The sequence below is a fragment of the Candidatus Omnitrophota bacterium genome (assembly GCA_028716165.1).
Taxonomy (GTDB): Bacteria; Omnitrophota; Gorgyraeia; order JABMRG01; family JABMRG01; genus JAQUQI01.
The window spans coordinates 1-230686 of the sequence record JAQUQI010000001.1; the positions used below are offsets into that span (position 1 = coordinate 1).

At 43.1% G+C, this 230686-nt stretch carries 215 protein-coding genes and 3 pseudogenes (1 of these 218 cut by a window edge); 1 reads left to right on the forward strand and 217 read right to left on the reverse strand.

All coding sequences use genetic code 11. The features are described from left to right. Positions 1–377: 377 nt before the first annotated feature. From PHV77_00005 to PHV77_00460, 92 genes and pseudogenes are all read right to left on the reverse strand, one after another. A complete protein-coding gene (locus PHV77_00005) occupies positions 378–1931 on the reverse strand; it encodes a sodium-dependent transporter (GenBank protein ID MDD5503682.1) in 1554 nt (517 codons plus the stop codon). Next, positions 1928–2722 (reverse strand): tRNA pseudouridine(38-40) synthase TruA, encoded by a 795-nt coding sequence (truA, locus tag PHV77_00010; GenBank protein MDD5503683.1) that lies wholly within the window; start codon positions 2720–2722, stop codon positions 1928–1930. The genes PHV77_00005 and truA overlap by 4 nt, the downstream gene beginning before the upstream one ends. A 42-nt stretch (positions 2723–2764) precedes the next feature. Then, positions 2765–3790, reverse strand: coding sequence for an aspartate-semialdehyde dehydrogenase (locus PHV77_00015; protein ID MDD5503684.1), 1026 nt, complete (start codon positions 3788–3790; stop codon positions 2765–2767). 103 nt (positions 3791–3893) lie between these two features. After that, complete coding sequence (locus PHV77_00020) at positions 3894–4943, reverse strand: 3-isopropylmalate dehydrogenase (GenBank protein MDD5503685.1); 1050 nt, start codon at positions 4941–4943, stop codon at positions 3894–3896. 30 nt (positions 4944–4973) lie between these two features. Continuing rightward, positions 4974–5480: a 3-isopropylmalate dehydratase small subunit gene (locus PHV77_00025; protein MDD5503686.1), complete on the reverse strand. Its 507-nt coding sequence runs from the start codon at positions 5478–5480 to the stop codon at positions 4974–4976. Between the two features lie 86 nt (positions 5481–5566). Next, the gene (gene leuC / locus PHV77_00030) at positions 5567–6850 is read right to left on the reverse strand and encodes a 3-isopropylmalate dehydratase large subunit (GenBank protein MDD5503687.1); all 1284 of its coding nucleotides are present in this window, start codon (positions 6848–6850) and stop codon (positions 5567–5569) included. A 44-nt stretch (positions 6851–6894) separates the two neighbouring features. After that, on the reverse strand, positions 6895–7353 hold the full coding sequence (locus PHV77_00035) for an N-acetyltransferase (protein MDD5503688.1): 459 nt from the start codon (positions 7351–7353) through the stop codon (positions 6895–6897). A gap of 71 nt (positions 7354–7424) precedes the next feature. Next, complete coding sequence (locus PHV77_00040; protein ID MDD5503689.1) at positions 7425–8078, reverse strand: dipeptide/oligopeptide/nickel ABC transporter ATP-binding protein; 654 nt, start codon at positions 8076–8078, stop codon at positions 7425–7427. A gap of 34 nt (positions 8079–8112) precedes the next feature. Further along, complete coding sequence (locus tag PHV77_00045) at positions 8113–8916, reverse strand: ABC transporter ATP-binding protein (GenBank protein ID MDD5503690.1); 804 nt, start codon at positions 8914–8916, stop codon at positions 8113–8115. Next, positions 8913–9716: an ABC transporter permease gene (locus tag PHV77_00050; GenBank protein MDD5503691.1), complete on the reverse strand. Its 804-nt coding sequence runs from the start codon at positions 9714–9716 to the stop codon at positions 8913–8915. The genes PHV77_00045 and PHV77_00050 overlap by 4 nt, the downstream gene beginning before the upstream one ends. Then, a complete protein-coding gene (locus PHV77_00055; GenBank protein MDD5503692.1) occupies positions 9706–10683 on the reverse strand; it encodes an ABC transporter permease in 978 nt (325 codons plus the stop codon). The genes PHV77_00050 and PHV77_00055 overlap by 11 nt, the downstream gene beginning before the upstream one ends. After that, the gene (locus PHV77_00060; GenBank protein MDD5503693.1) at positions 10680–12341 is read right to left on the reverse strand and encodes a peptide-binding protein; all 1662 of its coding nucleotides are present in this window, start codon (positions 12339–12341) and stop codon (positions 10680–10682) included. Before PHV77_00060 ends, PHV77_00055 begins: the two co-directional genes overlap by 4 nt. Before the next feature lie 139 nt (positions 12342–12480). Beyond that, positions 12481–12855, reverse strand: coding sequence for a preprotein translocase subunit SecG (gene secG / locus PHV77_00065; GenBank protein ID MDD5503694.1), 375 nt, complete (start codon positions 12853–12855; stop codon positions 12481–12483). A 4-nt stretch (positions 12856–12859) separates the two neighbouring features. Continuing rightward, positions 12860–13615 (reverse strand): triose-phosphate isomerase, encoded by a 756-nt coding sequence (tpiA, locus tag PHV77_00070; protein MDD5503695.1) that lies wholly within the window; start codon positions 13613–13615, stop codon positions 12860–12862. A 102-nt stretch (positions 13616–13717) separates the two neighbouring features. Then, on the reverse strand, positions 13718–14902 hold the full coding sequence (locus tag PHV77_00075; protein MDD5503696.1) for a phosphoglycerate kinase: 1185 nt from the start codon (positions 14900–14902) through the stop codon (positions 13718–13720). Positions 14903–15052: 150 nt separating this feature from the next. Continuing rightward, on the reverse strand, positions 15053–16054 hold the full coding sequence (gene gap / locus PHV77_00080) for a type I glyceraldehyde-3-phosphate dehydrogenase (GenBank protein ID MDD5503697.1): 1002 nt from the start codon (positions 16052–16054) through the stop codon (positions 15053–15055). 165 nt (positions 16055–16219) lie between these two features. Further along, positions 16220–17236 (reverse strand): galactose-1-phosphate uridylyltransferase, encoded by a 1017-nt coding sequence (gene galT, locus PHV77_00085; protein ID MDD5503698.1) that lies wholly within the window; start codon positions 17234–17236, stop codon positions 16220–16222. Positions 17237–17316: 80 nt separating this feature from the next. Beyond that, complete coding sequence (galT, locus tag PHV77_00090; GenBank protein MDD5503699.1) at positions 17317–18336, reverse strand: galactose-1-phosphate uridylyltransferase; 1020 nt, start codon at positions 18334–18336, stop codon at positions 17317–17319. 361 nt (positions 18337–18697) lie between these two features. Continuing rightward, positions 18698–20722: a DUF1926 domain-containing protein gene (locus tag PHV77_00095; protein MDD5503700.1), complete on the reverse strand. Its 2025-nt coding sequence runs from the start codon at positions 20720–20722 to the stop codon at positions 18698–18700. Between the two features lie 8 nt (positions 20723–20730). Next, positions 20731–21669 carry a methionyl-tRNA formyltransferase gene (gene fmt / locus PHV77_00100; GenBank protein MDD5503701.1) on the reverse strand — a complete coding sequence of 313 codons (939 nt, stop codon included), beginning with the start codon at positions 21667–21669 and terminating at the stop codon, positions 20731–20733. 21 nt (positions 21670–21690) lie between these two features. Continuing rightward, complete coding sequence (priA, locus tag PHV77_00105; GenBank protein ID MDD5503702.1) at positions 21691–23706, reverse strand: primosomal protein N'; 2016 nt, start codon at positions 23704–23706, stop codon at positions 21691–21693. 79 nt (positions 23707–23785) lie between these two features. After that, positions 23786–24517, reverse strand: a complete 732-nt coding sequence (locus PHV77_00110) for a uracil-DNA glycosylase (GenBank protein MDD5503703.1) — start codon at positions 24515–24517, stop codon at positions 23786–23788. Beyond that, on the reverse strand, positions 24514–25665 hold the full coding sequence (locus tag PHV77_00115) for a glycosyltransferase (GenBank protein ID MDD5503704.1): 1152 nt from the start codon (positions 25663–25665) through the stop codon (positions 24514–24516). The genes PHV77_00110 and PHV77_00115 overlap by 4 nt, the downstream gene beginning before the upstream one ends. A gap of 55 nt (positions 25666–25720) precedes the next feature. After that, entirely contained in the window at positions 25721–26611 is an 891-nt protein-coding gene (locus PHV77_00120; GenBank protein ID MDD5503705.1) for a homocysteine S-methyltransferase family protein, read from the reverse strand. A 37-nt stretch (positions 26612–26648) separates the two neighbouring features. Next, positions 26649–27296 (reverse strand): HAD family hydrolase, encoded by a 648-nt coding sequence (locus PHV77_00125; GenBank protein MDD5503706.1) that lies wholly within the window; start codon positions 27294–27296, stop codon positions 26649–26651. 3 nt (positions 27297–27299) lie between these two features. Continuing rightward, positions 27300–28397: a glycosyltransferase family 9 protein gene (locus tag PHV77_00130; protein MDD5503707.1), complete on the reverse strand. Its 1098-nt coding sequence runs from the start codon at positions 28395–28397 to the stop codon at positions 27300–27302. Between the two features lies 1 nt (position 28398). Continuing rightward, entirely contained in the window at positions 28399–29112 is a 714-nt protein-coding gene (locus PHV77_00135) for a class I SAM-dependent methyltransferase (GenBank protein ID MDD5503708.1), read from the reverse strand. A gap of 2 nt (positions 29113–29114) precedes the next feature. Further along, positions 29115–30116, reverse strand: a complete 1002-nt coding sequence (locus tag PHV77_00140; GenBank protein ID MDD5503709.1) for a glycosyltransferase family 9 protein — start codon at positions 30114–30116, stop codon at positions 29115–29117. A 38-nt stretch (positions 30117–30154) separates the two neighbouring features. Then, the gene (locus PHV77_00145; GenBank protein MDD5503710.1) at positions 30155–31318 is read right to left on the reverse strand and encodes a glycosyltransferase family 9 protein; all 1164 of its coding nucleotides are present in this window, start codon (positions 31316–31318) and stop codon (positions 30155–30157) included. 46 nt (positions 31319–31364) lie between these two features. Next, positions 31365–32045 carry a glycosyltransferase family 2 protein gene (locus PHV77_00150; protein ID MDD5503711.1) on the reverse strand — a complete coding sequence of 227 codons (681 nt, stop codon included), beginning with the start codon at positions 32043–32045 and terminating at the stop codon, positions 31365–31367. Positions 32046–32053: 8 nt separating this feature from the next. Further along, positions 32054–33517, reverse strand: a complete 1464-nt coding sequence (locus PHV77_00155) for a hypothetical protein (protein ID MDD5503712.1) — start codon at positions 33515–33517, stop codon at positions 32054–32056. Further along, a complete protein-coding gene (locus tag PHV77_00160) occupies positions 33514–34824 on the reverse strand; it encodes a glycosyltransferase family 39 protein (GenBank protein MDD5503713.1) in 1311 nt (436 codons plus the stop codon). The genes PHV77_00155 and PHV77_00160 overlap by 4 nt, the downstream gene beginning before the upstream one ends. Then, complete coding sequence (locus PHV77_00165; protein MDD5503714.1) at positions 34811–36070, reverse strand: O-antigen ligase family protein; 1260 nt, start codon at positions 36068–36070, stop codon at positions 34811–34813. Before PHV77_00165 ends, PHV77_00160 begins: the two co-directional genes overlap by 14 nt. A gap of 7 nt (positions 36071–36077) precedes the next feature. Next, positions 36078–37487 carry a sugar transferase gene (locus tag PHV77_00170; GenBank protein ID MDD5503715.1) on the reverse strand — a complete coding sequence of 470 codons (1410 nt, stop codon included), beginning with the start codon at positions 37485–37487 and terminating at the stop codon, positions 36078–36080. After that, on the reverse strand, positions 37480–38226 hold the full coding sequence (locus tag PHV77_00175; GenBank protein ID MDD5503716.1) for a WecB/TagA/CpsF family glycosyltransferase: 747 nt from the start codon (positions 38224–38226) through the stop codon (positions 37480–37482). Before PHV77_00175 ends, PHV77_00170 begins: the two co-directional genes overlap by 8 nt. A 170-nt stretch (positions 38227–38396) precedes the next feature. Next, positions 38397–40121, reverse strand: coding sequence for an asparagine synthase (glutamine-hydrolyzing) (gene asnB, locus PHV77_00180; protein ID MDD5503717.1), 1725 nt, complete (start codon positions 40119–40121; stop codon positions 38397–38399). A 4-nt stretch (positions 40122–40125) separates the two neighbouring features. After that, positions 40126–41265, reverse strand: a complete 1140-nt coding sequence (locus tag PHV77_00185; protein ID MDD5503718.1) for a glycosyltransferase family 4 protein — start codon at positions 41263–41265, stop codon at positions 40126–40128. After that, positions 41262–42119, reverse strand: a complete 858-nt coding sequence (locus PHV77_00190) for an NAD-dependent epimerase/dehydratase family protein (protein MDD5503719.1) — start codon at positions 42117–42119, stop codon at positions 41262–41264. Before PHV77_00190 ends, PHV77_00185 begins: the two co-directional genes overlap by 4 nt. Continuing rightward, positions 42094–43254, reverse strand: a complete 1161-nt coding sequence (locus tag PHV77_00195; GenBank protein MDD5503720.1) for a DegT/DnrJ/EryC1/StrS family aminotransferase — start codon at positions 43252–43254, stop codon at positions 42094–42096. The genes PHV77_00190 and PHV77_00195 overlap by 26 nt, the downstream gene beginning before the upstream one ends. A 33-nt stretch (positions 43255–43287) precedes the next feature. Further along, positions 43288–43902 carry a radical SAM protein gene (locus PHV77_00200; protein ID MDD5503721.1) on the reverse strand — a complete coding sequence of 205 codons (615 nt, stop codon included), beginning with the start codon at positions 43900–43902 and terminating at the stop codon, positions 43288–43290. Positions 43903–43911: 9 nt separating this feature from the next. Beyond that, positions 43912–44811: a radical SAM protein gene (locus PHV77_00205; GenBank protein MDD5503722.1), complete on the reverse strand. Its 900-nt coding sequence runs from the start codon at positions 44809–44811 to the stop codon at positions 43912–43914. Between the two features lie 30 nt (positions 44812–44841). Then, positions 44842–46188, reverse strand: coding sequence for a radical SAM protein (locus PHV77_00210; protein MDD5503723.1), 1347 nt, complete (start codon positions 46186–46188; stop codon positions 44842–44844). Positions 46189–46202: 14 nt separating this feature from the next. Then, positions 46203–47675 carry a radical SAM protein gene (locus tag PHV77_00215; protein ID MDD5503724.1) on the reverse strand — a complete coding sequence of 491 codons (1473 nt, stop codon included), beginning with the start codon at positions 47673–47675 and terminating at the stop codon, positions 46203–46205. Further along, positions 47672–48598, reverse strand: a complete 927-nt coding sequence (locus PHV77_00220) for a glycosyltransferase family A protein (GenBank protein MDD5503725.1) — start codon at positions 48596–48598, stop codon at positions 47672–47674. Before PHV77_00220 ends, PHV77_00215 begins: the two co-directional genes overlap by 4 nt. After that, positions 48595–49479, reverse strand: a complete 885-nt coding sequence (rfbD, locus tag PHV77_00225; GenBank protein ID MDD5503726.1) for a dTDP-4-dehydrorhamnose reductase — start codon at positions 49477–49479, stop codon at positions 48595–48597. Before rfbD ends, PHV77_00220 begins: the two co-directional genes overlap by 4 nt. Positions 49480–49494: 15 nt before the next feature. After that, the gene (locus PHV77_00230; GenBank protein ID MDD5503727.1) at positions 49495–50235 is read right to left on the reverse strand and encodes a hypothetical protein; all 741 of its coding nucleotides are present in this window, start codon (positions 50233–50235) and stop codon (positions 49495–49497) included. Further along, a complete protein-coding gene (locus PHV77_00235) occupies positions 50232–51281 on the reverse strand; it encodes a class I SAM-dependent methyltransferase (GenBank protein MDD5503728.1) in 1050 nt (349 codons plus the stop codon). Before PHV77_00235 ends, PHV77_00230 begins: the two co-directional genes overlap by 4 nt. Further along, complete coding sequence (locus PHV77_00240) at positions 51278–52114, reverse strand: CDP-alcohol phosphatidyltransferase family protein (GenBank protein ID MDD5503729.1); 837 nt, start codon at positions 52112–52114, stop codon at positions 51278–51280. Before PHV77_00240 ends, PHV77_00235 begins: the two co-directional genes overlap by 4 nt. Beyond that, the gene (locus PHV77_00245; protein ID MDD5503730.1) at positions 52077–53942 is read right to left on the reverse strand and encodes a hypothetical protein; all 1866 of its coding nucleotides are present in this window, start codon (positions 53940–53942) and stop codon (positions 52077–52079) included. Before PHV77_00245 ends, PHV77_00240 begins: the two co-directional genes overlap by 38 nt. Positions 53943–53950: 8 nt before the next feature. Then, complete coding sequence (locus tag PHV77_00250) at positions 53951–54631, reverse strand: PIG-L family deacetylase (GenBank protein MDD5503731.1); 681 nt, start codon at positions 54629–54631, stop codon at positions 53951–53953. 9 nt (positions 54632–54640) lie between these two features. After that, a complete protein-coding gene (locus tag PHV77_00255; protein ID MDD5503732.1) occupies positions 54641–56449 on the reverse strand; it encodes an ABC transporter ATP-binding protein in 1809 nt (602 codons plus the stop codon). Between the two features lie 13 nt (positions 56450–56462). Continuing rightward, positions 56463–57110 (reverse strand): HAD family hydrolase, encoded by a 648-nt coding sequence (locus tag PHV77_00260; GenBank protein ID MDD5503733.1) that lies wholly within the window; start codon positions 57108–57110, stop codon positions 56463–56465. Beyond that, a complete protein-coding gene (locus PHV77_00265) occupies positions 57103–57690 on the reverse strand; it encodes a cyclase family protein (protein MDD5503734.1) in 588 nt (195 codons plus the stop codon). The genes PHV77_00260 and PHV77_00265 overlap by 8 nt, the downstream gene beginning before the upstream one ends. Positions 57691–57693: 3 nt before the next feature. Then, a complete protein-coding gene (locus PHV77_00270) occupies positions 57694–58614 on the reverse strand; it encodes a phosphoglycerate dehydrogenase (GenBank protein MDD5503735.1) in 921 nt (306 codons plus the stop codon). A gap of 2 nt (positions 58615–58616) precedes the next feature. Then, positions 58617–59549: an NAD(P)-dependent oxidoreductase gene (locus PHV77_00275; protein MDD5503736.1), complete on the reverse strand. Its 933-nt coding sequence runs from the start codon at positions 59547–59549 to the stop codon at positions 58617–58619. Between the two features lie 3 nt (positions 59550–59552). Then, positions 59553–60998, reverse strand: coding sequence for a radical SAM protein (locus PHV77_00280; protein ID MDD5503737.1), 1446 nt, complete (start codon positions 60996–60998; stop codon positions 59553–59555). A gap of 20 nt (positions 60999–61018) precedes the next feature. Beyond that, positions 61019–62008: a class I SAM-dependent methyltransferase gene (locus PHV77_00285; GenBank protein ID MDD5503738.1), complete on the reverse strand. Its 990-nt coding sequence runs from the start codon at positions 62006–62008 to the stop codon at positions 61019–61021. 38 nt (positions 62009–62046) lie between these two features. After that, positions 62047–62598: a macrocin O-methyltransferase gene (locus PHV77_00290; GenBank protein ID MDD5503739.1), complete on the reverse strand. Its 552-nt coding sequence runs from the start codon at positions 62596–62598 to the stop codon at positions 62047–62049. 105 nt (positions 62599–62703) lie between these two features. After that, positions 62704–64158 (reverse strand): hypothetical protein, encoded by a 1455-nt coding sequence (locus PHV77_00295; GenBank protein ID MDD5503740.1) that lies wholly within the window; start codon positions 64156–64158, stop codon positions 62704–62706. Next, a complete protein-coding gene (locus tag PHV77_00300; protein ID MDD5503741.1) occupies positions 64155–64838 on the reverse strand; it encodes a hypothetical protein in 684 nt (227 codons plus the stop codon). Before PHV77_00300 ends, PHV77_00295 begins: the two co-directional genes overlap by 4 nt. A gap of 16 nt (positions 64839–64854) precedes the next feature. Then, entirely contained in the window at positions 64855–65568 is a 714-nt protein-coding gene (locus PHV77_00305; GenBank protein MDD5503742.1) for a WbqC family protein, read from the reverse strand. Between the two features lie 16 nt (positions 65569–65584). Further along, positions 65585–66352, reverse strand: coding sequence for a macrocin O-methyltransferase (locus PHV77_00310; protein MDD5503743.1), 768 nt, complete (start codon positions 66350–66352; stop codon positions 65585–65587). 24 nt (positions 66353–66376) lie between these two features. Then, positions 66377–67432, reverse strand: a complete 1056-nt coding sequence (gene pseG / locus PHV77_00315) for a UDP-2,4-diacetamido-2,4,6-trideoxy-beta-L-altropyranose hydrolase (GenBank protein MDD5503744.1) — start codon at positions 67430–67432, stop codon at positions 66377–66379. A gap of 37 nt (positions 67433–67469) precedes the next feature. After that, complete coding sequence (locus PHV77_00320) at positions 67470–69578, reverse strand: GNAT family N-acetyltransferase (GenBank protein ID MDD5503745.1); 2109 nt, start codon at positions 69576–69578, stop codon at positions 67470–67472. Further along, a complete protein-coding gene (locus tag PHV77_00325) occupies positions 69557–70597 on the reverse strand; it encodes an N-acetylneuraminate synthase family protein (GenBank protein ID MDD5503746.1) in 1041 nt (346 codons plus the stop codon). Before PHV77_00325 ends, PHV77_00320 begins: the two co-directional genes overlap by 22 nt. After that, positions 70587–71312: an acylneuraminate cytidylyltransferase family protein gene (locus PHV77_00330; protein ID MDD5503747.1), complete on the reverse strand. Its 726-nt coding sequence runs from the start codon at positions 71310–71312 to the stop codon at positions 70587–70589. Before PHV77_00330 ends, PHV77_00325 begins: the two co-directional genes overlap by 11 nt. Before the next feature lie 14 nt (positions 71313–71326). Further along, positions 71327–72691: a radical SAM protein gene (locus tag PHV77_00335; GenBank protein ID MDD5503748.1), complete on the reverse strand. Its 1365-nt coding sequence runs from the start codon at positions 72689–72691 to the stop codon at positions 71327–71329. After that, positions 72688–73836, reverse strand: a complete 1149-nt coding sequence (pseC, locus tag PHV77_00340) for a UDP-4-amino-4,6-dideoxy-N-acetyl-beta-L-altrosamine transaminase (protein ID MDD5503749.1) — start codon at positions 73834–73836, stop codon at positions 72688–72690. Before pseC ends, PHV77_00335 begins: the two co-directional genes overlap by 4 nt. Next, entirely contained in the window at positions 73833–74822 is a 990-nt protein-coding gene (gene pseB / locus PHV77_00345; protein MDD5503750.1) for a UDP-N-acetylglucosamine 4,6-dehydratase (inverting), read from the reverse strand. The genes pseC and pseB overlap by 4 nt, the downstream gene beginning before the upstream one ends. Then, the gene (locus PHV77_00350; GenBank protein ID MDD5503751.1) at positions 74812–75201 is read right to left on the reverse strand and encodes a MarR family EPS-associated transcriptional regulator; all 390 of its coding nucleotides are present in this window, start codon (positions 75199–75201) and stop codon (positions 74812–74814) included. Before PHV77_00350 ends, pseB begins: the two co-directional genes overlap by 11 nt. After that, entirely contained in the window at positions 75198–76106 is a 909-nt protein-coding gene (locus PHV77_00355) for an iron-containing alcohol dehydrogenase (GenBank protein ID MDD5503752.1), read from the reverse strand. Before PHV77_00355 ends, PHV77_00350 begins: the two co-directional genes overlap by 4 nt. After that, on the reverse strand, positions 76081–76563 hold the full coding sequence (locus PHV77_00360) for a thiamine pyrophosphate-dependent enzyme (GenBank protein ID MDD5503753.1): 483 nt from the start codon (positions 76561–76563) through the stop codon (positions 76081–76083). The genes PHV77_00355 and PHV77_00360 overlap by 26 nt, the downstream gene beginning before the upstream one ends. Continuing rightward, complete coding sequence (locus PHV77_00365) at positions 76544–76894, reverse strand: hypothetical protein (GenBank protein MDD5503754.1); 351 nt, start codon at positions 76892–76894, stop codon at positions 76544–76546. Before PHV77_00365 ends, PHV77_00360 begins: the two co-directional genes overlap by 20 nt. Then, positions 76891–78171, reverse strand: coding sequence for an isocitrate lyase/phosphoenolpyruvate mutase family protein (locus PHV77_00370; GenBank protein ID MDD5503755.1), 1281 nt, complete (start codon positions 78169–78171; stop codon positions 76891–76893). The genes PHV77_00365 and PHV77_00370 overlap by 4 nt, the downstream gene beginning before the upstream one ends. A gap of 136 nt (positions 78172–78307) precedes the next feature. Beyond that, positions 78308–79918 (reverse strand): Gfo/Idh/MocA family oxidoreductase, encoded by a 1611-nt coding sequence (locus PHV77_00375; protein MDD5503756.1) that lies wholly within the window; start codon positions 79916–79918, stop codon positions 78308–78310. An 18-nt stretch (positions 79919–79936) separates the two neighbouring features. Next, positions 79937–80995 carry an NAD-dependent epimerase/dehydratase family protein gene (locus PHV77_00380; GenBank protein MDD5503757.1) on the reverse strand — a complete coding sequence of 353 codons (1059 nt, stop codon included), beginning with the start codon at positions 80993–80995 and terminating at the stop codon, positions 79937–79939. Beyond that, a complete protein-coding gene (locus tag PHV77_00385; protein ID MDD5503758.1) occupies positions 80985–82046 on the reverse strand; it encodes an NAD-dependent epimerase/dehydratase family protein in 1062 nt (353 codons plus the stop codon). The genes PHV77_00380 and PHV77_00385 overlap by 11 nt, the downstream gene beginning before the upstream one ends. A gap of 167 nt (positions 82047–82213) precedes the next feature. Next, on the reverse strand, positions 82214–83485 hold the full coding sequence (locus PHV77_00390; protein MDD5503759.1) for a DUF1015 domain-containing protein: 1272 nt from the start codon (positions 83483–83485) through the stop codon (positions 82214–82216). 9 nt (positions 83486–83494) lie between these two features. Beyond that, the gene (locus PHV77_00395) at positions 83495–83863 is read right to left on the reverse strand and encodes a VanZ family protein (protein ID MDD5503760.1); all 369 of its coding nucleotides are present in this window, start codon (positions 83861–83863) and stop codon (positions 83495–83497) included. Positions 83864–83866: 3 nt separating this feature from the next. Next, on the reverse strand, positions 83867–84142 hold the full coding sequence (locus tag PHV77_00400; GenBank protein ID MDD5503761.1) for a zinc ribbon domain-containing protein: 276 nt from the start codon (positions 84140–84142) through the stop codon (positions 83867–83869). A gap of 38 nt (positions 84143–84180) precedes the next feature. Then, positions 84181–85338 (reverse strand): molecular chaperone DnaJ, encoded by a 1158-nt coding sequence (gene dnaJ, locus PHV77_00405; GenBank protein ID MDD5503762.1) that lies wholly within the window; start codon positions 85336–85338, stop codon positions 84181–84183. A gap of 26 nt (positions 85339–85364) precedes the next feature. Then, positions 85365–87269 (reverse strand): molecular chaperone DnaK, encoded by a 1905-nt coding sequence (gene dnaK, locus PHV77_00410; protein MDD5503763.1) that lies wholly within the window; start codon positions 87267–87269, stop codon positions 85365–85367. 69 nt (positions 87270–87338) lie between these two features. Further along, positions 87339–88031, reverse strand: a complete 693-nt coding sequence (gene grpE, locus PHV77_00415; protein ID MDD5503764.1) for a nucleotide exchange factor GrpE — start codon at positions 88029–88031, stop codon at positions 87339–87341. Then, positions 88028–89056 carry a heat-inducible transcriptional repressor HrcA gene (gene hrcA / locus PHV77_00420; GenBank protein MDD5503765.1) on the reverse strand — a complete coding sequence of 343 codons (1029 nt, stop codon included), beginning with the start codon at positions 89054–89056 and terminating at the stop codon, positions 88028–88030. The genes grpE and hrcA overlap by 4 nt, the downstream gene beginning before the upstream one ends. A gap of 153 nt (positions 89057–89209) precedes the next feature. Continuing rightward, positions 89210–90487 carry a GTPase HflX gene (hflX, locus tag PHV77_00425; protein MDD5503766.1) on the reverse strand — a complete coding sequence of 426 codons (1278 nt, stop codon included), beginning with the start codon at positions 90485–90487 and terminating at the stop codon, positions 89210–89212. Further along, on the reverse strand, positions 90466–91380 hold the full coding sequence (miaA, locus tag PHV77_00430; GenBank protein MDD5503767.1) for a tRNA (adenosine(37)-N6)-dimethylallyltransferase MiaA: 915 nt from the start codon (positions 91378–91380) through the stop codon (positions 90466–90468). Before miaA ends, hflX begins: the two co-directional genes overlap by 22 nt. A 26-nt stretch (positions 91381–91406) precedes the next feature. After that, a complete protein-coding gene (locus PHV77_00435) occupies positions 91407–92162 on the reverse strand; it encodes a tetratricopeptide repeat protein (protein ID MDD5503768.1) in 756 nt (251 codons plus the stop codon). Then, a complete protein-coding gene (gene miaB / locus PHV77_00440) occupies positions 92159–93592 on the reverse strand; it encodes a tRNA (N6-isopentenyl adenosine(37)-C2)-methylthiotransferase MiaB (GenBank protein MDD5503769.1) in 1434 nt (477 codons plus the stop codon). The genes PHV77_00435 and miaB overlap by 4 nt, the downstream gene beginning before the upstream one ends. 77 nt (positions 93593–93669) lie before the next feature. Then, positions 93670–94366 (reverse strand): annotated as a pseudogene (locus PHV77_00445) (endonuclease/exonuclease/phosphatase family protein). 421 nt (positions 94367–94787) lie between these two features. Next, the gene (locus PHV77_00450) at positions 94788–94913 is read right to left on the reverse strand and encodes a recombinase family protein (protein MDD5503770.1); all 126 of its coding nucleotides are present in this window, start codon (positions 94911–94913) and stop codon (positions 94788–94790) included. After that, positions 94910–95509: a hypothetical protein gene (locus PHV77_00455; protein ID MDD5503771.1), complete on the reverse strand. Its 600-nt coding sequence runs from the start codon at positions 95507–95509 to the stop codon at positions 94910–94912. Before PHV77_00455 ends, PHV77_00450 begins: the two co-directional genes overlap by 4 nt. Before the next feature lie 6 nt (positions 95510–95515). Next, positions 95516–95695 (reverse strand): MerR family transcriptional regulator, encoded by a 180-nt coding sequence (locus tag PHV77_00460; protein ID MDD5503772.1) that lies wholly within the window; start codon positions 95693–95695, stop codon positions 95516–95518. A gap of 125 nt (positions 95696–95820) precedes the next feature. Here PHV77_00460 and PHV77_00465 point away from each other — a divergent pair, with 125 nt between their 5' ends. Continuing rightward, positions 95821–96087 carry a hypothetical protein gene (locus PHV77_00465; GenBank protein ID MDD5503773.1) on the forward strand — a complete coding sequence of 89 codons (267 nt, stop codon included), beginning with the start codon at positions 95821–95823 and terminating at the stop codon, positions 96085–96087. Between the two features lie 401 nt (positions 96088–96488). Here the strand turns inward: PHV77_00465 and PHV77_00470 are convergent, their stop codons facing one another. The 125 genes and pseudogenes from PHV77_00470 to PHV77_01090 all read right to left on the reverse strand — a co-directional run. Further along, positions 96489–97334 carry a toll/interleukin-1 receptor domain-containing protein gene (locus tag PHV77_00470; protein MDD5503774.1) on the reverse strand — a complete coding sequence of 282 codons (846 nt, stop codon included), beginning with the start codon at positions 97332–97334 and terminating at the stop codon, positions 96489–96491. Further along, the gene (locus PHV77_00475; protein ID MDD5503775.1) at positions 97327–99273 is read right to left on the reverse strand and encodes an ATP-dependent helicase; all 1947 of its coding nucleotides are present in this window, start codon (positions 99271–99273) and stop codon (positions 97327–97329) included. The genes PHV77_00470 and PHV77_00475 overlap by 8 nt, the downstream gene beginning before the upstream one ends. A gap of 1 nt (position 99274) precedes the next feature. Beyond that, on the reverse strand, positions 99275–101191 hold the full coding sequence (locus PHV77_00480; protein MDD5503776.1) for an AAA family ATPase: 1917 nt from the start codon (positions 101189–101191) through the stop codon (positions 99275–99277). Between the two features lie 42 nt (positions 101192–101233). After that, complete coding sequence (locus PHV77_00485; protein MDD5503777.1) at positions 101234–101761, reverse strand: hypothetical protein; 528 nt, start codon at positions 101759–101761, stop codon at positions 101234–101236. A gap of 178 nt (positions 101762–101939) precedes the next feature. Next, complete coding sequence (locus tag PHV77_00490) at positions 101940–104855, reverse strand: DEAD/DEAH box helicase family protein (protein ID MDD5503778.1); 2916 nt, start codon at positions 104853–104855, stop codon at positions 101940–101942. Continuing rightward, entirely contained in the window at positions 104855–106762 is a 1908-nt protein-coding gene (locus PHV77_00495; protein ID MDD5503779.1) for a DNA methyltransferase, read from the reverse strand. Before PHV77_00495 ends, PHV77_00490 begins: the two co-directional genes overlap by 1 nt. Further along, positions 106762–106941: a hypothetical protein gene (locus PHV77_00500; protein MDD5503780.1), complete on the reverse strand. Its 180-nt coding sequence runs from the start codon at positions 106939–106941 to the stop codon at positions 106762–106764. Before PHV77_00500 ends, PHV77_00495 begins: the two co-directional genes overlap by 1 nt. Positions 106942–107850: 909 nt before the next feature. After that, a complete protein-coding gene (locus PHV77_00505; protein MDD5503781.1) occupies positions 107851–108618 on the reverse strand; it encodes a hypothetical protein in 768 nt (255 codons plus the stop codon). Positions 108619–108640: 22 nt separating this feature from the next. Beyond that, a complete protein-coding gene (locus tag PHV77_00510) occupies positions 108641–109588 on the reverse strand; it encodes a hypothetical protein (GenBank protein MDD5503782.1) in 948 nt (315 codons plus the stop codon). A gap of 239 nt (positions 109589–109827) precedes the next feature. Continuing rightward, positions 109828–110040: a hypothetical protein gene (locus PHV77_00515; protein MDD5503783.1), complete on the reverse strand. Its 213-nt coding sequence runs from the start codon at positions 110038–110040 to the stop codon at positions 109828–109830. Beyond that, complete coding sequence (locus PHV77_00520) at positions 110041–110703, reverse strand: hypothetical protein (protein ID MDD5503784.1); 663 nt, start codon at positions 110701–110703, stop codon at positions 110041–110043. Positions 110704–110715: 12 nt separating this feature from the next. Continuing rightward, positions 110716–112488, reverse strand: coding sequence for a DUF4209 domain-containing protein (locus PHV77_00525; protein ID MDD5503785.1), 1773 nt, complete (start codon positions 112486–112488; stop codon positions 110716–110718). Between the two features lie 96 nt (positions 112489–112584). Next, positions 112585–113556 (reverse strand): HEPN domain-containing protein, encoded by a 972-nt coding sequence (locus PHV77_00530; protein MDD5503786.1) that lies wholly within the window; start codon positions 113554–113556, stop codon positions 112585–112587. A gap of 344 nt (positions 113557–113900) precedes the next feature. Further along, a complete protein-coding gene (locus tag PHV77_00535) occupies positions 113901–114641 on the reverse strand; it encodes a Fic family protein (protein ID MDD5503787.1) in 741 nt (246 codons plus the stop codon). A gap of 39 nt (positions 114642–114680) precedes the next feature. Next, complete coding sequence (locus tag PHV77_00540; GenBank protein MDD5503788.1) at positions 114681–115280, reverse strand: DUF6088 family protein; 600 nt, start codon at positions 115278–115280, stop codon at positions 114681–114683. 450 nt (positions 115281–115730) lie between these two features. Beyond that, positions 115731–116099 (reverse strand): four helix bundle protein, encoded by a 369-nt coding sequence (locus PHV77_00545; GenBank protein MDD5503789.1) that lies wholly within the window; start codon positions 116097–116099, stop codon positions 115731–115733. Between the two features lie 235 nt (positions 116100–116334). Further along, positions 116335–116583, reverse strand: a complete 249-nt coding sequence (locus PHV77_00550; GenBank protein ID MDD5503790.1) for a hypothetical protein — start codon at positions 116581–116583, stop codon at positions 116335–116337. Positions 116584–116599: 16 nt separating this feature from the next. Further along, positions 116600–117577, reverse strand: a complete 978-nt coding sequence (rhuM, locus tag PHV77_00555; GenBank protein MDD5503791.1) for a RhuM family protein — start codon at positions 117575–117577, stop codon at positions 116600–116602. 424 nt (positions 117578–118001) lie between these two features. Continuing rightward, positions 118002–119993 (reverse strand): DUF4365 domain-containing protein, encoded by a 1992-nt coding sequence (locus tag PHV77_00560; protein MDD5503792.1) that lies wholly within the window; start codon positions 119991–119993, stop codon positions 118002–118004. 229 nt (positions 119994–120222) lie between these two features. Beyond that, a complete protein-coding gene (locus tag PHV77_00565; protein ID MDD5503793.1) occupies positions 120223–121275 on the reverse strand; it encodes a Fic family protein in 1053 nt (350 codons plus the stop codon). A 287-nt stretch (positions 121276–121562) separates the two neighbouring features. Beyond that, positions 121563–122162 (reverse strand): DUF6088 family protein, encoded by a 600-nt coding sequence (locus tag PHV77_00570; protein MDD5503794.1) that lies wholly within the window; start codon positions 122160–122162, stop codon positions 121563–121565. A gap of 456 nt (positions 122163–122618) precedes the next feature. Beyond that, positions 122619–124337, reverse strand: coding sequence for a ferrous iron transporter B (locus PHV77_00575; GenBank protein ID MDD5503795.1), 1719 nt, complete (start codon positions 124335–124337; stop codon positions 122619–122621). 27 nt (positions 124338–124364) lie between these two features. Continuing rightward, on the reverse strand, positions 124365–125339 hold the full coding sequence (locus tag PHV77_00580; GenBank protein ID MDD5503796.1) for a 4Fe-4S binding protein: 975 nt from the start codon (positions 125337–125339) through the stop codon (positions 124365–124367). A 147-nt stretch (positions 125340–125486) separates the two neighbouring features. Then, a complete protein-coding gene (locus PHV77_00585) occupies positions 125487–125729 on the reverse strand; it encodes a FeoA family protein (GenBank protein MDD5503797.1) in 243 nt (80 codons plus the stop codon). Between the two features lie 175 nt (positions 125730–125904). Further along, positions 125905–126540 (reverse strand): class I SAM-dependent methyltransferase, encoded by a 636-nt coding sequence (locus tag PHV77_00590; GenBank protein MDD5503798.1) that lies wholly within the window; start codon positions 126538–126540, stop codon positions 125905–125907. Further along, on the reverse strand, positions 126537–126854 hold the full coding sequence (locus PHV77_00595; GenBank protein ID MDD5503799.1) for a DnaJ domain-containing protein: 318 nt from the start codon (positions 126852–126854) through the stop codon (positions 126537–126539). The genes PHV77_00590 and PHV77_00595 overlap by 4 nt, the downstream gene beginning before the upstream one ends. A gap of 213 nt (positions 126855–127067) precedes the next feature. Further along, positions 127068–127304, reverse strand: a complete 237-nt coding sequence (locus PHV77_00600; GenBank protein MDD5503800.1) for a hypothetical protein — start codon at positions 127302–127304, stop codon at positions 127068–127070. A gap of 21 nt (positions 127305–127325) precedes the next feature. Continuing rightward, complete coding sequence (trxA, locus tag PHV77_00605; protein ID MDD5503801.1) at positions 127326–127643, reverse strand: thioredoxin; 318 nt, start codon at positions 127641–127643, stop codon at positions 127326–127328. A 337-nt stretch (positions 127644–127980) separates the two neighbouring features. Next, positions 127981–128643 (reverse strand): hypothetical protein, encoded by a 663-nt coding sequence (locus tag PHV77_00610; GenBank protein ID MDD5503802.1) that lies wholly within the window; start codon positions 128641–128643, stop codon positions 127981–127983. Between the two features lie 4 nt (positions 128644–128647). Then, a complete protein-coding gene (locus tag PHV77_00615; GenBank protein MDD5503803.1) occupies positions 128648–129361 on the reverse strand; it encodes an MBL fold metallo-hydrolase in 714 nt (237 codons plus the stop codon). 50 nt (positions 129362–129411) lie between these two features. Then, complete coding sequence (locus PHV77_00620; protein MDD5503804.1) at positions 129412–129663, reverse strand: Rrf2 family transcriptional regulator; 252 nt, start codon at positions 129661–129663, stop codon at positions 129412–129414. 231 nt (positions 129664–129894) lie between these two features. Then, positions 129895–130398, reverse strand: coding sequence for a peptide deformylase (def, locus tag PHV77_00625; protein MDD5503805.1), 504 nt, complete (start codon positions 130396–130398; stop codon positions 129895–129897). Continuing rightward, on the reverse strand, positions 130386–131282 hold the full coding sequence (locus PHV77_00630; GenBank protein ID MDD5503806.1) for an ARMT1-like domain-containing protein: 897 nt from the start codon (positions 131280–131282) through the stop codon (positions 130386–130388). Before PHV77_00630 ends, def begins: the two co-directional genes overlap by 13 nt. 9 nt (positions 131283–131291) lie before the next feature. Continuing rightward, complete coding sequence (locus tag PHV77_00635; protein ID MDD5503807.1) at positions 131292–132083, reverse strand: radical SAM protein; 792 nt, start codon at positions 132081–132083, stop codon at positions 131292–131294. Continuing rightward, positions 132080–132907: an Mrp/NBP35 family ATP-binding protein gene (locus tag PHV77_00640; GenBank protein MDD5503808.1), complete on the reverse strand. Its 828-nt coding sequence runs from the start codon at positions 132905–132907 to the stop codon at positions 132080–132082. The genes PHV77_00635 and PHV77_00640 overlap by 4 nt, the downstream gene beginning before the upstream one ends. Positions 132908–132923: 16 nt before the next feature. After that, positions 132924–133580: a methylenetetrahydrofolate reductase C-terminal domain-containing protein gene (locus PHV77_00645; GenBank protein MDD5503809.1), complete on the reverse strand. Its 657-nt coding sequence runs from the start codon at positions 133578–133580 to the stop codon at positions 132924–132926. Beyond that, positions 133577–133942, reverse strand: coding sequence for an iron-sulfur cluster assembly scaffold protein (locus PHV77_00650; protein ID MDD5503810.1), 366 nt, complete (start codon positions 133940–133942; stop codon positions 133577–133579). The genes PHV77_00645 and PHV77_00650 overlap by 4 nt, the downstream gene beginning before the upstream one ends. 56 nt (positions 133943–133998) lie before the next feature. Next, complete coding sequence (locus PHV77_00655) at positions 133999–135039, reverse strand: DUF2099 family protein (protein ID MDD5503811.1); 1041 nt, start codon at positions 135037–135039, stop codon at positions 133999–134001. Beyond that, a complete protein-coding gene (locus PHV77_00660; GenBank protein MDD5503812.1) occupies positions 135002–135853 on the reverse strand; it encodes a P-loop NTPase in 852 nt (283 codons plus the stop codon). Before PHV77_00660 ends, PHV77_00655 begins: the two co-directional genes overlap by 38 nt. A 9-nt stretch (positions 135854–135862) precedes the next feature. Beyond that, positions 135863–137314 (reverse strand): [FeFe] hydrogenase H-cluster radical SAM maturase HydG, encoded by a 1452-nt coding sequence (gene hydG / locus PHV77_00665; protein MDD5503813.1) that lies wholly within the window; start codon positions 137312–137314, stop codon positions 135863–135865. A 14-nt stretch (positions 137315–137328) separates the two neighbouring features. Next, a complete protein-coding gene (locus PHV77_00670) occupies positions 137329–138678 on the reverse strand; it encodes an FAD-dependent oxidoreductase (GenBank protein ID MDD5503814.1) in 1350 nt (449 codons plus the stop codon). A gap of 49 nt (positions 138679–138727) precedes the next feature. Then, a complete protein-coding gene (locus PHV77_00675; protein MDD5503815.1) occupies positions 138728–139072 on the reverse strand; it encodes a CoA-binding protein in 345 nt (114 codons plus the stop codon). Between the two features lie 4 nt (positions 139073–139076). Next, positions 139077–139472, reverse strand: coding sequence for a pyridoxamine 5'-phosphate oxidase family protein (locus PHV77_00680; protein MDD5503816.1), 396 nt, complete (start codon positions 139470–139472; stop codon positions 139077–139079). A gap of 11 nt (positions 139473–139483) precedes the next feature. Then, positions 139484–140344, reverse strand: coding sequence for an ATP-binding protein (locus PHV77_00685; protein ID MDD5503817.1), 861 nt, complete (start codon positions 140342–140344; stop codon positions 139484–139486). A gap of 3 nt (positions 140345–140347) precedes the next feature. Further along, positions 140348–140956 carry a class I SAM-dependent methyltransferase gene (locus PHV77_00690; GenBank protein ID MDD5503818.1) on the reverse strand — a complete coding sequence of 203 codons (609 nt, stop codon included), beginning with the start codon at positions 140954–140956 and terminating at the stop codon, positions 140348–140350. A gap of 47 nt (positions 140957–141003) precedes the next feature. Further along, positions 141004–141126 carry a hypothetical protein gene (locus PHV77_00695; GenBank protein ID MDD5503819.1) on the reverse strand — a complete coding sequence of 41 codons (123 nt, stop codon included), beginning with the start codon at positions 141124–141126 and terminating at the stop codon, positions 141004–141006. Between the two features lie 247 nt (positions 141127–141373). Continuing rightward, a complete protein-coding gene (locus tag PHV77_00700; protein MDD5503820.1) occupies positions 141374–141625 on the reverse strand; it encodes a ferritin family protein in 252 nt (83 codons plus the stop codon). Positions 141626–141642: 17 nt separating this feature from the next. Beyond that, positions 141643–142821, reverse strand: a complete 1179-nt coding sequence (gene metK / locus PHV77_00705; GenBank protein MDD5503821.1) for a methionine adenosyltransferase — start codon at positions 142819–142821, stop codon at positions 141643–141645. A gap of 8 nt (positions 142822–142829) precedes the next feature. Further along, positions 142830–142997: a 4Fe-4S binding protein gene (locus PHV77_00710; protein ID MDD5503822.1), complete on the reverse strand. Its 168-nt coding sequence runs from the start codon at positions 142995–142997 to the stop codon at positions 142830–142832. Between the two features lie 12 nt (positions 142998–143009). After that, positions 143010–143387, reverse strand: a complete 378-nt coding sequence (locus tag PHV77_00715; protein ID MDD5503823.1) for a NifB/NifX family molybdenum-iron cluster-binding protein — start codon at positions 143385–143387, stop codon at positions 143010–143012. Between the two features lie 14 nt (positions 143388–143401). Further along, complete coding sequence (locus PHV77_00720) at positions 143402–143800, reverse strand: NifB/NifX family molybdenum-iron cluster-binding protein (protein MDD5503824.1); 399 nt, start codon at positions 143798–143800, stop codon at positions 143402–143404. 73 nt (positions 143801–143873) lie between these two features. After that, entirely contained in the window at positions 143874–144257 is a 384-nt protein-coding gene (locus tag PHV77_00725) for a DUF5320 domain-containing protein (protein ID MDD5503825.1), read from the reverse strand. Between the two features lie 54 nt (positions 144258–144311). After that, positions 144312–144389 (reverse strand): annotated as a pseudogene (locus tag PHV77_00730) (DUF5320 domain-containing protein). A gap of 67 nt (positions 144390–144456) precedes the next feature. Further along, the gene (locus tag PHV77_00735; protein MDD5503826.1) at positions 144457–144927 is read right to left on the reverse strand and encodes a Fur family transcriptional regulator; all 471 of its coding nucleotides are present in this window, start codon (positions 144925–144927) and stop codon (positions 144457–144459) included. A 115-nt stretch (positions 144928–145042) separates the two neighbouring features. After that, positions 145043–145522 carry a tRNA (N6-threonylcarbamoyladenosine(37)-N6)-methyltransferase TrmO gene (gene tsaA, locus PHV77_00740; GenBank protein MDD5503827.1) on the reverse strand — a complete coding sequence of 160 codons (480 nt, stop codon included), beginning with the start codon at positions 145520–145522 and terminating at the stop codon, positions 145043–145045. A 1-nt stretch (position 145523) separates the two neighbouring features. Further along, positions 145524–145844, reverse strand: a complete 321-nt coding sequence (locus tag PHV77_00745; protein ID MDD5503828.1) for a DsrE family protein — start codon at positions 145842–145844, stop codon at positions 145524–145526. A 423-nt stretch (positions 145845–146267) separates the two neighbouring features. Continuing rightward, on the reverse strand, positions 146268–146459 hold the full coding sequence (locus PHV77_00750) for a hypothetical protein (protein MDD5503829.1): 192 nt from the start codon (positions 146457–146459) through the stop codon (positions 146268–146270). A 25-nt stretch (positions 146460–146484) separates the two neighbouring features. Next, the gene (locus PHV77_00755) at positions 146485–147816 is read right to left on the reverse strand and encodes an ATP-binding protein (protein MDD5503830.1); all 1332 of its coding nucleotides are present in this window, start codon (positions 147814–147816) and stop codon (positions 146485–146487) included. A 689-nt stretch (positions 147817–148505) separates the two neighbouring features. Continuing rightward, positions 148506–149552: pseudogene (locus PHV77_00760) on the reverse strand (bifunctional UDP-4-keto-pentose/UDP-xylose synthase). 18 nt (positions 149553–149570) lie between these two features. Then, on the reverse strand, positions 149571–149897 hold the full coding sequence (locus PHV77_00765) for a hypothetical protein (protein ID MDD5503831.1): 327 nt from the start codon (positions 149895–149897) through the stop codon (positions 149571–149573). Positions 149898–149913: 16 nt separating this feature from the next. Beyond that, on the reverse strand, positions 149914–150807 hold the full coding sequence (locus tag PHV77_00770) for a DMT family transporter (protein MDD5503832.1): 894 nt from the start codon (positions 150805–150807) through the stop codon (positions 149914–149916). Positions 150808–151075: 268 nt separating this feature from the next. Next, positions 151076–151711 carry a hypothetical protein gene (locus PHV77_00775; GenBank protein ID MDD5503833.1) on the reverse strand — a complete coding sequence of 212 codons (636 nt, stop codon included), beginning with the start codon at positions 151709–151711 and terminating at the stop codon, positions 151076–151078. A gap of 24 nt (positions 151712–151735) precedes the next feature. Then, a complete protein-coding gene (locus tag PHV77_00780; protein ID MDD5503834.1) occupies positions 151736–152443 on the reverse strand; it encodes an aspartate/glutamate racemase family protein in 708 nt (235 codons plus the stop codon). Between the two features lie 354 nt (positions 152444–152797). Next, positions 152798–154513 carry a thiamine pyrophosphate-binding protein gene (locus tag PHV77_00785; protein MDD5503835.1) on the reverse strand — a complete coding sequence of 572 codons (1716 nt, stop codon included), beginning with the start codon at positions 154511–154513 and terminating at the stop codon, positions 152798–152800. Between the two features lie 124 nt (positions 154514–154637). Beyond that, positions 154638–155399 carry a class I SAM-dependent methyltransferase gene (locus PHV77_00790; protein ID MDD5503836.1) on the reverse strand — a complete coding sequence of 254 codons (762 nt, stop codon included), beginning with the start codon at positions 155397–155399 and terminating at the stop codon, positions 154638–154640. Between the two features lie 60 nt (positions 155400–155459). Then, positions 155460–155819: a TSUP family transporter gene (locus PHV77_00795; protein MDD5503837.1), complete on the reverse strand. Its 360-nt coding sequence runs from the start codon at positions 155817–155819 to the stop codon at positions 155460–155462. Positions 155820–155878: 59 nt separating this feature from the next. Further along, positions 155879–156706 (reverse strand): methyltransferase domain-containing protein, encoded by an 828-nt coding sequence (locus PHV77_00800; GenBank protein MDD5503838.1) that lies wholly within the window; start codon positions 156704–156706, stop codon positions 155879–155881. Between the two features lie 81 nt (positions 156707–156787). Next, the gene (locus PHV77_00805; protein MDD5503839.1) at positions 156788–157840 is read right to left on the reverse strand and encodes a mechanosensitive ion channel family protein; all 1053 of its coding nucleotides are present in this window, start codon (positions 157838–157840) and stop codon (positions 156788–156790) included. 264 nt (positions 157841–158104) lie between these two features. After that, positions 158105–159415, reverse strand: a complete 1311-nt coding sequence (locus PHV77_00810) for a carbohydrate porin (protein MDD5503840.1) — start codon at positions 159413–159415, stop codon at positions 158105–158107. Positions 159416–159487: 72 nt separating this feature from the next. Further along, positions 159488–159649 carry a YezD family protein gene (locus PHV77_00815; GenBank protein ID MDD5503841.1) on the reverse strand — a complete coding sequence of 54 codons (162 nt, stop codon included), beginning with the start codon at positions 159647–159649 and terminating at the stop codon, positions 159488–159490. 37 nt (positions 159650–159686) lie between these two features. Continuing rightward, positions 159687–161762 (reverse strand): ferrous iron transport protein B, encoded by a 2076-nt coding sequence (feoB, locus tag PHV77_00820; GenBank protein ID MDD5503842.1) that lies wholly within the window; start codon positions 161760–161762, stop codon positions 159687–159689. Positions 161763–161765: 3 nt separating this feature from the next. Further along, positions 161766–161990 carry a FeoA family protein gene (locus PHV77_00825; protein MDD5503843.1) on the reverse strand — a complete coding sequence of 75 codons (225 nt, stop codon included), beginning with the start codon at positions 161988–161990 and terminating at the stop codon, positions 161766–161768. Continuing rightward, entirely contained in the window at positions 161987–162223 is a 237-nt protein-coding gene (locus PHV77_00830) for a FeoA family protein (protein ID MDD5503844.1), read from the reverse strand. The genes PHV77_00825 and PHV77_00830 overlap by 4 nt, the downstream gene beginning before the upstream one ends. Before the next feature lie 66 nt (positions 162224–162289). After that, a complete protein-coding gene (locus PHV77_00835) occupies positions 162290–162778 on the reverse strand; it encodes a metal-dependent transcriptional regulator (GenBank protein ID MDD5503845.1) in 489 nt (162 codons plus the stop codon). A gap of 150 nt (positions 162779–162928) precedes the next feature. Next, positions 162929–164203: an SLC13 family permease gene (locus PHV77_00840; protein MDD5503846.1), complete on the reverse strand. Its 1275-nt coding sequence runs from the start codon at positions 164201–164203 to the stop codon at positions 162929–162931. Between the two features lie 16 nt (positions 164204–164219). Continuing rightward, a complete protein-coding gene (locus PHV77_00845) occupies positions 164220–164537 on the reverse strand; it encodes a cupin domain-containing protein (protein ID MDD5503847.1) in 318 nt (105 codons plus the stop codon). Next, the gene (locus PHV77_00850; protein ID MDD5503848.1) at positions 164525–165088 is read right to left on the reverse strand and encodes a hemerythrin domain-containing protein; all 564 of its coding nucleotides are present in this window, start codon (positions 165086–165088) and stop codon (positions 164525–164527) included. The genes PHV77_00845 and PHV77_00850 overlap by 13 nt, the downstream gene beginning before the upstream one ends. A gap of 53 nt (positions 165089–165141) precedes the next feature. Then, entirely contained in the window at positions 165142–165486 is a 345-nt protein-coding gene (locus tag PHV77_00855) for a DUF190 domain-containing protein (protein ID MDD5503849.1), read from the reverse strand. Between the two features lie 4 nt (positions 165487–165490). Further along, positions 165491–165886: a fluoride efflux transporter CrcB gene (gene crcB / locus PHV77_00860; GenBank protein ID MDD5503850.1), complete on the reverse strand. Its 396-nt coding sequence runs from the start codon at positions 165884–165886 to the stop codon at positions 165491–165493. A 54-nt stretch (positions 165887–165940) separates the two neighbouring features. Further along, entirely contained in the window at positions 165941–166294 is a 354-nt protein-coding gene (locus tag PHV77_00865; GenBank protein MDD5503851.1) for a DMT family protein, read from the reverse strand. 73 nt (positions 166295–166367) lie between these two features. Beyond that, positions 166368–167114, reverse strand: coding sequence for a methyltransferase domain-containing protein (locus PHV77_00870; GenBank protein MDD5503852.1), 747 nt, complete (start codon positions 167112–167114; stop codon positions 166368–166370). 41 nt (positions 167115–167155) lie between these two features. Beyond that, on the reverse strand, positions 167156–168676 hold the full coding sequence (locus PHV77_00875; protein MDD5503853.1) for a tetratricopeptide repeat protein: 1521 nt from the start codon (positions 168674–168676) through the stop codon (positions 167156–167158). Positions 168677–168863: 187 nt separating this feature from the next. After that, positions 168864–171356, reverse strand: a complete 2493-nt coding sequence (locus tag PHV77_00880; GenBank protein ID MDD5503854.1) for a cation:proton antiporter — start codon at positions 171354–171356, stop codon at positions 168864–168866. 56 nt (positions 171357–171412) lie between these two features. Further along, a complete protein-coding gene (locus PHV77_00885) occupies positions 171413–172747 on the reverse strand; it encodes a PP2C family protein-serine/threonine phosphatase (protein MDD5503855.1) in 1335 nt (444 codons plus the stop codon). Further along, entirely contained in the window at positions 172744–173541 is a 798-nt protein-coding gene (locus tag PHV77_00890) for a hypothetical protein (GenBank protein MDD5503856.1), read from the reverse strand. The genes PHV77_00885 and PHV77_00890 overlap by 4 nt, the downstream gene beginning before the upstream one ends. 171 nt (positions 173542–173712) lie before the next feature. After that, positions 173713–175671: an ABC transporter permease gene (locus tag PHV77_00895; GenBank protein MDD5503857.1), complete on the reverse strand. Its 1959-nt coding sequence runs from the start codon at positions 175669–175671 to the stop codon at positions 173713–173715. Further along, positions 175655–176629, reverse strand: a complete 975-nt coding sequence (locus PHV77_00900; protein MDD5503858.1) for an efflux RND transporter periplasmic adaptor subunit — start codon at positions 176627–176629, stop codon at positions 175655–175657. The genes PHV77_00895 and PHV77_00900 overlap by 17 nt, the downstream gene beginning before the upstream one ends. Next, positions 176616–177884, reverse strand: a complete 1269-nt coding sequence (locus tag PHV77_00905; GenBank protein ID MDD5503859.1) for a TolC family protein — start codon at positions 177882–177884, stop codon at positions 176616–176618. The genes PHV77_00900 and PHV77_00905 overlap by 14 nt, the downstream gene beginning before the upstream one ends. Before the next feature lie 68 nt (positions 177885–177952). After that, positions 177953–178666, reverse strand: coding sequence for a lysophospholipid acyltransferase family protein (locus PHV77_00910; protein ID MDD5503860.1), 714 nt, complete (start codon positions 178664–178666; stop codon positions 177953–177955). Between the two features lie 118 nt (positions 178667–178784). After that, complete coding sequence (locus tag PHV77_00915) at positions 178785–180149, reverse strand: TrpB-like pyridoxal phosphate-dependent enzyme (protein ID MDD5503861.1); 1365 nt, start codon at positions 180147–180149, stop codon at positions 178785–178787. A 32-nt stretch (positions 180150–180181) separates the two neighbouring features. Continuing rightward, positions 180182–181630, reverse strand: coding sequence for an amidophosphoribosyltransferase (locus PHV77_00920; GenBank protein ID MDD5503862.1), 1449 nt, complete (start codon positions 181628–181630; stop codon positions 180182–180184). A 100-nt stretch (positions 181631–181730) separates the two neighbouring features. Next, positions 181731–182960 carry an IS256 family transposase gene (locus tag PHV77_00925; protein ID MDD5503863.1) on the reverse strand — a complete coding sequence of 410 codons (1230 nt, stop codon included), beginning with the start codon at positions 182958–182960 and terminating at the stop codon, positions 181731–181733. Between the two features lie 193 nt (positions 182961–183153). Continuing rightward, a complete protein-coding gene (locus PHV77_00930; protein MDD5503864.1) occupies positions 183154–202275 on the reverse strand; it encodes an AAA family ATPase in 19122 nt (6373 codons plus the stop codon). Between the two features lie 431 nt (positions 202276–202706). Next, positions 202707–204509, reverse strand: a complete 1803-nt coding sequence (locus PHV77_00935; GenBank protein MDD5503865.1) for a glycoside hydrolase family 15 protein — start codon at positions 204507–204509, stop codon at positions 202707–202709. 83 nt (positions 204510–204592) lie between these two features. Continuing rightward, a complete protein-coding gene (locus PHV77_00940) occupies positions 204593–205903 on the reverse strand; it encodes a radical SAM protein (GenBank protein MDD5503866.1) in 1311 nt (436 codons plus the stop codon). Then, on the reverse strand, positions 205884–206819 hold the full coding sequence (locus PHV77_00945; protein ID MDD5503867.1) for an NAD(P)-dependent oxidoreductase: 936 nt from the start codon (positions 206817–206819) through the stop codon (positions 205884–205886). Before PHV77_00945 ends, PHV77_00940 begins: the two co-directional genes overlap by 20 nt. After that, the gene (gene hydE, locus PHV77_00950) at positions 206816–207844 is read right to left on the reverse strand and encodes a [FeFe] hydrogenase H-cluster radical SAM maturase HydE (GenBank protein ID MDD5503868.1); all 1029 of its coding nucleotides are present in this window, start codon (positions 207842–207844) and stop codon (positions 206816–206818) included. Before hydE ends, PHV77_00945 begins: the two co-directional genes overlap by 4 nt. Before the next feature lie 2 nt (positions 207845–207846). Then, positions 207847–209343: a [FeFe] hydrogenase H-cluster radical SAM maturase HydG gene (hydG, locus tag PHV77_00955; GenBank protein MDD5503869.1), complete on the reverse strand. Its 1497-nt coding sequence runs from the start codon at positions 209341–209343 to the stop codon at positions 207847–207849. Further along, entirely contained in the window at positions 209340–210596 is a 1257-nt protein-coding gene (hydF, locus tag PHV77_00960; GenBank protein MDD5503870.1) for a [FeFe] hydrogenase H-cluster maturation GTPase HydF, read from the reverse strand. The genes hydG (PHV77_00955) and hydF overlap by 4 nt, the downstream gene beginning before the upstream one ends. Continuing rightward, positions 210580–210867 carry an iron-only hydrogenase system regulator gene (locus tag PHV77_00965; protein MDD5503871.1) on the reverse strand — a complete coding sequence of 96 codons (288 nt, stop codon included), beginning with the start codon at positions 210865–210867 and terminating at the stop codon, positions 210580–210582. Before PHV77_00965 ends, hydF begins: the two co-directional genes overlap by 17 nt. 181 nt (positions 210868–211048) lie before the next feature. Continuing rightward, on the reverse strand, positions 211049–212794 hold the full coding sequence (locus tag PHV77_00970) for an NADH-dependent [FeFe] hydrogenase, group A6 (GenBank protein MDD5503872.1): 1746 nt from the start codon (positions 212792–212794) through the stop codon (positions 211049–211051). Between the two features lie 2 nt (positions 212795–212796). Continuing rightward, positions 212797–214518, reverse strand: a complete 1722-nt coding sequence (locus PHV77_00975) for an NADH-quinone oxidoreductase subunit NuoF (protein ID MDD5503873.1) — start codon at positions 214516–214518, stop codon at positions 212797–212799. A gap of 93 nt (positions 214519–214611) precedes the next feature. Next, positions 214612–215490: an NAD(P)H-dependent oxidoreductase subunit E gene (locus PHV77_00980; GenBank protein MDD5503874.1), complete on the reverse strand. Its 879-nt coding sequence runs from the start codon at positions 215488–215490 to the stop codon at positions 214612–214614. 3 nt (positions 215491–215493) lie between these two features. Beyond that, on the reverse strand, positions 215494–217332 hold the full coding sequence (locus PHV77_00985; GenBank protein ID MDD5503875.1) for a cache domain-containing protein: 1839 nt from the start codon (positions 217330–217332) through the stop codon (positions 215494–215496). Between the two features lie 51 nt (positions 217333–217383). Beyond that, positions 217384–217725, reverse strand: coding sequence for a carboxymuconolactone decarboxylase family protein (locus tag PHV77_00990; protein MDD5503876.1), 342 nt, complete (start codon positions 217723–217725; stop codon positions 217384–217386). Positions 217726–217775: 50 nt separating this feature from the next. Next, the gene (locus tag PHV77_00995) at positions 217776–219701 is read right to left on the reverse strand and encodes an NADH-dependent [FeFe] hydrogenase, group A6 (GenBank protein ID MDD5503877.1); all 1926 of its coding nucleotides are present in this window, start codon (positions 219699–219701) and stop codon (positions 217776–217778) included. Further along, positions 219694–220899: an NADH-ubiquinone oxidoreductase-F iron-sulfur binding region domain-containing protein gene (locus PHV77_01000; GenBank protein ID MDD5503878.1), complete on the reverse strand. Its 1206-nt coding sequence runs from the start codon at positions 220897–220899 to the stop codon at positions 219694–219696. The genes PHV77_00995 and PHV77_01000 overlap by 8 nt, the downstream gene beginning before the upstream one ends. Then, complete coding sequence (locus tag PHV77_01005; protein MDD5503879.1) at positions 220892–221398, reverse strand: NAD(P)H-dependent oxidoreductase subunit E; 507 nt, start codon at positions 221396–221398, stop codon at positions 220892–220894. Before PHV77_01005 ends, PHV77_01000 begins: the two co-directional genes overlap by 8 nt. Positions 221399–221415: 17 nt before the next feature. Further along, complete coding sequence (locus PHV77_01010) at positions 221416–221787, reverse strand: response regulator (protein MDD5503880.1); 372 nt, start codon at positions 221785–221787, stop codon at positions 221416–221418. A gap of 127 nt (positions 221788–221914) precedes the next feature. Further along, complete coding sequence (locus tag PHV77_01015) at positions 221915–222532, reverse strand: redox-sensing transcriptional repressor Rex (GenBank protein MDD5503881.1); 618 nt, start codon at positions 222530–222532, stop codon at positions 221915–221917. Positions 222533–222690: 158 nt separating this feature from the next. Continuing rightward, positions 222691–223338, reverse strand: coding sequence for an N-glycosylase/DNA lyase (locus PHV77_01020; GenBank protein MDD5503882.1), 648 nt, complete (start codon positions 223336–223338; stop codon positions 222691–222693). 15 nt (positions 223339–223353) lie between these two features. Then, positions 223354–224268: an FAD-dependent oxidoreductase gene (locus PHV77_01025; GenBank protein MDD5503883.1), complete on the reverse strand. Its 915-nt coding sequence runs from the start codon at positions 224266–224268 to the stop codon at positions 223354–223356. Then, entirely contained in the window at positions 224265–224501 is a 237-nt protein-coding gene (locus PHV77_01030) for a glutaredoxin domain-containing protein (protein MDD5503884.1), read from the reverse strand. Before PHV77_01030 ends, PHV77_01025 begins: the two co-directional genes overlap by 4 nt. Continuing rightward, positions 224470–224991 (reverse strand): ferritin family protein, encoded by a 522-nt coding sequence (locus tag PHV77_01035; protein MDD5503885.1) that lies wholly within the window; start codon positions 224989–224991, stop codon positions 224470–224472. Before PHV77_01035 ends, PHV77_01030 begins: the two co-directional genes overlap by 32 nt. 1 nt (position 224992) lies before the next feature. Further along, positions 224993–225118: a desulfoferrodoxin FeS4 iron-binding domain-containing protein gene (locus PHV77_01040; protein MDD5503886.1), complete on the reverse strand. Its 126-nt coding sequence runs from the start codon at positions 225116–225118 to the stop codon at positions 224993–224995. A gap of 95 nt (positions 225119–225213) precedes the next feature. After that, positions 225214–226164, reverse strand: coding sequence for an L-lactate dehydrogenase (locus PHV77_01045; protein MDD5503887.1), 951 nt, complete (start codon positions 226162–226164; stop codon positions 225214–225216). Positions 226165–226187: 23 nt separating this feature from the next. Next, positions 226188–226835: an HAD-IA family hydrolase gene (locus tag PHV77_01050; GenBank protein MDD5503888.1), complete on the reverse strand. Its 648-nt coding sequence runs from the start codon at positions 226833–226835 to the stop codon at positions 226188–226190. A gap of 40 nt (positions 226836–226875) precedes the next feature. Then, positions 226876–227592: an FAD-binding oxidoreductase gene (locus PHV77_01055; GenBank protein MDD5503889.1), complete on the reverse strand. Its 717-nt coding sequence runs from the start codon at positions 227590–227592 to the stop codon at positions 226876–226878. A 3-nt stretch (positions 227593–227595) separates the two neighbouring features. Continuing rightward, positions 227596–228036 carry a desulfoferrodoxin family protein gene (locus tag PHV77_01060; GenBank protein ID MDD5503890.1) on the reverse strand — a complete coding sequence of 147 codons (441 nt, stop codon included), beginning with the start codon at positions 228034–228036 and terminating at the stop codon, positions 227596–227598. A gap of 73 nt (positions 228037–228109) precedes the next feature. Further along, complete coding sequence (locus tag PHV77_01065; protein ID MDD5503891.1) at positions 228110–228685, reverse strand: rubrerythrin family protein; 576 nt, start codon at positions 228683–228685, stop codon at positions 228110–228112. 1 nt (position 228686) lies between these two features. Then, on the reverse strand, positions 228687–229172 hold the full coding sequence (locus PHV77_01070) for a pyridoxamine 5'-phosphate oxidase family protein (GenBank protein ID MDD5503892.1): 486 nt from the start codon (positions 229170–229172) through the stop codon (positions 228687–228689). A 10-nt stretch (positions 229173–229182) separates the two neighbouring features. Further along, positions 229183–229620, reverse strand: a complete 438-nt coding sequence (locus PHV77_01075; protein ID MDD5503893.1) for a hypothetical protein — start codon at positions 229618–229620, stop codon at positions 229183–229185. An 11-nt stretch (positions 229621–229631) separates the two neighbouring features. Beyond that, the gene (locus tag PHV77_01080; GenBank protein MDD5503894.1) at positions 229632–229856 is read right to left on the reverse strand and encodes a NifU family protein; all 225 of its coding nucleotides are present in this window, start codon (positions 229854–229856) and stop codon (positions 229632–229634) included. A gap of 190 nt (positions 229857–230046) precedes the next feature. Then, positions 230047–230652, reverse strand: coding sequence for an iron-sulfur cluster assembly scaffold protein (locus tag PHV77_01085; GenBank protein MDD5503895.1), 606 nt, complete (start codon positions 230650–230652; stop codon positions 230047–230049). 6 nt (positions 230653–230658) lie between these two features. Then, positions 230659–230686: the end of a cysteine desulfurase family protein gene (locus PHV77_01090; GenBank protein MDD5503896.1), read on the reverse strand. It continues 1160 nt past the right edge of the window; 28 of the gene's 1188 nt are visible here — the last part of the coding sequence; its start codon lies beyond the right edge, outside the window — the gene reads right to left on this strand; the stop codon is at positions 230659–230661.

Here is a 230686-nt window from a genome sequence, read left to right on the forward strand (position 1 = left end):
GGTGTTCCTCCTTTCATGTTTAAGCTTCAAGGCTATTCTTGAAAGCTTTTACTTCTAACAATGAAAGGATACACCCTTTTTTATTGGTATTTCAAGCTGAATTTACAGAGAACATTATACGTTACCTACGCGAAGGTCGGGCGCGCCGCGGGACGCGCACGCATATCCCAAGCCGTCCTCCGGCCGCGGCTGTCTGAACGCGGAAAAGACTCCTTAAAAAACCCGAATTCTTTTAAAAAAACACGTAACAATGTATTACGTACCTTTTTGGCCGCGTGTTACAACCTTGATAAAACTAAATAAACACAAAGATACTATAAAAACCCACGATAATATCATAAACAGCCAACCGCTCCAGCGCATCCGCCGCATCCTCCTCAATAATAACTTTTCATCTTCCGTTTTCTCCAGGCTGTTTTAACCAGCATGCAAAGAACGAAAAACAGTCCGGCAAGCGCAAGACGCGTACCGATGATATAGGGCTTGACGGTGCTATCAATATCTCTCATCATGATAAAAGGCAGGCCGTCTTGGGCAAACCAAAAAACAAGTATCAAAAAAAGAAAAGAAGGCGTTATGTATTTGATAATAAACTTATACGGTGCCGGAATGCGCATCATAGAACCGTGATGCATTTCATCCCAGGCCTTATCAATACCGAAAACCCAGGCAAAAAGTAATACCTCAATAGTAGCAAACAGGACAAGGCAAAAAGTGCCTGCCCAAAAATCAAGCTCATCCACCACGCCTTTGCCCAGTAAAAATATTGCCGCGTGGCAGAAAACAAAAGTAGCTGCTCCAAATATCAAAACCGCTTTAGCCCTTGACATGTTAAATTCGTCTTCCAAAAAAGCTATAGCCGGCTGGGCAAGGGATACAGATGATGTTATGCCGGCCAAAAAAAGCATTGCAAACCATAAAAAACCGAACACGGCAGACATCGGTATATGTTGTAATATCACCGGCATAGTCACAAAGCTCAAGTCAAAGGCGCCCTGCCTGGACACATCAATAATACCCGCCGGCCCGAAAAAAGCAAACGCGGCCGGTATGATTATAGACCCGCCAAGAACAACCTCAATAAGGGTATTGGTACCTGCGGCCGACAGGCCTGACAAGATAACATCATCGGCTTTTTTGAGATAGCTGGCATAAGTCAATATCACCCCGATACCGACGCTTAAGGTAAAAAATATCTGGCCGGCGGCCGCCAGCCACACCTTAGCGTGTTTTAACGCTGAAAGATCCGGGTTCCATAAAAAACCCAGTCCGTTAAGGCTGTTCCATGAAGGCAATAACGGATTTGGGGCGCCAAGCATGAACACCCTGACCATTATTACAAAAGCGAATATGATAAGAACGGGCATGGCGATCTTGCATAATCTTTCAATGCCGACTTTTATGCCGCGTGTGATTACCGCCATATTTAGCGCGAAGGTGGCAAGAAAAAAACAATAAGCTGTGTAAATACCTCTAAAATGCCCTCCCTGCGTAAGCCCCTGAAAACCCCTTAGAAAATCCGTCATACCCGATTGAGTTCGTATACCGTTATAAGCGCCGGTCATTGAAAATACGCTGTAGGCAAAGCACCAGGACTCAATATACAAATAATAGACAAATATAACCATCGGGCCGAATATGCCTATCACGCCAAAGTATTTTATAAAACGGTTTTTTTGCCACATGCTGTGGAATGCGCCCGGCGCGGTAGAATGCTCAAACCCGCCGCCATATCTTCCTATCGTCCACTCTATCCACATAAGCGGTATGCCTAATAGAAAAAAAGACAAAAAATAAGGTATCATAAACGCGCCGCCGCCGTTCTGCGCCGCCTGAACCGGAAAGCGCAAAAAATTGCCTAAGCCTACAGCACTGCCTGCCACGGCAAAAATTATACCCAGTTTTGAACCCCACTGCTGCCTTTTTTTCACTGCTTGATACTCCGGTTATCGCGGGCCGCGGTTTTTGGATACTTTACCCGCATAAGGCAAAGCCCCTTCGCGGGGGCCGTAGGCCCTGCCTCGCGCCTGTCTCTGGCCTTTAAAATATCTCTAATATGTTCGGGTTGTATCTTTCCCCTGCCAATTTCTACAAGTGTCCCAACAATATTACGCACCATATTATAAAGAAAACCATCAGCTTCAATATACATACTGATGACATTGCCCCTCCGGCTTATAGACAGGCTTATTATTTCGCGCACCGGATCTATTTTTTTGCCGCCAGAGGCCTGAAAAGACCTGAAATCATGCCTGCCTATCAAAACCCGCGAAGCTGATATCATTAAATCGTGATTAATCTTGTAAGGTATATGATATTGATATAACCTGTCAAAAAGAGGCGCGCAAGGGCAGTTAAATATGCGGTAACGGTAGAGCTTTGAAATCGCGTCAAACCTTGAATGAAAGCTTTCCTTAACGTCAGTAACACTTGTGATAACGATATCTCTAGGTAAAACACTGTTTAAAGCGCGCAGGATACGGTTGCAAGGCATTGAATTATTCAGCTTGAAATTTGCCACCTGGCCCAAGGCATGAACGCCCGCATCGGTACGCCCGGAACCTATAACCTTTACCCTGGCTGTAAATATACCGCTTAAAGCGGTTTCTATCTCATGTTGTATGGTCTTCTGCGGATATGACGCCCCGGCCCCTTTGGCCTGTATCTGCCATCCTTTATAGTTTGTACCATCATAGGCTATGTTCAGCCTGATATTTCTCATTATATCCCTGGATTGGCACAGCCCCTGGGCCTTGTTGTTATGCTATCTCTTCTTAACCAGGACTTCTGCTATCTGGACGGCATTTAAGGCAGCCCCTTTTAATAGGTTATCGGAAACAATCCACAGGTTTAAACCGTTTTTGATACTCTCGTCCCTCCGTATCCTGCCTACATAAGTCTCATAACTTTCGGCCGCGTTAACCGGCATGGGATATTTTAACTGCCCGGGATTATCAATAACCTTGATACCGTCAGACTTTGACAATATACGCCTTGCTTTATCCGCTGAAAGCGGCCTAAAGGTCTCTATATTAACAGATTCTGAATGAGAGACAAAAACCGGCACCCTTACACATGTAGCCGTCACGCCTATAGACTTGTCGTGCAGTATCTTTCTTGTTTCGTTGACCATTTTCATTTCTTCCTTGGTATAGCCATTGTCAAGAAAAACATCAATGTGGGGAATGAGATTATACGCTATCTGATATGGAAACTTTCCCGGCCTGTAATTCTTATTTAGGCGCGGAGATTTTTTATTTCCTATCATGGCCGTTTCCTTTTCAAGCTGTATCAGGCCTTTATTGCCGGCGCCCGATACTGCCTGATAAGTAGAAACGACGATTCTTTTTATTTTTGCATAATCATGCAGAGGCTTAAGAACGGCTACCATCTGTATGGTTGAACAATTGGGGTTTGCGATTATACCCTTATGCTTAAAAACGTCTGCGGGATTTACCTCCGGCACAACAAGCGGGACATCTTCATCCATCCTAAACGCCGAGGTATTATCAATACAAACAGCTCCGGATTTAACGGCATAGGGTAAAAATTTCCTGCTTATATCAGCGCCCGCGCTTGATAAGACTATGTCAATTCCGCCAAAAGCGTCTTCGGTCAATAGTTCAACAACAATGTTTGCCTTATTAAAACGTATCTTTTTACCCGCGGACCTGGCAGATGCCAAAGGCCGCAGGGTCTTGACAGGAAACATCCTCTTTTCAAGAGTGTTAAGCATCTGCGTCCCGACAAGTCCGGTAGCGCCTACTACCGCTACATTGTATTTTTTCATATCACATGCTCCTGTTATGGCGTCAAAAACAAAAATTTCTTTTTATAACACATGGACCTCTATCGCCAAAGCCTCATTAGCCGCAAAACCTGTATTTTTTTCTTTACAGGCTCGCGGCAACAAGCTCGCCCACCTGGCTTGTTGAATATCCCATCTTCCCGGCTGAAAGTGATTTTAATTTATTAGACGTAACATTAATAATAGCTGACTCTATGGCCTGCGAAGCCTTGTCTTCGCCTATCTCTGCCAAGAGCATCGCCACGGCACCGATAGCGGCCAAAGGGTTTATGACATTCTTACCGGTATATTTAGGCGCGGAGCCTCCTATCGGCTCAAACATTGACACGCCGTCAGGATTAATATTGCCTCCCGCGGCAATACCCATACCGCCTTGTATCATTGCGCCCAAGTCCGTTATGATATCACCAAATATGTTATCAGTCACTATAACATCAAACCATTCCGGATTCTTGACAAACCACATACACGTCGCGTCAACATGGACATAATCGGTCTGCACGTCCGGATATTGAGCGGCAAGCTCATTAAATGTCCTCTGCCACAGGTCCCAGGCATAGGTCAAAACATTTGTCTTTCCGCAAAGCGTCAATTTTTTTCTCTTGTTACGTTTCCTTGTGTATTCAAACGCGTATTTTATGCAACGCTCAACGCCTCTGCGGGTATTATAAGAAATCTGTATAGCCACTTCATCCTTAGTCCCCTTGTCCCGGAACTCGCCCATACCCGTATACATGCCTTCATTATTTTCGCGGACAACAACGAAGTCTATATCGCCTGGCCCTTTATCTTTGAGCGGCGTCCAAACGCCGGGATAAAGTTTTACCGGGCGAAGATTTATATATTGTTCCAGCCCAAACCTTGTATTCAGCAATATGCCTTTTTCAAGGATACCGGGTTTTACCCTGGGGTCTCCTATGGCTCCTAAAAATATAGCGTCAAAACTTTTAAGTTCATCAAGCCCGCCTTCGGGTATTGTCTCTGATGTCTTTAAATACCTCTCACCGCCCCAATCAAATATCTTGGTTTCGTATTTAAAGTTATATTTTTGCGAAGCGGCCTTCAGGACCTTGAGCCCTTCCCTTACCACTTCAGGCCCTGTCCCGTCACCGGGTATAACAGCTATCCTATACATACCTTGTCCTTTCTTATCCTTTCTTGCCCTTTAAAGCGTATCTTGCGCGCCTTTCTCGGGTTTTAAGCATTGCATTAGCCCGCCCGCGGATACTATCCTCTGCATAAATTCCGGAAAAGGCTGTGTAATATATGCCTTGTCTTTTTTAGGCTCATATATCCTGCCTGCGGCAAGGTCTATCTCAATAATATCGCCTGTTTGAATATCGCCCGGCAATTGCCCGTTTTCAAGGATAGGTAGTCCTATGTTAATGGCGTTACGGTAAAATATCCTGGCAAAACTGCGGGCTATAACACAGGATATGCCCGACGCCTTTATGGCAATAGGGGCGTGTTCCCTTGATGAACCACAGCCAAAATTACTGCCTGCCACTATGATGTCCCCTTTTTCAACCTTATTGACAAAATCAGGATCAGCGTCTTCCATGCAATGCCTGCTTAGTATGGCAGGATCAATGGTATTGAGATAGCGCGCCGGAATTATTTCGTCCGTATTCACATTATCGCCAAACTTATGCGCCCTGCCTTTGAGCTTCATCTTTATATTCCTCTTATTCTGCCCTAAGTATTTTTATCAGGGCCAAAAATACCGCTGATTGTATTAATATAACCGCGATAAACGCGTTAAACAACCTCTGCCGGATGGGTAATTCTTGCCTTGACGGCGCTTGCCGCGGCGACAGCCGGATTTGCCAGGTACACAAAACTCTTAGGACTGCCCATCCTTCCTACAAAATTCCTGTTTGTCGTGGCTATGGCCACCTCGCCTTCGGCGAGTATGCCGGCGTGCCCCCCAAGGCATGGTCCGCAGGTGGGCGTTTCAACAACAGCTCCCGACTTTGTAAAAACCTCCAAAAGGCCTTCTTCCAGGGCCTGTTTATATATATTTTGCGTGGCAGGTATCACAATCAGCCTGACACGGGAATTGACTTTTTTACCTTTTAATATCCTGGCAGCTATCCGGAGATCGGATATCCTGCCATTAGTGCACGAACCGATAACAGACTGGTCTATTGATACCTTTTTAAGGGCGCTAACACCTTTAACGTTACTGGGCAGATGCGGACAGGCGACTTGAGGCTCCACAGCCGACATGTCCCATTCATAGCTATCGGAATAACAAGCCTCTTTATCGGAGAATAGATATGACCAACGAGCGGCATACGATAAATAACGCCTGCCCATGGCCTGTTTTATATACGCGCGCGTTTTTTCGTCCGGGGCTATTATCCCGTTTTTGCCGCCTGCCTCTATGGCCATATTGCACATGGAAAATCTATCATCCATAGACAGGCCGCGTATAACAGGGCCGGTAAATTCCATAGCCTTGTAGTTTGCCCCGTCAACTCCTATCTTTCCTATAGTAAATAATATAATGTCCTTGCCGCCGGACCATTTCTGCATTCTGCCTTTGTATATGAATTTCATAGACTGCGGGACCTTGAACCAGCACCTGCCCGTGGCCATCACAGAAGCCAGATCGGTAGAACCTACTCCCGTGGAAAAAGCTCCAAGAGCGCCGTATGTGCACGTATGCGAATCAGCTCCGATTATAAGGTCTCCGGGCCCTGTTAAGCCCGCTTCCGGTAAAAGCGCGTGCTCCACGCCTACCCTGCCCTGTTCAAAATAATGCCTTATGCAATGTTTCTTGGCAAAAACCTGCAATACCTTGCATTGCCTGGCGCTCATCGCGTCTTTGTTGGGCGTAAAATGATCAGGCACAAGGGCTATCCTGTTTTTGTCCCAGGGATCAGCAATGCCGGCCTTCTCAAACTCCGATATGGCCAGGGGCGCGGTGATGTCATTCCCAAGGCACAAATCAACTTTCGCGTTAATAAATTCGCCCGGCTCAACCCTTTTCTTCGCGTAATGCCTGGCTAAGATCTTTTCCGTTATGGTTTGTCTCATTGCCGTAAGGCCGCCTTTTTAAAATTTATGTTTTATCCAAGGAATCAAATGCGGGTCATCATGGCTTGCTCGTCGCAATTCGGAAACTTCGCGCATTGCAGGCACTCCGTCCATATCTTATGAGGAAGCAATTTTCTGTCTATATTTTTAAAACCCAATTTAACAAAAAATTTCGGCGCGTATGTCAGGCAAAAAACCTTCTTAATGTCAAGCGAACGCGCTTCTTTTAAGGCCTGTTTCACAAGTGTCGTCCCTATATCCTTCTTGTGCCAGTTTTCGTCAACGGCAAGAGCCTTTACTTCAGCGAGATTCTCCCAGCATATGTGCAAAGCGCAACAGCCTATTATATTACGGCCATTAACCGCCACAAAATAATCCCTGATATTTTCATACAATTCAATAAGAGACCTCTGGAGCATAAGGTCTTTTTTAGCGAAACAACCGATAAGCCCCTGGATAACGGGCACTTCTTTTATATAGGCCTTCCTAATTATCGTTTTCATTCGGATATGCTTTCAGTTAGGGTATTATATAATAAACGGATAAAATGTGCAAACAAAAATTAAGTAAAGCCTTACAGGCGTATGATTTTGTCTGATACGGCGTTAATGCTATCGGCATCGTGCGATATAAAAAGCATGGCCAGATTCTCCAGGCTCCTTAACCCGCAAAGCAGTTTAAGGATATTAATCTGCGACGGAAGGTCAAGCGATGACAATGGTTCGTCACAGATAAGCAGTTTGGGCCCTGCCGCGAGCGCCCTGGCTATATTTACGCGCTGTCTTTGCCCTCCGGAAATCTGGTGAGGGTAGCAGTTGATAATTTCATAATCCAAACCGACTTTTTTTAACAAGGACCTTATCTGAAACGCCAATCTCATTTTTCCGGGATATCTATTTATTATAATAGGTTCGGACAGGCTTTGGCCTATGGTCATTTTAGGATCAAGGCTGGCCAAAGGGTCCTGAAAAACAATCTGGACCTTCTGCCTGAATTTTTTCCAACCGGTTTTTTTAAATTTGGATATGTCTTCGCCTCTAAACAAGACACTGCCTTCGCTGGGCCTGATAAGGCCGCAGACTATCTTCGCCAACGTAGTCTTGCCACTGCCGGACCTGCCTGATAAGCCCACGGTCTGGCCATAACCGATACTAAAACTTACCGGAGCCAGGGCCTGCCTGTCTTTATATTTTTTTGATACGCCCACAACCTCTACTATAGTTTCCATTGATAAGATAACCCTTTTACCGCTGATTGCATATCTATTCTGCTACAAAATTTTTAGGCGTGGATAGAACCAGTAGTTTCGTGTATTCGTGCCTCGGAAACCTGAATACTGTGTCCGCCGGCCCCGACTCAACGATCCTGCCTTTATGCATAACAGCGGCTTCATCCGCTATGCCTTTGGCTATCCGGATATTATGCGTAATAAGCAATACCGAAAAATGCATACTGGCGCGAAGCGATAAAAGCAGATCCAGTATTTCTCTTTCGGTATCAATGTCCAGAGCAGTGGTCGGTTCATCCGCTATCAGAAGCCTGGGCCCGGCTGCTATTGCCATGGCTATTGCCGCGCGCTGTTTCATGCCGCCTGAAAGCTGGTGCGGGTATGCTTCGTAAACACGCTTCGCGTCTTCAAGCCTGGCAGCGCGTAGAGCCTCCAATGTCAGGCACCTGGCCTGGCCCCTGCCGGTTATCTCATGGGCTAACAGGACCTCATCAATCTGCCGGCCTATTGTCATAACAGGATTAAAGGCGGATGCGGGTTCCTGGAATACATATGATATCTTACCGCCCCTGATATTACGCAGTTTTTCTTCGGTTAACCTTAATATATTATCTCCATCCATAACCACACTGCCCCTCATTATACTGCCTTCGCCGGCATCTATTAACCTTGTCATGGCAAGGCCCAATGTTGTCTTGCCACTGCCCGATTCTCCTATCAAGGCAAAAATACTTTTGTCCGGTATCTTCAAGCTGACGCCATCAACAACAGGAATCGGCGCTTCTGTCCGGCGCCTGCCGCGGCTGTAACAAACTGTTAAATCGTTTATTCGTATCATATCTTATAAGGCATAAAATGCTCCCGCAAGCCTTCTCCGATCATATTAAAACCTAATACGGTAATCAATATAAATAACCCTGGAAACACCGTAGGCCACCAGCAGGCCCCCAAAGATGCCTTACCCTCCATAAGGATATTGCCCCAACTGGGAGACGGCGGCTGAATACCTAAGCCTAAAAAACTCAATGACGATTCCAGTAATACCGCCCCGGCAACACCAAACACCGCGCTTACTAAAACAGGCGCTATCGCGTTAGGAATAAGATGCCTGAATATTATCCTGGCACTGCTTGAGCCAAAGGCCTTTGAAACCAGGATGAACTCCCTGTTTTTCAGGCTTAATATCTCCGCGCGGACAAGCCTGGCAACAGGCATCCAGCTTGTCAACCCTATTATGACCATAATATTTATTATACCGGGTTCAAGCATAGCAACAACTGCAAGAACAATAAAAAACGCCGGAAAACACAGCATAATATCCACAATACCCATAAGCGCGAGGTCTGTTATGCCGCCGTAATATCCGGCTATTGAACCTACAACAAGCCCTATGATAAGCGCGATTATTATTGCCACAAGGCCTGTCAGCATGGATACCCTGCCGCCATATATGACTCTGCTGAAAATATCTCTTCCCAGATAATCTGTCCCGAATATATGGGCTTTTGAAGGCGCCAGGAGAGCTCTTTCAATATTAATACTGACCGGGTCATGACGGCATATGACCGGGGCCAGCAATACCATAACGGCAAGGACACCTACCATTACTATGCCTGTTATCATCAGGTTATTTGTCATATTTTACCCTCGGGTCTGCCAATGAATATACTATGTCTGCCAGGATATTGCCGGCTAATGTAAGCAATGCCCCTATAACGAGAACTGCCATAATAACAGGATAGTCCCTGCTCATTGCGGATTCATAAAATAACCTGCCCATGCCGGGGATACCGAAAACAGATTCAAATATAACACTGCCTCCTATAAGCCCGGGCACTGCAAGGCCCAATATTGTTATAACAGGTAATATCGCATTTTTAAGCGCGTGTTTGTATATCACATCTCTTTCCTTAAGCCCTTTGGCCCGGGCCATTTTGATATAATCCTTTCGCAGGACCTCCAGCATGCTGTTCCTGACATATCTGCTCATGCCCGCTATTCCCCCCGCGCAAGAGACAAAAACCGGCAAGGCAAGATGCCTGGCTATATCAGCCGCCTTGCCTGCCATTGTAAGAGTATCAAAATCAAGCGAGACAATACCTTGTATCGGCAGCCATCCAAGCCTGATACCGAAAAAAGACATCAGAAGCAGGGCCAGCCAAAAACCGGGAAACGCAAATCCAATGAAAACAATTATTGTCGTAAGCCGGTCAAATAAACCATTACACTTTACGGCTCCGGCCGCGCCAATGGGTATAGCAATAAGCAGAATAAGCAGGACAGATAACCCGTTGATAAACAGGGTAATCGGCGCGCGCTCCGCTATCTTTACCATAACCTTCTGTCCGTCTCTGTACGATACGCCAAAATCAAAATTAATAATACGCCTTACCCAGTTCAGATACTGCTTATGGATAGGGCTGTCAAGCCCGTATTGCGCCATAAGCTTCTGTTTGAGCTCAAACGACGAAGCCTTTGGGTCAAGCATTGTCATGCCGTCAACAGGATTACCCGGGGCAAGGTGTATGACAATAAACGATATCAAGGTAATGCCAATGATCGTCGGAATAGCCAATATAATACGCCTGATTATATAACGCCTCATAGTAATACCTTTTGCCTTGGGCCGTACTTTTGCTGCTCTTCGGGAACATACCATTCGGTAAAATTATGCCTTATGCCCGAAAGCGACGGTTTAATATTTTTAAAACGTTTGTGGATAATCGGCAGGCTGTCCTCAACCCATAAAAACATATACGGTTGTTCCTCATGCAGTATAGAATGGATTCTGTGATACACCCGAGCCCTGGCAGGCCGGTCAATGATAAGCCTGCCCTGGTCAAACAGATAGTCAACCTCTTCATTTTTATAACTTATGAAATTAAATTCTCCTTCCCTGGTCTTTGATGAGTGCCATATATCAAGGCAATCCGGATCAGGGGATAGCCCCCAACCCATGAGAACTGCCTCAAACTTTTTTTTATTAATAAACTCGCCCAACAAAACACTCCACTCCATCGGCTTTATTCTCATAACAATGCCCGCCTCTTTTAATTGCTGCTGTATCATCTGCGCCGCGTATTCCCTAAGGTTATTACCCTGATTAATAAGCAGGCAAAATTCAAAATCCACACCATCTTTATCTATGACGCCGTCTCCGTCCGTGTCAGACCAGCCTGCCTGGGCCAAAAGCCTTAAAGCCGCGGTTATGTCCCTGGGCCTGGGAATTATATCTTTATTATACGCCCACGAGCCAGGCAAAAAGGGCCCTGTGCATATCCTGCCAAGGCCAAGCAATGCACCGTCAATGATACTCTGTTTGTCAACTGCCAAATCCAGCGCCTGGCGCACTCTTTTATCTTTGAACTTTATATCGCGCAGATTATAACCTAAATAGGTATAACCGGATGAAGAATAGCTGTATTTATTAAAACATGCCCGAAAATAATCATTTTGCGTCTGTCTCTTGTATTGCAAAGGGCTAAGGCCCATAAAATCAATCCCTCCGGCCTGAAGCTCAAGAAACATCGTAGACGGATCGGGTATCACCCTGTATATATAATAATCAATATAAGGCCTTTTCTTGAAATAGTCCTCATTGGCCTTTAAAATAATCTGCTGTCCGGTAATCCATTTCACGAATTTATACGCCCCTGTACCGACGGGCTGGCGGGCAAACTTTGTCAGGCTCAAATCTTCATTCTGCAGGATATGCCTTGGGATAATAGGCATAGTCCATGAAGACAAGGCTGGGGCAAAAGGGCTGTAATAAGAAATTTTTATCTTATAGGGGTTAATCACCCTGAATGACTCTATTCTATTGAAATCTCCGGAGTAGGCCGTTTTAGTCTTAGGGTCAATAAGGCTCTGGTATGTAAAAAGAACATCTTCGGCGGTAAACGGCGCGCCGTCATGCCATTTCACGCCATCGCGCAGGATAAAAGTAATCTCGCCTCCGTCACGGCTCATTTCCCAGGACAGGCAAAGATCTCCGATTATATTGAGATCTTTATCATATCTTACAAGGCCATTATATAAAAGAGAACACAGCTCGTGGGAAACTGAATCCGAGGCTACGATAGGGATAAGGGTTATGGGGTCGGCAATAGACGCTGTAACAAGGCAATCTCCGTTGGCGGGTAAATTGTCCGGGGCATAATCTATGCCCGCGCTTTTTAATGAACATCCGAAAAGGCACGGCAATAAAAAAGCCGCCAAAAAAACCAGCGGTCTTGCCAGATAACGCTTTAAGCTACGCAACATAGGCCTTTATTTTCCGGCTGTTTGTCTATACGCATATATTTCCCGGCATGGCAATAAAACAATTCTGCCGGCCGGACACCGTGTTACCGGTTCTTTACTTTAAAACATTTTACGACGCTGTGCCTGGAACAGGCCCTGCCTATTTTGACGCATCGGGCTGATTGCCTGTCTGCGGTTCTATTCGGGCATTCTTATCAATGTCGGTTTTTTGCCCGGAACTATCCAGTGTATCCGACGCGGTAACCGGTATGGTTTTTACGCTGTCCATAATAGACTTCTGCCTCCTGCCCGATAAAAAGGCCAGAGCAAGCGACGTGCATAAAAAAAGTATAGCGCTTACCTCGGTCGCCTTTGTAAGAAAAGCTCCCGCCTTCTGCCCGAATATGGTCATTTGCGAACTTCCGCCTCCGCCGAATGTCTCGGCAAGCCCGCCGCCTTTTCCGGTCTGAAGCAGTATAACGCCAACAAGGACAAATGAAACAATTATATGCACAACAAGTACTAATATATACATCGGTTTACACCGCTCCTTTCACGATAGCGCTAAACGAATCAGCCTTCAGGCTTGCTCCTCCTACTAAAGCGCCGTCTATGTCCTGCTCGTTCATGAGCTCTCTGATATTATCAGGCTTGACACTGCCGCCGTATTGTATTCTTGTCTCCTGAGCAATGCTGTCATTAAACATCCCTCCAAGCATCTTTCTGATATGGGCATGGACCTGCTGGGCGATTTCCGGAGTCGCGGTCTTGCCCGTGCCAATGGCCCAAACAGGCTCATACGCGAAAACTATATTCTTCATACTATCGGATTTTATACCTTCAAGCGCGTTTTGGACATGGTCTTTTATCACATCAAATGCCTTGCCCTGCTCACGCTGGTTGAGGGTTTCTCCGACGCACACAATGGGCTTTAGTCCGGCTTCAAGCGCCGCCTTTATCTTTTTATTGACATCAGAATTTGTTTCATGAAAATACTGCCTTCTCTCGGAATGGCCGATTATCACATATTCACAGCCGGCGTCCTTAAGCATATCGGCTGAAACCTCTCCGGTAAAAGCCCCTTTCTTTTCCCAGTACATATCCTGCGCGCCAAGCTTGATGTTTGAATCAATAAGTATTTCGCGCACATCAGATAATGACGTAAATGCGGGGCAAACTACAATGTCAACAGAGTCCGTGCTGCAAAGTTCACGCTTAAGCCCGTTGACCAGGTCCACAGCCTCTTTTATCGTGTTAAACATCTTCCAGTTACCGGCAATAATAGGTTTTCTCATTTATTACTCCCTTTTCTTCGCGTATTAAAAATAATAACACCAACACCCTAAACCCTTAAAAACCTTAAAAGACACAGCTGACAAATAGGAAATATCCCTTGCTTATTTATCTGAAAGCGCTGCTATTCCCGGCAAAATCTTGCCTTCAAGATATTCCAACGAAGCGCCGCCGCCGGTTGAGATATGAGACATCTTGCCGGAAAACCCAAACTTGGCTACTGCCGCCGCTGTATCACCGCCGCCTATAACAGAAACGCAGTTTAAGCCCGCTATCGCCTTGGCAAGGGACCTTGTCCCGTGGGCAAATTTATCGTTCTCAAATATACCTACAGGCCCGTTCCAGACAATGGTCCTGGCAGGACGCAGTTTAACAATAAACAAGTCTATGGTCTTAGGGCCTATGTCAACAGCCATAAATCCCTTATCAATGGATTCGCCTGCTGTCGTCTTCACATTAGAAGCCTTTTCTATATCATCGGTTACAATGTGGTCTATTGGAAGTATAATCTCTACTTTTCTTTTTTCGGCCTTGCGCAGAATAACCCTGGCAGTTTCAACCATGTCCTGTTCAACCCGCGAAGAACCCACATCAATGCCGCGTGTCTTCATAAAAGTATATGCCATAGCGCCGCCTATAATAATTGCGTCCGCCTTCTCCATCATGTTCTCAATGACGGGTATTTTATCAGCTACCTTGGCGCCTCCGAGCAAAAACACAAAAGGCTTATCAGGGCTGGTAACAACCTTCTGAAAATATTCTATCTCTTTTTCAACAAGAAGGCCCGAAACAGACTCAAGATAATGCGTAACACCTTCTGTTGAGGCATGGGCCCGGTGGCATGTTCCAAAGGCGTCATTTACAAAAATGTCCCCTAATCCCGCCAGTCTTTTGGAAAACACCTTATCATTATCAGTCTCTTCCTTATGGAACCTTAGGTTCTCAAGCAATACCACGTCGCCGTTTGACATGCCTGAAACGGCCTTTTCTACCTTTTCACCAACGCAGTCGTCCAGGACCTTTACAGGCTTATTTAATAAAGCGCTTAACGATTTGGCGCACGGCTTTAAACTGTATTCCGGTTTTACCTCACCCTTGGGCCTGCCGAGATGGCTCATCAGGACAAGCCTGCCGCCTTTTGACAATATATATTGGATAGTAGGCAATGCGGCCCTTATCCTGTTATCATCCGTTACGTTTTGCTGTTTATCCAGCGGAACATTGAAATCAACCCTCATCAAAACGCGTTTTGCCGCGAAATCAACATCCCTTACGGATTTTTTATTCATTTTACGTCTCCATCCCGGCGGTTAAGGCATGCCGGAGTTTATCTTGTCTGCCACAGATTCTGCCTTAGGCAGGCCTGCCGGGCCGAAAGCGTTTTTATCCGCCCGCGGCTAAAAAAGGCGGGCGGATAAAACAATGCCTTACGGCCACCATCATTTCATCATATACTTAATCAGGTCAACAACCCTGCAGGAATAACCCCATTCGTTGTCATACCACGACAATACCTTAACCATGTCCCCTATGCAGAACGTCTGCTCCGTATCAACAATGGACGATAACGGGCATTTTTTAAAGTCTATGGATACCAGCGGCTCGTCGGTAAAACCAAGTATGCCTTTTAATTTGCCATTAGCCGCGCTTCTTAAGGCATTATTGACATCTTCTTTCAGCGCGGGCTTTTCTACCTGCACAACCACGTCAACGATAGAAACCGTCGGAGTAGGCACCCTCATGGCAAGTCCGTCAAGCTTTCCTTTAAGTTCAGGGATGACAAGGCCTACAGCCTTGGCCGCGCCTGTTGTAGTCGGTATCATTGACAAAGCGGCCGCGCGCGCGCGCCTTAGGTCGCTGTGAGGCAGGTCTAATATGCACTGATCATTAGTATAAGAATGTATAGTCGTCATAAGGCCTTTCTTTACTCCGAAATTCTCCATAAGGACCTTGACGACAGGCGCTATGCAGTTTGTGGTGCATGAAGCGTTTGATACTATATGATGCTTTGACTTATTGTAGGCGTTCTCATTAACGCCTAAAACAAATGTCGCGATATCACCTTTGGCCGGGGCTGATATAATAACTTTTTTCGCGCCCGCGGCAATATGCTTCTGTGTTTTTTCGGCATCACGAAAAATGCCCGTGGATTCAAGCACGACATCAACGCCGAGTTTGCCCCAGGGGATTTGCGCGGGGTCTTTCTGCGCGAATACCTGAAGTTTTTTTCCGTCAACGACTATAGCGTCTGACTCAACGCTTACGTTTGAAGGAAAAATGCCGAAATTTGAATCGTACTTTAAAAGATGGGCCAGGGTCTTGGCATCCGTCAAATCATTGACCGCCACAAATTCTATGTCTTTGACCTTGCCCTCAATCGCCGATCTAAATACGTTGCGCCCTATCCTTCCAAAACCATTAATACCTACCTTTATTGCCATCTCTTACCTCCTTGAATTTTTTTGAAGATAGAATCTCAAGCCTGTTTTTAGAACATTGCCCGGTAGGCTTGTCTAAGCCTAAGACATTCTTCTTCTTTTTTCTACGGCATCCGGGCCGATAGGAGGGTTATTTATCCGACCGGGCCGGAATGAAACGCTTCCTGCTTATATCACCGCTTCCCTTAAATACCTGCTGGCTGTTTCAGGCGATGTTGAATTTATATAAAATCCGCTGCCCCACTCAAAACCGGCTATCTTGCTAAGCTTCGGCATCACCTCAACGTGCCAATGATAATATACATGAGAATCATTGTCCGAATTACTGCCGTTTAAAGGCGCTGTGTGTATCGTAAAATTATAAGGCGGATTATGCAATACCCGCTTTATCCTCATAAGGATCTCTTTGAGTATCCAGGCAAAATTTTCCACCTGCCCCTCACTTATATCGGTAAAACAGGCTTGATGGCTCTTCGGTATAATAAATATCTCAAAAGGCGACCTTGACGCGAAAGGACAGAATGCGACGAAATCATCGTTTTCGCATATCTCCCTGTGCCTGTATTCCAATTCCTGACGGGCTATATCGCAAAACACGCACCTCTCTTTATAATCATAATACCTTTGAGCGCACTCAAGCTCTTCCATAACGCGCTTGGGCACTATCGGAAGCGATATGAGCTGTGTGTGGCTATGCTCTAACGAGGCCCCTGCCGCGAGCCCGTAATTCTTAAATATCAGGACATACTTAAACCTTCCATCCCTGCCAAGTTCAATAGACCTTCTTTTATAGACGCGTATTATCCTTTTTATCTGGTCTATATCCAGGTCCGCGAGTTGTTTATTGTGGTCAACATCCTCAATAATGACCTCGTGTTCACCAACACCGTTCATCATGTCAAACATGCCTATACCGGATCTTTTAAGATCGGGCTCGTTCTTCAGCGCGGGAAATTTGTTCGGCACCGTCCTCGTTATCCAGCCGGGAGTGTTCGCGGCAAGAGCGGAAGGCCTGTCCGCGTCAACTTCCGGCGGAGTCAGCTTTTCATTACCCGGACAAAAAGGGCAGGCTCCGCTGCCGTCTATGCGCGGGCTTTCTATATCATAACCCTCGGGGCCAAAATCTTTCTCATTGCTGATTATAACCCATCTTGCCGTCATGGGATCAAGCCTTAATTCGCCCATATATAACTATCCTTATTTTATGTCATCATGCACTGCTTTATAGAACAGCCGCGTAAATTGCGCGCATAAAACGCGTGATATTACGCCTCGCGTAAAAATTTAGCGGCGTCTTCCGGGGGCATTGGGTTTATATAAAAACCCGTGCCCCATTCAAAACCCGCCACCCTTGTCAGGCGCGGTATTATCTCAATATGCCAGTGGTAATCGTTCTCAATCGTAGCCCAGTAACCTTTTTTCATACGCCTGTAAGGAGCCGTGTGAATGATATAATTAAACGGGGGATCGGAAAGCAGGCGGTGCATGCGGGACAATACCTCCTTAAGAATCTTGGCAAGTTCATTGGCGCTCTCGTCGGTTATGCTTGTATAATCCGCGGAATGTTTTTTGGGCAATATCCATGTCTCAAACGGAAACCGCGCGGCAAAAGGGGATATGGCCACAAAGCCGTCTATGTCCAGTATGAGCCGGCTCTTATCGTTGAGCTCCTGTGAAATAATGTCACAGAAAACACATCTATCTTTATACTCAAAATACCTCTTGGCCCCTATCAGCTCTCCTTTGACGCTCTTGGGGCAGACTGGAAGGGCTATAAGCTGGCTTCGGCAATGTTTTATTTTTGTCGCTCCCGCGGCAGGCTTATGATTTTTGAACACAAGAACATATTTAAACCGCGTATCACCCTCAAGATCAGCTATTCTTTCCTTATAGGCCATTAAGACCTTGGCTATCTGTTCGTATTTCAAAGAACTCATGTGTTCCGTGTGCTCATGGGTCTCAATAATAACTTCATTGGCACCCACGCCGCTCATCATATCATATATGCCATGAGGCTGTTTGTCTAAATTGCCTTCTATTCGTAACACGGGATGCAGATTAGGCACTACCCTGACATCCCATCCTGGGCCATTAGGTATTGACCCAGGCCTTCTGACGGCTCTTATTTCCGGAGGCGTAAGCCCTTCATTGCCTTCACAGAACGGACAAGGCATCACCTCGGTTATATCCGCCGACATTTGTTTGAAATCATTGGGTCTTTTGGCGCGTTCTGTCGCTATAATAACCCAGCGGCCGATAACGGGGTCTTTGCGCAGTTGGGGCATATCATCCTGATTGTTATAGATAAAGGTTTCAGATTATATTAGTGTGTTATTATAACATATAAGAATATAAGCGCAAGAGATTTTTTTAAAACAATTTAGGCCTCCGATAGAAACCCTGCCGAGTCCTTAACGGTCCCATGCTCTTGACAATGTCCGGTTACGCTAATAACACCGTTTTTGGCCTAACCAAAATTTTTTAAGTCCGGGCCCAAAATCATTTTTGATAAAAAAATAAAATATTTTTTACCATTATTCTGAATTGGGCACGGGGAAATAACCGTCAAAGACAAAAACTCTAATACCGGCCTAGGCCAAAAATTCTCTACACCCGGTGAGATTCCGGCGAAGAGAATTTAGAAAATTATAAATTGTCTTTTATGGATATGCCCACGCCTACGCCCGTTGAGGAATCTTTTCCGACAGACAACCGGAATACCGGTATAATACATGTTGCCTGGTAATTGTCTTCAAGCCCTTCCTGCGTTTGAGACAAAGTGTACACAGGGTATCTGAATACGGGAAAAGCCGGCTGTGAGAAATCCAGGTCCACTCTTATGCCCTCAATCTTATCGTGGAATTTAATAGATTCGGTATTTGGTATACTTGTCTCTCTGTCGTCTTGTGTTATGGAAAAATTTAATTCGGGCGCGAACAAAAATTCCAGAGATTTTGAGGAAAGATTGTCAAATTGATAGTTGACCCTGACCGTTTCTTTCTCTTTGCCAAAAGTAAAGACCTTCCTTAGCACAATCTGTCTGCCGTCAACAATACCCTGCCTAAAAACACTTATGCCGTCGGCGGGCCTGGTATCAGATACCTGATAACGGGCCTGGGCAAAATCTCCGCACTCTCTATACTGGTTATGCTTAAGCGACTTCAGGCTGATATCAGGGCTTAAGAAATGATCTATGAATAATCCCCGCCTGTAATTATCATAAAATACCTTCTTCTTGGCCTTTTTATGATATGGCTCCCGCCGCCTTGACAGCGTATTGACGATATTAAGGGGTTTGGTTTTCAATGACCATTCAGTCACGATCCCGCCCTGGGCATTGTCAATAATGATAGTGTTTTTTGACGTTGAAACTATCAATTCGTTTTCTCCGTCACAATTAAAATCAACCTCGTCTATCTCCAGCCGGGGCTCTTTCTTTGACTCCAGCGCGTCCAGAAGTTTCTCGGCCTCAATCAGATGTTTGAAAAGAGAAGCGCGCAGGTGATAAAGATACAGGCCTCCGAATACCCCATGCCAATAAACACAATTGCATTGCGCCTTGTATATTTCCCTTTTCGCCCTTGTCAACAGGTCGGAACCGGCGTTTTTGGCAGGCTGGGCCTCGAGCGCCCCGGATGACTCAACGGCATAAAGCCTCCTGCTTGCGAGCGCCACCCTTTTATGTATATGGTTTACCTCCGGGTATTTTATCATAAAATTCTTCCATGTCCCGGTCCTTAAAAACAGGCTGTATTTATTCAGCAGGTTATATTTTTTTAAATGCTGCTTCAGCGCTTCAAGGGATTGCGCGGCATCGGAGGGCAATGACCATTCATTCATTTCTTCATACGAAACATTGGGTATATATATAATGCCGTTGGGCCGGGCCTGGCCTAAATAATCCGATATCTTCCATGTCTTCACCCACGATGAATTTTTCTCAAGGAGCTGAAGGAATTTTTTAAGCCAGCCCTTTTCGTAAACAGCATTATAGGTGCCCGGCCAGGCGCCGAATTTCTCGCCGTCATCACCATAACAGACCGTGTATTTGCCGTAGTCCTTCATTATCTTCCTGAAATAATCAATGCTGGCCTGGGGCTGACGGAAAGGGATGGCATATCTTAACGGCTTATCCGACGGGATAATATTAATCGTTTTGCCGTTATATTCCGTCATGTAGTGGCCGTACAGCTGGCCCTCTTTACAGCCGGCATAGATCAGATGCTGGTCATCAACTATAGTGTATTTTATGCCCGCCTGCGACAGTATTTCCGGTATCTGCGGTTCCCATATCCTTTCGGCCAGCCATGCCCCCTGGGGCAATGACTTGAAATTCGCCTTCAGGAAACCGGTCATCATAGCTATCTGCCCCGCGGCGTCCTGATAGCTTATTGATGAAAGTATTGGCTCATAAAACCCGCCGCTTATTATCTCCACCTGTCCGGATTCAACCAAACGGGCAATAAGATCAAGGACATTTGGCCTGTTATCCCTCAACCATTCAAGCAAAGGGCCGCTGTAATGCAGATTAAACTTTATGGAAGGAAAATCCTGTATCGCGTAGAGAAAAGGCTCATAGCACTTATCCGATATTTCCTCAAAAACAAAACCAAAATTATCCACCGGCTGATGAAAATGTATTGCCATTAAAAAGTTAAATTCTTTTTCCATGTTCTCCCCTATCCGAGTATTATATCCTGCTTTATGTTATATCCTCTTAAAAATTCCGCCGCCTTAAGACAGCGCCTGCCTTCAAGCTGAAGCTCGTCCAGTATAATGGCTGAACCCTTGCAAGAAACCACTAACTCTGTATCCGATACAACCATTACGCGGCCGTGCATAAGCGGGCCGCGGCCGTCTTCCAAAAAGTATTTGCGCGCTTTGATTATCTTCAACAATTTTTTGTTCATAAACGTATACGCGCCGGGCCAGGGCATACAGCCCCGTATCTTATTCAAAATATCGTCGGCGCATTGATCCCAGCAAATAAGCCCGTCTGCTTTCGTAAGCTTCGGCGCGTATGTAGCGCGCGCGCTGTCCTGGGGTATTAACTTTACCATGCCCGACTCTATTCTGTCAACCGTCTTTACGATAAGCTGGGCCGAAAGCCCGGCAAGCCTGCGCGACAATACCACCGCGTCATCCGCGTCAGTAATAACCGTTTCCTCGACCGCTATAATATCGCCCTGGTCTAAAAATTCATTCATAACAATAATGGTGATACCGCTTTTTTCATCTCCATTGATAATGGCCCTTTGTAGCGGTGATGCCCCTCTATAGCAGGGTAGAATTGAGGCATGTATATTGACCGGATACAGTTTCGGAAGAGCAAGCAGTCTTTGGCCGAATATCTGTCCGAATGCTGAAACGACAAAAATATCAGCGTCCAAACCGCGCAGGGCTTTAATAGCAGTGCCTGAATTCACGTCATCAAACTCCATTGTCTCTAACGACAGGGCGCGGGCGCACTCCTTCACAGGGCTTTGGGCCGGCCTAAGATGCCTGCCTTTGTTTCTGCCAGGCTGGGTAACCACGCAGGCAATGCCATGCCTGCCTTCAGCCAATGCCTTAAGAGAAGGCACGGCGAATTCTGATGTCCCGAAATATATTATTCTCATCAACTTATCCGTATAAAAATTTTATACAGGGTCTACGTCTACCGTAAGTATTACCCCGCCGGGTTTCCTAAATTCCTTTAAACAAGCCTTGAGCGATGGATTGAATTCCGCCAGGCCCTTGACCTTTAATATTATATTCCATCTATATTGCCTGCGCAACCTGTAAACCATGGCCTGGCAGGGGCCCAAGAGCTCTATCAACCCTATAGGCCTTTTGCTTAATATATGCGCGGCCAGGGCCTGGCAGGCCCTGCGGGCATCTTCTTCCTTGAAGGAACGCGCACACAAATTAATGATATTTGAAAACGGGGGCAGGCAAAGCTCCTTCCTGAAAGCCAGCTCTCTCTTATAAAAATCATGGTAATCATGGTTCAGCGCGCATTGGATCGCATAGTGATTAGGCATATAAGTCTGTATGATCACTTCGCCCGGGGCCTGTCCTCTGCCGGAACGGCCCGCGACCTGGGTAAGCAATTGAAACGTCCTTTCTCCAGACCTGAAATCAGGCAGGTTAAGCGACGTATCTGCTAAAACAACTCCAACAAGCGTGACCATGGGAAAATCATGGCCCTTGGCGACCATCTGAGTCCCTATCAGCACCCGGGTTTTTCCGCTTGAGAACCTGCTTAATATTTGGGCGTGGGAGGCGCGCTTTTTGGTTGAATCGGTGTCCATCCTGCTTACCTCCAAAGAGGGAAAATACCTGCTCAATTCGCTCTCCACGCGCTGTGTCCCAAAACCAAAATAATCTATATAACCCTTACCGCACGCGGGGCAGATATTAACAGGCTTTTTCTGGAAATTACAATAATGGCAAAGCAGTATGTCCGTGTCAGAGTGAAAATTCAGCGCGACATTGCATTTTCCGCATTTTTCCACATGGCCGCATTTTCTGCAAAAGGCATAGGTAGAAAACCCGCGCCTGTTCAAAAAAAGTATAGCCTGTTCATTGTTGCGGACAATCTTCTCCATGCCTTCAATAAGGGCCCTGGAAAAAATTATTCTTTTTTTTCCGCGCTCCACTATTTCCTGGCGCATGTCAAGTATGCGTACTTTGGGCAATGGCCTTTTTTCTATCCTCTCGCTTAAACAGAGCAGTTTGTAACCGCCCGACACAGCCTTATAGTATGATTCAAGCGATGGGGTCGCGCCGCCCAGCACAACCGCGGCGGAACAAATCCTGGCTCTGATAACTGCCGCGTCAACAGCATGGTATCGCGGCACGTCCTGCTGTTTATATGAAGTATCGTGCTCTTCATCAACTATTACAAGAGCCAGGTTCCGGACGGGCGCGAAAACCGCCGAGCGCGCGCCTACTACGATATGGCATAAGCCATCCGCCAATTTTTTCCATTCATTGTATTTCTGGCCTGATGTCAGGCGGCTATGAAAAACCGCCACACTGTCCCCGAAGCGGGCCTTAAACCTCTCCACCGCTTGCGGCGTAAGCGATATTTCCGGCACAAGCACAATACAACCGCCGCCTTTTTTAAGCGCATTGCCTATAGCCTGCATATAAACTTCGGTTTTTCCGCTTCCCGTAACGCCGTGGAGCAGAAAGACTTCGTGCAAACCGGCATCCACAGCCTTGTTTATGGCTTTAAGCGCGTCAAACTGTTCTTTCGTCGGAGCAAACGCCGATGAAGGCTTTATAGCGCTGTAATCATCCTCCTTGGCCCTGCACTTAACCGAGACATTGCCTTTCTTAAGGCTTGATGGTACCGCCGCGCCCACCACCGAGCCCCACGAACAAAGATAATGCCGCGATATCTCTTTGGTAAGTTGAAGTATGTCTTCACGCAATATAGGTTCTTTATCAATAACCGCCAGAACGGGTTTGACGCTTTCGCAATCCGTCTTATCGGATAATCCGATTACATAACCTATTGTTTTGCGCGGGCCGAAATTTACCCAGACCCTTTTGCCTAAAGCGATATCTTTTCGCGTATCCTCGCCCGCTTCATAATCAAAAGGCCCTTCAACCGGAAGGTTTACAAGAACTTTTGCGTATAAATGATTTTTACCTGTAATATTCACGTATTAAAAACGCCTTTTTTGTTTTTTAAAAATTATCCGGGCCAGCCCGCAATAAAAGCCCTTGCGGCAGGCAACTGCCTCACGCTTTTAACATATCGCGGACATTTTTCATGTCTTCCCAGGCCAGGCGCTTGTCCTGCGGATTACGCAAAAGATAAGCGGGATGAAATGTGCACAGCACATTTACTCCTTTGACCTCGTAAAATCTGCCGCGTAGTTTTGATATTGGCTCCTGGCTTGAAAGTATCGTCTGCGCCGCGAACTTTCCTAAACAACACACAATAACCGGCTTTATAATATCAATCTGCCGCATAAAAAATTCATTGCAGGACGCTATTTCGTCCGGAAGAGGGTTTCTGTTTTGCGGAGGGCGGCACTTAAGACAATTGGTTATATAGACGTCTTCCCTGCGCAGGCCTATAGCCTCTATAATCCTTGACAAAAGCTCTCCTGCTTTGCCGACAAAAGGCCTTGCCTGTATGTCTTCATTAAGCCCCGGAGCTTCGCCGATAAACATAAGCCTGGCATCGTATGACCCTTCTCCAAAAACAATATTTCTCCTGCTTTTGCATAACCGGCACCTGGAGCATTCAAGAACAGCCGCCTTCAACGTATCCATGGCCCGGGCTTTGTCCTGCGCGGTGTAAACATTATGGGCGGTGAAAATGCCGCCGCCGGGCGAGTCGGAACAATTCGCAAAAGGCATAGGCTTAATAAGCCCTGACAGCACGTCATCTGCCATACCGGATTCTTTTTCAAAATCCATATAGCTCTTAAGATCTTTTTCTAAATCTTTGTAGTAACCATTCATCTTTTTAACATTCCAAGCGCCAAACCGGCTATGTCAATAGCGGCAGAAGGCTTGCCTGCCTGCCTTATGCGTTTTTCAAGCTCATTACAGCTGGCAGGATTATGCCGGACATTTTCTATGATCGCGTTTATATCATTCAGGGTTTTCGCCTTAAAACCGATATTATTTTCCGTTAAAAAAAGTGCATTGGCCTGTTCCTGCCCGGGTATGGGATTGAAACATATGATAGGCAGGCCTATTGATAGGGCCTCTGCTACCGTAATACCTCCGGCTTTGCTGACCATAATATCGCTTGCCGCCATAAGCTGTGCCACATCATGGCTGAAGCCCGTTACCTGGATATTTTTCCCCGGGCCCATATCTACAGCGCTTACCTGACTGCGCAGGGCTGTATTATGGCCGCAAACAACTATGACTTGCAGATTAAAAGTTAAGGCGCGCAGGCGTTTCAGTATCTGGATAACCGGGCCAACGCCAAGGCCTCCACGCATCATAAGTATGGTAAATCTGCCGCTGTCCAATCCAAGCCTTGCCCGGGCCTGTTGTTTCAACGTAACAGTTAAAAACTGCTTTCTTACCGGAATGCCCAGAGGCATAATCTTTTCCCGCGTAACGCCCATGTTTTCAAGGCCTAAGGCCGTTTCGTTTGCGGCCACCGTGTAAATGTCAACGCAATCTGATATCCAGTAAAGATGAGGCATAAAATCAGTAATAACATTTATAAGCCTGGATTTTATCAAACCCTTTTTCTTAAGCCTTGATATAATATAGGGGGCAAAAAAATGGGTTGAAACAATAACGTCAAAGTTTTCTGCGCGCAGAAACTTAGCAAGCCTTTTTGAATTCGCGATATTGGCAATCATCCTGAACAATGAGGCAAGCACGAAGAAAAATCTGATATTTAAAAGCCTGTAAAAAAATCCCCAAAGCCAGGGAAACTTTTTTATCATTATAATATATGTCCTTTTATAAAAAAACTTAAAAAACCTGGTCGTGTAATTCAATGAATCAATAGGCATTACCAGGACATCTGCTTTATAATAAAGCAGGCTTTTGTATATAGCCTCGGCGGCCTTCTTATGGCCGTCTCCAGCAGAAGCGTATATAACAAGTATTTTTTTCATATCATTACCCCATATCTGTATCATATCCTGACACCGCTTTTTCGCGGAGCAGGAAACACCTGCAAGACAAAATCGGTTTTCAGGGCCTTTTATGCGCGTCTACCGCGCGCCTTACACTTTTTATATGTTCCGGCGTCGTGCCGCAGCATCCTCCGATAATATTGGCGCCTTTCTCAATAAGAGAAATCGTGTGCTTGCCAAAGCATTCGGCAGTCTCGTCATATACGATCCTGTCCGATTCCATTCTCGGCATTCCCGCGTTTGGCTGGGCTATAATGGCTGACGCTTTCTGCTCTTTTATCCCTAAAACAATATCCGCCATATCAATGCCGGTGACTGTGCAATTGGAACCTATAATATCAGCTCCCGCTTTAACGGCCTGTTCAACGAAACAGGCTATATTTATGCCTGATGTTGTTTTAAAGCTTTTGTCCTTTAACCGCTGAAAAGTCATGCTGGCGATAACAGGCAATTTCGTATTATCCTTCACGGCAAGTATAGCACAGTTTAATTCCTGCATATCGTAAAATGTCTCTAATAAAATAAGATCAACCCTCGCGTCTTCAAGTGTCCGCGCCTGTTCGGCAAAAATATTATACATCTGGTCAAACTCAATATCTCCCACAGGTTTTATATATTCTCCGCTGGGGCCTATATCACCGAGCACATAGGCCTTGTCCCGGGCGGCCTGCCTGGCAAGTTCGGCAGAAATCGTGTTTATCTGCCGCACCTTGTCCTGCAGGCTAAACCTCTTAAGCTTCAACCAGTTGGAGCCAAAAGTATTTGTTGTTATCATATCGGCTCCTGCCTGTATATAGGACTTGTGTATATCAAGCAGTTTCTTATGATTTACCATGCCCCAGTAATCCGGGCATTCCCCCTCTGGCATGCCGTTTTGCATAAGCATAGTCCCCATCGCGCCATCGCAAACCAATACCTCTCTGATAAGCCTTTTTTTAATATCCTTCATTTTAAGCCTCCTGCCGGAACCCTTTCGGCAAAAAAAGTTATTTATGGCAGCGACAAAGGCACCGGAGCAATTTACGCTCTGCCAGGATTATGTCTTTTACGGAAGAATATAAATTCCTTGACACAAAATCAGGATTAATGCTCCAATCCTTTATATCTTTTTTTGAACAATATCCCGACAGAACGGCTATTGTCTTCAGGCCAAAGGCACGGCCTGCAAGCATATCCCTTTCCGTGTCTCCTATAAAATAAGAATTCTTTCTGTCAAAGGCTATCCCTGCCACAGCCTTTTTAAGCATTCCTGTTTTTGGCTTACGGCATAAACATCCGGCATCAGGGTGATGTATGCAATAGCATATCTTATCAAGCCGGGCGCCGCTTTTGGCAAAGCCTTTTGTCATCTTTTCCGTAATCCGTTTTAAATCCTCTCCGGTATAAAGGCCCTTGCCCACCCCGGTCTGGTTAGATATTATCATAACCAAAAACCCCGCCTCATTAAGCAGTTTTACGGCCCTGCGCGAACCAGGGAGAAATTTAAATTCCGAAGGCCTTTTTACATAATCGCGGTAAACGGGATTTACATTAATCACTCCGTCCCTGTCTAAAAATACTATTCTTTTCATGATCCCTATTTTTCCTTTTCTTACGGCTTTTAAAATATCGGTTTTACCGCCTTTGACAGCCATAGCTTATATATCTCTTTGGTATAAATCCTCCACGGCCTCCACGGCCATATCCACGCTTATATTGTTAAGGCATTTCAAATCATCGCATGCAGGCAGATTAAAATTTTTATAGCAAGGCGAGCACGGTAAAGACCTGTCTCTTAATATAATATATCTGCCGCAGTCAGGATACGGGCCATAAACATTTTCAGGAACCGGGCCGAATATGGAAACTGTCTTTGTCCCTGTCGCGGCAGACATATGCAGTGGGCCGCCGTCATTGGTAAGCAAAACCTTGGCGTGCTTTAAAACCGCCACAGATTCCATAAGTGAGCACCTGCCGCACAGATTTACCACCGCGGGGACTGCCTCTTTTATAAAATCGCATAACTTGCTCTCGTCAGGACTGCCCAAAAGCACTATCTTAAGCGGTAATTTGCCTGCTAACCGCGATACGGCGCTGGCGAATCTTTCAATAGGCCATCGCCTCCTGAAAGCCGTCAAGCCCCAACTCGCGCCGGCGCCGGGCATGACACATAAATATTTATCCGTTAAATCCATGCCGCAAGAGCGCAACAGGCTGCCGGCTTTCCTAATGTCCTCTTCCAAGACGTAGACCTTGGGTATTGCCTGTAAATCAATTGCTGGATTTAAAAGAGCCAGTAAACTCTTATGGTAATCTACCACATGCCTGCCGCAATATCCATTCGCGATCTCAACCTTATCGGTCAGAAATACGCCTCTGTTTTTATAGTTGTAACCTATCCTGCGCCTGATACCCGCAAGCATGGAAAAAAAACTATATTCCCTGGCCATGGAAAAGTCAAGCATCGTGTCAAAGCGTTCTCTTCCTATGCGCCTGAAAAGGCGCCAGGCAGAGGCTATGCAGGAGGTTTTTGACAATTGCCACAACCGGCGGTATTCGTCTTTTTCAAAAACAAACACCACGCCCACGCTCGGGTCTGAAAACAAAATCGGAGCAGTCCTTTTATTACATAGATATCCGATATAACTGCCGGGAAAAGCTGATTTTATAGACTGAATAACCGGCGTGGTAAATATTACATCACCTATGCCAAACGGGTTTATTAGAAGTATTCTTCTATCCTTTGCCCTGGCCACATTATTTCTTTCTGTTTAAGGCGCTTATGCAGGCAACGCAATCGGCCGCCTGTCTGCAATCAACGGAATCCGCCTCCTGGCAGCTGATCTCTTTCCAGTAATTATTCGCCAAAGCCGGTTTCGTATTTTTATAATACGCCGCGCTTTCTATCTTAAATCCCGACAAAAGCCTTTTGACGGCTGGCGTATCATAAACGCGCTGGTGTTTGTTAACGCAAAAAATCCCGAAAGGCACCGTCAAGACCAAAAGCCCTTGCGGTTTTAACACCCGGCTTATTTGGGCCATTGCCTTTATATCAGGCTCTGACGTCATGCCCTTGGGGTCATTATAAAAACCTATGCCTATATGCTCAATGGTTGAGATGCAGGTCACGGCGTCATAGCTGTTGTCATCAAAAGGCAGATCAAGTATATCCCCCTGGACAAATCTGAAATTCGGCACGCGGCAAGGATAATGCCGGAAATCAAAACCCGTGACATCATAACCAAGGCCTGCCATAAACAGGGGCAGTTCGCTCTCCATGCATCCGACGTCCAGGACCCTGCAGGGCGCGGGCATAGCGCTTATCTGTTTTATAGCAAACGGTATTTCAATAACACGCTCATTTAGTGTCGCGCTTTTTATAAAAGCCTTCCTTCGCATCCGCTTAAGATCAAACCCGCGCTTGTATTTTAAAAACACGGGCTGATTAATAAAATAATCCATCTGTTCCATGTTCACTCCTTCAGCATCAACCTGGCCTGTTCAATGACCTCTTCAGGCTCAAGCTCGCTGAACGTTTTGTACAAAACAACATGGCCCTTGCCGCAAGGAGACCACCTGCGCGGGTTTGAGCCATTTGCCTTTCTGTTAAACAGCGCCAGCACTCTTGTCCCGGAACAAGCGGCTATGTGCATCGGCCCGTTATCGTTTGTTATAAAAAGATCGGCGCATTGGAATAAAGCCGCCAGGCCTTTAAGGTCAAAAAATCCGCACAGGTTATAAACGCCCTGTCCGGAATCTGCCGCTATCCGGTCGCATAAAGCTCTTTCTCCGGCATGGCCTATCAAGACTATGTCCGCGGCCTTGGCATAAGCCAAAGCCTTAATTATAACAACAAATTTTTCCGCGGGATATATCTTATACGGATTACTGCTTCCCGGATGAATTACGATTACCTTTCTGTCCCCGGACAAACCCTGCTCTTTTAAGATGGCGCGCACGCGGGTTAATCTCTGCGGCAGGAAAGACATGGAAGGCAAGATACCGTCTCTATAAACATCAACAGCCCTTAATAGCCGCAGATTATACTCTGCCTCATGATACTCCGCTTCGTCGCGTTTATCTGTAACTTTCGCGTTTAAAAGAAATCCCCATTTTCTGTCAAAACCCACCCTGTATTTTATGCCTGCCAAAAAAACTGCCAGATGCAGCAGCTTATGAGGATTTAGCACAACAGCCATGTCAAAAGAACCGGCCTTCAGCGTCCACGCCAATCTAAGGGCTTTAAAAAAACTCTGGTTACAGCCTATGGTGCTAAAAATAATAACGCGTTCAATATCCGGCCTGCCTGTAATAATATCCTTTGAATAATCGGATGTGACAAAACTGATTTTCACGCCCGGAAAACTCCACATCAGAGCGTCTATAACAGGCGTGCAAAGCAAAACCTCACCTATCCTGTCTGTTCTGATTATCACCGCTTTCTTTATATCTCTGATAATGCCGCTTTTATTCATCTGTCCGGTTTACCGTTTTTGGCCAAATATAAAACCTGTCAAAAGGCCTTAATGTTCTTATGCCTTGCTTCAAGCACATCAGCGACAGCTTCTACCGCATCATCAACTGAAATCAGATCCATACATATATTCTGGGCGCAATCAGGCATATAGCATCCTTTGCAGGATATGTCCCTTCGTATCCTGACAACCTTTTCTTCTATGCCCGGCCATTTATCATCCGGCCAGGCGCAGCTGCAAAGTATAACAGACGCTACCCCCTGAAGCGCGGCCAGATTGGCCGGTAAGGCGTCTATGCCCACAAATAAAGAGGCCTTTTTTATCAGCGCGGCCATAACCTGAAAAGAACATTTGCCGCAGGCATTTATTATATCAACTCCGCTTAAGGCCGCCATCTCATTGATTTTACGCTTATCGCTTTCATCTCCAAGCAATACTATCCTGGCATTATACTGCTCGCGAATAACCCGCGCGAGAGCGGCAAATTTTCTGTCAAGCCAGTTTTTAGACGGGCAATCGGCAACCGTGTGCATTACCGCTACAAAATCTCCGTTTTGTATCCCGGCATCGTCAAGAATACTCCGTGCTATGCCCTCATTTGCGGCTGATATATATAATTTCGGCTTATTTTCAGTAATTCCGGCACCCAGTTCTTTCAATAGGTTTGAACCTTGCTCTATATTGTGCAGGTAAGGCATATACTGGGCTTTCTTATGAAGCAGGAACCCTCCTCCCATGGCCCCATATCCTATCCTGAATTTGATACCGGCCAAAGCCATAAGAAATATATGCCTGATATCTCCCTTAAGATCAACGCCAATGTCATATCTATGGCCTTTAAGCTCATTTGCCAATTTTAGAAATCCCGTAAGGCTGAACTTATTAGTATTTCTTTGGCAAAGCCATGGAGCGTCATAACATATAATTTCATCAATGTGGGGGTTATCAATAACGGCATCGCGGGCAAAACTATTAGTCAGCATGGTGATCTTAGCGCCCTTGTAATGCGCCTTTAAATTCAATGCCGCCACGGTTGAAAATATTACGTCAGATATATCGTCTAACCTTATAATAAGTATATTGCCTACGTTTCCGGGCCTGGTTTTCTTAAAAAGTAAAAAAGGCAAAAAAATAAACCCTCCTATCAGGTCAAACAGAAACATAAAAAAAATACCCGCCCTGTTTTTAAATATATAATCCATTCGCGATAACTCCATCCTTATACGATACCGTCAGAAAACGGCCTGCCTAAATCCTGAATCTTAACAATGTCCACAGGGCCATAAAACCGTCTTTCCACGTGATTTTTTTCCCTTCATGATACGGCCTGCCTTTGTATGATATAGGCTCTTCAATGATCTTACAGCCTTTCCTTAAAAGCCTTGCCGTTATTTCAGGCTCAATATCAAAACGGTCCGACCTAAGCCTAAGAGCCTTGAATATATCCGTCCTTATCAGCTTATAGCAGGTCTCCATATCAGTAAGCTTTGAACCGTATAAAATATTAGTGGCCATAGTCAACGCTCGATTAACAATAAAATGCGGCAGTGACGTGCATCGCCAAGTTTTTAAAAAGCGGGACCCGTATACTATGTCAGCGCCGCCGGCCAATGCCGCGCGCAGCAGCAACTTATAATCCTTTGGGTCATATTCAAGATCTCCGTCCTGTATAATAGAATAATCCCCTTTGGCATATTCCAAGGCTGTTTTTACGGCAGCGCCCTTGCCCTGATTTTTTTTATGATAGATAATCTTAACGCGGTCCAGACTGCCGTAATACTCATCAAGTATGCGCCTTGTCCCGTCTGTTGAGCAATCATCAACAAGAATGATCTCCTTGTCAATGTCCACTCGCCGGACATCTTCAATGATCTTACGAATAGTCTTAGACTCGTTATAAACCGGTACCAAAACCGATAGTGTTGGCATATTATGCCTTATTGTTTAACCCTTAGCGCGTATTCATAACGCATTGGGCTGTCATTCCAATATATATCAAGATCGGCAGGCAAAGGGCGCTTAAGCTTTTTTGAGCCTGCGTCAGCGCCAAGAAGCGCGTAAGCGGTCTGCCTGTCGTCTTTTCCTTTACCGATAAAATGTATATCCAGGTCAAGATAATGCCCGGGAGGGCTGGCGGATATTATCTCCTGCCGCCATTGGAGCATTTTCTTATACGATATGCCATACGCGTAATAATGCCCTCCCGCCCTTTGGAGAAATACCAAAGTAAATACTAATAATATAAGGGTTGAAGATATGCCTGCCGCGGCCAAAACCCTGCCCCAGGACTTGTGCCATAGTCTGGAAACGGCAAAACCCGCGATCACGGCATGGGCCGGAAAAAGAATTATAAAATAATGCGCCGGAGTGCGCACCCTGCAGAACATAAACCCTGCTGTCAGGACAATAACAAGAAAACCCGATATCTGCACAGGTATGGGCATAGCCCCGCCGCTATCAGGGCTTTGAGCGAACAACCTGCGGCCTTTAAAAAGCCATGAAAGATAATTATAAAATCCGAATATAAAAAACCCGGGCAGGGCCAGGGCAAACGCATACAGCGGCCAGCCGGCATGGCAGGCCGCTTCTTTCAATACTGCGTTAAAGTCATATCTAAAATAAGACCTGAAAAACTCAAAAGAAGACATGCGCAGGTGCATGACAATAGCCTTCCATGGAAAATCACGGTCCGGCGATACGGCATACGAAATAAACCTCTTAAGCTCGCCTTCAAAAAACAGATGAAAAAAATAGGGCACGAACAAAAATAATCCCGCGCAGGCGGCTGCCATTAGCACCCTCTTGTCTATCGCTTTGCGATATACATAAAAAACTATTGCCAAAGCCGGCAATATAAAGAAACCCGACATATGCAATCCGCACGCTAAAATAACGCACATACAGCAGAAGAAAAAATCGCGGCTCAGGCGGTATTTGATAAACCTGCAAAGGCATAGATTAAATAATATCATAGGTAATGGCAAAAGGCATTGCGCCCATATATTGTTTGAGTAAATTATATAAGCCGGAAGAAGGGCCAATAAAACCCCGGCGGCCAAAGCATGCACAGGCTCCAAATAATGATAAAAATACCGCATCGCTATGGCCATTGCCGCAAGATTCACCAATAAGAAACATAATGTGAGCAAAAAAGGATCTTCAGTAAACCAGGTCAATATCCCCATTACCTGAATAAAAAGCTGGGGATTATTTATTCCAACCCCTGAAGGCATTCCATGGGTTATTAAAAAGCAAGCCTGCCTTGCCGCATGCCCCAGGCTTATGGCGTCAAGCTGGTCGTTCTTAAACTCAAAAAATGATAATTGATAAAACCTTATTGCCAGCCCCGCGGCAAAAAAAAGGCACAATAAAATAATATGTCTGTTGGGCCTTAACTTCATATCGTAAACGACCTTTCAGTTTCCCCGGCCGGCAAAAAAGCCGAAAGGCATAGCAGGCTCAAAAGCGGAATCAGGGGAACATAATACCTGGCAATACCCAAAATCAAAAGATGCGGCAATATATACGCTAAAGAAAACACGAGTATAAGCATAATAACAGGGCCCCTCTTATACCCCTTGAAAGCGCCTATTACGGAAAAGGCTATAAGCGGCAGGGACAATATAAAATTCATGCATGAGGCGGCATGCGTCCGGCCCTGAAACCAAAATCCTAAAAAATTAAATAATACGCTTCTTAATAAAAACGGCGCCGATGAGGCGTATTCAGCCATTGCCTTTTTGAATACAAAACTGTCAAACATTACCTCGTCGCGGGCAGATAAAAAATATTGAAAAAAACCATCCCTGAATTTCAGGCCCAATCCTTGGGCCATTATAGCCTGGCAGTCTGTCGCCTCGTCCATTAGCTGGCGGTATTCCCTGCCCGAGAATATGTTCTTGTTTATATACATTCCCTGATAGGCCGTCGTCCCTTTAATTGTCATAGCAGGCGCGAATTTACCAGTGACATAATAATTTCTTATCACCCAGGGCGAATACACAATACATGCTGCGGCGACAAAAAAAACTGAAGCGAGCGCCGCCCGTTTTAAGGCATCCTTGCCGCGCTTATATATAAAAAAAACCGGTATAATAAAAAACGGAAACAACAATAAAGTGCTCTTAACAAGCAGGCTTGCGCCGAGCGCGCAGCCTGCCGCGGCATAATACCAATAACCGCGGCCCGTCAAAGCCTTATACGTTAAAAAAACCAATAAAGCTGAAAAAAAAGCCAGCAAACACTCTACCCCCGCCCTTGATTCTGAAAATACTATGGCCGGGTGTAATAAAAAAATAACGGGCGCCGATACAGTCAAGGCGATGTTCTTAAACATGCGCCGTGCCAGATAAAAAATAATGCACGCCGTTAGAGCTGACAAGAATATATTAAATACCTGGGCGGCGGCAAGGCTTGGGCCGAAAAACCGGAACAGGCCTGCCAGTATCATCACATAGCCGGGGCCCCTGACAAGCGTTAAAGCCGTATCAGGATAAAAACGATACCCGCAGCCGTTGATCAGATTAATCGCTATCCTGTGATAATCATCTGAAAAATCGGCAATATTATATAGGCCCGGAAACAGGCTGTTTATTTTAGGCAGTGCCGCCAGCACTATCACCAGCTTTATCAATAATAATACCGTCAGCAATATTAATATGCCCGCGTTAGCGTTTAAACGGTTGGCTTTATAATCAGCGGTTGCCATATTGGCCTGTTTTAATATTATAAGCGGACACTAAAATACCCGTAATCAGCCAGAATGCCGCGTTGAGCTGGACTGAATAAAAGTTTGTATCAAGCCCGCTCTGCGACAGAAAAGCAAGCAGGCCGGACAATAGGCCGGCCATAAGGAAATCCGTCTCATCCCTATCCCTGCCAAGCGCCGATAAGGCCCTGCGAAATAAAGTAAATACTACCCACAGAAAAGTCAATAATCCAAATATCCCCATCTCCGCGGCCATTTGCAGATAACAATTGTGAGCGTACATATGGCCTGTCCACACAGTCTTGTTTTTATATGTCTCAAAGCACCTCATGAAAGTATTCAGGCCGTGGCCAAATACCGGGCCGGCCTTTATCATGTCAACCACATCCAGATATGTCTTTGTCCTGTTTTGGAACATCTCGCGTATTGAATCAGGCGCTAATCTTAGCAAATCCAGATTTCTGCCCGGAACAAAAGAATATACTATGGCCAAGCCGGCACAGGCCAAGAGCAGGATAAAAAGCGCCTTTTTATCCACAAGAAATAACAGGAATATCACGCCAACGACAGCGCCTAAATACGCCGCCCTTGATTTGGTTAGTATGACAGATAGCGCGATAAACCCAAACAGGCATAATAGCCCGAGAAAGCGCGCATCCTTCATTGTGTATTTGCCGGCGCGCGATATGGTTTTTGCCCCTCCAGCCAGGACACCCGCGGTAAGAAACAGCGCCAGGAGCAGATATCCAGCCAGGTCATTGGGATGATTAAATGTTGACGTTATTCCGTCTCTTATCATCTGCCTGGCATATATAAAATCATAACCGCCGGTTACATAATACTGCATGATGCCATTAAGGCATATAAAGCCCGCCGCGCATAAAGCGGCTTTAACGGCCATTTGGAGATGGGCCTTTTTGTTTATAACCTCAATCACAATAAAAAACAGGACAATGCCTTCAAGAAATTTGGAAAAAAACGCGCGCAGGCTTATCCCGAAATGCACGCTTGCCGCGACTGATAATAATCCTGCCGCGATATAAAAAATCAACGGGACATTGAGAATACTGGCGGGTATGCAAAGATTTCTGCCAAAGGCCCTTTTTATAAGCAATAATATCAGGCTTACGAAAAAACATATTTCAACCCACGCCTTACCGATGGGGAACATGAATATCATCACATAAAGAGTAAAACGGATGAGGCTGTTGATTTTTTCCATGAAAACTATATTTCGTGGTTCCATCTAAATTTTAAACCCCTTTACCGCGCAGGATCGTAAGGAATGTCCACCATATTATATTCATATCAAGCCCGAAAGACCAGTGGTTCATATACCAAATATCAAATCTCACCCACCTGGCAAAGCTAAACTGGTCCCTGGCCTTTATCTGCGAAAGCCCTGTGATGCCCGGCCTTATGGAAAGCCTGCGCATATTCTCAACCGTATATTTTTCTACCTCTTCGGGCAAAGGAGGCCTGGGGCCTACAAGCGCCATATCCCCTTTTATAACATTAAAAAGCTGGGGAAGTTCATCAAGGCTAAACCTGCGTAAAAACTTGCCGATACGTGTTACCCTTGGGTCTTGCGACATCTTAAATATTACACCGTCTTTGACTTCATTCTTTGGCAAAAGGCCTGTTTTCATGCCGGCAGCGTTGAGGATCATGGAACGGAATTTATACAGATTAAACGGGGTATTTTTAAGCCCTATCCTTCTGTCTATATAAAAAACAGGGCCTTTGGAATTTATCTTGATAAAAACCGCTATTATAAAAAATACGGGTATAAGCGCTAAAGAAAGAAACAGCGCCGCGGTAAAGTCAAACAGCCGCTTGAAGGCAAATTCGGCCGGGTGATGCCTCCTTTGCCTGTAGGTAATAAGCGGTATAAGCCCGAGATAGCCAATACCCAGGACCGGCAGGGGCTCTTCAAAGTTTTCCGGCACTATCCTTATGCCCATGCTTATGTCCTTGGCCTGCCTTATAAGGTTAGACACCACTTTTCTTTCGGAAGGTATAGTGACAATGGCATCTTCAACAAAATACTTTTTGGCAACAGCTTCAAATGCCGATATAGGGCCCAGAACACCCATACCTTCTATGGGGCCGGGCTTATTATCATCCAGGAAACCTACTACATTGAAACCAAGATAGGGGCTTTTTTTTATCTCATTAAGGATGGCCGAGCCTATCCTTCCGGCGCCGACAATCAGGACATTGACATTATGGAAACCCTTAATTATCAAATGCCTAAGAATAAGTTTTTTGACAAGCCTCCAGCCGCCCAGCGCGATGGAAAAAAGCGCCGAGCTTACAAAAAAGACCGTGCGCGTGAAAAAATTATATTTGGCAAAAAATATAATACACCCCATCAGTACGCTGGAGAACAAGACATTAACAAATACCCTATACATCTCCTTCGGGATGGACAGCGACCTGTCGGTAACATAAAGATTATTCTTTTTAAAAAGAAATACAACCAGTATACTCCATAGGATAAAAACAAAGGTATGCTCCTGCAGAAAAGGCAGATTAAGGCCGTAAGAGATATCGTGGCCAAAATTACACCTAATAACATAAACCGTGTAATACACAAAAGACATCGCCACAAGGTCTAAAAAAATATAAAACGGGTATATTTTTTTATTTATCTTAAGCATGCCCGCGCCTCCTGTTGGTAAAACCGGACATTTCCTTGAGCGCTATTTTTAAAAAACCGATACCGTCCTGATAATATCTCTTAAACATCGCCGCCGGTTCCTGCAGGCACCTATAAAACCACTCAAGCCCCGCAGTCTGCATCAGTAAAGGGGCGCGCGTCGTCTTTCCGGATAAGATATTGAAAGCTCCGCCCACGCCTGCCGCGTAGCGCAGTCCGGGCACTTTTTTATATATCTCATATCCCAAAAGCTCCTTTTGGGGCGAGGGAAGAGCAATAAATAATACCTCGGCGCCGCTTTTTCTTATATCCTCTATTATCAAAGATTTATCTTTAAAAAAACCATTATGGCTTCCGGCTATAAAGGAAGCGGGAAATCTTTGTGTCAAAACAGAAACAGCGCCTTTAAGAGCCGCTTCTTGAGCGCCGAGAAGGTATATGCCAAGCTTTTTATCCCGCGAAGCGGAGAAAAAACTATCTATGACATGCAGGCCGCCGAAACATCTGCCTGTCCGTATGCCGCAAATCCTGGCAAGCCATTCTACCCACTTGCCGTCAATGGAAAACACGCACTCATCATCCGAAAGGATAGTTGAAAAATCTTTATTGCCATATAGCAGATTAATCTTTCTGATATTAAGGAATATATTAAAAACCCTTTTCTTCCCGCTAATGACCATATCCCTTATTTCGCCAAGGCCATAACAATCAACAGGGATATGAAAAATATATTTTCGCATAAATAGGCCTGCCGGAATTTTAAATAATGGTTTCCATTATTATAAAATACGATTATAAACAATTAGTGTTAGTGTAGTATATCATAATAAAATAAATTATAGCAATAACAAAACCATCCAGCCTGACATATATCAAACGCCATGCGGTAAGCGGCCGGTATTATCAGGTATCAATCTTTCAGCTTAAAAAGATTGAATGCTCTCCACCAGAAATAATCACCGTTATAACGGACTTTATATTTTTGGACAAAATCATTGAAGCCGCTTATGCCCGGCAGCCAGTCTTTTTCGGGCGTTTGAAAACCTATCTTATCTCTGCGCCATATTATTTGCTCCGGCACATGGGCTTTCAAAGACATCCTTAGTATATATTTAGTCCATCCATTGTGTATTTTATAAGCCGGCGGCATATTAAGGGCATATTCAACAAGCCTGTAATCGGTAAACGGGGCTCTTGATTCAATTCCAAAACGCATGGAATTTCTATCCTCATACCTTAAAAGCTGCTGCAGATTAAACCTCGTCGTGTCATTGTATAATGACTCGCCTAAGCAAAGGCTGTATTTTTCCCTTATAACATTTAAAGCGAAATTCAGGTCAAAACGGGACCCTAACATAGACTCTATTGTCCTTATCTTACCGCGCCAGGCCGCGCGCAAGAAAACGCCGGGGGCGGCTGATAATATCATTTTTAACAAATTCTTTCTGTAAGAACCGTATCCGGCGAATAGCTCATCGGCTCCCTGGCCGTCTAAGACAACCTTGACATCGCGGGCGGCCCGCCTCATGATAGAGAATTGAGCATAAGACGACGTGGAAAAAGACAATTCATCGTGGGTTGATAAAAAAAGCTCCAGATCCCGCGATAAACCGTCTTTGCAAGGATACACATATTCGCCGCAAGCATTGGCATGCCTTATCATCGTATCAGCCCACTTCGTTTCATCTATATCACCGCCGTCCTTGTAAGCGGCTGTAAACGTCATCTGCCTGCCTTTTAAAATATCAGACTCCCTGCAATGGGCTTTTATAAGCGCGCTGATAATACCCGTTATTGCCGAGCTGTCTATGCCGCCCGAAAGACAGGTGCCTACAGGCACATCCGAACGAAGCCTTAATCTTACGCTGTCACGCAATATCTCACCTGTGTTTCGGGCATATTCGGATACCTTTGAGGCCTCAAGAGGCTCTTTGCTTCTATTAAAGCCAGGGTCCCAATACCTGTGGATCTGCGGCTTTAGAGACGTCATATCCAATAACATGCTGTTGGCAGGCTCCAGCTGATAAATGCCTTTATACATGGTCTGTTTTGAAAAATCGGAAACACCGAAAAGCATGAATACGCCCGTAACAGAGTTGTCCCATTGCCTGGATACCGATGGTATTTTAAATAAAGTTTTTATTTCAGAGGCGAAAAAAAATCCCTGTCCGTTACGGCAATAATACAAAGGCTTGACACCAAGCCTGTCCCTTGAAAGAAAAATCCTGTTATTGGATTTATCAAAAATACAAAACGCCCAGTCGCCGTTAAAGTGTTCAACGCATTCCCGGCCCCACCTTTTATAAGAGGCTAATATTACCTCTGTGTCACTGCGCGTCTTAAATTCAAATCCGTCGCCGGTCAATTCCTGCCGCAGTTCTACGTGATTATATATCTCTCCGTTATATACGATATGAAGGTTGTCATTGTCATAACTCATCGGCTGGGCAGAGCGGGCGGATAGGTCAATTATTGCAAGCCTTAAATGAACAAGGTCAAGGACATTGCCGCATGCGGCATTAAATCTTCTGCGGCCGCAGCCATCAGGGCCTCTGTGCCGCAAAGAGGCTTGCGCGTTATCCATATCAACACTGTGAAGGCCTTTTTCTGTAATAGCCCCGAATATACCGCACATAATATCACCTCATAGCAGGGGAAGGGACAATACCGGCAAAATATTCATATGCCTTTTGCAGTTTATCAAAATTTTTATTCCAGTCAGCTTCATTCCGCGCTATATCAAGATTAACCGCGCTCATTTTTTTTCTTAAAGCCTCGTCCCCAAACAGCCTTACCACATTACAAGCGAATGCGTGTTCATCTTTTATAGGCGAAATAAGCCCGTTTATTCCGTCCTTGACCCATTCCATGTTTGCCGGCACATCCGTGACAATTACCGGCATGCCGCAGGAAAAAGCCTCAAACAAAGACTGCGAGGTCCCGTCACTTAATGATGTTGAGATATAGATATCGGCATCATTTAAATAGCTTGGCATTTCATGATTGGGAATAGGGCCTGTAAAAAATATAAAACCCTCAAGCCCCATATCGCGGACCAGGCTCTTTAACCTGCTCTCTTCGGGCCCGGAACCGGTTATTATCACTCTGGCAAGCGGTTCATGCTTAAGTATATCGGGAAAAGCCTTTATTATAAGATCTATATTATAAACATAATATAAATTTCTGGTTGATATCAAAACCTTTTTCCCTTCAAGGCCGAGCTTTTTCCTGAAACCAGAAGACCTGTTGTCCTTGTTAAAAACCTTAGGGTCAAGTCCGTAACGAAAAAAGATAAAATGACGGTCTTGGCGTCCGGCCAGCGACTTTACTTTGGTTTTTACCGCCTGGCAGTCGCAGATAACGGCATCGGCCTGCCTTAATGAATACCGGACCACCTGCCGGCATATCCAGAACATGTCTGGGTGCCGCAAAACATCACAGCCCCAGGGCATGATCAGATGCGGATGAAAGCCTGAAAGAGCGGCTAAAAAACCGTCTTTCCAGATAAACCCGCTATGAATAATATCCGGCTTTATTTGCCTGATAATATTTTTGAAATCCCGGGTTTTGGCAAAAAATAAAAATTTCTGAATACTGTGAAAATATCTGGGCCTGCGGTGTATTATATTAAGGCCCTTGTCCTTAAGAGACATTATATTCTGCGGCAGGTCACCGTCCAAATAGGTGACCAGATATGCCTGTGAAAACCTATTTGTCATTTCACGCAGTATCTTATAATCATGTATCGTCAAAACGCTTGATACAAAGCATACTCTCATCTATTAACGCTCCAATTTCTGTATTTCATTATCCCTTCGCGCAACCGCGTGTCCGCGCTCCACGATAATTGCTTGACGGCATCTTCAAGGCCTTCTATATTTCCAGTATAATCATCAGGCCTTTGTTTCGATCCGTCAATTTTTATGGTGGAATCGGATGATAATACGTCCTTAACTAAAAAAGCGAGATCTTTTATTGAAACAGCTTCACTGCTTGACAGCACAAAGGTCTTGTTCGCGGCGGCAGAGCATAAGGCCGCGGCACAGCCTCTTGCTATGTCTTCGGCATAGGTAAAATTCCTCTTTTGCCGGCCTGAACCGTGTATTATTATATCGTCATTATTTAAAGCCTTTTTGACAAATATGGAAACGACGTCTTCTCCCCTGCTTCCCGGCCCGTAAGCGGTGGCAAAGCGTAATATGGTGTAATCAAGGCCATAAAGAAGGTGATAATTTTTACACAGCATTTCAGAGGCAAGTTTAGTCGTGGTATATATGTGGCCCTGTCCGCCGCAGATATATATACTGCTGGCAAATAAAAAACGCCTGACACCGGAATTCCTGCACTCTTCCAGAAGATACGCCGTGCCCATTATATTGGATTCTATGGTTTCAATCGGATTATCCTTAACAAAGTCAATATTTGAGAAAGCGCCTATATGATAAACAATGTCCTGGCCCTTAACCGCTCCGGCTATATCATGCCTGGAGCGCAAATCGCCTTTTACAAATTCCGCCCTGTCTTGATACGGATTTTTAATGTCAAAAATCCGAACCTTATGTCCTGCCTGAATCAGCGCGCCGGCTATATGACTGCCTATAAAACCGCTACCCCCTGTTACGAGAACATTCATATACAGCCTCCTTTAAAGACGCTACTATATATTCCAGTTCGCGCAGCGTAAGCCCGGGATACAAAGGAAGGCATATGTGACGCGCGCATACATAATCCGTGACAGGAAAACTGTCACTTTTTTTATTATCCATTTTTTCAGGGTATTTGCCAAATACCGGCTGGCTGTGGCAGGGATGCGAATACACTTCTCCCGGAAGGCATATATCATATCTGTCTTTTAATAACTGCTTAAGCCTGCCGCGGTCTATTGCCTCGTCAATATAGACCATATATTTATAATAGGCCGAGATAACCTCATCCGGTATCTTGACAAGGCTTATGCCGTTTAATCCCGCCAGGTTTTGATCATAAAAACGTGCTATATTGCGCCTTTGTTTCAATATCCATTCAGATTTGGCCATCTGCCTTATGCCAAGCACCGCGTGTATTTCGCTGAAACGCCAATTATCTCCAAACTCCACGTGAACATTTTGTTTATGATCTGCCTTGCCGTGCTCTCTAAGGACAATGGCCTTACGGTATATCTGTTCATTATCCGTGGTAAGCATGCCGCCTTCGGCAGTGGTAAAAACCTTGGTAGGATAAAACGAAAAAGAACCCGCCAGGGCGAGAGAACCTGCCATCTTGTTTTTAAAAACAGCCCCATGCGCGTGCGCGGCATCTTCTATCAAAAAGATATTATTCTCTTGGCATATACGCTTTATCCTGTCAAAATGAGGCGAAATAATGCCTCCGATATGGACAACTATCACAGCCTTGACGCGCGGAGTTATCTTTCTTTCAATATCATCGGGGTCTATCTGAAAATTTTCTTTCTGACACTCGGCAAATATCACCTTTGCCCCTGCCTTGACAACAGCGATAGGGGTCGCCATATAAGTATTGGAAGGCACTATGACGCTTGAACCTTCAACCCCTATGGCCCGTAAAGCTATTTCAATAGAGCTGGTGCCGGAGTTGGTAGCAACAGCATATTTGGTATTACAAAACCTTGCAAACAGCTCTTCAAATTCAGCGACTCTGCCATTCATGGTAAGATGACCGCTTCGCAGGACCTTTTCTATTCCGTCTTTTATAAACCTGATATCACTTTCATCATACGGAACTCTCAATATAGGAATATTCATTTTCATGTTCACGTCCTTATGTTTTGCTCTCCGCAGGCCTTATGTTTGTTTTGTTTTTAAAAATCTTTGCCCGCTAACCACTTTACGCCCTCTGCTTACAACATCTGCTCTATCTGGATCATTCTTTTCCAAAAGACTATTAAGGTAAAAATTCTGTTTTTCGACCCATGTTTCAAATTCTTTCTGATCAGCAAATCCATCAACCTTAATAAGAGAATTTCGATAAATCATATCATCTGTTTTTCTATCAGGATTCCACCAAAGATTTTCTTTCATAACCTTTCTGTAAATTGGCGTACCAGGAAGGGGTGCCAAGATAGCTACAGAAAAACTATCAGCTCCTGATTGTGCAGCAAACTTGATTGTATCTTCCATCTCTTTCCTCGTTTCGCCAGGGTATCCAACAATCCAAAATGTATGGACAATAAGACCTGCCTCTTTAGCATTTTTTATCGCAGGCTTTATTTGTTCAAGCTTCAAATTTTTTCTAATAATATCATCTAGGACTCTTTGCACGCCACTTTCGCATCCAAGGGTAACCTGATAGCATCCCGCCTCCTTCATTTTCAAAAACATATCAAGCTGCCTAGCTAAATGATAGTTAATCTTTATCCCATTGGGCGTACACCATGGTATTTTTAATGGCCCTATCAAATCACACAACTACATTAAATGCTGTATGTTTGCTGTCAATGAATCGTCTTCAAACTGCACCTCTCCTATGCCATACTGCTTGATACCATTTTTTATTTCAGAACAAACATCCTCAGGATCGCGCCAACGAATATTATTTCCCCACATCGCGGGGGTTGTGCAGAAAGAACACCTTTCAGGACAGCCCCGTGACGTCATGACATTGAGCACTCTCTTGGAATATGCCTGAGATGAATGGAATAAGCCAATTCTAAAATATCCTTCCATGTTCATTAAATGCCTTGCCGGATGCGGCAGCTGCCGTATATCAACCTTATTTTTTGCTGTAGGTTTATTTATAACAATCCCTTGCTTGTTTCGAAAAACTAATCCCTCCATATCTGCGGGGTCTTGATTATTCAATAAAGCCTTTGCCAGTTTAGCAAACTGGAAATCTGATTCTCCTATCATTGCATAGTCAATGTTTTTATCGTTCAAATCATGGGGTATATTCTCTGCTTGGCTGCATGCCGTAGCAAACCCATAATCTCGAACTGCATTAGTAATATGATTTCCTCCCAGCACAACCCTAATATTTGGATTTATTCCTTTGACAATCCTTGCAACTGTGTGCGCGTGTTCTGATAGATTTGAAAAAAGAACGGAAATCCCGACCAAATCAGGTTTTAAGTTGGAAATATAACTAGCAACAGATTCTTCAGGCTCTCCAATTTCAACCATATTAGTACCGACCAGCGGGACCTGTCTGCCATATCCTTCTAATGCCGTGTCACGAACATGTACTTCATATCCCTTTTGCTCTAAAACAGCGGCAAGGTATCCAACACCAAGACTAGGCTGTATCCTGTTTACCCCACCCTTCATGCCTTTTAGATTAGGCGTAATTAATAAAATTTTACGTTTATTCATTTTTAGCCAGATTTTCGTCTTTTGTTTTACTTATATCCTTTTACCCTTACATTTTTCATTAATATTAAAGAACTCATCTACTAAATGTTTTGATAGATTGGAATTTATTATCATCTCCTTGCTCTGATGATAAAAATATTCCCAGTGCGCCTTGCTGAAATCATGCCCCGACGCGGCCAGGTCATGGTATATCTGCGTCCCATAATACGGCGCTACCACGCTTAAGCTATTGTAATCGGCATTGATTTCTTCAGCTAATCTTATCGTCTTTTTGACGTCCTCATCCGTTTCGCCGGGAAAACCTATCATAAAATACGCTGTCAGGGATATGCCCTCGTTTTTTATAAGAGAGACCGCTCGCTTTATCTGCTCTATAGTAATTCCCTTTTTTATCCTTTTCAGTATCTGATCGCTCCCGCTCTCAACGCCTATCTTGAGCCTGGCACAGCCGGACTTTTTCATAACGGAAAGCATTTCTTTGTCAAGCCTGTCCACGCGGGTATCGCACACCCATTGGGCATTGAGCCTTCTGGACATCATGCCTTCCAGAATGGCGCAAGAACGGGCCTTGTTCAGGGTAAAGGTATCGTCCTGAAAACGGATCAGTGACACATTATGTTCCTTTACCATATACTCCAATTCGTCAAGCACATTGCCGATACTTCTATACCGGACCTTTCTCTTCCATATCTTCGGAGAAGCGCAATACGCGCACCTGAAAGGGCATCCGCGCGAAGTTATAACAGCTCCCGTGTCAATATACCCATCGCCTACTAAGAAACCTTTTCTTTCGGGAAAAGGCAAAGCGTCAAGATCTTCTATAAACAGCCGTTCTTCATTGTTTATAATGCGTTTGCTTTTATCGCGATAGGTCAGACCTTTTATTTGTGACAGATCCCGGCCCTCAAGTATCTCAAGCATGGTATATTCGCCTTCCCCCCTGCACACATAATCATAGGCATTGCAACTCATAGTCCCTTCAGGGTCAAGCGATGGGTGTGTGCCTCCGGCGATAACCTTGATCTTCGGATTAAAAGCCTTGGCGATAGAAGCGACATTTTGGGCGTTCTTATACGTGCCCGTATAAACCTGTATCCCCACAATATCGGGATCAACAGACTTTATCGCGGAAGCGACCTCACGCCATATAGGATGATTACTATCATTAAGAGTCGCCTTATAATGGTCAAAATTGGCAAAAAGCTTTCTCTGGTCCAGGTAATGTGAATCGTTATAAAAATCCGCGTTATATATGACGGCTTCATGGCCGTTCTTTTTTAAAAACGACGCTATATAGGAAAGCCCGAGATCAAGGCCGTTATAATGGCTTCCCATTAATCTGTAAAATGGCGGCGCGATTAAAAGTATCCTGGACATCAGGCTCCTCAATATTATCTTGATTTAAGATGAAGGTTCTTGTGCGGCAAGTATTTCTTCATCTGGTAGACTTGTTCAATAATTATCTCTCTTATGTTTCTGCTTATTAAATTATCAGGTATGGCCGGCGAAACAAGCATTTGGTATATTAACCGCAGCATATGCACAAACCAATATAGCCCTTTTGGCAAAAGCACAAACCAGTCAAAAAATCCCTGATAACCAACAAGTGTGCGCCCTGAAATATTTTTATTATCAACCACAACCTGGGAATAATAATTGGTAGTCTCAGTAACATTGCCTGCTATAAGGCCCTCTGCTCTGCATTGTTCTCCAAGCTCCGTGCCGGGTAAAGGCATAAAGATAGAGCACATAATGCGGTCCGGCCTTAACTTACGATTAATATCAATAGTTTCCCATACCTGCTTATGGGTTTCTTTTGGCAGGCCTATCATATTGAAACTGGCTGTCATCATACCATTTTCAGCAACTGACCTGTAAGCTTCTATTATCTTTGCCGTTGATATGTTTTTCTTGAGTACTTTATTGCGTATATACTCATTTCCGCTTTCAATAGCCATATTTACCATGAAACAGCCTGCATCGGCTAATTCTCTGGCCATTTTTTTATCCATATAATCTGCTCTTGTCTGAACCATAAAAGGCTTATTAATACGCTTCTTATACTCTTGGCAGAATTCTATAGCGCGCTGTTTATCAAGTGTAAACATTTCATCTGAAAGATAAAAAGAAGGGGCCTGGTATTTCTCTATAACATACTCCATCTCCTTAAACACATTGTCAAGGCTTCTATGACGCACAAACCTGCCTTTACCCTTATAATGCTCCATAAGAGCCTTGTTTTGACAAAAACTGCATAAGAAAGGGCAGCCTCTTGCGGTAAGAATATTCGCCCCTGTAAGTTCTGCGCGGTAATATTCCGGCTCAAACAAGTCCCTGTCTGGAAACGGTAGCTGGTCTAGATTATCGATTAACTCAGGACAGCCATTACGATAAATGCGCCCCTGGCTGTCTTTTGCCCAGATTCCTTCTGTTTTTGTAGTATCTTCCCTGTTTCCAAGGCGTTTTAGGAATTCTACAAAGACATGCTCCCCTTCACCTGTACATATATAATCTACCTCTTTTTCTGCTATACTTTTCTCAGGCTCCAGTATAGGCTGGATACCTCCCCAGATAACCGGTATTTTAAATAAATTTTTAGCAATCCACGACAGCCTCTTTGTCAGAGCATAATCCTGCACCATAACTGAAAATGCGACAATATCAGGGCTAAAGTCTTCTATATATTTTAAGAACCCCTCTTCTACACGTTGCGATATATTTTTATGCCATGATATTTTCTTATACGGGCTGAAGTGAAACAGCCTGGTAGTATGGCCCGCTTCCCTGCACGCGGCGCTGACGTACATGACATTAAGCGGCACCTCTCTTACTATATATCCTGGATAGACAAATAGTATTTTCATTCTTTATTATTCCTGACAGCATACCATGCCTTTTGAAAATAATATGACAGAAAAATTGGGTCCGCGCAAAAAGCCAGCATGAGATATTTAATGCCGTTACCAGCGCGTTTAGACCTAAAATATTCCTTTGATGCCCTGAAATAAACAAGCGCCCGTCTTCTGCGCATCAAATACCAGGCCATTAAGTGTATTTTGTTTAAATCTGCATAGCGTTTATAGTGTTCCTTAAGAACGCAAAGTTCACCCTTTAACATAGTATCTAACTCTTTAGAGAAATTTGAATCATGTTTCGAGCATTCCCCTAGGACAAGGTTTGAAGAATAAAACTTGCGCCCTGCCTTTGCCATTCTAAGCAATAGATCATAGTCCTCGACAAAATGCATATTAGTTCTGTCTTCAGAAAAAAACTCAGTCGCGCCTTCAACTACTCTTGAAAATGTAACTGCTGATGTTGAAAATATATTATCAGCAAACTTATTATCAAATAGCATCTGCCTGTAAACATCGCCTTTAATAGGTTCGGGCCTGAAAACACGCGTTATGTTACCATTACTACGAACATTCTGGCTATGGCATATGACATTTATTTCCGGATTGCTTTTATAAATTTCGGCCACTTTCGCGAGCTTGTCTTGATACCATATGTCATCTTGATCAAGTATTGCTATAATATCCCCTGTTGCTTCGCGTATTCCAGCATTTCTTGCTGCACCTAAACCCTTGTTTTCCTGTTTTCTGTATATAAAACAAGTACCACTATGCTTAGAAATATACCTTTGCACAATCTCTTCTACATTATCAGGCGAACCATCATTCACTAGTATAATCTCATAATCCTTATATGTCTGCGCCAGAACACTGTCTAGCGTAGCTTCTATAAATCTGCTGCCATTATATAATGGTATGATTATGGAAAATTTCATTTATTCTTATTCGTTTCTATATACTCTTTCAGGCAATACTGCCAATCAGGCATATTATTTATATTCAGCATATCCATTTTAAAATTACGCATTATCTCAGACCTAGCCCTTGGTGCAGGCAAAGGATATTTGTCTGAACCCACAGGCTGGATACTGACACTATCCTTGAGCCCCATAAATTCGACTATCTTAACCGCCATATCATAGCGAGAGCATTCGCCTTTGCACGCCAGGTGATACGTGCCATAACGCTGCGTGTTTATAATATTCATAAAGTTTAACGCAAAATATTTTGTAAATGTAGGGGTGCCAAACTTGTCGTTTACAACAGTTAACTGCTTTTTGCCTTCCTTAAGCTGTTTTACGATTTTGTAAACAAATTTTTTGTCTATCTCCCACCCGCCGACCATCCATCCGGCCCGTATAATAAAATACTCGTTCAACAGATCTTTTACTATATATTCACCCTCCAGCTTACTCTTACCATATACATTTATAGGGTTTGGCGTATCAAATTCAGTATAAGGGCCTTCTTTATCACCATAAAACACGCCTGCCGTGCTCACGTAAAGCAGTTTTACATTATACCTCTGGCAGGCTAAGGCGATATTCTCTGTTCCGAAAGTGTTGGCATAGAAGGCATGGTCCGGTTTTTCTTCGCACAAATCCACATTTGTCTCCGCCGCAAAATGAAACACATAATCAGGCTTATGCTTACCGATCTGCTTGAATACTTCCTTAGAGTCTGTTATATCCAATTTTCTTATCACAGGAAGCCTTTGGTTGATATCTGTTTGTATCAACTCATGCCCCTGCTTAATAAGCGCCGGGATAACATCCGCGGAAAGCATGCCGGCTGAACCTGTAATTAGGATTTTCATCGCCTGTCTCCTGTTTTAACTTTTTAATAACGCGTCTAATTTTTCAATAATACATTTAGTACCGGGGTCGTGACTGTATGCTATAAAAGGGCACCTCTTATAATCCACGCCTGTTTTTCTAACATAGTCCAGCGCCATATCCAGACACCATCTTCCCGGGGCCTTTTTAATCCCGCAAGCCGCGCCGACTTCTTTCTCTATCTTGAAGAATAAGCTATGATAAACAGAAATTTCAGCCTTAGACAAAAAACCCCTTTTGGCCAGGCTGCAAAGCACGTTTTCAGTAATACAATAAATAAGGTCATACTCGCGGGGCATTATATCATTCGCATTTTCCCAATCCATTATCCATTTAACCGATGAACCTTCAAACAAAACATTGCTTATTGAAAAATCGCCATGGGATATCAGCTCTTTGTTATCACAGAACACTCTCCTGTAATAGGATATAAGATCTGATAGTTTCTGATAATTCTTATCTAATTGCGCCATATAATCGCCCGGCATGCCATTGTGATACTTTAGCTCCATCTTCCCGTAAGAATCCAGTAATTTAAAATTTATTATATTCTTTTCACGTCCAGTGTTAAGGCGCTCGGAGTATTTTGATATGCCCTGCAATTCTCTGGATAAGGCCATGACACCCTTTGCCGAAAATGTTGTCCGGACTATGAGCACAGGCAGGCCATTATCATCTGTCTTAATACCTGTGCATACATCACCATTGTGGCTGCAATTTCTTATAATATTTATCATTTTTTATACGCGTGCGCGATGAAGCTCGGGGCAAAAAACGCGCATCGCAGCCTCCTGAAAATTATCTCTTCAATCAATCTCAATATAACCTTTTTATAAACAGGCTTTTTGCCTATTGATTTATTATACCTGAAAAAATCCATACCCCTTTTTTCGCTTAATATAAAATCCGGCTCCTTGTAATCAGGAAAAGCATAAAACATCTCAACACGCGAAAACCCTGCTGAATACAATAGCTCTTTTAGCTCTTTTTTAGAATGTGTCCAGGTCCTAAACCTTCTGCCTTTAAGCAAAATAGAAAGCCTGTCTTGAACAAATCTCGGGAGCAATGATATGAACCTTATCCCGCAGTGCTCTTCCCGCAAGCCAAGAAAATAAAATATATTGTAACGGTTTTCTATAGCCAGATAGAGGCACCCTTCTTCATTTAACGAAGCGTGTAACTTCTTCAAAAAACGCCTCTGTTCATCTATGGGCCTTTCTTTTGTGTCTTTGCTGAATATTTTTTTTACATTTGTAAACAACTGCCTGCTGCCTTTTATAAAATTATTTACTTCTATGTCCCCTTGTTCAGGCAGCCACTCTAAAACACCGTTTACAATAACTTTGGAAAAAATGCCATCGTGGAAATTTATCTCTTTTAAGTTGGCCCTGACCAGGTGCATATTCTCCAGGCGCTCTTCAAGCTTTCTCTGCTTCAATAATCTTAAGCTTTCCTCGGTTTGGTCAACAGCTATAACATCAGCCTTAGCCCTGGCAAGAGGCACTGATAATGCCCCCCACATGCATCCGGCATCAAGAATCGTATCAGATTCACAAATATCCAATGTTGCCATACCGCCTGCTCTTTTTAAGGGAAATATGGCATCCTCATGCTCCGGGAAATACTTTCTAACCGTCTTCTCCGAGCCCAAGGCATTGAGATCTTTTAAATAATCCCTGTTTTTTGATTTATCCAGGTTAGACCAATAGCCCGAGCCCGGCCCATAATAGATGCCGTCTTTATATTCCTTTATATTTTTTATAACTCGTTTTACGTCTATCATAACAGGTCTTTAGCCTTTAACGCGAGCTGGCTGTCAATCCAGCCGGACTTTGAGACAACATAAAAAGACGCGCAAAACAACAAAAACTCTTTGGCTACAAATGCCAAAAACACAACCCATGTGATAAATACCGGAGTAAATACTTCTATGACAAGAAGCAGGCATATAAAATCCACCGTCCTAGCCCTGTTATCCAGAAAATTATTAATAAACTCCCGCGCCTTATCAAGCCTCGGGCTCAATATGCCGGTTTTTTCCGTCCGTCCGGCGGGCCTTTCGCTGTCCCGGAGCGCGTATTTGGCCAGGGCCTTTTTATTCAGGCATGATTTAAAAAGTTCGGCCAGAGCATAGTTATGGAATTTACCCAGGAAAAAAAGCGGTAATAAAGGTATCAGATAATAATATACCGCGCACGAGGACTTTTGCGCCGCGTAAAAACCCAGGCCTATCTGAAGACCCATGGCACCCATCACAGCCCCGTATCCGTCAAGCATGGCCCCCTGGCATGATTGCCTGTTTGTCACTCTTGCCAAATGGCCGTCACTCCAGTCTAATATGCCTTTTGTAAAAAATATAAACACAGCCGACAATACGCCAATCTTTGTAGCCATTCCAAGAAATATCCCGCCTGCCAGGCCCAGCAGGCAATATAACACTGTAAGCGCGTTCGGTGTCACGGCTGTTCCTTGCAGGGCATATACCAGCCAGGCGCTTGTCTGCATATAAAATTTCGCCTTAAAACAGGAATAGGGCGTTTTCCAGCCCTTAAAACACCCCGGGCCTAAGTAATGCTGTTCATACTGCTCTTTTTTGAGCTCGGATATCGTTTTCATTAAAAAACCCTTTCTTATTAAAGATGGTAATATCATTTTTGATGATCTCCGCGATCAGATCAGAAGGCCGGGGAGAATCAATCCTGAAAGCGTATTTTTCCATTAAACCCTTAGAAAACCTGGATTCAAGAGCGTCTTTTTTATACAGGGTAAGGCAATCCTCAAGCTCTTGCCGGCAGGATACGACGTAAAATCTGGAGCAAAGGTCTTTTTCCGACGAACTTCTTAACAGGGATTTGTCTTTGAGGTATATTATTACAGGCATATCAAGCGTTAAAGACACAGGCACAAGCGCTGTTCCGATATAATCAAGGATTAGAAGCCCGTATCTGTCAATAACAGCTTCGGCCGGAATGCGGCGCATGACATCCACCCTGTCCGCTTTTTTATCATTAACCATATGCCTGAAATACCCATAATTAAACCGCTCATCGCTCGGGTGTGCCTTAACACTCATAGAAAGTCCGAGGCTTTTTACGCAGTCAATTATATCGTTATTAATCTGGAATAAATCTCTTTCAGCCGAATTTGTCATCATGTCCCTGTAATTATAAGAATTGAAAACCGATGAGCAATACAATATCTTTTTATTTCGCCGCTTTCGCTCATTTTGGCGCGCATGATAAAAATCATAGAGCCTGTCGGAACCGGGCGCGTAAGAAGGCCCGGCATTGCCTTTGTTGAAAAAATCCAATTCAACCGCGCTATGATACATATTCGTCTTATCTATAACAGGGTTCTGCTCAACGTATTCCTGATAAGGGTGTTTATAAAACATCGTGGTCCCGCCGTGCTGGAAATAATAAAGGGGGATTTTCCTTTTATTGGCTATATAGGCGTAAATGTCCTCGCTTATCCGGCAGGCTCCTGCCGCAAAAAACAATGCTGAAGGCTTGTCAGCGTCAAACCGCTTTTGCGCGTGATTAAAAAAAGACGCGATATAACATGCCACCTGGCGGCAATATGAATCAAAGAGCCTTTTTATATCCGGCATGAAACCGTCAAACCATTTATCGCAAAATTCCTGCACGGCCTTTAGAGAATCCTGGCCCATTTCAAAGGCAGTAGCCTTCAAAAATCCTGGGGCAGATTTTATATCATCAAGCGGCCTTATATAATCATATCCGGGCATACGATCCTTGATATAACCTGTTTCATAACCTGCCTGCATAATATATATGCAACCCTGGAAATTCAATTTAATGCCCCGGCGCCCTAAAAAAAACACGCAATTACCCGCTTTTCTTGCCGCCCGCGAGGCCTTATGCAAATAATAAGGCAGGTTTATGCCCTGGTAATCACGGGCGTTATGCCAATAACACTGCGGCATAAGCAGGCTCCTAACCATGGAAACTTTATTGGCCAGGCCCGCGTTAAAACTATGAAATGCCAGGCCGTTAAGCGACATGTCCATATTGATGTCAAAAACTTTATCATAATACGAACTGCCTGCTAAATACAGCCTGTTGTAATCCTTCCTTAGGCCCTGGCATACATTATAAACATAATAGAGGTTTGTAAAAAACGTCATAAAATACAGTATATTGCCGCTAAAGGCACGCTCATATTCTAATGCCTTCTCGTTTTGCCTGTCAAGCAGACGCAAAAGCTCCCCTGCCTGGCGCATCATGGCCGTATTGCCTTGACGAAAACTTCCAATATCAAAAAAATCGTCAAATACCCTGTAATCCATGCCATTTTGCCTGAAAGCGTGCATGGCATCAACTGTCATGGCTACCTTGCCGATATCCCAAGGCAAAAACTTTAGCGCCGGTTTCAGGCCGGCTTTATCTATGAGTATTAACGCGTCTTTTTTTTTGGGCCCCATAATGGAAATTATCTTATGCTCCTTATTGTCTCAAATGCCTCCGCAAGCCCGCGGCCGCTGCAACTGCCCCATTTTTTGGCATTGGCAAGCATGGCAGACCCTGAACGCGGATGCGGAAACTTTCTCATTTCAGTTTTATACACAGCCAGCGCCATGGCCTTTGCCTTATATGACTTCGTTATATCATAAAAAATATCGGGGCAAAATTGACGGCCATATTGCCCAAAAGACCATTCGGTTGACGAGAGGGTTTCAAAAGCGTATATATCACGGATACCGCGGTTGGCTGGCAAGGGCCTGGCGGCCGTCAGAACGGCCCTGTGCGTCAGGCAATGATCCATATTCAAATCCGCGCAATGGTGCGTAAAAATAATATTGGGTTTAAAGCGTCCGATAATATCCTCAACCTTCTTAACGATATCAAGCAAATCAACCGAATCAAACCTGTTATCAGGCAGGTCAAAAAAAGATATTTCCCTTGAGCCGAGTATCCTGCCCGCTTTAAGCGCGGCATTCTTTATCGCGGCAGTATCAGGCTTTCGCCCGGCTTGACAACGCGCGCCAAGCCCTTCTCCCAAAATAGCAATACGGATATCATGCTTTTCATCTGCCAGCCGCCTAATCGTCCCGCCGCAGCCTAATGTCTCGTCATCCGGATGAGCGCAAACTACCAGGATCCTGTCTTTCATAATTCCTCCTTACGGATATTGATTATTTTTTTCTTCCCCGTGCTGGTGCCGGTAAAGCCTGGCATAAAATCCACCCTTACTTAGCAATTCATTGTGACTGCCGGTTTCAACAACCCTGCCCGCGTCCAAGACTATAATGCTGTCAGCGTTGATTACCGTTGAAAGCCTGTGCGATACACAGATAACGGTCTTTGACCTGCTTAAGCCTTCTATTGCCTCCTGTATCTTTTTTTCCGAATACGTGTCAAGCGAACTTGTGGCTTCATCAAAGATATACACCTCCGGGTCCCTGTATACGGCCCTGGCAATGGCAAGCCTCTGCCTCTGGCCGCCTGAAAGCGTCAGCCCTCTTTCCCCTACAAGCGTGTCATAACCGTCTGGAAGGCCTGCTATAAAATCGTGTATATCGGCCGCCTTAGCCGAACTGATTATGGCGCTCTTTTCAACGGCACCCGCCTCAACGGCAAAAGATATATTGTCGGCAATAGTCCCGTTAAAAATAAAGGTGTCCTGGCTTATCAAACCTATCATCCTCCGCCATGAACGGATATCAAAATCGCGCATATCCTGCCCGTCAATTCTTATAGAACCTGTATCATATCCATAAAATCCTATCAACAAGTCTATAAGCGTGGATTTTCCGCTTCCGGACGGGCCTACAATTCCATAAAATTTGCCTTTCTCCAATTCAAGGTTAATGCCTGAAAGCCTGAAACCGCTCTGCCCATAAGCAAAGCCTGTATTTGAAAAAGATATTCCTTTTTTAAAACATTTAATCGCGGGCATATCTTCCCTGGGGCGGGCCAGGCACAAAAGCCCTGAAACAATATTTATTGAAGGCAGTAAACTGGCTATCTGGATAAAACCGCTGTTAATGCCGGACATGGAAGTCATTATCCTGTAAGAGGCGCCTCCGAATATAGCGATAGCGGCAAATATAGAGCCGGCATTTTCCTTGGCAAGGCTGGCCGCGAATAAAACAAGCAGTATGGCCAAAACCACAAGAGTCTGCATGACAGGCGTCGGCATACAGCTTATCGTCGCGTTCCTGGTATAAATACGCGCCTTTTCGCATACCGCCTGGCAAAACCGCTTCTTAAAGAAATCCTCCGCCAAAAAAGCCTTTACCTGTCTTATGCCGGAAATTACCTCCGCGGCAAGGGAATAAGATTCTTTCTGCAATTCAGCGTGCACCCTTGAATCCGCGTAAACTTTAATCCTGGAAACGGCATAAACAATAACCATGCTTACAGCCGAAACCGCTATCAAAGATAATGCCCATTTAACGGATACGAAAAAGAGCATTGCAAACAATAACACGACTGTAAAAATATTCCTCGCTATCTGGCACGTATACACAATGGCATTACCCGCGTTTTCCGTGTGCACCATCTGTTTCTGCAAAAGATCTCCGGCGCGGTGTTTTATAAAATAATCATAGTCCTGGCCCATATAACTTGAAAATATGTCGTTCTGCCATTTGCTCGTCAGCCCCTGCGAAAGCTTAAATTGAGCGTAATACGACAAAACAATAAATATCCCCCTTGCTATGAAAAATATAATTACCGACAGGAACAAAACCGGGACAATCTGCTCAAGGCCAATATCAAAGGGCAGGATATTATTAATCAACTTTGCATAAACACTTCTTTTCTCATCGCTGTTAAAAATATTTAATATAGGATAAAGCGTGCCTATGCCCAATGCCTCAAAGAGCGATGTCAGGGTAATGACAACTGTAAAGACAAATAAACGCGCCCTCTGCTGGTTTATAAGATAAAAAAGATTTTTTACCGTATCCGCTTGTATCCTGGGCATAATATCCTTTTTCTCAACCAAGACTTTTTATCGCCCGGTCAAGGCTTGTCATATTATTAATTTTTACGCAGTCTAAACTTCCGAACATTTCCTTGTTCGCCTCGTATACGCGGGCGATAAAATTGACGGAATTGGCCCGCGCGGCCTGCATATCGCTTAAGGCGTCTCCTACATAAGCTGTTTCATCAGGCATTAAGGCGAAACGCCTAATTATGTCATTAACAGCGTCCTCTTTTTTAACAGGCGCTCCATACAGGGCCTTAAAAAAAGCGCTTATGCCCCTTTGTTCAACTATCCACTCCATTTCAGCTTGAGGCGTGGCAGTCGTTATAAAAAAATCAAAAAAATCCTTACGGGATTGCAGGAATTCCCGCGCGCCGGTAACATACGGCGCCTTTATCACTTCTTCCTTTACCAGAGCCGAAAACCTCTTGCATAGGTCATTGAATTCAGCGTCTCTTAATTCCCTTTTTAGAAAAGTTTTGTAAAAATACCTGAATTTATCAAACCTTGAAACACCCGTATTAGCAATATGGTAGCTTTCAACCATGTCGGCTATTTCTTTTCCTTCGTGCTCAAACAGCCTCCTGAAAGCTTTGGTCTTAATATCCACGGACTCAACCAATACACCGTCAAAATCAAAGATTATCGCCTTAATCATTTAATAATACCGCCCTGGCGGGCGCTCCGTCGGAGTCTTTTATCCTTAAGGGAAGGCAGAACAATTTGTAAAATCCGTTTTTTACCCCCTTAAGCGCGAGATTTTCCACAATCACTATCTTTTTTGAAAGCAGCCTCTTGTGAACAGGATGGGCCTTATCATCCGAGGCTTCTATGCTCATCTCTTCGGTGCCTACAAGACTGAAACCGCCTTGAATTACCATATCTGCGTCTTTTAAATCAAGGCTTGCCTTTTTAGAGCCCCTCTTAAGCAATATGGCTTTTGCCCGCTTAAGCCCCGTGCCGTTTAAAAAACCTATGCTTTTTAGATCATCAATACCGGCAACGAGCGCCCTGCAAATAAGCTTATCAATTGCAATGCCGTCCACAGGCCCGGCGCCTTCTATGATATGCCGCGGAGCGTCAATATGCGTGCCTGTATGAGTGCCCAGGCTTAAAGCGCCGAGATTACATGAAGAACCTTTCTTGATAGATTTATGGCCTCTTAAAACAAATTCCGGATCAGAGGGATAAACCCGCATACCGTTACGCAATTGCCTGCTGATATCTATGTATTTCAACGCCTATTTCCTCCCGATATAAGAAAGAAGATTTTCAACCGAATCTATCTCCATTTTTATTCTTGCCTCCTTAGCATAAGAACCTATATGAGGAGTAAGGATAACATTATCAAATTGAATCATTTTTCCAGTATAAGGCTCTTTATCAAACACGTCCAGGCAGGCCCCCGCTACACTGCCGTCTTTTAATGCCGCGCAAAGCGCCTGCTCGTCAATAAGCCCGGGCCGCGACGTATTGATAATATAAGCGCCTTTTTTAATCAAGCCGAATTCCTTTGGGCCTATTACAGGCCCGTTTGAAGGCGCCGGGCAATGTAAGGATATTATATCGCAACAGGATAAAAGCGTTTTAAGGTCAAGGAACTTACAGCCGAGCCTGCGCGGCATATCTATAATATCATAATAGGCGACCTTGGCGCCGAAGGCAAGAAGCATCTGGGCAAGCCTCTGCCCTATCCTGCCAAAACCGATGATCCCAGCATATTTACCCTGCAAAAGAGAGCCCATTTGCTTGCGCCAGAGGCCCTTTCGCATATCCCTGTCCATATGGCTTATTTTTCTTAAGATATTTATTATAAGACCCATGGTGAGTTCAGCCACAGCAAGCGTCGGGCCGCAGGGCGTGTTAAATACCTTTATACCAAATTCACTTGCCGTTGCCAGGTCAACATTATCAAGCCCTGTGCCGCAACGGGATACAACTTTTAGCTTTTTTGAAGAGGTTATGACATCTCTGGTTATAGGCTCCGTGCCGGCAATAAGAAAATCAATGTCTTGCAAAAAGCCTTTTATTTCATCTTCTTTTAATTTCCTGCCCAGCCGGTTCATTTCAACCGCCAACCCAGCCGCCTCAAGCATCTCCAGCGGTTTTTTATCATATTCGGCAAAAGAAGTCGTGGATATAAAAACCTTTTTCGTGTTCATGATCACTCCTTAGCCGGGTCAATAATAACGGTGTCCTGCCTTTTTTCAGCATCTATCTCATCAATCATTTCCAAAAGCCCCTGGCCGAGATCGCAATAAGTGTTCATTACTATCTTCTTGCCTATGCGCGGCATATACGAATACGGGGTCTGTATATAATGCGATATGGATTTTTCCGGGTTTACGCGTATCTTGACTTTGCCGCCGAGTATTTCATTAATAATATCAAGCAATTCCATAAGCTTCATCCTGTGGTGGCCCGTAAGGATTAGGGTTTGGCCCTTGTATTCGTCTTCCAATACCTCAACGCATATATCGGCGGCATCACAGACATGCACATACTCGCGTATTTCCTGGCCTGTGCCCTTAAATTCTATCTTGCCTGACTTAAAGGCCTCTTGCAGATACCTGAAAACGCTGTTTGAAGAGTTCGCCCTGGTGCCGTATAGCGTGCCGAATCTTAATATCGTGTAATTAAGGCCGTATCTTTCATTATACGCTTCAAGCAGGAGCTCACAGGCATGCTTGCTGACCCGGTAAAAAGAGCCTGTCCTGCTATAGACGTATATGGTGCTGGCAAATACAACACGCCGGACATTGTTCTGCCTTGCCGCCTCCAGAACATTGGTTGTCCCGATTATATTTATCTTCATCGTGTCAGGGGCATTGTCGCAGGCTTCATCCACATCGGCAAGCGCGGCAAGATGAAAAACAGCGTCCATGTTTTTCATGGCTTGAGAAAGCTCCTGCGGATGCAATATATCGCCTACTATCATATCCTGGCCCGGTTTTATAAAAGCTGATTTCTTTTTATCAAAAATTGCGACGTGATGCCCCGCCTCTGTCAAGGCATCGGCTATATGACTGCCCAAAAATCCTGAACCGCCGGTAACAAGGACATTTAAAGCGCCTTGTTGCTTCTTATGTTTTCCCATGGCCTATATCTCCTTATCCTTAGAGCCGATATTGCTTAAAAATGATTTCTCAAAATCCTCTTCACATAAACGAAAATGGTTTTTGCGGGATTGTTCCGGCAGAGACGACATGTAATCTTTATAGTTATTTCTCATCCGCTCTTCGGCATCCGCCCGGACCAAATCAAATTCATCGTCACTAAGTTCGCTCATATTTACCACCCTGCGCCAATAACCTTCGCAGATCCGCGAAAGATAAGAGTCCTCATCTTTTATAATACCCTTTCCCAGGGCATAATCATATATCTGCGAACCCGGCAGAGGGGTAAATATACAAAAACGCCTGCCCGGATGATGCAGGCCCTTGAACATCTCAACCGTCTCATTAACGCTTTGCCGTGTTTCACCCAGATATCCAAAAATCAAGGTGAGTTTTATATGAATACCTGCCTCAAGCGTCATCCTGATGGCATTTTCTATCTTCTGCCTTGTGATCCTTTTGTTCATGCGTTTTAGCATCTCATCACTGCCGCTCTCAACACCATAACCTATGGAAACTAAGCCGTTTTCCTTATAAAAGTTCAATTTATCCAGATTGATGGTGTCAACCCTGGCCTGGCCGTTCCAGATAAGCCCTCTTTTGCCTAATTGGACCGCGAGCTCGTCTATGCTTTTCTGTTTAAGGAATAAAAGCTCGTCCACAAAGTTAATAGCGTTTATACCGTATCTTGCCCTAAGAAAATCTATCTCTTTAATTATAGAACCCGTGGAACGTATGCGTATGTTTCTGAATGTCCTGCTGCAAAAATTGCACACAAAAGGACAGCCCCTGCCGCTTATCATAGCCATGACATTGGGCTTTTGCCGGTTTTCATATAAAGCGGCTGATTTATTGTGCACATAAAGCTTATTGGTCTTGTAAATATCCATATTGAACAGATCATAGGCCGGGCTGGGGAGCTTATCTATGTCCGTGATAAGCGGCCGCGGGCCGGTCTTTATGACCCTGCCCAGCCTTTTAAACGCTATGCCGTTAACATTATCAAAATCATTTATATTATTCAATATGTCTAATGCGGTCAGCTCCCCCTCGCCTATAACGCAGATATCAACATCCGTGTTTTTAAGCACCGCGTTATAGCTGAATGTGGCCAGCTGGCCGCCCAATATTATTGTGCAAGAGCCGTTTATCCTCTTAAGCTGCCGCGACAACCATTTAATATACACATACTGCGTTGCCATGGCGGTTATCATAACGCAATCAAAGGATTTCTCCTCAAGGCCTTTCAATGCCTCCTGCCTGTTCCATTGATGCGCGTATATATCAAACAGATCCATATCAAAACCGTTCTGCCTCAAAATGCCTGTTATACAGCCAAGGCCCCATGGAAAATGCGGGTCAAATATATCAGGCGGACGCTTGTCGTCGCCGGTTCCGAAAGGAGGATGAATCAATAATATTTTACTCATGTTATCGCCTTATAAGATAATTACTTTTTGCCCTTTGAGGGGCTTTTTATAAAAAATCCTCTTAGCAAGTCCCCTTGCAAGGATTCATCAAGGATGTTTTGTATAATATTTACGCACTCTGATTCTAAATTCAATCCATTCATTTTAGATATGGTAGACACATCTAAACCATTGCTCAATAATTTTTTACAGGCAAACCCATTCCTTGAACACATTTCAATTAAAGAGCGCTGTGAGAATAGCATAATATGGCGCGCCGATTCAAATGTCCTATGCGCCTCTTTGCCTGTCGCCTCACAATACCTAACTAACAGAGAATCCGCTGAAGGGACTTCGATTAATAAAAGCCCATTCTTTTTTAATAAGGCTTTGCATTTTTTAAGAAGAGAGTCGGGCGTATACACATGCTCTATAACGCCCCATAGCATAACCAGATCGTATTTTTCCTCTTCAGGCATCTTAAATATATCGCATTTTTTTATATTTAGATTGAAATTATTTTTTGCATACTCAACTGCAAAATCGTTAAAGTCTATACCATCGCTTTTCCATCCATTCTCTTTAAATACACTTAAAAGCTCCCCTAAGCCACATCCTATATCCAATACCCTGCCAGGCTTTTTAAAAAACTCCATAACCTGCTTATACTTATTTTTTGCAAGAACGTTTCTTCTATAATCTATTGTTGGCATCACTTTGTTGATATAATGCTCTTTATAACAATCCTGAGAATGTATTTTTATATTTATCTCTTGTTTAAACCTTGGAACTGCGTATACCATCTGGCATTTAAAACAGCGTCTGTAGGCAAAACGCTTTTGCTTGAATGTGCTGCCGTCTTTTGACTCACAATTAGGGCAACTTGTATATTCAATAAATAAGGGCTTGATTTGGCCGTTTTTGCCAAAATACCTGTCCAAAAACCTCTCAAATCTCTCATTTAATTCTTCGGTTTTGCCACTTGTTAACTTCTCATCCAGTGAAAATATATTACCTTTCTTGTAAGCCATAAAACATTTTTCCCTTCATTTATACGCTATATTTGATATTACCCCTTATAGATGAAACTCATTCCTGAGTCACCGTAAGGACGCCAAGAAACTAACTCAGATTTAAAACAATTATTAATAGCTCCTGCCATACCCCTCGTAAAATCTGCTCTATAATTAAAATATTCACCGGCCAGGATTACTGTACCAGATTGTAGATAAGGTTTAATAAATCTAAGAGCATCCATAGTTGATTCCCATAAATCGCAATCTAATATAACTAATGCTGCTTTGTTTTTTAAATCTAACAATGGTATATTTGAAAAATAACCCTGCACTATAGTATAATCTGATTGCGGGATTCCTTGTTTATGCAATTTTTGGACAAGGCTTTCTTTGCTAAATGTATATTTGCCTTTATGATATTTTCCATCAAGCGTGTCCTTTGGTGCTGGTAAACCCGCAAAAGAATCAAACAGGTAAAAGTGCCTATTAATACCTCTATGCTCTCTGTAAGCAGCTACAAAATCCGCACCAGAGCCTACACCAAAATGAAAATAATCGCCAACTACTTTATTGCAAGATAAATATTGACTAGAATGATAATAAATACCGCTACGACTTAAATAATCAAATAATATACCACTTCTTAATCGTGATACCCCCCCCTAATCAATCTTTCTATCATCACACAACCTCCTCTTTGGTTATAATGGCTAATTTACCAGCTCCTTGTAAATTCTATTAGAAACTATAGAGCTATTTATGCATATATCATCTGCATTAATAAAAACCTTGTTATCTCCAGATAATATACCCAAAACTTTATCACGAAAAATCTCATAAGATGCAACGTTAAGACCTTCAAGTAATTTATCATTATAGTCAAGCAGTATGGTAGAATGCTTGTTAGGATTAAGGAAAAATGTTAAAATCCCATGCGCATTAAGCTCATAACCCATTGTGGATCCATATGTCACAGCACATCGCGAGCCAAAAGCAATTTTATAACTATTAGCGTTTTTATCTACCGCTTCTAAGCCCGTGCTGGCAATTATTTCTTCTTCAATCTTATCTTCTCCGGCACTTGAATGATGCTTAATTGCTATGCGATAAGAAGGATAATCATTCTTAAACCTCACAAGCCACCTAATACAGTCATAATAATCATCTATAAACTTCGAATATGAATCCATGCGCTCATAGGCATTCATTACATTTATTCCTAACATCACTATATCCAGGTTCTTTTCCACTTTTTCCTGGTTGCTGAACCAGTAATATTCCATAAACATTGAGCCTACTGGTATAATTTTATCAATTCTAGCGCCGTATTCAAACAATCCATCAGCCGTGCGGTTACCCAAAGAAAAAAACCAATCAATATCACAGTAGTAGTACATGGCGTCCAATTGTATGATATTTTTCTGTATACACGTAGAAGCCCGTCCCCCATTTTTTTTAAATAAATAATTTTTTACAGCATTAGTAGCATAGTGCCTTTCCTGAACAATGTAGTCAGCTTTGTTAGCACTAAACAGTTTGCTATATTTAAGATAATCGTTAATAACAGGCGTCATAAGCAATATGAGATTTACATTTAATCGTATTGATAATATCAAATATAACCACACGCCAAAAATTATTTCATAGAAAAAAGAATAAAGTATATCTCTTGCATTATAATGCTTAAATTTTTTCTCATACTCAATATTATAACCTTTAAACTCGTCTTTGGCTGTCTTATATGTTGTAATTATTAAAACCTTATCTCTGCCTATTAAATCAATCAATTTCTTAAACCTTAGCAATTCTATTTTTGATGCAATGCCATCTACTATAAGCCTGTAGTTTTTCACGTTAAAAAACCACCTAGAGCAAATGAGGGCATACAATAACAAACCAAGGTGTTTAATAAATGACATTAGGATCCATTTTAATTTCAAGGAATCATCAAATTTGGCTTTTTTATACATATACAGATTTGCAATGCGTTTCTTAATCCCCTGCTTTATAACATTTTCCGGTAGATTGTACCACTTCCTAAAATACGCATACAAGCTTGTTAAAGCTGGTTGATCTGCAAACCTATTAATTATATCAAGAAGATTATCGCTTGATTTCTTAAAATCCTCATCCCTGTTGTGTGAAAACTTCACGAGCTTGATCATTGCTTTTCTCCGGATACTTCTTCCTTGCGCCTTCTATACATCATTTCACAAAAATCAAAATCTTCCTGGTAATCCACATCCATTGATGTTATCCTGTCAAGAATGAAAAAATACGGCTTTTGGCCGACGCATGAACCCCATCTGACCATATCATTTCTTTTTAGAATATTTATCAAAAAACTAAGGGCGCATAATCCTTTCAGGTCTTGTGAGCGCGGCCATGGATTGGGTTTAAAATTTATCGGCTTATTATTATAAAAAATATAATCCTTAACCTCATACGCGCTCAAAAGGCAATCGTATTCCGAGCCAAGCCCGTTATAGGCTTTTATCGCGTCTTCATAATTTTTCACAAGAGCAAGAGGATTAGTCACATTCACCCACGCTATATGCTCTCCCTTTATCTGGGAGGCTACATATGAATAGACATCGCTCATGGGTATACTGCTTGTGGAATACCTGCTATCGCGCCTGTGCGTGTCAAAACCCTTTTTCCTGGCTATCTCAAGTATCCGATCATCTTCGGAGGAGACAATGATATTAGAAAAACCCTTTACCATGCTCATGTGCTCAAGCTTTAATTCATAAAGGCTTGTATCACAAAAAGGCCGTGTATTTTTGGACTTTACCCTTTCCGAAACCCCCTTAACAGGTATCACGGCGACTATCTCTTTACCCATGCTTATGCTCCTAATTTTATATACTAATATCCTGCTTCGTTATATTGCCGCTCATTATAATGTCAAGCGACCTGTCCGGGCCCGCGTTAAAAAGCAGGTCAATTACCGATAGATTGGCCGCAAAACCAGGCCCAAGCTGGGGGTATTGGGGATGCTTATAATCCTGGAACAAAACTTTTATACCGCGCTCTTTGAACGAAGCGATATCAGCGTATTCCTTTCCCAGCGCGCCGAATATATATATACCGGCATTCAGTTTTACGCACATATCAAGCACCAGATCTGACTTACTGCCGGCAAAATTCATATCTGACGCTTTACAGTATTTAACATTTATATTCAATTCCTTTAGAAAAAATTTAAGCATCCATTCGTTTAAATCTGTTAAATACACCCAATCCTTAGCGTAAAGATCTTTAAAAAAATCTGAATACATATTAAAAAATGGCGCTTTTCTATAGGCATGAAATATTGACTGCCAATGTTTTTTTCTCCAATCCACGGAATTATTTATCTCAATCTGCCTTATCGGCTTTTCTCTGTGCCCTTTTGTCAGGACAGGCACGGTAAGCCAGATAACCCCGTTTGGAGTTTTTATCATGTTTCTGTTATTCCAGTCCTTTTTCAGGTATTGGACATTATCAAAATAACAAAAAGCGTCGCTTAGGGCTATTTTATGAAATAAGCCCAGCCACGGCAAATAAACAGGTTGATGCGCTGTCAGGATCATGCCAATCTATCCCTATCTATTCAATGACCGCGTAAGAACGCACGCTGTCAAAGGGAAAACGCTTTATCCTTAAGCCGCCTATCCCGATAGTTTCAAGCAGAGCGGCCGTTTCTCCCGGCCAGTCAGGATGATTAAGCTCATCAAAAGCGATCACTGCCCCTTTTGGCATACGCGGAAAAAATGCCTCAATGGCCGCCTTTGTAGGCTCATACAGGTCAAGGTCAAGATATAAAAGCGAGACAACAAGATGCGGATTATCCTTAACGTATTTTTTTGCCGTCTTTGTTATATCGCCTTTTACAAGCTCTATCTTATTGATATGCCCGACAGGCCTGTTTTGGTCAAACAATGACCTGCATCGGAGAAGTTCTTCCATAGAATCTACGCGCATACCGCCTTTTTTCGCATTGGGGTCTTTGTCTTTTTTGTCTTTGGCTGATATGCCGGGAAAACCTGAAAAAGTGTCAAAACCTATGACCCTCCTTGAATAGTTGACAGGCTCAAATATCGCGCTAAACATCGCCCATGACATCAGGCCGCCGCCATAACAGACGCCGCATTCCACAATACAGCCGTGGACATTGATTATCTGTTTGAATATCTCGTATTTGACAAGAAAAGAAGCCATACTCTGCCTGGGAACATACATCGGAAAATTCATCATCTTTTCTATGCCGGACATTCTGCTATTGTCTAATACCCCTGCCAATTGATCAATATAATTTATCTCTTTATCAGACCTTAAAGGCATGCCCAATCTATAATGCCCCTTTGCCTTTTCCATAAAAATCCTCCGTGTTTAGACCGCTTAAAGCAATCTGCCCGCGGCCTTATTACTATCGCATGCCGATATAAGGCCCTGGCATACCCTCTCTGCCCCATTGCCATCAATAAGTTTTAGCCCATTAGCCGCCATGGCTTTTCTGCGCGCCGGCTTTGCCATAAAATCCCTGACGGCCTTTTCCAGAGAGAGATCAAACAGTGTACTTTCATTGTAAAAAGCGCCGAGTATAATCTCTCTGGCCGATAATTCAGACACATTGCCAAACTGGTTCTCCCACAGGCCTATGCCGATCGTCGGACGCCCCAGAGAAACCAGCTCATATAAAGTCTGGCCTCCGGCGCAAAATGCCAGTGAACATGCCCTCATATAATTGAAAAGCCCTGAAGGCGCGAATATGAGCTTGACATCCTTTTTCATTAAGCCTGCCTGGGCCTCTATCGCGGCTGTATTATCATAATAAGGCCCGACTATTACCGTGACGCTAAAAGAGCCGTCAATGCCTTCAAGTATTTTAAGTATCCTGGTGCTCAAATCATAGTGGTCAACCCCGCCCATGGTAATAAGCACATTATCAATATTATCGCTCTCGCTATAAGAGGCATTAATGCCCCAGAAATCACTGCCAAGTATCAGATATCTTATGCCTAAAAAAAGCATTGTCCCTTCGGGCGCGTCGTATTTCATCGCTTCGGCATTAAGATTGCCGTTTATAATAATATGGGAGGGTACGCGCGCGCTGGCTGTATCATCTATAGAAACTGTCAGAAATCCCTTATCCATAAGCTTTTGCCTGAATCCTTCGCCTATCTCATATGAATCAATAATAATCATATCGGCTTTAAGCCTTTGGGCCTCTTCCATGGTCCGAAGGCAATCACCCGGCGAGCCTGTCTTAAGATCCATTGCCGTATAGCCAAAACCTTCTTTATCCAGGAATTGCCCGGCGCATTTATCATCTGCTATCAAAAAACGCGCCGAAATATTCTTTTGTCTGAATTTCTGCGCCAGGCAAAGGCATCTTTTAAGATGGCCTAAAGCAATCTCTTTTTTGGCGTCAACTCTTATCAGTGCCGTGCGCACAGGATATCTCCTTCTTCTTCAGGCAGTGCCTGGAATTTTAAGCCTTATTGTTTTTATAAACGTAAACCGTAAAATCATGCCCCATATAATCATGCCTTAATACGGCTCTTCGGCTAAGCTTCAGGCAAAAATCAAGCGTATCTCCGGCCTGGGCATAATATTCCTGCTGATTAAAAAAATCCGCTTTAACACTCATCATATTAAAACCTATGCCCAGGCGGCAGGCGTCAAACATAGCCGTAATAGTATCGCTTACATACCTTTCATGCTCCGGCACTCTGCGGTTGAAAATACCCGAACAAAGTATATAATCATAAAAAAGGCCTGCCGGAATATCGCCTATGCCGCCGTGTATAAATTCTCCTTTGGGATATTTTTGCCTTGCCCGTTCTATCATGGACAAAGAAATATCCATTCCCGTATAATCCGCCTTTATATCAGCCTCTTTCATCCAGCCGTAAAGATCGCCAAGCCCACAGCCGAGATCAAGGACCGATTTACCGTTTAGATCAGCTATAAGAGAGAGTATTTCAAAACGCTTTTCCTGCGAAGCCTTGCTTCCCCACGCGACAGAACCTATATCAGAACCATGCTGTTTTATATTATCATCATAAAAATCAACCAAAGCCTTCACGCCGGAGGCCTTGCAAGATAAAGCCTTTGCAACAGGCTCTTCGCAGGCTTGGCATGCACCGTCATAGCGCATGGCCAGATAACCCGACGGCCTGTCTTCATATGGAAATTCGTAAAAACCACACTTAGAAAAAAGCGACACGCTCGCCCTATTATCTTTTTTCATGACAGCAATGAATACTCCGTCCGGTTTTTTCCCCCGCATAACGCGAATACCATCTAAAAGCGCGGCAGGCCCTATGCCCATGCCGGTATATTTTTCCAAAAGATATATGCTTACAATATAATGCCCTTTTGCCGACAGCTCAAACCTGACCTGGCCTGCCGGAATATCCTTATAATTGATGATAAAAAAACCAGCCTCCTGGTCTTTCAGTATGCCGTCAAACCATGCCGAATGCTCCTGCCGCGTAACCGCCCTGCCGCTTCCGCCTAAGCCTATCAGAAACGGCGTATTTCTCCAGCCAAATATCATGTCTTTGTCTTTGGCCTCAACCGGCCTTAAAGCGATGTCCCGGCGCGCGGCCTGTCCGCCTTCTTTAAGGCAAAATGAAAGAGTGCGCGATATGCCCTCTTTAAGTTTTACGCGCGGCCTGAAATTAAAAGCCTCTGTTATTTTTTTCGTATCAGAATAAAATTTGCCTAATTCTCCCACGCGTTCCGGCCGGCTTTCAAATACCGGCTTTTTGCCGCGCGCCTGACAAAATGCCTCAAAAACATCCATAACCGATACGCCTTCTCCACAGCCTACATTAAAGGTCTGCCCGGAACCGGCATTAAAGGCCGTAATAGTCGCTTCAACGGCATCATCTATGTAAATATAATCTCTCAAATGCATGCCGTCTCCAAATATGGTAAGGGGCAGGCCCTTGGCTATGCGGTCGGCAAATATCGCTATTACTCCAACCTCGCCGAATATAGGCTGTCTCGGGCCATAAATATTGGCATAGCGGAGTATAGTATAATCAATCCCGAAATTATCGGAATAATACCTTATATATTCCTCGGCGCATTTTTTAGCCACCCCGTATGAATAAACAGGCACAGGCTCATCACTCTCTTTTGCCGGAAGCAGTTTCGGCCTGCCGTATACAGCCACCGAGGACGCGTATACGATCTTTTTTACCTTAAAATCAAGGCAGGATTTTAAAAGATTTATAGTGCCTATAACACTGCTTGCTATATCCGCGGCAGGGTCTTCAAGTTTTACGTTAAGGTTTATCTTGGCAGCCTCATGCAGGACATAATCAATCTTATGGCATCCGAATATCTTCTTCAAGATACCCATATCCGATATATCCGCCTTGTAAAAAACAACGCGCTGATCAATGTTTTCCAGCCTGCCTGTGCTTAGATTGTCTACAACAATAACATCATGGCCCAGAGACAATAATCTATCAACCGCGTGAGAGCCGATAAAACCCGCTCCGCCGGTAACAAGAAAACACGCCTTCGTAAAATTTTTTATATTATTTCCTTTTACCATGCTATTTATCTGGCCAGGTCCTGCCATGTTATGGGCGCGCCTTTGGCGATATCAACCTTAAGCGCGAGCCCTTTTACATTATCAATATCTTTAGGTTTTATCCCTGTGCCCGGTTTGGCGATCAGGATATCTTTTACGCCGAGCCTGCGGCCTTTTTTCATCCGCCTTGCCGCGACAAGGCTTAGCGTGAATTCCTGCCTGCATGCCATTTCGTTTTTTGCCGGGCATATAAGGGCACTGCCCATGCGTTTTTCCGCTTCCCGGATATCTTTTACATACGCCTTAAGCCCTGAAGGCGTCATGCTAAACCAGTGGTCGGGGCCGCTCATATTCCGGTCAAGGGTAAAATGCTTTTCAATAATACTCGCGCCCAGCGCCACAGATTGTACGGCCGCGGCATTGCCGACCGTATGGTCTGAAAATCCGACAGGCAGATTAAACTTTTGCCTTAATGCCGCCATGCGCGCCAAGTTTACGTCATCTGCCTTGGCAGGATAATTACTCGTGCAATGAAGTAAAATAACCCGAGTCTTGCCCGAGGCTGAAGCCGCCTCAACCGCTTCTCTTATATCTTGCTCATAAGCCATGCCGGTAGATAAAATGATGGGCAGTCTAAAACCCGACATATATCTTAAAAGCGGAAGATGCGATAAATAGTCGGAGCCGTTTTTAAGCATTTTAACGCCCGCGCGGATAAGTTCATCAACGCCCTTTTTTGATGTCGGCGTTGACAAAAAATCTATGCCGAGGCAATCGCAAAGTTTTTTTAATTTTTCAATCCAGCCTTTGCCCATCTGGCACCGCCTGCATAACTGCCACATGGACTGTGTCTTTTTCCTGCCGCGCTCTTTATACGTGTAGGTGATAGATCTATCTACGATAAAATCTTTTGTATCATAATTCTGGAATTTTACCGCGTCAGCGCCTGAATCAGCCGAGGTTCTGACCATATCGCATGCCGTATGCAGACTGCCGTTATGATTTATCCCGGCTTCGGAAATTATATAGACTTTTTTGCCTTGGCGTAAATCGTAATCAGTTTTCATGGCCGGACTTTATTTTATTTAAATAATATTTTACCAGCGCCACGTCATCAGGCATATCAACCTCAAGCGTATACATCATATCGCTCTGGATTACAGGAACGACATTATTGCCCAAATAAATATGGGCCTTTCTTATGCCGCGGGCTTTGTAAAGATTTTCAACCCTTAAGGCAAGCACCGATCCGTCAAGCAGATAGCGCTTCGGAAATTCCTGCCTTCTTATGCCCTTGACATCCTTTACTATCGGGACAAGCATGCCCTTTTTATTTATTATCTTCATGGCCTCGGGCACCTGATCGGCCTCATAACAGGTTACGCAGGAATCGGCCTTTGAGGCTATGAGTTTTTTGATAACCTTGTCTATAATACCCTTTTGCCTTATAGGGACATTGGCCTGCGTCCACACAACTATATCCGCGTGATAGCCGAATTGTTTCTTAAGATATTCAACCGCGTGCAGAAGGGCCTCTTCTATGGGGGAATCATCTTTGGCGAATTTGGCGGGCCGTTTTATTACTTCAATATCATAGACGCTTTTAACAATACCGGCTATCTTATCGCTATCGGTTGAGACAACCGCCTTATCTATAAGCTCGGAGGCAAGAACGTCTTCTATCGTATAACCTATAAGGGGCTTACCGTTAAAATCAACGGTATGCTTGTCTTTTACACCTTTTGACCCTCCGCGCGCCGGTATAATGCTTAATATTTTCATCCATTCGCTCCTTTTTAGCTATGCCTTACCTTGTTCCAGGCCTTCAATTCATCAATCATGTTGGCCTGTATTTCATAAAGCTGTTTATCTGAAAAATTTGTAAAATTTATCCTTATCTTTTCGCCTTGCTCGCCAAGCGATAGTATATATTCCTCTTCATTTTTTATCATACCCTTGTTTAATGCCATCTCATACAAGCGCGTGCCGGGATAGGGCGTTAAAAAGAATATAACTTCGGGGACAAGCTCTAATTCCTTGCAAAAATCAATAGTCTCTTGTATGCTCTGCTTTGTCTCGCCGGGATACCCTATCATAAACGAGGTATCGGCCCATCCGAGATGCTTTCTGGTAAGGGCTACCGCCTTTTTTGCCTGCGTGATAGTAACGCGTTTTTTGATAAAATCAAGCATGGCCTGGCTTCCGGACTCTATGCCGTATCCTATAAGAACACATCCTGCCTGCGACATGGCAATTATCATATCCTCGGTCATCAGATTCACCCTGCCGGCACAGCCCCAGGTAATGGGCGATCCTATCTCTTGTGAAAATTCCTTTACAAGCCGGCAAAACTCAAAAGTAAAATCCCTATTGACGACAAACTCATCATCAATAAAATGAAAATACTTGACCCCGTAGCGGTTATAAAGCTGTTTTATCTCTTCCATAATATTGCCAGGCGAACGGGTCCTGTATCTTGCGCCCATAAAATCATGGTAACAATACACGCACTGATAAGGACAGCCCCTTGTCCCGTATATGTTCATGGAAAGGCTTTCTCCGTCCCGCGATGAGCCGTCTATCCATTTATTCCTGTTCGGCGCGCCCACGGGGTTTTTCAGGTATATATCCATGGGGAAAAGATCCCATGCCGGCAAAGCTATACTGTCTAAATCCTTTACAGGTTGTCTCGGGGCGGTCCGGATTATGCCTCCTTTATCGTCTTTATAACAAATGCCGTTTACCGAGGACAAGTCCCCGCCCGCGGCCATAACGGATATCAATTCTTTGATCGTCTCTTCTCCTTCGCCGATAACAACTATATCAACAGGGTTTGACCCAAGCATTATAGCGGGAATAGACGAACCGACACTGCCTCCTACAATTATCTTTCTGCCGGGATGGTGTTTCTTCAAAACCGACACAAGCCATTTGACATACTTGTATATAGTAATTATGCCTCCGATACCTACGACATCGTAATCCGCCCCGCTTATCATTTCTTCTACCTTCTGCCTGTCCCATCTGTATCCGTTTATATCCATAACCCAGACATCATGGCCATCTTTAAGCAATACAGAAGCTATATAACCTAATCCAAGAGGAAATACATTAGGTTTAGACCATTCGCGTATCGGCGGATTTATCAATAATACTTTCATCTTAGAGCGTCCTTTAATATTTTCACAACACGGCGTATGTCCGACGGTTTGAGCGAAACATGAAGCGGCAGTGACAGTGTACCACGGTAATATCTGTCCGCGTTAGGGTAATCAGAGCGCACTCCCAAAGACCTTTTCGCGTAATAGGGGTGCTCATAAACAGGTATATAATGGACCTGGGCTCGTATCTTATGAAGTAAAAGTTTTTCAAATACCTGCCTGCGTTTCTTACAGTCTTTGAGCCTGATAAAAAATAAATGGCACGCGCTGCGGCAATTATCTGATTCGGGCGGCAATTGAATATCACGGCAATCGCAAAGCAATTCCCGGTAAAGCGCGGCAAGCTCATTTCGCTTACCGATAAAGGCTTTGAGTTTTTTAAGCTGTGATATGCCGAGCGAGCACTGTATATCGGTTAGCCTGTAATTAAACCCTAACTCTTTCATTTCATAATACCAGGGCCCTTTTTTGGCTAAAATATTTTTATCCTTATAAGTGCCGTGCGCGCGCAATGCGCGCAATCTCCGGTATAAATTGGCATTATTTGTCGTAATCGCCCCGCCCTCGCCGGTGGTAATAGATTTTACTGGATGAAAACTAAATACCGACATGTCAGAGTGCTGGCAGGAACCTGTCTTGTGCCATACGCCGCCGCAGCGGTATTCGGCGCCTAAAGCGTGGCAGGCGTCTTCAATTATTGTTAAAGATCTTTTAAGGGCTATCTTTTTTATGCGCTCCATATCACAGGGAAAACCCGCGAAATGCACGGGTAGAATGGCTTTGGTCTTTCTGGTAATCTGTTTCTCTATCAAAGAGGGGTTTATATTGACCGTGATGGGGTCTATATCGGCAAATACGGGCTTTGCCCCTGTATACAATACGGCATTTGATGTCGCCAAAAAAGTAATAGGGCTGGTAATAGCCTCGTCCCCGGGCTTGAGGCCGCAGGCAATACAGGCCAGATGAAGCGCCGCTGTTCCGCTTGAAAGCGCCACGCAATAACGTGCTGTCGTGTATTTACAGATCATGGATTCAAATTCATCCACTCTCGGGCCTTGCGTAAGCCAGTCCGAACGAAGCGCGCCAACCACTTCTTCTATATCCCGGCTATCAATGCATTGTCTTCCGTAACAAAGGTTTTTCATACCATATCTTTGAGTATTTTTTGAAGCTCATTGCGGGTAAGGTTTTTATCGTTCTTATCACTGCGATAAGCAAAGCCGGGCTCAACCGGCTTATTCTTCTTGTATCTTTCAAATGCCTTTGTGCCCTGCCTGGCAAATTGGGATATTATAACATAGATATCGTCAAGGACCTTCGTATTGCGGCTTTCATCCTCCGATATAAGCGTTTCATGCACCTTCTCTCCCGGGCGTATGCCGGTGACCTTGAATTCGCAATCAGGATCAATCGCCCTGGCAAGGTCTGTTATTTTCATTGAAGGAATCCTGGGCACAAATACTTCTCCGCCTACAGCAACCTCAAGCGCCTTTATGACAAGCCCGACGCTTTGTTTTAAAGTCATCCAGAAACGGGTCATATTAAGGTCTGTTATGGGAAATTCTTTTACGCCTTTTTGTTTCAGGTCCATAAACAAGGGTATGACACTGCCGCGTGATGCCACAACATTGCCGTATCTTACCACGGAAAATGCCGTTCTGTCTCCGCCATAAGCGTTTGCCGCGATAAATATTTTTTCAGCGGCAAGCTTCGTCGCGCCGTAAAGGTTTATCGGGTTTACCGCCTTATCCGTTGACAAAGCTATTACTTTTTTAACTCCGGAATCTATCGCCGCGTCAACAATATTGTCGGCGCCTATAATATTGGTCTTTACAGCCTCTATCGGATTATACTCTAAAGCTGGCACTTGCTTTAATGCCGCGGCGTGGATCACTATGTCAACGCCGTAAAAAGCCCTGCCGAGCCTGCTCCTGTCCCTGATATCTCCCAAAAAATAACGTATTGGATATTTACCGTCGGGAAAAAGCTTTGCCATATTATACTGTTTGAACTCGTCCCTGCTGAATACTATGACCTTTTTCGGCTTATAGGAATCAAACGCGGCTTGGACAAATTCATGTCCGAATGAGCCTGTGCCGCCGGTTATTAAGACAGTGCTGTTATTTAACATAAGTTTCTCCCGCTGTATGCTTGCGTTTTACGTTAAACCCTTTAGGCAGTGTGCCAAAAGAAGCTTCCGCCTCTTTTTTCAGGGCAAGATACTCTTCCTCCTTGCGCTTAAGGTAGTGATGGGTATAGCGAAGCTTGGTCTCTATGCCTTTCTGCGTTAAAAGATAGCCTATCTTTCTGGCCTTTTGCCCTTCCTGGGTAAAATGCTTTATGGATACAAGGCCTCTTTTGGCTATTACCTTAAGCAGGTAATTTATCTTACCCAGAGAAACGCCAAGACAGCTTGACAGGTCTCTTTGCGTCGGCTTGCTTCCCGAATAAAGTATCCTTAATATATTAAAAATATCTTCCCTTATATCTTCTCTTATATTGTCTTTCATATACTGCCATCTCCGGCGCGGCAAGCTTTGGGGCTTTTTTTGCAGGCGCTATCTTCGCGCACGCGGCTTAATATGTATACCAGATCGCTTTTTGCAAGCCTCCTCGGCCCGTCTTTTATTCTCTTATACTTCAATATCATGCCGGCAAGCCTGTCCGGCTTAAAATCAGGCATTATTATGTTCCGGGAATATTTTCGCAATAAAGAAACCACTTGCCGGGTAGACTCTAATCCCATAAGATAGGGAAGTTTGGCATAATCCATAAACTGGACAAAATACGGCAATAGTTTACCGCATGCCGCGGCATGGCTTAGCCCATATCGGGAGGTAAAAGGATAAGACGAGGCATGGACAACATTGGTCTTGGAAATCTCTATGGCCTTTCCCGCTTCGTTTCCGGCTTTTATCAAAAGATCATTGTCCTTTGACTTGATATAGCTCATAAGCATGCGTAATGCGCGGGCGCAATATCTGCGGCTTGGGCCTGTCGCGTTAACAGACCACAAAGACTCTATCGCGTGCGCGAAAGCGTCAAGCATAGTAAGCCTTGCCGTTTCGGCAGGAAGACTTTTGGCAATGCCTGGTATAAATTTTAATATGGGCTTTGCCGTGGCAACCGATATCTTGCCGCCTGCTTTCCAAAGTGTCGCGTAAGGCGTAATAGCCGCGCCGGATGCGGTAGACGGTATGGTTATCGCGGGCTTTCTGCCCGATATAACCTTGGCCGTATCAATCGCGCTTCCGCCTCCTATGCCTATTACGACGTCCTTATCTGTTTTAAATCTAAGCAGATCAGTGCCGGGCTGGCCCGATACTGTTAAAAAATCCGTGTCTTTATAGCCTTGGGCAATTTTTAAAGCAAGGGCCTTATTACTTTTGCTATATACTATTAACGCTGAGCGCATGTTTAAACCTTGTCATAATCTCGCCGGGTTTCATGGGTATACGCGGCGCCACACCCTTGTCTTTATCAACCTTTATCACGTATGTATTGGGCGCTATAGAAGCAAAGTCAACCGCGTCCGAACATGTCGGCTGGCCGCCCGTTGAACTGCAGCAATTATTATCCAGTATATAATGCTTTAGATTGGCAGGATTAAGCTTTTTATGAAGCGCCAATGTGCCTAAAGACATAAGCACGGCCGCGTCTCCGGATATCACGATAACCTTGCAGGAAGAATTGATAGCTATGCCAAGGCCTATGCCCAGAGCCGACCCCATGCTTCCGAGCATATAAAAATTCCTGTCCCTGTCCATTACAGCGTATAATTCCCTTGATATCATGCCCGTGGATGAGACTACCGCCTCATCGGTGACATTTTTCATGATAGCGCTTATCGCCTCAATTCTCTTCATTTTCATCAAATATCCTATAATCGTCGTATTCCAGAAGTTCCAATAGTTTTATTGTAATGCTTGCCATAAAAGCGTGGTGTTCTGGCTTGTCCCTTAGGCTGACAAGAAGCCCTATCCGCATCCCATAAGGCTTGACAAGCGAGGTCACTATATCAACTATATTTCCGAGCCCGCTATTCTGCAAAAAGACAAGCGGTTTTTTACCTGCCAAATAGGCGCCCGCGGCAAGCGCCATGGCTTCGTCTTCTTTTGTGCACGGGATATAGTTCTCTATCCGGTTTATGAATTTTTTTAATTTAGAGCACGGCACGCCGAAAACGGCGTCATAATCTTTCATTTTTTACCGAACCTTTTTTCAATCATTTCAGTCTCTTTTATGGGCGTAAGATATCTCATGTCGTCAAGCGTTGCCGAGAGCCCTTTTTCTATGGCTAAGGTATTGTCATTCTCCTTGATAAGCCTAAGGCCCTGGCGTATGGCCTTAATCTTTATCCTTTCCGTCTGATTGGCAAGCACTACAACGGAAAACCCCGCGTGGAACAGGCGTTTATTGTTTATCTGTGGAAATTTTGTCGGTACTATTACAAGGGGCGTATCCAATTTCCACCTGCCGGGTATAGACAAAGCCTGCCTGCCCGTAGCCTCTCTTGTGTGTATCATCACCATGTCCGCGCCGCAAGAAGCATAATACTTGGCCCTTTTGACTGCTTCAGCCATACCGTATCCGCGTATCAATGCCTCTGTCCTTGCCACTATTATAAAATCCCTGGTATTCTGCGAGGCCTTGCCCGCCATTATTTTCATGCCATGCTCTTGCATAGACAAGAGAGGGACTTTACCGCCCCATAATGAATTCTGTTTGGGGAATATATTGTCCTCAACGCATATGCCAGCACAGCCTATCTTTTCAAATTCCTTTACCGTCCTTACAAAGTTATGCAGTCCGCCGTATCCGTTATCGGTATCCACTATCACGGGCAATGAAGTGGCATCAACAATAGGCTTGGCAACATTAAGCATATCGGTCATTGTTATAGAACCATTATCAGTCAGCCCCAGCCTGGCAGAGGCCTCAAAACCCGATACCCATATACCGTCAAAATCCGCCTCTTCCACAAGCCTTGCCGTTATCGCGTCCCCTGCGGAGACAAGCACGGCCTTTTTGCCCTTATCAACAGAAGCCTTCAGGCTCTTTCTTTGTTTTATCCTATCCAATATGGCTGTGGTTGTGACATCAGGATATGCCTCCACCTGGACTACCTTGCATAATTTTTGCTGTTTTATCTTTTTATATTCGGCAGGCAGCCAGTCATTACCGTGAACAGCTATATCAACTTTATATTTTTTGATGTTTTCGGACATAGTAGGGCGCCTGGAACCCATGCAGTCTTCCACGACCAGGTCCACACCCCTGACAGATTCTATTATGGCCTTTCTGTCTTCAAAGGGTATGACAGGGTTTCTCTTGTAGGCCTTGATAATATCATCCGGGTGAAGGCCTATGATCACAAAATCCCCAAGCGTGTTTATCTTTTTGATAAATTCTAAATGCCCGCGGTGAAAAAGATCACCTGCCATCGTGGCATATACTATCCTTTCCTTTTTATTGTGCATAAAAAGCCCTCTTGTCTGTGGTTACTGATGCGGGAGATCGGCGCGCAAAAAGTCTTGGCGCGGGGTCATATGTTCATTTATTGAACATTATACAGGGTTAATAAAATTAATGCAAGAGAAATATGAAAAGAAGGCTTTATTTGCGGGTAGCCCGCTTCGGGGCAGGTTTTGGCTTCGCGGGCAATATTTTGCCGGATCGCAGGACATAGCGCCTGCCGCAATACGAGCAGTCCGCCTTACCGCCAACAGGCTTAATCCTTGTCCCGCACTCACAGGCCCAGCCTATCTGGCGGGCGGGAACACCGGCAACCATGCAATAATCCGGTATATCTTTTTTTACAACCGCGCCGGCCGCCACAAAGGCATAATTGCCTATTGTAATGCCCGATATTATCGTGGCATTGGCGCCTATTGAGGCGCCCTTTTTAACAAGTGTGGGTAAAAATTCTTTTTTTCTGTCTATAAAAGCCCTCGGCGTATAAACATTGGTAAATACGCACGACGGCCCGCAGAATACATCGTCTTCAAGGCAAACACCTTTATACACGGATACATTATTTTGTATCTTACAGCCGTTACCTATTTTAACATCAGGGCCTATGGAAACGTTTTGGCCTATTACACAGTTTTGGCCTATATCGGAACCGGAGAGTATATGCGAAAAATGCCATATCTTTGTTCCGCGGCCGATTATGGCGCCTTCTTCCACATATGAGCTCTGATGGCAAAAATAATCTTTTTCACGCAATGGCCCGCGCGCACTGCCGGTTTCTTTTCTTATCAGCATATCCGCCTCCTCAAGAACGCTTAATACCCTTAGCCCTTCCCTGCCGTCTGTCAAAGGGGCCTTTCTCTGCCTTACACAATGCACAAAATGCGCTATCTCTTCTTTCAAAGGCTCTTTGTCTTCAATCTCTATTATCTGACAGTCCGCTTTTACGGCAATAGGCGGCCCGCCATTATTCCGTGTTATCTTGTGCGGATAGATAAATAGCTTTTCCCGTGTCATATCGTCAAAAACCGCCATGGCCTTTGAGCCCACGACCACGAGCTTTTGTTCTTTATACGGGTTAAGCCAGCTTACGAATATATGAGCCTTGACCTTGTTTTTGAATTCAAGAGTAGTCAGGGTAACATCATGGACTTTACTGCTTAGATAATCCTCTCCGAAACAGCCTATCTTTACAGGCATATCATTTAAAAGCATGAGTATCACCGATATATCATGCGGGGCAAAACTCCATAGGATGTTTTCTTCAACCCTGACCTTGCCGATATTAAGCCTGTTGGAATTGACATACTGTATATCGCCCAATAAGCCCTGGCCGATAAGCTCCTTAAGTTTTATAACAGCGGGATGATATTGCAGGATATGGCCTACCATCAATACGCGCCTCTTCTCTTCGGCAATCCGGACAAGCTCTTCACCATCTCTGGTATTGAGCGCTAACGGTTTTTCAACAAAGACGTCCTTGCCGGCAAGGAGCGCGGCCTTGGCCATATTAAAATGCGCCGCCGCGGGCGTTGATATCAGAACGGCATTAACCAGCTCGTCCTTTATGATATCGTTAAAATCATCCGTAAATCGCACGCCGGAAAAGGCGGGTTTTTTTTCTTCAAGGGTCTTTATATCAGTATCACAGGCGGCATAAAGAAGGCCTGTCTGATAGGCATTGCGCAATATATTCTTGCCCCAATAACCCAGGCCCGCGACCGCCAACCTTATATCTTGTTCTTGTCTTTGCATATGCAATTTACACCTTATTTAAAATGGGCAATAACTCGTCTTTGACGCCCATTCGCAAATGTCCTCTATGATCTTTTCTTTTGATGCCAGGGGAACCCAGCCAAAATCCGCCCGAATCCGGCTATTGTCAGAGATATATACCGGGATATCAAAAGGCCTTGTATTGGCCTGGGATAAAATACGAGTCTTATTGCCTGTCACAGCCTGGCATAATTCGGTAAGCTCAAGTAAAGACAATGAATTCTTTGCCCCTCCGCCCACATTATATACCCGGCCGCCTGCCTTACCCATGTCATCCGCCTGCATAGCTATAAGGCGGCAGAGGTCGTCAATGTGCAAGATATCTCTTACCTGTTTGCCTTTGCCCGACCATCCGATATAAGATACCGGCTTTTGAAAAAGATGGGACATGGCCCATAGGCTGATAAAACCCTGGTCTGTTTTGCCAAACTGCCACGCTCCTGCCACAACAGACATTCTGTTTATTACAGCCTTTATGCCGTAATTAGCGGCATATTCGGTAAGCAGTAATTCACAGGAAAGCTTTGTCGCCCCATAAAGGCTCCTGGCGCCTTCAAGGCTAAAACCTTCGCCTATGCCCCTTGAAGAAAAACCTGCTATCCGGCTTTTTTCATTCCAGATAAAACGCGATTTTTCCTCTTTGATCTTAAGGGCCCTTATGCCGGCATAGGGATAAACCCTGCTCGTTGATAAAAAAATAAAATCGCTTGCCTTTTTACGGGCCAGCTCAAGGCAATTTACCATACCCATAAGATTGGTATTGATAACATATTCAGGCCCTGATGATATATCGGCAAGCACCGAAGGCTCGGCGCTGCATTCTATGATAAGCCCGATCGGGGTTTTTATGTCAAGGTCTTCGCGGCACCTGATATCGCCGTGTAAAAAAACAATGCCGTTCTCGGACAATCGTTTAATATTAAGCTCCGAGCCGCGCCTTTTAAGACTATCCAATGCCATAATGCGCGCCTTTGGATACAGCTTCTTAAGATATAAGCAGATATTACTGCCGATAAAACCCGCGCCGCCTGTTACCAGTATATTTTTATGCCCCACTCCTGGCCTCCATTTCTTCGCACATCTGCGCTATAGTCTCATCCAGGTTGTATTCATAATCCCATTTTGGATAGTGGTTCTTGAATTTAGACACGTCTGATATATACCAGATATGGTCGCCCGTCCTCGGTTTATCGCAATATTCCATAACCGCCTTTTTACCGGTTATGGCCTCTATCTTCTTTACCGCCTCAATTATAGAGATATTTGAATGCCTTGAACCGCCGATATTATACACCTCACCACAACGGGGATTACAATAAAAATGATAAAAGGCATTCACCAGATCGTGGGAGTGTATATTATCCCTTACCTGCTTGCCCTTGTAACCATTGATAATGTATTTTTTGCCGCAAAGCGCGCATTGGATAAGATAGGCGAGAAAACCGTGTAAAATCGCCGCGCTGTGACGAGGGCCCGTAAGACAACCTCCTCTAAAAACAGCTGTCTTTAATCCGAAATACCTGCCGTATTCCTGCACAAGAAGGTCGGCCGAGGCTTTTGAAACACCGAATAAGCTGTGCGTGGACATGTCAATACTCATGGTCTCGTTTATACCCTGATAAAATTTGTGGCCTTGCGGTATTTCGTATCTTGTATCAAGCTCTACAAAAGGCAGGGTATTGGGGCTGTCTCCATAGACCTTGTTTGTGGAAGTAAATATAAAAACCGCTTCAGGGCAATACCTGCGAAAAACCTCAAGGAGCAAAAGCGTGGCAAAGGCGTTAACGCTAAAATCAGTCTCGGGGTCTGTTGCCGCCCAATCATGCGAAGGCTGGGCAGCGGCATGAATGATAAGGTTGAATTTATTTTTTTTAAATATGGCTTCTATGCCGGGCTTATCCCTTATATCAATATCTATGTGCCTGAAGCCCGGGCAGTCCTTTATGAGAAGTTCTTTATTCCACGAAGTCCCGGCAGTAGGCCCAAAAAAAGAGCTTCTCATGTCATTATCAATTCCCGTGACAAGAAACCCTCTTTCAGAGAAAAATCTGACGGCCTCTGAACCGACTAATCCGCTGGAACCTGTTACAAGTACATTTGGGGTCATTTGGACTTCATAAACGGTTAAATTAGCGTAAAAAACATTATGATGAATATTATCACATTTGCGCTGTTTTTGTCAACACCGGGAATGCAATTAGGCGCGTATATCAAAAAGATCCAATAATATACGCTTATCCGGCCTGCGTTATTCAGACAATTAGCTTTTGAAAATTAAAACTTGTGGATAACAAGGCCGGTAATGGGCTTGGGGTAAAAATAGGTGGATTTATGCGGCATCCTTTCGCCATTTTTTGCAAGCGCTATCACATCATCCATCGTGGAAGGATTTAATAATATTCCAAGGCCGTATCTGCCGTCATTAACATGGGTTATAAGTTCTTTGCTGTCTTTGTAATAATAAATATTACGCTCTTTTTTAACGCGCTCTTTTATTTTCAAAAACCTTTTAAGCACGAGATTATGCAGGATAGAAACATCAAGGCCTTTCCATCTAAGGCTGGCTCCCTTAGGCTCCATGCCCTTTATGATGGTTTTGTCTTTAAGTGATATAAAAATATATTTATTTTCATAATACATGACAAAAGAACATCTTTTGGCTAAAAACGCCCGTTTCATAAGCCTGTCCGCACAGGAAGGCTTAATCTGCCTGACATCAAAATGCGGGCTCAATCTGTCCTTTATATAATCAATGCCAAAACCCGAGGGCAATTGCCTGACAGCGCGGTGCGTGGGAAGTATCTTAAGGCCTTTATCGCGCGAGCTTACAAAATACGCCAGGGTAAATCTGTGCCCGCCGGGGGCTCTATACCTTGAATCAAAATAATCCCTTGTCATCACCGATGCCTTGAAGCGATGATGGCCGTCGGCAATAAAAGTCCGTGAACGGTCAAGCTTGCGCTGTATTCCAAAGACCAATTCCTTATCGTTAAGGCGCCATAGCCTATGCCTGCAGTTGTCGGCGCGTATATCAAGGTCGGGCTTTATCTTTTTAATAATCTTCTTTAGCCGGGCCTGGCATAAACCGCCTTTGTCATCAAAAACCATGAACACAGGGCTAAGATGGGCGCGGACAGCCTTCATCAGGCTTACCCTGTCAAGCAAGGGTTTTAAAAATACATTTTCATGCGGCAGTGGGGACTTATCTTTTGAACTCTCAAGCCCGAGCAGTGAAATAAATCCAAGCCTTTTAGATAATTTTCCGGCAAGGGTAAATTCCTGCTCATAAATATATAATGATTCCGCGCTGTCCTGGCAAAAAATACCTTTGTCTATCCACGACGACAACTCGTTCCCGGCCCCGACATATCCGCCGTTACCTGCCCTGCGTTCGGGAAGGACTATCCTTACGATATTATAAGCGGATTTTTTTAAAAACTCACTGCGCTGCTGCCTGTTTATCACGTCATACGGCGGGCAAACCGCCTTGTCTAATTTTATACGTTTGTCATATCTTAGAGCCTTGAAAGGGATTATCCTGGCCATATACTCCTCTTATTTTCTCTTTCTAAAATTAAAAAACAAAACTCCTGACAAGGCGCCGGCAGTATTAAAAAAAATATCCAATATCTCCAAAGACCTGTAAGGCAGTAACAATTGGCAAATCTCCATTAAGGCCCCGTACGCGAATACCGCGCCGAAAGCCCTGACAGCCGGCCCACCTGCCGCGGGCCTGGCGCCTGTATTGTAAAAAGCCCTGAAAAACAAAAACGCCAATGCCGCGTAAGCTGAAAAATGGAATATCTTATCAGGGCATATTTCAAGCCCTATTTCCTGCGGAATAGCTGACAATGACAGGATAAAAATGGCAAGCGCGCATACAATTACAGGAAACCAGTATCTGAAAAAAACTTTCTTTACCACGCCTTATTTCCCGGAATTCGGACAGTTGGCGCATGATGATTTTTTACCGGCAGGGCATGTTCCGGCCGCTTCCTTTTGGGCCTGGCGCTTGTAATCAGGTTTGCGGTAATCAGTGGCGTAAAAACCATTGCCCTTCAATATAAAACCCGCGCCCGGGCTTATAAGGCGGCGCACCTTGCCGGAACAAAACTTACATTTTTTAACAGGCTCGGCAGTGATAGAGTGAAACTCTTCAAAAATCTTACCGCACTTTTCGCACTTATACTCATATGTCGGCATATCAATTTCCCTTCCCTTGACGGCTTAAAAAAACCAGGTCAACGAAACGCTCCTTTTATTTTGTCCATAAAGGAATTTATGCCCGGCGTTGATCTGCCGCCAAGGGCGTCAAATTCCTTTAATAATTCTTTTTGCCTGGCGGAAAGCTTGACCGGCACGTCAATAACAATCCTGACCAGCTGGTCTCCTTTGCCATAACCATGCACGTCCACGATACCTTTTTCGCGCAGTCTAAATGTCTTTCCGGGCTGTGTCCCGGCGGGTATCTTCATCTTTACATTGCCGTAAAGAGTCGGGACATCCGTCTCATCCCCTAATACCGCTTGAGAAAAACTAATGGGCAGTTCGCATATAACATTATTTCCGTCGCGCTTATATAAAGGATGTTTTTTTACGTAAATAAGTATATAAAGATCGCCGCGGCCGCCGCCTTTGGCTCCGGCCTCCCCCTCGCCATGCACCCTTACCCTTGTGCCTGTATCAACGCCGGCGGGTATATGGACGTCTATTTTTCTCTCTTGTTTTATCCTGCCTGTGCCGCGGCATTCAGTGCAAGGCGATGATATAATCTCTCCTTCTCCCTGACAACGGGGGCATACCCTTGCTATGCTCAAAAAACCCGACTGGCTTCTTATCTGCCCACTGCCGCCGCAATAAGAACATCGTGATTTGCCTGTGCCGGGCTTGGCCCCCTGGCCTTTGCAGGCAGGGCACGCTTCATACCTCGGAAGTTTTATCTTTTTCTCAACGCCGAAAGCAGACTCCTCAAACTCTATCTCCATGCTCATCTCAATGTCATTTCCGCGCCTTGGCCCCTGCCTGCGCCCGGAGGAAACCCCCTCGCCGAAGATGCCGTCAAATATATCGCCGAAAATTCCGCCGCCCGCGCCGCCAAAGCCGCTCATAAAATCACGGAAAACCTCTTCGGCATGTTCCATATTGCCGGGACCTGCGCCAAAGCCGTTCTGGAAAGCGCTATGCCCGTATTGGTCATACTGGGCCTTCTTCTTGGTGTCACCTAATACCTCGTATGCCTCTGTGGCTTCCTTGAATTTTTCGCTGGCCTGTTTCTTTTCAGATTCCTGCACCCTGTCAGGATGATATTTTAAAGCAAGCTTTCTATATGCCTTCTTTATCTCATCCTCGGAAGCTGACCGGGCGACACCAAGTATTTCATAGTAATCACGTTTTGACAATATAAGGCCCTTAACCCTTCCTTGTTTTAATTACCTTTATCCTCTTTGTATTCGGCATCAACAACATCATCCTTGCCGGACGGCTGGTTATTATCCGCTCCCGGATTAGCCTGCGCGGCATCAGGGCCCGGCTGGGCGCCTGGCTGCTGCTGTTGCTTGGCTGACTGGGCCTTATATATCTCTTCGGCAAGTTTATGCGATGCGGCGGCAAGCGCGTCCATGGACTTTTTTATGGCCTGCGTATCATCGGTCTTCACCTTTTCCTTTAGGTCATTTATGCCCGACTCTATGGCCTTTTTCTCTGCGTCAGAGACCTTGTCCGCGTAATCTTTAAGCGCCTTTTCCGTTGAATAGATAAGAGTATCCGCCTGGTTTTTCATCTCCACGGCCTCTTTTCTCTTTTTATCATCTTCGGCAAAACGCTCGGCGTCTTTTACCATTTTTTCTATCTCTTCTTCGCTAAGCTTCTTGGGCGCCGATATCCTGATAGACTGTTCTTTGCCTGTGCCAAGGTCTTTGGCGCCTACATGAACAATGCCGTTCTGGTCTATATCAAATGTAACCTCTATCTGCGGCACGCCTCTTGGGGCAGGGGGTATGCCGACTAAGTCAAACCTGCCAAGCTCAACATTGTCATTGGCCATCTGCCGCTCGCCCTGAAGGACGCGTATGGTAACTGCCGGCTGATTATCCGCTGCTGTTGAAAATGTCTGGCTCTTTTTTGTCGGCACAGTAGTATTTCTTTCAATCAACTTGGTAAAAACCTGGCCGAGTGTTTCAATGCCCAAAGAAAGCGGCGTTACGTCCAGCAAAAGAACGTCTTTGGCGTCGCCTTTGATAATAGCCGCCTGGGCGGCAGCGCCAAGAGCCACGCACTCCATAGGGTCTATGCCGCGCTCTATCTTTTTGCCGACATAATCCTCAAGGAATTTCTGCACTATGGGCATACGCGTAGGCCCGCCTACCATTATTATCTTATCTATGTCCCTTACCCTTAATTTCGCGTCGTCTATGGCCTGCTGTAAAGGATGTTTACACCTTTCAATGATTGAGGCCACAAGCTCTTCAAGCCTGGCCCTGTTAATGGTCATCGTAAGATGTTTAGGCCCTGAAGCGTCAGCCGTAATAAAAGGCAGATTGATATCGGTGGTTAAAGCGCTTGACAGCTCAACCTTGGCCTTTTCGGCGGCCTCCCGCAATCTCTGCATGGCCATCTTGTCTTTTCTAAGGTCAATGCCGGACTGCTTTTTAAAATCATCGGCGATATACTCTATGAACACATTGTCCATATCCGTCCCGCCGAGTTTTGTATCACCGCTTGTTGACTTTACCTCAAAGGTAGCGGCCTTGTGCTCATCGTCCCAGCCCATTTCAAGTATAGTCACGTCAAGCGTTCCGCCGCCGAAATCAAACACCATTATCATCTGTTCTTTACCGGCCTTGTCAAGCCCATAAGCAAGGCAGGCGGCTGTAGGCTCATTGATTATCCTCAATACCTCAAGCCCTGCTATCTTTCCGGCGTCCTTTGTAGCCTGGCGCTGATTATCGTTAAAATAAGCCGGTACCGTTATAACAGCCTCTTTTACCTCTTCTCCGAGATAGCTCTCGGCATCCTGCTTTACCTTTTGCAGGATAAAAGCGGATATCTGTTGAGGCGTATATTTTTTACCGTAAGCGTTAAAATGAAAATCCTCTCCCATTCTCCTTTTCGCGGCCTGTATCGTGCCTTCGGGATTTACAGATGCCTGCCTTCTGGCAGGTTCTCCGACGAGCTTCTGGCCGTCTTTCGTAAAAGCCACTACCGAAGGAAACGCCTTGCCGCTGGCAACGCCGGCGCCTTCTGCCGAAGGTATTATAGTAGGCCTTCCGCCTTCCATTACAGCCGCCGCTGAATTTGATGTCCCAAGATCAATTCCTATTACTCTTGCCATTTTTTGTCCCTCCTGAATTTTTTAAATTACCGTCTGTCCGCGCCGATAAAGCGCTGTCTGGCCTAAAAACTAATCCTGCGTGTTTGGGCCTTTTTCCGTTTCTTCCATATTCTCTTTGCCGCCTTTTTTATTGCTCTCTTCATCGCCCGACTGCGGTTCTTTGCCGCTTTCGGCCTGCGTGCAGGCGGCCTGCTGTTTGTTGTTTTTGGCAACCTTTACCATGGCAGGCCTTATAATCTTATCATTTAACATATAACCCGGCTGGAATTCTTCCAATACGGCCCCGTCATCGGCATCTGCGGACTCAACAACCTCAATGGCATCATGCCTTACCGGGTCAAATTTCTCTCCAAGGCTGTTTATCCTTCTAAGCCCTTTTTCTTCAAGCAGTTTGTGGAGCTGTTTGGATATCATGTCAACACCCTGATGGAGTAATTTAAAATCCTGCTTTTGGTCAGCGGCCTTTATACTGCGCTCAAAGTTATCAAGCATGCCGACAAGCTCTATTATAAGCGCCTCATTGGCATATTTTATAAACTCCTGCTTCTCGCGGGCCGAGCGCTTCCTGAAATTATCAAATTCCGCCTGCAGTCTCAATAACCTGTCCTGAAAGGCGTCTTTTTTTAAAAGCTCCTCGCGCAGGACTTTAAGCTCTGCCTCAATATCCTTTATGTCAGCTCTAACAGCAGGCCCTTGCGCGCCTGTCTCGCTATCCTGATTTTTGTCTTTGTTCTTATCGTCTTTTTTGTCTTTGGCTGTCATTTTAATATCCGGCTTAGTTTTTCCGCTACATAATCAACTATGGAGACGAGCCTCGCGTATTCCATACGCTTGGGCCCTATTATTCCAAGTATGCCGCACGGTATATCGCCAACGCGGTAATCACTGGCTATCATACTGCAGTCTGAAAACTCTTCGCCCAATTCGGAACCTATGTAAACGCCAGGCGCTTCCCTGTCGCTTATTTTTTTAAGCAAAGAGAACAGGAAATCCTTGCTCTCAAGGTGCTTTAAAAGGCTTTTAACCTTTTCCACGTTCTCAAATTCGGGCTGTTCCGTTATATGAAACCTGCCGTCAAGATATATCCTGTTCTCTTTTACCACATCCAGTATAATATCTATGATGGCCTTGGCGCGTTCCAGCACATAAAAAAAAGAATCTCTCTCGGCTATAAGCTTGCGGACAATCTCCTGCCTGATCTCGTTTAAAGAGTTCTTGCCCATATATTTATTGATAAAATTATTTATACGCGACAACTCCTGGGCCTGTATATCATCGTCAAGGAAGACCACAAAATCCTTCGTAACTCCTGATGACATTATAAGCACGGCGAGTATCTCATTGGGGCCGAGTTTTACCAGCTCCACATGCCTGAAGGGGCTTTTCTGCAATAGAGGCAGAAATACAACCCCGGCCTGATTAGTTATTGACGACAATATACCCGATGTCTTGTCAAGAAGGCTGTTAAGCTCGCTTACTTTGGCATCAAACTCTTTGTCCACAAGCCTTTTCTCTTCTTCGGTAAGAAGAGATGCTCTCATCAGCTTGTCTATATAATGCCTATAACCTTTCTCGGTAGGCATCCTGCCTGCCGAGGTATGCGGATGCATTATAAGGCCCTGCTCCTCAAGGTCGCTCATGATATTTCTAACGCTGGCAGGGCTTAAGCTCATGCGCAGTTTCTTGCTTATGGCCCTTGAGGCTATAGGCTCGGCTGTGCTGATATAGCTATCAATTATCATAGCTAATATTTTATCTTTTCTGATATGTGTATCTTTCTGCGCCATATTGTGACCTTTGGGTTTTTCAGGCCGCGGATATTAGCACTCTATTATTAAGAGTGCTAACACGGAAGCCAATTCTATCACTTTTGCAATTTTTGTCAAGAATTATTTTGCGAATTTTTTCTCAATTTATTTTGCGGAGTTTTCTATCCGGGATCAGGCCTTTAACTTAGCCTTTAGATGATGGGGCACAACCGCTTTTATCCTGATGCCTTCAGGGACATCTTTTCTTTCAAGAACACGGCCCTGCTCATATATAGAGCTTAAAAGGCCCATTTTATCATGCGGGATAAGGATATCAATTTTTTCAACAAGCATCGTCATCCTTGACTTTATCATATCAACCAGGGTCTTAAGTGACGTGCCTTCTTTTGCCGATATAAGAACAGAATCTTCAATATTGCGGCGAAAATGCCCTGCTTCAAAATTATCGCTGACAAGGTCTATCTTGTTAAGGGCGGTTATAATGGGCTTCTCATATGAATCTATCTCCTTTAACACGCCCATTACAGCCTCCAGATGTTCGCCTGCCTTGGGACTGCTTATATCAAGAACATGAAGTAAAAGGTCGGCCTCTTTTACCTCTTCAAGGGTCGCCTTAAAAGCCTCAATAAGATTATGCGGCAGTTTATGTATAAAACCGACGGTATCAACAAGCAGTATCTTTTGATTATTCGGCAATACCAGCCTGTGCGCCGTAAGGTCTAATGTGCAAAATAACCTGTTATCAGAAAGAACATCGGAACCTGTAAGCTTGTTTATAAGGGTTGATTTGCCGGCATTGGTATATCCTATTACCGCGACGGTAGCCACGGAATGTTCCATCCTGTTCTGCCGCAGTTTTTTTCTCCTTTTGCTAAGCTTGGCAAGCTCTGATTTGGCATATTTTATCTTGCGCATTATGCCGCGACGGTCTGTTTCAAGCATTTGCTCACCAGGGCCCCTTGTGCCTATGCCGCCGCCAAGCCTTGACAGCTTGACGCCTAATCCGGAAAGCCTGGGAAGCATATATTCAAGCCGGGCAAGCTCAACCTGAAGTTTTCCTTCATTGGTATGCGCGCGCTGTGAGAAGATATCAAGTATAAGCTGCGTCCTGTCAATAACCTTGACTCCCAGGGCGTGTTCTATGTTTCTCTGCTGTGTGCTTGAGAGGTTTTCGCTAAATATCACCGAATCAATACCACTGCCGAATGATTCAACCATGGTATGTATTTCTTCTATCTTGCCTTTTCCAAGAAACAGATTGGCTGTGGGCTCATCCAGCCTGACTACAATATGGCCCAGCACCTTTGCCCCGCTTGAAAGGGCAAGCTCTTCAAACTCGGCACTGCTGTCTTCAGGCGACCAGCCCTTTTGCCTGTCTTCATATAGGCTTATTGTGACAAGAAGGCACCTGTTGCTCAAGGGCCCTTTTACTTCATAAGTTTTTTGCATAATATCCTTGCCGCCTGGGCGGGGGAAAGTCCGTCAATATCAACCCGCTCAAACCTTTTGTCGTTTCTAAACCAAGACAATTGCCTCTTGGCATAATTTCTTGTCCTCTGCTTTATCAATTCCCTGGCCCTGTCCAGGCTTATTTTATTATCAAGATAATCAAATACCTCCACGTAACCTAAGGCCTGGCGCGCTGTCATGGAAAGCTCTTCTTTCTTAAGCCTTCGGCATTCAGCCACAAAGCCTCTCCTGAACATGGCGTCCACTCTTTTATTTATTATATCATATAAGGCCTGCCTGTTCCTGTTAAGGTAAAATATCTTTATATCATATTTATCCTTAAGGCCTCTGGTATTTTTTCTAAGCTCTGATATCGGGGAATGGGCTTTTATGCATACCTCCAAAGCCCTGATGACGCGGCGCGTATCGTTAGGATGCAGTTTATCGGCAGTCTCATGGTCAATAGCCGATAATTTTTTATGAAGAAATCCCCTGCCGTTTAAGGCTTCCTGTTTTGACAATTCTTCTCTTAAAGCATAATCAGCCGGGGGGGAGACAAAAAGCCCGTCCACCAATGATTTTATATAAAGCGCGGTGCCTCCGGTAATCAATGCCCGGCGGCCTTTTTTTTCAATGGCATCAAGGCATTTTAAAGCATGCTTACAAAAATCGGCCGCGCTGAAATTTATTGAAGGCGCGGCTATATCAATCATGTGATGTATTATGCCGCGTCTCTGGCAGGGGGTGGGTTTCTGCGTGCCTATGTCCATGCCTTTATATATCTGCATGGAATCGCAGGATATTATCTCGGCCCTTAATCGTTTTGCCAATGACAATGAAACCGCCGTCTTGCCCACTGCTGTAGGCCCGGTTATGAATACTATTGAGTCCAATAAATAAACCCTCTTTCGGAATACCTCTAACTTATTATCGTGCCGGAAAATCCGTCTTTTTTAAGGCGCGCCAATTCGGACTCGGCAGATGCCAATGTGCTAAAATTTCCTCTCTTAATCTTATACAGCACATTATTGCCTTCCATCTCCTTATCCACCGAGACGGCATAGCCTTTTGCCTCAAGGGCCTCGGCGTATCTTAAGGCGTTTTCCCTTTTTGAAAATGCCCCCAGCTGTATGGTAAAAAATGACTGCCTTCTGTAATAATCTCCGGCCTCCTTTGCTTCAAGGCTTGAAGGGTATTGCTGTATAATCTTATTAAAACATCCCCGCGCAAGCTCCCATTTACCCTGTTTGCGCAAGGCCTTGCCTGACCCAAGATATGCCAAAGCGGCATAGTCTGATGAAGGGTATTTATCCAGCATAGCCTTATAGGCTTTTCCTGCCCTGTCAAAATCTTTTTCCAGAAAATATGAATCCGCGATACCAAGTAAAAGCAATTCATCCAACCCTGACCGCGGATAATACTTTACGACAAATTCAAAATTTTCTCTTGCCGCCTCTGCCTGGCCAAGCGCTAAAAAAGCAAGCCCCATGATATACCTGCCCTGGTCGCCTAAGGAGGCATTGCCCGCGATAGAGCGGCATATGCTAATCGTCTGTTTATAATCTCCGCGCAGATAATACGCCCATGCCCCATCAATACCCTGCCCGGCGCAATACCCGGGACTGGAGGCAAAAAATAAAGCGCACGCCAAAATAATTGTTAAGGGCTTTTTCATACAATATTTCCCACAAGAGTATTATCCTGGACGCCTGTTATTTTAACATCAAATATCTTTCCTATCAAAGATTTATCCGCCTTGCAGACTATTTGATAATTTTTCATTGTCCGGGCCTTTATATAATAATCCTGCGCGCAAGCCAAACTATCGGGCGGCCTTTTAGCCGGCGAAAGCCCCAAAACGCTTTCAACGTTTCCGATAAACCCGACGATGTTTTCCCTCATTTTCCGCGCCTGAAGGTTAAGCAAATCCTGGTTGCGCCGCCTCTTGGCATCTTCGCTGACATCATCTTGCATCTTAAAAGATTCCGCGAAAGGCCTGGGTGAATATTTGAATATAAAAGCGCCGTCAAAACCTATTCTGTCCATAATATCGCGCGTATGCCCAAAGTCTTCTTCGGTTTCAGAGGGAAAGCCGACAATGATATCTGTCGTGATCGCGCATTCAGGCGCTATCTTTCTCATATCATCTACGAGCTTTTGATAATGCTTTGAACTATAGCCTCTGTTCATAAGCTTTAATATCCTGTCAGAACCCGACTGCAGGGGCAGATGCAGATGCTGGCAAACCTTATCAAGGCCTGCTATGGCCTTAAAAAGCTCAAGGTTGGCATCTTTAGGATGAGATGTCATAAACCTTATTCTCTCAAGCCCCGAAATCCTGTTTACCGATTGGAGCAATTTCACAAAATCATTCTTGCCGCCTAATAAGGCCCTGCCCGAAGATTTGTAGGAATTCACGTTTTGGCCTAAAAGTGTTACTTCTTTAATACCCCTGTCAACAAGGTATTTTATCTCTTCAATTACGCATCCGCGCGGGCGGCTTACTTCTCTGCCCCTTACATAAGGCACAATGCAATACGAACAAAAATTATTACAGCCATAGCTGATATTGACGAATGAGCTGACATTATTTTCTCTATATAAATATAATGACTCGGCAGAGCCTTTTAAACCCTTCTCCCTGTCCAAAGGCCTACTTTCTTTTGAAACAGAACAAATATGGCGCTTGCCGGAAGAAACCTTTTCAACCAAAGCGGGTATATCATAGATATTGGAAGGCCCGCAGACAAAGTCAACATGCTCAAGCCTTTTAAATACGTCCTTGCCATAGGCCTTGCCCATACAGCCTGCAAGCCCTATAATAATATCTCTATCAGGCATATCCTGCGCCAGGCCTGCTTTATTTGCCGGGCATTTACTACTTTCCTTGACCTTGAGGCGCTTCAGCTCGCTTAGCTTGCCCCAAACCCTGTCCTCGGCGTGCTTTCTAACAGCGCAGGTATTAAATATTATGATATCCGCATCCTCGTATGACTGGGCAGGGACATAGCCTTTTCGTATCATCAGGCTATAAATGATCTCCGAATCCCGCTCATTCATCTGGCATCCGAACGTCTTTATATACACTCGTTTTAATTTATCCATAACATGGATACTCCGTTAGAGTTATGCGTAATTTTCACACAACTGAATTTATCCACAGAACCGTACGTTAGTGAGACTTATAAATCCAAGTCAACAATAACCAGCATATGATCACCATATCTTAACCACTCTGAATTTCTACCTATTTTCATATGGCTAGCTTTTTTTGCGATACCCCTATCCGCAAAGATGTAATCTATATGGTATGGCTTATTCTTATTTCTTTGCAAATACAAAGTGGATCTCGTCTCCTTGCCCTGCTTTTCGTCGAAATATTCATGGTATAAGCTTTTAATCCCTAATTCTTTCAATTCTCTAACTACATCTGAATGATTCCACCATCTATCCCACTTATCCCAGATAACATTGCTATTAAAATCACCAGCAATGACGGCTTTTTTTAATTTTCTTTTATGTAGCTGAAGATATTTCCAAAACTGGCCTATATAGCCAAATGTTGGAGAATTTGCGCCGTGACACCACACTCCAACAAGATTAAATGAACCGTTCACCCTACAGGGTATAAAATATTTTAGCCCCTTATTGTCCCAACCTAATTGTTCTATCTTTATGTCCTCTTTAGCAAAAATGCCTAACCCTTTATTCTGGTTTTCCCCTGTCCAAATGTAATTATTAGCCCACCCTCTGAAATCATCATCCTTATTCTTTGCTGGGTTTTCACACTCCTGAATTACAACAATATCGGCTTTTATTTTTTTAAATATACAAATTTTTTCTTAACGCGCCGTTACAATTCCAAGTGATTATTCTCATTTAAAACCTTTGCCACTATTCACGTTCGGTTCCTTCTTTGCCCAGTATCATAACTCATTTTTCTGCAAACAATTAACCCTTATCGTACCAATCTCTCAACGAGTGTATAATCCGAGTGTAGCAATTTGTCCATCTGGCAGCCCAGAGTCCGTATAAAAACTTTCTTCACATTATTTATCCTATTAAACCCCTTCCAATACGATAGCATTCATTTTTGTTGCTTTTTCACGTAATGGCGCGATCGCACGATACTCATCTGAATCCCACCAAGCTTGGAATCTATCCATAGAATCGAACTCTACCATGATAACATACGTAGACGTCCTATTTGGTAACACCCTACATATAGCGGGGCGCTAAAAGTAAAAAGTTTTTTATATCCATTTGGCAGGGTGTAACTAAATAGGACGCCTGCTGATACCTACTTGAATACCTCAAGACCTTCGCGCTTAGTAAATGATTCAAGATATTCTCTCTGCACCTCAAGAGAATATCCCTCTTTGGCTTGATCTTTTGTTGGTACCCGAATATAGAAGGCAATTTTCATTTGTTAGATTCTCTTTCCTTTGCTTTAAGCAACCGTTCTCTTGCTTTTGCAAAAATCTCTAATAATTTTGGTTGCATACCACTATTGAAAGTTCCACGCATATTAAAATGTCCATTAATTTCATTTACCATGGACTCGTATATTAATTTCTCAGCATCTTTCCATTCTTCAAAGCTAAAATAACTTGGGATTTTACCAGTTTCTGTATGATAGGCAGTTATCCACTCCCGTGTATTTTTTCCTCCAGAAAATTTTAAAGTTCTATCTATACTTTCTAAATAACGAGTAATATATAAATAATACTCATTTGGTGTTAATAAGCCTTTCTTTTCTTTTTCTTTTAATTCCTTAAGGTCTTTGGACATCTCTGTTTGTCCTTGCAGTGTTTGATCTTGATATAATTCATTTCTGAAATCTTTATAATCTGTCGCCTTTTTCTCTCTCCAACCATACCATCCTTGGAATATTAAGCATAAGAAGATTATGGCAAATAACCCGATCTTAAATTCTTTAGTAATGCGATGTTCAGGAACAAAGCTGATAGCAGCACTGATTAGAGCAACAACAGCTATTGAAATAAAAAATGTCTTATCCATTTTAAATTACTCCTTTAATTCACCACGCCACTTTTCAATATTTTTAATATCTTCTTTAGTAAAGACTGGATAATTGCGGTAATCACGTTTAGGTTTAACCCACCCCTTCTCTATCCAATTATAAAGAGTCTGACGGGTAATACCTAATTCCCTTGCGGCATGAGTGATGTTATATATCTTATTCATAATGAGCATATTTTACAGTATTAGACATTAATAGTCAATCTAAACTTTAGGTGGGAATAAATTGGCTCGTAGCGCAAGGAGCGGAAACCGAAGGTTAACGCCTGAGCAACGAGACAATTTTTCGGGTGGGTGGGGGTTTCTCTTTCCACTGCTTTTTACTGGCAATTAGGGAATTGACAGACGGATTGCGAGCCGTGCGGGCGAGCAAGACGGAAAACATCAAAATCGCCCCCGCCATCGGCGGGGCATTACCCCCAAAAAGAATTTCTTTTTCTTTCTTTGCCCTCTTTAATTTTTTATTTTCGGAAACAGAAAAGAAACTGCAAGGCCAAAAAAATCAAAAAGGTTATAAAAATATGTCAAAAAAAATCTACATCCACACCTTCGGCTGACCCTTGGTTTGTTCTTTACAAGTTGGCTAAACCGTTCTTTTTCACGGCTTTTCAGGTTGAGTTGGCTGAATAATGCACCGCCCGCTTCCGCCTCCTGAACGTCGGCTCCAGCGGGCTGCGTGGGTGGTGTTGGCACCGTTCGCCCCGCCTTGGGACGTGGCTCACTTGGCGGCCGCCTAGGCCGGCGGTCTTCGTGGTTGTGCAAGAGTACGATTCGGCTTTCCGTGTTTGGCGGATTTTGGACGGCGGCGAAAAATTTATAAAATGTGTTTTTGCTCTTCTTTAAGGGTGGGTGAGGCAAACGCACAAAGGGCGATGCGTAAATCCGAAGGATTAAAGCCGCCCGATTGCAATTGCCGAGGGAGGGAAATTAGTACTATGTCCCCTGATTTAATGTTTTCTTATGTTTGTTTCTCTGGCTTATGGACTAAAATTCTATCTCCAGCAAACATTACTTCTTCTGGCTGGCCACGAATAACTGCAATTGCATACCATTTCCATTCGCTTTCAACTCCGGCCAGTTTTCTTCTACCTTTCATTTTACTTCCGTATATAGTCCAACCTGAAGTTTCTAATTCACCCACCATATCAGAGACACGACTTGTAGCTTTCATTTGGCCAGGAATATCTATGTCATCCCAGATATCGCACCAATCTCGCAATTCTTGAAGGAAACCACCGACAAGATCGATTTCTGCATCATTATTAGGCTCGTCATTAAATGAATAAGAAAAATGACAGCTGGTTACAACATCAATAACTTCTCGGCCGGTGGTCAACCGTGGCATTACGGTTATTCGCTTTTGCCACGCTTCAATTATCCCGGGTTTTATTACTTCAATCAACTTTGCTAAAACAACATAGATACCCTCTTCCCATCTCCCTGCTATTCGATCTGCCAAAGTAGGCGAAAAAGATCTAATTTGCTTTGCGTCCATCTTAACCCAAATAGGGAGAATTACCTTCTCTCCATCTACTTCCCTTTGTGCCAACCCATCAAGTTCAAGCTTCGTATAGTGCTTATCAAAAAAAGCCGGGGACAAAACTGCAATACCGTAGCGGCTTTTCTTCAACCCTTCATCTATTTTATGTCGAAGGCTATCTCCAATTTTTAAATCAAACTGATCAAACCATACGCTTATTCCTAAAGAAGACAATAGCTGAGCAAGTGGTTTTGCAACTACCTCCCGATCTTCCGAGGCATATGAAATAAATACATCTTTCTCTACTGTAGAAGAATTATTCATTAAGCAATCCCATCTCAATCAAAAATCTTGAAGGCGTTTTACTCCATCCTCGATATTTTTCAGAATAGCTAAGTGTTAAACTTTTTATTGCCCGCGTAATCGCGACAAAGCAATTCCTCCGCTCTTCTTCCATTTCAGGACTCTTCTCGCCTTTTTGTTTACTCTGAAAAGATGGCAACTCATCTTCAACTAGACCAATCAAATATACATGATCAAATTCTTTGCCCTTTGCTCCATGTATTGACATAAGAACTACAGTATCGGGTTTTATCTTTGATTCTTTCGAGTGCAATTGTAATTCTTGCAAAAAGACCTCCAAAGATAATTCTGTTCCAAGAGAAGCCGCTATTTCCTTAACAAGATCGTCCCAGACGGCGCGCTCTTCGTCATATCCCGCAAATACTTCTATACCTTGAGCGTTTGAAGCCACGTCTGGATTTTTTATCAGCTTGTCAAACCAGCTGATTGCATTCTTACAAAATAAACGGAAGTTCTTTTCGCCACCAATGAAGGCGAATACCTCAGCAATAATCTCTTTGGTTAAAACATCGCTACTCTTCTGCTCAGCAAATCTCATCCAATTTTGCAAGAAACCCAACGTCGAAGATTGCGCTTGCGTTACAACTTCATCGGGGTCAATCTCAATGCCAACAAGTTGCTTAAATGCACCACACAAGGAATCTAAACTTGCCTTATCCTGCCGATTACTAGCAAGCCTTAAGACCGAATGTAACCATACAAAAGGCGAACTAATAAACTCATCTTTCCTCTGCGCCACAACCGCAGGAATACCTTGATCTTGCAGTCCCTTAAAGGCCCCGTCTAATAACTTTCTGTTTCTGGCTAAAATAACAACAGATCCAAGCTGATTCGAGTAGCATTTTTTAATATCTTCACCAACGCCTTTTGCTTCTGTTTCAAATTCAGGGAAGCGAGACAACAAACGCACCACATCCGCGCACTTACTAATTGGCTTATCTGCTAAAAGTGGTTTCTTCCCCGGAGATCTTAAAAAGTTATTACTGATCAAATTATTCGCAATTGAAACAACCTCCGGAGGGCATCGATAATTCGTGGGCAACTGTAAAATTTCAGGGGAATAATCTTGAACAAATTGCTCGATTCGCTTATGGCTCGCGCCGTTCCACTGATAAATAATCTGGTCATCATCAGCCACAATAAAAAAGTTTTTGTACTGATCCTCGGATAACGCTCTAATTAATTTGTATTGTGCCTCATTTGTATCTTGAAATTCGTCTATGCATATGTAAGGATAAACTGTTCTATAACGTTTGGCAAAAGCCGGGAATTTCGTAAAAAGCCGGTAGGCCTGGAAAATCAACGAACTAAAATCTAAAGAATTTCGTCTTGATAATGCTTCTTCATAGGCTGGATAAACAACGGCCATGCGTTTTCCGAATTCCTTATCTCGAAAAACATCAACACACTGAGATGGCTCAATAAGAAACGATTTTAATCTTTGTATAACCGGCAATGTTTTCTTGTCGAGGTCAGATATTATATCGCTTGTCTTCTTTGCTTCAGTTACCGCATCATCTAAAACGGCTTGAAGATCATAATCTTGAGAATAAATCTGAAAGTTTGGATTAATCCCTAAATGCACTCCATGTTGACGTAATACATCCGCACAAAACGAATGGAATGTTCCTAAAAATAATCTGCTTTCTTGCCCCGGAACAAGATTAGCCACTCTTAAGCGCATTTCGTCTGCGGCTTTATTAGTAAAAGTCAGGCCAAGAATTCTAAAATTCTTATCCTGACTTTTATCAAGAATCTTCGCTATACGACAGGTTAAAACTCTCGTCTTCCCAGACCCGGGGCCTGCAAGCACCAATAATGCCTCATCACCCCACTCAGCGGCTTTCTTCTGAACAAGACTTAATTTCTGCCATGCATTATCCAAGTCATTATTCGCCATTTTATCTCCCCAATGCCATGGAATCTTTTACTAAAGCAGAAAGAAAGTCGGGTACCCGATCTCCCTGCATATTTTTTCCCCGAAGTTTAGAAATCAACGCGTATGCATAGCCCACTTTATCTTTTCGGATAAGCGCTAATATTTCATTCCCATATTCAGCATCACCGGGCTTATTTTTTAACTTATTGCCATTCCCCGTGATGAGCTCCGCATACTCAGCAACAAAACCATTTTTAATTAAGAATTCTTCTAAATCTTTACACGAATTAGGCCACAGCCTAATCGCGGTCTTAATTTGATCATCGCTGACACCACGATTCTTTACTTCTTTGATCGAATTCTTCCCCTGTTCATCGGTATCACACAGCATTAACCACGGAAAGGCAAATATTCGTGCTAACCCTACAAACAAACCAGCCGATCCATTATTTCTGTAATCAATTAAAGCAATGCCGTTGCAATCGAAAGACTGACCTAAAACTTCCGAGAAATAACGTACTATTGGATATTCTGATTGCCCTTCGCATAGAAGCCATGCCCGAGCAAAAAGAATTTCGCCTCTGATCCGCTTGACACATGTTTCTAACTTAATGAGATCTTGATCTGTTAAATGCAGACATGACTCCTCATATAAACTTTTGAGGTTTCCATGCAAATCAGTTTCGCCAGAATACATTGTTAAAAGCGACCGATATTCACTCTCTTCCATTTTCCCATTCAACGTTAATATCGATGTGGTCGAATCATAATGATACTTGGCAGATGATTGAGAACAAAAATTTTCTAATCCATCTTTGACCGGAAGCTTCACTGAAAATGAACGTTTAATACAATAAACATTAGATGCATTGTCGCCTCTCCTGAACAATCTAATGTCTTGGAAAGGAATTTCTTGAATAAAGTGGGGCGAATGAGAGGATATTATTTTTTGTGTCTTCAATTCGCATAAATTAGCGGCAAGCGCACGAATAGCTTGCGGATGCAAATGCGCCTCTGGCTCTTCCAATGTCAAAATAGCCTCTGTTTCTGATTCAAATGATGGCTTCAAAAGAATTTCAATATAAGCATAAAAAAGAAATAATACAGTTAGACTTTGAATTCCTTGGCCATGACGGAGTAAAGGAATATCAATATCACTGCCCTTGGGCTTAATAACTACCTCTGATTTCGACATCAAATCCCAAGGCTTTAAAGGCACCGCCTGAATTGATGTATTACTGCCATCTCCAAAAGCCATAATTTTTTGGGCATTAGCAAAAGACGATCTAAATTTCTCAAGTCGAGGATCTGCCTTTAATAGATCCTTATTAATTTTCAGCAGATCTTCTCCGAGCGTTCTTCGCTGTTCATCACTAATCTTTAAATCTTTAAGAAATTTTCCCCAGTACTGCGACCTGACGGAAAACTCCTCGTCAGCATCCCGCAAAGCAGATAATGCGAATATTCGGATATAAGTTAAGAAGGCGGTAACATTACTGGCTTTTACCTTTAAGACTTGTCCATCGATAGACAAAAATTCCACTCGGGGAGTGATAGTTTTGGTGACGGTGTCAGCTTTACTAGATAATCGTATACCGATAGAATCGATATCTTTTATTGGATCCGTCTGGATAATGTCCTGAAGCGATTGAGATAACGATTCCGGCCATTCATCAGACTTGTCCTCGCGAAACCATAGCTCTATTTCAATGCCTTCACTTGATAAAGGAGAATCCCCTGCTTTTGACATATAATAATCGTATTCATCGAATACAACGTTTTTCCCGTAAGAAGCCCGAGTCAATACGATTCGAATAGCCTCCAATAAAGCAGTTTTGCCGCTATTATTTTCTCCAATCAGAACGCAAGTGTCCGTAACGGACATCCGCATATCCTTAAGGCATCTAAAATTTTTTATAAAAATCTCTCTGAGTTTCACTGCTAATCCTCTTTAATACGGAGGTGATTCCTTTTCCCTAATCTACACCGCCTCAAATACTCTTATCTTATTCCGTACTTCTTCGAACATAACGTATTCGGGCCCCTTTGCCGTATCCCAATCGATTCCCTTATTCTTAAACCTTGGATCTGCACCTATCTCTATGTACATTTGATGATTACTTAGTTTGAACAAGACTTTACTTGCTTTTTCCAACAAAAAGAGATTCCGCGCAATTTCTTGAGTTTGCAATTTGTGCGCAATATTGTGCGCTAAATCATTGCGATGTTCCCTCAATTCCTGAATAATCGAAACGTCATCAGAATCTATAATCTTCATAAAATCACGTAAATATAAAAGACAAGCTTCAAACTCATTCTTATGCCGAATTAAAACATCGTCTTCGTAAGACTTAAACGGCCCCCCTTCAGAAAACGTCATGTGCCAATAGAACGTTTTAATTGGCTTTACGATGAGACTTTTAACTAGTTCGAACGCAACTAAGATCAACCCAGCATAAGCGAGTGTTTGTGTAATCTCTCCATTTGTCAAATCACTAATTTTATTCATCGTTACTTTTATCTATCATCCTTCCGGAATTTCTTCTCGCATTTTGGACATTCGACTTCGTTATCGAAAAACAGGCTGCACGGCACATCGGCGCCGCAGTGCGGGCATTTCACGACGTCTGCGCCCATGGTGAAATCGTAGCCTAGAAACTCATTGAACGAATCATCGCCGGGCATTGTTAAAACAGGGTGCCCTGAATCATATTCTTGGTTATCTTTAGATAATTAAAAATCTCAAGAATGTTGGCTCCCTGATCCCGCATGCTATAGAACGTATTTTCGCCCACCAGCACATATTCCCACTCCGCACCCATCCGGTCCTCCGGCTTCAGCTGATTGATCCTCTCGACCCAGTCGATGGTTGCCAGCTGCTTGAGCTTTACGTTTTCAACCGAAATCTTATCCTGCCCCTTGGTTTCGACGATATAACTCCTGCCCTTGGTCTTTACTATGAAATCGGGAGAATAAGACGCCAGCATCCCATCGGATCGCACGTAATTGATGCGGGCGAAATAGTGATAATTTTCATTAACCTTAACGAACGCCTCTACGTTGGTATCGCTATCGCAAAACTCCATAAAGGCTTTTTCCAGCCCGCCTTTATTCGAAGGATATGACTGCTTCTCATAAATCGTTTTGACAATATCAAGGCAATACTTCTCTCTCATTCTCAACGTCGCGATTTCCGAGAAGTGCCGCTTGATAATCGTTGCCTCGGAAATATCAATATTATTCTGCAGTTCAAAAATTGCCTTGCTTATCTGTTTGATAATATGTTCCACAATGCCGGTTTGCGAAAGCAATAATACGCGCCAATTATTCTCAAAAAAAGGGTCGAACTCCTGCTTGAATAACTTTTCCCGGACAAATTTATCAATCGCCCTGGCAACCTCGACCTGATTAACCTGCATAGAGGGATATTCTTTTGTCTTGCGCGCGCTTACCTTAACAATCATTGTAGAAACAGCATTAACGATCTTCCCGATAAACTCGTTATAGCTCTTTGAATTAAAAACGTCTGCCTTGACCTCATAATCACCGAAGCGGGTCTTGACCGTCATCTCTTCGGAGTAAAAGATATCGCCGCCCTTAGGCACCATCTTTTTGAGCTGTTCCAACCCATAAAAATCGAACGATGCCAGTTTGTCAGCGTCGATCTCCGTAGGCATAAGGTTCTCTTCCCGGTCAATAAGAATAATCGGGAAATACAAATCGTAGTCCTTGTAATTGCTCTTGAGCCCTACGTTTATGATGTCGCCCAGGACATCCGTTCTGTCTTTGGGTTCGGTCTCGATCACTGGCGCCTCTTTGATTAACTCATCATAAAATTCTATGAATGCCGGATGCTCAATAATACTTAAAATATCCATGCAATTCTTAGGCTCTTGTTTCTTCTGAAGAAGAGCAGTTCTATTTTCGTCCTTGCTTTCCTGATATTCCGGCTCGCGCCACATAAGCCGTAGGCCCCGCCCAATAACCTGCTCAAGAAGAATAGGCGCCTGGCTTGAGCGCAAAGGCACGGTAACGCAAATATTGTTGATATCAAACCCCTCACGTAACATCAAAACCGAAATAATCACTTTCGGCTGAGGATGCTTGTCCACATTAAAAAGCCGCTGCTTCAGCTGAAACCACTCATCCTGCGGCACGGACCCTTTTTTATCAGAGTCGATCTGCGCTACGTCCTTTTCATCCAGGCCCTCGTACTTTGTCAGATACTCCACGACATGCGGCGTAACTTTAGTATCCTCGCAAACAACGAACATCTTGGGATATTTTGAACATTCGGCCCCATCTGTTAACGAGGTAAAATGTTCCTCCAGTTTTTTAAGCTTGGCTAAACCCGCCCTCAGCATTGTCTTTTGTCCATTAGATAATCCTACGACCTCCCGACCGTCACGCTCCGCCTTGAAATCCAAAGGCAACGAGGCAATCTCCTTGCGACGGTCAAGCGCTATGGTCTTGACAAGGCCCATGTGGATTGCCGTACGAAGGTCGAAATCAATCACTATGTGTGGGAAATAGTGCTTCGTTCTTTTCTGACCGCTCCCGGTCACATCATATGGTGTAGCTGAAAAGTCTATCTGGATAAATTTCGATCCTTTGTCTGAACTGATATAAGAAAGGCTTCGCTGCCACTCAACCTCCTGAATATCGCCATACGTCTTGTTCTCATGGATATGGTGGGCTTCATCATTGATAACAACTAAATCTTTTAACCTCTTCAAAAACTCAAGCTCATTGCCTTTAAGATACTGATTGTCCAGCGTCTCCAAGGAATGACCTGCGGATATTCCCGGCCGTATCGGCAGAATATCATCAACGATTTTGCTCGGATCTTCTAATGGTGAAATCTCGACAGATTCTTCATCATCAAGGCCTGACAGCAAATGCCAGTTTGTTATGGCGATAAGGCCGTCGCCCGTAACTTTTCTGCCGATTTCTTCCTTCCTGCAAACACTGCTCTGGATAAAGCCAAAAATCTCCTCGCTAAACCAGGGAGGAATAAATAAGGCCTCGTACTGCTTGAAGTCCGAAGATAAGAAACTACGCTGCCCTTCCTCATCCTCCTTGCCCAGATACGCATCCAATAGCCGCTCGTAAACAATCAGCCCCGGAGCCACAAGAAGAAAATTCTTGGAATACCAGCCGCTTAGCGCTTCTTCATGTTTCGCGTTTAGATACTGCCAAATGAGAAGCGCGTGCATTACCCAGGTTTTTCCGGTTCCGGTAGCCATTTTCATCGCGTACTTGGGATGCTGATATTTTGCCTTTTTAAGCTCGACCTTGTCCATCTCGGCAAGTATCTCGTCATCCACAAGGGAATACATATCAAAGACCGTTGCGGGCTTCAAAACCTCATGCACATAAATGGTATTCATGATGGCCTGCTTCTGGCCGATATGAAAGTTGATATTGCGGTTCTCGCAGAAATTATCCTCAAACCAGAACCGTAAGAGATCCCTGGTTACGGGGGTGAATTTTTCGATAAAAGCAGGGTCCTTAAGATTGAACTGGCTGTTAATGCTATCGGTAAGCCTTCTGGCAAAACGAAGCGGGATGTCCCGGGTGCCGATGTTAAGAGGCGTGGGCATTACTTCACCTCCTCGATAACCGCGCTTTCAAAGCCAAAGACATCAACGGCTTTTATGCAAACCCTGCGCTTATGTTTCAGTTTCGGGACGCGCAGTTTGGTGTTTCTTACCACGCGCATCGGGTCATCATCCACCTCGGTATTGCCGCGATAATCCTGCCACTTGCTCCTAAAAACCTCTCCGTCATAATCCGGGTCTATACTCCAATACTCGATCAGGGCCAGGGGATCCCTGGCGATTATTTCCTGCAATTTCTCCTTGTCTTTCTCCTCAAGCGGCAGCGCATCCGGAGAAAGAAGCACATAATTATCAAGCTTGACGGAAATTTCCTCTTCTTCCTTATTGAGCTCTTCCATATGAACCGGCTTAACGGAAAGATACTGCAGTGATGAAAAGCGTATTTTCCCACCCTTGATTAATTTCTGGTATGATGACTTGGTTTTAAGCCTATCAAGTAAATCTGGAGGAATAACAAGCACTTCAATATGCGGGTCATTAAGATTTGCTATAACCTGCCCGATATCGGTTACGAAATTCCATCCCAGCACCACGACCTTCTTCCATCCGCCCATAAAGCTTGCGCGCAATTCCTGTGCCCTCTTAAGCGTTCCATAGCCGGTTAGCTTTGATGGCGAATCTACCATTACAAGCGTCCGGGACTCCTTAATGTATCCCAGGTTTCTCTGGGTAGGCTCTACATCCGAGAAGGGAATGGCACCATATAGATTGAGTACCACATGAGCAAGGTCGCTTACACGTCGGAACTCGCTTTTTTCGAATTGCTCTTTCTGGTAATCGCCAATGCATTGGTATAAGAATGGTTTTGCGTCTTGATCAATAAGGCGTTTCCGCATAACCATACAGGATGGCTTGCCAATATCAACCGTAATCCAACGTCGCCCAAGTTTTTCTGCAACAGATCCAGTCGTTCCTGACCCGGCAAAGAAATCCGCGATAATCGAACCTTCTTTTGATGATGCTTTAATTATTCTTTCCAATAGCCTCTCGGGTTTTTGTGTTTGAAATCCTAAGTGCTCTGGTAATGCATGAAAAACTTGAACTATATTATTTTCTTTTCTATCAATCCATGTCCATACATCATCGGCTTTTCTTCCTTCATCTGCATAATAACGCGTTGCGTTATTATTGCCTGACATCCGATATTTTCTACCCTTCTCATCTGTAAAAGGATAGATAGATTCATCCTTAACCATTAGACGAATTTCGTTAAAAACATTCTCCGTTCCTTTACAATAAAATAATAGATTATCATGTTTTTTCGCAAATCCATTTTGAGGAGCTGTTCCTGCCTGATAGTGCCAAATAATTTCATTTCTAAAATTATTTTTCCCAAAAATATCATCCATCAATACTTTTACATAGTGCCCAACATGCCAATCTAAATGAACATATATTGAACCTTGCTCCGATAAAAGTTCTCGCATCAAGCAAATCCTCGGATAAAGCATCTTAAGATAACTCGCCGTTCCATCCTTCCAAGTATCAGAATACGCAAATTGTTCAATGACTGTTGGCTTTTGTTCAATATCGCCGTTAGGCAAGGTAATTTTTGTGCGATAATCAGCTTTGGAATCAAACGGCGGGTCAATATAAATAAGATCTATTTTGCCGCGCATAGAGGGAAAGGCGGTTGACGGATCACCCGAGAGAAGTGCCTGCATCACTAAAAGATTATCGCCGTAAATCAAACGATTAAACCACTCCTTTTTATCAATCTCCCTGACGGCACCGCGGAAGAGTCCAGAACGCTCTTTGGACGGCAAAACATATTCATTTGTCTGCAAAACAATTCTTTCCTTTTCGGAAAGCTCGTTTAAAATCCTCTCCGCCTCCTTTTTTCCTTCGGCTACAATTTTTGGCAGTTGTTCAATTAATGATTCAGGCATTATCTCTCCCTTTTATTTTTATCTTTCTGCATCGCCTGGTTAATAAATCCCCTGATGATAGACACAACGGATGCGTTCTTATTTTGCTTCTGCAACTCGAGGGCTTTTTCTTTCAGAAAAAAATACTGGTCTTGCGTGATTTCAATTGTCGTTTTCTTTATGCGTTTATTGGCAGGCATGTTTCGCTCCTTGATTGTTGCTTGACTATTTTACCCGTATACCCATATTTATGGATTATAGCACAATACATTGCTTTTGGAAACAAAAAAACCTCTAAGGGACAAGTAATCACACAAAGGGCGTTGCGGAAGCCCAAAGGGCTGAAGCCGCCCGGCTGTGACTGTTGGGCGGAGTTTTTTAAAATCCAAATATTCATCAAAGCAACGCGAACCCGAAGGGCAAAAGTCTTTCCGCCGAAGGCGGAATGTCTTTTGGCGGTGCGATCTGTTCTGGTTTTTTGAAAAAAAGACAGAAGTGTTGATGAATATTTGATACAAGGTTTCTTTTCCTTTTTGGGGAAAAGTAGGCTTTGAGCGCAGGCAACGGAAGCCCGAAGGGCTGAAGTCCGAGCACAAAGACTGCTTTAGGTGGGTGGGGTATATAGAACCACCTCTGTTACCAAGATAGATTCGGCTTTGCCCCGACAAGCGATGTCCCGAAATGAATACGGGACAATCGCGCAGGCGGGGCGCGGACGAAACCGAACAAAAACACCTTTTATAAATTTTTCGCGGCCGCCGATATAAAAAAGGAATAATTTAAGAGAATTTTTGCGAGGTTGAGGACGCTAAAGTGTTTGGCGAATTTTGGGTGGGGGCAAAATTCGCCAAACACGAAAAGCCGAATCGAACCCTTGCATAGGAAATGCTGGCGGTGCATCATTACCCCTTACATTGCCGTTAACTCAACTTGAAAAGCCGTAAAAAAGAACGGTTTAGCGAACTTGTAAAGAACAAACCAAGGGTCAGCCGAAAGTCCTCAGAAAAACTCGCTTTTTTGTATCAGTTTTATTCGTCATAAATTATGAAATATCTTTAGTCGTATATAAATCCCAATTTAGTCATGGTCGTTCATCGGTTCTATTAGCGTTAAATTTCTTTATTGATGTGGTAGTACGAAAATAATTTCCTATTTTTGTCTTTTGGTTCAAATAGTACGAGCATTGAATCATTGCAAGGGCCGAGTATGCCATTAATCGAAGTGCAAGGTTTGTATAAAATGCCATCAAAGCCCATATTAAGTAGATATTCTGCAAATTCACCACTTTTTTTATATGACTGTTCGTTTCTTTGAAACAAAATATCGAGCGCACTTTGATTTTGAATATCTTTATCAAAGTTAAATATTTTAGCAGATTGGTTAATCTTGAAAGCACCTTTGATTTCCTGTATTGGTTCTGGAGATGCAATCTGACTTGTCATTCTAGGCCATAAGTCTTGATTAAAATCAGGTTTATTATTATCAACTTTATAGTTCTTGAAATATTCTCCTATTTCAAAATCGATACGAGCGCAATCTTTAGCAAGATAACATACAGCTTGTTCTTTCGGAGCAAATCGAGTCTTCTTAGAATCTCTTTTAAAGTAAGGCTTCCAGTTTTTTGATGTTGTTCCACTATACCATTGAGAAACATAAACATGATCATTATGGCCTAATACATATTCTTTAAGATTTGATTCAATAAAAATTTCTTTGAATTGTGAGTTTTTCATGCTTGTAATCTTATTTGATAACATACGTGGACGTCCTATTTGGTAACACCCTACATATGGCGGGGCGCTAAAAGTAAGAAGTTTTTTATATCTATTTGGCAGGGCGTAACTAAATAGGACGCCTGCTGATACCTCTATTCTCATATTCACTGTTAAACGATTAATCTTATTTTTTTAAACGCTTCTCGATATCTAAAATGGTTGACCATTCTCGATCATCCAAACAATCAGGCTTTTCTAATGGTAATACTTGATTGCTAAAAATCATATTAAGCAAGCCAAACAACTCGCTAAACTTGTATTGCTTAACAACTCTTTGGGCAGTATTTTTTAATGTTTCATAATCTTCTAGTTTCATCCACTGAGGCTTTTCAGCTTTAAGAAAGTCTATAGCAGATACATAATCGAAGCGACTTTCGGTATTTTGAAACATTACCCTGTAAGCCTCATCTCTCAACTCACGCTTATCTGCCTCTTTGTGTAAGATTTCATCTAATTTAACTTCTGTCAAATACACAAAAGGTTTCTTTTTGGATATTATTTCACGATAACTTTTAAATTCTGATTTCCCCGTCCAGTAACCTCTAAGAAATGAACAAATGAGAATAAATAATATATGTATAAGATAAATAACTGATAATAAAAGGATAGACAAAATAGTAGATGAATTTGACTGCGAAAGAGCTGGTTTACACAAACCATTCTGGTCAGCTATAGTAATATTTTCATCCTGAACATCTGCACCAATTGAGCTAAATATCAGAGTAAAATTACCATCCGGCGGAAGTTCAGGGTACAGTAAACTGAATTCTGCATCTTTCTTAATTATTTCAGGTTTGTCGGAAGCAAAATTTCTATTAACATCATATTTAATAACTTTTCGCTTAATAGTTACGCGAACATTTTCTGCTTTTAAGTTACCTAAGTTTTTAATGACTAGCTCTTGGGCAATTACTTTCGCATCTTCTGGTTTAATAGTCTCGCCCTGAAATGAAGTAATTGATATGCCTTTGGACAAAGTATAACTAACATTGGGTGACTTTTTGTTTAACGCAAATGACAAAATGACAGCGATTAAAGGAACTATAATACTTATATTTTTCACAATTTTCATATAACCCTCCTCAAAAATCATACTAAATCATTCATCCATTTTTTTATCTTTCCGATATCAACATCCGTGAACACAGGATAATTTCTATTAACATACGTAGACATCCTATTTGGTGACACCCTACATATAGCGGGGCGCTAAAAGTAAGGTGTTTTTTATATCCATTTGGCAGAGTGTAACTAAATAGGACGCCTGCTGATATCTGCAAATCCTTTTTTAAAACCGTTCATTGGCACCCCCTATTCGTTACCTTGAATATTTAAACTTTTAATTTCTTCCAACCCTATGTTTTTATATTCTTCGGGAAGAATCAAATGTTCTGCATTTAAAACAACTATATTTTTGATTATCTGGCCGGACTTTAACACAATATCTACTTTTTGATACCCCATGCCGGTTTCTGGGTATTTAAGTAAATATTCAGTCCAGTATTTATTTAGTTTCAGTTTCATTTAATTCGCTGGGATTGTATTGGGTCCAGTTACAGTCTTTTTGGGAGATCCATTTTCAAATAACACCTCTACTCCACCACCAGGTTTTCCATTCGCTGGTTCTACAACTCCAACTCGAACAGACGTTTTTTCAGGAGGCTGAATAGTAAAAACATAAATTGCAGGCTCATCACTAGGCAAGGCATATCTGTTCATTGCATCACTTCCCGTTCTAACATTTCGAGCATCTGCTTCTGTAGTTGCATAAGCTCCGGGTAGTAAACTGCCATCCTCCCCAATACGACGGTCATTCCTATAGGGTGAGAACCTTTTAAAAACTTGATCTTTGCCTGTTAAAGAACTAGCGGCTTGACAAGCAGGCACTCCTGCAGATTTTGCAAAATGCCTAGTTTCTCCAAGTTGAAGTCGGCTTCGTCCAACAACTTTTAATGTTCGAATGTACCCAGGCCTTTCTGCTTCGTTAAGAATTGCTGAATATGTAAGAAATCGCCTACCCATAATTTTTTCAATTCTTTCTTCGGGAATAAAAACTTCTGAATTCAGCACTACGCCTTGCGAGGTAGATAAATTACTCATTGAGGCTTCGACATATTGATACCCCATCCCTGTCTCTGGTTGACTAACTAATTCTCGAATTTGTGTATCAGATAATTTGTACGGCATATCATCCCTCCTTCAATTTTTCTCTTGCTGTCTTTTAGTTACACAAACTAAAAGGCAAATACTGAGCCATAAAAGAAATAACGATGAATTACTGCTTATATCTAACGAATTTATCAGACCATGGCAAACCCTATTCCTTAAATTTGGGCCATACTTTTTTATGAGGAGCGAACGCATTTCCCATACTAAATCTTTTCCAAAGATAGCTTCTGCGCTCTGGTCATTTAATAATTGATTTAAGTCGCGTTCCTCTTGCACCCCGCTCGACGAAACCGATGTTGTTTTAAGCCCATTTAAGCCAAAAAGCATCCTTATAGAATTCTCAATCTGGGGGACAATAAAGTGAATAAATGTCAGATAGTCGCCCTCAAATCCGGCAATCAAAGCCCTCTCAAAGATATCCGTTCGATCTTTTGGCACAAAGATGCTCTTTCCAACTAATTCCTTTATAGTATCCCGCCATGATTCCTCTGATTGAAGAAATAAGTCAACACCTCTTTTTATCGTCGTACAAGCCGAAAGACTTTGACCGAGATTATATCCTTTGATTATTTGCGCCTTAAGGCTACCTTCATAATCCTCAGTCATGCCAGGTATTTTCGCAGTAACGTTTCCCTCATCTTCAATTATGTGGGCACCAATAATTCCTTGCAGCGGATGCTCTTTAAGCATTTTTTCAGCAGACGCTTTCTCCTGGTCGTAATTAAATGGTCTGTGCAAGGCGGCAAAAGCCTCGATTGCCTCGATTCCTTTCTTGCCCTGTATTAAGTCGTCAGCGATTTTTATTAATGGGCCTGCGTCAATAGTTGGACTTTTTATCACCTTCATTTGACTGATTGAAATTTTGTTTGCTTCCTTCAATTCATGTACTAACTCTTCCGCTCGCTTTTTGTCACCTGCCGCTCGGTATGCGTGAATAGCTTGCTCAATCCTATGTGCCAAGTTTAAGCCGTCACAACCTTGAGGAGTCTTAAAAGCCTGTGCTTCGTCTTCCCAATGTTTAGCTATGGCTAACTTTGCTTCCTTTGCCTTTTCAGGCTTGTCCGCATAACTATAACATGTTGCCGCATATTCATAGTATTTTCGAGGGGCATCACAACCGGGAGAAATTGGAAAACCTTTGGCAATTTCTACCGCCTTCCCAGCAAGCTCTTCCCAATTGTCAACAAGCTTATTCTCGATTAAAAGCTCTAAAAGCGAAGACGGCCAATAATCCTGTTTCGCATTAAAGCATGTCTTCATGCTTTCTTCAAAGAGACTCAGAATCTTATCTCGGACAGTCTGCCTTTCTTGAGCTTTCTCACCCAACTCCATAGCTATTTGCGTAGCTCGTTTAAGCCATTCACTTCTCGGCACCCAACACTCATCCTTATCCTCGTCAACAGATTGCAAATATGCCTTTACGGCTTTCTGCGCAAACAAATAATTTCTGCGTCTTATCCAAAGGACATCACTAATTCTGGCAACAAATTGAAGATTAGTAAATACAGTTAATACTTCTTCAAGTTCCGACAATTCTGTGTCGCTCAAATCTTCAGGCATCATTGTTCTTCCCTGTGGCCCTGACATAAGTGGCCCAAATGGCTGTTTCTCGCCCCATTGAAAAAACATCGAGAAAACGCCCCAAAGTAGCCGCATAAATTCTTCCAATTCCTTATCATCAGCCTTCTTAGCGGCATCTTGCCTCTGCCTAAACGAAGATAAAAAATCGGTAAACTTCTTTCCCTGAACATCGGCAATAGCCTCTTTACAAGCACATATTAACTTTTCACTTAATTTTGACATCTTCTTTATCCATCTGCTAAATCTCATTTAAATACTTTACGATAGTCATGCAACACTGCATTCCTTAAAAGCGCCACCTTTTAGGGTTTTTATTTTTCACCAAGCTGTTACACGATAATCTTTCCCGTCCTTTCCAGTCCCTTCAAAAGTGCGAGGGATTGTCAGGTTAAAGTTTCTCAATCCTTTTGTAATTTCCATTTTTAAAGATTTGCGCCTTTTCTCATCAAGCAAGGCATAATCAAGTTCTTGCAAAATATATTTTTTTCTGTCCGCGCTCTTTTGATTGCGTCTTTTTTGATCCCTTAGCAATATTAAAAGTATTATAATTGCTTTTCTTGTATATCGTGAGATAAGGCTTCGATCAGGGTCATACGATAAAGATCCTCCTCCATGAACTAATGTGCTTCGTTTATTATAAAATGATTTTAGCTTTTCAAAACTTTCTATCGGGTCGATACCACAAAAGCTGAGTAAAAAACTCGCTCGTTGTGCTAATTTGTATTTGATATCTATAGGCGCATCATTAAATAGCGCCTCCATGCTAATCATCGCATTAACGAAGCCTTCGTCACTATGAATAGATTTTTTATTTGCTTCGTGGAAGTATTCTAAGGCCACAGCTAAAAATTTGTTCTGATTAACAATATCAATATACTTATCATGAAGCTTACCAATGAACCCCAAGAACTTGTGAGCATATTTTTCTATACCATCCACAGCTTCATTAGGTATAGATGTAGTGATTGAACAGGAAAAAAGTGGTTTCTTTCCAAGCTCACTTTCGGAAGATATTGATCTCCCACCACCACAAGTTAAATCAGGAGAATTCGGCGTTATCAAACAAGATACCCATAAATAGGGGATTATTTTATTCTCGTTATCTGTCGTTTTATTATCATCACCTAACAGATAGGCAATAAGATTGTCGCCCTTTTTCTCTAGCAACAACTCGCCTTTTTTTAACCAGACTTTTTTCTTCAGATGTACCTGTCTAGGAATTAGCCCATCTATCGTAAAATTCCACTGGTATAACTTTGAATTAACTTTTCCACTCATACCATGCATCATATAATTCTGCCTCGCCTTCTTCTGCCAAATCCTGTTTTATCCCTATTAATCTCTATCGCCCTTTCTACCCATTACGAATATCAACGGCTTCCGTTTACCAGATGGTGCTTAAATAACATACGTAGACGTCCTATTTGGTAACACCCTACATACTACATATAGCGGGGCGCTAAAAGTAAAAAGTTTTTTATATCCATTTGGCAGGGTGTAACTAAATAGGACGCCTGCTAATACCTACTGCATAATCCGAATCATTGGTGATAAACCGAAAAATGTTCTTAGGCTCATGGTTCTCCAAGAACTTCTCGAATTCACCTTTATTTCCAGCGAGAACAAGAATCATTTTAGCTCTTTCCATTAGCCATACGCAGTAGATCGTTCTGTGTCTCATAAACGCATGATGCTATCAACTTAATAAAATCCGTGTCGCTTTTATGCGCTTTTTCAAGAGCGCTGATGTATTCCGACCGTTTAAGCGGCGGGATTATTGCAATGATGTATCCTGCCTGCATAAGCGCCACATTCATTAAAAGTCTGGCCACTCGTCCATTGCCGTCAACAAACGGATGAATAAACACAAATTCTTTATGAAACTTGGCGGCATAGACAACAGGATGGGTGTCTTTCTTCAAACGGGGCAAATCCTTAATAAATTTCTGCATAATCCCGGGAAGCGCGTCTGGTGTAGGCAAAGGATATTGAGAACCCGTAATAATAGCCTGAACCTTCCGATACACACCGGCATCTTCTTCTTTGATGCGGTGATAAAAAAGCGCGTGCAACTTTTTGATATCTTCTTCCGTTATTGTTTTCCCGGTAGCAAGCGCATACATATGATCAAACGCGTCACTGTGCCCCGTGGCCTCGTAATGATCTCTAAGCGGCTTTCCGGCAATGGTGAGACCATCCTCTATGACCACTTTTGTTTCCGATATGGTCAGAGAGTTTCCTTCAAGCGCGTTGCTTGAATAGGTAAGCCCAATACGAAAATACTCCTTTATCTGATGATTCATTTCATTGCTAAAGGGGCGCAATGCGTTTATTTTTGCCTGCGCCTCATCAACCTTACTCAAAATCTCTTTCATATGACCTCCGTCCTTACTGGCTTACAAGCCAAGAAACTGCTACGAATTTATCTGTTTAAATATTTCACCTATCCAAGCCGGGGCATAACGAATATCGTTGATAAGCTGTTTCTTATCCTCGGCCGATAATCTTCTTTTAAGCGAATTAATTACTTTATCGTCGATATTTCTTTGTTTCATGTACCGTAGAGCCTGAATAACCAAGCCGCTCACGCGCCCGGCAGTCGCCATATTTTTTGGCGATGTCTTCCTAAACATAATGTGCCAGTTACCAACTTGAACCACCCGGGTAGAGCCGTCTGTCAATAAAGCAATCTTTGCCGGTACTTGCTCGGACAACCCTAGCAAGTTAGCCGCATATGCTCCGGACGGTTGAATCTTAAGATTATCTTTTTCGGCAAGCGCGGCAGTTATACGATTAACGTCTGGCGGCATTTCTCCAAAATCCGGATGTTTCCGTGGATAATCATAAAGCCCGCGCGCTAACCGGCGAATGTCACCAGATCGAACTAACCGGCTCAACGCCTGATCAATAGCCGCACGATTGCCAAGATCAAGAAAATGACTTGGGGCAAACACCCAGCCTTTTTTCTTGCCGATAATTCGACGAAGTATTTTACTCTCAATGGATTCTGTCATATTAATCGCTTTTCATTGTCAGAAATAATATATAGCACTTCTGACATAAAGTAAAGCTGTTTTTAAACTCCGGAGCCATTTCACACCCTAAAATGTCCACCGGCCGGAAATGTCCACTATTTATGAGACATTTCGATATAGTGGACATTTACGTGTCCATCGATGTCCATCAAAATGGCCTTTTTTGACCTTCCCGAACGCCCACAGGATACCCCTAAAATCGCCTATTTTCCGACGCTGGGCGCTTATTTTGGCCGGGTTGACCAACTTATGCCCAAAATCCAAAAGTGATGGACATGGACATCGATTTTTTTGACCACTATCACTGGCTCCCCACGCCTCGCCCGACCCTCACCCAAGCCCCATTCCAAGGACCCTAATAAAAAAGGCTATAGGCGATAGGCTATGGGCTATAGATCCGCGCTCTTCCTATCGCCTCTCACCTAAAACCTATAGCCTGCTATCGCCTGATCTATGCTTAATTAACCCACCCAACATCTTGCCAATCTCTGCACAATCCTGCTCGACCTTGGCAAATTCGTCCTTATCCAGAAAATCAACTTCCAGAGCGATCCTGAGCTGTGTCCGTAACTCGGCAAGCGATCCTTTCGCGATATAGAAAAACCTAACAGACTCCTTGTCCGTATCTCGTTCGTCGCCTTCGGCAATATTGCTGGCTATGCTGATAGCAGAACGGCGCATTTGGTTACGAAGGCTAAAATCTTTGGCAATTTTCCCATCACTCGTGGTCTTATAGACCAGAACTGCCAAGTCTTTCGCCTTCTGCCAAACCTGTAATTGTTCAAACCCTTTGCCCATATTTTCCTCTCGCCTATAGCCTATCGCCTCTAGCCTAAAATAGCCTCGGCCAAGCTCCTCATCGCATTACTATAACTCTGCCACTGGCCAGCCGAAGGTTCTCAGAAAAACCTTCTTTTTCGTATCTGTTTTATTTTGAGTCATTTGCAAACATCCTTTGGTTGTATATGAATCCAAAATTGGTCATAGCCGTTCATCGACTTAGATCTATAAAAAACTGAAACAATTTGCATTACTACTTTAAGATTGCTGTCCAAGCAGCAATGGCGCTCACCAAAGAAGCTAAAGCAGATATCAATGCAAGCCAGAAAAGTCTAGTTGCGCGGTTATGGGATTCTTTCTCCATTATTCTTCTTTGAATTTCATATTCGCTCGCGAATTCATGTCTGCCTGAACTGCTTTGATAGATAGGTTCTCCCTTGATATCAATGCCGAGACTTTCAGCTTTTTCAATAAGCTTATCTTTTGATAATTTCTTTTCCATTAATAATCTCCCATTATTAACAAATCAAATTCGTAATCACTTTCACCATCACATCTTTTTCTTTCGGATTGCTTGCGGCGATCATGAGGGTCAAGGCAACAAGGGCATTATCATCAATAATACGGCTACCATCTTTGCGATACAGAATTCCATTGCCCTTTAGAAAGCAAATAAATAGTGCCGCGGCAATTCGCTTGTTGCCATCCACGAAGTTGTGGTTCTTTGTCACGAAATATAACAAATGCGCTGCTTTTTCCTGAATTGTCGGATATGCATCCTTACCGCCAGCGCTTTGATAAATCGCTCCGAGCGAACTTTTAAAACCTTGGTCTTTTTCTTGGCCAACGATATCAGAATCCTTAAACTTTTCTTTCATCGTTTCAATAATAGCCCTTGCTTCTTGGTAGGTCATTTTGTATTTGCCGCTTTTTTTGCCTTTTGGCTCCTTTAATCTTCCATTGTCAAAATCATCCAGAATATCCAACGCTCGGGTATATTCAGAAATTACCTGCGCCAGTCCTTTTGCTTCTGGCGAAAGATTTTCTATCTGCACAACATTGCCTATCAAATTGACTGCATTTTTCAGTTTAAAATATTTTTGTTCCTGTCTTTTAAGCCGTTTTTCATTTATCGTATAACCTTCTATTAAATGCTGTTTTAATACCCTTGTCGCCCAAATACGAAAAAGAGTTCCTTGTTTGGATTTAATACGGTATCCAACGGATATAATGACATCCAGATTGTAATATGAGGTTTTATACTTTTTCCCGTCGTTGGCAGTTGTCAAGCATTCCTTGATAACTGAATCCTTACGCAATTCTCCTTCTTTGAAGATATTATTGATGTGCAAACTAATATTTTGTTTTGTTTTCCGAAATAGTAAAACCATCTGGGCCTGGTTAAGCCAAACGGTTTCCTCCCTCAATTGGACCTCAAGCCCTTTTTTGTATAAAACAACCTTTCCGCCTTCAATATTCCGTAATTTTTTAGTCATTATCTTCTTCCTTCATTTCATTATTATACACAATTTGTATTGTTCTCAGTATCATCGTGCGGAACTTGGCCATACGGTCAAATATCTCTTATCCCCAGAAGCATCCGTTTGGATCATCCTTGACTTCCTTGAGCAATTCATCTAAAGTGGAATATTCCTCATACAAATGCCATTTTAAATCTGCGCGCATCCAATAGAGTTTCCAGATATTTAGTTTACGTAGACGTCCTATTTGGTAACACCCTACATATGGCGGGGCACTAAAAGTAAGAAGTTTTTTATATCCATTTAGCAGGGTGTAACTAAATAGGACGCCTGCTGATACCTAATAAATGCTCACTCCTTCAAATATTGGCATATGATTCATGTCTTAGATTAAGTGTTGTGTCGCCAAAACTCCTCTTGTTAAGCTTCGTGCTTATTTCTACAAGCATATATGGGGATGATATCGTTTTTTATGGTTTAAAAGTTCATCCAAGGTACTTCCTTCTGGTGTCCTAAATCCACATTTATTACATTCCAATATATATTTTAAGGGAAAGGCATACATAGTTTCTCTTGATTCGGTATGCTTTAGATTTTGCAATACTTGAAAGCCGCTTCCCTCAAGAGCTTTTGCAGCTTCAGATAGAAAAACCATATCAGCCATTACATTTACTTTCCGATCTTGAGGTATGCCCGCTATCTTAATAAAATCCTTAACATATTTTTCTTTTTCATCTACGGACATGCTTTGCCATTGGGTTTCTGGATTTGTATTTCTTATTTCTACAAATTTATTATAATTGTTTTCAACATCAGAAATGTACCCAGGTACTCCAAGGTCTGCCTCCATTTTTCTCATTATTGATAATAATTTTTCTTCATTCGTGCCAGTAATATTTAATTTAAAAAATAATTGGCAAGTTTTATTAATATCGTATGCTACCGATATTGCTTTGTACGCATTACGCATAAGCCCGGCTTTAACAAAATATTCATAAGCGACTACTACCATCTTATAAATACTACTGACCTCTTTTAAGCCCGATGAAGCTTTATTTAATAAAAGCAAATTTGAATCAATTAAAAATGAAACAAGCCCATGTCCATAGTATATATATCCCTTTAATAGGTTGTCGTTGCCCTTGGTTGCAAAGTCAAGGGCTGTCTGATATATCTCAGATGCGACTTTCAATATTGGCAATAATATATGTGCCGCATCAATTCTTTCTTTAAGTGAAACATGCCTATATATTATTTCTCTTATTTTTATTTCACCGGCTAAACGAGTTAAGAGGTTGGCAAGAATGAAAAACATATCGGTCGCTAAATAAACTTTATAATGATATTTCATTACTGCCGATAACGTAGTTTTATCAACTGAATCAACTATCTCGCCGATTTCAAGCAATATTTTTTCTAAACCTTCCTTATCGATGTTTGTTTTGCATATCTTCAAATGCAGTAATCTTGCTTTGACGCAGAGACGTAATTCTCCTTCTTCAAGGTGATCGAACACATATTGCATTCCTGATTCGTACTCTTGTGATGATAGATTACCAAAGGCACATTCGATTTCGGATTTAAGGTATTTCAAAAATATCTTTTCTTCAGCGGAATATTCACTTGTTTGTTGCAAACATTTGTTCACAAAATATTCAGCATCTATATATTTCCCCATTCCTTCATATGTTAATGCAGCAATAAATAATAACTTTGAAGATTGATTTATCTGTGAAAAAGTCAACTTAGATAACAAAAAATCTACTAATAAGTAGTCTTGCTTATTAAACAATGCTATACCGTAATTTTCGATAAATTTTATAATTTTCCACGGAGAGTCAAAATCCGATGGATCTTTTTGAGCCGTAAATAAGGATGGTATATCAAATTTGTTTCCATGCTCAGAAATAAGTACGCTACAATTTTCAAAGCGTCTTTTTATCTTTCCCGATATTTTATTAATTTCTGCCTCAGAGAGTAATTGATCTATCGGAATATTAATATTTACATTATCTTGTCTCTTCCACTCTTCATTATCCCTTTGATCGGTTACTCGTTTAATTATATTTTCAACATAATCATAAAAACAGCTTTTCCTACCTTCATCATATAGAACAACTATTCCATAAGCAGGAAACCTTCGGCATAAATAACCTAATCTCGAAGTCAAAAATGAAAATGTTATAAATTGTTTGCCACCATGTTTTACAGTCGTTGCTTGCGCATTGCTTTTGATTTGAATAGGAAAAGACCATGCAGATGCTTTTGATGATTCAAGAACTAATTCAACCTCTATATCGATGCCATAATCGTCTGCAATTTCTCTCGCTATAAAACCTGCTTTTTTCGTAAAAAAACTTCTTACAGCAAGAATGGACTCTTGGCTGGTTTTTGAATTCTCATCTACTATCGGACTATCATCGAATGCCATATAACTTATCCTTTATAACAACTCTTTCTTTTTCACTTACGTTCGGTTCATCCCTTGGTGATTATCATAACTCTTTATCCTGCTTGCAATTAATCCTTTAGTTTACGTAGACGTCCTACTTGGTAACACCCTACATATAGCGGGGCGCTAAAAGTAAGAAGTTTTTATATCCATTTGGCAGGGCGTAACTAAATAGGACGCCTGCTGATACCTCACCAGTAATTCATATCTAAATCTTCCTATACCTTGTGCTCCTGCCAAGGCCGATGCGCTCAACTTTTTTAAGGCGAATTAACTTATCTAACGCTTGGGCTACTGTTGGCTGGGCAACTTTGGCATTTTTTGAGATATCTTTCGGTGCTGCCTCAACAACAGTCTGTAAATATTCCCAGACAGCGATTTGCTTAGGCGATAACAATTTTTCAATGTTTTCCTTGGATAACAGTTCAACGGCCAATTGAGACTGCTTATAAACCACTGATAGAAAGAAATCCAGCCAAGGAATAATATTAGGTTTGGTTTTTAATGTTTTCTGGCTTTTTCTTAGGGCCATATAATAGTCGGCCTTGTTATCTTCTATCAACTTTTCGTGCGAAACATACGGCATATACTGATAACCGGCCTGCAATAAAAGCAAATTCGTAAGGATGCGGGAAATCCGGCCATTGCCGTCCTGAAACGGATAAATTTTCAAGAATTCAACCAAACAATTCCCTATAATCAATAAAGGGGGATATTTATTTTCTTTAAAGGCATTTTGCGCTGCTTCAACTAATTCTTGCATTTCTATAGGCGTAAGATATGCGGGCGTAGTATCGAAAAGAATAGCGACAGATTTCCCTTCGGTATCAATCATATGGACTTTATTTTCAGTTTTTTTATACTCGCCCCGATGAAGCCTGTCTTTTTGGACGTATTTTAGGAGTTCTTTATGAAAATGCTTGATTGCGTTTTCGGAAAAACGGATATGCTTCCAGGAATCGAAGACATTTTGGAGTAACTCATAGTATCCTTTTACTTCTTGTTTATCGCGGTCGGCAAATTTCTGAATTGAAATGCCACGCATAAGCTTTTCTATGTCTTCATCGGAAAGCCTGGCGCCTTCGATACGCGTAGAAGCTCCGGTTGAGGTAACCAGAACCGATCTTTTAAGGCGACCTAACACCTGGGGGCTCAACCGTGCACCACTTATCCACTGACCTTTTAATTCCTCTATTTTGGTGATTTTTGACCAGATTTCCGGGGGAAGATTCTCTAATCTTTGATTAAAGGTATTGGGCATAACGACTTTTTTTAAAACTCGTATTTTAACTATATGAGATTATATTAGATTATATACCTTAGGATATATATGTCAATAAAATTTTGCTTTCGGAATCACTGCCAGCCTTAAATGTTCACTAATTAGTGAGCATTGCTATAGTCTCATACGCTTGGGAATTTATAGCATACGTAGACGTCCTATTTGATAACACCCTACATATAGCGGGGTGCTAAAAGTAAGAAGTCTTTTATACCCATTTGGCAGGGTGTAACTAAATAGGACGCCTGCTGATACCTCTGATTATCTCACTCTTGTATTTTTCTAAAGATGCTTCCTATCCATACAGGCGCATAACGAATATCATTCATAAGTGTGCTTTTATCCTTATTAGATAATCGCCTCTTAAGCTTTGCTACGATAACCGAATCTACGTTTATCTGCTTTAAATAGCGTAGGGCCTGAATAACTAACCCGCTTATGCATCCGGCTGTTGCCATATTTTTCGGTGTTGTTCTTTTCAAGACGATCTTCTGCTTTCCAATCTGCACTTTCCGATTAGGACCATCTGTAAAGAAAACAATCTTTGCTGGAACTTGCTCTGTTAAACCTAACAGATTGGCGGCGTATGCACCGGAAAGCTGAATTTTCAAATTATCTCGTCCGACCAATGCTTTCGCAACACGGTTATAATTGGGCGGGAGATCGCCAAAATCCGGATGTTTTATAGGATAATCATATAGACCCCTCATCAGACGACGTATGGTTCCTGATTTTGCTAATCTAAGCAGAGATTGAGCTATCGCTACACGACTTCCTAGGTCATAAAAGAAGCTTGGGGTAAAGACCCAACCCCTCTTGTTGCCATAAATCCTGCTAACTATCATATTCTCAATGCTTTGTGCCATTTTCAACACCTCTTTCTTGTCACAAAAAGTATATATTTTTTGTTACAAAAAGTCAAGCTATCTTTAAGCCCCCGAGCTATTATGTGCCCAAAATGTCCACTCCCCAGTAGACATTTCGATTTAGTGGACATTTACGTGTCCATCCTTGTCCATCAAAATGGCCTTTTTGAGCCCTCCCGGACGCCCGCAGGATACCCCTAAAATCGCCTGTTTTCCGACGCTGGGCACTTATTCTGGCAGGTTTGACCATAGATGCCCAAACTCCAATTGCATGGACATGGACATCGATTTTTTAGGTTATAATCATTGGCTCCCCGCGCCTCGCCCGACCCTCACCCGACACCCCCTTCCAAGGACCCGAGGAGTTAAAAACAAAACCCCTAATCCGAAAAGATTAGGGGACAAAAGGAAACTCTACCGGGCAGGCTAAACTATGCTACCGTACGTGGAATAGGGTTAAACAAGCAGAAGGTTAAGAGTCGCGCCGGTAACCAACGCAACTACTATCATAATAAACGCGCTTTTAAGGGCGTCTTTTATCCCCAGCTCTCTGATTAAAACCATATACGTAGCAATGCAGGGAAAATAAACAGCTAAAATCGTGGAACCGATTACCAATTGCTTTGCAGTTAAACCAAGCGGCCCAAGCATGCCAACGGCAACATCTTTTCGCAAAAACCCTACCACCAACGCAGAAATAGCCTCTTTAGGAAGCCCCCATAGTCCGGTTAGAATCGGTGTAAAAACATATGCCAGGAAATCTATTATGTTCAGCATATACAAAATATTCACAACAAACACTCCTAAAAGCACATACGGCAGGGCTTCGCCTAAAAAACCGGATACTCGCATCCAAAGTTTTTTAAGTACAGCTTGAACTTGCGGTATCCGGTAAGGCGGGATCTCAACTAATATCTCCGGGCTGGCGCCTTTCAAAACCCTATTTAAGAATACTCCTTTGATGATCAAAAGAATAAAAAGAGTCATAAAAACAACGGCTACGTATTTTCCGCCTCTCTGCCCAACTAACCCAACGATCATGGCAATTTGCGCCATACAAGGAATCGCGACCGCCATCAAAGTAGCGGCGATAAATTTCTCGCGGCGTTCTTCCAATATCCGGGTAGCCAGCGCTCCGGGCACGTTACAGCCCAACCCTAGAATAAAAGGAATTATCGCATACCCGTGTAGCCCTAAATGATGCATAAAATTATCCGTGAGAACGGCTAATCGGGGAAGATACCCAAAATCTTCTAATATCCCCAATATAAGATAAAAACTGAAAATATAAGGCAAAACCATAGCTATCGGCACATAAAGCCCGGTCGTCAATAGCCCGAAGGATTGGCCAAAATCAATATTGCCGCCTATTAAATTCCCGATGAAGATATGATGCAGAAATGCCACTTCTCCTAATAACCCGCTTAATTTCATCATTAGCGGAAGCCATAATTTCTCAAACAGGGGCGTGAACAAAGTTCCGATCAAACCCTCTCCAATAAAACGAACTAACCAGAAGGAACAATAAACTACGCCTATGGCGATAGGCAGACCGGTAAAGGGCTTAATACTCAAATCTTCCAATATCTCCAGCGGCGTATGATGCCGATGGGTCAACTTTTGAACTTCTTCAACAACCTTGCCTATCTTCTCCCATCTCTGGCCATCGGAAAGAGCGGACAATTTTACTATTTTTGCCTCGGTCAAGCGGCTGATTAATTCTTTAATGCCCTCTCCGGTTAGGCCGCAGGCAGGCACAACCGGCACCCCCAGATGTTCTTCCAACTTTTTGATATCAATATTTATACCACGGTGCTTTGTGTCATCCCACATATTCAACGCCATTATAACCGGAATATTTTTTTCCAGAAGCTGTAAAGTCAAAGACAAATTTCTTTCCAGGTTTGTGGCATCTACGACATTAACGACAACACCTCCTTCTTGCAGCATGCGGCAAGCTACATCTTCGGCCTTACAGGTCGCTTCTAGAGTATACGTTCCCGGCACGTCAATAATCACCGCGGTCTTATCGCCGATCTTTAATTTACCTTGAGTAAATTCAACCGTTGTCCCGGGATAATTAGAAATGGCTACTTTCGCTCCGGTAAGACGGGAAAATATCGCGCTCTTGCCGACGTTAGGGTTACCTATTAATAAGATCTTATCTATGCTCATCTCTCAATAATCATCACAATTAATTTGTTATCTCGCATACGTTATGGCGCCAACAGGACAAATATCTTTACACTTACCGCAAGACCAGCACTCCGCAAGGAAATAAACCTTTTTATTATAAATATCTTTCATAGCGCTTGTAGGGCATACATTCACGCATTTCCCGCACCGTATGCATTTCTCTGTATCAATATGTATCCTATTTATGGAGATATTTTCTAATAACCAAGAATACAGCCCGAAAGGACATACGCAATGGCAAAAAGGTCTAAAAATAAATAAGCTTAAGATGATAAAAACAGGTAAAGTATATAATGCTATCTTCGCTAACTCATGGAAATTGAATATCTTGAAATAATTCACGTGATGGTATACCACAAAATCCTTAATTCCATAAACAACCGCGTCTCCAAAACCAAATAAAAGAACCAAAAATACACCGAATATAAACATCCTTAACATAGAATATAACCAAAATGGAATTCTGATACTATGCTTACTCCTGCAACCCATAACATTGAAAAGGCATTCCTGCAACGCTCCTATCGGACAACCCCAACTGCATATAAATTTCGAACCGATTAATGAAAATGTGGTAAAAATAAAAAAGATGCTTATAAGTATCTTCCCCTCTCCTTCCATTTTATTGAATAGTTTAAACACCTTAACAAGGGATTCCATGGGGTTAGGTGTTGCGCCAAACGCAATGCCAAATATCAGGACGGTACATATCAATACAATGGCCCGTGCTTTACCTATATTCTTCAGATTAAAGATAAACAATAATATAAAAGATAAATAAAACGCTAAAAAAATTAATTTCACGGCATATTTTATAAAACCAAGCTCTTCTTTAATATGTGATACTGCCGCTCTTATAACATTAGAATCGATAGGTATTGTTCGTATCGGCTGATTACGCGATACTTTCCAGATCGAAGGATCATCGTGGCTTAAAATATGCAGAATTTTTTTTAACAGGGATATTATTACTTTGGGCAATTTGTCTCAATGTAGAATCGGGCGAAACTGCTATCGGTTTATTAACAATACCGGCATAATTGCCCATATATAATGCAATAACACCGCTGGCTAAAACCACAATGACACACAAATAAATATTCTTCATGCTAAACTTTTTTATAATATTCATCGCTTAACTATGACCATAATCCTTTTTGCCATGCCAAAACCAATGGCGATCTGCACATTATCCACTTCTACCGTCTGAGGCCCGCGCCAAAAATGAGAGCTCACCTTAATGATTCTCTTACCCTGCCGCACCCCAAGTCCCTGTAATTTTCTGACAAAGCCGTGGCCACCCTGTAAATCCTTGATAACACCGCCTTCTCCGGGCTGTAACTGTGTTAAATCTATTTCAATCTCATTCATTTTATAAGATTTCTCCTTTTAGCCAGAAAATAGATATTGCAGCAAGGACAAATCTTGCCCCAAAGAAAAACTACCTTCGAGAGCTTTGCTCTAGGAAACTTGCGGGAAATTGCGCACAAGGGACAAATTCTATGAACACAAGAAAAAACTACCAAGCACTTATTGACAAATCCGCTCATTTTCCCCCTCTTAATAGTTTTTTAGCACCGATCGCTACGAACCCACCCTTGCCGAACCCCCTCTTTGGTTTTTGGACTAAATTCATCTCATCCGGAAAAATAGATATTGTTTGATAGTAAGAAGGGGAAGAAAAACCAACCATTCTGAGCAAATTCCATACCTCTTGAACGCTGAAAAATCGTGCCTGCTTATAAAATGCGCTTTTCTTTTTTTGATAGTACTTCCCCAAAAAACTTTCTTTATCTACGATACCGATCACTATTTTGCCGTTTTTCTCTAAAACACGGTATGCCTCTTCTAAAACTTTTCTGGGATCATTCACAAAACATAAAGTGATAATAATTGCCACATAATCAAAAGACTCATTCAAAAAAGGCAAATCTTCTCCAAAAGCCATTCTGACATTTATACCTCTCTCTTGTGCGATATCAAGCATCCTGGGCGAAGGATCTATCCCCCACTTTATCCCTAAGGCAGCGGCAAACCTTCCTGTGCCCACGCCAATTTCCAGCCCTTTTTTATCCCTCGGCGTGAATTTTTTTATCGCCTCTAATTCTGATAAAAATGCAAATTTATGCTTGTCATACCATGTGTCATATTTTTTATACTGTTCATCGAAGACATCGCTCATAAACCTAAGTCTCCAAACCAGCCGTCGTAAAACCTTTTAAGATGCTCGTATTCCTCTTTTGACATGACATTTTTCTTGATCTCTTTTTCTTTGAATGAATACCGGTAATTGGAGCAATAGCTTCCAATAATGTCCTTAGCGTGATTTATCTTTTTAAACATTTCTTCGCAATATTTCTTTTCTTTATCCTTGCATCTATCCGGATGAAATTTAAGGGCTAGATTTCTGAAGGAATCTTTAATCTCTTCTATACTCGCCTCTTCGTCTAATCCTAAAATTTTTCTTGCCTCATCAACCTGTTTAAAATTAATCATATTATGACCTTATTTTTATTTCCGGATAAATGCTAATTTTGCATGTAACAAGGCTTGTTATAGCACAATTTTTCCCGGCAAGATTTGTAAGCTCTTTGGTTTTTCCGATTTGGCCGCGCGTAAAAACAACTATTCTGGGCTGAATCTTAATTTCGATAAAAATAGGTTTATCTCCGGCTTTTCCAATGATCCCCTGCCCTTCGCTGTCATAGCTTACAATTTTGATACTATTACGCTTTGCCGAATCCAAAAAAGCGTGTTAATGAACCCCTCAACCGAATCCACAAATAATTCTTCGGGTGTGACCATATCATCGTGTGTTTTTGCACCCAAAGAAGCGGCTATTTTAATAGTTTTATGCCCTATTGAGCACAAAAATACCTTTTCTTTTTCATCCCATGTCACAACCGATTTATGGATAGAATCTTTAGTACCCTTTGCTATGCCCATCTGCCACCCCTGCGCATTATATTATATAAAAGGCTTAAACGCGGCTTCCAGTTCTGTCTTTGGGACCGCGCCGACAAACTTATTCACTACTTTCCCATTCTTAAAAATCGCCAACGTCGGTATGCTCATAACTTCATAGCTGGCGACTGTCTTAGGCGCTTGATCCACATCTAATATACAAACCTTTAATTTTCCTTTATACTCTTTAGCAATTTGTTCAATCACGGGAGCCATTCTAAGGCAAGGCCCGCACCACACTGCCCAGAAATCCACCAAAACAGGCAAACCTTCTTCCAATACCTCTTTTTTAAAATTGCTATCGTCTATATTAATCCCCATTTTTTACCTCCTTCCCTCTACTTCCTAATTCTATCGACTCCACGAAAAATTCCTTATCCATTTGGATATTAACATCTGCACTGTCACAAAAAGGACAACCGAATACCCTCTTGGTAATTCGGGTGGCACGCTTACAGTTTTTGCATTCTTATAGAATCTCAAGAGAAAAAACTTCAAGCCGTACATTTTTAAACTTTTCTCCCTTAATCAACTCCTTAAAAGAGCCCTGGGGGCTTTCGGCAGTAACATGGCTAAAAGGGCTTAAGCGGGCATTAACTATAACCTGTCGCCCGGCCCTTTTTTACCCAACTTCTCCTTTAAAACTGTAAATATCTCATTAATGAATCTTGTTTCGTGCGTAAAGATCCTTATAAGTCATCTGTTTTTTAACAAATAAAAGCGGAAAAACTATATCACTTACGCAGCAGAAAATCCACACTGCCAAAAAGATGAATATAAAAATAGCCGCGTAAGTAAACCAGCCCGAAATTTCAACTTTTGCCATAATCATATGAAACAAAGAGGCCCAGGTACTTAATAGAACATGCCCGGCATGAGGAAATTTTGTCCGCGGCCTAACCCAAGCAATAATAATACCTAAAAAAGCTAACGGGTTAACTAACCACCATTTTTCGATGAAACCGAGATGCACCCCTCTATTAGGCATGCCGAGCATAGTTTCAGCTGCGTAAGGGATTAAGGAATCACTCACAGTCGCGATACCCACAGAACCAACATAGCCGATTATGATTAAAGCCCAAAAATTACACTTTCCTTTTATACAATTGACGCCTACGCTGGGGCAGGTATGAAGTTTATACATTGCCGCGGTAACCAGCGCGCTTAAAAATACATGTAAAGGATGCAATACATAGAAAATATTGTATGAAATCTCATAGGGCAATCTCAACGTAAACACCATAATAAAGATTCCGGTAAGTGTGCCGAATATCGTAAAAGGCGCGTGTGCTTTTAATTCTTTAAGAATTTGCCCTACCATATTATCAAACCTCTATCTCTTGGCCTATTTCAATCGGAATAAAATTATCCCCGTAAAATCTCTTAAAAATTTCTTCTGCCATATCTCCGGAACAATGGGTAGGCCCGGCTTTTATTATGTTCATCTTTCTAAAATTCTCCGCCACTATCTCTATTGCCCGTTTATCCGAATCCATTAGATGGAATCCGCCTAAAGCAAGGTAAATTAACTCACCTGGGAATTTCGTCTTTGCCTTTTCTGCCATCTTCAATATTCCCGGATGAGCGCATCCGGTAATAATTGTCAGGCCGTTTTTTGTTCTCAAGGCAATAGCTTGCTCTGCCATATATTTGCCTTTATACGCCCCTGGTATTTCTCCTGTGGTATAAATACCGCCTGCAATCTCGGTAACTTTTTCGGTTTCTATCAATTCTCCACCGCATTTCTTAACTCTCTCCTTAAACTCCTTGCCAAATCTTGGGCAGGCATAAACCTTAAGTCCCGCCCTCTGTGTCAACAAATCCCAAAGACCGCCCCAATGATCCCAATGGTCATGAGAAATCACTACCGTATCAATTTTGTTAATATCAACGCCTAAAAAACACATATTATCAAGCAGCCATTCTCCTTTTTCTCCGGTATCAAATAATATTTTTCCATCTACGAGAAAAGAAATACCCCAGCCAGTTTTAAGTTTCTTATCCGAAGCGGCCTTATCAAAAATAACCTTTATTTTCATTTGCCTGTTCTACCTTTCCAGATACCTTTTCAAATCAGCTACCGACACTCTTAAAAAATATCCATAACATCCATAATGCGTATTTTATCCGGCCTAACATTCAGCGTAAAACCGCCGCCGCGTCCTTGAAAAGATTTCAATATTTTATGCCTGCTCAAGGCCTGTAAAATCCTTCTCGAAAAAGCTCTGCGCATATTCAATTTTTTTACCAATTCATCTACCGTAATTACTTTTTCCGAATACTTAGTAAAATAATGCAACGATTTAACCGCACAATGGATATCCTTAGTAACTAATTTCATCTCTTACAAACCCCGTCTCCCGAACAAGGCGGAGTATCGCACCGCTCTGCCCTGCCACAACATGTCTTGCCTCCCTGCAAACCAATAATACGATCGCCCGTGGCCACAAAACTTTGGGAAAGCAATTTGTCTAATTTCTTGTTGCCGCAAAAGCTACATTTGATTTCGGCTTTCTCTTTAGTAACGCCGATTAAAAACTCACTTACCTTCCCGCAATCCCTGCACTTATACTCATAAATTGGCATGTTTATCCTTTACTTTTGATAACATCGGCTTAAGCAATGTAAATTTCTCCAATAAACCCATATAATCGATAATCAACTTTCCTCTTAGATGGTCTACTTCATGCTGTAATACTCGCGCCAAAAGCCCCTGCGCCTTTAATTCAACGGCTTCCCCCTTCTCGTTCAATCCGCTTACAACAATCTGATCCGGCCTCTCTATGACGACGCCGACACCGGGCATACTTAAACAACCTTCTTCCATTTTATCCGAGCCTTTTGCGTCTAAGATCAAGGGATTAGCCAATTTGATCACGCATCCTTCAATATCTGCGACTATTAAATTTTTGGAAATTCCAATCTGCGGAGCAGCTAAGCCGATACCGGCAAAGTGACGCATCGTAAAGAGCATCACTTCAAAGAGCCTTACTTCTTTGCTGGTAATCTCTTTTACTTCAAGCGACTTTTTCCGTAATACTTTTTCAGGATATTTTTTTATTTCTAATGGTTCCATTTTTTATTTTTAAGGTTGTAAAACAATACTATGGTACCCATTTTGCAGCCGGTCTCTTTGGCGACTACCGGGCATTTCACCATGAATAAAAAGAAAATAGGCCTTTTTTCGTTCGATAATGACTCGAAGTTCCCCTGGCCTTTACTAATAATCATATCCGCGCGCTTATATATCTGCTTAAATTGCTTGGAACACAGCCTAAGAAGCGTTCCCGGAGCGTCCGTGCCATTAGAAATTATTCTGGCCGTTTTATCAATCCCGCAAACCTTGGCATCTTCAAATAACGCATCATTTATAACAGGCTTTTCTTTAACGGCGTAATAGATGTTCTTATCCGGATATTCCTTTTTTATCTCTTCTATCAAAATCCGGTCAAATACTACCTCCCCTGCGTTATCGGCCAGGTATAAAATATCCCTTGCATTTCTAACTGCCCGCCTGAATTCTTTATAATGAAAAACCGATTGTTTACGTATAACTTTATTTTCCTCAGCGAGTATTTTCTTCAATTCCTCTCTTACGTTTAAATTATTCTTCGCGCCAAAATCTATAATGTTACCGGCAATAGCTAATTCTGCGGCCTCAAGAAGCCTGTCCCCGGCACGGTCAACTTTTGTCTTCAATTTTCCTAATAACCTTAACGCGCAACGGTTGCTTTTCTGCTTTATAGCCTGATACGGATCTCTATTAAAACCTACATCGCTTAAAAGCCTATAACCAATCCGGGCTATCTCCGGGGGACTTGCATTAAGGGATATCTTGGGTATCTCGCAGGCAAACGCATCAATAATCTTTTTTTGCTGTTTTGGACTTATTCGCACGATCCGGCAGCCCTCAAGCGCCTGCTTAAAAAAACAAGGAATACAATCTATGTATGTTTTCATAACTTTATCTTATTTAACCTTACCCCTTCTTTTTAACGTATCCTCATCGCTTAAGGAAACTATGTCTTTGCCATCTCTTTCATCAAACACCGAGACTACCTGTATTCCAGCGCAAGCGTCAAGAAAGTTATTTTTTATTTTAAAAATATCTTCTTTGGATAATGCCCTGACACTGCATTGCCTTAACGGAGTATTGACCTGAACCTCATCCGGTTTGATATAATTCGCCAGATATATTAGTTTATTAACGTCATTTCTATTGTTGTCTATCAACATCATCTGCAAAGCCAATTTCCCTTTATAACTTTTCCTAAAAACCTTTATTCCTTCTACGATATTTCCAAACTCTACTCCCTTAACAGGCCTGTTGATACTCTGTAAAGATTCGGGGGAATGGGCATCTAACTTGGCAACAACAAAATCCGCCGAAATAATCTCTTTTCTTACCTCATCCATCCCCATCAAAGAACCATTAGTCAAAACCGCAACCGGCTCTTTGCGGATTAACTTTACCGCCTTAATCCCCTCGCCTAAATTGGCCGCCAGGGTAGGCTCTCCCCTTCCGGAAAAAGTAATATAATCAATATTGGTTTCCGGCAATTTTTGGAGTTCTTCAATAACCGCCTTAACAGGCACATAAACCTTCCGCTCACTTGCATATTCTTTAACCTGCCCTATTTGGCAATAAAGACAATCAAAATTGCAGATCTTCTCTGCTTGCGAAAGCAAATCTATGCCCAAGGAACTACCCAGCCGCCAAGACGGAACAGGGCCGTAGATATATTGAAATCCTTTTTTCATTTCGTATCTCCGACGAATTCTTTTATTTTTGCCACAATCTTTACGAAAGACTCGGCTGACTTCGTTTTGTGCCCAAATGAAACAAATGGCGTACCCTTATCGCCAAATTCAACAAATTCCGGTTCAAACGGAACCCTGCCCAAAAACGGCACCTTCAACTCCTGCGCCGCCTTTTCGCCGCCGCCTTTCTTAAAAATATCTACTTCTCCGTGGCAGTGAGGGCAAACAAACCCGCTCATGTTCTCAATAATACCTACAACCGGAATCTTTATCTCCTTGGCGAATGATACGCTCTTTCTCGCGTCAAGTATGGCAACATCCTGTGGTGTAGTCACTATAATGATCCCGGTCACATTGGGAATTAATTGACAGGCGCTTAACGGTTCATCGCCTGTTCCCGGGGGCGAATCGATAACAAGGTAATCCAGGTCACCCCAATTAACATCAGCTAAAAATTGCCTTATAACCGCTGTTTTCAACGGCCCCCGCCAGATAATCGGCTGATCGGAATTGTATCCGGTAAGCGCGACACTCACTGCCTTTAAATTATCCGAAACCCCCACCGGCTGGATCCCGAATTCAAAATTATAAAGCGATTGTTTTTCTATTCCCAACATCTTAGCAATATTAGGACCGTGAAGATCAATATCTAAAATACCCACCAAATTGCCCGAAAGTGACAATGCATACGCAAGATTTACCGCTACCGTCGATTTACCTACTCCGCCTTTACCACTCATAACAATAAGAGGGTGTTTTACCTTCGCCATCTTTTCCTTAAGGCGCTTCTCCTGTTCTAAATATTCCGCTTCTTTGGTTTCCATATTTCTCTCCATTTTGCTATCGCTTATTAACTAAAACGTAATCTCGTTCTTTACGATAATCCCGCGGCTTATTTTGTATTTGTAAATTCTGAAGTTGTCCAAGCTCCTTTAGCCTGTTATGGATCAGCACCCATGCGCAATCCCGCTCAGGGTCAACTTCACATTTACCCTTATTAACGCCTCCGCAAGGGCCGCTGCGAAGCCCCTTAGGGCAGCGTGTTACCGGACAAATACCACCGGTAACACCGACAATGCACTCTCCGCACATAAGGCATTTCTTCTCAAAACGGTCTTCCTGCGGAGAAAGCCGGATTATCTCTCCTTGAAATAACGTATCATTTGCCGGATAAACTGGTTTGCCTATAATCTCGGCTATCGCCTGGGTACCTCCACCGCAGGCAAGGCTAACAATGGAATCCGCTTCGGTTATTTCTCTTTCTTTTCTCCGAAGCAATTTCTTTGACTCTAAAATATAACACGCCGGATTAAGGATATCCCATCCGGTTACTTCTTTGCCTTTAGCACTCAATAATCCGGCCATTGCCTTTGTCTCAACCTCTCCTCCGGTTTTACAGGCAGTCGCGCAAAGAGCGCAACCAATCAAGAAAACAGCCGAGTCATTCTTGATGTAACTAACTATTTCATCTAATGGCTTCTGTTTTGTTATAATCATGCTTTCAATAAATAATCCGCTATTGCCCGATAAAGCGTGCTTACCGATAGAATAGTGCAATGCAGATGATCCTCCGGTAAACCTTTCAGTCGTTTAATCACTTCTCCCGCCGAAATAGATAAAGCATCCTTTACATTTTTGCCGTAAGCCAAATGTGCAACCATTGCGGCGCATGCCCGGGTAGCCCCGCATCCATCCGTATAATACCTGATGTCCGTGATTTTATTGTTTTCTATCACTAAATAAAACTCCATAAAATCCCCGCAGGGACCTTTTAAATATGAAGAAGCCGCGGGATCGTTTATCCTGCCAAAAAACTTAGGGTCATTTAAAAGGCTTATAACCTCTTTAGGATAACCCACCGTTTCTTCCTTATTAACCGAATCTTTTATATAAACATCCTCCGGATACGATCTATCTATACGGACGCGTATTCATTCTTATCTTCAAAAATAGGCTCTTTCCGGGCATTAACCGGTAATTTACACTCTCTGATAAATACCTTAAAATTCCCCAGATACACAGGCTGTCCGCTTGGTTCATTTGAAGCAAGATATTGTTTTTTACTGTCTAAATCATCTATAATTTCCTTGTTACGAGAATACGCTGCAACAAAATCTAACCCCTTTTCGGTTAAAACAAATACCGGTATCTGCCGGGATAACTGCAATATCGCCAAAGAGCCGATTATCCGGCGCACATCAGAAGAAGCGCAGCTCCACACTAAATCAGCGTGGTCGCGTATGATATTAATCTTATCTTTAGTTATCCCGGTCGTGCACACTGCTAAAGTAATTACGCTGACATCATATTCTTTTTCTATCGAACGAATCGCTTTTAAATTCTCCGCGGAATGACCGCATACGCTAACCACTATGGTTTTATACCCGGCCCTTACCGCCTCCTGAACCCCGCGCGCCTGATCAATAAGCGCGTTTTCAAAGACTACCTGGCAGCCAAACGACTTAAGCTTCTTGATTATCCCTTTAACAGGAGAAGTCATCAATAGGCTATTCATCCGGGCGCCAATACCTTGAACAATCTTGGGCTTATCGGTAATCACCGTGCCTGCCCCGTCGCAGACTACAACCGCCGCGTCAATCACCTTTTTTCTCAATGAAAAACTGATCATTTCTGACGCGCCGTACGGTATCGCGACATCATTAAATAAAATCTTTCTCTCATCAGTAAAGAACCCGTAATCTTTAATTTTTGACTCGATCGCCATCTTTATGACATTTTTGATGGCATCTTTATCACTGTGACTCTTACCCCTGAAATCCTTATACAAATGTTCCGCTAAGGGACAATAAGTAAGCGTCGGATCAGTAATATTGATTACCTTTCCGTCAGAAACACTCACATACGATGAAAAATATTTTAGAACGTGAATATCCCGCCTATCCATAATATTCCTATATTTAAGATCGCAATTTTTCCCAAATACGGCAAATCTCATCCTTTACCGCCGAATCCTTATGTTCAATTATTGTCTTACCCTCTACCATAGATTCAACTACCGTTTTATCAAATTTTACCTTGCCGATTAGAGGAATGTTGTTAGCTTTACAATAGTTCTCTATTTTCTCTGACATCTCCGCGTTTAAATCATATTTATTAATTATCAACTGCGCTGGAACGTTAAAATGTTTCGTTACCTCAATAACTCTAGCGGCGTCATGCAATCCGGATAACGTAGGCTCGGTTACCACAACCGCGCAGTCAATTCCTGAAAGCGAAGCGATAACCGGGCACCCTATGCCCGGAGCGCCGTCAATAATCACCCAGTCGCAATTATTCTTCTCTGCCAATTCTTTCGCCTGTTTCCTCACCAAAGACACTAATTTCCCTGAGTTCTCCTCTGCAATCCCAAGCTTAGCATGCACCATAGGACCGAAGCGTGTTTCTGAAATAAACCATTCTCCCGCGAGGTTTTCTTTCATCCTGATAGCCCCAACCGGGCAAATATGGCTGCAAAAAGCGCATCCTTCGCAAGACACAGGGTCAATAACAAAACTGTCACTTATGGCATTAAAACGGCACACGGCAATACACTTGCCGCATTGCTGGCAGGTCTTTTTGTCTATCGCGGCGCTTAATCCGCTTCTAAAATCGTGCCGTTCTTTTATCTTGGGCTGTAATAACAAATGCAAATCCGCCGCGTCCACATCGCAATCAGCCATGACTTTATTTTTCGCCAAAGCGGCGAATGCCCCGGTAATCACGGTCTTGCCCGTTCCGCCCTTTCCACTGATAACAACTATTTGTTTCATAATATTCTCCTAAAAATAAATGTCTCTTTCGCCGCTCTTGATTTTTTTATAATATTCAACCAATGTCGGATAAAATAAAGGCAACCGCTCTTTGACCTCTTTTATTTCTTTTGCTATTATCTCTTCCCCTGCCTTTTTCGTTGCTGAACTGGCAAAATCATCAAGCCATTCCCGAAATGTCAGGATAGCATTCAATTTGCAAAATTGCCCCTCTTTGCCGGAACGTAAAAGCTCCATAATGCGATCCCCCGTTCTGCCGCAACGGTAACCGGCAGTACAAAATGATGTGATAAACCCCATGCCTGCCAACTCAGCAATAACTTCATCAAGAGAGCGGGTATCTCCCAATAAAAATTGCTGCCGATTTTCTTCCTGGCTAAGATATTTCTTGCTGTATACTCCGATTCCTATACGTGAAGACGCGTCGGTTTGCGTGCACCCAATAGGAATTATTTCATGCCTTATTCCCGGACTCTCCCGGGCAGTCAAGATCATCCCTGTATAGGGAATAGCAAGCCGGATCACCGCGGCAAGACGCTTAAACTCATCATCTGAAACTTTATATCCAGTTTCTAACACGCGCGCCGCGTTCATAGCGGGCTCAAGACGGGGAATAGAAACAGTATGCGGCCCGACACCGCTAAAGCGTTTCTCTAACTCACGGGCATGAGATACCAGACCCATCACTTCAAATTTCCAATCATACAAACCGAACAGAACACCTATACCCACATCATCAATACCAGCCTCTAATGCCCGGTGCATGCAATAGAGCCGCCAGTGATAATTCCCTTTTACCGTTGAAGCCGGATGGTATTTCTGATATGTTCTGCGGTGGTATGTCTCCTGAAAAACTTGATACGTCCCTATACCGGCTTCCTTCAATATGGCAAGATCCGCTATTGAAAGCGGAGCGCAATTCACATTGACCCGGCGAATCTGGCCGTATCCATTCTTGGTTTTAACTTTTACTGAATAAACGGCTTTAAGAGAATCGGCAATGTAATGAACATCTGAATCGGGATGCTCCCCATATACCGTTACTAAGCGCTTATGGCCTATTTCACCAGCCAATACCTCTACCTCTTGGCTTATCTCATCAAGAGATAATTTTTTCCTTTCTATAGTGTTATCGCTTTTAAACCCGCAATACGCGCAATTATTAATACAAAGATTGCTGCAATAAAGCGGGGCGAAAGTTACAATACGGTTATCATATACTTTCTTTTTTACTATTGTTGCCGTCTCAAATATTTCATCCCACAAACTATCATCACGCACGTTCAATAATGCCGCGGTTTCATTTAAATCAAGTGTTTCTATGGCGAGCGATTTCTGTAAAATATCCCTGATCTTAAACGAATCGGGATCTTGGTTAAGAATCAGGGCATTTGTAATGGAATCTTCATCAATAAAATCCCCTGTCGCCATATAACGGTTAATTTCTTCTGTTTTAATCATGATCACCTAACATGTTACATTTTTCCATACACATCCTGGGCCGCTAAAACTATCGGGAACATTGTCGGGGCGCTTGTCAAATAAGGGTGTGTAGCAACTTGCAAAGTCTCCAGTTCCGTAGCCGACATGCGCTTTTGAATCGCGACTCCTATAATATTTATCATCTGTGCGCATGACATGCCGCAACTTACCTGACCCCCTAGAATAATGCCAGACTGCTTGGAAAAAATAAGCTTGATCCTGCCCTTACAGGCACCCGGCAAAGAAGCTGGATGTTTATCTACGCCTTCGATGCTTCCAACAACGATCTCGAAACCTTCTTCGCGGGCGGTTTTTTCGGTGAGCCCGGCCGATCCTAAAACTAACCCGTCTATGTATGTCGAATATACCGCGATAGTGCCTTTATTTTCACGGATCACTTTGATCTGATAAAGATTAGCTCCGGCAATCCTTGCCTCGGCGGTCGCGGTAGAAGCCAACATCACCGGAATCGCTTTACGAGTATAAAAATCTCTCTTACAAGAACAATCTCCGATCGCAAATATATCCGGATCGGTTGATGTGCGCATATACTCATCGGTCATAATACCCTTGCAAGAACCTATCTCTAATCCGGCATCTACGGCTATTTTCACATTCGGCTTGGAACCTACCCCAAGAATTATCCCATCAACCGGAATTTCTTTCCCATCGGCAAACTTCACTCTTTCAACTTTATCTTGCCCGATTATTTCCTCTACCCTGGTATTAGTCAAAACCACGACTCCCTTTTCCCTTAACCGTGCTTCGGCCATCTGCGAAAATTCAGAGTCAAAAGAATTGGCAAGTATCTGCGGAAACATTTCTACTAACGTAACACTGATACCTTTGATTTTAGAAAGTTCATCAGCAAACTCTACACCGATAAACCCGCCGCCGATAACAAGCACATTTTTGCACTTTTTGATCTCGGCTATCACGCCTTTCAAATACCCCATTTCTTTATTTATCGGATAAACCCCTCTTTTATCCACGCCCTTAATAGGCAAGATGATGGGAGTTGAACCCACCGCTAACACTAATTTTTCATAGGAATATATGTCTTTCTTTGCCGTTTCTATGGTTTTTTCTTTACGGTTGACGCGTACAGCGGAGTCAACAACGACTTCAACATTATTCTTCTCCAAAGACGCCATGCCTAATTTATTTTCATCAGGATTAGCAAGACTGGCAAACATATAGGGAATTCCGCAAGGAATGACTCCATCCGCCACATCCTTCATTACCATGATGCTTTTCCCAGGGTAGTATTTTCTGGCGGTTACCGCGCATACCACTCCGGCGGGACCAGCGCCAACAACCAATATATCCGTTTTTTTATTCATCTTGTCACCCTTTTAATGATTCCATCATTACGCAGATGCTGTGAATCACTCATATATTGTTATCATGGCAAAATTGTATGGCGGCTTCGCTTTCCGCACCCGGCTGAATCCATGCCCGCTTTATGCCTTTCTGAAAATATTCCTGTAAGATGGTTTCGATCGCTGGCGGAGGCGTAACTATATCAACAACATCCACTACACACGGTATATCGCTTACAATTTTATAACAAACCTTACCTTCAATTTCGCTTAAACGGAGATTAACAGGAAAAACCTCATAGCCTCTATGTATTAAGTCCTTTAGAATCTTATAGGCAAATTTAAATTCATTTCTGAATGAACCTACTACGGCAAATCTTTTCTGTTTTAAAAATTCTTTAACTAAATCTTCCATTTACCTATTCTATTTTCTCACCCGCGCCAGAACCGCTGTTCGCATCAAAAATTTCTTCTATTTCTATTTTGAGCGCTCCCTTAGCGGGATACTTTTCTCCCATCGATTTCATCCATTTCCTGGCGTCTTCATATAGAGGCCCTGAATTTAAATAACTGCACCTACCTTTGATTTGATACGACTCCTTGCCGCTTCTCACAAGAATCGCGACTAAAGGATTCTCAAGAATATTCGCTAATGTCTTATTCATATAGTTATCAACAATGATGATAGTTTCGTCATCCAGAAGATATTTCGCTCCCGCATTGCAAACATTAGGAACACCGTTTTTTGACGATGTAGCAAGCTGATGAACCGGCTCGTTATTAAAAATATCTTTTACTTTCTTAGGTATTTTCATTAAAAGTAGCCTTACTCCTTCTGAGATATTTCTTTTAAAATCTGTTCGTATAAACACAGAAAATCTTTCTTATAGTCGGGGAATACCTTAACCATCGGCTCCCCTTTTGAATAAGCCATGGCGATTTCTTTTCTAAAGGGTATTCTCATTAGCACGGGTATATTTTCTTTCTTACAGTATTCCTCGGTTTTATTATTCCCCAAATCAGCGCGGTTGATTACCACCCCAAACGGGATCTTTAATTTCCTTAGGACCTCTACTGCCAAAATTAAGTCATTTAAACCAAAAGGCGTTGGCTCGGTGACTAAAACGCAAAAATCGCTTTCCTTAACCGAACCAACCACAGGACAGGATGTTCCGGGAGGAGCATCGATAATAACTGTTTTTTTAAGATTAATATGCTCTTTGACCTGGCGGATAAGCGGCGGAGACATTGCTTCGCCGATATTAAGTTTCCCGTGTATGAATTCAATCTCTCCGCAAACGCCAAGTTCCACTACCCCTATTTCTCTATTTACTTCTTTTATTGCCTTTTCCGGGCATAGGGCACTGCAAGCGCCGCAACCGTGGCATAAATTAGCAAAAACTAAAGTGCTTCCCTTATTTCCGTTTTGGCCTGGCAAAACCGCGATCGCGTGAAATACGCATACCTTGGCGCATTTTCCGCAATAAGTGCATTTGGATTCGTCAATCTCCGGAACAGGAATATAGGCTTTTTGCTGTTTTTCGATATTAGACTTTAAGAAAATATGCGCGTTGGGTTCCTCCACATCGCAATCCAAAAACTGCACGTTATTGATAGATAAAGCCAAATTAACCGCGATCGTCGTCTTGCCTGTCCCGCCTTTTCCACTTGCTATTGAGATAATCATATATTATGTACTCCGCTCGGCTATAAGCACGCTTTGCACGATGCTAGCGCATTCATTTATAGTAAAACCTTTATCAATGAAATATTTTTTTGCTTCTTCAAGGCGATTCCTAAAATAATCATGTGTCCTGCCTTCATTCGTGTGGCAGGCATTAATAATTTCTAATCCTTTATCGCTAAAATCGCTTAAGACCACCTTACCGCCATGGCGTAATAAACGGGTTATTTCGTCTAATACCGCCAACGGTCTTTCAAGATGATGAAATACATTAATAGAAAAAATAATATCAAAACTGTGATCTAAAAAACCCAAGCGTTCAGCGTCCTCAATTTTAAATATTGCCTGTTTTGCAAGGCCAAAATAACACAGATTTAGCATAGCGATCTCTTGCTCATCCTTAGAGATATCTATGCTGGTGAAAGTAAATCCGCGCTTTGCCAAAGCGAGAGCAAAATGACCTTTACCTGTTCCGATTTCAAGGATTTGCCCAGAAATAGGCAGGGATTTATCAAGGATAAAATCTCTTTCCTTCTCTATGTCGTAGCCAAAGCTTCGGTAATAGTTTACTCTCTCTAAATACCTTTTATGATTTACTATAACTTCCTTATCCAAATTATTCCCTTATTCTCTTCTCATCTTGGTCCCGCATTTAGGACAATTCACATCGTAACAAGGAGCCCCTTGTTGATGCGGCACTTTTTCTCCACATTTGGGACATATACAATTCCCTCCAGGACCAGCTCCCGACTGATTACCTCCCATCCTGCCTCTGCCTTGGCCATTTGGCATGATAACCCTCCTTTGCTTTTACTATTCTCGTACCATTCTTATGCCGCATTTAGGGCAGCTCATCGAGCCACAAGGTGTGCCTGCTTGATGAATAACTTTAGTCCCGCAGCTTGGACAAACACAATTACCTCCCGGCCCCGCGTTGCCTCGTCTACCTCTGCCCATACCCATTCCCCTGCCCATCCCTGATCCTTGGCCCAACGGCCCAGTTCCATCTCGTCCTGGCATAATAATCACCTCCTAATCGTGCTCTTCAAACATTTTATCCTGCGTTGGATCCTTCTTTCTGATCCACTCAATCAACATTGCCGCGTGCTCTTTTTCTTCGTTCATATTGTGCGTAAGAAGCTTTTTCAACGACTCATCAGCAGTAGCGTCTATACGTTCCTGATAAAAATCAACCGCCTCCAATTCCTCGCGTAAAGATTTTCTTGCTCTTTCTAAATCAACATGCTTTGGATCCATTTTTTCCAACGGTTCAAAGAATGGCATCGCACCTCCTTGCGTTTTTATAACCGTGCTGCTTGTCTTTTAATTTCAGCGGCCTTATCCGTTAATTCCCAACTAAAATCCGCATCGTTACGGCCAAAATGGCCATAACAAGCGGTTTTTCTGTATATCGGCCGTAGTAATTTCAGGGAATCAATGATGCCTCTCGGCGTAAGCTTAAAATTCTCTCGAATAAGCTTAACCAATTTCTCATCGGGCAACTTTCCTGTACCATAAGTCTCCACGTATACAGATAACGGTTCGGCGTATCCTATAACATAAGCCAACTGGACAAGAAATTTATCAGCTAAGCCAGCCGCAACCATATTTTTGGCGATATAACGACACATATACGCCGCAGAACGGTCAACTTTTGTTGGGTCTTTCCCGGAAAATGCCCCTCCGCCATGCGCAATGCTTCCGCCATAGGTATCTACGACAATCTTTCTTCCGGTCATACCAGTATCGGATTGCGGGCCACCGATTAAAAACTTACCCGTTTGATTAACATAATATTTTGTATCCTTATCTATAAACTGCTCTAAAACCGGCTTAGCCACAATATCAATAAGCTCTTTACGTGCTTTCGGGGTAATATTTTTACCTGTTTTATCTAAAATCTTATCCGTATGCTGGCACGCAAGCACAACCGCATCTACACGATTAGGCTTGCCATCATGATATTCCACTGTAACTTGTGATTTACAATCGGGCCCTAAATATTTTAAAGTATCGGCTCTACGCACATCCGCCATGAGCTTTACCAATTTATGGGCGAGAGTTATCGGAAGCGGCATTAACTCTTTAGTCTCATTGCAAGCGTAGCCGAACATAATTCCCTGATCGCCCGCGCCGCCTGCATCAACGCCCTGGGCAATATCTGGAGATTGACTATTAATAGAATTTATAATCGCGCACGTTTCATAATCAAACCCGTATTTAGGATGCGTATATCCGATATTTTTGATAATCTCACGGGCAAGCTTCTGAATATTGATATATGTAGATGTCGTAATTTCTCCGCCAACAACTAAAAGCCCCATTGTAACGTACGTCTCGCACGCAACTCTGCTTCTATGTTTATTGCGATCGAGCTTTAAAACCTCATCCAATACTCCGTCTGATATTTGATCACACAACTTATCCGGATGCCCTTCTCCAACTGACTCGGAAGAAAAAAAATACTTACGTTTATTCATGAATTCTCCTAAATTGAAATCGCTTCATTTGGGCATTGATTCACACAAACTCCACACTCAACGCAATCATCGCTGATTACGGCTTTTTCTTTTTCTATCTTTATCGCATTAACAGGACAAATATCCTTACACGTGCCGCAACCATTGCATTTCTTTTTATCTACTTTCGCAGCCATAACCGCTCCTCTTTATTTCTTCTTACCCGGCATTCCGGCATGCGAACTGACACTAGGGCCAGAAACCGCTTTGTATTCTCCTTTTTTATATTTCTCGACTGCTTCACTAACCGTACCCGAGGCTCCGGTAAATATCTCTATTCCTGCCGCCTGCAATGTCTGAAAAGCGTTAGGCCCGACATTCCCGGTTACCACAGCTTTAATCTTTTTAGAAGCGACAAACTGCGCCGATTGAATACCCGCGCCGCCCATTGACTCAATATTAGGATTTTCGATCTCTTCAAATTCTAAAGTATCCGTATCAATAATAATAAAGTGCTGACACCTGCCAAAACGAGGATCTACCTTAGAATCCAAACTGCCGCCCTCTGAAGTCACGCATATTCTCATATATTTTCGCCTCCTTAATGGTCACAATCTTCTTTATGTGGATGGTCACATTCATCTTTTTCTAAACCGTACCCCTTACCCGCTCCGGGCTTGCAAAGACTCTCGCCGCTTTCCAGCGTTCCTTTTTTCAGCTGTCCGATTACTTCGTCGATTTTTACGCTTATCCCTACGATAGTCTTAATGCTGTATTCCTCAAAAAGTGACGTTGCCCGCGCTCCCATGCCACCGGCAATAATACAATTTACACCCTTTTTATGCAAAAACTCCGGAATCGCACCCGGCTGATGTCCGGGATTCGCTACTCCTGTCCTTTTCGTTACTTTGCCATTTTCGATGTCAACAAGGGTAAAAGTTGGACATCTACCAAAATGGGCAGACACAAATTCTCCATCTGTAGATATGGCTGCACGCATAATATCTCCTTTTAAACTGGATAGGATAAAGGAATAGAGATTAAAATCTATCCCTTTACCCTATCTGGATTGTTTACTCACTCTTCTCTGCCTGATTTTTCTCAAGCATCTCAATGCGGCCTTGAATATCCTCAAGCTGTTTTTTTAAGAAATCAGCTTCACCTTTTAGGATATCCGCCTCCTGCTTAGGTTTCATTTCAGGCGCATAAGGATACGTCCCGCCAAAAGCAGGAAATCCCATAGATGCTCTCTGCCAGCCGGAAAGACCGGTTGTGTAAAACCAATTTCTCCGGCCTCTGCCGCCGCCTCGGCCAAAAAACCCTCTGCCCATGCCAACATAACCTCCGCCGGACACAGGATTCATATAACCGGCCATAGGATAACCCGCACAGAGACCAGCCCCTCTTCCTGTCATCGGTCCTAATCCCATAGGTCCAGTTCCATCTCCTCTAGGCATAACAAACACCCCCTTTCTTAAACTACTTTTGGATTCTTTATCACCAGAATCTATTTTAGCTACGCAAAAACCCATTCCCCTGCCGGTAAACGACCCTGCTCCCCTGGGTCCTGTCCCATCAAATCCTGGCATAATCATCACCCCCCCCCCATTAATGGAATTGATAATCATTCTCATATATTGAGAAAAAATATATTCCCTACCTCTTAATACAGGTATTGCACAAACCGTAAAACTGGATCAAATGATTCGTGATCTTAAAATCATATTTTTGTGACAGGCCTTTTTCTGTTTGATTAAGCAACTCAACCTCCTCATCGATAAAATCGGTATAATTGATAACACGGTTGCATTGCGTGCATATCAAATGATGATGGTGATGACTGCCCTTAGGCCCCTCTGCTAACTCATATCGCGCTCTTTTATCGCCAAAATCGAACTTAAAAACCAGGCCTAATCCAGCTAAAACCTCCAATGTCCTATATATCGTAGCCAATCCAATGCTGGGACATTTAGGATGCGCTTCCATATAAATATCTTCCGCGCTTAAATGTTTATCTGATTTGGAAAGCACTGCCAATATAGCTTCCCTGCCGGGCGTTATTCTATAACCACACCCTCTAAATTTGCCATGCCACCATGGCGCACCAGCACAATTTCTTCTTGGCATATTATATCCCTTGATAGTTGATAATGATTACCATTTACAATAGTCTATTCTTCTTTGTGTTTTTTGTCAAGCATTTTTTTAACGATACCGTATTTATGCGCGTGAAAACTTTTTATTAAAGTTTAGTACGCTTGGGGATTTTTCCGGTCTTGAAGTGTTTATCAATCCAGCCGCTTTTGACCTTATCCCGACTGTCGAAGTGTTTTACATATGGTTTGACATCCAGAAGCGGGGTACCGTCTAACATGTCAACCTCTGAAAAAACGATGGTGTCCCTCTTAACGCTTTTGATTTTGACGATCGAAAATCCTATATGGTTCGGCCTATGAGGACTGCGTATCGCGAATATTCCGTGTTCTGTATCTTCAAGAAACGGCCTGCCGGTAAGCCTCTCTTCTTTTGAGCGGTTAAAATGATAGATCAGAATAAGATGCGAAAACCCTTCGATATCCTTTAAGCCAGCTTTGTATTTACGAAACAATCTAATGGTACCAACAACTCCCCGCTTGAACTTACCCTGAATGGGTATGCCTTTGGGTTCTTTATACGGTGTATTAATGATGCCTATCGGCTTGATTGTAATAGACTTTTTCATCTTAAAAAGTCACTACCTTATCAGATTCTTTTACGATGTCGTACATATCCTTCATGGTAGAGATCGGGCACATCTCAAAGCCGTCTTGCCCTCTAGATTTAATACAACTCCCACAAGCGTAAATCTTCCCGCTAGACTGCATGAATTTTTCCGCCTGCTCAACGGTGTTAAATTTATCCGTACTGATCTTCTGATACTCAACTCCCTTGCCCATAAAGAAGATTTTGACCTCATCTTTCTGCCCAAGCGCGAAATTGGCGTAACGGATCGCGTTCCAGCAGGTTTCAGCGTCATTGCTTGAAATAACTATTCCGATTTTCACTTAAACCCCTCCCTTCATTTTTATCCCTCCACCAGTGCCTCAGCGAAGCTCGCCATCGTGCGTCTATAAGGTGGCCATCGGCCATCCCATTGTCCGGATGCAAACTTTTTTTATATTCTTTCATTTTAATATCTTATGTTATTGGCCTTAGTGTCAAAATTGTAAAAAAACCGGATAATTCTTTTTTGAGGATTTCATAAAATTGGTCTTTAGCCTTTTCTTCAATCCATGGTTTATGCCCGCAATTTTTTAGTAGAATAAAACAAAAATCTCTGATTACTCTGTTGAGAGGCTCCCTTACTCCATCGGGCGGATGAATATAGACCTTCAAAATAATAGAATTTAGGCTGTTGTTCCTGTCATGATTACCCTTAATGAAGATGAACTTGCCATTCAGCCTCTCTTCAAATTGCCGAGACCTCTCTAGACCGCCCTCATTGCCCCTTTAAATATAAAATCACCGAGAAAAAAGACAGTATCCTCCGGCTTTACGCGCTCATTATGCTTGCGAATAATGGTCTCATTCATCCCCTCGGCCGGGTCAAACGGATGATTGTAGTACCTTATGATAAAGGCGCGCGTAAAGTGATAATCCGATGTCCGCCAGTAGTTCATATTTTAATCCGGCTGATTCGTTCTTTTAGGTTTCGGCTATACCTTCTTCAGCCAAAAGCCATTTCCAGAGAGGCATGGTCTTCACGGTAAAGCCGTTCAGTTTCTCTTCGCCTTCCGCGTCCTCGGTGATGATTACCGCTTTATCAGTTTCCAATTCTTTCATCGCCTTCTGAAGGCTCCGCAGTTCACGTTTTTTTGTTTTCTCGTCTCGCATGTTCCAGCAAACCTGAATCAAACCCGTTACATTCAATCCGTCTTTGATAACAAAATCAACCTCATGATGCTGAACGTCTTTCCAGTAAAATAATTCAACGCGCGGATTAACGATTTGTTTTCGTTTAAGAGCCATGAAAACAATATTTTCCGCTAACCGCCCGATATTATCAGAAAACCTAAATCCTACTGAATTACATAATCCTGTATCAATCGCGTAAATCTTACGGGGACTTTTTTGTTGCTCCTTCACCTTGAACGAAAACCTCTTAAGTTGAAATATAAGATAAACATCCTCAAGATAACTTGAAAATTTATCAATTGTATCCGACGTTATGTCAAGATGTTTTGCAATCGAAGTAAAAGTCATAAGATTTCCGGCATTGCTCAGATAATACTTGATTAACGCCTTCATTGCCTTGGTCTTCCTAACACGGAATCTTTTTATTAGATCCTTCGATACAAGGTCATCAAAATAATTCAATAAAACCTCTGTTTTTTTATCTGACAAGCTAACCTCAGGAAAAGATCCGTTCTCCATATATTTTCGGAAATGCCCCATTATTTCAGTTTTTTTTCTGTCTACGTCAAGCGGTGCTTTAATTTCTATATTGTAAAACATTAAGTATTCTGTAAACGAAAGAGGAAAAACACAAAGATCGATATGTCTCCCTGTTAATAATGTTCCAAGTTCACGGCTAAGCAAATGAGCGTTTGATCCAGATACAATGATTTTAGCTTTTTTAAGCTCATGCATCATACGCACCCATTTTTCCCATTCATCGATTTCCTGAATCTCATCAAGAAAAATATACGGCGTATCAGTAGGAGACATGAACTCTCGATAAACGTCATATATTTGAATCAATAATTTATTATCGAGCGTTAAGAATCTGGGATCGTCAAAATTGATAAAAAGTATGTTTTCCTTTTTTACGCCCTTATCCGCCAGAAGCCTTCCCATTTGGCGCATGATATATGACTTTCCTGCCCGCCTGGGACCGGTTATAGTTATTACTTGATTGGATCCTTTAATAAGCCCTTCCAATCTATCAATATAGGAATTTCGCATAAGCCCTATATCTTTTTGACCAGCCCACTCATTCCAACTATCTAATATGTCGAATACCTCTTTTTTCTCCATTAGAATTCCTCCTATTCGGCATAATTATCTAATTTTGCCTATTACAATGTAAAATATACGTCAAAATTAGCATTTTGTCAATGCTTTTCTTTAGCGGAGCTATAAATCCCTAATGTTCACTAAGTAGTGAACATTAAATGTCCACTGTTTAGTGGACATTTCAAGGTAATGGACATTTAGCATGGTCCCAGCACCCCTCTTTCTCCAAATTTCAATATAAACCTTTTATTTTATGGCATTTATATCAAGAATACAGGCAATTCTTGTCAGAAAAACTATATACTTTTTCTGACAGGTTGTCGCAAATAGTGCATACATTTTGCGACAAGAGATAGCTGGCTAAATGTCCACCGGCCGGGAATGTCCACTATTTATGAGACATTTCGATTTGGTGGACATTTACATGTCCATCAATGTCCATCAAAAGGCCTTTTTTGGCTCTCCCGGACGCCTTCAGGATACCCCTAAATCGCCTGCTCACCCCATTAGAAATACCCCCTCAATCCTTAACATCAATTTCTAACGGGGCAAAACCGACACTCCCTTCCAGGGACACTAAATAAATCAAGCTATAGGCGATAGGCTATACACGAGGCCATAGGCTATAGGATTTGTCCCTATCGCCTACTCTCCCTCAACCGCCGCGGCAAGCTCGGTCACAGTGTAAAGACGCTCCGCGATACAGCTTTCTATTTTTTCCGTTGTTTTTGAGGGCAAGCTTCTGCCGCTTGTTCCAAGAAATAATTCAATGTATTTTCCAAAGATACTGCAAGCTTCACGGAAGGCTGCCAGCCTAAAAAACGGCGGGCATTGTTGATGCAGGGTTTTCTGTGCAAAACGTCTTGATACCCTTCTCCATAAAATGTGCCGCCTACTACATACTTCAGGCCGGCAAACTTAGGGAACATATCGCGCAAAGGATGAGATTTGAATTTTTTAACGAGCATTTGAGCCAGTTCTTTGATGGTGAACTCATTATCTGGATTGCCGATATTGAATATTTTGCCTGCGCAAACATTGTTCTTGTTTTCTATTATCCCGCGCAAACATGCTATACCATCAGATATATCGGTAAAACATCTTTTCTGCCTTCCGCCGTCAACGAGCAAAATGGGCTTTCCTTCCACAAGGCTTAAGATAAGTTGAGTAACTACGCGTGAACTTTTTTTTCGCGCGGACTCCAACCCGTCTAATCGCGGGCCTATCCAGTTAAACGGCCGGAAAAGCGTGAAGTTGAGCTTGCCCTGCTTCCCATAGGCCCAAATAACCCTATCCAAAAGTTGTTTACTGCATGAATATATCCAGCGCTGCATCCTGGTTGGCCCAAGCACGAATTCCGAATTGTCTTCGTCAAATTCATCATCTTTGCACATGCCATAAACCTCTGATGTTGAAGGAAAAACAAGCCGTTTTTTATACTTGGCACAATACCGCACAATCTTAAGGTTTTCCTCAAAATCAATCTCAAAAACCGAAAGAGGCCTACGCACATATTCTATTGGAGTAACTAATGCCGCGAGAGGTATAATTATGTCGCTGGCAGAAACCTCTTTTTCTACCCATCGCTGTTTTACCCTTATGTCCGCCTGCTTAAAATGAAACCGCTTGTACGCACAAAGCCTATCTATGTTAAAGGAATTCACATCAATTCCCGAAATTTCGTTATCGCTCGTGCGCAGGATATTTTCAGCCAGCTCATTACCTATAAAACCGTTTACCCCGATAATAAAGATCTTCTTTCTCTTTCGCACTTTTTACCCCCTCGCGTAATATTTATCATTTTTTACAGAAGGTATTTTTATGATGACTGTAACCGCGTCCCTTAGAACCTTATAATCGGCCATCTCATTAGGCCCGGCCACGATTATATCCCCTTTTCCATACTCTTTGTTATTGATGCGCACTAGGCCCTTAATTACCACGGTTATTTCGGCAGCAACTTTATGGTAATGCCTCTTCGTATAATCACCGGCCTTTTCAATTTTTACCGCCGCCTCAAATTCCTTCGTCCTGTAAACCGCGCGCGGAAAATCACCGGCAAACCATCCCCTTATCATTTTGTCTAATTTGAATTTTCTCATATTCCGCCCCAGTCATCTAATGCCTGTGATAATGGCCGATTTGTACAGTCCCAAGGTATATCCCGCCGATAACCGCTATAACCCCAAAGATCTCTATAGGCGGCGTATGGCGGGCAAAAAATATAATATCCCAGACAAAAGCCAGCACAGGCTGTAAGATCAGGATCAGGCCAACCTGCATAGGCGATATTCTGGAAAGACCCACCGCAATGAATACCCATGCCAAAACCTGCGGTATAATGCCATAACCTAACAGAGCCAGCCGGCTCTGAGTATCGGGAATAGCGAAGCTTTCTCCGGAATAAAGAGCTGCAGCCCCCATTATTAACATATTTGTGATCGTTATCATAGTAAGAGTCGCTAAGTTATTGACCGAGAATGCCCCCTCGTTAAACACTATCTTACGCAAAATAAGAAGATACGCGGCATAACAGATCGCTGTAATCAACCCAAAGAATATCCCAATTTTATGATGATCCCCTAATGTATGCCAATCCACCCCAAAAATCATAAAAAGCCCAGCGATAGCTACGCTTACCGCAACTGCCAGTTTTGGTGTTATACGTTCTTTCAATAGAAAAATACTAAAACCCGCCAGAAAAAACACCTGCAAACTGGATAAAAGTGTTGCCAGCCCGGGGCCTACATATAAGATGCTTCTATGCCATAAAATAAGGTCAATACTAAAAATACTCCCGCATGACAATACCAGTAAAAAATGTTTAGACCCTTGCCATAATCGGCCTTTCATTGCTTTTGTGATGGCAAACAGAAAAACGCCCCCAAAAAGCATCCTGTAAAAACCTATCGCTGTCGGATCCACATTAGCAAGCCTGACAAATACTGAAGAAAAACTTATCATGACGGCGCCTATGGCCACGCATAATATACCTATATTACGCCTATTCATCATACCGCTTGTTATCTCTTTCTGGCAATAGCAGGCCTTTTACATAACTGCTTTTTTTAAGCGTCTTTTGGCTTATCTTGGTCTTTCCTTCAATGGCTAAACTTTTCTATGTATCTTTATTGCCTTACGCAACCGCCTGCCCGAGACTAAAAACAGTCATCAGGGCAAATGCGGCCGCTAAAACGCCTCGCGATAAAAAACAATTGCCATTAAAAACCTTAAAAGAATTTATATTTGCCCGTTTGTCTTTTTCGCTTTGGTGAGAGTATTATTTACAATGCCCACATTTAATAGCGGTATTCTTATCCCGGACAAACAATAAAGGAAAAACAATATCGCTAAAACAGCATGGTAGCCATACCGCCAGGAATAAAAATATAAATATACCCAGATACGGCACAGCGTGGCCATGGTCCGCGGCCATCAGCATATGAAAAAGCGATGCCCATGTGCTGACAAGCACATGCCCCGCGTGTGGAAACTTTGTTATTGGTTTAAAATAAGCAAAAACAATCGCCGCTGCCGCAAGCGGATTGATAAGCCACCATTTCTCAATAAAGCCGATATGCTCATGACGGTACGGCATACGAAGCAATGTTTCACCCCAAAAAGGTATCAGCGAATCGCTCAATGTCCCGATGCTCACCGAACCGATATAGCCGACAGCCAAAACCTTTAAGAACAACTTTATGCCCCGATTCGCGCCGGCAAGATATCTCTTATACAAGGCGGCTGTCACGATAGCGCTTAAACAAATGTGAAGCGGATGGAACACATAAAACAGGCTATGCGCTGTTTCGTGCGGCATATTACGAAACAATAGCATTAAAACTATACCGGTAGACGCGCCAAAAAGCGTAAACGGCGCGTGCTCTTTTAGTTCATGAATTATTTTAAGAAACATTCTACTCTCCTTGCTGTCTATTTTTTATTTTTCGCTTAAAGCGTATTCTACCGCGGCCTGCGCGTGTATAGCGGTTGAATCAAAAATCGGCACGCTTATATCTTCCTGTTTGATTAATAGCGGTATTTCGGTACAGCCAAGTATGATCCCCTGCACGCCTTCTTCTTTTATAAGGCGGGTTATTATATTAAGGTATCCGGCCTTTGATTCTTTATAAAATTTACCCGCGCACAATTCGTCAAAGATAACGTTATTTATATAATCCCGCTCACCGGCTTCCGGAATTACCACATTAAGGCCGTATTTTTCAAGGCGCTTTTGATAGAAACCCTGTTCCATGGTATATTTAGTCCCCAAAAGCGCGACAGTCTTTATCCCGCAAGCCTCTACCGCCTTACTAACAGCGTCGGCAATATGCAAAACAGGGATTTTGACCTTTGTCTCAATAATATCAGAGGTTGAATTCATCGTGTTAGAACATATTATTATGAAATCCGCTCCCCCTCGTTTGAGCCTTTCAGCGGCATCAATCATAGTTGCCCTTAACGGGGCCCAGTCACCCTTGGCTGCCAAACGCTCTTGTTTTGAAAATTCTCCGAATTCTATGGAAAACATCAAAATTTTAGCGGAATGCAGACCTCCGAGCCTGTCCATGACCATCTGGTTCATCAAGCGGTAATATTCAACCGATGACACCCAGCTTACGCCGCCAATCACGCCGATTGTTTTCATTTCATGCTTATCCGGGCCGGCTGTATCCTGTAAATCTAAATTCCGCGTATCTTTGCCTGATAAATCCGAGGCATAAGATGCCGGGCAAAGGCCCATCATAAAAACCGTCAAAAATAATATCAAAACGTAATTCTTTTTCCATCCTGTCTTCATATCCCTATCCTCATTATAAATGGCGGCAATTTAAGCTATGCCGCGGCGGGGAAACTATCCCCAATTTTACCGGCCGCGATAAGAATCCCAGAACGATATCCGCGGACAAGGCCGGGTTTTTCATCCGTAGGCTCGTTTGCAATTTCCACAAGACGTTTTTTTGTTTGTATTGATAACCGGTTGAGAAATAATATTTCGCGCCTATAGCGCGGGCGGAACTTGTTTGATATAAGGGCCCAAATCCATGTCCTTATAAGAACATCCCGCCCGCACAACCGGGTATAAAACCTCATTAATATCCGTCATGACTTCAAGCAAGCACGGCCCTGTTGTTTTCATAAAAGATTCAAGCGCCGCGGGCAGGCCCGCTCTGGAGTTTAACCGTTGGGCAAACTTATAGTTGCAATGCCTGGCAAGCTGGGCGAAGTTAATATCGGTCTTTCTTTCTGTCGCCGAGTGCCTTTTACCGTACGCGGCATCTTCCAAGTTTCTTACCATACCGTCGCTTTTGTTATTTAGAAGAAGGATTTTGACCGGCAGGCCGAGAGCCCCAATCGTGTGCATCTCACCCATATTCATCCTGAAACTGCCATCGCCGTCAACGACAATAACTGTCGAGTTCGGATTGGCATAATAAGCACCGACTGCGCTTGGCATGCCGAATCCCATCGTGCCGAAACTTCCGGGAGTAAGAAAAGATTTCGGCTTCCTCATTCTCAAATACTGGGCAGCCAGAAGCTGATGGTTGCCAACACCGGTTGTGATAATTGAATCATCCGTTATAAAACCGCTTAAGAGATCAAGTACCTCCGCTTGATAGATCTGCTTGCCGTCACGGCAGTAATTAAGCGGCCATGTTTTTTTAAGCCTGACAGCGTATTGAAACCAATCATCAATAGCAATTGTTATATTCTTTCGCTTGGCGTATTCGGCTAAGTCGTTTAAAGCGCAAGCGGCATCGCCTATAAATGAAAAATCGGGATTTCGTTCATTTCTTATTTGATAGACCTTCTGCGGGTTTATATCAATATAGGCGATCTTTGCCTCTATCGCGAAACCGACTTTTTCCGCGACGCGGTCGTCCCAGCGCACACCGATCGCTAAAAAGAAATCGTTTTTCTGAATGATCATATTGGCATAGGGCGTGCCAAACATCCCCAGAAGCCCCAGTGAAGCCAGGTCGTTTTCATCAACGACCCCTTTGGCCATGAGCGTATTAACGGAAGGGATATTAAAAATCGCATTGAACCGCCGTATAGCCTCGCTTCCCTTCTTGGAATTAAGCCCTCCGCCCAAATAAAGCAGGGGGCGCTTTGCCTCCTTGAGCAGGCGGAAGAAAAGCGCGCATTGGCGTTCGGATAAATGCCATTCGTTTTTATAGACAGACTCAAACCTGTCAAGACTGCCGCCCTGGTATTTGTTTATGCTCTGCTGTAAATTGATGGGGATATCAATCACAACAGGGCCCGGCTTACCTGACTTCGCCAAAAAGTAAGCGTCTTTAATGATTGATTCAATATTATCAATGCTGTCAACAAGGACAACTTTTTTTGCCGTGGGGCCAAAAACGCCTGAAACGTCAATGTGCTGGAATGAATCTGTGCCGATTTTATGCTCCGGAACCTGTCCGGCAATAACGAGCAGAGGAACGCTATCGGCATAAGAATCTGCCACAGCGGTTAAGGTATTCGTGATAGCGGGCCCGGAGGTAACTATAGCGACACCAACAGTATCACTTGACCTGGAGTATCCGGCGGCGGAAAATGCCGCGGCCTGTTCATTTGAGCTTACAATAATTTCAATAGAGCTCTTGGCCAATTCATCCATAACCGGAAGTATGGCCGCTCCCGTATAACCAAAAACATGTTTTATCCCGAGATCCTCAAGGCTTTTAACCAATATCTTCGCCCCTGTCATCTAAATCTCCTTTTCCTAACACGCCTATTTAATATTTCTGCGATAAAGCCCATTTTTCATAATAAAACAGGCGCTATCTTACCCGTTTCCGGACTTACCTTTTTTTATCAAAAATTTATCCCGTCTATTTTACGGCAACCACAAGCATTTCAAAATCATCCGTAGTCAGCTTATCGTTTCTTGAGTATGCCCCGAGCCTGGAACCAAAGATATCAATTTTCTTGAACCCAAGCGTCTTTAAAAGCCACGTAATCTCGCTGGGGACATAATAACGCTCATTGCACTTAAGTTCCCTTTTGTTGCCGGAATCATCCTCAAAAACAGCGGTGTTATGATCACGAAAAGTCATAAGGTCAAAGGAGCAGTCCTTGCACTGGGACTGGCCTTCTTTCTGCGCCAACTCATAGAATTCCTTGACCGAATGAAAAAGCGGGAATAATCCGTTTAATGTTGTGAAGATAAACTTCCCCCGGCCTTTCAAAGCTCTAGCCGCGCTCTTAAGAATAGCGAAATTCATTTCATCCGTTTCCATGAGAGAAAACCCGCCTTCGCAGAGCATGATAGCCAGATCAAATTCGCCCTCAAACGGAAGGGCGCGCGCGTCATGCTTCTTAAAATTGATTGTCAAACCTGCCACTTTGGCTTTCTTGCGCGCTCCCGCAAGCTGTGACTCGGAAAGGTCAATGCCGGTCACATGATACCCTCTTTTGGTAAGCTCAATAGTATGGCGGCCGGTCCCGCATCCGATATCAATGATCTTTAAGGATTTATCGCGGGCTATCTCTTCTTCAATAAAATCACATTCACCCGCAGTTCCCTGGACAAAAGGCTCGCTATCATATTTGCGGGCGTAATTTTCAAATAATGCTTCATACCATTGTTTCATTCTTGAAATCTCCTGTTTGTCCGGTTGCAAAAACAGTCTGTGGCAAGCATTGGCGGTAATTTATTTGATGATCATATAACCTGCTACCGTCAAAAGGCACAAGCCGAAAACCTTGCGAAGTAATGCCTCGGGAATACCGATCGCCAGCCTGGCGCCTAAATAACCTCCGGCGATAAATCCCAGGCACAATAGCGCCGCGGCGGGCATATTGACATGGCCTTGTTTATAGTAAGCCATTGCCGCAAGTATGCCTATGGGCGGAACGAGCATCATAAGGGTAGTTCCCTGCGCGCTATGCTGTGAAAAACCAAATATGTAGACAAGGCAGGGCACGACCAGTATGCCTCCGCCGATGCCTATCAACCCGCTTGAGATACCGGCGAAAAAACCTGTTATCACATAAAGTATCAAGCTTAACATTAACAGCCTCTCTTTTGCCCGAAACGCCGCTTCAGATATTATGGACAGCCGGCGGCCGCTTACTTTTCGGCAATGATCCTTGCTCCCGCGAGGTTATTACCCTCAAAAAGAATTGACATTTTCTTATAAAAATCTTCAAGGCCTTTTACCGTGTCCTCATCATAAACCTTAAGATTGTCCGTCCGTGATGCGATAAAGTGCTCCATTCTTTGCCTTACAAAATCACGCCACGGCCCTGTCATATCAATTACCCGCACAGCGTGAAATCCAGCCTCCGACAATTGCCTCTTGTATTCATCCGCGGCAGGCAGATAACTACAATAGATATCCTCTGATAATATCTTTTCCTCTTCGCGGGTAAACTGGCTTTTTCTATAAAAATCCTCCGCGTAAAGCCTGCCGCCCGGAGACAGCGCCGTAAAACATTTCTGAAACAATCTCTGGCGGTCTGGTATATGAAGAAAAGACAGCCATCCTGCCGTCACATCAAAATCATGGCCTGGCATATCATAATCAAGTATATCCGCGCATACATGCCTTATCTGCTCTGAAAGACCGCATCTGCGCGTAAGAGAGGCGGCGATACTGTGAAGGTCAGGCTGCATCTCAACACAGGTTACCATACAGGCTGTTTTATGCGCCATATACCTGGCCGGCCCGCCTATGCCTGAACCTATGTCAAGTATCTTCATGCCAGAGCCTATGCCAAGAAGTTCTATAGCATCATCAACAGCCTTAACTCCAAAATAATGATATTGGTCAAAGCGGCAGAGGTCAGACACCTCTAAGGGCTGTTCCAGTCCTATGCCCGCAAGGCGCAGTTCATCGTATATCCTTTCGGGACAGCGGTATAATTTCATGCCTTTGATATTATCTGCCCCATACATTTGATACAGCCTCCGGCCGTCTGGAATCAATAAAAATACTCGCGGCAGGCCGATGAGGCCTGCCAGAAAACCATGATCTTATCAGTTCTTTTGAACGTAAAGTGTCTGCGTCGGAAAAGCAAACTTTATACCATTTTTTTCAAATTCGGATTTTATGGCAAAATTTATCTCCTGCTGTATATCCATGTATTTATTGTAATCCGGGCCCAGGACATAATAGACTGTTTCAAATATCAGGCTGAAATCCCCGTAACTAAAAAAATGCGCGCGGTCAAAGGCCGTATCAGGCACCTTTTTAATTATGCGCTCTATCATCGCCGGCACCTGTTTCAGTTTATCAAGAGGCGTCTGATACGTCACTCCTATACGGAAAAGAACGCGCCTTTTTTCCATCAATTTATAATTACGCACCCTTGAATCGGTAAGGTCAGTGTTTGAGAATATCAGCTGTTCTCCGCCCAAACTGCGCACGCGCGTCGTTTTTATGCCTATATATTCCACCGTGCCCATAAAATCACCGATAATAATGAAGTCTCCTATTTTAAACGGCTTGTCAAAGACTATGGAAAAATAGCTGAAAAAATCCTTGAGCAAGGTCTGCGCGGATATGGCCACGGCAACGCCTCCAACGCCCAGGCCGGCGATTATCGTGGAAACCTTAAACCCGGTATTATCCAAAAATATTATCAGCGCTATTGCCCAGACAAGGTATTTGACAACATGGAACATCCCGTCAAGGCTGCGCATCAGGGTAATATCGTCGCCTTTCTTTGACAAATAGAGCTTTAAGACATATTCAAGAAGCATTACGGCAAGCCTGGCGGCAAATAATGTAATAAGCCCAAGCTCAATAATGTTGGCCGCGGATTCCAGCCCGGCAGGCATTTTAAGCATCTTGACGCTTATATAAAAACAGCTAATGAATAAGGCCGGGACAATGATGCTTTCAAATATCCTTGCCAGCAGGCCGTCAAAGGCCGCCGCGGACTTTACCGCTGACTTTGAAAAACGCCTGGCCAGGATAAAAACAAAAACCTTTACAACCAGCAGGCCAAGCACCAGCGCGGACAAACTGACGAGATAATCAATAATACGATTTCCTAAAAAAACCCTGTAAAGAAACTCAAAATCCATAATATATCACCCTTCTTTCACGATAAGCGTTGGCCCAAAAAACCGGCCGTTTCCCCCGCGGCGCAGGTATTATTTCGCATAGGCTTTATGTTTAAGATAGACCAAAACAGCCGCTTTGTCAACCGACTTTTAACCGGCTTTTAAAACACGGGGGCGCCTGTTGCTAATTTCTTAGAAATAGACGGCCGCGATTTGCAAAGAACTCCAATTGTAAAACCTGATAGTTGCCCGCGCAACCGTCTGCTTTGACCTAACAGGCATATATTAAAAATCAACCTGGGCCCTGATGCCTGCTATAAATATAGATTTGTCCGTATTAAGCGCGTCCGCGCCATAGGGATCCCAGATAACCTGCGCGTCAGGGCTTATGCTAAGATTCTCGTTGACCTTGTAATTATAGTAAAACTCAAGGTGATTTTCAGTCTTTGCCTTGAACTCATCCGCCTTTTTATAATCACCTGAAGGCTTGGCCTGACCAAAAGCTATGGCAAATACGTCATCTTCCCTGCCCCATGCCTTACCCGATAAGTTCACGCCCGCGCTCCACGACTGCTCAAGCGAATATTCGGCGTCTTGCGCGTATACCTCGGGGTCCTGCCATCCATAACGCGCGAATACGCCCACCGCGTCCGCGATCTCCTGATCAACACTTACGCCGAGCCCGTAACCTCTTTCTTTATCCTTAAGGCTGTCAGACCACTTAATATGGTTTTTATCATTGAGCCAGGCATAGACCCTGTAATTGCCCTTTTTTTTGAAAATATCAGGTTTTATGTTAAACTGTCCCGCGACAAACATATTGTTGAATACATCTTTCCAATCAGCATCGGCATCCGCGGAAATAAATTCAATATCCATGAAACTGTTTATCTCAACCGCCGCCCTTATCCCGGCCGTGTTGTCATCAGGAAATTCTATTACAGGAGAATTCCTAAATACGCTGCCCAAAAACTGCCGGCACTCGTCATTGGCATAGGCATTGGTATCAATATAGGCGGTGGGATCTATCTTTCCAAAAGTAACGGTCAAGGGCATGAATTTAAAATAGTGTTCATACCATATCTCTGTTACCGATACACCGCTGTCCGAATCATCGGCATCCCTGTTGACCGGAGAAAACACCTTTAGCCTTTCGTCAATACCCGGCCCGGAACCTGTCTCAAGGTGTAGAAACGCCATGCCATAATCGTCAAACGTTTTTCCAAATTCTAAATCCATGGAATATGAAGCGTCAGAGGCATTGCGGTTTTTATCTATATATTCATCCCCGTTTACTTTGGCGCTTGACTGCAGGATAAAAGTGCCCCCCGCCCCAATCGCAAGCCCTGCCGGCTTTATTTCAACCCCTTCACCGGGCGTATAATTAATAAATTCGCTTATCTGCCTCTCGGCGCCATGAGCAATTTTCTCTACCTCCACGGCCTTATTTTCCTGCCGCGCCAAACGGCCCTCAAGCCGGGATATCATTTCTTTTAATTGCGCTATCTCTTCCTGCATTGTCTGGGCAAAAGCCGTATCGCATAAGCACACGGCAAAAACAACAATAGAAAACCAAACGGACAACACCATCTTCATCGCGAAACCTCCTTTTCATATAAAGGCCTCCGGTAGTCCGGTTGGTTATTATTGTTTAAAACAGTCCGATAATCAGCCCTGCTTGTGCGGTTGCTTCTGCGTGTCAAAACGCATCTTCTGTCTTTTTTCTATCTGCGTTATTCTTGAATCATGAACGGTTATCACCACCTCTCCATAGCTTATCTGTCTCAAGCAATCCGCTATCTGCTCCAGCATTTTTCTGTCCGGGCCCATTTTATCCACCCTCTTCCTTATAAAATATGCCTGCCTGCTAAAAACCAAGCAAACGGCCGAGCTGATACACAATAAACGCAAAAACCCAAGCCATAACCGTTGTCCAGAAAACCAGAAAGCTTGTCCACTTCCAGCTTGAACCGGATTCTCGGTAAAATACAGCCATGGCGACAAAGCACGGCAGATAAATAAGCGAAAACATCAAAAAAGCCAACGCTTTTAAAGGGCTCCAAGACGGATCTTTCTGCAAGGATTCCTTTAACGGCTCGGCATCTTCCGGATCCACCTCGCCCAGGCTATAAATAGTGCCGAGCGTACTCACAACAACTTCTTTGGCCGCGACACCCGCTATAAGCGCGACGCCGCCCCTCCAATCCATGCCAAGCGGCTGAACAACCGGTTGCACAAATTTTCCGATTCTGCCGGCGACGCTCTGCTCCATTTGCATGGCCGCCGCCGCTTCCTCATCCATTCCTTCTTTCGCTTCAATCCGCGGAAAAGTAAATCCCGCCCAAATCAATATGGAAATAAGAAGGATAATACTGCCAGCTTTTTTAATATACATCCAGCCGCGTTCCCACATTTTTAGAAACAACCCTCTTAACGTAGGTATTCTGTAAGGCGGTAATTCCATCACAAAGTGCGCAGTCTGATCTTTAAGAACGGTCTTTTTCAAGATCCACGCCGAACCAAAAGCTATGATTACGCTTAAGGAATACATCAAAAACATAATGTTCGCTCCGTGTTCTTTGGCAAAAAACGCCCCTATGAATAAAGCGAATATGGGCAGTTTGGCTCCGCAAATCATAAACGGTGTAACCATCATGGTAATAAGCCGGTCTTTTTTGCTATCCAGGGTCCTTGCCGCCATAATCCCGGGAACGGCACAGCCGTTGGTGGAGATCATCATCGGCAGAAAAGACTTCCCATGGAGTCCGAATTTATTCATAATCTTATCCATGACAAATGCCGCCCGCGCCATGTAACCGGAGTCTTCAAAAAATGCGATCGCGAAAAACATGAACAATACGAGCGGAAAAAAACCTAAAACCCCGCCCACCCCCGCAATGATTCCGTCAACAACGAAAGACCGGATCAGCCCTTCCGGAACCACCGATGAGGCAACCGACGATAACCATTCAAAGAATTTCTCAAACCACCCAACCGCCGGCCCTGAAAAGGTAAACGTAAATTTAAATATCAAATACATGACAAGGGCAAATATCGGCAGGCCGAGGATCCTGTTTAATACTATCTTGTCTATTCTATCCGACAGATCGGTTTTTCGGCCTTTACTCGGATTGAGCAGGGAAGAACACGCCTTAGAAATAAAATCGTAACGCCTGTCCGCTATAACTGTCTCCGCCGAGTCCGTGCCGGACAATTTAAGCGCGCGAAGGCCTTTTTCAGCTATGGCCTTTGCCCTGGCGGCTTGCGGCATATCCTTTATCGCTTCTACCGCCAGAGGATCGTATTCCAACATTTTAACTGCCAGCCAACGGGACGGATATCTTGCGCGCAGTGTTTCATCTTTTCCAAACAACTCTTCCAGTTCTGCTATAGGCACTGAAATATCAAGCCCAAGGTCAACACCCTTGGGCTTGAGAACAGGCCCGCCTTTATAAGTATCCACAATGGCTTCAAGCAGGGCTTTTGTGCCGGTGTTCTTGTTTGCGACCGTAGTAACTATCGGCACGCCCAACAAAGACGATAAGGCCTCATAATCTGCGGACTGGCCTTTTTGACGCGCCAGATCACTCATATTCATTACCAGTATAAGCGGTATATCCAGCTCCATCAATTGTGTCACCAGATACAGGTTTCTCTCCAGATTAGACGAATCAATGATATCAACTATCATATCAGGGCCCTGCCCCATGAGAAAATCTTTTGCCGCTATCTCATCTTCGGAATTGGCGGACAAGCTGTATATTCCCGGAAGGTCAACAACGCGTATCTCATAACCTTGAAAAGAAAGCCTACCCTCTTTCTTTTCAACAGTGACTCCAGGATAATTGCCAACATGCTGGCGCGCCCCTGTCAGGCAATTAAAGACTGTTGACTTGCCGGAATTGGGATTGCCGGCAAGGGCTATTGTAATTATATCTTTCATCAATCATTCCTCCTCAACAAATATTTTATCCGCCAAACTATGCCCGAGGGCGACTTTGGCCCCCTTTATGACTACTGCCACAGGCCCGCGGCCCGGTTCATGCAGCAGCCTTAATTTTTCACCGGGCACCAAACCCATGTCCGTAAGACGCCCCGCGGCGCATTGCCCGCCTTCAAAACAGGCAAATACCAAATCAACATCCGCTCTGGCGCCGGTAAGCCTGATCATTGTTCGTTTACCTTTACAAGAATTTGAGAAGCCTCCTCTTTTCTTAAACTTAGACGATATCCCTTTACCCTTATGCCTATAGGGTCACCCAAAGGAGCGATATCTGTAACTTCTACGCTTGTTCCTTTTACTATGCCCATGCCTAAAAGCTTCTGGCGTAAAGGGCCTTGGCTGAATATCTCTACGACCCTGCCTTCCGCTTCCGGTTTTAATTGGTTCAAAAGTTTTTCCATTCCAACCCCCTTATGTTAGCTTGATAAATATTTGTTAGTTATGTCTAACTTTAAACTCAAAAAAAATCACCCCTTTGACCCGGCTCTCATAGGACACAACGGCTTTCTGCCTGTTTTTATATAATATCTAAAGCCCTTAAGCCACTGGGGACTTTTGCCATTCAGGCTGGAACCGGCAAAAGCAATAAATTTCGTAAGCCTCTCAAAGGTCTTGGGGCTTATAGAGTGCTCCATACTGCACGCCTCCTGCATAGCCTCATCCGGTTTAATACCGAGTATTTCTGTAAGAAATTTAAGAAGTATATCATGTTTACCCTGGATAGAGGCGGCTATTTCCTCTCCTTTTGAGGTAAGGTTTACATAGCCGTATTTTTCGTGGATTAAAAGCCCGCGCCGCGAAAGAGTCTTCAGCGCCGCGTTAACACTGGGGCTTTTGACGTTCAAAAGACCGCTTATGTCCCTCACCCTGCACACAGACCTCTGCCTCTGCAGTGACGCTATCGCCTCAAGATAATCTTCCATGGCGGAACTTAAGGGCCGTTTTATCTCTTTCATGTTACCACCCGTTTTAGACAAACCTTTGTTTGTTAGGCAATACTAACAAATTGGTGTTTGTTTGTCAAGTGTTTTTTTTAAACAAACTTCCGGCAACCTTTTGTGCTAATGAAGAAAATGCGCGGAGAGCGAATTTACCTATAGAAAAATCTATCTCCACACAAACCAGATAAACAGATACGCCGCCAAAACAGCGGCCATGGTAAAAGGCAGGCCTATACGGGCAAATTTTAAAAACCCCACGTTGTGCCCTTCCTTTTTGAGCAAGGAACAGGCAACAATATTTGCCGAGGCCCCTATGGGGGTAATATTTCCTCCTATGCTGGCCCCTACCAAAAGTCCGAAAAGAAATATAGTAGGTTCCATATTAAGCTTAGCTGACATAGACACGGCAACCGGAAGCATTGCCGCTAAAAAAGGCACATTATCAACAAACGCCGATACAAACACGGACAAAAAAACAATGGCAGTATATCCCGCGAATATATTGTCCGCGACGGTTTCCGATAAAAATCCCGCTATCACATCAATCCAGCCTGTGGCTGTAAAGGCGCCTACAAGGATAAAAACTCCTATCAGGAATAAAGCGGTATCCCAGTCAAGCTTTCTTAAGCCCTCAAGTATAGACGACCTATCCGCAAATCGTTTCCAAAGCGCGGCTATAACACCAAATACCGCGCAAATAATGCCGGCTAAGTATGAAAATCCCGTGTCAAAAAACGATGAAACAGCAAGCAGGGCTATCAGGGACAGCAAAAACACCGAAGGTATCCACGACTTGACTTTCTCCACGGGTATGAGCGCCTGCTTGGACCTGTATTTTCTAAAAAAAAGATACAGGACGAACATGGACACAAGGGCTGCTATTTCCACCGCGAAAAAAATACCCGGCCTGCCCTTATAAAAAAAGAAATCGGTAAAATCCATATTACAAAATCCGGCCAAAAGCATGCTGGGAGGGTCTCCTATGAGGGTTGCCGCGCCCTGGAGATTGCTGGATATGGCTATGCTTATCATCATATTGGCAGGATTGATATTTAATTTTTTGGACAGTGCCAGTGCCACCGGGGCCACTATCAGCACAGTGGCGACATTTTCCACAAAGGCCGATATCAGGCCTGTCATCAGGCAGATAAAAAGGATAGCCCAGCAGGTATTACGCGCTTTATCAACGATAATTTCCGCCAGATATGCCGGCACACGGCTTGCCATAAAAATATCCGCCAGGACAAGGGTGCCTGCGAATATTCCCATGACGTTCCAATTGACGGCGAAAAAGGCCTGGTGCAGGCTTATTGACCGGGTCGCGATAACGATAAAAGCCCCTGCCAATACTGCCGCTGTCCTGCGTTCGGGCAAAAACACAAAGCAGGCATACACGGATAGAAAGACTATCAAAACTATAGCTGACGGATCCATCGCCATAGACCTTTCAGTATTATTATTTGCCCGCGCGTGACCTTGCCATTATCAAAAGCATCTTAAAGGGTTCTTTTGCCTTAAGCGAGTGCGGGCAATCACACGGTATTATTATCATCTGGCCTCGGTTGACTATGCAACTATGCCCGGAGACAGTGATTTCGGCAGTTCCGTCAATGACGTTTACCATAACCTCAAACGGCGCGGTATGCTCGCTTAGGCTTTGGCCTTTGTCAAAGGCAAAAAGCGTTATAGTTGCTGAATCGCTTTTGATAATTTCCTTGCTGACAACAGCGCCTTGCTGATAACCAACCATATCGCAAAGAGTCAACGCGCGCATGAATAAACCTCACTGATACTTTTGGCCGCTGACAAGACCACCCCGGCGTATTTATCGTGTATCATGTCCGCGTCAAATTTAAGCATGGATCCCGGCATGGCCCTTTGCTCCTTGCCGGAAAGATATCCCATTGAGATCGGGAAAAACACCTTGTCCTCTTTCATTATATGCAAAGGATAAAACCTGGCCAGTGTTTCCATGTTTGTTATTATGTCTTTTAAAGCGTCTTTTTTACCGTTAAAATATTTTCTCTGCGCCGCGTCAAGCCTTCTCACGTTGGCCCTGCCCATCTTGTGTTTTCTTATAAGATCAAACATGATCTTTTTATGCCCGGGGTAAAGCCTTTTGCCCGCGAGGGCCTTAAATAATATGCCTTCTTCCTTGCCATGATGGCATCTGTCCACGTATGTCCTGATAAAATCCAGCACAGCCGCTATAAGCTTCGGGTCAGCGGAGCGGCTTTCTCTCATGGCCTTGACAATTTTGCCCATAATCTTTATCATGCGCAATATTGCTTTATGTTCTTTCACCAATATTGTCAACGGCATCATACAAAACTTTCGTTTTTTAACAACAGAGGCCGGGGCCTTAAACCTTACGGGGCTTAAGTTCCGCTTGGCCTATGCCTGTATTTTATGACCCTGACCTTTTCAATCGTTATGAGGCCTTCACCTACAATTTCATCAAGAAGAGGCAATATTTTGTTTAGATTTTCCTGTGTGTCCACTATCTCAATGACTACAGGCAAATCCTGTGATAATTGCAAAATTTTTGCCGAATGCATGCGACTGCTGGCGCCAAACCCCATTACCCCTCTCAACACTGTGGCCCCAGCCAGATTTAACTGCCTCGCGGCAATAAGAATATGTTCGTACAGGGTCTTACCTTTATAGCAGTCTGATTCTGCTACAAAAATCCTTAACAACATGCCGTCTTCCGGTAATTTCATTTTATTAAACTCCTTTTTTACACAAGCCAATGGCCGCCCTGGAAGCGGTATACCCTAAAAATACCGCGGCAATACAAAATGACACCGAAAGAACTATATTCACCGCGGCAATACGGTATTCTCCGTCGCGAATAAGATTAAAGGTCTCAAGGCTAAAGGTGGAAAAAGTGGTGTATCCGCCAAGTATACCGATAAAAACAAAAAGCCTGGTATTTGACGTTACGGTAAAATGTTCAACAATACCCCACAAAAAACCGATTAATAACGAACCCGTAACATTAACGATGAAAGTGCCTATAGGCAATACCCCGTTTGAAAACCTGTAATCAAGTCCGCTTACTACATAACGCGATATCGCCCCTAAGGCGCCTCCGAGCCCTACCACAAACAATTTAAGCATTATTTTTAAGCCTTCTATTCCATGCGCGCCCCGGCCCGCCGGGGCTTATTCGGCTTATTTAGCCAAAGCGCCTTTGAACACGCAAAATACGGCGGCAAGGATAAAGATTGATGCCCATACATATTCCTGCCTTATGCCCTGTTTCATGTATAATATGGAAAACGGTATGAACACAGACAACGTAATCGTCTCCTGCAATATCTTTAACTGGCCCAGGTTCATCACCTGATATCCTATGCGGTTGGCAGGAACTTGTATCAAATATTCAAACAACGCTATCGCCCAGCTTATCAAAGCGGCGACAACCCACGGCCGGGACTGGAAATTTTTAAGATGCCCATACCAGGCAAATGTCATAAATATATTACTGCAGGCAAGCATAAAAACCGTTATCAATATCTTAGGCATTCCTTATTTACCCTCCGTATAAAAACCTCAACCGTATTTAATCCCGCGGGCGGATATAATAACTCTCTGCCAATCAGGTTGTTTTTTTCGCTATCACGATACCAAACACGCCGCAATTCGGGGATAATTTTATCCCGACCTGCCCAAACCCCGCGTCGCGGCATAACATTTCCCATTGCTTGAGGCTGATACAATACTCACCCTGATTCAATATATGCTTCTTACCGTTATCATACATCTTGGAAAATGCTTCAATGCCGGCGTCTCTTAATGCCAATATCCATTCCTGCTCTAAGACATTAAGGATGCGCCTCAACCTGGAAACATCGGTATGCCGGCCCGTTGTGTCCATATCAACCTCTCCTATGATAAAACTGCCGTTTGGCTTTAAGGCATTATAAACTTTTTTTACCAGGCCGGATTTCTCCTTTAAGTGGTGCAATGTGACGGATGACACCGCGATATCAAAACCGGCGCGCGGCAGGCGCGCGGCGGAGGCGTCCATGAGCCTGCAGTCAGCGCTGTGCCGAACGCCAAGGCGCTTGAGCTTATCGCGGAAGATATCAAGCATTTTACCTGAATTATCTATGCCATAGACATAGCAGCCTTTTTTTATAAAACGTAAGCTTAGCAAGCCTGTGCCGCAGCCTATATCAAGCACCCTGTCGCCGCTTTTAGCTTTGGCGTATTTTACCACAAGGTCTAATAATTCACGGTGAAAACCGATACTACCGAGTGTGCGGTCGTATTCGTTAGACCAGTTGTCAAACCAATCCCTTGTTCCGGCCTTATGGTTTTTTTGACAGCTGTTTTTCTTCATAAAAAACTTTCCTTGAAATTTAACACTCGCGGGCAGAAAGCCTATCTGGGGCCCTTTGAACCGTGCTCAACGATACGTTCAATATCGCTCTTTTTGACAACCACCTTAAACTGCGTTTCCCCTGTCTGAACATACATGCTTATCTCATCATCTGTTTGTCCGCGTAAAATACCTTCTATAAATTTACCGCTTTTAAATACTATCAAGTGCGTCGGAACAAAAGAACCTACCTGCGCTTTTTCTGATTCCATTACCAAATGAGACCTCTTTTTCAGGTCAGAAATGTATTTGTCAATAAACCCCGAATGTTTTGAAAATGACTTAGCGGTATAGAGGAACTGTATGGCCTCATCAAAATTACCTTCCCTTTCCTCTATAGAGGCAAGGGTAATATACGCGTCCCTATAAGAAGGCGAGGAATGGATTACGCCCATTATGATTTCGCGCGCTTTTTCACATTCACCCGCTCCGTTATATGCCTTGGCCAGGATATTTTGCTCAACTATAGAATCAGGGTTGTCTGAAAGCCTGCGGTTAGAATTTTCAATTTCCTTGTAATAAGCTTCTATGGCCAGGCCCTTTTCGCCCTGTGTGTTATATATCTCGGCAAGGCTGTTATACATATTAGGATAAGCGTCATCGCGCTTTGCCAGGCTTTTGTATTCCATAATAGCCTCGTCATACATTCCCGCGTCTCTATACATGCTTGCCAGGTTATACATTATATCAAGGTTGTCAGGGTTAAGCCTTAAAGCCTCTTTCAGATACATAACAGCCTGGTCATAGCGCTCTATCTGCATCAAGGCTATGGCTATATCGTTGTACGCCACACAGTCGTTGTAATTAGAGTTCAGTATCTTTCTATAAGCCTGTATTGCCAAATCGTATTTACCTTCTTTGTAAAATATATCACCGAGTAATTTATGCGCCTGCCAGTATACGGGTTCTAAGCGCATGACATCGCTCATCTTGAGTTCGGCGCGTTTTAAATCATTATCAATATAGTAAAAATACCCGAGGATATAATGCGCGTAAACAGATTCAGGGTCAAGCTCCAAAGCCTTGTTCAGCAGGTTATACGCGTCTTTCTTTTCTCCCGCCGCATAGGCTATTACGCCCTGATTAATGTGTTCATTGGTGCAGTTTAAACGCGCCCTGTCGTATATGTTTTCTATGTCTTGGGATTCCGGTATGCGGGCGCGCGCCTGTTTGGCTGTATCAAGGGCCTGGGCAAACCTTCCGCTTGACATAAGGACATTTGCCAGGGCTATGTAATTATCAGCGCGAAGCGGATCATTCGCTATTAATCGTTGGTATATTTTGACCGCGTCACCAGGGTTGTCCAGCTTCTCATACACATAGGCCAGATAATCATAAGTGTCCCTATTCGGAATTATACGCAATGATTGCCTGAAAAAATCTGCCGCCAACTTATATTCTCCCGATTTATAGGCTTCAACTCCTTTATTATGATAAAATGAAGCTAATTTTATAACGCCGATATAGATAAAAAGCGCGCATAACACCACAATAAGCAGTAATTCAATTATTTTTTTCGCCATTGTCCTTCCCCTGTTAAATCGTAAAAATATTGCCAGATACAATACGGATTTTATAATAATTTTCTATTTTTATATAGATTATACTTCCCCGCAAGCCGTAAGGTCAAGACTTTTACCGGGCGTTTTCATTAATAGTTTTCATAAAGTCATTTTGCCAAAGATATTGCCGGGAAGAAGATAACCGGCGCTATTCATTTCCGTCAATGGAAAATTCTTTAATAATATCGTCCGGGGACGCCGCCCGTATAACCCTATCCGTGGAATCAGAATGACAAAAAGGCCTGACCAGATCAGCCAGGGCCTGAAGGTGTATTTCGGCCGGCGCGTCTTCTTCGCTAAGTAGTATAAACAATACCTTTATATCCGAGTTTACGCGCGTAAGATGCCAACCGGTTTTATTTACGCCAAGAAAAGCTGTGGGCCTTTTTATGCCCGCTATGCGCGCGTGCAAAAGCGCCATACCCGGGTTAAGCTCAATAGGCTCCGACTTTGCCGCGCTTTGCAATTTGCCGACAACACTTTTAAACTGCTCTTCTTTTTCCCGAAACGCGGGCGATAAAAGCCTTGTTATGGCCTCATATATATCATACCCTCCCAGATCCAGCCTGATATGCTCCAATGGAAAATACAAAAAACAGCTTGATAAGGCCTGCTCCTGCGTCTTAAAATCTTCATCCCAGGCTGTCTCGGGCGGATAAACTACAATATAATTAATACCGCTCATCTGCCGGCTGATTAATTGCGGCAGTCTATTCAAAGCAGGCTGCCACGCGAGTCTGCCCTTGCGCGCGTTGACCATAACAAAAAGGTCGTCTTCGGTCAGGTTTTTACGCGCCCAAGGCAAAAGTCCGTCCCATCTTTCCAGCGCGGCATACGACTTTTTGACGGTTGCTAAATTACGAGTTATTGTTTCGCCGGATCTCTTTAATACAGACGGTAAAGTAACGATTAAAAGCGACGCGTCCAATTGGCGGGCAAGTATTCCGACAGCACGGATAACAGCCGTAAAACCCGGCTGATAATCTACCATTGGCGGAATGGCCAGCGCGACACGTTTCATGGTATTTACCGGGATCAGGCACCTGCTGACAAATAGCATCTGGCCGGTATTGTCTAAAATCGCGTCCAGAATACGGCCGAATACCCAGGCGCCGGAAGAGGAGCTACCCTTCCATCCTATGACTATTAATGATATTCTAAGGTCAACGGCCGCCTGGCATATACCAACAACCGTATCAATGGCCGCCCTGGTCATTGGCACAACAGGCACATCCGCCTCAATCGCCTGGATCACCGCGTGGCCAAGCAGTTTCTCGGCCTGCGCAATACGCTCATCCGCATCATTGCCGGATTGAACAACCGTCAAAGGATACAAAGGCTCATAAGAATTGCGGCGCCTTAACAGCATAGCCAGATCCATCAACTCCTTGGCAGTGTCCGGATTGGCAAGGGGTATAAGTATCCTGTGAGGCACATTGGATGCCATAAGCGGCTCATCATCCTGTTTTAGCGCTACTTTCCGCGCGAAACGATCGGTTATAAGTGAACCCGTCATACATGTCGCTAATATCATTATGATAGCGCCCGCCAGCACAGATTCTGAAAAGACACCGATATTATAACCGACTAAAACAGCGGCAAGCGTTGCCGCGGCCTGATTAACGCTTAGGCCGTAAATAAGCATTCCTTCTTCCGGCGAATACTTTAATAATTTCCGCGCGGCATAAGACGCGGCCCATTTGGAGATGATGCCTGCGAAAACCATCACCACGGCTATGGTCAGCGCCCTGTCTGCTGTAAACAGCAGGCCAAGGTCAACCAGCATGCCTACAAATATCAGAAAAAACGGGATAAACATTGAATGTCCGACAAATTGTATACGGCTCATCAAGGCGCTTTTTTCAGGGATAAAACTGTTAAGGATAATACCGGCGAAAAATGCCCCGATTATCGGCTCAAGTCCGGCGGCATACGCCATATAAGAACAGAAATAAGTTGCGGCCAAAACCCCGGTGAAAGCAATGATGCCGTCCGTGGCAACTCTGCGGAAAAACCACTTGCTTAGAAGCGGTAGAACGATAAACATTGCCGCGGTGTAAATTCCGACATACATGAATAACCTGGGCCAGAAAAAAAATCCGGCCTCACCTTTGTGTATGGCGGCAATAGCGGCCAATACAAGCATGGCGGCGGTATCGGTTATGATAGTGCCGCCAACGGTGGTAGTAACAGAACGCTGGCGGGAAAGCCCGAGACGGCTTGCTATCGGATATGTCAACAGTGTGTGGGAAGAAAACATGCTTGCCAGCAGTATAGATGCCTGCCAGTTAAAACCAAGCAGATATTTAGCTGACAGAACTCCTAATATAAGAGGTATTGTAAAGGTAAATACACCAAAAACAAGGCTGTCCCGGCGATGGCGCATAAACTGCGCTTTGTCCAGCTCAAGGCCGGCAAGGAACATTATATAAAGAAGGCCTACAGCTCCTAAAAGTTGTATTTCAACGCCTCGTTCAAGGACGCGCAGGCCATGAGGCCCTAATAATATCCCGGATACAATAAGGCCTACGATACCAGGAAGCCCCAATCTTGACGACACAATCGGCGCTATAAGAGCAATCAGCATGAGTATGGCAAAAACCAACACCGGATCCTGAACGGGGAAAAACCCATTTAACATACCTGTACCTCTTGCATTAACGGGTATTAAGAATGATAACTACGCGTGAACATGTTTTACTTGACCTGGACAGAGAGCAGGAATATGTCGTCCGTCTGATTGTCTCTTTGGAACACATTCACGCGCTCAAGAAGCTTTTTGTTGAATTCGCCGACATGGAGCGTCATATTCTCTTTCGCGAAATCCTTGAGATTATCATAACCGAATAAAGACCCGGATGGGTCTTTGGCCTCAATTATGCCATCGGTAAACAGTATCAGCCTGTCTCCTTTTTTAAAACTTATGCTCGCGTCATACACGTTATTATCCGCCAGTCCTATGCCCATCAAAAAAGTCTGGGAATCCATAAGGACTATGCTGTTGTCTTTAGACTGCAGGAGTATTTGCGGCGGATGCCCGTGGTTTGAATATACCAGCTTATTTTCGGAAAAATCAAGCATTCCGCAGAAAGCGGTAAGATAAAAACCTATCTTGCCAAAATCCCGGTCAATAAAATCCCCCAGGGCCTTGAGCAGTCCCCCGGGGCTGACGCGCAGGCTTAAAAGCCTTTCTATTTCCGTGTGTATCCTGTTCACCAAAAGGGCCGATGAAACACCATGGCCGGTAATATCGGAGACAATAAACATCAGTTTGTCTTTGTCAATGAAGCTGAATTTAGCATAATCGCCTCCCATATAGAACATAGGCTGATACGTCACAGCTATGTCTGCCAGCGGATGTTCTATGGACTGGGGTATAATGCTTCTCTGTATCTTTCTGGCTATATCAAGCTCCTTCATCATAACAGCGTTTTTTTCTTCAATTTCCGTTTTTGATAAAAAAATATTTTCGCGAAGCAGGCATTCGGTCCGTTTTACAACAACACCGATTACCGTCGCGACAATCAGGATAACGGTATTTATTGATAGTATTTCCACGTTGATGAATGTCCCGGCGTTAAAATAAACAAAAATAAAATTTACCAGCGCGAAAAAACCGATGGCCATTGTTTCCCGCGCGGACCATGGCAATAACAATATACTGACAAAAAAAGCCAGCAATATCAAAGTTATCCCCATATGCACAATAAGATCCGGATGGGCGTGGGCTGATAAAGCGGCAATAAGAATCAAAAGAGCGCTGAAGATACCGGCGCGTATTTTGTAAAACAGCAGGCCGCGGCCTTTTCGGGAGGTAAGCAAAATGACTACGGAAACCGCGAGTCCTATGATAATGCCGGGAACGTCTTTGGGGCTTAATATGTGCCTGAAAAATGTAAATCCTGCCGCTATCTCAATGGTAAAAGCGGATATCACAATATAGCAGAACAGATTTATCCTGGAGTAGAACAGCTTGCCGAGTCCTGACTCATAAGAAAATTTAAGCCTTTCAGGGACCGCGCGATCTTTCATTTTTGATTCCTCTCTTTTTCTATTTCCACTATAGGCGAATCAAGATTTATCTCAAGCCCTCTGTATCTAAGCCATTCAAAATCAGGTTCTGCCGAATGCCATACATACGCTTTAGGTATCAAGACTTTTACGAAGTTAAAAAGGCCGAGCTGGGGGTCAAGGCATAGTTTATACGCCATAGTCCTGGCCCCTCCTGTCTCAATCTCCTCTTTGCCTATGATATATAAACCGCATTTGATAAGCCTCGGCTCACTGCTTAGCATCTCAACTTTCGCGCTCTCTTGGCCTGTTTTAAGAAATTGCTGGACATAGAGGGCCAATATAAGCCTGTTGACAACGTCTCCGTTAAAATTAAATTCCTGACGCGAGGTCTTGCCTGTTACAGTATCGCAACGTGTAAAAAACGCCTTATTTTTATTAAAATCAAAAACCTGCTCTTCGGTTGATATCAGCCTGCCGGATAGGTCAAATATTTTCGTAAAACTGTTTAAAGGTTTTACGCTTGAACCTGTATCAATATACCGGAGCTCTGATATCCAGCTTATCTTATCTTTGAATCCGCTGTATATGCCAGAACCTGACTCTATAATCTTGTTTACGCCTTTTTCAGATTCAGGGGAAAACAAAATATCTGTAACAGCGCTCCAGCGTGGATTCCCCTTAGTGTCCCGGCACTGATAAGAAACCTTAAACACCCCTCCTGCCGGAAGCCCGTCTGCCCATAACGCTATAGGACGGCATAGGGCCAGACAAAGACTGGCGGCAATAAAACAATTAAGTATATTGTTTTTCATACACGTTCCATCATAATATAACGCGCTAAATGGGATTTTTACAAAAAAACAATTACGCGCTTGCTATGTCAGCGCGTCTTTATTTTATTGTATTATACGGGGATGTTCAAGTCAAGGGAAAGGGCCTGAAACATAAAAATGAAAGCAGGCGGAGGATATTACCTTAAATTTTTATTCATACCTCAAGGCTTCAATAGGATTAAGCCTTGATGCCTTCTTTGCCGGCCACAGGCCGAAGAATATGCCCACCATTATTGAAAAACCCGCGGCAAGTATTATATTAACAACGCTGACGCGCGTGGCCCAACCGGCAAAAATAGATAATAAAACGGCTGATATTATACCTAAGACAATACCCAGAAACCCGCCGCTTAATGTCATAACGACCGATTCTATTAAAAACTGCATCATGATGTCTTTGGCGCGCGCGCCGATTGCTTTGCGAAGGCCTATCTCCCTGGTGCGCTCTGTTACGGATACAAGCATAATATTCATTATGCCGATACCCCCTACAAAAAGGGATATTGCCGCGATACAGCCCAAAAGAAGGCTCATAGTCTTGGTAGTGCTTGTCAGCATCTCCTGCATTTCACTCATATTGCGTATGTGAAAAAAATCATCGGGATTTTTGTATATACGGTGCCTTTTTATGATAAGCTTTTCTATGCTGGCCTGGCCGCGATCTATTGAGTCGGCATCAGCTATTTCAACATATATGCCATCCAGATAATCCTTGCCGAGCACCCTTTTCATGGCTGTTGTTACCGGTATATATATAATATCATCCTGATCTCTCCACCCGGTACTGCCTTTTTGAGGAGCAAGGCCTATTACTTTGAAATTAATCCTGTTGATCTTAACAGTTTCTCCGATCGGGTTGCCGGAGATAAAAAGTTTTTCCGCTACAGTAAGCCCCAATATGGCTACCTTTTCCCGCCTGTTAATCTCATCTTGCGTAAACCATCTGCCGACATCAGGCGCGGTAGCCCTCATAGAGGCGTAATCATAGCCTACACCCTCAATACGCGTGCTCCAATTTTCATTCTTATACACTATCTGGCCGCTGCCGCTTACATAACCGCTGACCTTATTAACCACAGGTTTAAGGTTCGCGATAGCATCAACGTCTGCCGGTAAGAACCGCGTCACAGAGCCTGCTCCGGAAGCCGCGCCTCTGACCCTGCCGGAACCTCCTTGCACGGACAGCAGATTTGAACCCAATGATTTTATCCTGTCTTCTATTGACATCTGGGCTCCGCGGCCCAATGCCAGCATTGCTATGACCGCGGCAACGCCAAAAAGGATACCAAGCATTGAAAGCAATGACCGTATCTTGTTCGCCGCCATGGCCCTGAACGACTGCCTGATATGTTCCCTAAGTTCAATTTCACCGAAATAATTGCATATCTCTGATGCTACGTTTTTTATGGAAACCGCCTCTTCCGGCACTTTTTGCGCAGGAATTTTTTGCTCATCGGATACAACCTTTCCGTCTCTCATAACGATTATTCTTTTGGCATGCGCGGCAACCTCTTGTTCGTGGGTGACCATAACCACGGTCTTGCCCTGTTCGTTTAAAGAGAGGAGTATCTTCATTATTTCTTCTTCACTTTTTGTGTCAAGGTTGCCTGTAGGCTCATCGGCGAGTATTATCATCGGGTCATTTACCAGCGCCCTGGCAATCGCCACCCTCTGCTGTTCGCCGCCGGACAATTCACTCGGCATATGCCTATGCCGCCTGGACAGCCCCACCATATCAAGCCTTTTGCCGGCAAGTTCTATCAGGCTTTTTTTGCCTGAATAGATTAGAGGTAATTCCACGTTTTCTATGGCGGTAGTATTCCTAAGCAGGTGAAATTGCTGAAACACAAAACCTATGAGCTTATTTCTTAAATGCGCCAATTTATCATCGGAAAGCCGCGACACCTCTGTGTCAAAAATAGTGTAGGAACCCTTTGCGGGCCGGTCTAAAAGACCGAGTATATGCATAAGAGTTGACTTGCCGGAACCTGAAGCGCCCATTATTGCCACGAATTCGCCGCGGGCTATGGATAGAGAAACGCCGTCCAGGGCCTTAACAGAGGCATTTCCCGCGCCGTATGTCTTGCATAGGTTATTTATTTTTATCATTTTTTTTGCCTGACGGCATAAACGGACTGCCTGCCGTAACTTTTCTTTGCGGCATATACGAATTGTTCTCCAATACGACATTATCCGCCGCGCCAAGCCCCGACAGGATCTCTGCCGTTTTGTCATTATACAAGCCTATTTCCACATCTCTCTCCTGCAGTTTGCCTGTGGCGGCATCACGGACCACGACATACTGCCTCTTATTATCATAACGGATCGCGTTATAAGGCACTGTGAGGGCAGACTGCCTTGACTCCTCAATGACCTCGGCAGTAACACTCATACCGGACCTTAAGAAATCGGGTATATTATCAGGGACAATATCCACATCATATATCGTGACATTATTTACTATCTCCGACTCATAAGCTATGTGGCTTACGATGCCGTTTAACTTTACATCCGGATAGGCGTCAAGGGTTACGACAGCCTTCTGGCCTGCCTTGACTTTGGCAATATCAGTTTCATCAAACTGCGCGCTGACAATCAACCTGTCTGACAAAACCAGCATCGGGTCGGATGTAACCACGGTCTGGCCCGGCTCAACAGAGCGCACAATGACTTCTCCGTCAATGGGCGAAATAATAGGCGTCTTTTTATAGACATCCTCCCAATATTTTAATACCTCGCCGCCCTGTGATCTCGCGGCGTCAATAAGCGCGGCCCTTTCGGTTGAGCTCATCCATACCAATACCTGGCCTGTCTTTACCTTGTCGCCTTCTTTTACCAATATCTCATCCACCCTGCCGCTTATGGAAGGCTTTATTTCAAGACGGTTCTGGGGTTCTATCGCGCCTGTTGTAATAACACTGCGCGTTATCTCGCCTGTTGATGGCATTACAATGACGGATTGGGTAGGCCTGTTTTTCGGGCCGGCTGTCTGCGATTTCACCCATAGCGCGAGAGAAACGATTAATACCATAAAAAAAACCGCAAAAACCATTTTATTTTTTGTCATATTCAAGCATGCCTCCTGTGGCCTGTATCCAGTAAGCCTCGGCGATAAGCATATCCGCGCGGGTATTCAAATAGGTTTTTTGGGCCTTTACAAGGTTATCCTCTATGATAATCCAGTCATTGAACGATGCCAAGCCGGTGGAGTATTGCGACCTGGTTATCTTAGCGCGTTCTTCAGCGGCTTGAAGAAATTTCTCCTGGACAGAAACATTGGATATGGCATCCTGCAGGTCTTTCCAACTTCTCTCCAGAGTGACCAATACGCCGTAGCGTCCGCTCCTCTCATCAGCTCCGGCCTGTTCGAGCCTGGACCTTGCCTTTGATACCTCTGCCAGGCGTTGGCCGCCTTCAAATAACGGCAGAGATACGGATGCTCCCGCGGACCATTCATCTTTTTTGGGCAGCCATTTATCGCCTGTCCTACTTAACGCGCCATTAACGTAGACTTTCGGGAAAAAATCAGATTCTTTTGAATTGAGATTATACCTTGCCGCTTCTTTTCTTGATATCAGTTCTTTGATAAAAGGCGTGTCTTCTGCAAGGATATCTATATCAGGCTTTGCCGCGTAATCCCGGTCCAGGCAAAGCTGGCCTACTGCCTCAATACAGATATTGCCCTCGGCCCCGAGCTCCTTTGCCAACTCCCTTTGGACAAGGATGACGCTTCTTTCCGCCTGGGATTGTTCAAAATCCGCCTGCGCCATATCCGCCTCGGCCGTTAAAAGCGCTCCCTTGTGCTCTCTGCCGCCTTCATAGCGCAGTTTTACAAGCTCAAAATTTTGTTTCCGCCTTTGCGCGATGTCTTTTGTAATAGATATAAGTTCCTGCGCCCTTATGAGGCCTACGAAACAACTTCTAAGGTTTAATCTGACGTCGGAAGAAACCACCGCGTAATTATACCGCGCGGCCTGCAAGTCCTTTAAGGCGCCGCTTAATTCGCTGGCTGTCTTAAAACCGTCAAATACAAGCTGGCTCGCCGATATACCGTAAGAATAAGTATCCGAGGCGGGCCTGCCTTCGGTTTTATGCCGTTTGACCGAGGCATCGCTATCTATCTGCGGCATCATTGAGCTGGCGCTGATATCCTTGTCGGAGACAGCCTGTTTTATCTGCTCATAAGCTGATACCAGTTCAGGATTATTAAATACGGCTATACGCGCGCATTCATTCCATGTAAGCTTATCCTGCGCGTAAGAGCAGTAAATAGGGCATAACAAGGCAAGGGCCAGTAAGCTTAACGTTTTTTTAATCCGCATATACGGCCTTTCTAAAGTAGAGCAGATTCTAATATAAAACTCCGGGGAACATCCTAAACCCGGCGGGGTCAGGTTGATTTTAGTTTGTTAAAGACAAGATCACGCAAAAGTCCGAAATCGCCGGGGGCAAAACATTTTGTGTCAACAGGAGGCAATACTCTTACCGTCCCTTTAACCTTTGCTTTAAACACCCAATCCCCTCTTGGAATAGCCTCTCTCGTTCCTTGTATAAGAATAGGCAATACAGGCTTCTGTTCCTTTATGGCAAGCTTAAAAGCGCCGTTCTGGAATTCATTCATATTATCAGTGCGGCTCCTTGTCCCTTCGGGGAAAAAAAGCACGGACATATCATGCCTAAGCCAGGAAGCGGCCTCCTTGTATATTTTTTTGATACTTCCGAATTTACCCCGCGATAGCTTTATGTGCCTTCCCAGGGACAAGCACCAGCCTATAAAGGGCAGTTTGAAAAGGCTTTCTTTTGCCACCCATTTAAATTGAAGTCTCGTTTTATATATAACCACTATGTCCGCCAGGCTTTGGTGATTAGCTGTTATAACATATGTCTGGCTCGGATCAATATTTTCAAGCCCATATACCTTTACATCCCAGAATGGGTTAAACCCTATAATGGCGTCGGCCCACCAGAAACACTGCCTGTGGACAATCCTTTTCTGCCTGTCAAAAGGAAAAAGGACAAAGGCAAGGAACAGGCTTACAAAAAACAGCGCTATAGTTAGCGCGGTGCTGACAACCCAGATAATTAACGATATTATAAATTTCATTGATTAGACACGGTTGCGGGATATTTATTCCCAAATTACAATAAAAAACACTTCGCAAAAAAACATGCAGCCGGTTGATTTCCTGAATCGCAACGCGCATACCGGTAAAGCGCGCGAACTAAATCCTGGGCAGGCCCTCTAATGATTTGAGCGAGGCCTTGAGGTCTCTTTCAGGCAAATGGTATTCCTTAAGATGCCCCTGCATAAACTTATCATAACCTGCCAGGTCCATAAGCCCGTGGCCGCTATAGTTCATCAGAATAACCTTTTCCTTTGCCTCCTGGCTTGCCTTTTTCGCCTCATCAATAGCGCATGCTATAGCATGGCTGGTTTCAGGAGCGCATATCATGCCTTCGGTCTTGGCCCATATAAATGCCGATTCATAACATTTAACCTGGTCATAGGCCTTTGGCCTTATAAGGCCCTGTTTAGCAACGTGGCTTACCAAAGGAGACATCCCGTGATAACGAAGTCCTCCGGCATGTATTGGCGGCGGAACAAAATTATGCCCTAATGTATACATGGCAAGCAGAGGGGTCTGCCCGGCCATATCGCCGTAATCATAAGTATAAGGGCCTTTTGTAAGCGTTGGGCAGGCGGTGGGTTCGGTCGGTATTATATCAATATTGGCTCCGTTTATCTTATCATATATAAAAGGAAAAGCCAGGCCGGCAAAATTACTTCCGCCTCCGGCACAGCCGATTATCACATCAGGCAGTCTTTCTCCGATAACCTGGAGTTGTTTCTTGGCTTCTAAACCTATAATAGTCTGATGCAGCATGACATGGTTTAAAACACTGCCCAAGGCATAACGGGTCTTGCCGCTTTTATCAGATACCGCGTCCTCTACCGCTTCACTTATAGCTATTCCGAGACTGCCGGGAGTATCAGGCATTTGCCTTAGTATTTTTCTGCCGAATTTTGTTTTTTTGCTCGGGCTGGCAATACATTCTCCTCCCCACACCTTCATCATTATCTTGCGCAGGGGTTTTTGATCAAAGCTTATACGCACCATATAAACGCGGCATTCAAGCCCGATCAATGAGCAGGCAAATGAAAGCGCGCAGCCCCATTGGCCGGCCCCTGTCTCGGTAGTAAGCCTCTTTATGCCGAATTGTTTATTATACCATGCCTGGGCAACCGCAGTATTTGGTTTATGACTGCCCGGAGGGCTTACACTTTCATCTTTATAATAAATACGGGCCGGGGTCTTAAGATACTTTTCAAGATAAACGGCTCTTCTTAAAGGAGCAGGCCTCCAGCGGTATAATATTTCAAGCACTTCTTCCGGAATGTCTATCCAGCGTTTAGTGCTTACCTCCTGCTCTATCAGATTCATCGGAAATACAGAGGCAAGCATGTCGGCAGTAACCGGTTTTCCGTCGGGGCCTAAAGGCGGCATAATGGGCCCCTTGAGATCGGCAACGATATTATACCACTGCCTTGGTATGTCCTTTTCCTCCAGGATAACCTTCCTCGTCATATTACCTCCTTAGCATTTATATAAAACGGATATTATGCCATTGCAACCTGACGGCGGGTTTTTTTCAACGGACAAGCGCCCTGCGCGGGGCATTCGCCGGTCCAGCAATACAGACAAAGTTTTTCCCGGTCAAGCCCTATGGCCTTTACCATATCCTCTATAGTTTGATACCTTAGGGTAGTAACATTGAGGTCCTTTGCGATATACTCAATCATCCGTTTGTATTTTTCTGACTTATCGTCAATATATTCCGAAACATCCTCTATGTCCCGGCCTTCAAGAGCGTGTATGGCCCTTCGGGCGGCTAATTCCTTTATTGACCTCGTAGAGAGGTTGAATTTGCACGGAAACATCAACGGCGGACAGGCAAGGCGGGCGTGTATTTCCTTCGCGCCTCTGTTCCATAGTTTTTTGATAGCAAAATTCCTAAGCTGCGTGCCTCTGACTATGGAGTCTTCACATAAAACTATTTTATTGCCTTCAACGATCTCCCTAATAGCGACAAGCTTCATTGTGGCGACGTGATTTCTTGTATCCTGCGAAGACTGGGTATAGCTCCTGCCGTAACCCGGAGTATATTTCACAAGCGGCCGGCGGAAGGGCAGGCCTGATTCCATGGCATAGCCTAATCCGTGCGACAGGCCTGAATCCGGCACTCCTGTCACAAGATCCGGTTTTATATCCTTGTCGCGCATAGCAAGCAGTCTGCCGCATCTTTCTCTTACAATCTCCGTATTGATACCCTCATAGTTTGACGCGGGAAACCCGGTATATATCCACAAAAAAGCGCATATCTGGTTCATGCCGCCGGCAGGCCGCTTGATGCTTATCCCGTTTCCATCTAACAGAACAATCTCTCCCGGAGCTATATACTTTACAACGTCAAAACCGATATTCTCAAACGCGAATGTTTCGCTCGCCGCCGCCCAATCATTGCCGCGCCTTCCTACAGCCAAAGGCATATACCCATAGCGGTCTCTGGCCGCGTATATGCCGTCTTTGTGCAGTATCAAAAGTGAACACGAGCCTTGTATTCTGTCAAACATCTTTTTTATGCCGTCTACAATGTCCTTGCCCTGATGTATCAGCTTCGCGACAAGCTCGGTTGAATTCACCTGCCCCCTGGTCACTTCACTGAATGAAACACCCTCTCTTAAAAGATCATCCGACAAAGTTTTCGCGTTTTCAATATAACCGCTTATCACTATACAAAAAGGCCCGAATTTAGAGCTAAGATATATAGGCTGTTCATCGCAATCACTGATAACACCTATACCCTTATTGCCACGCATCTGCCTGTAATCATTACAAAACTTGGATTTGAACTGGCTCTGCCTGATATTGTGTATTACGCGGCTGAAATCATCGCCCAAAACCGCCATGCCGGCAAATTCCGTGCCAAGATGTGAATTATAATCAGTGCCGTAAAATAAGATTTCAGCGCAATCATTTTCTGAAAAAACACCGAATATTCCGCTCATTCGCTTCTCCCTTACACGTATTCATAAATGCGGATTTGAAGGATATTTATTATACTATATTGCGTATACGGATGTAAACTACTATTTAAATCAAGTAGTGTCAAGATAATTGTGCACTTTCGTATTTAAGTTCAGATTGAATTAAGTCTTTAGACATATCCTCTAGTATTGTTATGTTAAGGTGCTTTATGATACCAAAGATCCATAAGTTTAAAGAGTGTTCGTTTTTAAAGTAACCCTGTATCCTATTTCTTCTTCGTATCTCTTCTATAAAGCGCTCTAAGTGGTTTGAGGTGCTTATTAAGTTTCTGTCCGCTTTCGGGAAGTCATAATAGTTCAAAATATTGATAAAGTTGTTTTGAAAGTTCTTGCAAGCCCTCGGTTCTTTATCCTGCCAGTTATATAAAAACCTGTTAAACCGGTTAATTGCCCTTTGTTTAGAAGGCTGCTGGTATATAGTCTTGGCCTGTTTTAGCATTTTAGCTCTGTGTTTACATTTATGCCTTATATTTTGTAATAAGTTGCGTAATTTATGAGTATAGCAGTATTGCCTTTTGGCATAAGGATATACAGTATTAACAGCCTGGGTTATTGACTCAGAGCCATCTGCTATTATGCAATCTAAGCATTCCAGGCCACGTCTGTATAGATCATTTAAAAGTGACGTATATTCTGCCTTTGTTTCGCCTTGGGCCAGCTTAAAGCTTAAGAGCTCTTTCTTGTTGTCTTTGGTAACGCCTAAGGCAAAAAGAACAGGCCTTTGTCTTATGCTAAGCTCTTGTATATGCACCCACATGCCGTCAAGTATAAGGTACTTGTAGTTATTAGCTATTGGCCTTTGCCTGTAGCATCTTAGCTCTTCTTTTAAGGCGTATAACAGGTTAGAAGCTGTGGCATGGCTTACAGAGTCTCCCATAACATGATAGAAGAGCTTTGACTGCTTACGCGTTGATAAGCCTAATATCACTGATAATGCTATGCAGTAATCCAGCCCCTTATGACGTCTTTGGTATGTGTCAAAGAGCTTGTATCTTAGCTTTGCATGCCTTGCCCGGGGTATTTTAACAGTTGCAGCACCGAATGTTGATGTAAATACCCTGTCATAATAACCACATCTTACGTCTATCCTTGTATGCGTTCTCTGGTAAAGCTCTGCTTTAATAGCCTCCTGGAACTCTCTGTTAATGCTGTTTTGCATAACGCGCTGTATTATTAATCTTATATCAACTTCTAGTGAGTCTTGGGTAATAATACCTAAATCTGAAAGATTTCGCTTTACATATTGCCATTGTCTTGCGACCGTATCCTGGGAGAGGTCTAAGTCTCTCATGGGCATATCCTCCCTGGGACATCACGTCCCGGTTATTGTCGCTAATAACCAAAGGATATGCCTTTTTTATTGTGATTTCAATGAACTTTTATACTGAAAGTGCACAGAATATTTTACATTATGTTGAGGAAAAAACGTTTTTTTAATATGATCGTTTTACTGGGGGTATGAGGTATGCGAACAGACTATATAATTACGCGGCTTTTTGCATTGCGCTGTTTCTATTTTTAAGGTTTCTAAGATTTGCAGGATTAATTCTGCTGCTTTTTATATCAACAGCAGGCGCTGTGACCGTGGTTTCTTGTGGAGTCATCAACGTGTCAGGCGTAATGCTTCTCTGGGCATTAGCAGATGATAATAATCTCATAACAGCTTTTTCAAGAATCAGGCTTGAGCGCTGCTTTTGCTGCAGCCTCTGCAAAACAGGAAGTGCCCTTATATCTTCTATTCTGCCTAATACTTCAGCAAGGCCTTCCATCTGGCTGAGACTGTTGGTCTTTTCTATTGTATCTAGCAAAACAGGGACTACTGCTTTCCCTTTTTCGGTTAGCTTCTGTATGGCTTTTTGCCTTTCGACTAAAGCAAAGTTATTTTCCCTGGTTTGTTTTTTCTGCATTATATCAATATATGCATAAGAGCTCCATGGCCCCGCAGCTTCAGGCGCTTTTAATTCTTTTCGCAGGATTGAAGATAATTCTACTGACAGCCTTGATAAATCCTCAACCCAAACACCATTAGGATAAACCTTTCCCACTTGTTTAGCCTCCGGACCAATGCCTATACCAAATATTTTTATTCCTTTGGCTTCGCTAAATAATTTTTCTAATTCTTGCCTTTCCTGTGTTTCAGGCCTATCGGGATTACCATCTGTAATTACTATAAGCATATCTTTATCGGTTCTTTTAAGGTGTTTCATTCTCTCAACTGCCTTGGCAATACAACCAGCATCAAAACGTGTATCTATACCTACGTTAGCTTCAATACCTTTAACCGTTTCAACTGCCTTCTTTCTTGTAACTCTCTCACCCAGCTTTTTAAATGGCAGATAGGGTGTGCGGTCATTAAAAATAGCGATTTCAAAATCAATGCCCGGGATGTCTTTTAATGCTTCCATCAAAAGAACGGTCCCTTCAATCGCTCTTTTGTATCTATTGGATTCGCGCTTCATACTATAACTTCCATCGATTAAAAGAACTATTCTATAATTAAATTTACCTATCTTAAGATTGCGTTGGAATATCCTGTCCGTGCCAGAAGGGATTTCTACTAAAGCATTGGGATCAATATCGCCAAAGGAACGGCTTGTTTGCATTCTATCTCTGGCTGTTTTTTGCAACACCATCAAAAGGTGCCTTCTTAAAACCAGAATAAACGGTTTAACAGCCCTAAGGTATACTTCATATTCTGCATTTTCGGCTCCTGTTACACCACCTCTTGAGATTTTTTCTCCTTCTAAAATAGCTTTTGCTTTTTCGCTTCTCTCTCCCAGGGTTTCTTTTGAGCCATCTGATTCGTCCGCAGCTTCAGCCAAAGCTTCCTTTAGTTGTTTGGCTCCTTTTTCGAATTGTTTGCTATAAGATTTCTCTTGAACAGTAAGATCTTCTTCGGGAAGCGTAGGGTTAGGAACCATTTTACCTTTAAATTCTTCATTGAATTTCTTTTCAGCCTCTTGCGTTTGGTCAACTGCAAGATTAGCTAACTCTTGCAGTTCTTCAGGTGTCATTTCTTCTAATTCTTTTTTTATTTTTTCTTGCAATTGCTCTTTTAGATCTTCTGGTATCTGATCCATAGGTAATGGTTTTCCGTTTTTATCAAGCACCTTATCTCCTAATTGTCCTTTTCCTGCCATCTTCTGCATCATATGATTGTTAATAGCATTATCTTTTACTTCTTCGATTAGTTTTTCATATACGGGCCAGATTCTATCGCGGATTATTTCATAGCTTTCTCTAGAGCTCTCTGTAGAATAAGCAGCAACAATATCTGGTTCGCATTGCTTAAGGGCGTCGATTACCCGCTGATTGGAAATCCTTGGATCATCTTCCCCCTTAAACCATTTATATATCAATCCATAACCAAATTGTAGATGCAGCGGAAGAGATTGAAATGCAGGCCTTTCTTCTTCTAAATTCTTAGTGTCATATCTTTCACCATATAACTTTTTAATCCATGGTCCTGCACCTCGATATCTTTTTATGCCAATATTATTTACACGCGAGTCTTCTATAGGATTAAGCAATGTAAAAAAGGAGCGATTTTGCCTGAATTCTTCATCCATAACATCAGGATCGCTAAAGATTACATGCCATACTTCGTGCATGGTAATGGCTGAAGGTATATCTGCGTCTTTGTGCTCTAAGTCCTCAGGGAGATATTGAATCTGGTTTAATCCAAAAAGATAGCGCCAAGTCCTCATTGTATCATCTGGGGCCATTTGCTGCCAAGGAAGCATTTTTAATACTGGATTACTAGTAATAATTCTAGCAAGGCCTTCCAGTAGTTGCAAAAGTTGTCGTGAAACATTAGAAGATTTATTAGAAGATTGTGAACTTGTTGGGTTTACCATATTAAACGGAATGATTTTATTTTGATGCACTATAGGCGGAAATATAAAATTAGCTGTCGGTTTTTCGGGAGAAGATTTTTTACCTGTCAGTCCATACACCTCTAGTACCTTATCAACCATTCCTTGGGCATTATCATTGATATATTCTAAGTTATAGGCTTTCTTAACTATAATTGCAATATCATCTTCTGGATAAATATTAAGGTGTCTAGCAATTCTTACTAAAGCTCTAGTAGAAAGCGGCCGGGGTAAAAGCCCATTTTTATAGGCAGTACGCAAATCAGTAGCAACTCTAATTAATTCCTTAAGCCGTGATACTTTTACTTTAGGCGCATATTTTTTTAAGACTATTATTTCTTCCTGTTCGGGTAAATACTCAATAGTATGCATACTAAATCTATCTTCTAATTCCCCTGATAATAGATTACCTATATAAGGGGGCCTGGGCGGGTTCATGGTAGCAAAAACTCTAAAATCTGGGTGAGCAGTAACTACCTCGCCATTTGGCAGGGTTACTTGTCTAAACTGGAGTATGTTGTTGAGGCTGGATAACACTCCTGGCTGAACCCTATCTATTTCATCTAAAATAATATAGGTGCCATTTCTCATTGCTTCAACCAAGACCGAGTCTGACCAGTTGGTCTTACCTTCCTCTTTTTCTCCAAAAGTCTGCCTGACTAAAAGGTCTTTTACGTCCGTATCTTCATTTAATGACATAACCTTACACTCACGATTTAGGAGTTTGGCTAGATACAATACCAGAGAGCTTTTACCTGTGCCTGTTTCACCGACCAAAAGTGTGTTTTCACCTAAGATAACATCTTTGAGGAGTTCTTTGAGATATGAAAGGTTGGTAAGGGTGTGCTCTAATTCTATTTGCGGTACATACAAACCATCTTGCCCTCTAATCATTTCCACATTTCCTATAGTTAAGTAGTCTTTCTGTTGATGATTAACTGTTTTAACCTTTACCTCGATACTAAGCTGCTGTGTAATCGGGTCATGGCCAGCTTCTAGGGCGCGGTTTCTCAAATCTTCTCCGGTTTGAGCATCTATTAGCCGCTGGTCTTTTGCGATATTCCAAACTTTAGCTACATCATCAAAGCCCCCTGAAACTATTTTTTCTTCATTTGGTGCAAAAGAAACCGAAGCTGCGGTACCTGAATGCGCCTGTAATGTTTTGGCTTTATTATGGACTATATCCCATATTTTAACTATTCCTTGTTCATCACCAGAAGCAATATATCCCGTATTAGACATTGACACAGACCAAACAGAACTGGTGTGGCCTCTTAATGTCTTTACTCGATTAGTTCTCAAATCCCATACTTTAACTGTTTTATCCATGCTCCCTGAAATAAGCATGTTCCCATCCCCTGAAAAAGCCAACGGCCCAACTGCGCCACTATGCCCACTTAATATCTGAACTCTATTGGTTCTTAAATTCCAAACTCTAATGACACTATCCCAACCCCCTGACGCAACAACTTCACCATTAGACGAAATAGCTGTTCCTTCTAACTCTTTTTCGTGACCGCTTAAAATCCGCACTCTACACGTGCTTAAATTCCAAACCCTAACTGTTTTGTCTCTGCTTCCAGTAACTAAAAAATTTCCATTTTGAGAAAAACCAATTGTGCCAAGTATACTGTCTGTATGGCCTTTTAATACTTTGAATGTTCTATTTTCTAAATCCCATACTTTTAAACTGCCGCTAGGTCCTGCTGAAGCTATATATCTGTTATCAGGTGAAATAGCTATTGCCCAAATTTCAGTACCTTGATCCCCTAACGTATTGATTTCGTTTGTTTCTAAATTCCATAATTTTAATTTGCTATCTTTGCTTCCAGAAACAATCAAACCACCATCAGACAAATAAGCAACTGACATAACATCGTTGCTATGACCCTGAAGAATTTTTTCAATTTCAGTAACTGATATTCTTTCATCAGAAACAATTCTATCGGAGGAATTAACTTGTGGAGTAAAATTTGTTTCTTCTGCGTCATAGTTCTTTTCTTCTGGTGAAAAAGCCGATTCCTCTGGCGTAAAACCTATTTCTTCAGGTGCAAAATCCTGCCAAGGAGCTAAATTAAGCGGCAAGTTAGAATCATGCTGAGCGGATTGAAGCACCGGCATAGTGGTTGTTTTGGTCTTTGCAAATTTATAAGGCTGTAATGCCTTTTCTACAGATGCTTGAGCGTCTATATTCAGGTATTCCAGATTGTAGGCCTTTTTAATAATAGCCATTACGTCATCGTGTGGGTATACTTCTAAATGCTTAGCTACTCTCACTAAGGCACGCGTAGATAATGGCCTGGGTAAAAATCCCTGCTTATAAGAAAATCTTAAATTGTTAGCAGCATCAACCAATTCTTCCAGGACAAACTTGTCAACACCTGGTGCGTGATTTTGCAAAACTGCAATTTCCTCTTCTTTGGGGAGATAGTCAATAGAGTAAATTGAAAATCTATCTTCTAATTCACCTGATAATAAATTCCCTGTATAAGGTGGTCTGGGAGGATTCATAGTGGCAAAAACTCTAAAATCTACATGAGCATCTACTACTTCTCCATTAGGCAATACGACTTGGCGGAATTGTAAAATATTATTCAATACTGAAAGAACTCCTGGCTGAACCCTGTCTATTTCATCTAAAATAACATAATCTCCATTTCTCATGGCATCAACCAATACTGAGTCCGACCAGCCTGTTTTACCTTCCTCTTTTTCTCCAAAAGTTTGCCTTACAAGCAGATCTTTTATGTCTGTGTCTTCGTTCAAAGACATAACACGGCAACTACGATTTAACAATCTAGCCAGATAGAGAACTAAAGAACTCTTTCCAGTGCCTGTTTCTCCTACCAGTAAGACATTTTCATTAAGAATAACATCCCTTAAAATATCTCTTAAATGGTTGATATTTGTATTTGTCTGTTCCAAGTCTATGCTTGGAACAAAGGATCCATCCTGGCCACGGTCATATGTTAGATCATCAATAACTAAAAATTCTTTATCTTGATTATCTATGGTTTTTTCAATAAAACGAATTCTCTGGGAAATTGTTTTTAATGAACTATATAATTCTAAAAGTTCTCTAACAGCTATTTCTTCTGTTCTTATAGTATGCATATGTTCTTCTGCGGATTGAAGCTCTGACTCTAATTTATCAATAGCGCCTCTTAAAGTATCCTTCACAATCTGAGCACCCTCGTGCTCTGCCTCAACATAGCTCAATCTTAACTCATTGAGAAAAGATGTCTTTTCACCTTTAATCTTTTCTGCTTTTTGTTTTTTTACTCCGCAATGTTCTAATTTTTTTTCGGCTATCTTTTCTGCCTCTTCTATAGTATCCTGATGGCCTATTTCTTCATATAATTGCTTTGCTGCTACTGATTGGGCGCTAATTATATTTTCTGCGCGTGTTGATAATTCGGCTTTTGTTTTTACCTCCACTTTCTTGGTTAATCCATACACCTCTAAAACTTTTTCCACTATTAGCTGCGCATCTGCATTAAGATATTCTAAATTATAAGCTTTCCTAATTGGAACATTAATATTTTCTTTAGCATACATGGCTAGATGTCGTACAATTTTCACTAACGCACGCGTAGATAATGGCCTGGGTAAAATTCCCTGCTTATAAGAAGCCCTTAAGTCGCTTGCTACATTAACTAATGATTCTAAAATTGCTTTATTGACATTTGGTGCATAATATTGCAGCACAGCTATCTCTTCATCTTTAGATAAGTACTCAATAGTATGCATACTAAATCTATCTTCTAATTCCCCTGATAATAGATTACCTATATAAGGGGGCCTGGGCGGGTTCATGGTAGCAAAAACTCTAAAATCTGGGTGAGCAGTAACTACCTCGCCATTTGGCAGGGTTACTTGTCTAAACTGGAGTATGTTGTTGAGGCTGGATAACACTCCTGGCTGAACCCTATCTATTTCATCTAAAATAATATAGGTGCCATTTCTCATTGCTTCAACCAAGACCGAGTCTGACCAGTTGGTCTTACCTTCCTCTTTTTCTCCAAAAGTCTGCCTGACTAAAAGGTCTTTTACGTCCGTATCTTCATTTAATGACATAACCTTACACTCACGATTTAGGAGTTTGGCTAGATACAATACCAGAGAGCTTTTACCTGTGCCTGTTTCACCGACCAAAAGTGTGTTTTCACCTAAGATAACATCTTTGAGGAGTTCTTTGAGATGAAGTCTATTTGTAGGAGTTAAAGGTAAATTTATGTTAGGAACAGAGATATCCCCTCTACCTCTTTCAAATTCTAAATCATCTAACTTAAGATACTCTATGCCATTTTTATTTTGAATTGATAGATCTTTATCTCTTGGCAATGCAGATTTTTCTAAGCCTAAGGCAGAAGAACTATCGCCTGCTTGCCAAATTATAGCAAATTTATCCAGCCATCCTTGATCTACTGGAAAAATTGAAGGTGGGGCATATCGCGAATCAACTTGGCTTAAAGAAACAATATATTCTTTCTTATCTTTTCCTTGTATCAAAAGATGCAACAAATCACCAAATTTCTCTATAGTAATAGGCATCGATTTAATAGAAAAGAATTGATATCTATTCCTATATGCTTCTTTAAGTTGTGTAAAATTAGAAATTAAGCCGCTTAACCAGACCTCTCTGTAATCATAAAGCTCTGCATATGCCTTGACCCCTCTAATCACCCTATCAAAGATTTCTTTTGCTTCTTGTTCTGTCTTTACTGGAAATTCTTTGGAAACCGCGAGACCTTGTGCTGCTTCCCATGGCACTTGAATTGCATCAACTATTAAGATGGGCGCAGGATCTTTACCCTGCTGTTTTTTTATTGCAGAAATAACGTAAGCGTTCCCAATCCATGTATCTCCTTTCATAATCTTAAAGTTCAAGAACGCAGGATCTAATATATGCCTGGGAGTAGTGTATTTAAATTTAGGGGACTTTGGATTGGTAGAGTCACCACTAATATTGCCTCTGCTTAAATCTTCTTTGCTTCTGCTCCACAATGCAATTGAATAGTTGTCACCCAAGGAAATGCGAGGCGGTACTAGCCATTGAGTTAAAATTCTTTTTATCTTATCATCTAGTCTGCTACCATCTCCCATAACACTTTTTCCAACAATCTGAGCTTCATAATCTTCAGCAATATTATGGACCATCTGAGCTAATTCAGTTGACCATGGAATATTTTTCTCTAAAACTAATTGTTTGGCAGCAAGTTCTATTGTTTCATGAACTAACAGAGCAGTAATTTCTTTTGGCAGAAGTAATTGGAAAACGACTTGGTTTATGTAAATTGAATTGCGATTAGCACCACTATGAGCAACCTGATATGTATTTGCATCTTTTAATATTAAGCCTGGTGATTTATTGCACGGCTGAATCAGAATCACATTTACAGCCTTAAGTATTTCAGTAATATCAACGGTGCCTAATTCTGGTAAGTTTATATTAGAATAAGCCTTTAGGCCCAAGATAATATCTTCTATGCCGCTACTATATGCACCCCTCCCATCTTTCCAGCCTAAAGCGTTGCCATATATAAGTAAACCCTTATTGTTTCTTTGAGCTTCTTCAATAACATGGTTTACTTCAGTATGCTCTTCGGGTGAAAACATACTTTGTCCTTTACCCTTCATAATGTTAGCATCTCCGGCAACAGCATTAAGATAAGACTGCGTCAAATTATTGCTTAACGCAACAACGCTTTCAGTCAACCATTTAGCGAATGGGGTTATTTGACGTTCTATGTCAGTTGTCTCATTCGAGGCATGATAATTGATGTGTGGGGCTCGTAGATTAATTACTAATGGGTAGCTATTAAATATTTTATCGTTTATAGTTCTGAATTTATGGTGGTCGCCTATGCCATCACTGGATGAATAATGAGGTTCGCGAAATCTTGGATGATTTACAGCAGATACAGCATGTTCAATTGCTTTATATCTCATATCTTCCTTGTCATATCTTCCTGCTATAACAAATGGGTTAATATCCTCTAATGGCAGATTAGAATCAGGAGGCCACACTAAAGGACCATCAACGGTAATAATCAAGTGAGTGTTATCAAACAAACCTTTATATTTTTCATTTTCAGCGTTCTCGGCTTGTTCGCCCTGATATTTATCTACTAAATCAACGGAGCCGCTAAAACCTCGTTCTTCATAATCACTAAAAATTATCCATATAGGTCCATGGGGCGTACTATCGCTCTCCTTCATTTGCTTAAGAATTTTCAAGGCCATTAAAATTGCAACGACTCCAGCCCTGTCGTCTAATGCGCCTGTTTTTACAAATTCTTCTTTCGTTTTGTAGAAAACATGGTATCCATGGTTATGAATGTCTATATGAGCATTTAATATAATTTTAGGCAAATGTTCGTATTTTTGTTCGGTTGCGGGAATTTTAATTATGATATTAGTATGGCCTGGCCTAGATTTGATAGGGACAGATTCTATGTCTATTCCTTTAATACTTGTTTTTTTAATTTGTTGGATTAGAGCATCGTGTATTTGTTCATCTCCGAGAGAAGCAACTTCATCTAATAAAATATGGGCCTTTTCGTATAGTTCTTCTAGTTTTTCTGCTTCTGGTTTTACTTCTTCTTCAATTCTTATTTCCTCAGGCTTTTTTTTCAACCGCTTTTTTTCTTCCCTCAAAGAAAGCAGGTCAGTTTCCAACCTTTCTTTTTCTTGCCTAAGCAAAGCAAGATCTTTCGTTAAAAACTCCTTTTGGCTTGTTAATTTTTCAACCTCTAAAAGAAGGTCTTGTTTTTGAAGCTGAAACCGAGCTATTTCAGCTGTTAATATTCTGTGTGCTTCTGCTGCTTGGGCTATTTCGTGTTTACTGTTACTTAAACTTACACGTAAAGCTTCCTGTGCTCGAGATAGCTCCGCGAAATTTGCTTGCTTTTGCTGGCCTTCTGACTTTAATGTCTGCAGATGATCTGTTAAATTTTGAAAATTCTTTTCAAGCTGGGTTATTTTTTGCAAAAGATAATCTTTTTGCTCAGCAAGACTTTTTATTTCTTCCCCAAGCATACTTTTCTGCTCCTGCGCTAATAAGATTTCTTGCCTTTTCTGAGTTATTTGATTAAGCAGATCTTGCATTCTGGAATTTAATTTGTCCACCAATGATACTTTAGCGTTTATCTTAGTTTCTTCGTCAGCTTCCTGCTTATCTTTTTCATCAGTAATTTTGGTTATTTGCGCACGAAGCGTATGTAACGCCGCCGTCAGTTTTGCCAACTCTGCTTGGTCTGACCGCAATTTATTTTCAAAAGAATCTTTACGCTTAGCAAGATCTGAAATATCCGCTTTATATCTGGCCTTTTCGTTTTTTAATTGGCTTAATTCTAAGTTAATATTATCCAGTGCCATTTTAACCCGATTAAAAACTTTTTCGGCCTCTAATCTCTGGTCTTCAATCTGTGCCAAATGAGCTTCAAGAGCCTTCTTATCTGTTTTTAGTTTTTCTATTTCAGATGATAGGCCGGCTAAGGTGATATTTACTTGGGTAATTTGCTGATGAGTATTGTCTAATTGTTCTTCGGAAGAAGTTTTCTTGCTTGATAGTTCAGAGATCCCTGTTTCAATATCCTCTTTGGCTTTATTACGGGCTTGTATTTCAGCTTCAAGAGCAGATTTTGTTTTTTCTAAGGCTTGTATTTGCCGGCGCAGGTTTTCAGCATCTGAAGATATTACATCTTGCGTTGCTTTCTCTTTCTTGTCTATTTCTGCTTGTATATTTGCAAGGCGTTGCTCAAAAACAGTTATTTCTTGGACAATATTATTTTTATCCTGCCTAAGCCGGGCTATATCAGCAGATAAAGCACTGTTATCAGCCTCAAGCTGATCCTTGCGAGCTTTAAGAGCCTCTATTTCACTTACAAGAGTGTTTCTTTCAGATTCCAAAGATCTTGTCTGCTCTTCAAGGGCTTTGGCCTGTTCTTGTGTAACTTGCGCAGATACGTCATCTTCAGAGGGCTCAACAAGTAAAACAGGCGGGACTTGAACTGGCAAAGGCCTTTCTTTTCTTTTTAAGGCCTTTTCCCTTAAGCGGCCCTCCCCCATTTTAAAAAGATAAGGCTTTAAAGGCAGGCTTAATTCTTCTAAAAGTTCTTTCTTCCTTTTTAATGTAGACTCACTTACTGTAAGAAGGCCTATATATTTACCCTCACCTATGTCTATACCAATTTCATCTTTTATAAAATTAGCTCTTTTTTCCAAATCTATCTTTTCCGACCGTGCAAGCCGCTGTATGTACTTTGCTTGCATATTAGCGCCAAGGGATTTGAGAAAGCCTTCCTGTGTGCACTGAGTTGATTCTTTTTGTTCTGGAGGAGCCCGTAGCGCAGGCTTTTCTGAAGCAGCCGGTATTTCGTCCTGTTGCTTGCTTATATCCCCTTTTAAACCTTCTACTTGCTTATATAAAGCATCTACTGCCTTACCCATTTGGGCAAGGGCATCTCTTGCTGCTTCAAGCTCTTTTAATTGTTCTAGTGCGGATTTCAGCCATTCGTTTGAATCTTCATTTTCAGCAGGCGGTGCTGTAATCTTACGATGTTTTGTCATACCAGCCAGAAATACACCTAGCTGCTTTTCAACATCATCGGTTTTCTTCTCAAGATCTGTAATTCTTCTTGCATTATGTTCGAGGTCATCGGCAATTCCTGCATCTGTTTTTTTAACTTCTGTAACAGGTGGTATTACAGCTGCGGCCACTGGCTTTTTTGTTGGTTCTGCGAGTTTTGCAGGTTCTGCTTGCGCTACTGGTACTACAGGTGCTAATGGTTTTGCAACCGCAGGAGCCTCTTGAGGTTGTTGATGTGCTTCAGTATCCGGTTTCTGTTGCTCTCTAAGAAGCCTTTCAAGTTCTACGGCTTTATCTTTATTTTCTGCGGCACTTCTTTTGACGGCTTCTTCATCCTGTTTTGCTTGAACTAAGAGCCTTTTTGCCTCTTTAAGCTCATCGTCTTTCTGCTTTAAAGACGCCTCAAGTGCGTTTGACTCTGTTATTTTCGATTTAAGGGCTTTATTTCGTACTAATAAAGATAGAATTGAAACTACAGAAATACCTATAAGCAATAAGAGTGATAAAATGGCTAGTGTTTTTTGAAGGGCAGAGCTGTCTTGCCAGAATCTGCTTAATGTGTGGGGGGCTTCTGTCTCTTGTTTAAGTTTTTGTTCATATACTTTTTGCTGAGCAGAGAGCTCTTTTTCAAGGCTGGCTACCTTTTCTTCCTGCTCTGTTATTTTATCCTGCTGTTGGCTGATTCTATCTTCATAGGCCTTTGCTTGCCTCTGAGAATCTTCCAGGCTTTGGGCAAGGGTTTCTGCCTTTTGTCTTTGCTCACCAAGCTTATCTTTTAAATCCCGGGCCATTACTTCTGCCTGATCTGCCTGACTTTGGAGTAAATCCTTAATTTCTGCTATCTTTTCTACAAATTCGTCCTGAGCGCCTGTAACCTTATCATGCAATTCAGAAAATCTTTCTAAAATCTCTGCTTTTTCTTCCTGTAAGGACTCTACATCACTTTCTAAAGCCTGAGCTCTGTCTTGAAGCTCAGCAATCCTTTGTCTATCCTGTAATCTTTCGCGGGCTTCTCTTAATTGCCCTAATGGTTGGCGCCTTAAGCCCTGTTCCTCTAAAGCCTGGGCCAAGCGCCCCATATCAGGCAACCAATACAAGTAATTACTTACCTGCTCAAGGCTGCCTTTACCTTTTCTTAAGGAATTTAAAGCCATTCTCAGCCGTGATAGATCAGCACGAGAAAGTGAGTAGTCTTTTTCAGCGCCACGTAAGGCCTCTACTGTCTGGCGGCCAATTCTTACGCCCTCCCACCAGAAGGTACGGCTGTCCCTGTCCGCAAGCTGGCATATCAGTGAGGCTATTTCAGAATACCTTACTGCTTCAATTCTTTGTATATCAACCTGCTCTTGTTGCGTTAATGGTATTATAACTTCCGCGAGTTGAGTTTGCGCATTAGACATGCTGGCCAGGCCCATTGTAAAAATGAATGCTGAGATAAGCAGTATGTTTCGAAGTATTTTAGTGGGGTTGAAATTTTTAAAGAATGTGGGTTTTGCAGATGAGATACCTGATGAAGATGATTTGATATTGTCTTGGGTGCCAAATACCTCCTTAGAAGCAGGCGACGGTAAATCTATTTCTGGGAGATCTTTTTTAATTGTTTCGGTAGGCACAGGCTGCGACAAGTCTATTGGGGGCCCTCTCCTTTGCCATATTCTTCTTAAAAGTAATGTTTGCCAGGAGATATTGGGATCGACTCTTTTTTTCCAAAAATAATTCCATTGCGGACTGAAAGTTTCTATATACTCATTTCGTTCTGATTTATCATTCCAAAGTCCTAAATTCTTTAAATGGTCAAATCCTCCTATTTTTCTAATCGTCGTTGGTGCTGTAGGATGTTTTGTGTCGAAATAACGTTGAAGTATAGAAAAATTAGAAACAAAACTACTCATTAATACTTCCTGAAAACCAACATAATCTGCATAGCGTGCTATTTCTTCAATAACCCTGTCTGCAATTTTTTCCACAGAAATGGGCCAAGATCTATCAGATGCAGGAAGCTGCATCGCATCAATTATCAATACGGGAATTCCTTCTCTTTCAGCTACTATTGTATATACATTTCCTACCCAAACTCCTTCTTGAAAAATCTTAAATACCAAAAATCCAGGGTCAAATAAAAACTGGGGAATGGTATTATAGAAAAAGGCTCCCGTCCTGCCTGAGATTGCTGTACAATCACCGCTTGCTTCACCTATAGCTATATCATCGGGCGTCCTGCCAAATAAAACCATCTCAAATCTAATGTCTTGCGCGTCTTCCAAATCAAGGTCTCTTGCCTCATGCAAAATAATAAGCTGATCTAGATAATCATTTACTTCGGCCAATTCTCTTTGCAAAAGCTTATTTAAATCAGCGCTTAATTCGTGAGTTTTCTCAAGTGAAATAATTTCTGAGCCTAGTCCCACACGTAAACATTCTTCTATTAAACCAAGGGCTTCTAAATAAGTGTTTTCATTAAGTGATGTTCGCAGATTAACTAAGCGTGCTTTAAAACGCATAAATGCCAAGCTTTTAAGCAATAAAAAATAATTTTGTACTGCTGTCCGCTGATTAACTCGTTCCCAAAAAGTTGGTTTATTTAAATGGTCTCTTTCTTTTTTTATTTTATATAAAATTTCTCTTTCTGTCTCATATCTATGCAAAATAGGTTCACATTCCTCAATCAAAGAATTTAGGAATTTTTCAATAAATTTCTCTATCTGTTCATTTCTATCACGTTTAATATCATTTTCTTTTATTATGAACGAAAATACGTGCCTTGGCTGGTCAAAATCATTGCTTAAACCTAAATGATTTGTGTCTATTTTAAATTGCCTATAAAAATCTTGGCCAACAAAAAATTCATGAATGGATTTATAATCTGAAAGTACAGTAAACAATAACTTCATTACTTTAAGCGATTGGTTGCGAGAGATGCCCACATCCCAGGGTAGTTTTATATCAATATGTGACGGCAATCTTTGCCTTAACGTAGGATTAATTTTTAGTAACACCTGCCCTAATAAATCCTGTATTTCAAATGGAAGATGATATTCTTCGTATAAAGGCCTGAGTAGCCGAGGTGAAGGTGCCGTATTGTTAAAATAGTCGGAACGAATATAATCTGTCTTGTCCTTTTTCTCATAAGGATATGAATATGCGTCTTCTTTAAGCAATTTATACAAAAAGCAAAAGATCTTATACAGTAGAAATATCCCTGTAGCTATGCCTACTAATAAAAGCATAGATTCAGCAAAAGTGGTAACAGAACTTTTAACAATAGTAGCTGCACGAGCCATATTAGTAAAAGATAATAAGAAAAAACCTGTAAAAATAAGTTTTAAAGGCACGGATCTGCTAATAGAGGGGCTGGCAAATTGCAAGCTAGGCATTTCCCTTTCTTTTGGTAGAATTGTACCTAATTCTTTTTCCAGCTGTTCGATGAATGCTATGCGCGACTTCATTTTTACTTCTATTTCATGTATTTCTTGAATCATCTTATCTAATTCAGTTTTCTTCTTATCTATTGCCGGTTTTAAAGCGCCTATTACTGCAGTTCTTTTAAAATTAACTGCCTTATTGTAACTTTGCTGTAATTGACGAAGTTCTGTTGATATATCCTCAACAAGTGCTTGTAACCGAATAGTTTCAGCTTGAAATCCGGCAAACAGTCGCTGCGATTCTGCAATTTCCTTTTGGTATCTTAAGCTCTCTTTTGTTATATGTCTAATTTTTTTTGTTTTCGGCTCAATTTCAAATTTATACCCATTAACAGGTCTGAAATCACCTGTCGCTTCACTGCTAAAAAACTGAACATATTCTTTACTAAAACCAAATTCCTGTGCATATTCTGACGAGCCAGCTTTTTTTAAATTTAAGCTTTCTTGGATTATTCCATCATCTTTAATTGCCTGAAAAATTGCAGTTTTAATGCTTTCCGATCTTGTAGATGGGGTTGAACTTATTACAAGAAAGTCAAACCCTTCGTAAGCCAACCAATTTTTTAACTGTTGAATTAAATTCTTTGCAAGGTTCCTCCTGCGGGCATTCCATTCATCACCATTATTATCAGAAAGGGGGTGATGAGACATTTGAAGAACATCCAAAAATAATCCTGTCCTATTTTCATTATCTTTGACTACTAACGAATATATATTGCCTATCCATTTGCCATTTTCAACTACTTTAAACAAAAAAAACGCCGGATCAACAACTGTGTTAAATGAGTCAGAAAAATGCATATTCGCATGAGAAATACCGCTTTGAGGACTTGCCGAGCAATCTCCACTAACATTACCTTTCAAGAAATCACTTATAGTTTTTCCTGATAAGAAAAACTGCAATATTCCTTCGCCTCCTACTCCAATGGCATTATTTGTATCAATAATTTTCCTTTTTAAGAAAGGAATTACTTGCTGTTTAATGCGGGGGTTGGAAGTAAGCCTGCTCATTTTTTGAGATAACTCAAAAAGTTCCTGCCAGTACATAGAAATAAGTTCTAATCTTTGGAATTCATCGTTTATAGTAAATATCTCATTTCTGCTTTCCTTTATTTCATCGGAAGAACTAAAAGCAAGTATTTCAATAAGTTGTAGAATACATGGCAACCTGTCTTGAGAAGGTATATCTTCCCAGCCTAACATCATCTTCAACAATCTTGAGGCCACGCCAGCAACATTTTCTTTAGTAATGAATTCTTCTACCTCTTGCTTGCCCAGAAGATCCTTTTTAGCTTTTGCGAAATTTCTATATAAATTTGGCCATTTGTTACGTAAATTTATAATAATATCTTGAACTGCTCTTACTTCATCAGACATAGGCATAATATTAGAGAAGTCTCTTTCATGTTTTTCAGTAATAGCTACGTCATATAATATTCTAAATTTCTCACCTGGCTTGTTAAATTCGGAGTTCAAAGCTTGGGTTCCTTGGCGAAAAGTTCTATAAAATATGGGGTTTTCAGTTTCAAAATAAGAATAAAGACCATCGCGACCCATCTTAGACATTGCTTTTTGAATTCCAGTATGAGTTAAATCTGAACTTATAGTGTTTTCTTTAACTGCACTAATCCATTCTTCTGCACTAACCGCGTCTCTTATATCCGCAAGATGAGAAGGCACACCTAATTTGACCAATTTCTGCTCTACAATATATTTCCTTGCTTTTTCTACTCTCTCTTCCACGCTTCTTGTAGGATACGTTAACTCAACTAAGAGATTATAACTGACGGCAAGAACTTCACCAAATTTAGCTCTATATTGGTTCAAAGCTGTGGCTAAATTGCGCCTATCTTTCCTTTTTCCTTCTTCAGACAAACAAAATTCCAAAATTAATTTCATACCCCTGGCAAACGGCTCAATAATTTCTTTATCAAGACGTGATATAATTTCCATCCAGAATAAGAATTCTTTTTTATCTGGAACAACATGCACGAGTTCTGATATCGCAGTCCTTAAAAGATTGACAGATTCTATCTTTTGCCAAGATATTTTTGATTCAACATTATCGATAGCGGCGATTATTTCCCAAGAGTCTTTTTGATTGGCCGTATATTTGCGTGCTGCTTCTTCTTTGGCCTGGGCATAAGCCTTAAGGTCTGAATATGCAGCTAGTACTCTTTGGCTTCCAGACTTCCAGATGGTATCCTCTAATTCGGTTAATTTATTAAGCCAAAAAACAAAAGTGTTTTTATCTGTCGAATCTTGCGTAATCGCGATGATAATATCTTTAAAAGCAACTATTGCATCTGTATTTTTTCTTGTTACCTTATTTTTAAAATCATCAATTAATCCCAAAAAGCTTACTTTCTCTTGGGCAGTTCTACTAATTTTATTTGCTGCCGCTTTAACTGCCTGTTTATAATCTCTCAAATTCATATAAACTAATAAAATTTTTTGTTTGCCAGACTGCCATACAGCCTTATCAAAGTTGTCCAGCGTTTGTATCCAATATAAATAATCTTCTAACCCGTCAGCATTTCTAGTTAGTTCGGGGATAATATCTTTAAGCAGATCTGCTGAATTTAAGCCATAACTAGCTATTTTATCTTTTAAATTATTAGTAGCATTGACAAGTTGGGTTTTTTGCTGGTTATTATGCGTAAATTTTCTGACAGCTTCCTCTTTGGCCCGCTCAAATTCCAAAAGATCACTGTAAACCTTAATTACAGATTGAATTCCTGATTTCCAGATCTTAATATCAATACTAGCCAATACACCAATCCAATAAACAAATTCATTTAGATTTCTTGCATTTTCGATAAGTTGAGGCAATGCAATTTTTAAAAGACCAGCGGCATTTAACCCGTGGGCATCTAAAACAGTTTTCAGATTATCAATAACTACAGATACCTGTCGCTGGTCATCGGACGAATGAGCAAATTTACCTAAAGCTGCCTTATGTGCTTCTTTAAATTCTTTTAAGTCTGCGTAAATACTTAGGATACACTGAGAAGACTGCCATAAATCTTTATGAAGTTCTATTAATAAATTCATCCACGAAACAAATTCTTCTAAGCTTTGAGAATCTTGAGTTACTTTAAGTATTACATCCTTAAGCAGGCTGACACCACTTATCTGGTTTTGTTCTAATTTTATTTTTAAATCATTTATTATGTTTAAAAGGCGCTGTTTGTCACCACTATTTTTAGTAAATTTATGTACAGTTGCTTCTTTTGTCTGAACATAGGAAACTAAATCAGAATAAATTTGTAATACACGCTCTTTCTTTTTCCAATTGCCACTTGCACATAACCGAGTAATTTTGGACTCATGCCTTACATCCATCCAATTTTTTAATAAATTTTCCAGCGTCTCAGTGTGCATTCTTGAAAATGTACCTGCAGTATCATTTATTAAATCATCAGAAATGTCTTCAGGAAAATTGGTATTCACCGTTGAGAGCCGTATAAAGGTAAAGGGGTAACAAAACAAGCGCCATAGCATTCTTGATAGATCTATACCTCTCCCAATCAAAAACGGCAATCCTATGGCTATAAGTGGCATAGCAATTATTTCTGTTAACCAAGCTACCCACTTAACAGCAGGCGTAGCATTATCAGTTCCTAACTGCCACCAATTAAAGCTATAGGCAGCCCATAATAACAGGCCTCCAATAAACCATCCCGCACCAGCTAGACCACCACTAAAATCATCAACGTCACGGTAAAAATCACCTACCCACTCACTTTTTACAGGTATAATTTCTTTAAGGGTTTTCCAGTATGACAAGGAAGGAATACGAGAATCTCTTTTGTTAATTGATAGGTAATTGCCGAGTAAAACGCCGGAAGCGCTTCCTATAATTGGAAAACTTAAAGACGCAATACGCAGCGAAATTACACCTACTGGACTAATGAGAATTGCGGAGCAAACAATAGCACCTATAAGTAGACTGATAACACCTACGACTTTTCCTTCTTTTGCAATTGAAAGGCCTCCAACAATCATGCCTCCAAATATTCCCAAAAAACCTGCTACAAAAGAATAGGGATTACGTAAGATTTGCAATATTGAAACCGTTCCACTACTTATAATACCGAAAGGTATAAGTGAAATAGCATAACTAGCCACAACCCCAAAAATAGCCCACATAAAAACATCCTTGGCTATTGCACCGTGCCTATTACCAAACAAACGCATAGTATGCTTGGGGCTAGAAAAGAAAAAGCTATAAGGCAACGGTGCTCTTTTTGTATGTATTGGTTTAAATTTCTTAACGGGCTTTGCAGTGATTAAGTTTTCTGGGTGGCTTTCTTTCTGGACTAGTAAATGTTGCTGCTCCGGGGAAGCGCCTGATGAAGATGATCTGATATTGTCTTGTTTGTCTGGAAAAATAGGTGAGCCATCTTTAAGGCGTTCTGTGGTATCAGCTGTATTTAGTTTATTATGAAGATAATCAACATCTAAAGATTTAATGAGCGCAATTGTTTCAGGGTCTATACTACCTAAATCAACGCCCTTATATCCTAATGCCCCCTCTATTTCTAGGCTAATAGGATTTGACTTTACAGATTGTGCTCTTAAAGCAGAGTCATTATTGAATGAAAAGTCCCAATTACATGCCCACGAGATATCGTGGAGTAAAAAGGCAAGGATTATAACTATAGAAATGATTTTAAAGATAAAACGGCTGGTCTTATTACGCTGCCACACCATGAATAAACCCCTATTTGAGACGTTTATACAATCTTTGAAAAAAGACTTATAAAGATAATAGCATAATCCGCGTTTTCTGTCAACAAAAATTTGTATTTAGTAGTGTCAAGATAATTGTGCACTTGCGTATTTAAGTTCAGATTGAATTGAGTCTTTAGACATATCCTCTGGTATTGTTATGTTAAGGTACTTTATGATACCAAAGATCCATAAGTTTAAAGATTTCGCTTTACATATTGCCATTGTCTTGCGACCGTATCCTGGGAGAGGTCTAAGTCTCTCATGGGCATATCCTCCCTGGGACATCACGTCCCGGTTATTGTCGCTAATAACCAAAGGATATGCCTTTTTTATTGTGATTTCAATGAACTTTTATACTGAAAGTGCACAGAATATTTTACATTATGTTAAATCAAGGCAGGTGGCAGGTTTTATTTCGCGGGATTGGGCACGTCACTCCAATTGTAATCTGTCTGTAATAATAAAGCCGTTTGTATAAATGCCATATGGGAATAGCCCTGGGGAAAATTACCGGTAAGGCGTCCTGTCCCGGGCTCTATGTCTTCAGAAAATAACCCGAACCTGTTGGCATGCCTTATAATATTATCAAACATAAGCTTTGCCTTGTCCTTACAACCTATAAGATAGAGAGCATTTATCATCCAAAAAATACACACAATAAAAGAATTTTTCGGCACGCCAAGGCCGTCATCTCCGAGATACCTGAAAACAAAATTATCCTTTACCAGCATTTCCATGCTTTTTGCGACCGTATTTTTCATGCGGGCATCGGCCTTGTCAATAAAACCATAATGCAGCATGAGAAGGTTAGCGGCATCAAGCTCATCCGAACCATAATACATTGTAAATGAGCCTATTCTGTCATTCCAGCCGTTTTTTAAGACATCGTCCTTAATCTCTGAAGCTATTTCAAGCCATTTGCGGACATACTGGTTTTTGCCTATCCTTTTGGCTATGGCCGCGGCCCTGTTCATTGCCACCCAGCTCATCAGCTTGGAATGGACATAATGCCTGGGCTCCTGCCTGCGTTCCCACATGCCCTGATCGGGCATCATCCATTGCTGTGACGCTATAAAAGCCGATGTCCTGACCGCTGTCCATATCTCCTCATTAAAATCTATCTTGACCCTTTTATTTAGCACAAAATACGTGTATATGGCTTCTATCAGCTGGCCGTATATATCATTTTGCGTTTGGCGATACGCGTTATTGCCTATGCGCACAGGCTTGGAATTTTCATATCCGCTTAAATGTTCAAGCAGTTTTTCCTCCAGCACTTTTTCTCCGTTTATACCGTACATAATGGATATATTGGCCCTCTTGGAAAGCATGCGGTTTAGAATAAAATCCATATAATTTGACGCTGTCTTTAAATGTCCTATCCTTATATACAGGTCCACTACCATAGCGCTGTCGCGTATCCAGCAATACCTGTAATCCCAGTTTCTGTCCTTGCCTATTATCTCCGGAAGCGATGTTGTGGGGGCGGCAATAACAGCGCCGGTCTTTTGATATGTCATAAGCTTGAGCGTTATAGCCGACCTTATAACCATATCCCTGAATTGCCCGGGCACATTTGTCCGATAGGCCCAATCCAGCCAGTATGTCTTGGTCTTTTCATATTCAATATAGACCTTATCGGTATTAATATCCTCAAGCTTCTCATGATAGGAAAAAAGCGCGTAAGAGGTAGCTCTTAACTCCATAGGTTCAGACCTGATTATTTTGTCAAGGTCAAGATTGCTATACAGGTAAAAACTGTTATATGCGCCCTTTTGGGATATAATCTTGATATAATCGCCTTCATTGCACAAATCAGCCTGCGCGCAGGCATAGTTAGGCATAGGCTTTAATTCAAAAATTATCTTAGGGTTGCCTGAAACAAGCAAAATGTCCCTGTGTATCTCGGGCGGGCAATAGCACTCTTCTCTGGCATTGATAAACCTGGGCATATAATCTCTTACTTCAAAGGTGCCGTCTTTGGTGACAAACACCGTTTTAAGTATCGGGGTACGCGGTATATATGCCTGTGTAATGCTTATCGTATCAACGCCTTTGATCCTGAAATAGCCCCCAAGGCCTTCATCTAATAACCGGGCAAAGACAGAGGGCGAATCAAAATACGGCAGGCACAGCCAGTCAATGGAGCAGTCGCTTCCTATCAGGGCCGCTGTAGTGCAATTGCCTATTATAGCGTAATCATAATTTTTCATATTTATATATCCGGCTCAATAACATTATTCTATACACAGGCCTGTTTTATGTCAATGCCTATTAAGCCCGAAGCTGTCAGGCGTCAAGATATTTTTCGCTTCCTTGATATCCTTTGCCTTGACGGATTGAAGTAACCCAGCATCAATGACGGAAAATTGCGGCGCAGGCCCATAATTACCTTACGCATGCCCAAAAGTTCTTCCTTTTCCGGAGAAAATCCAATAGACTTGAAATAATAAACCGGGTCTATGTTAAGATTCCTTAGCTGTATCATGTCTATACCCGACGACCTGATAAAAGACAGGAACCCGTCTGATTCATTTCTGGAATCCGTAAACCCGGGTAAGGACAGATAGTTAATTGAGACAAACCCTGAAGCCTGCTTTGCCTTTTTAATTGATTCCATTACATGGCTAAACTTGTAATCCGCCGGCCTGTAATACCTGTCATAATAAAGTTCTTGCACGCTGTTTATACTGACCCTTATACTGTTAAGGCCTGCCCGAAATAATCTCTCCACGGCTTTTGGCTTACTTGCATTTGTATTCAAATTGATAATGCCCTTGCCCGATTTGCTTCTTATTATTCTGATAGCTGCCTCAAGCGTATCGGATACCATTAAAGGCTCTCCCTCACAGCCCTGCCCAAAACTAACAATAGGGTCCTTGACATTACCCATATGGAATAAGGCCACCTCGGCTATTTCATCGGGGCTGGGGACAAATTTTATCCGGGGCTGGGTGATAGAACATCTCTTATCGGGCTGATGGGATATGCACCCTACGCATCTTGAATTGCAATACGGCGATGAAGGAAGAGGCGCTTCGTAACGAGCCAGAAAAAGATTTTTTGCCGCGGGACAGGCATAGCACAGGGCGCACTTTTCAAGATGCCTGAAAAGCCTGTTTTTCGGAAATAATCTCCGGGCATTCCTTATGCCTGATTTGATCTTGGCAATATCCATAAACCGCAAGTCCTGGCGTAATTCCTTATCAACCCTCATGGCGGCAGTGTATAATTTTTCTTTATACAGGCATACGGCGGAATACGAAAAAAGAGGCAGGGGCCTGGCATGTTCCGATTCAACATAACAGCAATTATACGTTATCGTGTAACCGGGCGACAGGAAGGCTGAAACCGCGAAACATGGAAGCCTTTTTTTTGAATACGGGTCCCTTTTCACGGCAATGTATTTTTTTAGGCTTTTATCATATCCTATGGGGGCCCTGTCCGGCATGATAAAAAGCTCGCTGGCAGCGGGAAGCTCAATCAGATCATCCGCTGACAATGGAAAAAATATGCCTGCTTTCATTCCGCATGGGGCAAGGCCTGAAACAGGATATATCCCGCCTTTTCTATCGGCAACAATAAGTTTAAGCTTGTCCATTTTCATATGAGCAAACCGCTCTCCTTAACCCGTCATAAGTTGTTACGCGGGGCAAATACCCCAAATCTTCTTTTATCCTGTCTATGCTGTAAAGCCTGTCTTTGGTAAAATACGAAACCTTATGCCTGATAAAGGGCATAAAAGACAAACCCGCGATAAGAAACCCCGGCAGATACAAAGGCGGTTTCGCTTTAAGGCATTTTGCCGTATATTCAAGGAACTCGGCTATAGTCAAAACTTCTTTATCAGCTACTATATACGTGCCTTCATAAGCTTTTTCATTAACAATGGCCTGAACCATTACGTCTACCACATTGTCAATATAGACAAGTTGTATCCTCGCCGAGCCTGTGCCGATAACCGGTATCAGCCTTTTTTTTACAAGCCTGCATATAAAACGCAAAAGATGGGGTTCATTTTCGCCGTATACCATAACAGGCCTAATTATAGATATTTTAAGGCCTTTCTGCCTGTATAAAAATGCCGCTTTTTCAGCCTCAACTTTTGAACAACCATATCTATTGGTAAATGAATACGGCATATCGTCTTTAAGAGGGGCCGCGCTATTTCCGCTTATAACCGCTATAGAGCTCAAATATACGGCCCTTTTAACGCCTTGGTCAAGGCAGGCCTTAAAAACATTATAACTGCCGTCTTTGTTTACCTTCAAAAGCCTTTTGAGCGGGCCATTACCGACGAGCGCGGCGCAATGAAACACTATATCAGGCTTTTGTTTGCCTAATACATCCTGCACGGACCGGATATCCTCAATATCAATATAAACAGGTTTAACTTTTGATAAAATCCGGCCCAGGCAAGACAGCTTTCGTCCGGCACAAATTACTTCATGCCCTTGCTCAACCAGCCTAGTAGCAAGCCTCTTGCCTATAAAACCCGTTGCTCCTATAACAAGCGCTTTCATAAATTTACCTTAAAGCCTCGGACAGAATCCCCCGCATGCGCCATAGCGTCGCCGGCATTATGCGATGCATATCTTCCTATCCGCTCCAGCATGGCCTTTGCCCGGGCCATTGAATCCAGCGGGTTTTCTCCAATGCAAAATTTACCGGGATAAATATCATAATGGCTCCTAAAAGCCGGCGGAGTAATGTCCGGCATAAAAACATTCGCACCGCATTTGAGAGCCTTTTCAATACCGTCTTTAGCAATCGTGCCGATAGCCGTTGTCGCCGGTATATGGGCGAGCGGCAATGCCAATCTTGCCGCGGCTATAACACGCAATGCCAACTCAAGCCCGCCCGGGACATTATTTCCAAGAGGCGTATTGGGATGAGGTATAAACGGGCCTATTCCTATCATATCAAGGCCGAGTTCCCGCATTAAAAGTATATCATCGCAAAGCGTATCATATGTTTGACCCGGTAAGCCTGTCATGATACCGGATCCTGTCTGAAACCCCAAAGACTTCAGGCGTTTTATGCAGGATATCCTGTTATCATAGCAAGAGGGTTTTAGCTTTTTAAAAAGAGGCCTGTCTGAAGTTTCAAACCTTAAGAGATATCTATCGGAGCCGGCATCCTTGAGACTTTTATATTCGTCAAAATCCAGCTCCCCTAACGACAATGTAATACGGCAATCTGATTCTGATTTTATCCTCTTTATTATAGCGCACAGGTTATCCGTGCCATAGGCCTTGTCCTCGCCCGACTGTAAAAGTATCGTCTTATAACCGTGCCTGATTGCTCCAAGCGCTGTGTCTATTATTTCACCGGCGCTCATCCTGTAGCGCTTGACAAGGCCATTACCTTTCCTTAATCCGCAATACAGGCAGTTGCACGCGCAGTAATTGGAAAACTCTATAATACCTCTTATGTGGACCTCGTTTCCAAAACGCGCCGCCCGCTCGGAGTCTGCCGCGGCAAAAAGAGCGCCGGGGTCATCAGACTTTAACCATCGCAGGATATCTTCTCTTTTTATGTCCGGCATAATCAAAAATAAAGGTCTCTCTCGCCTTTTTTTACCCGCTCATATAATTTGATAAATTCGCAAAACATATCCGGCATCTGTTCTTTTATCTGTTTTATCTCCGATTCTATAACAGGTTCGGATTTTTTCTTTACCTCTTCTGTCGCGAAATCATCAAGCCATTCCCTGAATGTCAATACCGCGTTAAGCTTGCAAAATTTCCCTTCCTGCCCACTGCGCAATAATTCCATAATACACTTGCCTGTCCTGCCGCAGCGATAACCTGCCGTGCAAAAAGAACTTATATACCCCATTGAGGCAAACTCGCCTATTACCTCCTCCAGACTGCCGGTATCGCCAAGGATAAACTGTTCTCTCTTGCCGTCAAGGCAGGCGTCATTGTCCGAGTAAGCGCCGATGCCTATTTTTGTAGAAGCGTCTGTTTGCGTGATACCAAGCGCCAATGCCTGCCGCCTCATCTGCCGCGTTTCGCGCGCGGTAATTATCATGCCTGTATAAGGAACTGCCAGCCTTAAAACAATAATAAGCTTTTTGAAATCATCGTCTGATACTTTATGCCCCAAGGCGCTTATAAAAGGCGTGTTATCGGCAGGCTCAAGTCTGGGAAACGAAATAGTATGAGGGCCGATACCGAAATCCTCCTCAAGGGCCAATGAATGCGCGACAAGGCCCATGACCTCAAATCTCCAATCATAAAGCCCGAACAAGACGCCTATCCCGACATCATCTATACCGGCCTCCTGCGCCCTGTGCATGGTATACAAGCGCCATCCATAATTGTTTTTTATGGTGCCGTGCGGATGGACCGTATTGTAAGTATCGCGGTGATAAGTCTCCTGAAAAACCTGGTATGTGCCTATTCCCGCTTCACGCAACCGGGCCAGCTCTTCCACCCTAAGAGGCGGGGCATTAACATTAACCCGTCTGATATTCCCAAACCCGTTTTTTGTTTTTACCTTTACGTCATATATGGCCTTTATCGTATCTACCATATAGTCTATGCCGCAATCCGGATGTTCACCATAAACGACAACAAGCCTCTTGTGCCCTATTTCTCCGGCAAGCACTTTTACCTCGGATTTGACCTGCTCAAGGCTAAGCAATACCTTTTTTGACCGGTTATTGGAGCTTCGGAAACCGCAATAAAGGCAGTTATTTACACATAGATTGCTAAGATAAAGCGGGGCAAAAGTCACTATCCTGTTATCATACACCTTTTTCTTTATCTCCGCCGCGGCCCGCGCCATCAGCAAGATCAGGTCTTTGTCTTTAACGTTTAACAGGTATGCCGTCTCCTCAAGGCTTAATGACTGTATGCTCATGGACTTGTCTATTATATCGCTTATTCTTTTTTTATCATTACCGTTACACGTATCCAGCTTTGCGAGTATTAAACTCTCATCAATAAAATCCCTGCCTGATTTCAGGTATTTTTCAACCTGGCACAGGGCCGGCCTGTTTTCAGACCACTGCCTCAAATCCTGACCGCAAATATTCATTGTAAAAACTCTTTCCTCTCCGAATATGATACTACTCCGGCGTTAAGGTTAAATGGGGACAATGCCCTGGGTAAAACTCCTTTCACGTATGATATGCACATACCGTAGTTTGTCATGGCAATGTTATGGGCGGCGGCCTGTTCCATCCTTGCCAGCATCTCCCGTCTTGATACCATGCATCCGCCGCATTGTATAATCAGCTTGTATTCTTTCAGATTATCAGGAAAATCCCTGCCGGCACAGGAATCAAAGCGGATATCCTGGCCCGTATAATCTTTTATCCACCACGGTATCTTTACCCTGCCTATGTCATCCTCTATCGGATGGTGGCTGCAACTCTCGGCTATAAGAACCTTATCGCCTGAAACCAGTTTGTCTATAACGCGCGCGGCCCTGGCCATGGCCTGGAGATCGGATTTCATTCTCGCGAATAATATTGAAAATGTGGTGCATTTTATATCGCGCGGGGTCTGGTCAAAAACCTGGCGGACGACTTGAGAATCACAGACCACGATCGCGGGAGGTACCTTTAATCCGCGCAGGGCATTAATATATCCGTCCTCTTTTACGACAAGCGCCATCTGGCCGTTATCCAGGGCGTCTCTTATGGTCTGCACTTGTGGCAATATTATCCGGCCCTTCGGCGCTTCCATGTCTATCGGGACCACCAATACGGCAATGCCTCCTTGCGGCATAAGGTCGCCTATTATAGGAGGAGGTTTTAAAAAATCTACCGGGACTATATCAATAAGGCATTTTTTGAATTCATGTATGGTAGCATTCCGGCGTTTGCTATCAATGCTTGATGAAATAATTATATGCCGCGTATAAGAACCCGCCTTATCAATAAAATCTTTATTGGGCATACCGGTATCGGATTTATTTATTACTATGATAAGAGGGGCATTCTCTTTTTCCGCGCGCCGGGCTATGGATTCCTCATAATCCTGCCATATGCCGGGCTCTATAATTAACGTATATATATCCGCCCTTTTAAATACGGCCTCGGTTTTTTTAAGGCGCAGGGAAGAAAGCGAAGATATATCGTCAATACCGGCAGTATCCATAAAAAGCACGGGCCCTATAGGAAGAAGCTCCATCGTTTTCTCAACAATGTCAGTAGTCGTCCCGGGAACAGGCGAGGTTATGGATACGTCCTGATTGGTTATATAATTAAGAAACGCGGATTTGCCCGTATTGACGCGGCCAAACAGCCCTATCTGAAGGCGGAGGGATTTAGGCGTCTTGAGCATCACGGCCTCCCGCATACGGTTTGCTCAACGATGATTTGACGCTTATGCCCGCGATCTTTCCCAATTTACCCGTCAAGGCGCCTAATTCGTCTGTTGTCGCGTCAACAACCAGAGTTATAACATTAAGGCCCTTTTTGCCGCTGGGCACACCCATTCTCGCTAATATGATATCCCCGTAACCGGAGAGTATCTCATTTACCCTGGGGGCGTTTTTCTTCCTGTCCTCTACTATAATACCAATAAATCCCAGGCGTTTGTCTGTATTTGCCATCGGTGGCGCCTTTTTACGCGTTTGATTCTTAAAATATTTCTTTTAAAAAAATAAACCCCAAAATTACCAAAAATAAGCGGTAAGTTTGGGGAAATATTAAATACATGGTTTCCTTGGCTTTAGATTTTCAATCCTTACCGCAGAACGATTATGTTTAAAGGCCCTTGCCGGAAAGAGCCTTTTACTTTCTATAAAGAGGCCTTGGCAGATAATGAGTGTGTAAAAGCTTGTGTGATTTCTCGCTTAACGGTTTTATCAGAAATTCTTTATACAGTTTGATTATATATGGATTTTCATGCGCGAATCTTAACTTCCTGTCACTGTCATCCTGATACAAGCCCTTGGCCCTTATCACCCTTAACTGGTCAGTGGCTCCGTAGGGTTGGCCGCCGCCGCCTACACACCCGCCCGGACATGCCATAACTTCTATAAAATCATAAGGTATTTCTTTGCCTTTAGCGGATGCTTCATGGACCCTGTCTAATACGCATTCAACATTACCCATGCCATGGGCCACTGCTATCCTGACCCTGGCGCCTTTTATGTCTATCTCGGCCTCCTTTACGCCCAGCAATCCTCTTACAGGCGTAAATTCCACCTCTTTTAAGTTTTCGCCTGTCGCGTAAAAATACGCTGTTCTTATGGCAGCCTCCATAACGCCTCCTGTGGCGCCGAATATCACGCCCGCCCCGGTATAATCGCCGAGCATATGGTCAGGTTCTTCATCGGGGAGGTTTAGGAAATCAATGCCTGCCTGCTTTATCATGCGGGCTAATTCTCTTGTCGTGATAGATATATCAACATCCTGCTGGCCTGATGAAAACATTTCCTTGCTTCTGGCAATCTCGTATTTTTTTGACGTGCACGGCATTACAGAGACCATGAATATCCTGGATGCCTCAATCTTGTTCTTGTCCGCGTAATAGGTCTTTGCCAAAGCGCCCACCATTTCATGGGGGGATTTAGCCGACGAAAAATGTTCTATCATATCGGGATAAAACTTTTCCATAAAATCAACCCACGAAGGACAGCATGTGGTAATAAGCGGAAGCGGGCCTTTCTTATGGACAAACCTGTTTATAAATTCAGACGCCTCCTCTATTACCGTAAGATCAGCGCCGAAACATGTGTCAAAGACAGCCTTAAACCCCATCCTTCTTAAAGCAGTGTAGATCTTGCCAGTCAGGTTCTCCCCCGGCCTGCACCCAAAGGCCTCTCCAAGAGCAACGCGGACAGCAGGGGCTATCTGCACCACGGGGTACTTATCATTATCATAAAGCGCTTTCCAGACCGCGGGCGTCTGATCGTATTCAGCGATGGCCCCGGTAGGGCAATGGGCGGAGCACTGCCCGCATCTTATACAGGGGCTTTCTGCCAGTTCTATGTCCCCTGCCGCCGATATCCTGGTGCTGTGGCCTCTTTCCAGAAAAGAAAGGGCCCACACATCCTGCTGTTTCTGGCATACTTGGACGCATCTTCCGCACAATATGCATTTTTCAGGCACAAGGGTTATTGTCTTTGTTGAATCGTCATTGGGTATCTGCCGCAAAAACTGGGGAAAAGCCGATTCTCTTATGCCGAAGTCCGAAGCGAGCTTCTGCAATTCGCAATTATTGTTTCTTGCGCATTTCAGGCAGTCGTTGGGATGGTTGGAGAGTATAAGCTCTAAGACATTTCTCCTTATGTCCTGCAATTCATCATCATGGGTTATTATGTCCATACCCTCTTCCAGCGGGGTACAGCACGAACGCAGCATCTTATTACTGCCTTTTATTTTTACTATACATATGCCGCAGGCCCCTGTGGCATCAAGATCAGGGTGTTTGCAAAGAGACGGTATATTTATCTGTATTTCTTTGGCCGCGTCAAGTATGCTGGTTCCTTTTTTGACGCTGACCTCAATGTTGTTGATTTTAGCTTTTATCATAATTACTCCTTAATAACGGCGTCAAATTTGCATACCTCAAAACACTTTCCGCATTTTACGCACTTGGCCGCGTCTATAGTATAGCCCTGTTTGGAATCGCCGGTTATGGCCTTGACGGGACAATTTTTCGCGCAGAGCCCGCAGCGCCTGCATTTTTCGGTAATTATGCGATACGTCATAAGTTCGGCGCACTTGCCTGAACGGCATTTTTTAAGCTTTACATGCTCTTCATATTCGTCTCTGAAAAACCTTAAAGTTGACAATACGGGATTGGGGGCGGTTTGGCCCAGGCCGCAGAGTGAAGCGCGTTTTACAGTATTGCATATTCTTTCAAGCTTTACGATATCATCCATTGAGGCCCTGCCGGAGGCAATCTTTTTTAGATACTCAAGCATCTGGTATCCGCCTATACGGCAAGGCGCGCACTTCCCGCATGATTCATCCACGCAAAAACCCAGATAGAATTTGGCAATATCAACCATGCAATCGGTTTCATCCATGACTATCATTCCGCCCGAGCCCATAATAGAGCCGAGCTTTTGCAGATTCTCATAATCTACAGGCGTATCAATGTATTCCACGGGTATCACGCCGCCGGAGGGCCCGCCGGTTTGAACAGCCTTGATCTTTTTATCATCTATTAACCCGCCGCCTATATCATAAACGATCTCTCTTATCGTTATACCCATGGGGACTTCTATTAGCCCTGAATTCTTGACCTTTCCTGTAAGCGCGAATACCTTGGTGCCCTTAGAATTCTGACTGCCTATGGAAGAAAACCACTTGGCCCCTTTCGTGAATATAACAGGCACATTGGCCAATGTCTCCACATTGTTTATAACAGTAGGCCTTGACCACAGACCCCTGACAGACGGATAAGGCGGCCTCGGAGTCGGGACGCCGCGCTTGCCTTCAATTGAGGCGATAAGCGCTGTTTCTTCGCCGCAGACAAAGGCTCCGGCCCCAAGCCGTATCTCAAGTTCAAAGTTGAAATCACTGCCTAATATTCCGTTGCCGACAAGGCCGTATCCTCTGGCCTGTTCTATCGCATTTTGTATCCGCTTAATGGCCAACGGATATTCGGCCCTTATGTAGAAAAAACCCTTGCTCGCGCCTGTCGCGTAGCCGGCTATAAGCATGCCCTCTATTACGGAATGAGGGTCGCCTTCCAATATGCCCCTGTCCATATAAGCCCCGGGGTCTCCTTCGTCGCCATTACATATTACGTATTTTTCATCGGCCTCTATGTCCTTGGCAAAATTCCATTTCATCCACGTAGGAAAGCCTCCGCCGCCTCTGCCGCGCAGGCCGCTGTCCTTAAGCTGTTTTAACACATTGTCCTGGCTTTTGCCCGCTAATACGGCCTTGAGCCCCTGATAACCGTCACGGGCGATATAATCATCTATGCTTTCGGGATCTATGACGCCGCAATTTCTTAATACGACCTTGAGTTGTTTTCCGGATTTATCTTCATATCTGGCCGAGTCAAAGATTTTTTTACCGCATATATGCTGTTCAATAATACTGCGGGCAACGTCTTCATTAACATTCCTATAAATCACCGGCCCTGACCAGGCAGTATTAACTTCAACTACAGGCTCCGCGAAACACAAGCCGTTACATCCTGTCTTCTTAAGACAAACATCAAGGCCTTTTTCATCTATAAGCTTTTTTATCAGGTCAAAAACGGCCGAAGCGCCCGCGGCGATACCGCATGTGCTCATGCCTACCCTTATGCACGTCTTGGGTTCTTTCCTGAATTTATTCCTTATCTGGTCAATATCGTTTTTTATGATTTTTGACATTTAGTTTGGCCTTTATTTTGTTTCCGCGGCGGATTCTTTTACGTAGGCGGAGATTATATTCAACACATCTTCTTTCTTTACCTTGCCGTGTATTTTATTATTTATCATTACAACAGGGGCGAGCCCGCAGCAGCCAAGGCATCTGACTATCTGCAAATGGAATAAACCGTCCTGCGTAGTCTGGCCTTCTTCAATGTCAAGTATGCTCTTAAACTCCTGGAGTATATCGTTGGCGCCTTTCAGATAGCAGGCGGTACCCATGCACAAGGAAATTGTGTATTTACCCGGCGGGTCAAGCTTAAAATAATTGTAAAAAGTTATAACCTCGTATATGCGCGCCAGCGGGACATCAAGCATGCGCGACAATTCAAACGATATTCCTCTTGGGACATACCCATAGTGATTTTGTATTTCATGCAATATCATGACAAGAGAGCCTTTTTTCCCTTTCCATCTTTCGGCCAGGGTATTTATTTCATCTATTATCTCTCTATGCCTTTTACCCGTCTTGCTAATATGGCCTTCTATCAGCTTGAGCAGGGCCTCGGGTTTTATGGGCTTTTCAACAATAGCCCTTACCGGAAGATTTTTGGGATCAGGCTTGAGTTCAACCGGGAAATTAATCTCCTTGTGCGCGCCCGTGATAAGTATTATCGGTATGTTCTTACTGGCGGCATCCTCCGATATGATCTTTGCCGTGTCAAGGCCTTCCGTCTTATAAGACATCATCATATCCAGCAGTATAAGATCAGGCGATTCACTCTTCACCTTCTGCACGCCCTCCGTGCCCTCAAAGGCGTTTATAGTATTATAACCGCTGTTGTTAAGGAGCACTGAAATAGCTTCAACAAAATCCTTATCATCATCAATAATCAAAATAGTATTGCGCATTTTTTAACCTTTTTTTAGCTTAAAAATAAAAGAATTGCCGCCAGTTTTTGGCTCAACCCATATACTGCCGCCGTGAAGCCGTATGATTTCTCTGGTGATAAAAAGGCCGATGCCCGTCCCCTTGACCTTATCCTCGCCTTCATAATGAAGGCGCGAAAACTTTTTGAAAAGCCTGTCCATATCAATAACCGATATGGGTTTGCCTTCATTATACACCTCTATCTCTATATAGCCTTCGGAGACCCTTGAGGAAAGGATTATATTTCCATCCCTTTTGCCATATTTTATCGCGTTTGTCAAGAGATTGTTTGCCGCAATACGCAGAAGGCCCGAATCAGCCGTGACTTTTATATCACCGGCTATATTGTTTTGTATAGTCATTTTCTTATCCTGGGCCTGATGTATAAGCGCCTCAACGGAGGGGTCAAATATTTCCTTTTTTATAAAAAACTCCGTTTTTCTTAATACCATCTCCTGTTTTTCAATCCTGCTCAAATTGAGAAAATTCTTTACTGTCTGCGTAAGATAATCAAGGTTGCGCGAAACAGAGTCAAGCGCCTTTGTCTGCGCTTCATTGATAGGCCCGAGTAATTTATTATTGAGCGAATATACATTCAATATTATAGAAGCCAATATGCCCTTCAGCTCGTGGGACACAAATCCGACGAGATCCAGATAGCTCTTGTTCATCATCTCGCATTCCTGTTTTGAAGACAAAAGGCTTTTTTCCCGTTCCGACAATTTTACGGCCATAGCATTAAACGCGCCCGCAAGCCGGTCAAATTCCTTGATTGAACTATTCTCAACAAGCCTGGACGACAGATCTCCTTGCGATATGCGGCTTGACGCGTCAAGGGCCTTGTATAAAGGGCTCAATATCTTTGAGGCAAGTATATAAGAAGTGAACATCGCCAGAAAAGCCGCTACGGCTATGATGGCCAAAAACATCAGAAACCGTTCAATCATCAAATCATTAAACGGTTTTTCAAGCATCCCCACATATAATATACCTATGGTATCGCCGGTCAAATTTTTTATTGGCCTATACGCGGTAAGATACCAATCAGAGACTACAAAGGCCCTGCCGTTCCAATAACCGTCTTTTCGCATGACCTTATCGTATACTTCTTCGGATACCCTTGTGCCTATAGCGCGTTGGCTTGCAAGGGTCAGGACATTGGTGGTTATCCTGACGTCGTCTTGAAATATCGTAACGGTCCCTACCGGCAGATTATTGTAAAATTCATGGCCGAAGACAACGTCTCTTATATTATCCACAAGGGCAAAATCCCTGTTAATTATCCTCCCGGCATAACGTGCCGCCGATACATTTCCGGCCTCATCCATTACCGGCATGGCGTATTCTATAGCAAGCGCGCTTTCGGAAAAAAGCTTATCGTCGGGCCTGGCCATGGGCGTATATTCTATCTTGGTTTTTACCCTGTCAAGCAATACATTGGAGATGGCCTTCAATTCATCGGCTTCTATAATCCGGCTGCCGCCGCAAAGATTACCTTTAAACGCGGCGCGGACAATATCGCTTTTGACCGCGTCTTTTAAGGATACCGGCACTTCATAGACATAATCAACATCCAATATGCCTTTTACGGATATAAGGCTTTTGGTATCTCGGGTAAGGATAAGGGCTGTTTTTATTTTCTCCAATTCATTGTCATATACTATACGGGCGGCCTCTATTTTTTTGGCGACCTCTTTTTGCGCCCGGGCTACAATATCATGCTGTATAGTATAATAGCCGAGAAAGGCCGTAAGGAGCGCTGTTACAACAATTTGAAGAAACAGCGTGAAAAATATATAAAATTTCAAATTACGGGTTTTCATAAAACCTTTTCCATTCCCGCCTAAAGTACCGCGCGGTATTGCCAGATAGATTTATCGGCGTATTTTATTAATAGAGTTTACGGCAAGCAGGGCATACGTCATAACGCTTGCCCCTCCGACAAGAACGGCCACCATGCACGCCTCTATCATTTCATCCTTGGACCAGCCCGCGTCAAGGCAGTGCTTGACAGCCCTGGGTATGCAAACAGGGCATTTCTGGCTAACGCCGGCAACCAGGAGTAAAAGCCATTTCATTTTTTGGCTTATCCTTCCTTTTCCGGTCATAGCATTCTTGCTTTGAATAAAAGCCTCGTATTGCCCGGGCACAGACTTTTTGACATCATTCATAAGCGCCTGGAATTTCTTCAATATATCATCTGATCCATATTTCATATCACGCCTCTTTTTTATATCGGTTGCCGTATTAGATAAAACAGGCCTTATCAACTGCCGGAGCCGGGCCCGCGCTTTGTTTTTTTGACATTTATCCATTTGCCGCGGGCGGTATAACCTGTATGCAGCAATTTATGGCTAAGATGGCCGCATGGGCCTTCTTTAAAATATTGCTCGTATATTTGTTTGACAACAGGGTTTTCGTGTGATTTTCTTAATACAAGGCTTTCGTCCTCGGCGTAGATTGCCTTTATACGGGCGCCCCTGATATCAGGGCCTGTGGGTATAGGCTGGCCGCCGCCGCCAATGCAACCGCCCGGGCATGCCATTACCTCAATAAAATGATAGTCGTCCAGCTGTCCTTCGCAGAGCATGTCCATGACTTTTTTGGCATTAGCCGTGCCGTGCGCTACCATAACCTTCAGGGTAACGCCTTCTAAAAACTTCCATTGCTCCAGGGTATCTTTGATAATAATCTGCGCTTTTCTTATTCCTTCCACTCCCCTTACAGGCATTACGCGTAAATTTTCAAAAGGCGCCTCGCGGCCTGTAACCAGTTCGTAAGCCGTCCTTATGGCAGCCTCCATTACTCCTCCCGTAGCGCCAAAAACAAGCCCGGCGCCGCTGCCGGTTCCAAGAGGATCGTCAAAATCAGACAGGGGCAAATTCGGCAGGTCTATGCCGCACTCTTTTATCATGCCCGCTAATTCACGCGTCGTAAGGGCATAATCCACGTCTTTATACCCTGAACTGTTCATTTCAGGGCGTTGGCATTCAAATTTTTTCGCTGAACACGGCATCAGCGAAACAGAAACTATATCAGCCGGGTCAATATTATTCCTTTCGGCATACCAGGTCTTGGCTATAGCGCCGAACATCTGCTGAGGGCTTTTGGCTGTTGACAGGTGGCCTAATCTACCGGGATAAAAATGTTCAATAAATTTTACCCATCCCGGCGAGCAGGATGTTATCTGCGGAAGCCTGACACTCTTGTCTTTGCCGGCAATGGCCTTTTTAAGCCTTAAAAGCAGTTCGGTCCCTTCTTCCATTATCGTAAGATCCGCGGTAAAATTGGTATCAAAAACCTTGTCAAAACCTATGCGTTTTATGGCAGTGTTCAGCTTTTTAGTAACACTTGTACCCGGTTTTAGGCCAAATTCCTCGCCGATAGCAGCCCTGGGGCTCGGCGCCGTCTGGATGATAACATGCTTTTTGGCATCTTCAATAGCCTTCCATATTCCTTCAGCAGGGTCTTTGGCCTTTAATGCTCCGGTGGGGCATCTATTGATACACTGGCCGCAGTTAATGCAGACTACATCGTTTAAAGGCATATCCATATAGGTGGATATTTTTGTGCCGGCACCCCTGTGCACAGCCTCCAAAGCTCCTACCTCCTGCAAATCAATACATGTCCTGACACAGCGCCGGCAGAGTATGCATTTATTCATATCGCGCTCAACAGCATAGCTTGACTGGTCTTTATCATATCTCGGGGCCTTGATGTGCCCGAATTTATAAGAAGTAACTCCGTATTCTTTTGCCAATACCTGCAATTCGCAGTTATTGTTACGCGCGCACGAATAACACTCGCCATAATGGTTTCTTAACAATAATTGTATTATATTGCGCCGGGCACGGCGAATACGCGGCGAATATGTCCTTATATTTATCGGGCCGAATATGGGATACGAACAGGATGCCTGTAAAGTCCGCTCATTGTCCACTTCAACAACGCATATCCTGCATACGCCCGCCAGGCAGAGATCATCATGCTGGCAGAGGGTAGGTATCTTTATATTTACCATACGCGCGGCCTCAAGTATGGTAGTGCCCATGGCAACCTTTACGGCTATGCCGTCAATATTAACCGTAATGTCGCCCCCAATAGCGTCTTTTTTTATCTCGCCCGTTTCCTGCCTTCTCTGGCTTACAGGCGCCCTTGATGTCTCACGCGCGAAAGCTTTATTATCAGCCATGAAATTCTTTCTCCTTTTCTACCGCCTTTGACAGCTTATACTCCCGCTTAAAATGGCCGATCGCGGATATGAAAGGCTTGGGGCACGATTGGCCCAGCCCGCATTTTGAGGCTGTCTGCATAGTCTCGGACAAAGACAATAACTCATCCAGATATTTCTTGCTGCAAAGCCCATTTCTTATCATGTTTAAGCCTTCAAGCAGAACGGGAATTCCTTCTCTGCATGGAGTGCATTGGCCGCATGATTCATCCTTGAAAAATCTCAAGAAATTCTCCACGACTTCAAGCATGCGGCGTTCTTTTGAAAAAACTATAAGAGAGCCTCCTGTTGAGAAATCCTCAAAACAGACAGCCCTGCTAAAATGCCTTCTGGCGACAATCTCCCCGGAGGCTCCGGCAGAGACCGCCTTAGCGTTTTCTCCGCCAGCAATTTTTAATATAGACTTTATATCGGAACCAAACTCTACTTCATAGACGCCCGGCCTTTTGCAATCGCCTGATACGCTTAGTAGTTTTGTCCCTGTTGATTTCGCTGTGCCGAAACTCTTAAACCAATCGGCGCCTTTTTCCACAATATGAGCAAAATTACTGAATGTCTCAACATTATTCAATACCGTCGGATAACCGTTATAGCCCGTATTTACCGGAAAAGGCGGCCTGTTTCTCGGCTCGCCGCGGCAGCCCTCAAGCGATTCTATCAATGCTGTTTCTTCGCCGCACACATAAGCGCCAGAGCCAAGTTTTATTTCAATATCAAAATCAAAACCCTGCCTGCCCATAATGGACATGCCCAGGGCGTTTTCTTTTCGCATCCCTTCAAGAACGCCTTCAAGAAAACCCGTAAACGATTTGTATTCGCCGCGAAGGTATAAAAAACCCGTATCAGCGCCGCTTGCAAAAGCGGCAATAGCCATACCCTCAAAGATAAGGCGCGGATATTCCAAAAGCATTACCCTGTCTTTAAAAGTTCCGGGTTCGCCTTCATCCGCGTTACAGACAACATATTTTTTTTCAGAACGCGCGGCAGATACCAGATTAAGCTTTATGCCGGCGGGAAAACCCGCCCCTCCTCTGCCGCGAAGGCCCGAATCCCTTATCCGGCTCAATACACCGGCCCTGCCAAGCTCTATGGCTTTTTTTAACCCCGCGTACGGAATAATTTCGCTGAAGATGACCGCGCCTTTTCTTTTTTCAGGCATAATCTCTCCTTGTTAATGGCTTCTTTGAAAGCCTGCGGACTATATCTTTGACATCTTTTGGCGTAATATTGCCGACCAGTTCACCGTCTATTAAAGCGGCGGGCGCCTGGTCGCACATGCCTATGCATCCGGTCTCTTCAAGAACTATATTTTTATATTTACCCGGGCGGCCTTTTTTTATCTTTAAGGCTTTTTCAAACTCCTTTTGTATCTTCCCACTGCCCGCCATTATATTAGGCATACAATTGCTTATCCGTATCGTATGCCTGGCTTTCGGGCCTGACGTAAGAAAGGCGTAGAAGGTTACCACAGAATACACCTCAACAGGGTGTATCCCGAACCTGTCGGCCGTCTCCTGCATATCCTTATCCGATATATATCCTTTTTTCTGTTGTATGCCTTGCAATACAGGCAATAATTTTGAGCGCGTTTCATCACACACGATAATTTCTTTGCCGTCTTTTACCGTCTTTTTTGTTACAGCGCATTGTTTAACCATAAAACCAGGCCCCCTGTTTATTTTCCTGTGATTGAATTGACCTTATTAATAAGGTCTTCCGGGCTTACAGGTTTTTCAAGAAATCCGGCGCAAGGCAATACTTCATCACAACTGCCATAATCGTATCCGGTAACCTTACTTACGCCGCTAAGCATTATTACGGGCGTTGGCAGGCCTTTGGCCTTAAGCCTGGCCGCCAAAGCTATGCCGTCATCAGCCTCCTGCATCATAATATCAAGAAATATAATATCAAAAGCCTCTTTGTCTATTATCAATTCAGCATCCTTTACATTATGGGCCATGGACACGCTATGCCCTTTTGCCTCAAGCACAGCCTTGCCCGCTTCGGCAAATTCCCTGTCATCATCCACCATTAAAATCCTGGCCATAATACCCTCCTGATTTTCCACCGAAACGATAAACCCAAAATTTATACCCCGTCCCATGTGCCGGAGTTTGAAACCCCGCAGTCAGGATAACTGCCGGCCTTTCCGGCGCGCGATTACAATCACCAATTCAGGCAAAAAAAGTAAGTGTTTCAAGCGCGCGGGAGAGATCCACATCTTCAACCCTGACACCTTCGGGCACATTAAGTTTTACAGGAGCAAAATTCATTATACAGCGTATGCCTGATCCGATTATCTTGTCGGCAACCGCCTGCGCCGCGCGGGCAGGCGTTGTTATTATCGCTATGGATATACGTTTTGCCGCGGCAATATCAGCCATCTTTTCCATAGGCTCAATAGTAATACCGGCTATGGTCTTTCCTATTTTTTTCGGGTTTATATCAAATACCGCGACAATATTCAACCCGTCTTTGGCAAAGCCCGGATATATCATTAATGCGGAACCCAATCTGCCGGCACCCGCAATGCATATGTTCCAATCCTGGTCTTTTCTTAATATGGATTCAAGGGCCTTTCTTAACTCATTGGTATTGTACCCTGCTCCGCTTATGCCAAAGGAGCCGAAAAAACCCAGATCTTTCCTCACCTGGGCATCGCTTAGATTAAGCCTTGCGCCTATAGTAGATGACGACACCTTGCCTATATTAAGCTCGGATAAGGCCTTGACTTCTCTTAAGTAAGCGAATAACCTTGATATGGTCCCTGTGGGAATTTTTTTTTCTTTCATAAAGCAATCACTTATCTTAAATCTGTAATTAATTTCACAGATACTGTGCTTTTTTTCACGAATAGGTTTTTATATTAACTCATTTTTTAAGCTGTGTCAAGAATAAAATCAAACCAGGCAATCCATGCAAAACCATCACAAATAGATAATGCGGGCGATTACTTAAAGATAAAACCTGTCTCGCGCGACCAAAACAAAAGATCTAATTCGTCAAGCGGTATATGAACGGTTTCGGAAAACCGCCTCATTCGGCCTTCCAGAAATAAATAGGTTTTTTTACTGATGGAGCGGGGAATTTCTTTTATAATATTTAATCTCTTTAAATTCTTAAGGATATGGGTATCAAGTATAGCCAGGTCCCGGCCAAGGCCGACATTGCGCAAAAAATGGCTTGCCTCCTTATACCCTATCCCCTTAATATTGGAAACCAGCCACTGCCTTGCCTCGCGGGGATTAGCGGCATTAAAAATATTTTTAAAACCACTGCCGGATTTTTTTACAAAAACATTCCTTGCCAGAGTAAGATATAAAGCCTTATTGTTGTGAAACCTTACAATGCCATTTATATTAGCGGCTATCCGGACCCTGCTTCCGGTAAATAAGAGGCCTTTTGCTTTCAGTTTCTTAACAGCCCGCGCCCCGTTTAATGCCTTTGAGCCCGGGGTAAAAATACAAAACGCGAGCTCTTCAAATGCCTGTTTCGGCGTAAGAGGCAAAGGCCTCTTAAAAGACTTTAGCCTCGCGGTAATGCCTGCTTTTTTAATCTTATACTCATATAGAAGGTTTTTAATATTGGCACAAGACATGATAAAGAAGTTATTTTATAGGCTAAAACGGCTCACGATATAACGAAAAGCGGACAGCGCCGCCTTGGCGCCTTCGCCGGCGGCAACTATTATCTGTTTTTCAGGCACATTGGTTACGTCTCCCGCGGCGAATAACCCCTCTTCGCTTGTCCGGCAAAGACAGTCTATCTCTATTTCGCCCTCGGAGTTTTTCTTTATATTTTCCATAAAACCGGAATTAGGCGTAAGCCCGATTTCAATAAATACGCCTTCAAGAGGCAAATGCTCCGCGCCATGCGGCAATGTTATGTCCAGGCCTGTTACGAATTTATTGCCGGTTATAGCGCGCACAACAGCTCTGTTATATACCTTAACATTTCCGGCTTTTTCAAGCGCCTTTTGCAAAATAGCGTCTCCGGAAAGCAATTCATCATTATTAATAATGCTGACAAAGCCTGCGATCTTTGAAAGCGCTATGGCCGCGGTAATAGCGGAATTTCCGCCGCCTACGACACAAACCCTTTTGCCGGCAAAAATTGGCCCGTCGCAGGTAGCGCAATAAGCAACGCCTTTATTCCGGAACTCTTCTTCACCAGGCACATCAAGCCTTTTGGGGGTCTTTCCCGAGGCGGCTATCACGGCCCTGGCATTATAAGAACCTTTTATGGTCTTTACGGTAAAAATACCGCCTTCTTTGGCAAGAGATTGAACAGTCTCGTCTTCTCTGGCGTCTATACCATAAAGCTTTATGTGTTTTCTAAACTTATCCGATAATTCGGCCCCTGTTATTATATTATATCCTGTGTAATTCTCTATATCCGAGGCCCACAATGCCTGGCCGCCTATATCCTTGCCCAGCACCAAAAGCTTCATCCCCTTGCGGGCCGCGTATATGGCCGCCGTTATCCCGGCAGGGCCGGCGCCGATTATTATCAGATCATATGTGGTCATATGCCTAATTTACTGCTTATCGCGGCTTTGTCAAAACCTATTATAATATCGCCGTCTATATCCACGACAGGCACCCCCATTTGAGAACTTTTTTCAATCATCTCATCCGCCCTAGCAGGGTCTGATGCCACGTCTATATCATCAAAAACTATATTATTCTCTTTTAAGAATGCCTTAAGCCTCAAACAATGAGGGCAGGTATTAGTGCTGTATACCATTATTTTTTGCGCCATATAAACCTCCCTTGGATAAATTTTCCCTTATACCCCATATTAATCTTACATGACTTTTTTCCTGGTCTATTATCATCTCTATAACAGGCTTGTCTTTATCGGGTAATATCTTTTTCATCTGTTCGTAAATCAGTATAGAGTCTTTCTCAATGCCAAGGCTGAAATCAACCGCGTCTTTTACCGTGTCTATATCTGAAACCCTTTTTCTAAAATCATCGTCTGATTTAAACAGATAACCGCCGGCCACGGCATTAAGATAATAAAGGTATTCCTGTCCATACGCCTGGCACGGCTGATAACCGCCTATTGAAGATAGTATGGCCAAAAAATCCTTCTCGTGTTTTTTCTCTTCTTCGGCCATATCGTTAAAAAACCGGGCGATAGCCTTGTCTTTGCATTTTTTGGCAAAGCCTGAATAAAATTGGGCGCCGTTTTTTTCAATCTCAACAGCTACTTCAATAATATCGCTTACCGAATATCTCTCGTCCATATCAATTCCCCGTTTTTTCCATAGGCTGGCCGCAGCATACAAGCTCTCCGCCGCCTACGCTGGTTACTGTAACTTCATTACCGCATATATTGCATACATAGTGTTCGCCGACATTTTCAACCGCCATAACCCCTCCTTTGGCCGAACGGCCTTTCCAAGATACAATATTATTTTCTAAGCATATCGGCAAGGCTTTAACCCGCGCCTGACTGTCTTTAAATATCAGTATTTAACGGCCCTTAAAACAGCCTTTAAAGCGTCGGATGATTCCTTCAGCTTTTTTTGTTCAATATCCGATAATTCCAGCCGAAGAATTTTCTTTATGCCTGACTTGTTTACCACGCAGGGCAGGCTCAAGCAGATATCTTTTATTCCGTAATAATCGTCAATAAGAGCCGATACCGGCAGAACGGAATTCTCATCCCTTATCATTGCCTCAACGATCCTGACCAGAGCAAGCGCGACGGCATAGCATGTCGCCCCTTTCGCGTTTATTATTTCATACGCGGCGTTTTTGACCTGATTAAAGATACCGTCAAGTTCTTTGCCGTAATCGCATTTCGCCTTGCACAGGGGACAGTATTCCTTCAAGACCATGCCCGCGATATTAGCATGGCTCCACAGCGGTAATTCAGTATCTCCGTGTTCACCCACAATATAGGCATGGACATTTCTGGCGTCTATATTGCAGTGCCTGCCTATAAGAAATCTTAACCGCGAGCTGTCTAAAACCGTGCCCGAGCCGATAACTCTGGACGGGTCAAACCCGGATATCTTATAGGTAATATAGGTAAGAATATCAACCGGATTTGTCACAATAAGAAGGAGCGCGTCCTGGGCGTATTTTATGACTTGAGGTATGATTTCGGCAAATATACGCGCATTGGCCTGGACAAGGTCTATCCTGGTCTGATTGGGTTTCTGCCTTGCGCCCGCTGTAATAACAACAATATCAGCTCCCCGGCAGGCTTCATAACCGCTGTGATATATAAGGACAGGCTTTATAAAACTCGCCCCATGGTTTAAATCCATGGATTCGCCCCGTGAAAGATCGTTATTATTGTCAATAAGCGCTATTTCACGGGCAATACCGTTAATGCTTAAGGCAAAAGCGAATGCCGAACCGACATTACCGCAGCCTACTATAGCTATTTTTGGCCTCAACGCCTTCACGTAAACTCCTCCTTAAAAAAAATTCAATCCACAATTTCCTTGAGCTGTAAAATATCATCTATTATAAAATCCGGCGCGGAGCGTTCTATATCGTCTCTTTTTCCTATGCCGTATGTTACCGCGCATGTCTTTATGCCGGAAGCTTTTCCGGCTAAAACATCAATATCCATATCTCCCACCATAAGAACGCGGCGCTTGTCATTAACGCTTGTTTTTTTAAACAGCCTGTCAAATTGGCATCTGCTCGGCTTAAGGCAGCTCGTATTATCATCACCGATAATATTGTTAAAATAACGCTCAATACCCAGCTTACGCAGTATCAGTAATGAAGAGTTGTGATTCCGGTTGGTCACAACGGCCTTCTCCTTGTTGCAAAAAAAATCAAGCATTTCCAGCACGCCGGGATAAAGATAAGCGTTATCTGCCGGATGCTTCTGATAATACTGCCTGTATATTTCAAAGGCGCGGTCTTTCAGGCTGGCGAAATCTTTGCCTAAACAGGCCCTGATAAGCTCATTGATGCCGTTTCCTACGCAGGAAATTACCTCGTCAAAAGACTTTTCTTTAAGCCCAAGCCGGACAAGCATATGGTTGACAGCTTCTACTATATCCTGCCGCGAATCAACTAAGGTTCCGTCCAGATCAAATATAATCATTTTAATATTTGCCATGATAAACCGGGTATCCGTTATTTTTTAATGCAGAGCTTTTTCAATAACCCGTAAAGCCCTCTTTTATCAGGCGCTCTTTCGGAAAAGACATATTGTCAATAAGCATCCGGTCCAGGACAGATACCATTGCCGGCGGGCCGCACAGGTAAAAAACCCTTTCGGCATAATCAGGCACCTCTTCTCGTATCATATCGCTGTTTATAAAACCCGTCCTGCCTTTCCACCCGTCAAGGTCTTTGGCCTGGGCAGAAGTAAGAGTATATATTATCTTCAGGTTCTTTACGCTCTGCGCCATGGCATCAAGGTCTTTTTTAAATATAATATCTTTTTTGGTATTATTTCCGTAGAAAAGGGCGATATCCGAGGATATGCCCTTATCTGCGATATATTTGAGTATGCTCCTGATAGGGGTTATGCCGATACCTCCCGAAAGAAAGGCCGCCTTGCCAGGAATACCCTCATAGATAAAATTACCCAGCGGCCCTTTTATCCTGGCAGTATCGCCCGGTTTAAGAACAGCCAGCGCTTTTGAAAAATCACTGTCTGTAAGGCGTTTTGTAAATTCAATATAACCTGTTTCAGTCGGGGAATTTGAAAAAGAAAAGTGCTTGACCGCCTCCCTGCCGTTTACAATAATACCTACAAAAAAGAATTGCCCCGGCCTGAACGCGAATTCCCCGGAAAAGGCAAACCTGAAACTCTTCACCCCGGGCGCCCTATCTATCACATCAATAACACGAGTATCAAAAGATATCATATACTATGTCCGGGCTTCATTAAACCAGGCACCGTGTATATTGCATAAAGCCACTACCTCTACCTTTGCCCCCGGCCTTTTGAGGTGCAGGCAGGCGGCGGGGTTGGGTATCTCCGGCATGAAATGCACGCGTGAAACAAATTTCTTATCCACATAAAAATCAATATGAATAATATAATGAGCGGCTTCCATCGGGTGTTGAACCTGGCCCAGCCTGGCATGTATATCCAGGCATCCTTCGGGAACAAGGCCGCATTTCTTTTCCACGGCAATCACGGGTATATGCTTTTTTTCAAGCTCTGCCTGGCCGGGCGTTTCTCCTGATGAACGCATAGCAGACATATCTTCTGTAAACGCTGCCTTAGCGGCGCCGCATACGGGGCATTTTTCGGGCGCCGAGTCAAAAGCTATATACTTGCAAACCTTGCAGACATGCCCTTTCATTTTTTACCTCCAGCTTTTTTAAGTCTATCCTTTTCTCACCGTATGGATAAAAATTACCGCGTCTTGCGGCATATTAATAATTTTCGCAAAGCAGCTCATAATACGCCTGGGGGTGCAGGCAGGCGGGGCATTTATCCGGCGCCTCTTTGCCCTCATGCACATAACCGCAGTTACGGCATTTCCATCTGACCGTATTGGGCTTGCGGAAAACCGTATTTTCTTTCACGTTTTTAAGCAGTTTGCGGTATCTTTTTTCATGCTCTTCCTCAACCTCCGCTATCTCTTTAAACTGGTCGGCTATCTCTCCAAATCCTTCTTTGCGCGCCGTTGCTTCAGCATCCTTGTAAAGTTTTGTCCATTCCTCGTTTTCGCCGTCCGCGGCGGCCGTAAGATTCTGGACAGTATCCCCGATAATCCCTGCCGGATATACGGCCTGTATCCGGACATCGCCGCCTTCCAAATATTTAAAAAATCTTTTGGCGTGCTCTTTCTCGTTTTCAGCCGTTTCCAGGAATATGGCCGCTATCTGTTCATAGCCGGCTTTTTTCGCTATGCCGGCAAAATACGTATAACGGTTTCTGGCCTGCGATTCTCCGGCAAATGAAGCCAATAGGTTTTTTTCAGTTTCCGTGCCCTTAACGCTTTTCATATTAGTTCTCCTTTCTTTTTATACCTTGTTTTAAAATATCACGCGGAGTAAGGTCAACGATCTTTTCCACGCGCATATATATTATATATTCCGGTTCAGGCAAAATGGCTTCAGGGTGGCTGCTGTGCCCCCTGTCTCCTTTTATATTCCTTATCAGTCTGCCGGACAACCTTGAGGTTATCTTCCTGTTCCAGGCCAAAAGCATATCCTGCTGTATGTCCTCTTTATCCACTATCCTGGCCCGGCCTTTTAAAGAATATCCGATAAACTTATGCTCATCAACAGCCGTAAGGCTGATAACCGGGTTCCTCTTTAAGTTCTTATAGGTTGACTGTTTATAGAGATCTAAAAGTTGTATATATCCGCGCGGGTCAATGGTAACTATGCCTTTACAGGAATTATGCGCATAACCATCCCTGCCGATGGTAGATACCACGGTGTAATTCTGTTTATTCAAAAAATGGATAATATCATCGCTTATGCGCATAAAGCCTCTTTTAATTTAAAACAGGTCTGATAAAATCAAAATACGCGGCTAAAATAACAGCAAGGGCTGAAAAGAAAAATATGAAAAAATAATTAATAGTATCTTTTTTAGAAGATAATTTACATATAATAGAGGCCAGTATATCATAGTCATGGCCCGACAGCGGCTCTTTTGAAAACAGCTTATCTGCCATTCTCGTCTTGGACAGCTCTTTTTGCATAAGCTTGTCGTATTGAAATTTATAGGCAAAAAATATAAAAAACCCGATAATGCTAATATACCAGAAAATCTTTGCCAAAAGCGGGTTTGTATCCATAATCAAATTTACCGCCCGCATGGTTATAACCGATACAAAACCGATAAAAAACAATATCCACGACACAAAAGGCTCTCTGCACTTCTTCAGCCTGATGCAATCACCGCATATCAATTGGCCTCTATCTTTCATGCCCTTATCCCTTAAACCGACACGACCCGGCTGACCGCGGGTATCTGCTTCTTCAGTTGGCTCTCAATGCCCTGCTTCAACGTCATCTGGCTCATAGGGCATCCGGCGCAGGCGCCCTTTAATCTTACCTTTACCGTCCCATCGTCGCTGACGCTGACAAGTTCCACATCCCCGCCATCAGCCTGCAGTGCCGGCCTGATTTTGTTAATAGCCTCTCTAACATTATTTTCAAGCATATGCATTCTCCCTTTATAAGCGTAAACGCCTGGATTAGTATAGACAATCGTTAATTATTACGCGGACCGCAAAAAGCATGATAAAAAGCGGGCCTTTTAGAGTCATGCCCAGGACCTCATACTGCAGCCTTCTTTACAATGGGCAACAGCCCTTAACATCCACTTTTTTGTAAACATCATATCACCTCCTCTACTTATAATGCCTGCCGGAATATTCTTCCAGAAGGCTTATAACACGGTCTTTGCACTTGCCGCATACAGTGCCTGATTTTGTTTTTTCCTGCAAGGCTGAATATGTACGCGCTCCTTCCTTAACTGCATTTTCTATTTCTTTATCCGTAACATTCATACACTGGCATATTATTTGCTCATTATTTCTTTTAATCTTATTAGGCATGCCTTTTCTTTTATAATAATCATCTATCGCCGCGCGAAGGGCCTTGTCTCCGAGAACAGAGCAATGTATCTTGTGTTCAGGCAGGCCGCCAAGCTCGGCCGCGATATCTTTGGGCGATATATTATACGCGTCCTCAACCTTCATGCCTTTTACTTTTTCCGATAAAATGGACGTGGAAGCTATGGCGCTGGCACAGCCAAATGTTTTCCACTTGCAATCAGTGATAATGCCTCTCTTATCAACTTTTATTGCCATCATCATCTGATCGCCGCATTTTATATTGCCGACAATGCCTTTGCCGTCTTCCTTATACGAGGCCTCGTCTGATAACACATTCCTTGGATTGGCAAAATGATCTTTTACGATATCCGTATAGACCCACTCCACTGGTTTATCCATATAAAATTATCCTTTTTTAAAATAAGATGATGAC

What these genes read in the sequence shown, in the direction of transcription:
- PHV77_00235 (MDD5503728.1), bottom strand. Translation starts at nt 51,281, where the DNA reads ATGATAGACGTAAAACGAGTTATAAAAAATATAAAGGAATATAAAGAC.
- PHV77_00270 (MDD5503735.1), bottom strand. Translation starts at nt 58,614, where the DNA reads ATGAACACGAAAAAGGTTTTTATATCCACGACTTCTTTTGCCGAATAT.
- secG (MDD5503694.1), bottom strand. Translation starts at nt 12,855, where the DNA reads ATGTATATATTAGTACTTGTTGTGCATATAATTGTTTCATTTGTCCTT.
- PHV77_00645 (MDD5503809.1), bottom strand. Translation starts at nt 133,580, where the DNA reads ATGATTATAACAAAACAGAAGCCATTAGATGAAATAGTTAGTTACATC.
- PHV77_00695 (MDD5503819.1), bottom strand. Translation starts at nt 141,126, where the DNA reads ATGGCCAAGGCAGAGGCAGGATGGGAGGTAATCAGTCGGGAGCTGGTC.
- PHV77_00240 (MDD5503729.1), bottom strand. Translation starts at nt 52,114, where the DNA reads ATGAAAACGATATCCGAGCTCAAAAAAGAGCAGTATGAACAGCATTAC.
- PHV77_00215 (MDD5503724.1), bottom strand. Translation starts at nt 47,675, where the DNA reads ATGAAAATACTATTTGTCTATCCAGGATATATAGTAAGAGAGGTGCCG.
- PHV77_00115 (MDD5503704.1), bottom strand. Translation starts at nt 25,665, where the DNA reads ATGATACAGATATGGGGTAATGATATGAAAAAAATACTTGTTATATAC.
- PHV77_00780 (MDD5503834.1), bottom strand. Translation starts at nt 152,443, where the DNA reads ATGAAAACAATCGGCGTGATTGGCGGCGTAAGCTGGGTGTCATCGGTT.
- PHV77_00255 (MDD5503732.1), bottom strand. Translation starts at nt 56,449, where the DNA reads ATGCCCAGGATACAAGCGGATACGGTAAAAAATCTTTTTTATCTTATA.
- PHV77_00715 (MDD5503823.1), bottom strand. Translation starts at nt 143,387, where the DNA reads ATGAGAATATGCGTGACTTCAGAGGGCGGCAGTTTGGATTCTAAGGTA.
- PHV77_00790 (MDD5503836.1), bottom strand. Translation starts at nt 155,399, where the DNA reads ATGAAACAATGGTATGAAGCATTATTTGAAAATTACGCCCGCAAATAT.
- PHV77_00230 (MDD5503727.1), bottom strand. Translation starts at nt 50,235, where the DNA reads ATGATAAATATTATAAGAAATTGCAGCCACAATGGTGATGTATGCACA.
- PHV77_00170 (MDD5503715.1), bottom strand. Translation starts at nt 37,487, where the DNA reads ATGCTTAAGATAAATAAAAAAATATACCCGTTTTATATTTTTTTAGAC.
- PHV77_00295 (MDD5503740.1), bottom strand. Translation starts at nt 64,158, where the DNA reads ATGATCAAGCTCGTGAAGTTTTCACACAACAGGGATGAGGATTTTAAG.
- pseB (MDD5503750.1), bottom strand. Translation starts at nt 74,822, where the DNA reads ATGTTAAATAACAGCACTGTCTTAATAACCGGCGGCACAGGCTCATTC.
- PHV77_00150 (MDD5503711.1), bottom strand. Translation starts at nt 32,045, where the DNA reads ATGCCAACACTATCGGTTTTGGTACCGGTTTATAACGAGTCTAAGACT.
- PHV77_00210 (MDD5503723.1), bottom strand. Translation starts at nt 46,188, where the DNA reads ATGTCCAGGATACTTTTAATCGCGCCGCCATTTTACAGATTAATGGGA.
- PHV77_00680 (MDD5503816.1), bottom strand. Translation starts at nt 139,472, where the DNA reads ATGAAAATACCTAAGAAAGTAAAAGATATTTTTAATAACGAGCCGGTT.
- PHV77_00900 (MDD5503858.1), bottom strand. Translation starts at nt 176,629, where the DNA reads ATGACAAAAAATAAAATGGTTTTTGCGGTTTTTTTTATGGTATTAATC.
- PHV77_00890 (MDD5503856.1), bottom strand. Translation starts at nt 173,541, where the DNA reads ATGAAAAACAATATACTTAATTGTTTTATTGCCGCCAGTCTTTGTCTG.
- PHV77_00205 (MDD5503722.1), bottom strand. Translation starts at nt 44,811, where the DNA reads ATGAATAAACGTAAAATTTTATTAATTACGCCTAATCTAAAAGGCATG.
- PHV77_00460 (MDD5503772.1), bottom strand. Translation starts at nt 95,695, where the DNA reads ATGAATAAGATATATAACATCACTCATGCCGCAAGGGAATTAGGTATT.
- PHV77_00450 (MDD5503770.1), bottom strand. Translation starts at nt 94,913, where the DNA reads ATGAAAATTGCCTTCTATATTCGGGTACCAACAAAAGATCAAGCCAAA.
- galT (MDD5503698.1), bottom strand. Translation starts at nt 17,236, where the DNA reads ATGGGCGAATTAAGGCTTGATCCCATGACGGCAAGATGGGTTATAATC.
- PHV77_00755 (MDD5503830.1), bottom strand. Translation starts at nt 147,816, where the DNA reads ATGGAGAAAAAAGAGGTATTCGACATATTAGATAGTTGGAATGAGTGG.
- PHV77_01060 (MDD5503890.1), bottom strand. Translation starts at nt 228,036, where the DNA reads ATGAAAGGGCATGTCTGCAAGGTTTGCAAGTATATAGCTTTTGACTCG.
- PHV77_00305 (MDD5503742.1), bottom strand. Translation starts at nt 65,568, where the DNA reads ATGATCCTGACAGCGCATCAACCTGTTTATTTGCCGTGGCTGGGCTTA.
- PHV77_00880 (MDD5503854.1), bottom strand. Translation starts at nt 171,356, where the DNA reads ATGTTAAATGGGTTTTTCCCCGTTCAGGATCCGGTGTTGGTTTTTGCC.
- PHV77_00175 (MDD5503716.1), bottom strand. Translation starts at nt 38,226, where the DNA reads ATGCGAAAATATATTTTTCATATCCCTGTTGATTGTTATGGCCTTGGC.
- PHV77_00885 (MDD5503855.1), bottom strand. Translation starts at nt 172,747, where the DNA reads ATGAAAGATCGCGCGGTCCCTGAAAGGCTTAAATTTTCTTATGAGTCA.
- PHV77_00725 (MDD5503825.1), bottom strand. Translation starts at nt 144,257, where the DNA reads ATGCCTAGAGGAGATGGAACTGGACCTATGGGATTAGGACCGATGACA.
- hflX (MDD5503766.1), bottom strand. Translation starts at nt 90,487, where the DNA reads ATGCAAAAAACTTATGAAGTAAAAGGGCCCTTGAGCAACAGGTGCCTT.
- PHV77_00155 (MDD5503712.1), bottom strand. Translation starts at nt 33,517, where the DNA reads ATGAAGTTAAGGCCCAACAGACATATTATTTTATTGTGCCTTTTTTTT.
- PHV77_00125 (MDD5503706.1), bottom strand. Translation starts at nt 27,296, where the DNA reads ATGGCTGTCAAAGGCGGTAAAACCGATATTTTAAAAGCCGTAAGAAAA.
- PHV77_00875 (MDD5503853.1), bottom strand. Translation starts at nt 168,676, where the DNA reads ATGGCGAAAAAAATAATTGAATTACTGCTTATTGTGGTGTTATGCGCG.
- PHV77_00390 (MDD5503759.1), bottom strand. Translation starts at nt 83,485, where the DNA reads ATGGCCAGGATAATCCCTTTCAAGGCTCTAAGATATGACAAACGTATA.
- feoB (MDD5503842.1), bottom strand. Translation starts at nt 161,762, where the DNA reads ATGAAAGATATAATTACAATAGCCCTTGCCGGCAATCCCAATTCCGGC.
- PHV77_00770 (MDD5503832.1), bottom strand. Translation starts at nt 150,807, where the DNA reads ATGAATAGGCGTAATATAGGTATATTATGCGTGGCCATAGGCGCCGTC.
- PHV77_01055 (MDD5503889.1), bottom strand. Translation starts at nt 227,592, where the DNA reads ATGATATCTTTTGATACTCGTGTTATTGATGTGATAGATAGGGCGCCC.
- PHV77_00905 (MDD5503859.1), bottom strand. Translation starts at nt 177,884, where the DNA reads ATGCGGATTAAAAAAACGTTAAGCTTACTGGCCCTTGCCTTGTTATGC.
- PHV77_00500 (MDD5503780.1), bottom strand. Translation starts at nt 106,941, where the DNA reads ATGCCTGCCAATAAACGCATAAAGAAAACGACAATTGAAATCACGCAA.
- metK (MDD5503821.1), bottom strand. Translation starts at nt 142,821, where the DNA reads ATGAATAAACGTAAGTATTTTTTTTCTTCCGAGTCAGTTGGAGAAGGG.
- PHV77_00110 (MDD5503703.1), bottom strand. Translation starts at nt 24,517, where the DNA reads ATGAATGGTTACTACAAAGATTTAGAAAAAGATCTTAAGAGCTATATG.
- PHV77_00055 (MDD5503692.1), bottom strand. Translation starts at nt 10,683, where the DNA reads ATGAGGCGTTATATAATCAGGCGTATTATATTGGCTATTCCGACGATC.
- PHV77_00250 (MDD5503731.1), bottom strand. Translation starts at nt 54,631, where the DNA reads ATGAAAGACAGGATCCTGGTAGTTTGCGCTCATCCGGATGACGAGACA.
- PHV77_00845 (MDD5503847.1), bottom strand. Translation starts at nt 164,537, where the DNA reads ATGCGCGCGTTGACTCTTTGCGATATGGTTGGTTATCAGCAAGGCGCT.
- PHV77_00370 (MDD5503755.1), bottom strand. Translation starts at nt 78,171, where the DNA reads ATGCACAATAAAAAGGAAAGGATAGTATATGCCACGATGGCAGGTGAT.
- tsaA (MDD5503827.1), bottom strand. Translation starts at nt 145,522, where the DNA reads ATGAAAAAGTCTATTACAATCAAGCCGATAGGCATCATTAATACACCG.
- hydF (MDD5503870.1), bottom strand. Translation starts at nt 210,596, where the DNA reads ATGCTCAAGACGCCTAAATCCCTCCGCCTTCAGATAGGGCTGTTTGGC.
- PHV77_00895 (MDD5503857.1), bottom strand. Translation starts at nt 175,671, where the DNA reads ATGATAAAAATAAATAACCTATGCAAGACATACGGCGCGGGAAATGCC.
- PHV77_00435 (MDD5503768.1), bottom strand. Translation starts at nt 92,162, where the DNA reads ATGAAAAAGCCCTTAACAATTATTTTGGCGTGCGCTTTATTTTTTGCC.
- pseC (MDD5503749.1), bottom strand. Translation starts at nt 73,836, where the DNA reads ATGAAAAACCTTTGTTACGGAAGACAATGCATTGATAGCCGGGATATA.
- PHV77_00120 (MDD5503705.1), bottom strand. Translation starts at nt 26,611, where the DNA reads ATGAAGGATATTAAAAAAAGGCTTATCAGAGAGGTATTGGTTTGCGAT.
- PHV77_00675 (MDD5503815.1), bottom strand. Translation starts at nt 139,072, where the DNA reads ATGGAAGATTTAGTTAAAGAATTTTTAAAACAGAAAAGATTTGCCGTA.
- PHV77_00135 (MDD5503708.1), bottom strand. Translation starts at nt 29,112, where the DNA reads ATGGAACAGATGGATTATTTTATTAATCAGCCCGTGTTTTTAAAATAC.
- PHV77_00335 (MDD5503748.1), bottom strand. Translation starts at nt 72,691, where the DNA reads ATGAAAGTATTATTGATAAATCCGCCGATACGCGAATGGTCTAAACCT.
- PHV77_00670 (MDD5503814.1), bottom strand. Translation starts at nt 138,678, where the DNA reads ATGAATAAAAAAACGGATATATTGGTTGTTGGCGCTGGTCCCGCCGGA.
- PHV77_00735 (MDD5503826.1), bottom strand. Translation starts at nt 144,927, where the DNA reads ATGCCAAGAAGAAATTGTGCTGGTGCGCCATGGTGGCATGGCAAATTT.
- PHV77_00355 (MDD5503752.1), bottom strand. Translation starts at nt 76,106, where the DNA reads ATGCGCTCAGCGTTAATAGTATATAGCAAAAGTAATAAGGCCCTTGCT.
- PHV77_00195 (MDD5503720.1), bottom strand. Translation starts at nt 43,254, where the DNA reads ATGAAAATGAATATTCCTATATTGAGAGTTCCGTATGATGAAAGTGAT.
- PHV77_00015 (MDD5503684.1), bottom strand. Translation starts at nt 3,790, where the DNA reads ATGAAAAAATACAATGTAGCGGTAGTAGGCGCTACCGGACTTGTCGGG.
- PHV77_00795 (MDD5503837.1), bottom strand. Translation starts at nt 155,819, where the DNA reads ATGTTAAGCTTGATACTTTATGTGATAACAGGTTTTTTCGCCGGTATC.
- PHV77_00775 (MDD5503833.1), bottom strand. Translation starts at nt 151,711, where the DNA reads ATGTTTCTTAAAATAATTCATGAACTAAAAGAGCACGCGCCGTTTACG.
- PHV77_00375 (MDD5503756.1), bottom strand. Translation starts at nt 79,918, where the DNA reads ATGCAAAGACAAGAACAAGATATAAGGTTGGCGGTCGCGGGCCTGGGT.
- PHV77_00400 (MDD5503761.1), bottom strand. Translation starts at nt 84,142, where the DNA reads ATGCCGACATATGAGTATAAGTGCGAAAAGTGCGGTAAGATTTTTGAA.
- PHV77_00805 (MDD5503839.1), bottom strand. Translation starts at nt 157,840, where the DNA reads ATGGATTTTGAGTTTCTTTACAGGGTTTTTTTAGGAAATCGTATTATT.
- PHV77_00510 (MDD5503782.1), bottom strand. Translation starts at nt 109,588, where the DNA reads ATGAAAATTGTGAAAAATATAAGTATTATAGTTCCTTTAATCGCTGTC.
- PHV77_00470 (MDD5503774.1), bottom strand. Translation starts at nt 97,334, where the DNA reads ATGAATAATTCTTCTACAGTAGAGAAAGATGTATTTATTTCATATGCC.
- PHV77_00190 (MDD5503719.1), bottom strand. Translation starts at nt 42,119, where the DNA reads ATGAATGTTCTCGTAACAGGGGGTAGCGGTTTTATAGGCAGTCATATA.
- PHV77_00785 (MDD5503835.1), bottom strand. Translation starts at nt 154,513, where the DNA reads ATGACAGGGGCGAAGATATTGGTTAAAAGCCTTGAGGATCTCGGGATA.
- PHV77_00505 (MDD5503781.1), bottom strand. Translation starts at nt 108,618, where the DNA reads ATGAGAATAGAGGTATCAGCAGGCGTCCTATTTAGTTACGCCCTGCCA.
- PHV77_00840 (MDD5503846.1), bottom strand. Translation starts at nt 164,203, where the DNA reads ATGGCGATGGATCCGTCAGCTATAGTTTTGATAGTCTTTCTATCCGTG.
- PHV77_00620 (MDD5503804.1), bottom strand. Translation starts at nt 129,663, where the DNA reads ATGAAATTAGTTACTAAGGATATCCATTGTGCGGTTAAATCGTTGCAT.
- PHV77_01025 (MDD5503883.1), bottom strand. Translation starts at nt 224,268, where the DNA reads ATGACCACATATGATCTGATAATAATCGGCGCCGGCCCTGCCGGGATA.
- PHV77_01040 (MDD5503886.1), bottom strand. Translation starts at nt 225,118, where the DNA reads ATGGCGGTTGAAAATGTCGGCGAACACTATGTATGCAATATATGCGGT.
- PHV77_00765 (MDD5503831.1), bottom strand. Translation starts at nt 149,897, where the DNA reads ATGAGAAAATTCAAATTAGACAAAATGATAAGGGGATGGTTTGCCGGT.
- PHV77_00330 (MDD5503747.1), bottom strand. Translation starts at nt 71,312, where the DNA reads ATGAAAATATTAAGCATTATACCGGCGCGCGGAGGGTCAAAAGGTGTA.
- PHV77_00050 (MDD5503691.1), bottom strand. Translation starts at nt 9,716, where the DNA reads ATGACAAATAACCTGATGATAACAGGCATAGTAATGGTAGGTGTCCTT.
- PHV77_00835 (MDD5503845.1), bottom strand. Translation starts at nt 162,778, where the DNA reads ATGAAAGAGATAAAACGGCCCTTAAGTTCCGCCATGGAAGATTATCTT.
- PHV77_00815 (MDD5503841.1), bottom strand. Translation starts at nt 159,649, where the DNA reads ATGGGCCCGGACAGAAAAATGCTGGAGCAGATAGCGGATTGCTTGAGA.
- PHV77_00485 (MDD5503777.1), bottom strand. Translation starts at nt 101,761, where the DNA reads ATGAATAAAATTAGTGATTTGACAAATGGAGAGATTACACAAACACTC.
- crcB (MDD5503850.1), bottom strand. Translation starts at nt 165,886, where the DNA reads ATGCTTAAATTGTTTGTGGTAGGGCTCGGAGGCGCCTTAGGGGCGATA.
- dnaK (MDD5503763.1), bottom strand. Translation starts at nt 87,269, where the DNA reads ATGGCAAGAGTAATAGGAATTGATCTTGGGACATCAAATTCAGCGGCG.
- PHV77_00810 (MDD5503840.1), bottom strand. Translation starts at nt 159,415, where the DNA reads ATGAAGATGGTGTTGTCCGTTTGGTTTTCTATTGTTGTTTTTGCCGTG.
- PHV77_00275 (MDD5503736.1), bottom strand. Translation starts at nt 59,549, where the DNA reads ATGGGAAAACATAAGAAGCAACAAGGCGCTTTAAATGTCCTTGTTACC.
- asnB (MDD5503717.1), bottom strand. Translation starts at nt 40,121, where the DNA reads ATGTGCGGTATATTCGGGGCTATTACAGAAAAAGGCCTTCACAGTGTT.
- PHV77_00515 (MDD5503783.1), bottom strand. Translation starts at nt 110,040, where the DNA reads ATGAAACTGAAACTAAATAAATACTGGACTGAATATTTACTTAAATAC.
- PHV77_00035 (MDD5503688.1), bottom strand. Translation starts at nt 7,353, where the DNA reads ATGAAAACGATAATTAGGAAGGCCTATATAAAAGAAGTGCCCGTTATC.
- PHV77_00710 (MDD5503822.1), bottom strand. Translation starts at nt 142,997, where the DNA reads ATGGCTGCGAAAGTAGATAAAAAGAAATGCAATGGTTGCGGCACGTGT.
- PHV77_00245 (MDD5503730.1), bottom strand. Translation starts at nt 53,942, where the DNA reads ATGGGGCCCAAAAAAAAAGACGCGTTAATACTCATAGATAAAGCCGGC.
- PHV77_00930 (MDD5503864.1), bottom strand. Translation starts at nt 202,275, where the DNA reads ATGGTGTGGCAGCGTAATAAGACCAGCCGTTTTATCTTTAAAATCATT.
- PHV77_00455 (MDD5503771.1), bottom strand. Translation starts at nt 95,509, where the DNA reads ATGGATAAGACATTTTTTATTTCAATAGCTGTTGTTGCTCTAATCAGT.
- PHV77_00310 (MDD5503743.1), bottom strand. Translation starts at nt 66,352, where the DNA reads ATGGAAAAGGCAAAGGGGCATTATAGATTGGGCATGCCTTTAAGGTCT.
- rhuM (MDD5503791.1), bottom strand. Translation starts at nt 117,577, where the DNA reads ATGACTAAAAAATTACGGAATATTGAAGGCGGAAAGGTTGTTTTATAC.
- PHV77_00025 (MDD5503686.1), bottom strand. Translation starts at nt 5,480, where the DNA reads ATGAAGCTCAAAGGCAGGGCGCATAAGTTTGGCGATAATGTGAATACG.
- PHV77_00720 (MDD5503824.1), bottom strand. Translation starts at nt 143,800, where the DNA reads ATGCGTGCAGCCATATCTACAGATGGAGAATTTGTGTCTGCCCATTTT.
- PHV77_00965 (MDD5503871.1), bottom strand. Translation starts at nt 210,867, where the DNA reads ATGGCAAATACAGACAAACGCCTGGGATTTATTGGTATTATAGTAGAG.
- PHV77_01010 (MDD5503880.1), bottom strand. Translation starts at nt 221,787, where the DNA reads ATGGCCAGGATTTTAATGGTGGATGATGACAGGGAATTTGCCGAAGCG.
- PHV77_00160 (MDD5503713.1), bottom strand. Translation starts at nt 34,824, where the DNA reads ATGGCAACCGCTGATTATAAAGCCAACCGTTTAAACGCTAACGCGGGC.
- PHV77_01035 (MDD5503885.1), bottom strand. Translation starts at nt 224,991, where the DNA reads ATGGACGAGAGATATTCGGTAAGCGATATTATTGAAGTAGCTGTTGAG.
- def (MDD5503805.1), bottom strand. Translation starts at nt 130,398, where the DNA reads ATGGAACCATTAGAAATAAAAAAATATCCTGAAAAAGTATTACGGAAA.
- grpE (MDD5503764.1), bottom strand. Translation starts at nt 88,031, where the DNA reads ATGACAGCCAAAGACAAAAAAGACGATAAGAACAAAGACAAAAATCAG.
- PHV77_01015 (MDD5503881.1), bottom strand. Translation starts at nt 222,532, where the DNA reads ATGAAAGAAAAAAAAATTCCCACAGGGACCATATCAAGGTTATTCGCT.
- PHV77_00365 (MDD5503754.1), bottom strand. Translation starts at nt 76,894, where the DNA reads ATGAAAGATTATGACGCCGTTTTCGGCGTGCCGTGCTCTAAATTAAAA.
- hydE (MDD5503868.1), bottom strand. Translation starts at nt 207,844, where the DNA reads ATGCCGGACATAAAAAGAGAAGATATCCTGCGATGGTTAAAGTCTGAT.
- PHV77_00145 (MDD5503710.1), bottom strand. Translation starts at nt 31,318, where the DNA reads ATGGATTATATATTTAAAAACAGGGCGGGTATTTTTTTTATGTTTCTG.
- PHV77_00935 (MDD5503865.1), bottom strand. Translation starts at nt 204,509, where the DNA reads ATGAAAAATTATGATTACGCTATAATAGGCAATTGCACTACAGCGGCC.
- PHV77_01075 (MDD5503893.1), bottom strand. Translation starts at nt 229,620, where the DNA reads ATGAAAGATAGAGGCCAATTGATATGCGGTGATTGCATCAGGCTGAAG.
- PHV77_00850 (MDD5503848.1), bottom strand. Translation starts at nt 165,088, where the DNA reads ATGATGCCGTTGACAATATTGGTGAAAGAACATAAAGCAATATTGCGC.
- PHV77_00565 (MDD5503793.1), bottom strand. Translation starts at nt 121,275, where the DNA reads ATGCCCAATACCTTTAATCAAAGATTAGAGAATCTTCCCCCGGAAATC.
- PHV77_00915 (MDD5503861.1), bottom strand. Translation starts at nt 180,149, where the DNA reads ATGACGAGGAAGGTTATCCTGGAGGAAAAGGACATACCAAGGCAGTGG.
- PHV77_00280 (MDD5503737.1), bottom strand. Translation starts at nt 60,998, where the DNA reads ATGAGTAAAATATTATTGATTCATCCTCCTTTCGGAACCGGCGACGAC.
- PHV77_00975 (MDD5503873.1), bottom strand. Translation starts at nt 214,518, where the DNA reads ATGAGCACATGCGGTATCGCCGCGGGCGCTTCGGCCGTTTTTGACCTG.
- PHV77_00610 (MDD5503802.1), bottom strand. Translation starts at nt 128,643, where the DNA reads ATGGTAGGGCAAATTCTTAAAGAATTAAAAGCACACGCGCCTTTTACG.
- PHV77_00570 (MDD5503794.1), bottom strand. Translation starts at nt 122,162, where the DNA reads ATGGCACAAAGCATTGAGAATATGATAGTTAGCAGGATTTATGGCAAC.
- PHV77_00095 (MDD5503700.1), bottom strand. Translation starts at nt 20,722, where the DNA reads ATGGAAAAAGAATTTAACTTTTTAATGGCAATACATTTTCATCAGCCG.
- fmt (MDD5503701.1), bottom strand. Translation starts at nt 21,669, where the DNA reads ATGAGAATAATATATTTCGGGACATCAGAATTCGCCGTGCCTTCTCTT.
- PHV77_01000 (MDD5503878.1), bottom strand. Translation starts at nt 220,899, where the DNA reads ATGCCTGAAAAAAGAAAAGGCGCGGTCATCTTCAGCGAAATTATTCCG.
- PHV77_00535 (MDD5503787.1), bottom strand. Translation starts at nt 114,641, where the DNA reads ATGAAAGAGATTTTGAGTAAGGTTGATGAGGCGCAGGCAAAAATAAAC.
- PHV77_00865 (MDD5503851.1), bottom strand. Translation starts at nt 166,294, where the DNA reads ATGCCTAAGATATTGATAACGGTTTTTATGCTTGCCTGCAGTAATATA.
- PHV77_00990 (MDD5503876.1), bottom strand. Translation starts at nt 217,725, where the DNA reads ATGAAATATGGATCAGATGATATATTGAAGAAATTCCAGGCGCTTATG.
- PHV77_00060 (MDD5503693.1), bottom strand. Translation starts at nt 12,341, where the DNA reads ATGTTGCGTAGCTTAAAGCGTTATCTGGCAAGACCGCTGGTTTTTTTG.
- miaB (MDD5503769.1), bottom strand. Translation starts at nt 93,592, where the DNA reads ATGGATAAATTAAAACGAGTGTATATAAAGACGTTCGGATGCCAGATG.
- PHV77_00870 (MDD5503852.1), bottom strand. Translation starts at nt 167,114, where the DNA reads ATGAAGAAAAACAGCTGTCAAAAAAACCATAAGGCCGGAACAAGGGAT.
- PHV77_00655 (MDD5503811.1), bottom strand. Translation starts at nt 135,039, where the DNA reads ATGAGATTTGCCGTATTTGGGAAAAATTGCGATCTTAAATATAGGAAT.
- PHV77_00520 (MDD5503784.1), bottom strand. Translation starts at nt 110,703, where the DNA reads ATGCCGTACAAATTATCTGATACACAAATTCGAGAATTAGTTAGTCAA.
- PHV77_00540 (MDD5503788.1), bottom strand. Translation starts at nt 115,280, where the DNA reads ATGACAGAATCCATTGAGAGTAAAATACTTCGTCGAATTATCGGCAAG.
- PHV77_00495 (MDD5503779.1), bottom strand. Translation starts at nt 106,762, where the DNA reads ATGCCTGAATCATTAATTGAACAACTGCCAAAAATTGTAGCCGAAGGA.
- PHV77_00490 (MDD5503778.1), bottom strand. Translation starts at nt 104,855, where the DNA reads ATGCCCACGCCTCTTAACATCGGCACCCGGGACATCCCGCTTCGTTTT.
- PHV77_00980 (MDD5503874.1), bottom strand. Translation starts at nt 215,490, where the DNA reads ATGCGCAATACTATTTTGATTATTGATGATGATAAGGATTTTGTTGAA.
- PHV77_00385 (MDD5503758.1), bottom strand. Translation starts at nt 82,046, where the DNA reads ATGACCCCAAATGTACTTGTAACAGGTTCCAGCGGATTAGTCGGTTCA.
- PHV77_00660 (MDD5503812.1), bottom strand. Translation starts at nt 135,853, where the DNA reads ATGAAACAAATAGTTGTTATCAGTGGAAAGGGCGGAACGGGCAAGACC.
- PHV77_00640 (MDD5503808.1), bottom strand. Translation starts at nt 132,907, where the DNA reads ATGGAAACCAAAGAAGCGGAATATTTAGAACAGGAGAAGCGCCTTAAG.
- PHV77_00325 (MDD5503746.1), bottom strand. Translation starts at nt 70,597, where the DNA reads ATGAAAACTGATTACGATTTACGCCAAGGCAAAAAAGTCTATATAATT.
- leuC (MDD5503687.1), bottom strand. Translation starts at nt 6,850, where the DNA reads ATGAGACAAACCATAACGGAAAAGATCTTAGCCAGGCATTACGCGAAG.
- PHV77_00475 (MDD5503775.1), bottom strand. Translation starts at nt 99,273, where the DNA reads ATGGCGAATAATGACTTGGATAATGCATGGCAGAAATTAAGTCTTGTT.
- PHV77_00350 (MDD5503751.1), bottom strand. Translation starts at nt 75,201, where the DNA reads ATGAAAGACAATATAAGAGAAGATATAAGGGAAGATATTTTTAATATA.
- PHV77_00630 (MDD5503806.1), bottom strand. Translation starts at nt 131,282, where the DNA reads ATGAAAACATACATAGATTGTATTCCTTGTTTTTTTAAGCAGGCGCTT.
- PHV77_00995 (MDD5503877.1), bottom strand. Translation starts at nt 219,701, where the DNA reads ATGGCTGATAATAAAGCTTTCGCGCGTGAGACATCAAGGGCGCCTGTA.
- PHV77_00685 (MDD5503817.1), bottom strand. Translation starts at nt 140,344, where the DNA reads ATGATTATCTCAATAGCAAGTGGAAAAGGCGGGACAGGCAAGACGACG.
- PHV77_00525 (MDD5503785.1), bottom strand. Translation starts at nt 112,488, where the DNA reads ATGTCAAAATTAAGTGAAAAGTTAATATGTGCTTGTAAAGAGGCTATT.
- PHV77_00940 (MDD5503866.1), bottom strand. Translation starts at nt 205,903, where the DNA reads ATGAAAATGGACAAGCTTAAACTTATTGTTGCCGATAGAAAAGGCGGG.
- PHV77_00545 (MDD5503789.1), bottom strand. Translation starts at nt 116,099, where the DNA reads ATGGGCAAAGGGTTTGAACAATTACAGGTTTGGCAGAAGGCGAAAGAC.
- PHV77_00585 (MDD5503797.1), bottom strand. Translation starts at nt 125,729, where the DNA reads ATGAATGAGATTGAAATAGATTTAACACAGTTACAGCCCGGAGAAGGC.
- PHV77_00320 (MDD5503745.1), bottom strand. Translation starts at nt 69,578, where the DNA reads ATGGCAGGACCTGGCCAGATAAATAGCATGGTAAAAGGAAATAATATA.
- PHV77_01005 (MDD5503879.1), bottom strand. Translation starts at nt 221,398, where the DNA reads ATGGTTAAACAATGCGCTGTAACAAAAAAGACGGTAAAAGACGGCAAA.
- PHV77_00910 (MDD5503860.1), bottom strand. Translation starts at nt 178,666, where the DNA reads ATGAAATTTATAATATCGTTAATTATCTGGGTTGTCAGCACCGCGCTA.
- PHV77_01085 (MDD5503895.1), bottom strand. Translation starts at nt 230,652, where the DNA reads ATGGATAAACCAGTGGAGTGGGTCTATACGGATATCGTAAAAGATCAT.
- hrcA (MDD5503765.1), bottom strand. Translation starts at nt 89,056, where the DNA reads ATGGCGCAGAAAGATACACATATCAGAAAAGATAAAATATTAGCTATG.
- PHV77_00300 (MDD5503741.1), bottom strand. Translation starts at nt 64,838, where the DNA reads ATGGGTAAAGAGATAGTCGCCGTGATACCTGTTAAGGGGGTTTCGGAA.
- PHV77_00970 (MDD5503872.1), bottom strand. Translation starts at nt 212,794, where the DNA reads ATGATAAAAGCTAAAATCAACAACATTGAGGTCAGCGTCAAAAAAGGA.
- PHV77_01080 (MDD5503894.1), bottom strand. Translation starts at nt 229,856, where the DNA reads ATGCTTGAAAATAATGTTAGAGAGGCTATTAACAAAATCAGGCCGGCA.
- PHV77_01065 (MDD5503891.1), bottom strand. Translation starts at nt 228,685, where the DNA reads ATGAAAAGCGTTAAGGGCACGGAAACTGAAAAAAACCTATTGGCTTCA.
- PHV77_00360 (MDD5503753.1), bottom strand. Translation starts at nt 76,563, where the DNA reads ATGAAAATGAAGAGAATTGAGGCGATAAGCGCTATCATGAAAAATGTC.
- PHV77_00530 (MDD5503786.1), bottom strand. Translation starts at nt 113,556, where the DNA reads ATGATGCATGGTATGAGTGGAAAAGTTAATTCAAAGTTATACCAGTGG.
- PHV77_00615 (MDD5503803.1), bottom strand. Translation starts at nt 129,361, where the DNA reads ATGAAAATAAAGGTTATTTTTGATAAGGCCGCTTCGGATAAGAAACTT.
- trxA (MDD5503801.1), bottom strand. Translation starts at nt 127,643, where the DNA reads ATGGGGATTAATATAGACGATAGCAATTTTAAAAAAGAGGTATTGGAA.
- PHV77_00830 (MDD5503844.1), bottom strand. Translation starts at nt 162,223, where the DNA reads ATGGAAAAACTTTTGAACCAATTAAAACCGGAAGCGGAAGGCAGGGTC.
- PHV77_00045 (MDD5503690.1), bottom strand. Translation starts at nt 8,916, where the DNA reads ATGATACGAATAAACGATTTAACAGTTTGTTACAGCCGCGGCAGGCGC.
- PHV77_00040 (MDD5503689.1), bottom strand. Translation starts at nt 8,078, where the DNA reads ATGGAAACTATAGTAGAGGTTGTGGGCGTATCAAAAAAATATAAAGAC.
- gap (MDD5503697.1), bottom strand. Translation starts at nt 16,054, where the DNA reads ATGGCAATAAAGGTAGGTATTAATGGTTTTGGAAGGATAGGGCGCAAC.
- PHV77_00925 (MDD5503863.1), bottom strand. Translation starts at nt 182,960, where the DNA reads ATGAGAGACTTAGACCTCTCCCAGGATACGGTCGCAAGACAATGGCAA.
- PHV77_01050 (MDD5503888.1), bottom strand. Translation starts at nt 226,835, where the DNA reads ATGGCAAATATTAAAATGATTATATTTGATCTGGACGGAACCTTAGTT.
- PHV77_00635 (MDD5503807.1), bottom strand. Translation starts at nt 132,083, where the DNA reads ATGAAAAAAGGATTTCAATATATCTACGGCCCTGTTCCGTCTTGGCGG.
- PHV77_00700 (MDD5503820.1), bottom strand. Translation starts at nt 141,625, where the DNA reads ATGCCATTCTTTGAACCGTTGGAAAAAATGGATCCAAAGCATGTTGAT.
- PHV77_00075 (MDD5503696.1), bottom strand. Translation starts at nt 14,902, where the DNA reads ATGAATAAAAAATCCGTAAGGGATGTTGATTTCGCGGCAAAACGCGTT.
- PHV77_00020 (MDD5503685.1), bottom strand. Translation starts at nt 4,943, where the DNA reads ATGTATAGGATAGCTGTTATACCCGGTGACGGGACAGGGCCTGAAGTG.
- PHV77_00945 (MDD5503867.1), bottom strand. Translation starts at nt 206,819, where the DNA reads ATGAAAGCGCTTGTTATAGGAGCAACGGGTTTTATAGGCAAGAGGCTT.
- rfbD (MDD5503726.1), bottom strand. Translation starts at nt 49,479, where the DNA reads ATGAAAATCCTAATTACAGGTTCAGCCGGCATGCTTTCCGCGGATGTT.
- PHV77_00165 (MDD5503714.1), bottom strand. Translation starts at nt 36,070, where the DNA reads ATGGAACCACGAAATATAGTTTTCATGGAAAAAATCAACAGCCTCATC.
- truA (MDD5503683.1), bottom strand. Translation starts at nt 2,722, where the DNA reads ATGAGAAATATCAGGCTGAACATAGCCTATGATGGTACAAACTATAAA.
- PHV77_00595 (MDD5503799.1), bottom strand. Translation starts at nt 126,854, where the DNA reads ATGATTAATTTTAAACAGGTTGATGAGGCAAGAAAAATTTTAGGATTA.
- PHV77_01020 (MDD5503882.1), bottom strand. Translation starts at nt 223,338, where the DNA reads ATGTCTTGTGCCAATATTAAAAACCTTCTATATGAGTATAAGATTAAA.
- PHV77_01030 (MDD5503884.1), bottom strand. Translation starts at nt 224,501, where the DNA reads ATGGCGCAAAAAATAATGGTATACAGCACTAATACCTGCCCTCATTGT.
- tpiA (MDD5503695.1), bottom strand. Translation starts at nt 13,615, where the DNA reads ATGAGAAAACCTATTATTGCCGGTAACTGGAAGATGTTTAACACGATA.
- galT (MDD5503699.1), bottom strand. Translation starts at nt 18,336, where the DNA reads ATGCCCCAACTGCGCAAAGACCCCGTTATCGGCCGCTGGGTTATTATA.
- PHV77_00550 (MDD5503790.1), bottom strand. Translation starts at nt 116,583, where the DNA reads ATGGAAAAGAAATTATCAAAAGATAAGCTTATTGAAAAAGCTGAAAGT.
- PHV77_00920 (MDD5503862.1), bottom strand. Translation starts at nt 181,630, where the DNA reads ATGAGCGGAATATTCGGTGTTTTTTCAGAAAATGATTGCGCTGAAATC.
- PHV77_00750 (MDD5503829.1), bottom strand. Translation starts at nt 146,459, where the DNA reads ATGAACTACTGGCGGACATCGGATTATCACTTTACGCGCGCCTTTATC.
- PHV77_00220 (MDD5503725.1), bottom strand. Translation starts at nt 48,598, where the DNA reads ATGAAATTTTCCATAATCATACCATTATATAATGGCAGCAGATTTATA.
- PHV77_00855 (MDD5503849.1), bottom strand. Translation starts at nt 165,486, where the DNA reads ATGAAATTACCGGAAGACGGCATGTTGTTAAGGATTTTTGTAGCAGAA.
- PHV77_00140 (MDD5503709.1), bottom strand. Translation starts at nt 30,116, where the DNA reads ATGAATAAAAGCGGCATTATCAGAGATATAAAGAAAGCGGTGATAATC.
- PHV77_00285 (MDD5503738.1), bottom strand. Translation starts at nt 62,008, where the DNA reads ATGGCTTACAAGAAAGGTAATATATTTTCACTGGATGAGAAGTTAACA.
- PHV77_00560 (MDD5503792.1), bottom strand. Translation starts at nt 119,993, where the DNA reads ATGGCATTCGATGATAGTCCGATAGTAGATGAGAATTCAAAAACCAGC.
- hydG (MDD5503813.1), bottom strand. Translation starts at nt 137,314, where the DNA reads ATGATTAAAACAGAAGAAATTAACCGTTATATGGCGACAGGGGATTTT.
- PHV77_00260 (MDD5503733.1), bottom strand. Translation starts at nt 57,110, where the DNA reads ATGATTAAGGCGATAATCTTTGATTTTGACGGTGTATTGGTTGAGTCC.
- hydG (MDD5503869.1), bottom strand. Translation starts at nt 209,343, where the DNA reads ATGAATATTTGCGGTCAGGATTTGAGGCAGTGGTCTGAAAACAGGCCG.
- PHV77_00590 (MDD5503798.1), bottom strand. Translation starts at nt 126,540, where the DNA reads ATGAGCGATGTCTTCGATGAACAGTATAAAAAATATGACACATGGTAT.
- PHV77_00600 (MDD5503800.1), bottom strand. Translation starts at nt 127,304, where the DNA reads ATGGGCATAGCAAAGGGTACTAAAGATTCTATCCATAAATCGGTTGTG.
- PHV77_00575 (MDD5503795.1), bottom strand. Translation starts at nt 124,337, where the DNA reads ATGAGCATAGATAAGATCTTATTAATAGGTAACCCTAACGTCGGCAAG.
- PHV77_00185 (MDD5503718.1), bottom strand. Translation starts at nt 41,265, where the DNA reads ATGAGAGTATGCTTTGTATCAAGCGTTTTGACGATACATGATTATAAG.
- PHV77_01070 (MDD5503892.1), bottom strand. Translation starts at nt 229,172, where the DNA reads ATGCGCATAAGCGATGATATTATCCATTTTTTGAATAAACAGAATTAC.
- PHV77_00800 (MDD5503838.1), bottom strand. Translation starts at nt 156,706, where the DNA reads ATGTATGGGGCAGATAATATCAAAGGCATGAAATTATACCGCTGTCCC.
- PHV77_00825 (MDD5503843.1), bottom strand. Translation starts at nt 161,990, where the DNA reads ATGATCAGGCTTACCGGCGCCAGAGCGGATGTTGATTTGGTATTTGCC.
- PHV77_00985 (MDD5503875.1), bottom strand. Translation starts at nt 217,332, where the DNA reads ATGAAAACCCGTAATTTGAAATTTTATATATTTTTCACGCTGTTTCTT.